This is a genomic window from Mesorhizobium sp. B2-6-2, from assembly GCF_006440615.1.
Taxonomy (GTDB): domain Bacteria; phylum Pseudomonadota; class Alphaproteobacteria; order Rhizobiales; family Rhizobiaceae; genus Mesorhizobium.
On sequence record NZ_VFUG01000001.1, the window covers coordinates 332719 to 563404 of the forward strand.

A 230686-nucleotide genomic window follows, 5' to 3' on the forward strand; every position below is an offset into this window, starting at 1 on the left:
CCGTCCCGTCCGAGCGGCATCCGCTGCTTGCGACCGACCTCTACCAGGTGATCGAATATTCCGACATTCCGGCCGGCGCCATCAACATCGTCACCGGCCGCAGCGCGGAGCTCGCCGGCGTGCTGGCCAAGCATGACGACGTCGACGGGCTCTGGGTGTTCGCCGATGCCGACGCCTGCGCCAAGGCGGAAGCCGACTCCATCGGCAACTTGAAGCGCGTCTGGACCGGCAATGGCCGCAGCCTCGACTGGTCCTCGGCGGAGGCGGCAGGCGAGGCCTTCCTGCGCCGCGCCATCGAGATCAAGAATGTCTGGGTGCCCTACGGCGACTGAGCAGTCCCGTCTGAGGCGCGCCGCGCGACGGAGCCGTTTTGGCCGCTACCGCGAAGGTGATTGCCCTCGGGCTTGACGCCCGGGCGCGTGTTCTTTAAGGAGAAAAAACATCTTTATCTGTGAAGCGGAAATCTGACCGCACGAGCCGGCTGTCTGGCACATGACGCCTGGGCCGGCCATCGATAGAGGCGGACGCTCCAGGCAAGGCGAGGAGAAAAGCATGGCGGATCTGGCGGGTAAGGTGGTTGTGGTCACCGCGGCGGCGCAAGGCATCGGCCGGGCGAGCGCGCTGGCCTTCGCCAAGGCGGGCGCGACCGTTCATGCCACCGATATCAACGAGCCGCTATTGGCCGAGCTGGGCAAGACTGCCGGCGTCAAGACCCGCCAGCTCGATGTGCTGAACGACGCGGCAGTCGCATCTGCCTTCGCCGAGATCGGCCGGGTCGACGTGCTGTTCAACTGCGCCGGCTTCGTCCATGGCGGCTCCATCCTCGAGATGAAGGACGAGGATCTCGACTTCGCGCTCAACCTCAATGTCCGTTCGATGATCCGCACCATCCGCGCCGTGCTGCCGGGCATGCTGGAGCGCGGCGACGGCTCCATCATCAACATGGCCTCGCTGGCGAGCTCGCAGAAGGGTGTGCCGAACCGCTTCGTCTACGGCCTGACCAAAGCGGCGGTCGTCGGCCTGACCAAGGCAGTCGCCGCCGATTATGTGGCCAAGGGCATTCGCTGCAACGCCATCTGCCCCGGCACGGTCGAAAGCCCGTCGCTGCAGGACCGCATGCATGCGCAGGGCGACTATGAGGCAGCGCGCGCGGCCTTCATCGCCCGCCAGCCCATGGGCAGGCTTGGCACGCCGGAGGAGATCGCCGATCTCGCCGTCTATCTTGCCGGCGCAACCTACACGTCGGGGCAGGCCTACAACATCGACGGCGGCTGGTCGATCTGAGGGATCGGGAAGGGCTTGGCAGGAGATCGAGGTACTGCATCGATCGGTCTGAAAATCCCTTTCGCCGGATCGCCCGATGCGGCGTTCGCGCTTGCCGGGGACCAGATCGATGGCTACGGTCCGCCCGGCTTTCGCAACGACCGCAATCGAAACGAATTTTGCAAAATGGCTTCAGGCCGCACCTTAGGAGAAGAATGATGAAGTTGTTGCGCTATGGCGAAGCTGGCAGCGAAAGGCCGGGCCTGCTCGATGCGGACGGGACGATCCGCGACCTTTCGGCTCATGTCACCGACATCGCCGGCACGGCGCTTCATCCGGCTTCGCTGGAGATGCTCTCGAAGCTCGATCCGAAGTCGCTCCCGGTGGTTCCCGGCAAGCCGCGCCTGGGCGCCTGCATCGCCGGCACCGGAAAATTCATCTGCATCGGCCTGAACTATTCCGATCACGCCGCCGAGACCGGCGCCACCGTGCCGCCGGAGCCGATCATCTTCATGAAGGCAAGCTCGGCGATCGTCGGGCCTGATGACGACGTGCTGATCCCGCGCGGCTCGGTCAAGACCGACTGGGAAGTCGAGCTCGGCGTGATCATCGGCAAGACAGCGAAGTATGTCTCGCAGGACGACGCGCTGGATTATGTCGCCGGCTATTGCGTCGCGCATGACGTCTCCGAGCGCGCCTTCCAGGCCGAACGCCAGGGCCAGTGGACGAAGGGCAAGTCGTGCGACACGTTCGGCCCGACCGGCCCCTGGCTGGTCACCAAGGACGAGGTCGCCGACCCGCAGAACCTTAAGATGTGGCTGACCGTCAACGGCAAGACGATGCAGAACGGCTCGACCAGGACCATGGTCTTTGGCGTCAAATATCTGGTCGCCTATCTCAGCCAGTTCATGTCGCTGCATCCCGGCGACATCATCTCCACCGGCACCCCGCCCGGCGTCGGCCTCGGCATGAAGCCGCCGGTGTTCCTGAAGCCCGGCGACGTCGTCGAACTCGGCATCGAAGGGCTCGGCCAGCAGAAGCAGATATTCAAGGCGGACGAGTAAGCGCAGACCTCACCTTCTCCCCTTGTGGGAGAAGGTGGATCGGCGCGCAGCGCCGAGACGGATGAGGGGTGCTCCAGCGGAGTGCTGCCTTGAAGATTGAGGGTATCCCACGCTTCATTCTGTCGCGACGAGATCCTTCCAACACCCCTCATCCGGCCGCTTCGCGGCCACCTTCTCCCACAAGGGGAGAAGGGGAAGCCGGCGCTTACCTCAACACCTTTCCATCCGCCCCAAACCTATACGTCTTCGCCGCATCCGGGGTCGCGTAGAGGGTCGCGCCCGGCTCGGCGTTGTAGACGCCGAAGATGCGCACGGTGATCAGCCCGGCCTTCTCGCAGTCGAGATAGAGATTGGTGTCGGCACCGAGATGCTCGGCATGCACGACCGTGCCTTTCCAGGCGCCCGACGTCGCGTCGACGGTGACATGTTCCGGCCGCACGCCGATGGTCTTGGCCGTCTCGCCCAGCCTGGCGCCGTCGATGAAATTCATCTTCGGCGAGCCGATGAAGCCGGCGACGAATTCGTTGGCCGGCGAATTGTAGAGCTCCATCGGACTGCCGATCTGCTCGATGCGGCCGGCGTTGAGCACCACGATTTTGTCGGCCAGCGTCATCGCTTCGACCTGATCGTGGGTGACATAGATCATCGTCGCCTTCAGCCGCCGGTGCAGCTGCGCGATCTCAAGCCTGGTGTTGACGCGCAACGCGGCGTCCAGGTTCGACAGCGGTTCGTCGAAGAGAAAAAGCTTCGGCTCGCGCACCACGGCGCGGCCGATAGCGACGCGCTGGCGCTGGCCGCCCGACAGTTCCGCCGGGCGCCGCTCGAGGTACGGCTCCAGCGACAGCATCGCCGAGGCGATCTTGATGCGCCGCTCGATCTCGGCCGCCGGCGTGCCAGCCTGCTTCAGGCCCAGCGCCATATTGTTCTTCACCGTCAGGTGCGGGTAGAGCGCGTAGGTCTGGAACACCATGGCGATGCCGCGTTTGGCCGGCGGGGTGACGGAAACGTCCGTGCCGTCGATCAGCACGCGGCCGGAGGTCGAATCTTCCAGGCCGGCGATGACGCGCAGCAGCGTCGATTTTCCGCAGCCGGACGGGCCGACGAAAACGACGAACTCGCCGTCCGTCACCTCGAGATCGATGCCCTTCAGCACCTCGACCGGCCCGAAAGCCTTCTTCACATTCTCGATCTTCAGCGAGCCCACGGCGTCGTTCCTGTTCTAGAGTTTTACGGCGTTGCCGCTGTGCACGCTCTCGTCGGCGGCAAGGCAGACGGCAAGCGACTTCACGGCATCGTCCATGTGGCGGGTGAGGTCGATATTTTCGCGGATGGCCTTGAGCAGGAAGGCCTGTTCGAGGTCGCAAAGTTCCTGGTGGCCCGGTTCGCCTTCCATCGACAGCAGCTGGTCTTCCGTAGCGAATTTGCCGTCCGGCCCGGTCGCCGCGCTATGCAGCTTGATCGTCGAGGTCTTGGTGTGGGTGTCGATATCGTCGGACTTCACACCCTCCTTCATCACGATCGAGACGCAGCCCTTGGGCGACATCACGTCCTTCACGAAGAAGGCCGTCTCCGAGATCATCGGCCCCCAGCCGGCCTCATACCAGCCGACCGAGCCGTCCTCGAACAGCACCTGCAGGTGCCCGTAATTGTACATCGACGGCGCCACCTCGTCGCTCAGCCGCACCCCCATGCCGCGTACTTCGACGGGCTTCGAGTCGGTGATCTGCAGCATCACGTCGAGATAATGCACGCCGCAGTCGACGATCGGCGACGTCGTCTGCATCAGCTGCTTGTGCGTCTCCCAGGTATTGCCGGAGGATTGCTGGTTGAGGTTCATGCGGAAGACATATGGGCCGCCGAGCTTGCGCGCCTCGGCGATCAGCCGCACCCAGGACGGATGGTGACGCAGGATATAGCCGATCACCAGTTTCTTGCCGTTGGCCTTCGCGGCATCGACGACTCGCTTTGCGTCGGCAACCGTGGTCGCCAGCGGCTTCTCGACGAAGACATGGCAGCCGGCCTCGAAGGCCCGCACCGCATAGTCGGCATGGCTGTCGGAATAGGTGGCGACCGCCGCGACATCCGGCCTCTCGTCGCGCAGCGCGTCGTCAAAGGAGCGCCTTATGCCGTAGCCGGCGAGCCCGTCCGGCAGCGGCACGTCGGAACGGTTGATCAGCGCCGCGATCTGAAAACCCGGATTTGTGTGGTAGGCGAGCGCATGGCTGCGGCCCATGTTGCCGAGGCCGGCGACGACAACGCGAAGGGGTTTTTCCGAGCTCACTTGACCGCTCCTGACGTGATGCCGCGGATCAGCTGCCGCGAGAAGATGACATAGAGGATCAGCACCGGCAGGATCGCCAGCGACAGCGCCGCCAGGATCGCATTCCAGTTGGTGACGAACTGGCCGAGAAAGAGCTGCGCGCCGAGCGTCACCGTCTTGGTCTCTTCCGACGGCGCCAGGATCAGCGGGAACCACAGATCGTTCCAGATCGGGATCATGGTGAAGACGGCGACGGTCGCCATGGACGGACGCACCAGCGGCAGCACCAGCCGGAAGAAGATCGTGTATTCCGACAGCCCGTCTATGCGGCCTGCGTTCTTCAGGTCGCTGGACACCTGCTTCATGAATTCCGACAGGATGAAGATCGCCAGCGGCAGGCCTTGCGCGGTATAGACCAGGATCAGCGCCGTCAGCGTGTTGACCAACCCGGTCGCCACCATCAATTGCAGGATGGCGACGGTGCCGAGCCTGATCGGGATCATGATGCCGAGCGCCAGGTAAAGGCCCATCATCGTGTTGCCGCGGAAGCGGTATTCCGACAGCGCGAAGGCGGCCATCGCGCCGAACAAGAGCACGAAGAACAGCGAGGCGACGGTGACGACGAGGCTGTTCTGGAAGTAGTGGATGAAGTCGCCCTGGCCGATCACCGTGGTGTAGCCGATCAGGTCGAAGGTCTTCGGCGTCGGCGGCGTCAGCGGCGCGCCGAAGATGCCCGCGCGCGACTTGAACGAATTCATCACCACCAGGATCACCGGAAACAGCGCAATCGCGGTGTAGGTCAGGAGGATCGCATGCGCGCCGATGGCGCGTGGCAAGGAGCGCGTGGCTGTGCTCATTGCAAAGTCTCCTCATGAGCCGCGTTCCCCAAGGATGGCGCCAACGCACCCCCCTCTGTCCTGCCGGACATCTCCCCCTCAAGGGGGGAGATCGGCAGCTTCGATGGCGCTGACCAATCTCCAGCGATGAAAATTGGCGAAAGCGGCGATGACATCCAATCTCCCCCCTTGAGGGCAGGGGGATCGCATGTGGGGTTTATCGGCGAAGGCCAACACAAGGCCGTCATCCTCGGGCTTGTCCCGAGGATCCGCCGTCGCACGCGGATATAGTGCGACCAGTTCAGGGGCCGGTAGATCCTCGGGACAAGCCCGAGGATGACGTCAAGACATGCCGGGTTCTCCGAAGTCCCAAAGCCATGTGCAATAGCCCTGCCTTTGAGGGGGAGATGGCCGGCAGGCCAGAGGGAAGTGTTCAAGCTCGACATCTCCAACCCTCAGAACTGGTAGCGACGCAGGCGCGTCTGCACGAGGAACAGGTAGACGCAGACGCCGGCGAGGATGATCAGAAACATGATCGTGGCGATCGCGGCGCCCATGTTGGGATCCCCGACCTGCAGCTGGAAGCCGAAGAAGGCGCGGTAGAGGAAGGTGCCGAGGATGTCGGTCGAGTAGTTCGGCCCGGCGAGCGCCCCTTGCGCCGTGTAGATCAGGTCGAAGGCGTTGAAATTGCCGACGAAGGTCAGGATCGAGATGATGCCGATCGAGGGCAGGATCAGCGGCAGCTTAATCTTCCAGAACTGCGCCATGCCGGTGACGCCGTCGCATTCGGCCGCCTCGATCACCTCGTCGGGGATCGACAGCAGCGCCGCGTAGATCAGCATCATCGGGATGCCGACGAACTGCCAGACCGAGACCAGGCTGAGCGCGGTGAGCGCATACTGCTCCTTGCCCAGCCACGGCGTGAAGAAGCTCTTCAATCCGACGAAATCCATCAGATGCGGCGCCACGCCCCAGATCGGCGACAGGATCAGCTTCCAGGCGAAGCCGACGATGACGAAGGACAGGATCGTCGGCACGAAGATCGCCGTGCGGTAGAAGGCGGTGAAGCGCAGCCGGGGGCTGGAAAGAAGCGCCGCCAGAAGCACACCGATCGGGTTCTGCACCAGCATGTGGATGATGAAGAACCAGACATTGTTGCGCAGCGCGTTCCAGAAATTCACCGACCAGTTCGGATCGCCGAACAGCGTGCGGAAATTGCCCAATCCGACAAAGACCTGGGACTGCTCGATGTTGCGGAACAGCGAAAGCTGCAGCGTGCCGAACAGCGGCAGGATCATGAATGCGGTGTAGACCAGCACCGCCGGCGCCAGGAAGACGCCGACATGCCAGCGGATCGCTCTTTTCGGTCGCGTTTCTGCAGCCATGAGTTCGGTAGCCATGAGTTCGGTAGCCATGAGTTCGGTTCCCCGCCGTCTCTGGGTTCCAGGTCGGTCGATGCTAGCTGGTGCCTCGATGCACGGCTTGGCTGTCCCCTTCGAGGAGAAAGACAAGCCAGCGACAGATCGGCTCCGTCTCCCCCGCACGGTGAGGGTAAGACCGGGAGGCTGCGCCGACAATCGCTATCGGGAACTGTTTGAATGCCGGCCGGGCCCGCGCCCGGCCGGCATCGCGATCGATGCTCTTACTTCGCCGGCTTGTACCAGCTGTCGAGACCGTCCTGCAGCTTCTTGGCCGCGGCTTCTGGCGTATCGGTGCCGTTGATCACATTGGCCGATTCGACCCAGGTCTCGTTCTCGAGGTTCGGCGTGCCGCGCGACAGGATCTGGTAGGTCGAGCGGATCGTCGACTTGCACTTGCCGCGCCAGGAGACGAATTCCTGAGCCAGCGGGTCTTCCATCTTCACCGGCGAGGAGTTCAGGCTGAAGAAGCCCGGCAGCGCGTTGGCGTAGATGGTGGCGAAATCCGGCGAGGCGACCCAGGACAGGAACTTCTTGGCCTCTTCCGCATGCTTCGACGCCGCATTCAGGCCCATGCCGATGTCGGTATGGTCGGAGATGTAGCAGGTGTCGCCGGCCTTCTCGACTGGCGGCGGGAAAGCGCCCATCTTGAACTGCGCCTGGGTGTTGAACAGGCCGATTTCCCACGAGCCGGCCGGGTAGATGGCGGCGCGGCCGAGCGTGAACAGGTTCTGGCTGTCCGGATAGGTCTGCGCCTCGAAGCCGTCGCCGAGATACGGCTTCCACTTGGCCAGTTCCTCATACGGCGCGACCCAGTCCTTGTCGGTCAGCTTTTGCTCGCCCTTGATCAGCGCCTGGCGGCCTTCCTCGCCCTTCCAATAGTTCGGGCCGATATTCTGGTAGCCCATGGTCGCGGCTTCCCAGAGGTCCTTGGTGCCCATCGCCATCGGTATATAGGTGCCGTCCGCCTTGATCTTGTCGAGCGCGGCGAAGAACTCGTCGCGGGTCTGCGGCACCTTGATGCCGAGCTTGTCGAAAGCATCCTTGTTGTAGATGAAGCCGTGGATCACCGAGGCCATCGGCACGCAGAAGCTCGACTTGCCGTCGTCGGTCTGCCAGGCGGCCTTGGCGACGGGCGAGAAGTTCTCCATGCCAGGGAGCGAGCTCAGGTCGGCGAGGTTGCCCTTCTTGAACAGCTCCAGCGACTTGTCGAAGGGGCGGCAGGTGATCAGGTCGCCTGCCGAGCCGGCGGCGAGCTTGGCGCCGAGGGCCGCGTCGTATTCGGTCGGCGCCGAAGGCGCGAACACCACCTTGATGCCGGGGTTCTTGGCTTCGAAGGCCGGGATCAGCTTGTCCTTCCAGATGGTCAGGTCGTCGCCGCGCCAGCTTTCGATGTTGAGCGTCACGTCCTCGGCCAGCGCCATCCCGGTCGTGCCGAGGATGCTTGTGCCGAGCAGAAGGGCCGTCAGTAGTTTGGTCTTCATCTTCAGTCTCCCTGTTGACCTTTTTCAGGTTCGGTTTTGAGAACAGAGGCTCAGCGCCCCTTGCTCCCCTCGCAAGCCCGTTTCACCCCGATGGAAATCGGGATGAAACAGGCCCTACCTCTTTGTTAGGGCATGATCTTTTCCGAAAAGCGGGTTCCATTTTTCGGGATCATGCCCCAGCGCGGAAAGCGCCGGCCTGAGCTTCTGGCCGGCTCCTTCCAGTATCTTCTCGGCCGCGTCGGCGCTGGCGGCGCCCGCGGCGAGCAGAATCGCGGTCTTGACGCCGCCGCGGCTCTCTTCAAGCAGGCGGGCGGCGTCGTCGCGGCTCTTGCCGCTGATGGCGGCGACCATGCGCACGGCGCGGTCGCGCAGCTTGATGTTGTCGGCGGTGAGGTTGACCATATAGCCGTCATGGACATGGCCGAGATGGACGGCGGTGAGCGTCGAAAGCATGTTGAGCGCGATCTTCTGCGCGGTGCCCGCGCCCATGCGCGTCGAGCCGGCGATCAGCTCAGGCGGCGTTTCGAGCAGGACGGCGACGTCGGCCTGCTCGAACAGGACGGCGCCCCGGTTGTTGGCAATCGCGATGGTGGCGGCGCCCCGGCTGCGCGCGTCTTCGAGCGCCCGCACGGCATAGGGCGTGGAACCGCTGGCGGAGATGGCGATCAGGCAATCGCCCTTGCCGATGGCAGCCGCGGCAACCGCCGCCGCCGCTTCCTCGGTGTCGTCCTCCGGTCCGCCGGCCAGCGTGCGGAAGGCTTCCTCGCCGCCGGCGATCAGTATGGCGATGCGGTCGCGCGCAATGCCAAAGGTGCCCGGCAATTCCAGCGCGTCGGCCACCGCCATCAGGCCGGAGCTGCCGGCCGCCGCATAGGCGAGCTTGCCGCCGCTCTTCAATTGCTTCGCTATGAGTTCGGCGGCAACGGCAATCGCCGGAATGGCGCCGTGCACGGCCTTGCCGGCCTCGATCTGGGCGTTGGCCAGGAACGCCAGAATGGTTTCGGGGGCCTGGACGTCCAGCCCCTCGGCATTCTGGTGGAGCGCTTCGGTGCGCGTCTCGGCCATGCATTTTCCTCCGACTGGACAAACAATACCAAAAAAATACCACTTGTCCACACGCATTAACGAATTTCAGGCGGCGGACCTAGCTTTCCGGCAAATTAGCTTGGTTTTTCAATAAAATGCGCCTTAATCTTTTTTGAACAGAAATTAACTCTTGGCTATTGGTATTTTATTGGTATTATTTCGGCCTGAGGAGAAATCGCGTGAAATTCGTGCTTGGCATCGATGGCGGCGGCACCAGCTGCAGGGCGGGCCTTGCGACCGTCGACGGCGCCGTCGTCGGTCGCGCCAAGAGCGGCGCCGCCAACATCCGCACCGACCTCACCGGCGCCCGCGCCAACATCGTCGAAGCGGCGAGGCAGGCTTTTCTGGCCGCCGGCGCGGATCCGGAGCTGATTCCCCAAACGCCGGCTATTCTCGGTCTCGCCGGCGCCAATGTCGGCACCTATCGGCAGCAGCTCGAAGCGATCCTGCCCTTCAGCCGGAGTCGCGTCGAAACCGACGCCGAGATCGCGCTCGAGGGCGCGGTCGGCTCCGGTGACGGCGCCATGGCCATTCTGGGCACCGGCACCGCCTATATGGCGCGTAAGGACGGCAAGTCGCGCGCCATCGGCGGCTGGGGTTTCCAGGTTGGCGACCAGGGCAGCGGCGCCCGCATCGGCCGCGACCTGCTGGAACAGACGCTGCTTGCCTATGACGGCATCCGTCCGGGCTCACCCCTGACCGACGCAATGCTCGCCGTCTTCCGCAACAATCCCGAAGACGTGGTCGAATTCACCACCAACGCCAAGCCTGGCGATTTCGGCGGCTTCGCGCCAAAGGTTTTCGAGCATGCAGAAAAGGGCGATCTCGTCGCCAATTTTATCCTCGCCAAGGCGGTCGCCGATGTCGAGGCCTCGCTCGGCGCGCTCGACCTTGCCGACCATGCGCCGCTCTGCCTGCTCGGCGGCTTGGCGCCGCTTTACGCGCCGCGCCTTTCGGCACGCTATCAGGCGCTGCTCAAAGCCCCGCTCGACGACGCGCTGGGCGGCGCCGTGCAGATGGCCGTGCGCATCTTTGCCAAGGGTTCGGAGGCCGCCCGATGAGCGCCGCCGACCAGATCTTCGCGATGCTAAGGGAGTCGTCGCAGAGCGGCGCGCCGCTCTATTTGCAGCTCAGGCGCAGCATCGAGGAAGCGGTCAATCGCGGCCTGATCGGTCCGGGCGACGCGTTGCCCTCCGAGCGTGACATCGCCAGCAAGGCCGACATCTCGCGCGTCACCGTGCGCAAGGCGGTGCAGGACCTGGTCAAGGGCGGCATCCTCGTCCAGCGCCACGGCTCGGGCACCTTCGTCGCGCCGCGCATGGAGCGCGTCGAGCAGTCGCTGTCGCGGCTCACCTCCTTCACCGAGGACATGGCGCGCCGCGGCATGAATGTGCGCTCGGTCTGGCTCGACCGCGGCCTCTACGCGCCGTCGCCGGACGAGATGATGGTGCTGGGTCTCTCCTCGACCGAGCTGGTGGCGCGCGTCGCACGCTTGCGCATCGCCAACGACACGCCGCTGGCGATCGAGCGCGCGGCGCTCTCGGCCAGCGTCCTGCCCGATCCCGAGGCGATCGGCTCCTCGCTCTATGCGGCGCTGGAAACGACCGGCAATCGCCCGGTCCGCGCCGTGCAGCGCATCTCGGCCACCAATCTGGGCGACGCCGATGCGCGCCTCTTGGAAGTGCCTCCGGGGGTTGCCGGGCTGCAGATCGAGCGCATTTCCTATCTGGCGAGCGGCAAGGTGATCGAGTTCACCCGCTCGGTCTACAGGGGCGACGCCTATGATTTCGTCGCGGAACTCCGGCTGACCGGGCCGGGAGAGGAGCTCCGGCCATGAATGCCAGCACCACCCATATGCGGCGCGAGATCAACGAGATCCCGGAAGCGGCCGCGCGCCTTCTCGACGGCTCGTCCGCCGTGTTGGCCGAGGCCGGTCGCGGCCTTCGCGAGCGCGATCCGCATTTCGTCGTCACCGTGGCGCGCGGCTCGTCCGACCATGCCGCGACCTTCATGAAATATGCCGTCGAGCTGACGGCAGGCCTTGCCGTCGCCTCGGTCGGGCCATCGATCGCGTCCATTTACGGCGCCAGGCTCAGACTTCGCGGCTCCGCATGCCTGGCGATCTCGCAGTCGGGCAAGAGCCCCGACATCGTCGCCATGGCTGAAACCGCGCGGGCCGGCGGCGCGCTCACCGTCGCCATCACCAACACGGCGGACTCGCCGCTGGCGCGGGCTTCCGACTATGCCATCGATATCCTGGCCGGACCTGAGCGCAGCGTCGCGGCCACCAAGACCTTCGTCAATTCGGCCGTCGCCGGCCTTGCGCTGATGGCGCATGCCACCGATGACCAGGCATTGATTAAGGCGCTCGCCGGCCTTCCCGGCCATTTCGAGAAGGCGATCGCCTGCGACTGGATGGCGCTCGCCGGCGCTTTGGAGGACCCGCAATCGCTGTTCATCCTCGGCCGCGGCCCGTCCTTCGCGATCGCCAGCGAGGCGGCGCTGAAATTCAAGGAAACCTGCGCGATGCACGCCGAGGCCTACAGCGCCGCCGAGGTCATGCATGGGCCGCTGGCACTGGTCGGACCGGGTTTCCCGGTCCTGGCGCTTGCTGCGCGCGATGCGTCCGAGCCCTCGGTCGCCGAGGCGGCCGACGGTCTGACGGCCAAGGGCGCCGCCGCCTACATCACCTCCGACAAGGCGAAGGCCGCGCGGCTTCTCCCCCATGTCGCCACCGGCCACCCGCTGACCGATCCGCTGCCGCTGATCGTGTCTTTCTACGGCTTCGTCGAGGCCTTCGCCCGCCATCGCGGCCTAGACCCCGACACGCCGCGCAATTTGCGCAAGGTGACGGAAACCGTATGAGCGACCGTTTCGCACTCACTGGGGCCCGCATCTTCGACGGTGCCGACTGGCACGACAACGCGGCTCTCGTCGTCAAGGGCGACGTCGTCGAGGCCATCCTGCCCGCCGGGGCGATTCCGGCCGGCGTTTCGACGGTCGAGACCGGTGGCGGCATGCTGGTGCCCGGTTTCGTCGACATCCAGGTCAATGGCGGCGGCGGCGTGATGCTCAACGACCATCCCGATGTCGGCTCGATCGAGACCATCTGCCGGGCGCATGCGCCGTTCGGCACCACCGCGCTGCTGGTGACGCTGATCACCGACACGCCGGCGATCACCGCCGAGGCAACCGCTGCCGGCGCAGAGGCCACCCGGGAGAAGGTGCCGGGCTTCCTTGGCCTGCACCTGGAAGGGCCGCATCTCTCCATAGCCCGCAAGGGCGCGCATGATCCGGCCCTGATCCGGCCGATGACCGACGCCGATCAGGCGGCATTGATTGCCGCGCGTCGGGACCTGCCGGTGCTGCTCACCACGATCGCGCCGGAATCGGTCGAGCCGGCCCGTGTCGCGGCGCTGGCCAAGGCCGGCGTCATCGTCAGCCTCGGCCACAGCGATACCGATTACGCGACGGCCACCGCCTTCGCCAAAGCCGGCGCCACGGTGGTCACGCACCTCTTCAACGCCATGAGCCAGATCGGCAACCGCGAGCCGGGCCTGGCCGGCGCGGCGATCGACACCGGCGGTTTGTATGCCGGCATCATCGCCGATGGCATCCATGTCCATCCGGCGACGATGATCCTCGCACTGCGCGGCAAGCAGGGGCCGGGCAAGATCGTTCTCGTCACCGACGCCATGGCCACGATCGGCACCGACATGACATCGTTCACGCTCAACGGCCGCACAATCTATCGCAAGGACGGTAGTCTGCGGCTTGCCGACGGCACGCTGGCCGGCGCCGATCTCGACATGATTTCCGCCGTGCGCTACGTCCATCGCGTCGTCGGCCTGGAACTCGACGAGGCTCTGCGCATGGCCTCCCTCTATCCGGCCGAGGCGATCGGCCAGGCCCACCGCCTCGGCCGCTTCGCCAACGGCACCGCCGCCGACATTGTCGGGCTGTCGGAAGGGCTGGATGTCAGGAACGTCTGGATCGGCGGGACACAGGTCTTTGGAGCGTAGGCCTTCGAGGTTTTCGTCATCCTCGGGCTTGACCCGAGGATCCATTCCGTGACCACTGCCGCAGAGAGCAACGGCGCAGAATTCTGTAACCGTAGCAACGCCTTGGCGTAACGGCATGGATTCTAGGTCTGCGCGCGTCGCTGCGCTCCTTGCTCCGCCCTAGAATGACGAAGCGATGGGCGTTTCGGCGAATCTCCGAGGCTGCGGCTCGATAATTGTTAGCCGGCTTTGGCATAGATGTCCTTATACACCTCGCGCAGCACGTTCTTCTGCACCTTGCCCATCGTGTTGCGCGGCAGCTCGTCGACGAAGATCACCTGCTTCGGATGCTTGTATTTCGCCAGCCGTCCGGCGATGGCGCCGGCAATGTCGGCGGCGCTGATCGCCGAGCCCGGCTTGCGCACCACCACCGCCGTGACGCCTTCGCCGAAATCGGGATGCGCAACGCCGATCACCGCGCTTTCGGCCACACCGTCCAGCGCGTCGATCTCGCTCTCGATCTCCTTCGGGTAGACATTGTAGCCGCCCGAGATGATCAGGTCCTTGCCGCGCCCGACGATGTGGACATAGCCATCGGCATCGGTCAGGCCGAGGTCGCCGGTGATGAAGAAGCCGTCGTCGCGGAACTCGGCCTTGGTCTTCTCCGGCATGCGCCAATAGCCGGCAAAGACGTTCGGTCCCTTGACCTCGATCATGCCGATCTCGCCTTGCGAGAGAGGATTGCCCGTGTCGGGATCGGCGATGCGCAGCGAAACGCCGGGCAAGGGGAGACCGACCGTGCCCGCGCGCCGCTCGCCGTCATAGGGGTTGGACGTGTTCATGTTGGTCTCGGTCATGCCGTAGCGCTCGAGGATGGCGTGGCCGGTGCGCTCGCGCCAGGCCTTGTGCGTCTCGGCCAAGAGCGGCGCCGAGCCGGAGATGAAGACCCGGATCGTCTTCGCCGCCTCGCGTGTCAGGCCGTCCTGCTGCAACAGCCGCACATAGAAGGTCGGCACGCCCATCAGCGCGGTCGCGCGCGGCAAGAGCGAAATGACGCGCGCGGGATCGAATTTCTGCTCGAAGAACATTTTCGCGCCGGCCATCAAGATGACGTTGGTGGCCACGAACAGGCCGTGCGTGTGGAAGATGGGCAGCGCGTGGATCAGCACGTCGTCGGCGCCGAAGCGCCAGTGCTCCACCAGCACGCGCGCATTGGAGGCGAGATTCTCATGGGTGAGCATCGCGCCTTTGGAACGGCCGGTCGTGCCGGAAGTGTAGAGGATCGCGGCAAGATCGTCCGGCCCGCGCGCGACATCGCTGAAATCGGTTGCCTGCCGCGAAGCCTGGCTGGCCAGCGTTCCCTGGCCGTCGCGACCGAGCGTGAGCACCGTCGCGCCGACGGCCGCGGCAAGCGGTTCGACGCCCGAAAGACGGTCCGGATCGCAAACGATCAGTTTCGGCCCGGCATCACGGAAGAAATAGTCGAGCTCGGGCAGCGTATAGGCGGTGTTGAGCGGCAGGAAGACCGCGCCGGCGCGTAGCGAGGCGAGATAGAGCAGCATCGCCTCCGGGCTCTTCTCGACCTGGACCGCGACACGGTCGCCGGGCTCGACGCCGGCCTGCGCCAAGGCATGCGCCAGCTGCGCCGACTTCGCCAGCATGTCGCCATAGGTGACCGAACGGCCGTCATCCGTCTCCATCAGCAGCCGGCCGGGCGCCGGCATGCGGGAGCGGAAAGCGCTGAAGAGATGATTGGTCATGAAATGTCCTCAAGGCGGACGAAGGCCGAATGGCGCATGCCTTGCGCTCGCCTGAGCGAATACCAGATTTGGCGCCCGGAGCAAAAACTGCGCTGATTTTTCAATCCGCTATTTACGGCCGCGTTGGGACTTGCCGGCCCTCGGATCATACCCCTGGGCGAGGCGTTCCATGCACATCGCCGCGGTGAGGCGGTAGTGATTGAGAAGCGCCTCGACCGCGCCGTCGGCGTCGCCGTCAAGCGCGCGCTCGGCGATGATGCGGTGCTCGCCGAGATCGTCGCGCCCCGTTCCGGGCGCGTTTTGCGCAATCAGGCGGTAGCGCGAGGCCTGGTCGGAAAGCTGATCGCAAAAGCCGATCAGCCAGTGCGACCGGCAAGCCGCGATCAGGGCGCGGTGGAAGGCGCGGTGCAGCTTTTCCCATTCCGGATTGTTGGTTGCCGGGTCATCCGGCAGGCGGCGCTCGGCGCGTGCAAGGCGGTGCAGGGCAAGCACCAGTTGCTCTTCCCATTCAGCGGTGCGGTGCGCAATGGATTCGCGCAGCGCCCGCTCCTCCAGCCAGCAGCGCGTGCGCGTCAGCTCCTCCAGTTCCGCGGCGCTGACCGGCATCAGGAAGAAGCCGCGTTGATCGTGACGGCCGAGCAGGCCCTCGGCGGCCAGGCGGTTGAGCGCCTCGCGCACCGGCGAAGCGCCGGCGCCATAGCGGGAAACGACCCACTCGACGCGCAGTTTCGTCTCGGACTCCAGGGCCCCGCGCAGCAAATCGTCGCGGAGTTGCTGGTAGACCGAGCTGGCAAGCGTGCTTTTGGCGCCCTTGCTCTCGCCCGGCTCGGTGCTTCCGTTTGTCAATCGAACTCCTGTTGCTTTGCCCCTGGTTTGCCAGGGCCCCGCGGCGAAGCAATTCCCGTACATGTATCATACAGCCGGGCAATGAGGGGTCTCAAGCGGAAGATGACGATATTCGACTTTAAGACAAGCGGGCCGTCTATTTATTGAACAAAGTAGAATCGCGGGGAAAAGACGATGTTCCTGGGTCGCTTCATAGAATGAACAATCGTTCAATCGCTGTCGCGGTTGTGCAACTCCCGCGAGAGTTCGCACCGTTATACGTTCAACTGGCGGCCCTGTCGGCAGCCGTTCGAATTGCTTCGATATTTGCCCTATAGGCTTCGACGCTGCCGCCCTTGAAGACTGCGGCGCCCGCCACCAGCACATTGGCGCCGGCCGCGGTCACCAGCGGCGCCGTTTCGGCCGAAACACCGCCGTCGATCTCGATACGGATCGGCCGGCCGCCGATCAGCGCCTTGACCCGTTTCACCTTGTCGACGATCGCCGGGATGAAGGCCTGCCCGCCGAAGCCCGGATTGACGGTCATGATCAGGATGAGGTCCAGCCGGTCGAGCACATACTCGATCGCCGTTTCCGGCGTTGCCGGGTTGAGCGAGACGCCTGCCTTCTTGCCGAGATTCTTGATGGTCTGGAGCGAGCGGTCGAGATGTGGCCCGGCCTCGGCGTGCACCGTCATGCCGTCGCAGCCGGCTTCGGCGAAGGCCGCCAGGTAAGGATCGGCCGGCGCAATCATCAGATGGCAGTCGAAGAAGGCCTTGGTGCGATTGCGGATCGCCTTGATCACCGGCGGGCCAAAGGTGATGTTGGGCACAAAATGACCATCCATCACGTCGAGATGGATCCAGTCGGCGCCGGCCGCCGCGACGGCCTCGACCTCGTCGCCGAGCTTGGAGAAATCCGATGCCAGCACCGATGGCGCAATCAGGGTCTTCTTGCTCATGCTGCTCGCCTCATTTCCGAACGCCAATGTCAGGACTGCCTAGAGCCGGATGATTTCAGCTCGAGTCGACCTGAAATCTGAATCCGGCTCTAAATCAAAGAGAGAGCATGAGGAAGCGGAAAAGAAAACCCGCCGGATCGCTCCGGCGGGTCCTGGTCCTCAGCCGTGGGATTACGGCTTGAAGTTCTGGATGTTGGCGCCCGCCGGGTCCTGCAGCACGCGTCGCGGCTGGCGCTGCGGCACCAATTGCTGCAACACGTTCGGGTTGAGCAACAGGCCGGGGTTGATCTCGATGCCCGGCCTTCTGCGGATCGGCGTGCAGTCCGGGAAGCGTCCCGTGGTCCCGGCGGGGCAGCGCTTGATCAGCACCGGCTGGCATTGACCGTCGATGAAGCGCGAACCCGGCGCGCATTCCTGCTGCGGCTTGCGGCAGGCGCCGTCGCGGATTTCGGTTCCACGCGGGCAGACGCAGTCGCCCCGCTTGTTGTGGACCTGACCGCGAATGGTGCATTGCTCCTGGCTCGGCTTCGGCCGCTGGCAGGCCTTGCCCCGCACCTCCAGCCCGTCCGGGCAGGCGCAATTGCCGTTGGCGTCGCGCAACTGGCCGCGGATCGGGCATTGCCTCGACACGATCGGCCGGCAGGCGCCGTCACGCACCTCCGTGCCGCGCGGGCAGACGCAATCGCCATCGGCGTTGCGGGACTGGCCGCGGATACGGCACTGAGCGGGCGGCTGCCGGTCAGGCACGCAGGCCTTGGCCACCCGGTCGAGATGCGTGTTGTCCGGGCAGGTGCAGCCGTTTCCGTCCGAAGTCGGCACGGCGCCGCGCACCGCGCATTTTGGCGGGATGACCTGGCAGACGCCGTTCACCAGCTCGCCGCGGCGGCACACGCAGTTGCCGTCCTGGTCGCGGTACTGGCCGGGACGCAGCGTGCACTGCGGCTCCTGCGGCTCGTCGCCCCGCACGCATTTGCCGTTTTCCAGCCCCGTGCCGCGTGGGCAGACGCAACGTCCGTCCGCTGTCCGGATCTGGCCCTGCAGCAGGACGCAGCGCGGCGGTGGCGGGAGAGGCAGCAGCTTGGTGCCGCCAGAGCCCCCATTGCCGGAACATTGGCCGTTGCGGAAGGTGGTGCCGTCCGGGCAGGCGCAACGGCCGGCCGAGTTCAGCACCAGCCCATCCGAGCACTGGTTCTTCACCTCATGCCTGATGGTGAAGGGGTGGCACGCATAGGCCTTGCCGCGATTGCCCTTGACGTTGGTCAGGTCGCGGTTGAGCCCGTCGCCGCCGCCCTGCACCGGCGTGTTAGGGGGCAACACGCCGACACAGTTCTGCCCGTTGACCGTCCCCTGCAGATTGGCGAGGCGCCCCTCCTCGGGAAGGATCACGGTGACGTGGTGGGTGTGGCTTTCGCCGGCGCCCAGCATCAGGTTGGCGATACAGGATAGAGGCAGCGTCGTCGGTTCCGGCGAGCAGCCGAAAGGCGGATCGATCGAGGTGATCTCAACGCCTTCCAGCCGGCCCAGGCCCTCCACGCCGATCGCATCGCCGATACGGACCGTTCCCGAGAAGGGGCTCTGGCCGTCATTCGCGATGGTGATCTCGAACGAGCAGGGTTCTCCCGGCTGGCATTCGGCATCGCCGGTCTTCTCGACACGGATGGCGGACGTGCCGCCGCCCTTCGCGCAGGCCTGGCCGATCGGGTAGACGATATCGTCCCCCGGCGCCGGCCCGTAGGAGCCGCGCGCGCAGTTCTCGAACGCGCCATTGCCGCTCACCGTCACGTCGAAGTGCCGGCTGGTTCCGGGCGTCATCACGGCGCCGGGAATCTGGCACGACAGCGTGTTGGCGGGTACCGGTCCGCAGCTCCACCCCGCGCCGTCGGGGGTCACGGTCTGGATCTCGACCGGAGCACCCCCCGACACCAGGGCTGCGGCATCGTTGACCCGCACTGGTCCGGTGGGGGCGGCGGTGCCGGCATTGGTGACGGTTATGCGGCAGGAAACCATTCCAGCACGCACGAGCTGATCGCCACCGCACACCTTGGTGATGCGCAGGCCGGGTTGGCCGCCATTCGGATGGCGGATGCGCTCGGTGGCGCAGGCCCTGTTGTTGGCGAGATCGACCTCGGCGGGAATGGCCTTTACCTCGGCGCAGTTCTCCACCGTGTCCGGCCGGTAGCTTGCCGGCATCACCGCCTTGACGACGATCGGCGTCGAGGCGCCCGGAGGCAGCGAGATGCCGGCATTGTCGCAACGGAACTGTCCAGGCCCGTTCGGGCCGCAGGTCCATGGCGGGCTCGGCCCGAAGGTCGACGAGGTGGGCGCGCCGCTGGGGTAGTTGTCGATCACCGTCAGCGGCCCGTTATAGGTGCCGGTGCCGTTGTTGATGATGTCGATCACGAAATAACAAACGCCGTCGGCTGTGCAGACGGGAATGCGGGCGCGCTTCTTCAGGATCAGGTCGACCTTCTTTTCGACTGGGTTGCACTGCGGATCGCGGTCGCCACGGCGGCAGATCGGGATCGAGGCGCAGCCACGATCGTTGGTCTGGCTGCCGAACAGCGGCTTGCCGCTGGCCTGGTAGTCATAGGCGGCGCAGTTGCGCAGCACGCTGCCCTGCCATCCGCCCGCCGGCCTGAAGCCGAGCTTGAGGTTGACGGAAGCGCCGGGGTTGAGCGTGGTCGGCGGGTAGGTGCAGGTCATCGGCGTCGTGCCGGGCACGCAGACCCAGGGCGCGTTCGGTCCCGATGTCAGCACCGAGCCTGCCGGCAGCGTCACCTCGTCGAGCACGATCTTGCCGTTATAGGGCGCGTCGCCGACATTGGTGACGGTGATGGTGAAGTCGCAGCCGCCGGCCATGGTGCAACGCGGCACGTCGGCATGCTTCTCGACCTTCAGGTCCGGCTCCTTGTCCTTGGGCGGGCATCTCAGATCCCGCGGGATGACGATGTCGATCACCTGCGTGCAGCAGAGCCCCCAGCCTTCCTTCGGCCCGGCATAGGTTTCGATGCCGGTCACGATGAGATGGATGGCCTCGCCCGGCGAGGCGCCGATGATCTTCCAGTTCAGCACGCCGCCGCCGATCGGCACCTTCTGCGTGTCGGGAACGATGGTGACGCCGGGCGTCGTCGTCGACACCTGCACCCACTTGCCGCCCATCTCCGGGCCGACAGGCATGTGGTAGATGAAAGCGCCGCCGCCGGGCACGCAGTCGACCGTGCCGCGCTCGACCTTGAAGCATTCCTTGCCGGGAGGTGGCGGCGGATTGCACTTGGTGACGTCAATATGGATCGTCGTCTTCGCGCCGGTGAGGATATTGCCGTCATCCGGCTTGCTCGGATCCTGCAACGGGATAATGGTCGCCGGGCCGCCTGCCATCGTCACCTTGATCTGGCCTTGGTTGTCGACGTTGGCCGGCGCCGGAAACGCCGCCTGGTCTATCTTGGCCAGGATCCGGAAGGTGATGGTGCGTTCGTTCGGCGTGCCCGAGCCGTCGAGGTCGGAGGCGGAAATCCGGAAATCGGACACCGTCGCGGTGTCGTCGGGATTGGCCGAGCTACTGATCGCAGCCGCCGGCAGCGGTCCGCCGGAAGCGTCCGTGCCGTCGCCGGTCACCTGCGCACTGACGATTTTCAGGCCATGCGCAAGCTGGTCCTTGAAGTCGATCCTGGCGTTTTTCAGCGCGTTGACGAAGACCGGGTTGCCGAAGGCCTGCTCGTTGCCGCGCAGGCCGAAGGTCAGCGTATAATAGACATAGTCGCAGCTGCGCTGGCCGCCCGTCTTGGTGAAGAAGGGCACGATCCGGCCGGGCTCTGGGTTGATGACGCGCGGATTGTCCAGGTCGAGCCTGGGCTCCGGTCCGGCGACCTCAGCGAGTTTGGCGGGAGCGGTGTCTTCCGCGAATGCCGGCAGCGCCGGCAGCATGGCGACCGCGATACCGGCCGCCATCAGCCAGCGCGCACCGCGCCTGGCGTATGACAGGGGTTTCATGATCGTCTCCATGACGGGTTTCGGGTTGCTCGAAACGAAGCTGGAAAGGGCGAGATTGCTCATCTGTCCCTCCCTCAACGTTCGCAGCTGACGGCTGGCGTTCTGAGCGGCAGCGTCATCTTGCAGCAAGGGTAGTAGCCACCCTTGTCCTGGTCGGACTTGCGGTAGAAGCAGAGCCCGACATTGACGGTGTCGCCAGGATCATGGCCGGTGATGTCGATCGTGTAGGGTTTGCCCGGGACATGCGACATGGGGGTTAATACCCCGACGCCGGGCGTCCTGGACTGTGCCTTGATCGAATCGCCGCCGAAGCCGGCATGGTCATGGAGATAGAGTTCGGCCTGAAGCCCGCGCGGCGTGCAGTAATAATGCACGTCCTCGATATCGATGCAGGGCGGCAGGTTGCCGGGCGGTGGGAAGTCCGGCGGATAGAACGGAGGCAGGTAGCCGCCGCCGGGGACTTCCTCATAGTAGCCGGCGCGGCCCTCACAGGGGCGCCAGACCCTTACGTCGCCGACATGGCCTTCGACCTCGGGGTCTTCGAAATAGCCGTCGAAGTCGACGAACCATGAGCCGAAGGGCGGAACGTTCGCCGGTTTGACCAGCGCGCTTGGCGTCAGCTGGACGCCGTGCACGGCAAGCGGCCCGCCGGCGGCGAGGCGCTCGGCCAATTCAGGATTGTCGCGCAATTCGTCGCCGGTGTTGACGACGGTATCGGTGCAGACGCTGGTGTCGATATTGCCGTCGGCATCATAGCCATATTGCAGGTCGACGCCGCCGGCCGACTGCCGGTTGCCTTGCGGGAAGCCGACCGCATATTCTTGCGGCACCTCGACCCAGGCCGATTCCGTTGCCGGATCGTCCGGGTCCTCGCGCCAGTAGCGGATCAGCTCGCCTTTGCCGGAATCGGCGAAGCGGCTGTAATCGTAACGGTTTTCGACCGGGCCGCGCTGGGCGAGATACATGAAGCCCTTGTTGTCGAATGAGATGTCGGTGACGGCATAGTCCTTGTCGGCCTTGACCGTCAGCTCCCAGCGCGGATCGCCGGCGAACGTGCCGTCGCGCGCAATGCCGACCGACCAGATCTCGGATTTTTCGCCGACCGAATAATAGAGCCGGCCGCCATGATAGGAGACCGCCCAGACACGGCGCCCGTCCTGCGTATAGCCCCAGGTCTCGGGATCTTCCGTGTCGAAGGCGGCGCCCTGAATATCCATGACGGCGCCGTCGTCGGCGACCGGGGCCAGCCCATGCGCCGGGCGCCCGGCGACACCATGGTCGAACGTGTCGATCAGATGGCCGTTGGCGTCGATGCGGTGGATGAGGCCGGTGTCGAGATCCGAGGCGAAGAACTGGCGGTGGATGGGGTCGAAGGCGAGATTGCCGATGCCCGGGCCGCTGTTGGTGTCGATGTCGGCGAATTTCGAGACCGCGCCCGTGATGCCGTCGATCTTCCAGATCGTGCCTGGTCCGCCGCCATTCTCGGTGCCGAACTGGCCGTCCATGAAGGCGGCGCCGGCGGCGCCGCGGCGCTGCCGCTCCGGACGCCCGTCGTCGTCGGCGTCCGGCGTGACGATCTCGACGCCATGCAGCGAGGTCGCGGCGGCATAGAGGTTGGGAATGCCCGAGGGCACGCCATCGCGCACGCCGTCGTCATAGGTCAGTCCGAACACCTCGCCGATTTGCCCGGCGCTTACCTCGAAGGGCGGCGGCGTGTTGACGAGCTGGCCGGAGGCCTGCCCGCCGAGATGCGCGACGTCGAAAATGCGCAAGGATGCGCGGGACGTATCGATGAAGGTCTCGTCGACCGGATCGGCGCCGGGCGGCAAGCCCTGATCGAAATTGGGGATCACGGTCCCGGGGAAGCCGGTGACCGCCATCGATCCGGGATAGATGATCTGCGTTTCCTGCGCCTTCGCAACGCCGCCGAGCCAGAGGCCGGCGGACAACGCCACGGCAAGTATTCCACCGGTTGTTGCTATTGCGCGGCGTGAACGGCCGCCACGAGAACGCACGAACGAGCCGCGACCGCCAGACATTGAACTCCCCCCGAAGCCGCAGGAAGGAACATCCGGTCTTGCCGCGCCAACCAGGGCAAGGCGCGGCGTTGCGGCACGTTCGTCCCCGATCGAATTGTCTGTTTTCCTCCTGGCGACGATACGCCTGCTCCTGTGCAGGGTCAACGGAATCAGCCGAAAGCCCAGCGCGTCGAGCCCTTCCCGAAGGCGGTGATCGCGCTGGGCTTCCGATGTTCCCGGAGACCGCGGAGTCTCTGGGTTTCTGGTCATGGCGGCTTTCCCTTTCCGGGCCGCACCATTGCGGCGCCTGGCCGTCAGTCGCTGGCCGGCGTGGAAAGGTTCATGGGAGGGCAGCGGAGCGGAAAGTGTTTCCGGTCGCCAGGGGCGTTACCAGATCCAGTCGCCCCGGCCGAGCGCCGATACCGCCTCGACGATGCGGGTGAAGCTCGTCCGCGCCCGGCCGACCATGTGGCGGGCTCTGAGGTAGCCATGCACCAGGCCCGGCTCCTCGAACCAGGCTGCGCGCCCGCCCGCCGCTACGACGCGGTCGCGATAGGCCTCGCCGTCGGACGACAGCGGGTCGCACTCGGCGGTGATCAGCACCGTCGGCGGCAAATAGGCGAAATTGGCGTCGGCCAGCGGATAGAGCGTGATGTCGCCGGTCTGGTCGACGCCGCCGGTGCGGATATGCTTGTAGAAGTCGAGGTCGCGCACCGTCAGCATCGGGGCCTCGGCATGGGTGACGTAGGAGCCGCGCGAATGGTCGCCGCCGAGGCCGGGATAGATCAGCATCTGGCCGGCCGGCTTCTTTTCATGGCCGCGCGTCGCATGCGCTATCGCCGCGCAAAGATTGCCGCCTGCGCTGTCGCCGCAAAGCACGATCGCGCGGTCATAGGTCCTGGCGGCCCATTCGAACGCGTCCATGGCGTCGTCGAAGGCGGCCGGATGCAGATGCTCCGGCGCCAGCCGGTAGTCGACCGAGACCACCTCGTAACCGGTGCGGGCGCAAAGCTCGGCGCAGACATCGTCATGGCTCTCCAGCCCTCCCAGGATAAAGCCGCCGCCATGAAGGTAGAGCACCGTCGCGGCGTTGTTCGGCTCCGCGTTGCGATAGATGCGGATCGGGATGCGGTCGGCGATGCCTGTCGTCAAGGCGGTCACGCCTTGCGGATAGCCGGCAAAGAACTCCCGGCACATCCGGTCGTAGATCGCGCGCTGCTCTTCGATCGTGTAGTCGATCGTGTCCGGCGGATAGTAGGAGTTGGTCTTCTCGATGAAGGCCCAGGTCTCGGCGTCGATGAGGGTTTTGTAGTCGGTCATATCGCGTGACCAACTTTAGATGATTGCGCCCAGGCCCCCCTCTCTGTCCTGCCGGACATCTCCCCCTCAAGGGGGGAGATTGGCAGTTTCGTCGACGGCACTTCTTTCCCCACGTCGGCGATTGGCGAAAGCGGGCGTGACATTTGATCTCCCCCCTTGAGGGGGAGATGCCCGGCAGGGCAGAGGGGGGTGCCTCGCGCCGTCATCTCCGATGCTATCGTCCCTTCCAAACCGGCTCGCGCTTCTCGGCGAACGCCCGGAACCCCTCCATGTTGTCTTCCGAGCCGTAGAGCTTGTCGACCGTCGGCAACTGCCTGCGCGTCACCTTGTTCATGGCGTCCTGGAAGGTCAGCGCCTCGGCCACCCGCGCCGTCTCCTTGATCGAAGCGAAGACCAGCGGCGGGCCGCTTGCCAAGAGCCTTGCGATCTCCCAGACGCGCTCCTCGAGCTTGTCCTTGGGCAGCACTTCGTTGACCAGGCCCCAGCGATGCGCCTCGGCGACATCCATCCAGCGGCCGGTGAACAGAAGGTCCATGGCGATATGGTAAGGGATGCGCTTCGGCAGCTTGATCGTCGCTGCGTCGGCCAGCGTGCCGGCGCGAATCTCGGGCAGCGCGAAGGAGGAATGGTCCGAGGCGTAGATGAGGTCGCAGGACAGCGCCAGCTCGAAGCCGCCGCCCACCGCCATGCCGTTGACGCAGGCGATCACCGGCTTGTTGAGGTCGCGCAACTCCTGCAGCCCGGCAAAGCCGCCGACGCCGTAGTCGCCGTCGACCGCGTCGCCGGCGGCCGCCGCCTTGAGGTCCCATCCGGCGCTGAAGAACTTGTCGCCGGCGGTCTTGACGATGGCGACGCGCAGCTCCGGGTCGTCGCGGAACGCCTTGAAGGTCTCGCCCATCAGCCGCGACGTCTTGAGGTCGATCGCGTTGGCCTTCGGCCGGTCGAGCGTGACCTCGATGATCGTGCCCTCGCGGCGGGTGGTGATGATTTCAGCCATTCTTCTTTTCTCCAAGCACCAGCAAGGCATCCGCGATCCAGGCGCCCTTGCCTTTGGCGCAGACAATCAGCGGGTTGATGTCGAGTTCCTCGATCTCGCCCTCGTTCTTCTGGACGAAACCGGCAATGCCGGCGATGGCGTCGATGGCGGCGTCGACGTCGGCCCTGGGCCGGCCGCGATAGCCTTCGAGGAGAGGATAGAGCTTGAGCCCACGCAATGCCGCTTCGATGTCGTCGCGCGTCGCCGGCAGCATCAGGGTCACGCTGTCGCGCAAAAGCTCGACCAGCACGCCGCCGGTGCCGAGCGTCATCACCACGCCGAACATCGGGTCGCGGGTGAAGCCGACGATCAGCTCGGCGACGCCGTCACGCACCATGCGCTCGGCATAGAGCCCGGTGCCGAGCGGCAAAAGGTCATGCGCGGCGGCGCTGACGGATTCGGCGTCCTTGAGGTTGAGCCGCACCGCGCCCACTTCCGATTTGTGTGTCACGCCGAGCGCCTTCAGCGCCACCGGGAAGCCCAGCGTCATGGAGGAGATAACCGCCTCGACCGCATTGGAAGCGCGCTCGCCCTTCGGCACCGGCAGGCCGGCGTTGATCAGCCTTTCCTTGGCCTCGGCCTCGTCCGGCGTCACGCGTTTGGCTTCGGATGCGCCTGCCGCGGTGGTGTCGACCGGCTGCGCCTGCGGCTCGCGCCAGGCCCAGCCGATGAAGGCGGCGGCCTGGGCGGCGTCCATGGCTTCCGGGATGCCAAACAACGGCACCATGCCGCGCGCCATCAGGCCGGCGGTGTATTCCTCAGGCAGGTTTTCCGGCAGCGAGGAGACGATCGCGCCTTGCGCCTTGTTGGTCTTCAGCGCCGCCTCGAAGGCGCGCAGCGTCGCCCACCAGTCGACGTCGGAACAGCGGTCCGGGCGCGGGAAGTCGAGCACCAGCATGTTGAGGTCGAAGCCGCCCGACACCATGGCGGTGAAGGTGGCCGTCATCGCCGGCTCGTTGTTCCAGATGAAGGTGTGATAATCGAGCGGATTGGCGACCGCGACCAGCGGTCCGAGCGTCGATTTGACATGCGCGCGGTGCTCGGCCGTCAGTGCCGGGAAATGCACCCAGCGCCCCTCGGCGCTGTCCGCCATGACGGAGGCCTCGCCGCCCGAGCAGCTCATCGACGAGAGCCTGTAGCCGGGCAATGGTCCGGTGATGTGCAGCAGCTTCAGCGCCTCGATGAAGGCGGGAATCGAATCGACGCGCGCTATGCCGAGACGCTTCAGAAAGGCGCCGGAGGCGGCGTCCGAGCCGGCCAGCGAGGCAGTGTGCGACACCGTCGCCTGCCTTGCCTGCTCCGAGCGGCCGACTTTCATGGCGATGATCGGCTTCTTCAATTCGCGCGCCCGGGCCGCCAGCTTCTCGAAGCCGGCGACCGAGTCGAAGGCCTCGATATGCAGGCCGAGCGAGGTGACGCGCTCGTCCTCGATCAGGCCCAATGCCATTTCCGAAAGGCCGGTCTGCGCCTGGTTGCCGGCGGTCATCAGGAAGGCGATCGGCAGGCCGCGCTTCTGCATCGTCATGTTGATGGCGATGTTGGACGACTGGGTGATGATGGCGACGCCCTTGCCGCCCTCGGCCAGCCTGATGCCGCCATGCTGGTCGGGCCAAAGCAACGCGCCGTCGGCATAGTTGATCAGGCCGTAGCAGTTCGGCCCGATGATCGGCATCTGGCCCGCGGCGGCGACGAGCTCCGCCTGCAGCCGCTCGCCGTCCTCGTCATAGGCTTCGGTCTCGAGGAAGCCGGCGGCGAAGCAGACGGCGCCCCCGGCGCCGCGTTCGGCCAGCGCCTTGATCACCTCGATGGTGAGATGCCGGTTGACGCCGACAAAGGCGGCGTCCGGCGCTCCCGGCAGGTCGGCGACGGAGCGGTAGGCCTTGCGCCCGGCGACCTCGTCCTTGGTCGGATGCACCGGCCAGATCTCGCCGGCAAAGCCCATCTTGATCGACTGCGCCACGACGGCGGCGGCCTGCGCCCCGCCGAACACGGCGATCGATTTCGGGCGCAGGAGACGTTCGAGTTTATGCATGGCCATCTTTTCGTTTGAGCGCGATCTTGTCCAAGGCCGGATCCGGCCTTGGTGCATCATGCTCTAAGCTCCGAACGGACGCAGCAGCGCCCGCGAAATAATATGTCGCTGAATCTCCGACGTGCCTTCCCAGATGCGCTCGACGCGGGCGTCGCGCCAGATGCGCTCCAGCGGCAGGTCGTCCATCAGACCCATGCCGCCATGGATCTGGATGGCCTCGTCGGCGACAAAGGCCAGCATCTCCGTGGCCTTCAGCTTGGCCATCGCCATATCCTGGTCGGTGACGGTGCCCTGATCGTACTTCCAGCCGGCTTCGAAGACCATCAGGTCCGCCGCCTTCAATTCCGTCACCATGTCGGCGAGCTTGAACGAAACGCCCTGGAACTTGCCGATCTGCTGGCCGAACTGCTGGCGCTGCGCGGCATATTCTATGGCGTGCGAGAGCGCGCGCTCGGCGCGGCCGAGGCAGGTGGCGCCAACCTGGAGACGCGTCGCGCCGAGCCACGAATTCGCGACGTCGAAGCCCTTGTGCACTTCGCCGAGCACCTGGGACGCCGGCAGCCGGCAGTCGTCGAATTCCAGGATCGAATTGGTATAGCCGCGATGCGAGACATTGCGGTAACCGTCGCGCACGGTGAAGCCCTTGGTGCCCTTGTCGACGAAGAAGGCGGTGATCTTCTTGCGCTTGCCGCGCGGCGAATCCTCTTCGCCCGATGCCATGAAACAAATCGCGAAATCGGCGATGTCGGCATGCGAGATAAAATGCTTGGTGCCGTTGAGCACCCAGTCCGAGCCGTCCTGCACCGCGGTCGCCTTCATGCCGCGCAGGTCGGAGCCGGCGCCGGGTTCCGTCATCGCCAGGCAGTCCGACTTCTCGCCGCGAATGCAGGGAAAGAGGTATTTCTCGCGCTGCTCCGGCGTGCCGGCGAGCAGGATGTTGGACGGACGCGCCACACAGGTCCAGTGCAGCGCGTAATTGGCGCGGCCGAGCTCCTTCTCGTAGAGCAGCCAGCTCACCGTATCGAGGCCGGCGCCGCCGACATCGGCCGGCATGTTGGCGGCGTAGAGGCCGGCCTCGATTGCCTTCGCCTTCAATTCGTCGATCAGCTCGCGGCGCAGCACTCCGGTGCGCTCCACCTCGCGCTCATGCGGGTAGAGCTCGTTTTCGACGAAGGCCCGCGTGGTCTCGACGATGAGCTTCTGTTCTTCCGAAAGACCGAAATGCATTGCCTCAGCCCTTCTTCTTGCTCTTCTTCGCCTTGTCGGCCTTGGCGGACTTCTCAGCCTTTGCCGGCTTGGCTGCCTTCTTCGCCGGCTTGGCCTTTTCGGCAGCTTTGGCTGGAGTCTTCTTCGCGGCCAGCTTGGCGAGCTGCCTGGTATAGTCCTTGTGCAGCGCGCCGGCGCCCCAGCCCTTGCCTTTGTTCTGCCTCGACAGCGCTTCCATGATCGCGACCAGATTGTCGTCGCGGATCTTCTCCAGCTCGCGGATCGACAGGCCGTGCGCCTGTTCGTCCGACTGCGTGGCGATCAGGTCGACCAGCTCGTCGTTGAACTCGGGCACGTCCATCAGCTTGGTCCACGGCCATTTCAGGCAAGGCCCGAACTGCGCCATGAAGTGGCGCATGCCGGCCTCGCCGCCGGCGACGCGATAGACCTGGAACATGCCCATCTGCGCCCAGCGCAGGCCGAAGGAATAGCGCATGATGTCGTCGAGTTCCTCGACGGTGCAGATGCCGTCCTTGACCAGCCACAGCGCCTCGCGCCAGGCCGCTTCGAGCAGGCGGTCGCCGACGAAGGCCTCGATCTCCTTGCGCACCACCACCGGCTTCATGCCGATCGAGGCGTAGAGCTCCTTGGCCACCTCAATGGCCTCGGGGAAGGTCTGCTCGCCGCCGACGATCTCGACCAGCGGCAGCAGATAGACCGGGTTGAACGGATGACCGACGACCAGCCGCTCCGGGTGCTTCTTCATCGCCACCTGCATGTCGGTCGGCTTGATGCCGGAGGTCGACGAGCCGACAATGGCATTGGCGGGTGCATGCGCGTCGATCTCGGCCAGCACCTTGTGCTTGAGGTCGAGCCGCTCCGGCACGCTTTCCTGGATGAAGTCGGCGTCGGCAACCGCCTCGGCGATGGTCTTGGCGAAGGTAAGCTTGCCTTCCTTGGGCAGGCCGCCGGGCAGCATCTGCTTGTAGGCCCGCCTCGCGCCCTTCATCACTTCGCCCACCTTGCGCGAGGCTTCGGGATCCGGATCGAAGATCGACACGTCGATGCCGTTGAGCAGCAGCCGCGCCACCCAGCCGGCGCCGATGACGCCGCCGCCGATGGCGGCCGCCTTGTTGATGATGCTCATGCTTGTCAGGCTCCGGTTCTCGTCTTGGCTGTTTCGGGGTCGGTGAGGGCCACACGCTCGCCGGCGCGGATCACCGCCGGATCGTAGGCCTTTCGGGCGAACACTTCGAGGACGAAGGGCCGGAAGAATTCGACCGGCAGCGTCTCGTAGTCGGGATCGAAGCTCGACTGGTCCCATCGCTCGCAGAACTGGTCGCAGTCGTCGAAATAGAGGTGGCCGGCGAAGCGGTCGCGGGCATGGCGGTTGCCGCCCAGATGATGCGCGTAATAGAGGCGCTGGAAATCGCCGTGCTTCTCCACCACCCAGGTGCATTGCTCGCGCACGAAGGGTTTCAGGATCGCAGCCGCGTATTCGTCGTGGTTGTAGGGCGCGTAGATGTCGCCGATGTCGTGCAGCAGCGCGCAGGCGATCCAGTCGGTGTCGGCGCCGTCGCGCCAGGCGCGCGTCGCCGCCTGCAGCGAATGGCCGAGTCGGGTGATCTTGTAGCCCGACAGACCCTCGTCGAGCTGCACGAGCGCGTCGAGCAGCCGGTCGCCGGTCTTGGCGGCGTAGTCGATCTCATGGGCGGTCAGGAATTCGTAGTCTTCCTTGTCGCCGTCCTTCATCGCGCTGAATTTGACGGTAGCCATGGTGCGCTCCCGAAGTCTTGTTTGAGCATGATCTGGTCCGAAAACCGGTTCCCACTTTTCGGGATCATGCTTATGCCGCGGCTGCGATCGGCGCCCGCTTGGTCAGGTTGAGCTTCTTGCGCACTTCCTCGGGTCCAAGTACACGCGCGCCGAGATTGGTGACGATGCTGGCCGCGCGTTCGACCAGCAGCGCGTTGGTCGCCAGCACACCTTTGTCGAGCCACAGATTGTCTTCCAGGCCGACGCGGACATTGCCGCCGGCTAGCACGGCCGCCGCCGCATAGGCCATCTGGTTGCGGCCGATCGAGAAGGCCGACCAGTTCCAGGTCGAGGGCACGTTGTTGACCATCGCCATGAAGGTGTTGAGGTCGTCCGGCGCCCCCCATGGCACACCCATGCAGAGCTGCACCAGCGCGTCGGGATCGAGCACCTTTTCCTCGACCAGCTGCTTGGCGAACCACAGATGTCCGGTGTCGAAGGCCTCGATCTCAGGCTTGACGCCCAGCGCCGTCATCATGCCGCCCATGGCGCGCAGCATGCCGGGCGTGTTGGTCATCACATAGTCGGCCTCGGCGAAGTTCATCGTGCCGCAGTCCAGTGTGCAGATCTCCGGCAGGCACTGGCGCACATGTTCCATGCGGTTGGTGGCGCCGCCCATGTCGGTGCCCTTCTCGTTGAGCGGCAACGGCGCTTCCGGCGAGCCGAACACCATATCGCCACCCATGCCGGCGGTGAGGTTCAGCACCACGTCGACGTTCGCCTCGCGGATGCGCTCGGTCACCTCGCGGTAGAGATGCACGTCGCGCCTCGGCTTGCCGGTCTCGGGGTCGCGCACATGGCAATGGACGATCGCGGCACCCGCCTTGGCGGCGTCGATCGCCGAATCGGCGATCTGCTTGGGTGAGCGCGGCACATGCGGACTGCGGTCCTGCGTGCCGCCGGAGCCGGTCACGGCACAGGTAATGAAGACCTCGCGGTTCATCGCAAGCGGCATCTTGATCCTCCCAGATTCGATCGGCCATGCATGCCACCCAGAAGCGGGAGCCGATAGCGGAACGGCATGCACGGCAATTCACCGAGAATGCCCTACTTGTCGGAAACTGTTTTGCGTTTTACGAAGGTCTCATGATCAAAAGCGAAAAGCCGACCATCTTTCGGTCCGAGCGCGGGACGCTCAAGGTTACGCTCCTGGTGTTCTCGGGGTCGTCGATCATGTGCGTGGCCTCGGCCGTCGACCCGCTGCGCGCAGCAAACCGCATCTCAGGCGAGATGCTGTTCGATTTCAAGCTGGTCTCGGTCACCGGCGAGGCGCCGGTCACGACATGCGGCCTTCCCGTGGCTGTCAGCGGCCGCTTCGACGCGGCCGAGGCCACCGACATGCTGGTCGTCGTCGCCGGCTTCGGCACGCAGAACTACGCCACCTCGGCATTGCTCGCGGGCTTGCGCAGGGCAGCGCGCGCTGCCCGCGCCTGTGGCGGCGTCGAGGCGGGCACCTGGCTGGTGGCGCGCGCCGGCCTGCTCGAGGGGCGCAGCGCCACCACGCATTGGGAGGACATGGAGGATTTCTCCGCCGCATTCCCGGGCGTCGATGTGCGGCCGGACCGTTACGTCATCGACGGGCCGGTCTTCACCTCCGGCGGCGCCTCGCCGACCTTCGACCTGATGCTACATCTGGTCCGCACGAGGCTCGGCATGGCCGCTGCGCTCGATGTGGCGAGCGTCTTCATCTATGACCAGGCGCGCGCCGCGACCGACGCGCAGCCGCTGGTCTCGCTCGGCCGGCTCGACGGCTACGATCCGCGGCTTGCCCAGGCGATCCGGTTGATGGAAGCGCATGTCGACCAGCCGCTCACCATCGACGCCGTGGCCAGACGCGCCGGCGTCACGGCACGGACGCTGGAAAGCATTTTTCGCAAGTCGATCGGCGAGACGCCCGGCGCCTATTATCTGAGGCTGCGCCTCAGCGCCGCTCGCCGTCTCGTCGTCGACACGCGCATCGCCATGGCGGACATTGCCGGGCGTACGGGCTTTTCATCCGCCGCGGCATTTTCCAGGGCATTTTCAAGGGCTTTCGGCGAGGCGCCGGTCAGGCTTCGGCGCGGTTGAGAATCCAGTCTGTCGCGGCGGCGAGGTCGTCGACCAACGCCGTCGGAGCCGGATCGTATTGCGTTTCGTCGTTGGGTCGGTACTTGCCGGTTCGCACGAGCAGCGCCGCGCCGAGCCCGGCACGCAGCGCGCCGGCGACATCGCTCTCCGCGTCGTCGCCGACCATGACCGCATCGGCCGCAGCGCAGTTCAAATCGGCGAGCGCCGAAAGGAAGAAGTCCGCCGACGGCTTGCCGAGCACGACTGGGCTTCGGCCGCTGGCGAATTCGAGGGCCGCAACGAAGGCGCCGGCGTCGAGGCTGAGCTGGCCGTCGGCATCCTTGAAGGTGCGGTTGGTGGCCAAAGCCACAAAATCGGCGCCGGCGATCAGCTCGCGGAAAGCCCGGTTGAGGCTGGCGTGGTCGAAGGACTCCCCGGCATCGCCGACGACGACCGCCTTGCTGCTTCCTCCCTCCAGGCCCGAAAACTCTGCTTCGAGATCGGGATGGACGAGCAGATGCGGCTCGCGGCCATGCCTGCGCAACCATTCGATCGCAGCGCGCGCCGGCGTCAGCAATTCTTCATCCGCAACTTCGATGCCCATCGCGGCAAGTTGCGCGACAATCTTGCTGCGCGGCGAGCGCGTCGTGTTGCTGACAAAGCGGAGCGGCAGCCCGGCCTTGCGCAAACGCTCGACCGCGGTCACGGCACCTGCGATCGGGGTATCGCCATCGTAGACGACACCCACAAGATCAAGCAGCACCGCGCGTATCATCGGTGCAGGATGGAGAAGCCACCTCTTTTCGTCAAATCACGGGAATTGTCAGGCGGCGTCGCGGCCGTCGCCGACGATGCGCGTGCGCATGCTCTTGGCCAGCGCCGTTTCCAACCGCGCGGCGACCGCGCGGTCCCATTCATTTGTCTTGCGGCCGCCGTCTTTCGAATGCGGCAACGCCATCAGCCGGTCGATGATCGATCCGGCTTCGCCGGACGAAAGCAGGGCGTCGATCTCGCGTTCATGCTGCATATCGGTTCGCCTCCTTCTTCTTCACCCGCCACAGGAGCCACGTTTATACGAGTTCCGTGACGGCTGTTTGAAGGCAAGAGCGGGGCGATTAAGGGGCGGCTCGGGGCAAAACCTTGTCGTGAAGTTCTGCCCCGCGCGAACGCTATACGGTCGGGCATTCCGCCTGAGCGATCAGACGTAGCGGTTGACGATGTTCTCCAGCAGCTCCTGCCGGCCGGAGCGCGGCTGCGGCTCGATCTTCTCCTTCACGACGCGCTCGGCGATCTCCTCCAGCGTGCGCTCGCCCGAAAGCATCGCCTTGCCCTCCGCGGTGTTCCAGCCGGCATAGCGCTCGGCGAGCGGGCCGGACAGCGCCTTGTCCTCAATCATCTTGGCCGCCGCCTTGAGGCCGCGCGCGCAGGCATCCATGCCGCCGATATGGCCGATCAGGAGGTCGTCCGGGTCGAGCGACTGCCGCCTGAGCTTGGCATCGAAATTGGTGCCGCCGGTCTTGAAGCCGCCGCCCTGCAGGACCTGGTAATAGGCCAGCGCCATTTCCGGCACGTTGTTGGGGAATTGGTCGGTGTCCCAGCCCGACTGGTAGTCGTTGCGGTTCATGTCGATCGAACCGAAGACTCCCAGCGCATTCGCCAAAGCCAGCTCGTGCTCGAAGGAATGGCCGGCCAGGATCGCGTGGCCCTGCTCGATGTTGAGCTTTACTTCCTTCTCCAGCCCGAAGCGCTTGAGGAAGCCGTAGACGGTGGCGACGTCGTAGTCGTACTGGTGCTTGGTCGGCTCCTGCGGCTTCGGCTCGATCAGGATCGTGCCCGTGAAACCGATCTTGTGCTTGTAATCGACGACGAGGTTGAGGAAGCGGCCGGCCTGTTCCTGCTCGCGGGCAAGGTCGGTGTTGAGCAGCGTCTCATAGCCCTCGCGGCCGCCCCACAGCACATAGTTCTCGCCCTTGAGCTTCTTGGTGACGTCGATGCAGCTCTTCACCGTCGCCGCCGCATAGGCGAATACATCCGGATCGGGATTGGTGGCCGCGCCCGACATGAAGCGGCGGTGCGAGAAGAGGTTCGCCGTGCCCCAGAGGAGCTTGACGCCGGTCTCTTCCATCTTGGTTGCGAAATAGTCGGCGATCTCGTCGAGGCGCGCGGCGCTCTCCGAAAAATCCTTGCCTTCCGGGCGCACGTCTGCGTCGTGGAAGCAGAAATAGGGCGCGCCGAGCAACGAGAACATCTCGAAGGCGACGTCGGCCTTGAGCTTGGCCAGTTCCATCGTGTCGACGCCGCCCGGCTTGGCAAACCAGGGCCGGTCGAAGGTCTGGCCGCCGAACGGGTCGCCGCCCGGCCATGCGAAGGAATGCCAGTAGGCGACGGCGAAGCGCAGATGGTCTTCCAGCCGCTTGCCGGCCACCACCTCATCGGGGTTGTAATGGCGATAGGCCAGCGGATTGGGCGAATCCGGCCCTTCATACTTGATTGTCTTGATGTCGCCGAAAAATCCGCTGCTCATGGTTTCCTTCCTCTTCGAGATGGTTTCCCGATTACCTCAGGCGTAATTGGTTTCACTCTTTTGCCGGGCGAAAAGCGTCATGTCGAAACGATCCAACGAAGGACCATGACTATGACCGACCTCAACACGATCGCCCGCACCTACATCGCCGCCTGGAACGAGAGCGATGCGCAGCGCCGCAAGGCGCTGCTCGAAGCTGCCTTCACCAAGGATGTCAGCTATCGCGACCCGGTCATGCAGGGCGACGGCCATGACGGCATCGCCGCGCTGATCGACGGTGTCCAGCAGCGTTTCGCCGGCTTCCGCTTCTCGCTGAAGGATGAGCCGGACGGTTTCGCCGACAAGATCCGCTTCTCGTGGAATCTTGGGCCGGAAGGCACGGAATCCGTCATCGAAGGCACCGACATCGGCGTTATCGAGAACGGCCGCCTGAAGAGCGTCACCGGGTTTTTGGACAAGGTGCCGGCGCAGTGAGGCTAACCGGGTAAGAGTGGCGCGAGGCACCCCCCTCTGGCCTGCCGGCCATCTCCCCCTCAAGGGGGGAGATTGGCAGCTTCGAGGCCTGGCCTCTCCTTGCAACGCCGGCGATTGGCGAAAGCCGGCGTGACATCCAATCTCCCTCCCTGAGGGGGAGATGCCCGGCAGGGCAGAGAGGGGGGCCTCGCGCCTGCTCACGCGGTTACCGCCCTGATCGCCGGATAAAGTGCACGATACCTCTGATAAGCATCCGCATAAGCCCCACCAAGCCCGGCATCCGGCTCGATCGTCGCATCCGTCGCTGGCGCGGTGCAGACGCCAAGCGGATCCGCGCCGGTCGCGGCGATCAAGCCCAACCGCGCCGCGCCGAAGGCGGCGCCGAAATCGCCGTCGGCCGGGATGTCGACCGGCACCTGCAGCGCGGTGGCGATCGCCTTCAGCCAATAGCGCGAGCGCGAGCCGCCGCCGATCGCGGTCACCCGGCTCAGTGTCGTGCCGGCCGTCTTAAGCGCTTCGAGACTGTCGCGGAAGGCGAAGGCGACGCCCTCGAGCACCGCCTGCGTCAGCACGGCCCGGCTCGATTGATGCGCCAGCCCGGTGAAGGAGCCGCGGATGGCGGAATCATTGTGCGGCGTCCGCTCGCCCGAGAGATAGGGCAGGAAGGTAACGCCCGTCGGCGCCTTCAGCATATCGCCGAGTTCATGCGTCAGGTCGCCGGCACCCTTTCCGGTGATCTCCGACAGCCAGTTGAGCGAATCGGTGGCCGACAGGATCACGCCCATCTGGTGCCAGGTGTCGGGCAGCGCATGGCAGAACGTGTGCACCGCGCTTTCCGGATTGGGCAGATAGGAGGCGTTCGCCGCGAACAGCACGCCCGATGTGCCGAGCGACACGAAAGCGTGGCCGGCGCCGACCGTGCCCATGCCGCAGGCCGAGGCCGCATTGTCGCCGGCACCGCCGGCGATCGGGATGCCTGTCGCGACACCCCATTTGGAAGCGAGCTCGCCCCGCAAGGCGCCGGCCTTGGCCGTGCCTTCGACCAGCGAGGGCATGTGCTTTTCGTCGAGCGATGTCGCCGCCAGCAGTTCCGGCGCCCAGCGGCGCTTGCCGACATCGAGCCACGAGGTGCCGGCCGAATCCGACATTTCGGAGATGTGCTCGCCGGTCAGCCACAGCCGCAGATAGTCCTTGGGCAGCAGCACCTTGGCTACCTTGGCGAAGATTGCGGGCTCGTTGTTCCTCACCCAGGCAAGCTTCGGCGCGGTGAAGCCCGGGAAGACGATGTTGCCGGTGAGCTTGCGGAAGCGTGGATCGGCATCGAGCGCGGCCGCCTCGACATGGCTGCGCGTGTCGTTCCACAGGATGCAGGGGCGCAGCACCTTGTCCGAGGCGTCGAGAAGCGTGGCGCCGTGCATCTGGCCGGAAAGGCCGATGCCCTTGACCGCGGCCAGCTCCTTCGGATGGGAAGCCTTGAGTTCGGCAATCGCCGTCTCGCAGGCCTCGATCCAATGCGCCGGATCCTGCTCCGACCAGCCGGGATGCGGCCGCGAGACGTCGAGCGAGCCATGGCCGGAGCCGATGACCTTCTGGCCGTCGTCGATCAGCAGCGCCTTGACGCCCGAAGTGCCCAGGTCGAGGCCGAGATACATGATTTCCTCCCACTGCCGTTAATTTTTTCGGATCCCGAAAAAATCTGGCTTGGCCAGTTTTTAGGACAAGATCCGCTCCGGGTCAATTCTCTGACAAATCGGCGGCGCGACGCGAGAACAGCGCCGACAGCGGGCTGTCGGGCCTGGCGAGCTGCCGTTCGGCCGTCAGCGCCCGCGCGAGCGCCGTATCGCCGGCGCGCAGAGCGGCCTCGATCAGCGTCAGGTCGATCACATCGCGCTGCGCATGGCTGCCGCCGAAACGATGCGCGATCGAGCGGATCGGCCGGATCAGGCGCACGGCCTCGTCATATTTGCCTTCGCCGAAGGCCTTAATCGCAAGCGTCAGCGGATGGCCGACATCGCGCGTGAAGGCGGCGTTGTCATCCTCGCCGCGCATCGCCTCGCGTTGCGCGTCGAGCAGCGTCTTGGCCGGCGCCTCCAGGCCTGCGCCGACAAAGGCCATCATCGCATGCGCGTCGTTGAAGGCATAATTGCCGGCGGCGGCTTTCGGCATCCAGTTGCCGGCAAGCGCCGCCCAGCGGTCGCCGACATTGACGCCGCCGAGCGCGAGGCGCCACAGGATCGCCGAGGCATCGACCATATTGAGCGCCAATGTCGAGCGGTCGCCATAGATCGGCCCGTCATAGAGCTTGAGCGCCTCGTCGGTTTCGCCGAGATCGTAATGGAACAGCGCCAGGTGCCACCAATTGTGGATCTGGAGAAAACTCTCCTTGGTCCATGCTTCTGGATTGGCGCGCATCCAGGCGATGCCGTCGCGTTGCCGGCTTTGCATTTCCATGACATGCGCGACCGCGTGCTGCGCCCAGCCGTCGCGCGGCTCGATCTCCACAGCCTGCCGGCCGAAGGATTCGGCACGGCCATAATCGCCCATTTCCTCCAGCCCGAACGCTTGCATGCCGAGAATGGCGTGGTAGCCCGGCATGCCTTTTTGCCAGGCAGGCAGCGCCCGGCCAATGCGGTCGCGCAGCATGCGCGCATTGCCGGTGAAGAAATCGATCTGATGCCCGACCTGCAGCGCCAGCGCCTCGCGCGGAGTGTCGATCGCGATGTCTTCGAGGATGCGTGCGCTTTCATGCCAGCGGCCATCGGCGAGATGCCCAAGCGCCGCGACATGCGCCTGTTCGCGCGGGGTGCCGGCGAGCGGCAGCGCCGCCGTGTGGCATGATCGCGCGACGGCCATCGCATCTCGCTCGGTGGCGAGGCCGAACAGATAGCCCTTGAAAACATGCGCCATGACGAAGGCCGGATCATCGGCAATCGCACGGTCGATAGAACCGACCGGATCGCCGATGAAGCATTGCAATTCATGCACGGCGCGGGCGTAGGACGAAAACCCGGCTTCGGTCGCGCCCGAGTAAGCCAGGCCGAATGCGTCCTTCAGCGCCATTGGATGCCCTTCGACGATCGTGAATTTGCTGTTCGGAGCGCGATCCTAAAGCATCGGCGCGGAGCGTGCCAACGACCGCCCTGGGTCAATCAATACTCAGGTCTATCCGCCTGAGATTGCAGCTCATCAACCATAGGCAGAAGAATAGGCTTTGAAAAACGAGGCGAATTATGGCCTTATTGCGGCAGGGACGGGGCGGCTTAAATCGCGATTTGCGAGGACGCGATGCGGCGCTTTGGAAATTCTCTCCCGAGACTGTTCTCGGAAGGTGAGATTATATCAGCAATGCTGATCGACAGATGAGAGGCCTCGATCATCCTTGGATGCTTGGCCTTCTGGCATCGACAGCACTTACATTGCTGCCAGGCGCCCAGGCCTTTGCGGCATGCGTGCTGAGCCCGCCCGCTGGCAATACTGCCTATGTCTGCGACAGCGGCGATTCCGGCGGCAACCTCACCGACACAAGCGGCGACAACACGCTGACTTTCCCTTCCGGCGGCGCGGGCCAGATCAGCGGCAACGTCATTTTCGGCGCCGGAACGGACCGCATCAACATGCGGTCCGGCACCATCACCGGCACGGTCGACCAGGGCGACGGCACCGATTTCTTCACCATTGGCGCCGGCACCGTCACCGGCAATGTCCAGCAAGGTGCGGGCATCGACGATTTCAACATGAGCGGCGGCCAGATCGGCTCGCTCAACCAGGGCGATGGGCTCGACACCTTCACTATGAGCGGCGGCCGCATCGTCGATTTCTTCGACGATGGCGACCGCGCCGTGATGACCGGCGGCCGCATCGGCCGCGTCAACATGAAGCTCGACAAGAACTACTTCAACATGTCCGGCGGTGTCATCGACCGCAACCTCGTCACCGGCTTCGACACCGATACCATCATTCTTTCTGGCGGCACGGTCGGCGGCAACATCAGCGTCAGCGGGGGCGACGACAGTGTCACGATCACCGGCGGCACGGTCGGCGGCGACGTGCTGATGAGCTTCGGCGCCGACAGCTTCGTCTGGGACGGCGGCGGCATCATCTATGGCAATGTCGATCTCGGCGCCGACAATGACACCGCCAAGCTCAGCAACCTCACCAAAGCCAATCTCGGCGGCACCAAAACGCTCAACGGCGGTCTCGGCATCGACACGCTCACCTTCGACAACGTCAAGCTGGATGGCATCACCAGGGTCCAGAACTGGGAAACCATCAATGCCACCAACGACACGCAATTGACATTGGACGGCAACCTCGTGCTCGGCGACTCGGGCACGGGCACCGGCAAGATCAACGTCGACCGGGCAAGCACGCTCTATGGCGGCGGCTTCAATGCCTCGATCCAGGCCTTCACGTCAGGGCAGTTGGCCGAGGTCTTCAATGCCGGCCGCATCGACCTGACCAACGGCAATACCGGCGCCACCGACCGGCTGACGATCAACGGCAATTATACCGGACTCGGCGGCCTGCTGTTGATCCAGACCGAACTTGGCGACGATTCCTCCGCCTCCGACCGGCTTGTGCTCTCCGGCGGCACGGCTTCCGGCTCCACCGGGATCGCGGTGGTCAATGTCGGCGGCGCCGGCGCCGAGACCATGGCGGATGGCATCATGGTCGTGCAGGCCGTCAACGGCGCCACGTCGAGCGCCAACGCCTTCGCGCTCGACGCGCCGGTCGCGGCCGGTGCCTTCGAATATTATCTGTTCAAAGGCGGCGTCAGCGCCGGCAGCGCGGAGAACTGGTACCTGCGCTCGGCGCTGATCACGCCGACATCGCCGGCGGCCGCGCCTGGAGCGCTGGAGCCGACGGCGCAGCCGGAACCCGTGGCGCCGGAAACAGAAGCGCCGCCGCCGCCGCCGTCCGAACTGCCACCGGTGCCGGTGCCGACCGATGGCGATGCCAACAATCCGCCGGTCGATCCGACGCCGCCGGTGCAGGCGAGTGATCCTGAGCCCGAGGCGCCGCCGGCTCCGCCCGAGGCACCGCCGGCCGATCCGCCGCCGCCACCGCCCCCGGTGCCGACCGCCGTGCCCGATCTGCCGACGCCGGCGCCCGGCCAGGAGATCCTGCTTTATCGCGTCGAAGTGCCGGTCTATTCGGCCGTGCCGCCTGTCGCGCAGCATCTGACGATGGCGACGCTAGGCACCTTCCACGAACGCCGCGGCGAGCAAAGCCTGTTATCGTCCGACACCGATCTGCAGCCGGTCTGGGGCCGGATCTTCGGCCAGGATGCCAAGATGGGCTGGTCGGGAACGGTCTCGCCCTCCTTCGACGGCACTTTGTTCGGGCTTCAAGCCGGGTTCGACCTTATCGGCCGCGAAACCGCCTCAGGGTCGGTCGACCGCGCCGGCCTCTTCCTTGCCTATGGTAGCATGAACGGCGACCTGCGCGGCCAGGCCCTGGGGCAGGATGGTCTTGCGGTCGGCAGCCTCGACGTCAGCGGCACCAGCGTCGGCGGCTACTGGACCCACATCGGCAAATCCGGCTGGTACATGGACGGCGTGCTGATGGCGACCTTCTTCGGCGGCTCGGCCTCATCGTCGCGCGACATCGGCATCGATGTCGGCGGAACCGGGGTCACCGCTTCGCTAGAAGGCGGCTATCCGGTCGCACTCGGACAAGGCTGGACGCTGGAACCGCAGGCGCAACTGGTCTGGCAGCATCTATCGCTCGACGACACCAGGGACAGGTTCTCGTCGGTATCGTTCGATTCCGACGATGACGTCGCCGGCCGGATCGGATTGAGGCTGCAAGGCGAAACGGTCCTCAGCGGGATGCCGCTGCAGCCCTACCTCAAGGCCAACCTCTGGCACGATTTCGGCGGCACCGACCGTGTCGATTTCGAGGGCGCCGACGTCTCGACGGAGAGCCGGTCCACCTCGTTCGAGTTCGGCGGCGGCGTGGTCGCCAAGGTGACCGACAAGATCAGCGTCTTCGCCACCGGCGACTACACGACCAATCTCGGCGTCGACAAGCGCCGCGTGCTGGAAGGCAATCTGGGTGTCAGCGTGAAATGGTGAAGGTGTGTCGATATTCAGGTGAGGCCGGCCTGCAAATGGCGGCTTCCTGCGCTTCCGGTGCTCACGTATTCTAAGTACGCTCCGCTCCGGCCTTCGCCGGCCGAAGCCCTCATAAGTGTCTCCGCTCTATGAAGGCTATGGCCGGCGTAGGCCGGTTCTCGGAAGCCACCACTTTCGGCTCGGCCTGACCTGGATTTCGACACACCTTAGGGCAGATCAATTCCCCGACCGCACCGCCACCGTGGCGATGCCGGCGCCGACCAGCAGCGTGCCGCCGGTGCGGTTGAAGATGCGGATCGCCTTCGGGTTGCGCACGATCGCCCTGGCCCTGGATGCGATCAGCGCGTAGCCGAAGGCGTTGGCGAAGGCCAAAGTCAGGAAGGTCGTCTCGAAGATCAGCATCTGCGTCCAGAAGTCGGCATGCCGGTCGAGGAATTGCGGCAGGAAGGCGACGAAGAAGGTGATGCTCTTCGGGTTCAGCGCCGTCACCAGCCAGGCATGCGCCATCATCCGTGCCGCCGAAACCGCGTCGGTGCGCGGTTCGGCCTTCAGCGCGCCGCCGGCGCGGAACAGCTTTATGCCGAGATAGATGAGGTAGCCGGCGCCGATCACCTTGAGCACGGTGAACACCGTTGCCGAGGCCGCGAGCAGTGCGCCGATGCCGAGCATCGACAGCGTCATGGCGGTGAAGTCGCCCAGCGCCACGCCCACCGCCATCGGCAACGCAGTGCGCCAGCCTTGCCCAAGCGCATAGGAGACGACCAGGAGGATCGTCGGGCCAGGAATGACGAGAAGAATGGAAGAGGCGGCGGCGAAGGCAGCCCAGTTTTCGAAGGACATTTCCCTGCTCCTTGAGCGCAAAGAAAAGGATAAATCCTGGGGCCGGCGAGAATGTAAAGGGGCTGTCGGAAAATTCTTCGGCGCCCGCGCCGCCGGTCCATCGGCCGCCATAACGATCCGTTAGGGTTAAGCTTGGCACGGGCTCTTTCACCCTTTTTCAACGATGAATGGCGAAAATGCCTGCGATCCGGCCGGACCCCCGCCGGCAGCGTAGGGTTTGGTGCATGCGCGAGTTGCCGCAACGTCTGACGCCGCCTTCCAACGGCGCCGCAATCGATACCGAAATTCAGCTTTCCCGCCGCGCCATGCTTTCCGGCGCCGGCGCCATGGCGCTGCTCGGCCTTGCCGGCTGCAGCACCACCGACACGCTCGACCTGCCGCAAATGCAGCTCGACAACACCGTCACCGGTTCCGTGCCTCCCATGCGTCCGGCGATCAGCGTCGACAAGAACATCACCGGCCCGGACGTCATGTATGCCTCGCTCACCGACGGCGGCTTCCAGGTGCCGGAGGTGCCGTGGCAGAAGGTCAAGCCGCAGTTCCGCCGCCAGATCGTCGTCGACAAGACCGGCGAAGCGCCCGGCACCATCGTCGTCCACTTGCAGGAGCGCATGCTCTATCTCGTCCAGCCGGGCGGCGACGCCATCCGCTACGGCGTCGGCATCGGCAAGGACGGCTTCCGCTGGTCGGGCCGCGCCAACATCCAGTATGGCCGCGAATGGCCGGTGTGGACGCCGCCGCCTGAAATGATCCAGCGCAAGCCCGAACTGGTGAAATGGCAGGGCGGCCAGCCCGGCGGTCTCACCAATCCGCTGGGCGCCCGGGCGCTCTACATCTACCAGAACGGCAAGGACACCGGCTACCGAATCCACGGCTCGCCCGAATGGTGGAGCATCGGCCAGGCCATGTCGTCGGGCTGCGTGCGCCTGATCAACCAGGACATCATCGACCTCTACAGTCGCGTTTCCAAGAAGAACCCGGTCGTCGTCGTCTGATCGCTCCGCCGGCTCACTCTTCCGTTGCGCGATGCCCTAAGACAGGCGAAGGTGCCGTGAAAACCTTCGCCTCGGGAGAGAAAGCATGGCTGGAACCTTCGTCATCGCGCAGGGCGGCGGCCCGACCGCCGTCATCAACCAGACGGTCGTCGGCGCCACGCTGGAGATTCGCAAGCGTCATCCCGGCGCCAAAGTGCTGGGCTCGCTCCATGGCGTGCGCGGCATCCGCGACGGCAACTATGTCGATCTCTCCGCCATCCCCGAAGATCGGCTGTGGCTGATCGCCGGCACGCCGAGCGCCGCCCTCGGCTCGACCCGCGACAAGCCGGACGCCGCCTATTGCGAGGTCATTCTCAACGGCCTGAAAAAGGCCGGCGCCGACGCCTTCATCTATATCGGCGGCAACGACACGTCGGGCACGCAGCAGATCCTGACCGATGCCGCCGGCGGATCGATCGCCTTCGTGCATGCGCCCAAGACCATCGACAACGACCTCGAGGAGAACGACCACACGCCGGGCTTCATCTCGGCGGCCGAATTCGTCGCCGGCGCCTTCCTCTCCGTCGACCTCGATTTCCGCGCGCTGCCCGGCATCTATGTCGGCATCGTCATGGGCCGGCATGCCGGCTTCCTGACCGCCGCCGCGGCCGCCTGGCAGCTCGATCCCGACAGCGGCCCGCATCTGGTCTATGTGCCGGAGCGCGCCTTCTCGGCGAAGCGCTTCATCGATGACGTGCGCGAAAAGCTGGACCGCCACAAGCGCTGCATCGTCGCCGTCTCGGAAGGCGTCAGCACCGCCGACGGCAAGGCGCTGGTCGAAAGCCTGGTGCCGCAGGGCAAGCTCGAGCGCGACCAGCATGGCAATGTCAAACTGTCGGGCAGCGACCTGCCGGCGGCGCTCGAGCGGGCCCTGGCCGAAGGCCTGCCGGGCAAGCGCGCGCGGGTCGACGCGCTGGGCTATATGCCGCGCGGTTATGTCGGCGCCATCAGCGCTGTCGATGCCAAGGAAGCCTTCGACGCCGGTGCCTTCGCGGTTGCCGTCGCCGGCGAAGGCGGCGGCTCGGTCGCGATCCAGTATGACGGCTCGAAGACCGTGCTGAAGAAGGTGCCGCTGAAGGCGGTGGCCGGCAAGACGCGCCACATGCCCGACAATTTCATGCAGCCGGATGCCAACCAGCTGTCGGAAGCCGGCATGGCCTATCTGAAGCGGCTGGTGCCGGAAAAATACAAAGTCGGCAAGCCCTTCGTCTGATGGGCGGCGGCTCGATGCCCGAGCTTGCGGTCGGCGACTGGTTCGGCAAGGCGAAAGTCGATGCCGGCACGACGATGCTGACCGAACCCTTCGTGCATGATTTCGTGCGCGCCAACATGTGGCATCTGAAAGGCCGCGACGCGGATCTGCTGGTCGATACCGGCATGGGCATCCGTCCGCTGGCGCCTGAGATCGACACGCCGCCCGGCAAGCCGCTCATCGTCGTCGCCACGCACATCCATCTCGACCATGTCGGCTCGCTGCATGAATTCCCGCTGCGCCTCGGGCCGAAGATGAGCGCGGCGCGGTTCGACGTCATGGATGATGCCGTCACCTACGCTTACATGTTCCACAATCTCGACGGCGCCGTCTCGAAGCTGCCGGCGCCGGACTGGAAGGCGGCTGATTACCGGATTCCCTCGGCACCGCTGACGCGTGCGCTCGACGAAGGCGACATCGTCGATCTCGGCGACCGCAAATTCCGGGTGCTGCACCTGCCTGGACACTCGCCGGATTCGATCGCGCTTTTCGACGAGGCCGATGGCCTCTTCCTCGCCGGCGATGCCATCTATGACGGCATGCTGATCGACGATCTGCCGGATTCGGACCGCACGGCCTATTGCCGCACCATGCGGCGGCTGCTCGACCTGCCGATCCGCATCGGCCATGGCGGCCATGGCCCGAGTTTTACCGCCCAGCGAATGCGTGAGATCGCCTCCGCTTATCTGCGCCGGAGAGAGCGATTCGTAAGCGCTCCCTGAATTAAATCTTCGTAAGGTCATCCAAAGGCCCTGATTCAGGCCATTCCGCACCCTAAATCTTGATTGTCGATCCGGCCGGCTGCCATGCAAGGCGAGGCAGGCAACCCGGTCGCCGACACGCCAACGGATGCGTGCTTCGAGAGCCATCCGGGGCGCCGGATCAACCTCTCGCCCGGACAGAAACGACCATGTCACCCATGAACATTCTTCGCAGACATCGCGTCGCGGCCCTGTTGGGCGCTGCGCTGATCATTTCTCCCGTCGTCGTCTCCTTCGCCCAGAACAATGCCGGCCTGAGCACCGTGGCCGCGACGACGCAGACGCCGGTACCCGGCATCACCGCCCCGAACGGCTCCTTCGCGCCTGTCATCGCCGTCACCAAGCCGGCCGTCGTCACCATCACCTCGGTCACCAAGGCGCAGGCCCAGGACGAGGGTTCGCCGCTTGGCGGCAACGTGCCCTTCGACCAGTTCTTCCAGCAGTTCTTCGGCGATCAGGGCATGCCGATGCCGAAAGCGCCACCGCAGCAGCAGTCGCAGCGGCAGGAGGCCCTCGGTTCCGGCTTCATCGTCGGCGCCGACGGCACGATCGTCACCAACAACCATGTCGTCGACGGTGCAAGCTCGATCAAGGTGACGCTCGACGACGGCACCGAGCTTCCCGCAAAGCTCGTCGGACACGACGCCAAGAACGATCTCGCGGTGCTCAAGATCAGGGCCGACAAGCCGCTGCCGACCGTCAAATGGGGCGATTCCAGCAAGCTGATGACCGGTGACCAGGTGCTGGCGATCGGCAATCCGTTCGGCATCGGCACCACGGTCACCGCCGGCATCGTCTCGGCGCGCGGCCGCGACCTGCATAGCGGGCCGTTCGACGACTTCATCCAGATCGACGCGCCGATCAACCACGGCAACTCCGGCGGCCCGCTGGTCGACGTCAACGGCAATGTCATCGGCATCAACACCGCCATCTACTCGCCCAATGGCGGCAGCGTCGGCGTCGGCTTCGCCATCCCGTCGGACCAGGCTGAGAAGGTCGTCGCCAAGCTGATGAAGGGCGGCGACATCGAGTACGGCTATCTCGGCGTGCAGATCCAGCCGGTCACCCCGGATGTCGCCAGCGCCATCGGCCTCGATCATCCGGGCGGCGCGCTGGTTTCCCAGGTCACCGACGGGTCGCCGGCGGCCAAGGCCGGCATTGAAACCGGCGACGTCATCACCGGCTTCGGCGGCCAGGAGATCAAGGATCCGAAGGATCTGTCGCGCGCCGTAGCCGACGTGTCGCCGGGCGCCAGGGAAACCGTCAATATCTGGCGCAAGGGCAAGGCGATGCAGATCTCCGCCGATGTCGGCCGCAACGCTGACGATCAGAAGACGGCCTCGAACGGCAACCAAAGCCGCAGCCCGTCGGCCGAACAGGGCCTGCGCGTTCCCTCGCTCGGCCTCGGCCTGACCGACCTCACCCCCGATATCCGCGACCAGCTCAATCTTGCCGGCAACCAGCGCGGCGCGGTGGTCGAGCGGGTCAATCCGGACAAGGCGGCATCGGCCGCCGGCATCCAGCCCGGCGACGTCATTGTCGGCGTCGACCAGATGCCGGTGAAGACGGCCAGGCAGGCCAACCAGGCGATCGCCGAGGCGGGCAAATCCGGCAAGAAGTCGGTGCTTTTGCTGATCGATCGCGGCGACGCGCAGATATTCGTCGCCGTGCCCTTCGCCGCCGGCTGACAAGGGCCTTGACAGGGCCTGCCGGCGTCTCCGGCAGGCTCTGTCTGCAAGATTTCTGTTGCTCCCCAGAGCGTCTTCGAGAACACTCCCCGCGATCGACCAAATCCGGCGCAAGGGACGTCTCGATGGTGACCCGTGGCTTCTTTTCCGGACGGCGTCCTCCTGCCGACACCGACGCGCGAATCCCGCCGGGCCAGTACCTGGAGCAGGGTTTCCCGGTTCTGTCGGCGGGGCCGACGTCGCGGGTGCGCACCGAGGACTGGTCCTTCACCCTCAAGCGGGGGCCCCGACCGCTCAAGACATGGAACTGGGCCGAATTCAACGCGCTGCCGCAAAGCAAGATGACGCGCGACATCCATTGCGTGACGGCCTGGACCAAGTTCAACACGCCCTGGCAAGGCGTGATGATCGACGACATCCTCGCCGATGCCGGCATCGAGCCTCCGACGGCTTACACGTTGGCGCTGTCCTTCGACGGCTATTCCACCAATGTGCCGACCAAGGACCTCGTCACCGGCAAGGCGATGGTGGCGCTGCTCTACGAAGGCAAGCCGATCACGGCCGATCATGGCGGGCCGGCCCGGCTTCTGGTGCCGCATCTCTATTTCTGGAAATCGGCCAAATGGGTGAACGGGCTGCAGTTCACCGAGCGCGACGAGCCGGGCTTCTGGGAGCTGCGCGGCTATCATATGTATGGCGACCCCTGGCGCGAGCAGCGCTATTCGAGCGATCCCTGAAGACGAACCCCTGAAGGCGAACCCATGAGTGGCGAATCATGACCGCCGAGCCATCGCTGCAATCGCCCTGGCAGGCAGCCACGATCACCCGCATCCAAAAGCGCACGCCGCGCGTCACCAGCTTCTGGTTCCAGCCGACACGGTCCTTCACCCATCTGGCCGGGCAGCATGTCGACATCAGGCTGACGGCGCCGGACGGCTATCAGGCGCGCCGCTCCTATTCCATCGCCTCGGCGCCGGGTGGCGGCATCGAGCTGGCGATCGAGCGGCTCGACGACGGTGAGGTCTCGCCCTTCTTCCACGACGTGGCTGCCGTCGGCGACGAGATCGAGTTGCGCGGGCCGCTAGGCGGCCATTTCATCTGGGAGGAGAGCGACGGCGGGCCAATCCTTCTGGTCGGCGGCGGCTCGGGCGTCGTGCCGCTGATGGCGATGCTGCGCCATCGCACGCTGCGCAACACGGCGGTGCCCGTCGCGCTGGTGTTCTCGGCGCGGGTCTGGGACGAGGTGATTTTTCGCGACGAGCTGATTGGCCTCGACGATCGTCGCGACGGGTTCGATCTGGTGCTGACGCTGACCCGCGAGCCGGCGAGGCGCCCCTCCGACTATTCCCGGCGCATCGACGCCCGTATGATGGCGCAGGCCATCGAGCGCCTGCCGAAGGCGCCGAGGCTCGCCTATGTCTGCGGCTCGAATGCATTCGTGTCGGCCGCCGCCGATGCGCTGATCGGTGCCGGAGTTCCGGCAGGGTCGATCCGCACCGAGCGCTATGGGGTTTGAATTAGACCGCTATCAGCCGGTCGGAGAGAATTTCGCCGAAACGAGCTGGAAAGGCAGCGCGCCATAGCTGGCGCCGGCCTGCTCGTTGTCCCAGACGCGAAACTGGCGTGACGGCCGAGCCTCCAGCACCAGGGTCCGTCCTGTCCGCTCGAGGTTCACCTTGCCGCGAAAGCGCAGCATCCGCTCCCCGCCGGAACGACTGATCGCCATCGAGCGCAGCCGGGCCACGTGCCGGTCGCCCGCATTGATCTCCATCTCGATGCGTCGCCTGACCGGCGGGACGACGATGCGCACGATGAGATCGAGCATCATCTCGCTGGCTTCGCCCTGCGGTTCATCCAGGGTTTGCGAGAGCACAAATGCGGCAGGCCCGCCTGTCGCCTTCGTCGTCACGGACTTGCCGCGCCACACGATGTCGGGCTCGGTCTGCTTCAGCCGGCCTTTCTTACGCTGCAGGCGCAGCTGCTTTGCAAATCCCCGCGACAGCCAGGTCAGCGCGCCGAAATCGGTGCGCGGCTTGGCCTGTAGAACCGACGACAGCCGCGCCGCGCCGCGCCGGTCGGCCATGTCCACCACCTTGGGCAGGACGGCCTCCGGCACCGCGATGCCGATCTCCAGCGCAAGATAGGAAAGCGCCACCGCTGCGGCGACGGCGAGACTGCGCCTGGCGACGACATCGAGGAATATGGTCCAGTCGACAGTGCCGCCCTCGATGGCCACGGTGCAATCGACCAGCCAGTCGCTATGCGTATGCGCGTCGAGGCCGCCATGCGCGATGGCGAGCGCGATGCGGTCGGCGGGCGAGGGCACGACCACGCTGACGTCGCTGAATTGGGCGGCGACCGCGCGGCGCCAGATGGCGAGGTCGTCCTCGGTGTTCTGCTGCGACCCGTCATAGGCAAGCTGATGCAGGTCGATGTCGCCGTAATTGCCCTTGAAGAAATTCATCGAGCGCAGCCATCCCAGCCGTGCGCGCAGATATTGCGGGGAAACACCGCTGGCGATCTGCCAGCCGCGGTCGCGCAACACATCGAAGGCCGGCCGCATATCGACCGGCCGCACCAGTATATCGATGTCATGCGCCACGCGCCCGCGCTGCGCGGCGGCATCGAGCGCGATGCGGCTGGCGCCCTTGATCAACATCACCGTGCAGCCGGCATCGACCATCGCCTTCAGTGCGGGCTCGGCCTCGCGCATGGCCATGCGCGACTTGGTCCACAGCATCTTCTGCAGGCCGACCAGGCGCGGATAAGCGGTGTTGCCGGCAAGCTTGCGTCCGAACCTGTCGGAAATCGCGGCAAGCAACCGGTGTTCCCGGAAGGAGACGTGGTCGATGTCGTTCTCGTTCAGCCAGCCGGCGGCGCAAAGGCGCGCCGCCTCTTCGTCGGGCAGAAGTGCTGCCTTGAGCAATTGGTCGAGCGAGCCGGTCGGCCAGGACCAGCCATAGTCTGGAAAACGCCTGCCGATGCGACGGATCTTCGCCATCAGCTGGAGCCGGCTTTGCTTTGCGCCCGTCGCAGCATGGCCAGGCGAGCCACTTCCAGGTAACCGCGGTCGCGTGCCGCGTCGCGCCCATAGGACAGGCTCCCCGGCCTGATGCGCCGCAGCGCCAGGACATCAGGCATCATGTCGAGGACAAAACCGCTTTCCCGCGCGCGGGCGATCCAGTCGATCATCTCGCCGCGGCCGCCCGGCGGATCGACCATCGGGCCGACGCTCTCCGCGGTCTCCCGGCGCATCAGCATCGTCGAGCGCGACCAGCCGGGGGTTGCGGTCGGGGCCATCGCGTCGGGCTCTCCGTCGCGGAAGGCGCGCATATGGGTGAAGACGCCGGATATGCCGGGAAGCCGTTCGAGATGGGCAAGCTGCGCCGCGATCTTTCCAGGCAGCCAAAGGTCGTCGGCATCGAGCGTGGCGACGAAGGGCGTCGACAGCGCGGCGATGCCGCGGGTGGTCGCGCTGCCGGGTCCGGCATTGTCCTGGCGCAAAAGCCTGAGCGGCAGGTCCATGCCGCCGATCGCGGCGGCGAGATCGTCGGTCGAGCCGTCGTCGACCACCACGACCAGTTCGGGCCGCAACGTCTGCGCCGCCACCGATCGCAGCGTCTCCGCGATCGTGGCGCCGGCGTTGTAGGCCGGAATGACGACGCCATATGCGCTCATCACATGAACTGCCAGTCCGCGAGTTTCTTCAGTTCGAAGATGCCTTCGATCGGCTTGAGCGAAGGGTTGGCCCTGCGCCGCTTCATCGACTTGTAGATCGCGCGCATGAACTCGCGCGACTGGACATCTTGCTGCCTTGTCATGTTGCCGGCGTGCCGCCGGTAATAAAGCCCCAGCGTGTCCGGAAGCATATAGCGGGGACCAGCCTCGAAGCTGCGCAGCAGGAAGTCCGTATCCTCGGCTTGGACGAAGTCCCCGTCGAAGGTGCCGATCCGGTCGACCAGACGGCGCGAGAAGATCGCCGCCGAGAGATGGATGCCGCGAACCGTGATGCTGTTGCTGTCCGGGGTCGGTTCCAGCGTTTCCTCGTCGATCCTGTCGACCAGCATCATCCTGGAATAGGTGAGCTCGAGCGAGGGATCGCGCCTGAAAAGGTCCAGATCCGTCGCGAAGCGCCCGGCCGGCGAGATGTCGTCCGAATCGAGAAAGGACACCAGTTCCGTCTCCGGCTTGAGCCGGCTGAGCCCGCTGTTGCGCGCCCGGGTCACGCCCATGTTTTCCTGCCGAAACAGCCGGATGCAAGATGCTTCGTCCATCATCGCGCGCACCGCTTCGGCCGAACCGTCGGAGGAGCCGTCATCGATGACGATGATGTCGAGATCGGCGGCGTCGCGCTGCCTGATGAGCGAACGCAATGCCGCAACGACATAGCGCTCGCGGTTGTAGACAGGCATGATCACGCTCAACTTCACCGGGCGCTCCGGACAAGGAAATCCGCAATCGTACCGGCGATTTCTTCTGGGTGTGACCCAAGCGAAATCCGGTAGCATGGCAGTAGCCGGGTCAGATCGCTGAAGAAGCGAAAACCGCTTTCGCGTTCGCCAGGCATCTGCGCGATGCCGGACGGCGCCAGCGCGATGATGGCATCCTTGCGCGAAATCGGTGCGATCGAACTTGTCTTTCCGCCGCTGACATGTGGCACCAGCAACGCGCAAATGTCCAGACTCTCACGTACTGGCCGGGGCGCGATCTCGTGAATGAAGAAGGCATGCTTGCCTTGCCAGTTGAGCGAACGGTCGGCTCCCAGCCGCCTTTCCAGCCCGAGCCGGGCGAAACCCGGCGGATCCTGCTTCAGGATCGAAAACAGCGGTCGCGCGGTCACGCCGCCGGAAAGGTCGATCAGCACGTAATCGTCGCCGACGCTGTCCAGCCCGTTGAGCAGTCCTGCAACGACGGTTCCGGATTTTCCCGCACCCCCGGCGCCTGCCAGCAGCACGCCCTTGCCGTCGAGGCCGAGCGTGCCGGCATGGGCAAGGCGCATGCCGCGCGCGGCATATTCCCAGTGCAGGAAGGCGCGCAGCGGCGCCCCCTGCTCCCAAGGCGGAAACGCGTCTGGAGACCACATCAACTGGACGCCGATCCGCCGGTCGGGGTCGTAGACCTGCCAGAAATCCAGATCGTGGAAATGATGGCCGCGCAGCCCTGCCTCGGCGAGTTTCCGGGCAAAGCCGTGCTCGGTGAAATGCGCGTCGCCCCAGCTTGCCGGTTCCGGCATGTCGCCGACGCCTGGATGGCCGATGAAGACACGGCATTGGCGGGAGTCCCGTGGATCGCCTTCGGCTTCTATGAAAGTCTGGCCAAGGGCATCCGCGAGCGCGCCGGGATCGAGATGCGCGATCAATTCCAGCCCCGGCAGGCGGACAGCGCGTCGGACCGGAAACTGCCCGGCCGCGCCTTCGGCGGCGGCGATGAGAAAGCGGGCATAGTCCGGCAGGGTCTGGAGCGTCACGCGTGGCATGGTCTGTTCCGGCCTGGCCTGACTCCTTCGCCGGTCGCTCAGGAAACCTGCTTGACGGCCGGCCAGCCGAGCGGCTCCTCGACTTCGTGGATCGGGTCGACGATGATCAGGTCGGCAAGGTCGTCATGGACGCTGACGTTGAGCGGTTCGCTCGCCGCAGCCAGCGCCGCCGGCAAATCGTCGGATGACGGCAGCGGCGTTGCGCTGGAAGGCGCCAGCAGCCCGAACTCGACCAGCTGCGTAATGAATGCCTCGATCGCGGCGGCATCGATCTTGCCAGCGGCCGATCGGATCAGCGCTTCGGTGCCGACACCCAAGGACAGCGCCTGCCACACTTTGCTGCCGGAATCGGAGAAGCCGAAATATTTGCCGTTGGAGAGGTCGAGCACGACAGCTTCGCCGTCGAAGGATTCGAAAACGATGTCCCGGCTCGCAACGGCGTAGACGTCGGAAAGAGGCATGTCCTTGACCCCCGCTCTGCAATTCCGGCCGGCGGCTGCGCCGGTCGTAATCGTTGCCCTGACCCCTGGACAACGCCTGTAAACACTCGATCCTAGCTTGGCAAGGCAAGCCATAACGGCGCTATCTCGACCATTTTGGCGTTCAATTCGCGGTTCGAGCCCCGATTTCGCGCACCGACAAGCAGGGCGGCCGCGACCCATTCCGGCGCGATGCCCCTTGGCCTTCGGTCTGAACACAGTCCTGGAGCGGGCCGAATCGGCCCGTGGAACGGGAATGCGATGGTTAATAGTATCGAAAAGTGACTATTAGGAGATTCTAAAATCGAACTGAACGGTTCGTTTCTGTTGACGGTGCGTGCAGGACGCTGTGAACGTTGGCCCTCCGATACATTTGGTGAGCCAACGGTAAAATCCGCATAAGTTGTTGATTAAGCGCCATAAAAATAGAGTCATAGGCATGCTTATCAAAACTTCAAGATGCGCAATCATGGTCCAGACGGAAAAACTTCGTGATTGGAATCCGGCCATCGGCTCACCCAAATCAGCGCTGTCCGAACGACGCGATTTCACTCCCAAGACACGCCGCTAGACGGACTGATTAAAGATACTGGAGTAGCAAAAATGAAAAAGATTGTTCTCACTGCCGCGGCCCTTCTGGCAATTTCTGGCAGCGCCTTTGCTGGTAGCGACCATTACAACCCGAATGAAGCCAATCAGGCGGCGGCCAAGGTCGACTCGTCCTACACGGCTGCGGTCCGTCAGTCTGCGCCGGCCACTCAGCAGCCTGCCACGACGGGCGCCGACCACAACCTTTTCGGCAACAACTAACGGTCGACTTGAACCGGCGGCGGGCTCGCCCGCCGCATCGGTCGGACCACAAGATTCAGGAGCACTGAAATGAAGAAGATCGTTCTTGCCACGGCCGCCCTGCTGGCCGTTTCAGGCGCCGCCTTTGCGGGCAGCGACAATTACAACCACAGTGGCGTCGACCAGCCGGCCCCGGCGGTCGACACGACCCCTACGTCGTCGATCGGCACCGACTCGCCTGTCTACAAGCTGCTGAACTCGTCGCGCGACGTGCAGAAGTCGGCGCCTCAGGGTGCCGACCGCGACCACTTCGGCAACCGTTGACAGCCGACTGTGATTTGAAAAAAAGAGAGCGGCGGGCCAGGCCCGCCGCTTTCTTTTTTGCCGGGAACGCCGGCCTGCCGATAGCGTCAGGCAGCCTTTGCTTCCTCGCGATGTAGCGTAAAGGAATGGCCGTCGGCGTCGAAGATGTGCAGATCGCCGCCGCCGGCATTGAGCCGCAGCGTCTCGCCGCGCTTGACCTCGACATTGCCCGGCAGCTTGGCAACCAGTGGCAGGTCGGCGCGACCGATGTCGATGTAGACGAGCTGAACCTCGCCGAGCTGCTCGATATAGTCGACCTTGCCTTCGAACAGATAGTCCGCGCCTGTGGCGATCGCCAGATCCTCCGGCCGCACGCCGAAGCTGACCGCCGCGCCATTGGTGGAGGCCGGCGTCGCGATCGGCACCGTCGCCTTGCGGCCGCCGACATGGCTGACCACCGTCGGATTGCCGGCCTTCTCGATCTTTGCCGGCAATATGTTCATGGCCGGCGAGCCGATGAACTGGGCGACGAACAGGTTGCCGGGCCGCTTGTAGAGTTCCATCGGCGTGCCGACCTGCTCGATAACGCCTTCCTTCAAGACCACGATGCGGTCCGCCAGCGTCATCGCCTCGACCTGGTCGTGCGTGACGTAGATCATGGTGGTGTTCGGCATCGATTCCTTGAGCTTGGCGATCTCGATGCGGGTGGCGACGCGCAGTGCGGCGTCGAGATTCGACAACGGCTCGTCGAACAGGAACACCTTCGGGTTGCGCACGATGGCGCGGCCGATGGCAACGCGCTGGCGCTGGCCGCCCGACATCGCCTTGGGCAGGCGGTCGAGATATTTGGTCAGTTGCAGGATCTCCGCCGCCTGGCGCACGCGCTTGTCGATCTCGGCCTTGCTTTCCTTGCCGATCTTCATCGAGAAGGCCATGTTGTCGTAAACCGTCATATGCGGATAGAGCGCATAGGACTGGAACACCATGGCGATGCCCCGCTTCGACGGCGGCACGTCGTTCACCACCTCGCCGTCGATCTTCAACTCGCCCGACGTGATCTCCTCGAGGCCGGCGATCGATCTCAGCAAGGTCGACTTGCCGCAACCCGACGGCCCGACGAAGACGATGAACTCGCCTGATTTGATATCGAGGTCGATGCCGTGGAGAATGTTGAGGTTGCCGTATGATTTCTTCACCTGGTTGAGCGTGACATCGGCCATGTTTTTCTTCTCCCGTTGATTCCTGTTTTAGAAGTTCAGTCGATGCGTCCAAACCAGGCGCCGTAGCCGCCGAGGCGGACCCGCCCGCTGCCAGTCTGTCCCGAAAAGCCGTGCCCGGGCAAGGGTTGCAGCGCACCTTTGCCGAGATCGACCTCGGCGGGCTTGCCGCCGAGGTTGAACGCGCAGACGATCCGCTCATTGCCCTCGCGGCGCGTGAAGGCGACGGTGTCGCCATCGCTTTCGATAAAGTCGATGTCGCCCTTGGCCAGCGCCGGATGCTGGCGCCGGAAGGCGAGGAAGCGGCGGTAATGTTCGAGCAGCGAGCTTGCATCGCCCTGCTGCACGTTGACGGCCTGCGACAGGTGCTTGCCCGGCACCGGCAGCCACGGCTTGGCGGTCGAGAAACCGCCATTCTTGGCGGCCGCGTCCCAAACCATCGGCGTGCGGCAGCCGTCGCGACCCTTGAACTTCGGCCAGAACCGGATGCCGTAGGGATCCTGCAGGTCCTCGAACTTCAGCTCCGCCTCGCCAAGGCCGAGCTCTTCGCCTTGATAGATGCACACCGATCCGCGCAGCGACATCAAAAGCGCCGAGATCACCTTCAGATAGGCGGTCGGATCCGCCTCGTTGGCGGCCCAGCGCGAGGCGACCCGCATCACGTCATGGTTGGAGAAGGCCCAGCACGACCAGCCGTCGCTGGCGACCGTGCCGAAGGCCTCCAGCACCGCGCGTGCTTTCGCCGCGCTGATCTTCTCCGGCGCCAGGAAGTCGAAGGAATAGCACATATGCACGCGCTTGCCGTCGGCGGTGTAGGCGGCGACCACCTCCAGGCCGCGCTGGGAATCGCCCACCTCGCCGACGGCCGCCTGCGCCGGATATTCGTCGAGAAGCGCGCGGAAGCGCTCCAGGAAGCCGAGGTTCTCCGGCCGGCTCTTGTCGTAGATATGGTCCTGATAATTGTAGGGATTGACCGCGGGCGCCGTCTGGTCGTTGCGCTGTTCCGGCGGCAGCGGCGGATTGTCCTCCAGCCCTTGGCTGTGGAAGTAGAAATTGATCGTGTCGAGGCGGAAGCCGTCAACGCCGCGCTCCAGCCAGAAGCGGGTGATGTCGAGCAGCGCGTCCTGAACTTCTGCGTTGTGGAAGTTGAGGTCGGGCTGCTCGGCCAGGAAATTGTGCATGTAATATTGCTGGCGGCTGGTGTCCCACTGCCAGGCCGAGCCGCCGAAGATCGACAGCCAGTTGTTGGGCGGCGTGCCGTCGGGTTTTGCGTCCGCCCACACATACCAGTCGGCTTTCGGATTGTTGCGGCTGGAACGGCTTTCCTTGAACCAGGGGTGGATGTCGGCGGTGTGCGACAGCACCTCGTCGATCATCACCTTGAGCCCCAGCCGATGGGCTTCCGTCACCAGCGCGTCGAAATCGGCGAGCGTTCCGAACATCGGGTCGACGTCGCAATAATCCGACACGTCGTAGCCGAAATCCTTCATCGGCGATTTGAAAAAGGGCGAGATCCAGATGGCATCGACGCCGAGCGAAGCGATATAGGGCAGGCGCTGGACAATGCCCTTCAGGTCGCCGATGCCGTCGCCATTGGAGTCTTGATAGGAGCGCGGGTAGATCTGGTAGATCACCGCGCCCCGCCACCAGTCGCGGTCGACGGCCGGGTCTGGCTGCGACGTCGCCTTCAAAGCCGATTGCATGTCTTCAACCTCCTTTCACCGAGCCGGCAAGCAGCCCGCGGACGAAATAGCGCTGCAGCGAGAAGAACACGAACAGCGGCACGATGATGGTGATGAACGCCGATGTGGTCAGGATCTCCCACTTGCCGCCGCGCGAGCCGAGCAGCGCGTTGAGCTTGGCCGTCAGCACGATCTGATCGGGCGCCGTGCCAAGGAAAACCATCGCCACCAGCAGATCGTTCCATACCCACAGGAACTGGAAGATGGCGAAGGAGGCAAGCACCGGGAAGGACAGCGGCAGCACGATCTTGACGAAGATCTCGAAGTCGCTGGCGCCGTCGATGCGTGCCGATTCCATGATCTCGCGCGGCAGGCCGGCGATGTAGCTCCTCAGCAGGTAGATGGCGAAGGGCAGGCCGAAGCCGGTATGTGCCAGCCATATGCCGAGATAGGTCTTGGACGGCACGCCGAAAAAGGCGCCGACCCCGTTATAGAGCTTGAGCAGCGGGATCAGCGACATCTGCAGCGGAACCACGAGAAGGCCGATGATCACCGCGATCAGCAGCGGCCGGCCGGGAAAGCGCATCCAGGCCAGCGCGTAGGCTGCGAAGGCTGCGATCAGGATGGGGATGATCGTCGCCGGGATGGTAACCGTCAGCGAGTTCATGAACGAGCGGCCGATGCCTTCGGAAAACAGCACCGCATCGTAATTGTCCGTGGTGAATTTCGGCGGCGCCGAGGAAGCGAAATAGACGCGCTGGCCGCGGTCGCCTTCGAAGGCCTTCGGTGACGACAGCACGAAGCCGCCGTCGGCATTCATCTGCAGCGCGACGCCGTCATTGAGGTCGGCAACCGATCCCGCCTTGTACTGCGTCGGCGCGGAGGACTTCACGCCGAAGGCGCTGATCTCGCGCTTGGGGCCATCGCCGAAGATATTGCCCTCGATGACGTATTTGCCGTCCTTCTGGGTTTGGCCCGACGCGCCCGGCAACCGTCCCGCCTCGCTCTGGCTGGAACTGGCGAAGGAGTTCCACCAGCCGGAGGCGACGATCTGGTCCTTGTCGCGCAGCGACGAGACGAAGATGCCGAGGGTGGGGATGGTCCAGATCGCCACGAAGACGAGCACGGCGATATGCACGCCGAAGCGGCCGATAAAGGGCTTTCTAGTCTTGGTCGCCATCTCAGTGCCCTCCCGTCTCTTTGTTGGCCTGGCGGATGTTCCAGACCATGATCGGGATGACCGCGATCATGATGATGATGGCGATGGTCGCGCCGCGGCCGAAATCGCCGCCGCCGCGGAACATCCAGTCGAACATCAGATTGGCGAGCACCTGTGTATTCCACTGGCCGTTGGTCATGGTCAGCACGATGTCGAACACTTTCAGCACCAGGATGGTGATGGTGGTCCACACCACAGCGATCGTGCCCCAGATTTGCGGCACCATGATCTTCCAGAAGATCTGGAACGGGTTGGCGCCGTCGATCACGGCCGCTTCCAGCGTCTCTTCCGGAATGCCACGCAGCGCCGACGATAGGATGACCATCGCAAAGCCGGTCTGGATCCAGATCAGGATGATCATCAGGAAGAAATTGTTCCAGAACGGCAGCGATATCCAAACCTGCGGCTGGCCGCCGAAATACTGGATGATGGCGTTGAGCAGGCCGATCTGCACCTGGCCCTCGCCGCGATACTCGTAGATGAATTTCCAGATCACGCTGGCGCCGACGAAGGAGATCGCCAGCGGCAGGAAGATCAGGCTCTTGGCGATGGTGCCCCACCAGATCTTGTCGGTGAGAACGGCGATGATCAGGCCGAGGAAGGTGCAGGCAGCCGGCACCACGGCCAGCCACAGGATGTTGTTGAAGATCGAATTGCGCAAATCATGATCGCCGACCGCCCATTCATAATTGGCGAGCCCGACGAAATTGGTGCCGCCGCGGTCGAAGAAGGAGAGCCACAGCGTCGCGATCACCGGGTAGATCAGGTAGATGGCTAGGATGATCATCGCCGGGCCGACGAACAGCCAGGGCCGCACCATTCCCTGCCGGCGCAAATTGTCGACGGCGGCGGTGCCCGAGACGCCGCGTGACGGGAAGACGAGATCGAGCAGTTTGTTGGCGCCCCAGAAATAGGCGACACAGCCGCCGACGCCGATGATGATGACGAATATGGCCGAGAAAATCTGAGCCGCCATGGGTCCCTCTCCCTGCGCATGACCGGCCGGCCGAGGCTGGCGATCGGGATGCACCGACTTTCGGTTATTCGGAACAATCGAAACGCGAAGGCTTCCGGCGCGGACCGCCGGTCGGACCCGGGCCGTAGCCCGGGTCCAATAGGAGGATTAGGAAGATTTCAGGATGCTATTTGATGCCGTCCCAGCTTTTCTGGATGTCGGCGGCGACGTCCTGCGCGGACTTGCCGCCGACCAGGTCGACCATGCCGGTCCAGAACGAACCCGCGCCGATCTTGCCCGGCATCAGGTCGGATCCGTCGAAGCGAACCGTCGTGGCGCCGACCAGGATCTCGCCCTGCTTCTTCAGCGCGTCGCTGCCATAGGCCTCCTTGTTGGCCGATTTGAAGGGGGTGACGAAGCTCTTCTGCGCCATCCACAATTCATGCGCGAGCGGCATCTCGAGGAACTTGATGAACTCGCGCGAGGCCTTGGAATCCTTGGTGATCATCACCAGCGTGCCGGCCACCTCCAGCGGCGTGCCCAGTTCCGGCTTGGAGGCGTAAGGCGGGTAGGGGAAGAAGTCGGCGTCCTGGCCGAGCTTCACGTTTTCCGGGAAGAAGGACGGGATGAACGATGCCTGGTGGTGCATGTAGCACTTGGGCGGCACGGTGAAGAGGCCCTTCGGGCTGTCGCGGAAGTCGGTCGCCGCGACCGCCTTGGCGCCGCCGTCGACCATCTTGTCGTCGGTGGCGATCTTGCCGAAGATGTCGATGGCGTTGACAACGGCCGGGTCGGTGAACGGAATCTCGTTCTTCACCCACTTGTCGTAGACTTCCGGCGGCTGCGTCCTCAGCATGATGTCCTCGACCCAGTCGGTCGCCGGCCAGCCGGTGGCGCCGCCGGAACCGAGCCCGATGCACCAGGGCTTGCCGCCGTCGGCGACGATCTTCTTCTCCAGATCGGCGAGTTCTTCCTGGGTCTTCGGCACCTTGTAGCCGGCCTCGTCGAAATTGTCGGGCGAGTACCAGACCAGCCCCTTCACGTCGATCTTGTAGGGAAAGGCGTAGAAGCCCGGCTTGCCGTCTTTGCCATTGTAGGTGCCGAGCTTGGCCCAGGAGTCGCCGGCGGCGTAGTTTTCCTTGATCCAGGCAGCGACGTCGTCGCCCAGCGGGGTCAGCACGCCCTTGGAAGCAAGATCCTGGATGAGGCCGGGCTGCGGCAGGACGGCGATGTTGGGCGGGCTGCCAGCCTGGGTGTCGATGACGATCTGCTGCTCATAATTCTCGGACGAGGAATATTTCACCTCCGCGCCGGTCGCTTCCTGGAAATAGTCGAGAACCGAACGCACAAGCGTCTCGTCCTCGCCGCGCCACGGCCCGAAGATGGTCAGCGTCTCACCCTTGAGGTCGACCTTTTTGAGGTCGTCGTAGTTCGACCAATGAAATTTCGAATCCTCGCCCGGCTTGAACTTCAGTTCGGCTTGCGCCGGCAGGCTGAGGGTGAGTGCCGCGAACGCCGCACCCAAGAGAAGCATTTTCTTCATCGCAAGTCCTCCCAGTGATCAGAAAAAGGACGAAACCTCCATTTCGTCCGCCGACGCCGCGGAACTGTGACTCAGCGAAAGGGCAACCGCAACCTTTCGAAGAGACTTCCAAAGCGCTTTGGCTATTTTGATCTCGCCATTGAATCTTCCGGGAGTCAAGTAGGCGACGTCATCAATCGATTTAAATATGAGAAGATAAAGCGAAACAAGTGCGGTGCAGCATGCTTTTTTGGCACTGCAGCAGCAATTTTGCTTCAAACGACGCTGTCTGGCCTCTAAGGTCGTCATGCTTGATGATCTCGCCAACAATCGTCAGATCGATTCAAAATTGAAAGCGCTTTGAGGCTGGAGGCCTCCGATGAACCTCAAGCAGCTGTCGCATATGCTGTCGCTCTCGCAGACCACGGTGAGCCGGGCGCTGAACGGCTACCCCGAGGTCAACGAGGAGACCCGGCGCCGGGTTATGGATGCCGCCAAGCGCCACGGCTATCGGCCCAACCCCAGCGCGCGCCGGCTCGCCACCGGCAAGTCGGGAATGATCGGCTATGTGCTGCCGACCGGTGCCGCCGTCGACATCGATCCGCACTTCGTCGAATTCCTCTCCGGCCTCGGCGACTATGCGCGTTCGCATGAGCTCGACCTTGTGCTTTCGCCCGCCGATGCCGACGATGAGGAAACGACCTACCGGCGCATCGTCGCCAACCGCCAGGTCGACGCCGTCTACCTGTCCTCGCCGCGGCCGGCCGATAGGCGGCTGGCGCTGGTCAACACGCTGGGCATCCCTTTCATCGTCCATGGCCGCAGCGAAGGCTTCGATTTCGACTATCCCTATCTTGACATCGACAATGAGGGCGCCTTCCACGAAGCGTCGAGACTGCTGATCCAGCTCGGCCACAAGCGCCTGGCGCTGATCAACGGCAACGAGCGCGAGACCTTCGCCATCCACCGCGAGCGCGGCATGCGCCGCGCGCTTGCCGCGAGCGGGCTGGCGCTCGGCGAGCGCCACATCCGCTCGGTGGCGATGACCGAGGAAAACGGCTACCGAGCCGCCCGCCGCCTGCTCGAGGAGGCTGAGCCGCCGACGGCGATCGTCTGCTCCAGCCTGATCATGGCGCTGGGTGTGGTGCGCGCCGTGCGCGATCTGGGCCTCACCATTCCGGGTGACCTCTCGCTGGTTGCCCATGACGACGTGTTCCCCTGGCTGCGGCCGGAGAATTTCCCGGTGCCGCTGTCGACGACGCGCTCCTCGATCCGTCTCGCCGGCGCGCGTGTCGCAGAACGGCTCGCCGCGCGGATATCGGGGTTGGAGGAAGGCGCGCGGGGCGAGGTCTGGCCGGTCGATCTGGTGGTGCGGGGATCGGTGGCCGGAGCGCCGGTATTGTGACCGAGTTCGACCTATTGCAGGTGCTCAAACCGCTCTGCTAGACTTGCAGCATGGCGCAACGAGAAGCTGATCTGCACGTGAATTTCGACAGTCCGGACTACAATCGTTACAAGTGGCGTCTGGACTGCTTCAACAAAGCGACAGAGACGTTGGTGTGGACACGTGAGCTTCCGATCACGACTGACGACGCAAGACGTGTGCTAAAGCGGGAGCCACCCCGCTCTGTTGTTGGCGGCTTTCCACTCACCAAGACTGCGGCAAGTCGGCTAAACGATACTTTGGACGACACGGTAGCCTTTGATCTCGAAAATTTCGAATACGTTATAGAGCTTTGCGACACTCGAAATGGCGCCGCGACATCGTGATACCCAGACCGGCATTCAAGCCATGCGTCCTATTCCTTCGCCGCCCCGGCAGCCTTGATGTCCAGCAGCCCATAGCCGAAGTCATTGTCCCGGCCCTTCGGCCCGAGATCCTTTGCCGTCGCCGCCAGCGCCTTCTCGATGTCATCGGACGAGCGGTCGGGCGCGGCGTGGATCAGATTGGCGATGGCGCCGGACACGATCGCGGCGGCGAAAGAGGTGCCGGTCACCACGTCCGAGCCGGCGCCGCTTGGCCGCGCGCATCTCGGGATTGGAAGAGGGGGCGCGCGGCGAGGTCTGGCCGGTCGATCTGGTGGTGAGGGGGTCGGTGGCTGGGGCACCAGCGTAGGTCAGCATCCAGCAGCTTCGCCGGTCGCCTCCTTCTGGGCTACCTTTGCTGTCGTGGGACAACGGTCCGCCTTCGGCTGCTCCTGATGCTGGACGGTGACAACCGGTAAGCCAGACCGTCAACCAGTCCTTCCGGGTGCGCCATTTGCCGACATTCCCGTTCACCGAAGCGGATCCAGTCCAGTACCCCGGTCCTCCGCCGAAGGCTTCGGAGGTGGTGATCGTCGGTGGCGGCGTCATCGGCGTAACGACGGCCCTCTTTCTTGCTTCCCGAAACATTCCGGTGACGCTGCTGGAAAAAGGCCGCGTTGCGGCCGAGCAGTCCTCCCGCAACTGGGGGTGGATCAGAAAGCAGGGACGAGACGCGGATGAGCTGCCGATCGTCATCGAGGCCATTCGCCTATGGCGGCAACTGGCCGAGGAATGCGGCGAGGACATCGGGCTGAACCAGACAGGCGTGACCTACCTGGCGAACGCCGACAAGGACATGGCCAAGTTCGAAGAATTCATGAGGATCGCCGCGATCCATGAGCTCGACACGCGCCTCCTGGGCGCCGACGAGACCGCAAAACTCATCACCGGCATGTCGCGCAAATTCAAGGGCGCGATGACGACACCCTCCGATATGCGCGCGGAACCTTGGTTGGCGGTGCCGGCGCTGGCCAGGCTTGCCGTGCGAAAGGGCGCCAGGATCGTTGAGAATTGCGCGGCGCGCACCCTCGAAATCGCAGCCGGCAGGATCAAGGGCGTTTGGACCGAGGCGGGATATATCGAGACCTCAACCGTGCTGGTCGCGGGCGGCGCCTGGTCGTCCCTGTTCCTGGCGAGGCATGGCGTAGCCATACCCCAGCTCAGCGTCCGGGTAACCACAGCCGCCACGGAACCCATGCCTGAGGTCTATCGAGGCGCGGCCGCCGACGACCACATCGCTTTCAGACGCAGGCAGGATGGCGGATACACGCTCGCCGCTGGCGGCAGCCACTTGCTTTACCTGGGGCCTGACGCATTCCGGCACTTCACCAAGTATATTCCCGCCCTCAGGGACAATCCGTTCGGCACGCGCTATTTCCCGTTCGCTCCGTCAGGCTACCCGGATGGCTGGTTGACGCCACGCGATTGGGCGCCGGATTCCGCAAGCCCTTTCGAAAGAATGCGCGTGCTCAACCCAGCCCCTGAGCCGGCAAAGCTTCGCTCGATCGAGCGCAATTTCAAACAGCTTTTCCCCCGGTTCGAGACGGTTCGCCTGAAGGTCGGCTGGGGCGGCATGATCGACGCCATGCCCGATGTCGTCCCCGTCGTGGATCAGGTGCGGGCAGTCGGCGGTCTTTTCGTCGCGACGGGCATGAGCGGCCACGGGTTCGGCATCGGGCCTGGCATCGGCCGCGTCGTCTGCGACCTGATCCAGGGAAATGAAACCGGGCACGACCTCAGCCGCTTTCGACTGTCGCGTTTCTATGATGGAAGCTCGGTACGGTTGGGTCCGGCTCTTTAAGTGGCCGAAATCCATTCTTGATCGTCATGCGATGGATATTGGTCGGTCGCGGTCATCGCGATCCGCCGTCCAGGGCGGCCGGATGGCGTGCCACTGCACAGGGATTTTGACCGGCCGGCTCTGTTTGCGTTGGCAGGTGGCATGCCTTGGAGATTGGCCGAACGTCCACCGCGATCGTCATTCCAGGGCGGAGCAGGAGCGAAGCTCCGTCGCGAAGACCCTGGAATCCATGCCGTTACCTTCGCCAAGGCGTGCAACGGAGCAGAATTCTGCACCGCGGCAGCGCTTCCAAGTCACGGAATGGATTCTATGGTCTGCGCCGCGTCGCTTCGCTCCTTGCTCCGCCATAGAATGACGAGGTTGGGGCGGATCAACCAATCCCCGGCGTTTGCGCTGATTTCACGGACATGAGCGGAAAATCTTGCACCAACGGCACCTTTCAAAATCCCTGTGCCAGGGAACCAGGTTGATCATCAGAACGGATCAAATTCTCTGTCCAGCAGCCCCATAATGATGTCGTCCTGCCAAGCCCCGCCGACGAATGCGGCTTCGCGCTCGCGTCCCTCCTCCACAAATCCGCACTTGCGATAGCAGGCGATCGCGCGGGAGTTGCTCGATAAGACTCTTAGGGAAATGCGGTGCAGGCCAAGACCAAACGCATAACCGAGGACGAGCCTGATCACTTCGGTACCATACCCCTTGCCGAGATATGCCGGATCGTCGATGCCGATGGCCAAGGCCGCCCTCTTATCGTGCCAGTCTATGCTGTGAAGGCGCACATGACCGACAAAGCAACCTGCATCGATCACCCATGCATAGTCCTGTTGCTCGATGAAGCGAATGGCTGCTTCGGCATCGGCTCGGGTAAAGGTTGTGTTTGGGTCGAATATCCCACCGTAGGCTTCAACGATCTCGCGATGCCGGCCGAGGGCTAACCGCGTTTCCACATCTTGGGGAATTGGTCTGCGAAGGATGAGGCGAGCGCCCCGAAGTTCGGGAAGATCGGCTGTCATCCGCGGAAGCTATGATGTTCGTGCCTATTTGTCGAATGGCCGGTTCCGCTCATCGCGGCCATTGCGATAACCATTTGATTGAGTTTCAACACGAATGCATTGGGGCATTAGCCTCTCGAACACGAGACTCACTCCTTCGCCGCTCCAGCCGCCTTGATATCCAGCAACCCATAGCCGAAGTCATTGTCCCGCCCCTTGGGCCCAAGATCCTTGGCCGTGGCCGCCAGCGCTTTCTCGATCTCGTCGGCCGAGCGGTCCGGCGCGGCGTGGATCAGATTGGCGATGGCGCCGGACACGATCGCGGCGGCGAAGGAGGTGCCGGTCACCACGTCGGAACCGGCGCCGCTCGGCGCCACCATCTCGACGCCCGGCGCCGAGATAAAGACATAGGCGCCGCGATTGGCCTGCGGCATCAGCCCGTCCTTGGCGTCGGTGGCGGTCACGGCGATCACGCCGTCGAAGGCGGCCGGATAGCCATAAGGCGCCTTCGGTCCATTGTTGCCGGCGGCTGCCACCAGCGCGATGCCCGCCGCCTGCGCGTTGCGGCAGGCGGTGCCGAGCAGGTCGTTCTTCGGCCCGACGAAGCTCATATTGATGATGCGCACATTCTGCTCGGCAGCCCAATCGAGCGCCGAAAGGATGACGTCCATGGTCGACTTGCCGCCTTCGAAGGCGCGCGCGTGGTAGATTTTGGCGCCTGGCGCCATGCCTTCCAGCGGACCGACGCCGGCAATAAGCCCGTCGACCGAGGTGCCGTGGTCGCGCTTCTCGATCGGCACATTGGGCATGGCGTCATACTGGCCGGCGATGACGCCGGCCAGCGCCGGGTTGGTGTCGTCGATGCCGGTGTCGATGACGGCGACCCGCACATTCTCGCCGCTCGCCTGCTTGGCATCGAGCGCTATACGCTCGAAGGCGTAGTTGACGATGCCCGCCGCCTGTTGCAGCGAATAGATATGGTTGGGCTCGCGCCGCTGCGTGCGCCCATCGGCTGCAAGCTGCGCCAGCACCACGCCGACCGGCCGCCCGTCGGTGATGCCGAAGCGCACCAAAGTGGTGCCGAGCAGCAGCGACTGGCGCTGCGAGCGCACCTGCAGGCCGAAGGAATTGGCGATCTGCTGCACCACGCCGGCATCGCCCTCGACCGTCACCAGCACCTCGTCGGGCACGAATTCGCCGCTGATCGCGCGCGGCGGCTCGGCAAGGTTGAGGCCCTGCGGCACCGCGACGGGCCCGCTCGGCGTCGGAGCGGGTGGCGGCGTGTTGCTGGAACCGTTCGATGACGATGTTCCGTCCGCCGGCGTTTGCGGAGCGGCGCCCGCCGGCGGATTCGGGAACAGGTCGACGAGCAGCGCCGGCAGGAACACCGCGCCGCCCGTCGCCGCGCCCGGCGTCCCGTCGCCATTCCTGGTGCCGCCGTCCTTGTCGCAGCCACCGGCCGCCGTCGTGCGGCCCAGGCAATCGAGCTGTTTTTGCGTCAGGTTCGGATCGTTGGTCTGCGCGGAGGCAGGCGCGGCGACAAATGCCGCCGCCGCAAGGAGCGCCGCATGCAAAATGACTCTCAGCCTCGACGCAATTCCGGACGGAAGGCTACGGCGAAGTCGCCGAGCCCGACCGCGACGCACTTTTCCTGGAATTGCTTTAGCCGCCATCGGCCGGTTTCCTTCCCTGCACCACAGCCTCCGCGAAAGGCTGGGCGGCAATAAGGCCGACGAGCTTGTCGTAATCGGCCGCCGTGCTGGCCGGAATCGTCAGGTGGAACACGCCGTCCGCGGTCGGGCCGCCGGCGATCTTCAACCCGTTCTGGCCGAGGAAGGCGGCGATATCGGCCATCTTCGCATCCGGCTTGAACTTGACCAGCGCGAAAGGCAGCTTCGCCAGATCATCCTGGGCGCCCGCCACCTCGAAGTCGTTGCCCTTGCCGCCCGGCTGCTCAAAGGACTGCACGATGACCAGGGCAAGCAGCGCCGCGGCAGCCGCCCAGGCGACGCCGGCAGGCATTGCCGTCACCCGGCCGAAGACTCTTGCCAACCAGGATTGGCCGGGCGTGCGCACCGGACCGGCTTCGGCATCCAGCGCCTTGGAGAAGCGGGAGAACGCGTCGGCGGGCGGCCGGATCGCCTCGTTGGCGGCTGCGGTGCCGGAGAACTCGGCCTCCGCTTCGCCAAGCGCATTCATCGCCGCCGGATCGGTGGCCAGCCACTCCTCGACGGCCTCCAGCTCGGCGCCTTCCAACGAGCCGTTCAGGTAGAACGGCAGCAGCGTTTCCATCTCGTCGCGACGCGACATCTTTTCAGCGGCGCTCATGGCCAACCCCTGTCGTAACCGGCGGCCTTGAGGGCTTCGCCGAGTTTCTTGCGGGCGTAGAACATCCTGGTCTTGACGGTCGCGACCGGGATGTCGAGCACCTCGCCGATCTCGGTCACCGACTGTCCGTGATAGTAGGCAAGGTCGATCACCGTGCGGTGTTCTTCCGGCAAGGCATCGACGAAGCGGCGCAAGGCGGCGGCCTTGTCTTCCTTCATGGTCACGACTTCCGGCGTGTCGGCGCCGTCGGGAACTTGAGCCGCGTCGTCGTCGTCGATCCAGTCTTCCTTCTTTTTGCGCAGCATCGATAGCCCCTTGAAGCGGGCGATGCCGAGCAGCCATGTGGAAACTTCAGAGCGCCCCTCGAAACTGGGCGCCTGTTTCCACAGCTCCAGAAAGACCTCATTCGCGATATCGTCGGCCATCATTTCCGATCCCGTCTGGCGCGCCACGAAGCGGTAGATCCGCGCGTGGTGACGCATGAACAGGAGCCGGACGGCGGCCCGGTCGCCCTTCGCGACCCGGTCCACAAGCGCGCGATCGGTTTCCGTCGCCGCATTCATGGCCGGTTGAGCCGCCTGGCTCCTCGAAGCTCTGTCGCTGATCGGTCCAAAAAGGTTCACCCTCCGCCAAGGATTCTTTGGAGGCTAACTGAAGAAAGTGAGCGTTGCCAGAGGGCAGGGTTTCTCCTTCTCCCCTTGTGGGAGAAGGTGGCCGCGAAGCGGCCGGATGAGGGGTGCTCCAGGGAAAGCCAGCCTCTCACTCCGCTGGAACACCCCTCATCCGTCTCGGCGCTGCGCGCCGATCCACCTTCTCCCACAAGAGGAGAAGGAAAGGCCGCTTTACCCCAAAAACACCTTCGCCTTCATCGTCTCTGGTATCGTCACGCCAAGCCGGCTCAGCACTGTCGGCGCGAGTTGCAGCTGGTCGAGCAGCGTGTCGGCCTCGGGCCCCTTCGCGGGTCCGAAATAATAGAGCGCGAAATCCTGCATCTCGTCGTCATGGCCGCCATGGTGGCCGCGGCCGGTCTGGCCATGGTCGGCCGTCACGATCACCTCATAGCCGGCTCGCCGCCATTGCGGCAGGAAGGCGGCGAGCATGCCGTCCATCGCGTAGCAGGCATGATCCATCTCGTGGCAGTCATGGCCAAAGCGATGGCCCATCGAGTCCAGCGTGCAGGTGTGCAGGATGCCATAGTCGATGCCATGGCGTTTGGTCAGCATCGTCAGCATCGCGAACAGGTCGACGTCGCTTGGCGTCATCTGGTTCTTGAGATTGTAGCCGGTCATGGTGTGGAAGCGTCCATGCGTGATCGGCCCGCTTGGCTCATCGAACTCCATGTCCTCAACAACATCGAACGGATGCGAACGGAAGAATTCCGACCAGTAGGAATGGGTCACCGCGCCCGTCTTGCCGCCGGCCTTGCTCACTTCCGAGAAGATGTCCGGCTGGGTGACGCGAAAGCGGTTCTCGTTGGCAAGGATGCCATGTATCTGCGGCGAAACACCGGTGTGGATCGAGGCGTAGCAGCAGGCCGACGTCGACGGCAGCACCGAGCGCATCTTCCACACCTGCGCCTCGCCCGACTGCGCCCAGCCTTCGAGATTGCCCATCAGCCGGCGCCAGTTCCGGTAGGGCACGCCGTCGAGGATGATGAGCAGCAGTTTGGATTTGAGCGGCACGGCGGTTCTCATGCATCGAAAACAGAAGCGCCGCGTGTCGCGCGGACACGCGGCGCTGCTTTGGATAGCTTGATATCAGGCGTTCAGCCAGCACTCGTTGAGCGCATAGCCGTCCATCATCTCGCCATTCGGGTTCTTCACCCAGCCGCCGACCTTCTTGGTGTTGGCGGCGTCGACGAACTGGTTGAAGAACGGCACGATCAGGCCGCCTTCGTCGCGCATCAGCATTGCCATGTCGCGATAGATCGCCTTGCGCTTGGCCTGGTCCAGCTCGGCGCGGGCCGTATAGAGCATCTTGTCGAATTCGGGCCGCTTGAAGCGCGTGTCGTTCCAGTCGGCGGTCGACAGATAGCCGGTGGAATACATCTGGCCCTGCGTCGGCCGGCCGCCCCAGTAGGAGAGCGAGAAGGGCTGCTTGTTCCATACTTCCGACCAATAGCCGTCGCCCGGCTCGCGCTTGATCTCTATCTTGATGCCGGCCTTGGCGCAGGACTGCTGGTAGAGTTGGGCGGCGTCCACGGCGCCGGGGAAGGCAACGTCGGAGGTACGCAGCAGGATCGAGCCGCTATGGCCCGACTTCTTGTAGGCCGCCGCCGCTTTTTCGGGGTCGAACTTGCGCTGCTCGATATCGGCGGAAAACAGCGGATAGGCTTCGTTGATCGGGAAGTCGTTGCCGACCGAGCCATAGCCGCGCAGGATCTTGTCCAGCATCTCCTCGCGGTCCATCGCGAGCTTCAGTGCCATCCTGAGGTCGTTATTGTCGAAGGGCGCGGTGTCGCAGAACATGTTGAACGGGTAATAGCCGCGCCCGGCGACATTCTCGATGCTGACGCCCGGCATGCGTTTCACCAGATCGACCACCTTGGGCTCGACGCGGTTGATGAGATGCACCTGGCCGCCCTGCAGAGCCGCGAGCCTGGCCGTCGGGTCGTTGATCACGACGATCTCGATCTGGTCGGCATGGCCTGCCTTGTCGCCGCGCCAGTAATTGGCGAAGCGCTCGCCGCCATGCTTCACGCCGGGTTGGTTGACGGCAACCTTGTACGGCCCGGCGCCGATGCCGGCATTCGGGTTGTCCTTGCCGCCATTCGGCTGGATGACCAAGTGGTAGTCGGCCATCAGATAGGGGAAGTCGGCATCGGCGTCGCCAAGCGTCACCACCACGTCCTTGCCGTCGGCCTTGATGGTCTTGATGTTCTTGAGAACGCCGAGCGCGCCGGATTTCGACTTCTCGTCGGCGTGGCGCTCGAGCGTTGCGACAACGTCTTCCGCCGTCACCGTCTTGCCGTTGTGGAATTCGATGCCGTCGCGGATCTTCATCGTCCAGGTCCTGGCGTCGGCCGAAGCGCCGATCTCCTCGGCGATCAGGTTCTCGACACCGCCTTCCGGGGTCAGGCGGACAAGGAATTCGCCCCACTGCTTGCAGAAGTTGTAGGTTACCTGGCTGAGATTCAGCGCCGGATCGAGGCTGTTGGTCGATTCGCCGCCCTGCAGGCCGGCCCTGATGATACCGCCCTTTACGGGCGTCGCGGCGAAAGCCTTGCCGGCAAGCGTCGTGGCGAGCGCCGCCGAAGCGCCAAGCGCTGCCGCGCGGCCGAGGAAGTCGCGCCGCGAGATCCTGCCCTTGCCGGCGAGTGCGGCGAGATGGTCGAGTTCCGTCTGCATGTCCTGCCCCCTTTTTGAGATTGATGGTGCGAGCCCTATCTTGCCTGCAGCCGATCTTTCCTCTTCCGCATTGCAGCCGCATGACAACGGCCGCCCGGATGCTGATTTCGCGGGCTATCTCTTTGTTTTAACGCAATTCCGTGCGGAAAGCCGCTTAACGGCTCTACGGGAATTGCTTTAGTTTCCAGCGCTCGCCATGCGCCGGCCCTTGATCGCCTTCTCAAGCCAGCCGATCTCCATCTCCGGCACGGAAGACAGGAGAAGGTCGGTGTAGGCGTCGAAGGGCGGCGTCAGCACCTTGCTCTTGGCGCCGTAGCGCACCACCTCGCCGCGATACATGACCGCGATCGAATCGGCGATCGACTTAACCGTCGCCAGATCGTGCGTGATGAACAAATAGGCGACCTTTTCATGCTGCTGCAGGTTCAGCAAAAGCTTGAGAATGCCGTGGGCGACCAGCGGGTCGAGCGCCGAGGTCACCTCGTCGCAGATGATCAGCTTCGGCTTGGCGGCCAGCGAGCGGGCAATGCAGACGCGCTGCTTCTGTCCGCCGGACAGCTCGGCCGGGTAGCGGTCGATAAAACCCTTGCCCATCTCGATCTCGTCGAGCAGCTCGGCGACGCGCTTGTCGCGCTCGCGGCCCTTCATGCCGAAATAGAACTCCAGCGGCCGGCCGATGATGGTGCCTACCGTTTGGCGCGGGTTCATCGCCACGTCGGCCATCTGGTAGATCATCTGCAGCTGGCGCAGATCTTCCTTCGGCCGGTCGGCCAGCCTGTTGGCCAGCGGCCTGCCGTCGAAGGTGACGGTGCCTTGCTCGGGCGGCAACAGGCCGGTTATGGCGCGCGCCAGCGTCGACTTGCCGGAACCGCTCTCGCCGACGACGGCCAGTGTCTGTGCCGGGTAGATGTCGACCGAGACGTTCTTCAGAACCTTGACATGGCCGCCGCCATAGGCGGCGGTCACATTCTTCACCGACAGGAAGGGCGTTGTGCCGGGCTGCTGTTCCTGGTGCTCGATCTCGTGCACCGAAACCAGTGCGTTGGTGTATTCCTGGCGCGGCTCCTTGATGATCTGCTGCGTGCCGCCCCACTCCACCAGCCGGCCGTGGCGCAGCACCATGATCTCATCCGAGACCTGGGCGACGACGGCAAGGTCGTGGGTGATGTACAAGGCGGCAACATGGGTGTCGCGGATGGCGTCCTTGATCGCTGCAAGCACGTCGATCTGCGTCGTCACGTCGAGCGCCGTGGTCGGCTCGTCGAAGACGATGAGGTCGGGCTCCGAGCAAAGCGCCATCGCCGTCATCACACGCTGCAATTGGCCGCCGGAAACCTGGTGCGGGTAGCGCTCGCCGATCGTCTCGGGATTGGGCAGGCTGAGCTTCTTGAACAACGCGACCGCCCGCTTCTCGGCCTCGGCACGGTTCGCGGTGCCGTGCAGCAGGGCCGCCTCGACCACCTGGTCGATCAGCTTGTGCGCCGGGTTGAACGCCGCCGCCGCCGACTGCGCGACATAGCACACCTCGCGTCCGCGCAGCGCCCGCACGCCTCTTGGTCCGGCCTTCATGATGTCGCGGCCGTTGAGGATCACCTCGCCGCCGGTGATGCGCACGCCGCCGCGGCCATAGGCCATGGACGACAGGCCAATGGTCGATTTGCCGGCGCCGGATTCGCCGATCAGGCCGAGCACCTTGCCCTTTTCGAGCGTCAGCGAGACATCGTGGACCAGTGTGATGGTTTTCGGCGCCTCGCCCGGCGGATAGACGGTCGCCTCGATGCGCAGGTTGCGGATGTCGAGGAGCTTGCCTGAGCCTGCTTGCCCGTCGGCCATCGGCCGCGTCTTCGCCTGCTTGTCAGCCATCAGCCGCGTCCTCCCTTCAGGCTCGTCGTGCGGTTGAGCACCCAGTCGGCGACGAGGTTGACCGAGATCGCCAGCACAGCGATCGCAGCCGCCGGGATCAGCGCCGCCGGAATGCCGAACACGATGCCGTCCTTGTTTTCCTTGACCATGCCGCCCCAGTCCGAATCCGGCGGCTGCACGCCAAGGCCGAGGAAGGACAGCGCCGACAGGAAGAGCACGGCGAAGATGAAGCGCACGCCAAGCTCCGCCACCAGCGGCGACAGTGCGTTGGGAAGGATCTCGCGGAAGATGATCCAGCCCTTGCCTTCGCCGCGCAGCTTGGCCGCTTCGACGAAATCCATGACGTTGATGTCGACGGCCACCGCGCGCGACAGGCGATAGACGCGGGTCGAATCGAGGATGCCCATGACGAGGATCAGGGTCAGCGCATTGGTCGGCAGCACGGAAAGCACGACGAGGCCGAAGATCAGCGTCGGGATCGACATCAAAAGATCGACGAAGCGCGACATCAGCGTGTCGAACCAGCCGCCGAACACCGCGGCCGAGAAGCCGAGGATCGCGCCCAGCGAGAAGGACAGCGCCGTCGCCGCCACCGCGATCTCCATGGTGATGCGCGCGCCGTAGATCATGCGCGAGATGAGATCGCGGCCGAGATTGTCGGTGCCAAGCCAATGGGCGGCAGACATCGGCTCCCAGACGTCGCCGACGATCTCGCCATTGCCGTGCGGCGCGACCCAGGGCGCGAAGATGGCGCAGAACGCGAAAGCGCCGGTCAGGATCAGCCCCACCCAGGCGGTTATCGGGATTTGTCGTAGCGCCATTCGCCTCAGTTCCCCTTCTGGTCGTCTTGCATCCGGCCCGTCATTTCGGATGCCCCCGTCACTTCGGATGCCTCAGCCGCGGATTGGCCACGATCGCGGCGATGTCGGCGACGATGTTGAGCGTGATGTAGACCGCGGCGAAGATCAGTCCGACCGCCTGCACCACCGGCACGTCGCGCTTGGCGACATGGTCGACCAGATACTGCCCCATGCCCGGATAGACGAAGATCACTTCGACCACGACGACGCCGACGATGAGATAAGCGAGGTTGAGCATGACGACGTTGACGACCGGCGCGATCGCGTTCGGGAATGCGTGCTTGCGGATGATGTCGAAGGCCTTCAGCCCCTTGAGCTCGGCCGTCTCGATATAGGCCGACTGCATGACGTTGAGGATCGCCGCGCGCGTCATGCGCATCATGTGGGCAAGCACCACCAGCGTCAGCGCCGTGGCCGGCAGCACAACGGCCTGCAGCCTTTCCAGGAACGGCGTGGAGTCGTCCACCGTCGAGATGCTCGGGAAGATCTGCCAGTGCACGGCAAACACGAAGATCAGCACATAGCCGATGAAGAATTCCGGGAACGATGTCGAGGCCAGCGCAAGGCCGGAGATCAGCTTGTCGACGAAGCCGTTGCGATAGCGCACCGCAATGAGGCCGAGGATGATCGCCAGCGGCACCGCGACGACCGCCGCGCAGGTCGCCAGGAACAGTGTGTTCTTCAGCCGGGTGCCGATCGAGGTCGCGATGTCCAGTCCGCTCGACTGCGCCGTGCCGAAATCGCCATGCAGGATGCCCCAGAGCCAGTGCACGTAGCGCAGCCATGCCGGGTCGTTCAGCCCGAGCTGCTCGCGCAGGTTCGCCAGCGCCTCCGGCGTCGCCGATTGGCCGAGGATCGCCTGGGCGACGTCGCCCGGCAGGATCTGCGTGCCGGCGAAGATAAGCACCGAAACAGCCAAAAGAAGAACCAGGCCCAGCAAGACGCGCTGAGCGACCAATCTCAGGATCGGAGACGACATCGGCAACCCGCAATGGTGAAGAAGGGACGACGCCCGCCTTTCGGGCGGGTCATGAAAACGGAGAAGGGCCGGCTTGCGCCAGCCCTTCCCTTATCCTTCATCAGGCCTGCAGCCAGCACTCGATCAGCGCATGGCCGTTGCTGAGTTCCTGCGCCGGGTTGTCGACCCAGCCTTCGACGCCCTTGCCGGTCGCGTCGACGAACTGGTTGAAGAACGGCACGATCAGGCCGCCTTCGTCGCGCATGATCTCGCCCATGTCGCGGTAGATCTTCTTGCGCTTGGCTTCGTCGAGCTCGCCGCGCGCGGCAAGCACCATCTTGTCGAAATCCGGGCGCTTCCAGCGGGTGTCGTTCCAGTCGGCGGTCGACAGATAGGCGGTCGAGTACATCTGGTCCTGGGTCGGACGGCCGCCCCAGTAGGAGAGCGAGAAAGGCTGCTTGTTCCAGACTTCGGTCCAGTAGCCGTCGCCCGGCTCGCGCTTGATCTCGATCTTGATGCCGGCTTTGGCGCAGCTCTGCTGATAAAGCTGGGCGGCGTCGACGGCGCCCGGGAAGGCGACGTCGGAGGTGCGCAGCAGGATCGAGCCGCTATGGCCCGACTTCTTGTAGGCCGCGGCCGCCTTTTCCGGATCGAACTTGCGCTGCTCGAAGTCGCCTGCAAACAGCGGGTAGGCCTTGTTGACCGGCATGTCGTTGCCGACTTCGCCGTAACCGCGCAGGATCTTGGTCAGCATCTCCTCGCGGTCCATGGCGAGCTTCAGCGCCATCCTGAGATCGTTGTTGTCGAAGGGCGCGGTGTCGCAGAACATGTTGAAGGGATAGAAGCCGCGGCCCGAAGCGGCGCGGATGGTGACGCCGGGCAGCCGCTTGACCAGATCGACGATCTTCGGCTCGACGCGGTTGATCATGTTGACCTGGCCGCCCTGGAGCGCGGCCATGCGCGCCGTCGGGTCATTGACGACGACGATCTCGACCTGGTCGGCATGGCCGTATTTGTCGGCCTGCCAGTAATTGGCGAAGCGCTCGCCGCCATGTTTCACGCCGGGCTGGTTGGTGGTGACCTTGTAAGGGCCGGTGCCGATGCCGGCATCCGGCTTGTCCATGCCGCCATTCGGCTGGATGATCAGGTGATAGTCCGCCATCAGGTAAGGCATGTCGGCGTTCGGGTCCTTCAGCGTGACCACGACATTGCCGCCATCGGCCTTGATGGTGTCGATGCTCTTCAGCACGCCCAGCGCGCCCGACTTGGACTTCTCGTCGCTGTGGCGCTTCAGCGTCGCCACCACGTCGTCCGGCGTCACTTCCTTGCCGTTGTGGAACTGGACGCCTTTGCGGATTTTCATCGTCCAAGTCTTGGCGTCGTCCGAAGAGCCGATCTCCTCGGCGATGAGGTATTCGACGCCGCCGCCCGGAGCGAGCTCGACCAGCGTTTCGCCCCAGCATTTGCCGAAGGCGAAGGGAACCTGGCTAAGGAAGGTCGCAGGATCGAGGCTGTTGGTGGATTCACCGCCCTGCAGGCCGGCCTTCAGCGTGCCGCCTTTGACCGGGCCGGCGGCGCGCACGGCGTTGGAAAGCAGCGAGTTGGCAACGGTGGCGGCGACGCCGAGCGCCGCGGCGCGCCCGAGAAAATCGCGACGGCTAAGTTTTCCGGCCGCGACTCGCCGGCTGAGATAGTCGAGTTCGTTGGACATTAAGGTTCCTCACTCTGGATATCCGACCTTAGGGTCGTTTCTTGCTATTGGAGGAGATAATGACCGTAAGGGAAAGCTGCAGGCAAGACCGAATGCGACATGCGGTGGCGTAAATCGTACGCCGCATTTGGACCAATCTTGCCTCGACTCAAACCAACGAGCGGGGAATCGCCTGCTCGAAGTCGCGTTCGAAGACCAGCTTTTCGCCCTCATAGGCTTCGATTCTGGCGCTGACGATAAAGTTTGCGGCGTCCGATCGCATCTCGGCAAAAGTCTCGGTCCGCACCGACCATTCATCGCGCGACAGGGTCTGCGTCCAATGCGTGGCTCCGGTGGCCGACAGCGGGTCGTCGGGATGGATCGTCCATGTCTCGCGCACGATGCTGCCATTGGCCAGCCCATGGTCGATGTCGCGCACCTCGCCGAAATCGTCGGTTATGGAGAGTGTGACCAGACCGGTCTTCTCGTCGCGATCGACATGGCGTTCGGAATTCGCGTGCCTGATCGTCTCGGTCGCCCATGGCGTCGCGCCTTCCGGCTCGGGGAACGAAACCTCATCCCCTCTCGCCAGCGGACGCAGCGGCAGCCTCAGCGTCGCCTGCGCGAGATCAAGGCGTACAGGCTCCGGTGAGGGCCAGATCATCGGCCAGTAGGCGGTCGAAACGGCGATGCGCAATTTGTGGCCGGCCGGCACACGATAGGCGCATTGGTCGAGCACGACGCGCGCCGAAACCGTCTCCCCGGGAACCAACGGTTCGGGGAATTCATGCGAGTTGCGGTGGGTCAGATTGAGCACGCCATAGGAGATCAGCTCCGAGGCGCCGTCCGGATGCACGTCGCAGAGCCGCACCGCGATGTTGGCCTGCGGCCGGTCGGAGGCGAGCTGGACCTCGAGCTCCGGCGCCCCGACAATGTCGATCGCTTCGCCGAGCTCGGTCTGGTCGAAACAAACCGACAGCGCGTCATCGGGGCGTTGGTCGCCCGGCAGTTCCGGCCCGAAGGTGAAGGGAAAATATTCGCCGCCGGCAAGGCCGCAGGTCTGCGGCGACGCGACGATCGCCGGCTTGGCGCCGTCGGGGATGAGCTCGATCGTCTCAAGCTTGATGTTGGACGACGGCCATTCCTGTTCCGCCACCCAGCGGCCCGGTCGCTCGGGATGCCTGCGCGCCGGCCGCACGCTGTCCATGACATAGGCGCGGTAGTCCGGATCGGCCTCGACGCCGGTTCCAGCGCCCTTCAGCCAGCGGTCCCACCAGCGCAGCGCTTCCTGCAGGAAGCCGATGGCCGGCTTGGGCCCGGCGTAATGCGGGTATTTGTGGATCCAGGGGCCGACGATACCTTTGACCGGCGACTCGATGTCGGTGACGAGATGGGAAATCGTGTTGCGGTAGCCGTCATGCCATCCGCCGATCGACAGCACGGCCGCTTTCACCGCCGAAAAATCCTCGCAGATCGAGCCGCGCTTCCAATAGGCGTCGCGATGCTGGTGGCTGAGCCAGAGCGGGAGGAGAAAAGACTGGTTCTCCAGCCGGCTAAGCCACAAATCCCGCCAGCGATTGCCGCCGGCAATCGCCGGATCCGGCGGCCGCGACGAATAGGACAGCATCGTCGAGGCCCAGCCGAAATTTTCCAAGAGCAGGCAGCCGCCCTTGTAGTGGATGTCGTCGGCATAGCGGTCGACGGTCGAGCATAGGCTGATCACTGCCTTAAGCGCCGGCGGCTGCTTGGCAGCCACCTGCAGGCAGTTGAAGCCGCCCCAGGAAATGCCCATCATGCCGACATTGCCGTTGCACCAGGGCTGCGCGGCCGCCCAGGCGATGACGTCGCAGGCGTCCTGCAATTCCTGCTCGGAATATTCGTCGTCCATCAGCCCTTCGGAATCACCATTGCCGCGCATGTCGACGCGGATCGAGGCGTAGCCGTGCCCGGCGAAATAGGGATGTGTGAGCTGGTCGCGAAAAATGGTGCCGTCGCGCTTGCGGTAGGGCAGGTGCTCGAGGATCACCGGCACCGGATCGTCAGTGGCGTCCTGCGGCATCCAGACGCGCGCCGACAGCCGGCAGCCGTCCGGCATGACGATGCCCATATCGGGGAATTCGACGACCTTGCGGGGGAATTCGGTGACGGTTTTCATGGAGCGCATAACGCTCCGCGGTGCGCCGACTTTCAATCGCCATTCGCGACTGGAGCATCAAAAAATGCGACCTGGGTCGTTAGCGAACGCAGCCTCGATTACCCGGCTTCCTCTTGCATCCCCCGGGTAATTTATGTATTACGTTTATTCACGTGGCCCGACGCAGACACAGTGGATGATCTCGCCTGAAAATCGTTTGGGATGAGCCAAAACGGGTGACGAACCTCGCAAGCCGGGGTCTCGACTTCGCCGATCTCGATATCGAGTTTTTTGCCACGTCAATCGTCCTCCCGGCCAAAGCCGGTCGGCTGAAGGCGATTGGAGAATTTGGAGAGATCATTCTCGCCGTGATCTTCAAGCCGCTTGGTTCCGAAGCGATCTCGGTGATCTCGATGCGTCATGCCAGCCGAAAGGAAAGGTCCGTATATGAGCAACACTAAGTCACACATTCGGCGGCTTACCGATGCCGACGAAGCCGAAATTCAAAGACAGATTGCTGCCGATCCCGAGGACGGGGAGGCGACCGACGAACAGCTGGCACAAGCCAAGCCTTTCGCGGAAGCGCTCCCGGAACTTTTCGAGAGCATAAGGCGTTCCCGTGGCCGACCGGCCCTGGAGAAACCAAAGCAAGTCGTCTCCATCCGCCTCGACCAGGACGTTGTCAGAAAATTCAAGGCGACCGGTAAGGGTTGGCAGGCACGGATAAATGAAGTGCTGAAAAACGCGAAGGTAAGGTAGGCTATACACTTCAGTTCAGCGGAATGTCGTTGTCGGCCTTGCTTGCCTGATAGGCCTCCGACAGCTCGTCATAGCGTGCCGAAATCCTGCCGATCCGAGCCTCCAGCCGCTTGCGCTCAGCCTCGGGCAAAGCCCTGACCAGCCGGCGTATGGAAAAGCTCTTCCAATAGGCGTTCTCGGCATTGTAGCCGCCTGGATCCAGGGTGAAGACCTCTTTCAGGATCTTCAGGTCGTGCGGGATGGCAAAACTGTCGCGCGAATCCTCGTGGCTGAAGAGGTAGTAGAAATTGTCGAAACCGGTCCAGGTGATCGCCGACAGGCAGAGCGAGCAGGGTTCGTGCGTGGCGATGAACAGCGCATCCTTGGTGTCGATGCGCTCGGCCTTGGGCATCTCGTAGAAGCGCTTCAGGCAATGCACCTCGCCATGCCAGAGCGGATTTTCCGTCTCGTTGTTGGTCTCGGCCAGCACCAGCGACCGGTCGTCCTTTCGCAGGATCGCGGCGCCGAACAGCTTGTTGCCGCGGGCGACGCCTTGCACCGTCTTTGGCACGATGTCGTGCTCGATCACATCGAGCAGGCGGTCGATCAGCGAAATGTCGGTCATGGGAATCGCGAGCTTTCAGGGAAAGTGGATCTCGTAAGGATGCGAGAAATGGAACTCTTCGAGATTGGAGCCGTCGCCGCCGCGGTCGACGATGAGAAAATCCTGCTCCTCGCCGATCGGCGTCAGCACGCCGTGCCAAAGGTTGCGGCGGTAGTTGATGCCTTGTCCGGGGCCGGCGAGAAAGGCCTGCGGTTCACCCGGGCCATCCTTGGTGTCATGGCAGACGACCACCAGGAACGGCCGCGGCGACAGCGGGATGAAGGCCTGGCTGCCAAGCGGATGGCGCTCGACCATGATCAGCTTCAGCGGCATCTCATAGGGCGTGCCGCGCACCATCGAGATCAGCACGCGCGCATTCGGGCCCGCAGCTTCCGCCGTGGCGAGGTCGTGATAGCGCATCGCCTTGCCGCCATTGATCGGGTAGCGGTTGTCGCCGCCCATGTCGATGACGTCGCCGAAGGGCGCGAAGGTCTCGCGGGTGAGTGGCTGGGCGACAATGCGGCTCACCGCGCCTTGCCTCCAAGATAGCCGCCAAGCCTGGCGTGACGGTTGACGTCCTTGTAGAGCAGGTAGCGGAAATTGCCGGGGCCGCCGGCATAGCAGGCCTGCGGGCAGAAGGCGCGCAGCCACATGAAATCGCCGGCTTCGACCTCGACCCAGTCCTGGTTGAGGCGGTAGACCGCCTTGCCTTCCAGAACATAGAGCCCGTGCTCCATGACATGGGTCTCCGCGAAGGGGATGACCGCGCCGGGCTTCAGCGTCACGATGGTGACATGCATGTCATGGCGCATGTCGGCCGGGTCGACAAAGCGGGTCGTTGCCCAGCGCCCTTCCGTGCCCGGCATCGGGCTCGGCGCCACATCCTGGTCGCTGGAGAAGAAGGCTTCCGGCGCGTCGAGACCGTCGACCACCTCATAGGCCTTGCGAATCCAGTGGAAGCGGGCAGCGCTGCCGCTCTCGTTGCGCACCGTCCAGCCGCTCGACGGCGGCAGGAAGGCAAAGCCGCCGGGGGCAAGCACATGTTTTTTGCCGGCAAGCGATACGGTGAGCTCGCCCTCGACGACGAACAGCACGCCCTCGGCGCCGGCATCGAGTTCCGGCCGGTCGCTGCCGCCGCCGGGCAGGACCTCGACGATATATTGCGAGAAGGTCTCGGCGAAGCCCGAGAGCGGCCTTGCGATGATCCAGGCCCGCGTCTCGTCCCAGAACGGCAGCGGACTGGTGACGATGTCCTGCATCACGCCTTTGGGGATGACCGCATAGGCCTCGGTGAAGACGGCGCGGCCGGTCAGAAGCTCGTTCTGGCCGGGATGGCCGCCATGCGGGGCGTAATAGGTTCGCTCGGCGGTCTTGATCATATCCATGTGGTCCTGACCCTCAGAGCAATTCCAGGAAAAGTGTGAAGTGGTTTTCGGTCCGGAATTGCGTCAACAGAAAAACAAACATTAGAGTGGCAGCATGTCTTTCAGGCGAAGCAGCGCGATGCGTTCGACCTGTTTGCAGGCGGTTTCGAATTCGGTGCCGCGGCTGTTGCCGATCCGCGCCTCGAACTCCGCCAGGGTCTCGTCCTTGGTCTTGCCCTTGACCGCGATGATGAAGGGGAAGCCGAAGGTGGTGACATAGGCGGCGTTGAGTTTCGAGAACAGCTCGCGTTCCTTGTCGGTCAGCGCGTCGAGCCCGGCGGACGCCTGCTCCTTGGCCGATTCCGGCGTCAGCCGCTTGGCCGCCGCCAGCTTGCCGGCGAGGTCCGGATGGGCGTTGAGCACGGACAGCCGCTGGGCCTCCGTTGCCGCGCGGAAGACGCGGCAGAGCGCGTTGTGGAGGCCGCCGGCGCTGTCATGCGCGGGCCCGAGTTCCAGTTCGTAGGCGCGCTCGGCGATCCAGGGCGAATGCTCGAACACGCCGCCGAAGGCATGCACGAATTCCTCGAACCCCATCCGCGACGGCCGCAGTGCCGGCGCCCGGTAAGGATGCGTCTCGCGCCAATGCCTGGCGATGTCGATGCGCCGTGTCAGCCAGACCTTGTCATGCGATTTCACATAGTCGACGAAGCGCTTCAGCGCCGCGACCCGTCCGGGACGGCCGACCAGCCGGCAATGCAGGCCGATATTCATCATGCGCGGCCGGCCCGCCTTGCCCTCGGCATAGAGCGTGTCGAAGCTGTCCTTCAGATAGGCGAAGAACTGGTCGCCGGAGTTGAAGCCCTGCGGTGTCGCGAAGCGCATGTCGTTGGCGTCGAGCGTGTAGGGGATGATGAGCTGCGGCTTCTCCAGCCCGTCGCGATCGAACCAGTAGGGCAGTTCGTCGTCATAAGTGTCGGAGACATAGTCGAAGCCGCCTTCCTCGGCGACGAGCCGCACGGTGTTGACCGAAGTGCGGCCGGTGTACCAGCCGGTCGGCCGCGCGCCGGTCACCTCGTAATGCAGCTTGATCGTCGCTTCGAGATCGCGCCGCTCGTCCTCGGCGGAGTGGTCGCGATAGTCGATCCATTTCAGGCCATGCGAGGCGATCTCCCAGCCAGCCGCCTGCATGGCGGCCACTTGGTCGGGCGAGCGCGCCAGCGCGGTGGCGACGCCGTAGCAGGTCACCGGCACTTGCGCTTCGGTGAACAGCCGGTGGAGCCGCCAGAAGCCGGCCCGCGCGCCGTATTCATAGATCGATTCCATGTTCCAGTGGCGCTGGCCGACCCAGGCGGCGGCACCGACGATTTCGGACAGGAACGCTTCCGAAGCCTTGTCGCCATGCAGCACGCAGTTCTCGCCGCCCTCTTCATAGTTGACGACGAACTGCACCGCCACATGCGCACCGCCGGGCCATTTTGGGTCCGGCGGATTTGCCCCGTAACCGCGCATGTCCCGATCGTAACGCATTGCCGCTCCTGCCCGATGGTCGAGATGAAGATATCGAAAGGAGTGCGGATGCATTCCCCCGAAAATTTTTGAAAGTGCTTTTTGCCATGCTCCGCTCGACCGGGGCTTATGCATAGCCTTTAATTGGCGCACAATTGACCTGAAACTGAACCGGGATGGGAGGCGGCCAGTGGCAGAGACGTCGAAAGCCGATGGCGGGCGCCTGACGACCCATGTGCTCGACACCGCGACCGGTCGGCCTGCCAAGGGCCTGTCGATCGGCCTTTTTCGCATCGAGGGCCAGGGCCGCACGCACCTCAAGACCGTCGCCACCAACGATGACGGGCGCTGCGACGCGCCGCTGCTCGCCGGCGCCGATTTCCGCACCGGCGAGTATGAGCTGGTCTTCGCCGCCGGCGACTATCTGCGCGGCCAAGGGATCGACTTGCCGCAACCTGCTTTCCTCGACATCGTGCCGATCCGCTTCGGCATGGCGGAGAAGCTGCATTATCACGTCCCGCTCTTGATTTCGCCCTATGGCTACTCGACCTATCGGGGGAGCTGAGACATGGTTGAGACCCGCAACGAAATACGCTTCATCTTGAACGGCAACGGCGTGGCGCTGAGAGACGTCGCGCCCGATGCGACTTTGCTCGACTGGCTGCGGCTCAACCGCTCGTTGCGCGGCACCAAGGAAGGCTGCGCCGAGGGCGATTGCGGCGCCTGCACGGTGCTGGTCGGCAAGCTTTCCGCCGAAGGTCTCGTCTATGAAAGCGTCAATGCCTGCATCCGCTTCATGGGCTCGCTTGACGGCACCCATGTCGTGACGGTGGAGCATCTGCGCGGCGACGGTGAAAAACTGCATCCGGTGCAGCAGGCGATGGTCGATTTCCACGGCTCGCAATGCGGCTTCTGCACGCCGGGCTTCGTCATGTCGCTCTACGGGTTGTGGATGAAAACGCCCGATCCGTCCAACGCGGTGATCGAAAAGGCGCTGCAGGGCAACCTCTGCCGCTGCACCGGCTATGAGGCGATCATGCGCGCCGCGCACGCCGTTTCGAGCTATGGCAAGGCGGCTAAGGATCCGCTGGCCGTGGAACGCGAGGACATCACCGCACGGCTAAAAGCACTGCGCGATGGCGCCAGGGTCGAGATCGGCTCGGGCAAGGCGCGATTGATCGTGCCGGCCAGCGTCGACGATTTCGCCGCCTTGCTCGAGAAGGAACCGGGCGCCACCATCGTCGCCGGCTCGACCGATGTCGGCCTGTGGGTCACCAAGCACATGCGCGACATCTCGCCGGCGATCTTCATCGGCGGCCTCGACGGCTTGCGTACGACCTCGGAAAAAGACGGCGTCATCACCATCGGCGCCGGCGTGACCTACACCGAAGCCTTCGAGACGCTGTCGAAGCGCATCCCGGCTTTGGGACCGCTCGTCGACCGCATCGGCGGCGAACAGGTGCGCAACATGGGCACCATCGGCGGCAACATCGCCAACGGCTCGCCGATCGGCGATATGCCGCCGCCGTTGATCGCGCTCGGCGCGCAGCTCACGCTGCGCAAGGGTCAGGTCCGTCGCACGATACCGCTCGAAACCTTCTTCATCGCCTACGGCAAGCAGGACCGACAGCCCGACGAATTCGTCGAATCCGTGCATGTGCCCTTGCCGGCAAAAGGAACGAAGTTTGCCGTCTACAAGGTCACCAAGCGGCGCGATGAGGATATCACCGCGACGCTCGGGGCATTTTACCTGACCTTGGCCAAGGATGGAACGGTGGCCGACATCCGCATCGCCTATGGCGGCATGGCGGCAACGCCGAAGCGCGCCGCGGCGGTCGAGAAGGCGCTGATCGGCAAGGTCTGGAACGAAGCGACCGTGGAGGCCGCGATGGCCGAATATGCCGGCGACTTCAAGCCGCTGACCGACATGCGCGCGACCGCCGAATACCGGGCGCTGGCGGCAAGGAACCTTCTGCTGCGCTTCTATATCGAGACGACGGGAACGAAGGCGCCGTTCCAGGTCTCGCGCAACGAGGCCGCCTGATGAACAAGCACGCCACTCCCAACCTCAAGGCGGAAAAGATCGCCGGCGGTGTCGCCACCGACCAGCGGCACGATTCCGCGCACAAGCATGTCAGCGGCGCCGCCGTCTATATCGACGACATGCCGGAGCCTGCCGGCACGCTGCATATTGGCCTCGGCCTCTCCAAGATCGCGCACGGCACGCTGAAAAGCGTCGACCTGTCGGAGGTGCGCTCAGCCCCGGGCGTCGTCGACGTTCTGACCCATGCCGACGTTCCCGGCGAGAACGATGTTTCGCCGAGCAACATGCATGACGATCCGGTGCTTGCCGAAGGCAAGGTTGAGTTCTACGGCCAGCCGATCTTCGCCGTGATTGCCGAGACGCGTGAGGAAGCGCGCCGCGCGGCGCGTCTCGCAAAAATCGAGTATGACGAGCTTCCGGCCGTCATCGACATCTGGAATCTCGACCCGGTCAACGACAAGCAGGTCACCACCCCGTTGATCCTGAAGCGCGGCGATGCCGCCGCGGCGATTGCCGCCGCTCCGCGCCGCATCAAGAACCGCATGTGGCTCGGCGGCCAGGATCATTTCTATCTCGAAGGCCAGGTTTCTCTTGCCATCCCCGGCGAGGACGACGAGGTCGTCGTCTATTGCTCGACGCAGGGCCCGAGCGAGACGCAGCATCTGGTTGCCCATGCGCTCGGCGTGCCGAGCCATGCGGTGACAGTCGAAGTGCGCCGCATGGGCGGCGGCTTCGGCGGCAAGGAAACCCAAGCAAACCAGTGCGCGGCCATCGCGGCAATCGCCGCCAAGAAGCTGAAGCGCGCGGTGAAAATCCGGCTCGACCGCGACGAGGACATGACCGCCACCGGCAAGCGGCACGACTTCGCCATCGACTACGAGGTCGGCTTCGACGACGAGGGCAACATCCTGGGCGTCGACTTCACCTATGCGCTGCGCTGCGGGTTCTCCGCCGACCTCTCCGGTCCGGTCGGCGACCGCGCGCTGTTCCACTGCGACAACGCCTATTTCTATCCGGCGGTGCATGCGAAATCGGCGCCGCTCTACACCAACACCGTGTCCAACACCGCCTTCCGCGGCTTCGGCGGCCCGCAAGGCATGGTCGGCGCGGAGCGCGTCATCGACGAGGTTGCCTTCGCCGTCGGCAAGGACTCGCTCGAGATCCGCAAGCTGAATTTCTACGACCCAATGGAGGCGATCGGCGAGCGCAGCGTCACGCCCTATCACCAGAAGGTCGAGGACTGCATCATCCAGCGCATCGTGGCCGAGCTGGAGGAAAGCGCGAATTATGCGCGCCGCCGCCGCGAGATCAGCGCCTTCAACAACAACAGCCGCTTCATCAAGCGCGGACTGGCGCTGACGCCGGTGAAGTTCGGCATCTCCTTCACCAAGACGGAGGCCAACCAGGCCGGCGCGCTGGTGCATGTCTATGCCGACGGCTCCGTGCATATGAACCATGGCGGCACCGAGATGGGCCAGGGCCTGCACCTCAAGGTGGCGCAGGTTGTGGCCGAGGAGTTCCAGATCGACCTCGACCGGGTCAAGATCACAGCCACCACCACCGCCAAGGTGCCGAACACGTCGCCCACGGCCGCGTCGTCCGGCGCCGACCTCAACGGCATGGCAGCGCAGGACGCCGCCCGCCAGATCCGTAAGCGGCTGACCGATTTCGCCGCCGACAAATATCAGGTGCCGCTCGACCAGGTCGTGTTCCTGCCCAACCGGGTGCGCATCGGCAACCAGGAAGTGGCCTTCAACGATCTGGTCAAGCAGGCCTATGTCAGTCGCATCCAGCTCTCGGCGGCAGGTTTCTACAAGACCCCGAAGATCCATTGGGACCGCAGCAAGGGCTGCGGCCATGCCTTCTACTATTACGCCTATGGCGCGGCCTGCTCGGAGGTCTCGGTTGATACGCTGACCGGCGAATATGTCGTCGAGCGCACCGATATCCTGCATGACGCCGGCCGCTCGCTGAACCGGGCGATCGATCTAGGCCAGGTCGAGGGCGGCTTCATCCAGGGCATGGGCTGGCTGACGACGGAGGAGCTGTGGTGGGACGACGGCGGCCGGCTGCGCACGCATGCGCCGTCGACCTACAAGATCCCGCTCGCGTCCGACCGTCCAAAGATTTTCAACGTCAAGTTGACCGACTGGTCGTCTGCCTATGAACCGACCATTCATCGTTCCAAGGCTGTCGGCGAGCCACCGCTGCCGCACGGCATGTCGGTGCTGCATGCGCTGTCGGACGCCGTCGCGAGCGTTGCCGATCACAAGATTTGTCCACGCCTCGATGCGCCGGCGACGCCGGAACGGGTGCTGATGGCGATCGAGCGGCTCAAGCGGGAGGCCGCGAAGCTGGCTTGAAACGTGCAATTCGGGCCGAAAAACCCTATATTTCCCAAGTGGAAATGCAGACGATGAACTCGAAGGCGCAACAGCTGAAGGAATTCCTCGGCCGGGTCGGCTGGGCTGCATTGGTGGAGGTGGCGGCGACGAAGGGTTCGACGCCGCGCGAAGCCGGTGCCTTCATGCTTGTCTCGGCATCGTCGATTTTCGGCACCATCGGCGGCGGCCAGCTCGAATATATGGCGATCGACAAGGCGCGGCAGATGCTGGGCGGAGGGCCGCGGCCGCAATCTCCCGCCGAAACCCGCGTCGAGGTCGATGAAGTCTGCGCCACGCTAGACGTCCCGCTTGGACCGGAAATCGGCCAGTGCTGCGGCGGCCGCGTCGAAGTGTCGATCCGCCTCGTCGATGCTTCGCTGGAGCAGCAGCTGATCGCCAAGGCTGAAGCGGACGAGGCGCATCTGCCGCATGTCTATCTGTTCGGCGGCGGCCATGTCGGCCAGGCGATGGCCGCGTCGCTGGCGCTGCTGCCGATCCACGTCGTCGTCGTCGAGACCCGCGCCGAGGCACTGGAAGGCATGCCGGAAACGGTGGAGACGCGGCTGACGCCAATGCCCGAAGCCGTGGTGCGCCAAGCGCCGGCGCGATCGGCCTTCGCGATCCTGACCCATGATCATGCGCTGGATTTCCTGATCGTTGCCGAGGCGCTGAAGCGTGACGACACCGCCTATGTCGGCATGATCGGCTCGAAGACCAAGAAGGCGACCTTCAGGAACTGGTTCCTGAAATCCGCCGAGGGTAGCGAAGCGCAGTTCGCCCGGCTCGTCTCGCCGATCGGCGGCAATGCGGTGAAGGACAAGCGCCCGCCGGTAATCGCCGCGCTCGCCGCCGCAGAGATCATGACGTCGCTGGTGGCGCACACCGTCGAGGCGCCAAGGGCCGCCGGCGCCGAGAAGATGATGGCCGGCTAAGTCCGCCGGCCGTGTTGTGAAAGCCGGGAAGCGTGTGGCTATTCCTTTTCCTGCGTGTGCGCCTCGAGGAACCATAGCAATTTGTCGAGCGAGCGCGAATAGGCGGTGAAGATGTCCGCCGTATCGCGATCGCCGGCGTCGTCGGCCTCGTCGATTGCTTCGCGGGTCAGCTTGGCGGCCGTGGCATAGCGGTCGATCAGCGCCGCCAGATGATCCCTGGTCTTGTGGATGTCGGTCGGATAAGGCCTCAGCTTGGTAGCCTTCGACACTTCCTGCGAGGTGCCGTGCGCGGTGCCGCCGAGCTGCACGGCGCGCTCGGCGATAATGTCGACATGGCCGTCGATCTCCTCGCGGAATTCGTCCAGCATCTCGTGGATGGCGATGAATTGCGGGCCCTTGACGTTCCAATGCGCCTGCTTGGTGATCAGCGCCAGGTCGATGGCGTCGGCAAGCCTAGCGTTGAGCAAATCGATCGATTCCTTCTTGGCATCGGATTTGAGGTCGTTCTTGGTGACGATGGCGTCCATGGTCGGCTCCTGTCCCGCTGCGTCGCTTGATGAAAGCTGAAGGCGGCCCGGGCGGCCGCCAATCGTGAGAACGGCGATGACCAGAATTTCGTTCCGCGTTGGATCGAGGGGCACCATCCCCGATTGCAGGTGTGACTGGCGCTCACCGCTGCTTGCTGCTTTCCTCATTTCCCAAAGCGGCGCGAAACGTGTTTGTTGCGCCTCACGGACAACGGGTCAGGAACATGGACGTATTGAAGATCGCCGCCTTTTCGGACGGAAACACCGGTGGCAATCCCGCCGGCGTGGTCATCGGCGATATCTTGCCCGATGCCGCAGACATGCAGCGCGTCGCGGCCGATGTCGGCTTCTCGGAAACCGCCTTCGCGGCGCCCGAAGGCGGCGGCTGGCGCGTGCGCTATTTTTCGCCGGAGTCGGAAGTGCCGTTCTGCGGCCACGCCACGATCGCGCTGGGCGCGGCGCTGGTCGGAAAGTTCGGCGACGGCACCTTCAAGCTGACCCTCAACCAGGCGGACATCACCGTCGAAGGCTTTCGCGATGGCGCCAACTTTGCCGCCGCCCTGCAGTCGCCACCGACGCGCAGCAGGCCTGCGTCGGCCGAACTGGTCGGCGAAGCGCTCGCCTTGTTTGGCTATGAGCCGGCCGATCTCGATCTCGCCATTGTACCTGCGCTCATCCATGGCGGCGCCGATCATCTCGTGCTGGCGCTGAAGTCGCGCCAGGCGTTGGCCGCCATGTCCTATGATCTCAAGAAAGGCCAGTCTTTCATGCGGCGCGAGGGTCTGGTCACCATCCTGATCGCCTACGCCGAGACGCCGCGCCTCTTCCACACGCGCAATCCGTTCGCATCGGGCGGCGTCTACGAGGATCCGGCGACGGGTGCGGCGACTGCCGCCTTTGCCGGCTATCTGCGCGATCTCGGCTGGCCGCATGGCGGCGCGATAGACATCGTCCAGGGCGAAGACATGGGCATGCGCTCTCGGCTCCATGCCGATATTCCGCCGTCGCCCGGCAGCTCGATCAGGGTGTCCGGAACGGCCAGGCTATTGGACTGATCTGAAGCAGTTCCAGGAAAAATGCTCCGCGGTTAGGCTCGGCGCCTTTCGCCGTAGCCTTCCGTCCGGAATCGCGACGCAACACTGCCGGCCGTTACTTTCCGGCCAGGAGGTCCTTGATCAGCCGCTGGCAGCGCTCGGCCATGAAGTCGAGCAGCAGCCGCACCTTCGGATCCTGCAGCTTCTTGTGCGGATAGACGGCGGCAAACTGCACCGGCGTCGGCGGCGCCTGGGGCAGGATCACCTTCAAGCGCCGGTCGCGGATGAACGGCTCGACCTCGAAGCGCGGCTTGTTAATGATGCCGCGCCCCGACAGTGCCCAGCCGGTCAGAACGTCGCCGTCGTCGGTGTCATAGGGACCGTGCACCTCGAATTTCTGCGGCCCGTTCGGCGTCTGCAGCGTCCAGACATATTCGCGCGCGCCGGCATAGCGCAGCATCAGGCAGTCGTGCTTCTTGCCGATCAGTTCCTGCGCTTCTGCCGGCTCGCCGCGCGCTTCCAGATACTTCGGCGCCGCCACCAGCACGCGCTCGCATTCCATGATGCCGCGCATCCTGAGGCTGGAATCCTCGATGATGCCGAGCCGGAAGGCGACGTCGATGCCTTCTTTCATGATATCGACATTGTGGTCGGAAAGCCGAAGCCGCACCTCGATATCGGGATACTTGTCGTGGAAGTCCGGAATGCCTGACGCGATCAGCCTCCGGCCGAGGCCGAGCGGCGCCGTAACCCTGATGGTCCCGCGTGGCTGGCCGGAGAGCGCGGCGACCGCCGCTTCCGCCTCGGTGATCGCGTCCAGCACCTGCTTGGCGCCGGTGTAGAACACGGTGCCATGCTCGGTCGGCATCAACTGCCTTGTCGTACGGTTGAACAGCCGCACCCCAAGATGTTTCTCCAACTCCTTGATCCGGTTGGAGGCGACCGCCGGAGAGATGCGCATGTCGCGCCCCGCCGCCGACAGATTGCCGAGTTCGACGACACGAACGAAGACGGCGATGTTGTCGAGATAGGCCATGTGGGTTTCGTGGCTCTTAAACGGCTGCGCGAAGATGTGTGGAGATTCAGGTGATGCCGGCCTGCCAACGCCGGGTTCCCGCGCTTCCGGTGCTCACGTACTTGAACTACGCTCCGCTCCGGTTCTCGAAACCCGCCGTTTTCGGCTCGGCCTGACCTGAATCCTCACATACCTTAGGCAACCCTAGTATTTTCCATTTTTTTTTGAAAGTCATCGCGCACCTCGCCTCTTTTCGTTTGCGCGCCAGACCGTAAAGTCGCTCTCATCGGCAGGGACGAATGCAATGATGGATTTCGCGATTTTCTGGGACTGGCTGAGCTTCGCGGTCCGCTGGCTGCATGTCATCACCGGCATCGCCTGGATCGGCTCGTCCTTCTATTTCGTCGCCCTCGACCTCGGCCTGCGCCAGCGCCCCGGCCTGCCCGCCGGCGCCTTCGGTGAGGAGTGGCAGGTGCATGGCGGCGGCTTCTACCACATCCAGAAATATCTGGTGGCGCCGGCCGAGATGCCGGAGCACCTCACCTGGTTCAAATGGGAATCCTACGCCACCTGGCTGTCGGGCTTCGCCATGCTCTGCGTGGTTTATTACGCCGGCGCCGATCTCTTCCTGATCGATCCCAGCGTGCTCAACATCTCGGTGCCGGTCGGCATCCTCTTGTCGCTGGCCACCATCGGCGTCGGCTGGATCGTCTACGACCTGCTCTGCCGCTCGCCGCTGGGCAAAAGCGACACCGGGCTGATGCTGGTGCTTTATTGCGTGCTGGTGTTCATCGCCTGGGGACTGACGCATCTTTTCACCGGCCGCGCCGCCTTCCTGCATCTTGGCGCCATCACCGCCACGATCATGTCGGCCAATGTTTTCATGGTCATCATCCCTAACCAGAAGATCGTCGTCGCCGACCTGATCGCCGGCCGCAAGCCAGACCCTAAATACGGCAAGATTGCCAAGCAGCGCTCGCTGCACAACAACTATCTGACCTTGCCGGTCCTGTTCCTGATGCTGTCGAACCACTACCCGCTAGCTTTCGGCACCGAGTTCAACTGGGTCATAGCCTCGCTGGTCTTCACCATCGGCGTGCTGATCCGGCATTATTTCAACACGGTGCACGCGCGCAAAGGCAACCCGACCTGGACCTGGTTGGGCGCGGCCGTGCTGTTCATGATCATCATCTGGCTGTCGACCGTGCCAAAGGTGCTGACCGGCGAGCCCAAGATCTCCGCCGCATCCGCCGCCGCGCAGGTCTACATCGCATCGGCGCATTTCCCGGCCGTGCGCGACACCGTGCTCGGCCGCTGCTCGATGTGCCACACGCAAGAGCCGGTCTATGAAGGCATCTACCATGCGCCGAAGGGCGTGCTGCTCGACACCGATGAGCGCATCGCCGAGCATGCGCGCGAGATCTACATCCAGGCCGGCCGGGCGCATGCCATGCCGCCCGCCAACGTGACCCAGATAACCGACCAGGAACGGGCCCTTCTGGTCGCCTGGTTCGAAGGCGCTGGAAAATAAGCATGACAGCGAAAATTCTGCGCGGCCGCACGCTCTCCTTCCTACGCTGGCCCGAAGCGGTCGACGATCATTCCGCCTGGCGCTACGAGGAAGATGGCGGTCTGCTGATCGAGAACGGCAGGATCGTTGCCGCCGGCTCCTATGCCGAAGTCGCGAAGAAGGCCGGCGCCGGTGTCGAGACGATCGACCATCGTCCGCATCTCATCTTGCCCGGCTTCATCGACGCGCATGTGCATTTTCCGCAGATGCAGATCATCGCGTCTTACGGTGCGGAACTGCTGGATTGGCTGAACAAATACACTTTTCCGGAAGAGGCGAAGTTCCAGAACGCGCAGCATGGCCGCCGCATCGCGCGGCTGTTTCTCGACGAAATGCTGCGCCACGGCACGACCACGGTCGCGGCCTATTGCTCCGTGCACAAATCGTCGGCGGAAGCCTTCTTTGCCGAGTCGCATGAACGCAACATGCTCAACATCGCCGGCAAGGTGATGATGGACCGCAATGCGCCCGACGGCGTGCTCGACACGCCGCAAACCGGCTATGACGATACCAAGGCGCTGATCTCCGAATGGCACGGCAAGGGCCGCCAACTCTATGCCATCACGCCGCGCTTCGCCATCACCTCCTCGCCCGAGCAGATGGAAATGGCCGGTGCACTCTGCCGTGAGCATCCCGATCTCCACATGCAGACGCATCTGTCGGAAAACCACGCCGAGATCGCCTTCACCCAGGAGCTCTACCCTTGGTCGCGCGATTATACCGACGTTTACGAACATTACGGCTTGCTCGGCAAAAAGGGCCTGTTCGGCCATTGCATCCATCTGTCGGAACGCGAGGCGGACGCGCTGTCGCAATCGGGTTCGGTGGCGGTGTTTTGCCCGACCTCAAATCTCTTCCTGGGCTCCGGCCTGTTCGACTATCAGCGCTATCGCCGGCGCAAGAAGCCGCTCAGGATAGCGGCGGCCACCGATGTCGGCGGCGGCACCAACTATTCGATGCTGCGCACCATGGATGAAGGCTACAAGGTGATCGCGCTGAACGGCGAGAAGCTCAATCCGTTCCAGTCCTTCTGGCAGCTGACGCGCGGCAATGCCGAAGCCCTGTCGGTGGCCGACAGGGTCGGCACGCTGGACGAAGGCAGCGATGCCGACATCGTCGTGCTCGATGCTCATGCCACACCGGGCATGCGGCTTAGGATGGAGACGGTGGAGACGCTGGCGGAAGAGCTCTTCCTGCTGCAGACGCTGGGCGACGATCGCGTCGTGCGCGAGGTCTATGTGGCGGGCCGGCCGGCGAAGAGTGCCATTGTGGCATAACGCCATTCCATGCCCTCCGCGCTTGACCCGGCGTCAGCCATCGGCCAAAGCGAGCGTCGACATTTGACAGGGGAAGGCTATGGCCATCGCCGACGACATTGCTCTGATCAAGAAACAGGAAGCCATGCTGGTCTTTCCGGCCTTCGACGAGGCCGTGGCTTTCGAAATCGGCTCTGCCATCAGGGACCGGGCTTTGAAGGAAGATCTTCCGATCATCGTCGACATCAGGACCTTTGACCGGCCGCTCTTCTACGCCGCCATGCCGGGTTCGAACGCGTCAAATCCCGATTGGGCGCGGCGCAAGATCAATGTCGTGAAGCGCTACCTGAGAAGCACCTATCGCCTGGTGCTGGAGCAGCAGCGCCCGGACCGCACTTTCAAGGTCGGCGAAGCGCTCGACATTGCCGATTATGTGCTGGCCGGCGGCGGCTTTCCGGTCACCGTCAAGGGCGCCGGCGTCATCGGCGTCATCGCCGTCTCGGGCCTGCCCGAGCGCGAGGATCATGGCGTCGTGGTCGATGCGCTTTGCGCCCATCTTGGCATCGACGCGAGCGGGCTCGCGCTGCCGGAAGAAAAATGACCGACCCGAAAAGCTTCCTCACCTCGATCTTCAACGCCGCCGTCGCCGCCGCCGATCCGGAAAGGACGATCCGCAATCATTTGCCGGCGAAGCCGAAAGGCCGCACCATCGTCATCGGCGCTGGCAAGGGCTCGGCGCAGATGGCCGCCGCTTTCGAAAAGGTCTGGGACGGACCGATCGACGGCTTGATCGTCACCCGCTACGGCTATGGCGCCAGATGCGAGCGCATCGAGATTATCGAGGCAGCGCACCCGGTGCCGGATGCCGCTGGCCTCGAGGCGTCGCGCCGCTTGCTGGAGAAGGTGCGGGGCCTGACTGCTGATGATCTTGTGGTGGCGCTGATTTCCGGCGGCGGTTCGGCCTTGCTGCCGTCACCGGCTCCCGGGCTGACGCTTGCTGATGAGATCGCCGTCAATGAAGCGCTGCTTGCCTCCGGCGCGCCGATCGCGGCGATGAACACCATCCGCAAGCATGTCTCGACCATCAAGGGCGGGCGCCTGGCCGCCGCTGCCCATCCCGCGAGGGTGGTGTCGCTGGTCGTCTCCGATATCCCCGGCGACAACCCGGCGTTGGTTGCCTCGGGACCTACCGTTCCCGACACCGGCAGCCGCGCGGATGCGCTGGCCTCGATCGCCGCCTATGGCATGAAGCTGCCGGCCTCGGTCATGGCGCATATCCAGTCTCCGGCCGCGGACGCGCCGCGCCCCGACGATCCGCGCTTCGCCGGCAATGAAGTGCACCTGACCGCCTCTGCCGGCGTCTCTCTGGAAGCCGCCGCCGCCGAAGCGAAGCGGCAGGGCATCGAGGCCGTCATCCTGTCGGATGCAATCGAGGGCGAGGCGCGCGAGGTCGGCGGCGTCCATGCCGCGATCGCCCGCGAGGTGGCGATGCGGAACCGTCCCTTCAAGAAGCCGGTGCTGATCCTCTCCGGCGGCGAAACCACGGTGACGTTGCGGGCAAAAGGCAAGGGCGGCCGCAATTCCGAATTCCTGCTGGCTTTCGCCATCAGCATCGACGGCGTGAGCGGCATCGATGCCTTGGCCGCCGACACCGACGGCATCGACGGCTCGGAGAACAATGCCGGCGCCTTCGCCGACGGCTCGACCGTGGCGCGCATGCGCGCGGCAGGCGTCGAAGCCAAGGCGATGCTCGCCGGCAACAATGCCTGGACGGCCTTCAACGCGGTCGGGGATCTGTTCGTGCCGGGTCCGACCGGAACGAATGTGAATGATCTGAGGGCGATTCTCGTTAGGTAGCGCGATTAGCGCTGACGTCGTCATTCCAGGGCGAAGCAGGAGCGAAGCTCCGTCGCGAAGACCCTGGAATCCATTCCGTGACCTGAGCCGTAGGATGCAGCGGAGCAGAACTCTGCACCGTTGCGACGCTCGTATGTCACGGAATGGCCTCGGGTCTGCGCGCGTCGCTGCGCTCCTTGTTCCGCCCGTGGATGACGAAGCGACGAGCGTTTCGGCAATCTCCTAAGTCGCAGGATCCGTGCGTCTACGCGAGGCTCGTTCGGGCGCTAAATCGATCACGCCCTCATCAGCCCCTTCACCTTCCGCATATCCTGCAAAAATCGGTCCCTCTCGGCCTCCTTGTCCTCCCGATCGCGGATGCGCAGGATGAAGGAGGGGTGGATGGTCACAAACATGCGCAAGCCATCCTCGCGCTCGATCACATCGCCGCGCATCTTGGTGATCAGCACGGCCTTGCCGAGCAGCGACTGCGCCGCCGTCGCGCCGAGCGCCACCACGAGGTTCGGCTTGACGAGGTCGAGCTCCTTGTCCAGCCACCAGCGGCAGGCCTGGATTTCGCCGGCGTTGGGCTTGGAATGGATGCGCCGCTTGCCGCGCGGCTCGAATTTGAAATGTTTGACCGCATTGGTCACATAGACCTTGCGGCGATCGATTTCGGCGTCGTCCAGGATGCTGTCGAATATTCTACCGGCCGGGCCGACAAATGGTTTGCCGGCCAGATCCTCCTGATCGCCTGGCTGTTCGCCGACGAAGACCACGTCCGCGCTTTCCGGTCCTTCGCCGAACACGGTCTGCGTTGCGTCATGCCAAAGCGGGCAGCGTCGGCAGCCCTTCGCCTCTTCGCGCAACTCCTGAATATCTTCGGCTTCAGGCGCCACCACATCGGCCGGCTCGGGCGTCGGCCAATGCTTGGCCTTCACCTTGGCATGGCGCGGTACTGGGGTGGTTGGCATCCGGTCGATCATCTCTGACGCGGCTCTGTTTGCTCCTGCTGTCAAATCTGGAATGAGCGAGGCCGCGGGAAGGTTCCGCCAATATTTCTTCGGCATCTCCTGCCGTCGGCAAAACGTGATCGCCGCGCCTGTCAGGCCCTGTGCTCAAACCTCATGCAGATAGAGATGATAGTCCAGCTCACTAACGGTCCGCGCAACGCGCAGATATTCCGCCTGCTTGATCGCCACGAAGGTTCTGTGCAGGTCGGGGCCGAGCGCCGACTTCAGGAAATCGGAGCCTCTGGCCGCTTCGATTGCAGCGCGCCAGTCCGCCGGCATGGTTGATTTCTCCGTTGCTTGTTCATAGCCGTTCCCGGTCGTCTCGAGGCCAGGGTCCAGACCCTCGTCCAGGCCCTTGACGATGCCGGCCAGCACCGTTGCGGCGACCAGGTACGGATTCGCGTCGACGCCCGACGGCCGGTGCTCGATGCGGCGGTTCCTGGCGTCGCCCGCCGGCACGCGCAGCGCCACCGAGCGATTGTTGACGCCCCAACTGGGCGCCACAGGGGCATAGGATTGTGAGACGAAGCGGCGCCATGAATTGGCGTGCGGCGCAAACACCAGCATCGATTCCGCCATGGTGTGGATGAGGCCGCCAAGCGCGTTGAGCAGGCTTAGCGACCATTTCTCGCCGGCTGCCTCGGTGAAGACGTTGCGGCCGCCATCATCCTGCAGCGAGACATGGAAATGCATGCCCGATCCGGCATAGGCCTCGATGGGCTTGGCCATGAAGCAGGCGGTGACGCCGTGCCGCCGCGCCTGCGCCCGCACCAGCCGCTTCAGCATGACGAGATCGTCGGCCGCCCGCATCACGTCCGTGCGGTAGTTGAGCGTTAGTTCGTACTGGCCGGGCGCGTACTCGGAGATCACCGTCTCGGCTGGAATGCCTTGCGCCCTCGCAGCGGCGTAGATGTCGGAAAACAGCGGCTCCATGCCATGCAGATGGTCGACCGAATAGACCTCGGTCTTGGCCGAACGCCGGCCGTCGAGCACCGCGCGGGCGGCTTGCACTTTGCCGTCCGCGTCGCGCTCATTGGACAGCAGGAAAAACTCGAGCTCGAAGGCGCCGGCGGGATGCAAGCCGCGCGCCGCCAGCAATTCCACCTGCCTTGCCAGCACCAGCCGCGGATCGGAGGTCATCGGCTGGCCGTCGAGGTGGTGCATCGACATCAGCACCTGGCCGCGCGCCGGGTTGGTGCCGAAGAGCGGCACCAGCGTGCCGGGGATCGGCCATGCCCTGAGGTCGCCGTCGCCGGTGTCCCACACCAATCCGGTTTCGTGCACATCCTCGCCGGTGATGTCGAGGCCGAGGATCGAGATCGGCAGATGCCGGCCGTTCTCGAAAATGCCCATCAGCTCGTGCCGGCGCACGATCTTGCCCCGGCCGATGCCGTTGGCGTCGGTGAGCACGATGTCGAACGCCTCGATCTCAGGATGCGCGTCGAGAAAGGCTTTCGGCTCGGCGGGCGTCGAGCCGGAAGGAGACGTGGTAACGGCGTTCAGATTGTCCATCGCCGCTTTTCTCACGCCGTAAGCCTGGCCGCAACCGCGGCGAAGGCGGCGATCAGTCGGCTCACCTGCGCCGAAGTCGTTGCCGGCGAGATCAGCATCATGTTGTGGAACGGCGCGATCAGCACGCCGCGATTGACAAGCGCGACATGGATGGCGGCTTCCAGTTCCGGCGCATGCGCTTGTTCCGCCTCGCCGCCGTTCCCGAGCGGCCCAGGCGCGCAGATGAACTCGACGCGCGCGCCGACCCGCGCGACATGCCAGGGTAGCCTGTGGCGCTCAATAACGGCGGAGAGCCCCGCATCGAGGCGGCGCGCCAGCCGGTCCATATGCGCGTAGGCTTCCTCGGTCATCACCTCTTCCAGCGTGGCGCGCATCGCCGCGAATTGCAGCGGGTTGGCCGACAGCGTCGTGCCCATGCCGGAATAGCCGGGCTCCTTGGTCTGGTTGTAGCCGCCAAAGCGCGTGGCGACCTCTTCGCTCATGCCCCAGATGCTCGCCGGCACGCCGCCCGCAACCGGCTTGCCGAGCACGAACAGATCCGGCTCCAGCCGGTGCTTGCGCGTATAGCCGCCCGGGCCGGTCGAAATCGTGTGCGTCTCGTCGATAAGCAGCAGCGTGCCGGCCGCGCGGGTCAGGCGCCGCAGCGCGTCGTGGAAACCGGGTTCCGGCAGCACCATGCAGGAATTGGTCAGCACCGGCTCGGTGATGACGCAGGCGACATCGCGATCGGCCAGCGCTGCTTCCAAGGCTGCAACATCGTTGAATTCGACGATCTTCGTTGTCCGCGTCAGGTCGCGGAATTCGCCGGCCAATCCAGGCCGGTTCACCGGCTTGCCGTCGATCAGCCGCACCATCGTCTCGTCGACCGAGCCGTGATAGCAGCCGTTGAAGACCAGGATCTTCTCGCGCCCGGTCACCGCGCGGGCGACGCGCAGCGCAAAGCGGTTGGCGTCGGTGGCGGTGGTGGCGATCTGCCAGTAGGGTAGACCGAAGCGCTGCTGAAGGAGTGGGCCGATCGCCAGCGCATCCTCGCTTGGCAGCATATAGGTCAGACCCCGAGCGGCCTGCCGGCGGATCGCGCGGGTGACCGCCGGCGGCGAATGGCCGAGCATCGAGCCGGTGTCGCCGAGGCAGAAATCGTCGAGCTTGTTGCCGTCGATGTCGGTGATGGTAGCGCCCTTGGCGCCGTCGACCAGGATCGGGAACGGCGTCGGCCAGTCGCTCATCCAGTGCATCGGCACCCCGCCGAGGAAACCGGCAATGCCGTTGCCGAGCTTCGCCTCGGATTTCGGCCGCGCCTTGCGGAACGCGGCCGCCTCCGTCTCGCGCAATTCGGCGATGCGGGCGACGTCGATGCCGCCGATGGAAGTCCGGTCGATTGAATGCATGAAGTCCCCCTCAGGCAGTAGGCAGTAGGCAGTAGGCAGTAGGCAGTAGGTGCCGTCGTCCCTAAGCCTACTGCCTATTCCCGACTGCCTACGCGGTGATATCGATCACGCCGCAGTCGCCGGCGGCGCTGCCGAAGACGATGCGGCGTTCTTCCTTGTCCCACATCATCGACGTGATGGCGCCCTTGCCGGGGCGGCGCAGCAGCACTTCCTTGGCGTCGGCGAAGCGCGCCGCGATCACCATGCCGTCCTCATAGCCGATGGCCGTGACCTCCTGGCTTGGATGGCAAGCGACGCAGGTCACCATCGTGTTGCCGCGCGTGCCGAGCTCCAGCGGCGCCTTGCCCATCGGTCCGTCTTTGCTGGCGAACGGCCACACGATCGCCGCCGGCGCGCCGGAGCTCGCCAGCCATTTGCCCTTGACGCTCCAGGACAGGCTCTTGACCTTGCCGGGATAGCCGCTCATGCGCATGTGCTTGCCGTCGGCGAGCTTCCAGCCATGCAGCGCGTTTTCCTGCATGGTGGTGACGAGGAAGGCGCCGTCCGGCGAAAAGGTGAGGCCGGTATGGGCGCCGGCCCATTCGAGCTCCACCGGCTTGCCCTCGGCGGCCGGGAAATGCAGCGTCGCGCCATTGTAGCGGGCGATGCCGAAACGCATGCCCTTGGGCGAGAAGGCCAGCCCCTCCACCGAGCGCGGATGGGCAAATTCCTTGATCTTGCCGTCGGCGAAACGCACGAAGGCGGTCTTGCCCGAGGCATAGGCGATCGCACCCTGCGGTCCGGCGCTGACGCTGGTGATCCACTTTTTGCCGGCGCTGGCCAGCTCGTTCACCTCGCCGCCGGCCTTCACGGCAAACACCTTGCCGTCCTCGCCGCCGGTGATCAGCCGGTCGTTGGCCGCGTCATGGAAGGCGGCAAGCAGGCCGTCATTGGCCTGCACGGTCTTGTGCCCATTGTCGAGCCGATGGATCGCGCCGTCGGCCAGAGCAAAATGCGGCACGTCGTTCAGGAAGACGGCGGCGACGCAATGGCCTTCGAGATCAAGCGGGGCGACTGTGGGCATGAGGACTTAATCCATTTGAGATTCCTGCCCTTCCCATAAGCGGTTGGGCTAAGGGCCTCAACCCGCTTCGGATTGCGATAAGGGAAGGGCGCCGGCATTGCGACTTTCCCTTCTCCCCTTGTGGGAGAAGGTGGATCGGCGCGCAGCGCCGAGACGGATGAGGGTGTTCCAGCGGAGTGAGACGTCGGCGTTCCCTGGAACACCCCTCATCCGACCGAGCTTCGCTCGGCCACCTTCTCCCACAAGGGGAGAAGGAAGAAGGCGCGGAAATCAAGCCGCCTGGCAGGCCTCAAAGCTCTTCCTAAGCCGATCGGCGTCGAGATCGCGGCCGATGAAGACCAGCCGGCTTTCGTGTTTTTCGCCATCCTTCCAGGCGCGCTGGTGGTCGCCTTCGAGGATCATGTGCACGCCCTGCAGCACATAGCGGTCCTCGTCGCCCTTCAGCGCGATGATGCCCTTCAGCCGCAGGATGTTCGGTCCTTCCATCTGGGTCACCTTCTCGATCCAAGGGAAGAATTTCTTGGGGTCCATCTCGCCGCCGCGCAGCGACACCGACTTCACCGTCACGTCATGGATGTCGGAAGTATGGTCGTGATGGTGATGATCGTGACCGTCGCGATCATGATCATGATCATGATCGTGGTCGTGCGCGTCGAGGAAATGCGGATCGTTCTCCAACGCCCGCGACAGGTCGAAGGCGCCGCGGTCGAGCACTTCGTCAAGCGCCACGCCGGAACGCTGGGTGCGATGGATCCTGGCCGCCGGGTTGATGGCGCGGATCGTCGCTTCGACCTTTTCAAGCTCATCAGGCGTGACGAGGTCGGTCTTGTTCAGCACCACCACGTCGGCGAAGGCGATCTGGTCCTCGGCTTCCTTGGAATCCTTAAGGCGCAGCGGCAGGTGCTTGGCGTCGACCAGCGCCACCACCGCGTCGAGCTTGGTCTTGGTGCGCACGTCGTCGTCCATGAAGAAGGTCTGCGCCACCGGCACCGGGTCGGCAAGGCCCGTGGTCTCGACGACGATGGCGTCGAAGCGGCCGGGTCGCCGCATCAGGCCTTCGACCACGCGGATCAGGTCGCCGCGCACTGTGCAGCACACGCAGCCATTGTTCATCTCGTAGATTTCCTCGTCGGATTCGACGATCAGGTCGTTGTCGATGCCGATCTCGCCGAACTCGTTGACGATGACGGCGTAGCGCTTGCCGTGGCTCTCCGACAGAATGCGGTTGAGCAGCGTCGTCTTGCCCGCGCCGAGATAGCCGGTGAGAACGGTTACGGGGATTTGCGTCTGTGCGTCGCTCATGGGTTGCCTCGAAAATCCTGGATTGTCGGCCTGATATAGGATGGGTGTCGCGCTTTTGCACGCGCCAAACCGATGGACCAGGCCGACTCTCCAAGCGGGACGGCGCCACACACGGAATGGCGGCGGCAGAGGCAGCCCCAGACGGAGAAGCCGCACGAGCGCCCAAGGGCCTTCGCCAGCGTCCGCTGTGAATCTCGCCGGTGCAAAAGTCGTTTGTCATCTAACTGAAATAAACATCTGGCATCACCTGCGCGGGCACCGCAATGCTTGCCGGCAAAGCGTTCTGCAAGCCGGACTCTTTAAATCGTCATTTGCCAGCCGTCGGACAGCCTATATGCTTGTCCGCGCCGGTTCGGCCGAAGAGGGAACGACCATGGCCAAGGCGGACAAGACAGCGACAATGAGCCGGCTCCATTCGGCGGCAAGGCTGGCGCGCACAGCGCTCGCCGCGCGGCTTCTGGCGCACGGTTTCTATGCCGGCCAGGACCAGATCATGCTGGCGCTCGACCGCGAGGACGGCCAGACCCCCGGCAATCTCGCCGGCCGGCTCGGCGTGCGCCCGCCGACCATCACCAAGACCATCAACCGGCTGCAGGCGCAAGGTTTCCTGGAAAAGCGCGCCTCCAACGCCGATGCCCGCCAGGCCCATATCTTCCTCACCGAATCCGGCCGCGAAACCATCCGCGCCATCGAGAAGTCGGTCAAGAAGACCGAGAAGCAGGCGCTGAAGGGCCTCGACAAGAAGGACCAGAAGGCGCTGTTCAAGCTGCTGGCCCGCATCGAGGCGAATCTGTCGAACGAAGATCTGGTGGTGATGGATGACGACGCGGAGTTGGATGAAGCGTGACGCGTGAGCGTCATCGCTCAACTGCGAGACGTTCCCATTAACGAGCGACGCGAAGCGTCGTCTCGAGCGACCTAAGCGCGATGCGCAGCATCGTCGCTCCACGCACCGGCTTAGCATTGCAAGCGCGACGCGTAAGCGTCGTCGCTTCATGCACCACCCAAGTATCGGCGGCTTAGCGGAAGGCGACGATGCTGCGCATCGCGCCTGAGAGACGACGCTGCGCGTCGCGCTTACGCGTCGCGCACCAGCGCCGCCCAGCGCCCCGGCGTCATGCCGAACGCCTTCTTGAAATGCCGGTTGAAATGGCTCTGGTCGCTGAAGCCGGCGGCGGCGGCGATTTCCGCCAGCGACTCGCGCTCGGCGATCATGCGCCGCGCCTTTTGCAGCCGGCGCATCAGCAGGAAGCGATGCGGGCTGGTCGAATAGGTCGCGCGAAAATGGCGCGACAGCGCGTAACGGTCGAGGCCGGTGACGGCTTCCAGCTCATCGGAGCGCACCGGTCGCTCGGCATTCTCCTCGAGATAGTCGCGGGCAAGCGCGGCGGCGCGCCATGCGGTCTTGCCCGTTGACTTTGCCGGCTGCCCGGCATGGCGTTTCAGCTGTTGCGCCAGCTGCACAACGAAATCTGCCACGAACAGGTCGCCGAGTGCCTCGTCCAGCGGTGCCAGCGCCGACAGCAGCGTATCGCGCAAGCGAGGATCGTCGACCACGGCGTCGCGAACGAAAGGCAGCGGCTCGCCATCGAGGCAGTCGAGCAGCAGGGATGGCTCCAGATACAGGATCCTGTAGCGCAGGCCGTCTTGCGTGCCGGCGCCGCCATCGTGCAATTCGTCCGGATGCAGCACGATCACCTGGCCGGGCAGGCTGTGTTGCAGCGCGCCGCGATAATGGAAGCGCTGCACGCCATGCAAGGTCACGCCGATCGCGTAGGTGTCGTGCCGGTGCAGCTCGAAGGCGTTGCCATGGAAGCGCGCCTCGATGCGTTCGAGACCCGAGCCGCCCGGAGCCGAAACGATGCGATCGCCGTTGGCCGCATCCGCGCACGAACGTTCAAGACCTTCCTTCGCTTCTTCGCTTAGAGCCTGCGCCATCGCCTGTCCCGCCCGTCACGGGCCGTCTCGGAGTCTCAATCTTGGCGTTCGATACGAAAATTGCAATTGTTCTCAGAGAGGATCTGCCGGTATGGCAGAAGCTCAACGTCACCGCGTTCCTGACCAGCGGCATCGTTGCGCAGTTCCCCGAAATCATCGGCGAGGCTTACCGTGATCGTGCCGGCAACCTCTACAACCCGATGTCGGTCCAGCCGGTCATCGTCCTGTCAGCCGATGCGGCGACGCTGGGTACGATTCACCGCCGGGCATTGGAACGCGGCGTGACGACGTCCGCCTATGTCGAGGAGATGTTTTCGACCGGGCACGACGTCGCCAACCGCGCCGTCTTCGCCGAATTCGCCCCGGACGACGCCAAGGTCGTCGGCATCGCCATGCGCGGCGAGAAAAAGCTCGTCGACAAGATCACCAAGGGCGCCCGCATGCATGGCTGAATGGGTGACAAGCGCCTTCGCCCGAAGGACCAATTGCGGACGTTTGGGGTTGGCCTGAACGCCCACACGTCGTCATCCTATGTCGGAGCAAGGAGCGAAGCGACGCGCGCAGACCATAGAATCCATTCCGTTACCTAAAAGCGTTGCTGCGGTGCAGAATTCTGCTCCGCTGCACTCCACGTCGAAGACCACGGAATGGATCCTCGGGTCTGCGCTCCGCTTCGCGTCGCTCCGCCCGTGGATGACGACGTCGCGGAGGCGTCGGCAATCGCTCGACGATCAGCCTGAACGCTATCACGACGAGCGGCGTTCAAGCCAATCGCCGACGGCGATGCGTTCTAAGCCTGTCCGAAGCGCTTGTTGGGCCAGTCGCTTTTGGCTTGCTGGCAAGCGGCGATTGCCGCAGAAGGATAAGGTCTATCTTCCTTCGGCCCGACCTTGAGCACTCCCAGAAACAATGACGACAGCGCAACGCCGCCCGCGGCGATGCTTCTGATGCTGTGCGTCTATGTCTGCTTCACCTTTCTCGATACCTCCAGCAAATATCTGGTGCTGGCCGGCGTCTCGGCGCTGATCGTCGCCTGGGCCCGCTTCACCGTGCACGTCCTGCTGGTCGGCATCTTCCTGCGCGGCTGGCGCGAGCCGGTTCGCTTCCGCGCCAACAACCTGCCGGCGCACCTCTTGCGGGGCGTCCTTTTGTTCGGCTCGACCATGTTCAATATCCTGGCGCTGCGCACGCTGCAGTTAGCCGAGACAACGTCGATCTATTTCTTCGGCCCGATGGTCATCACCGCGCTTGCCGGCCCGCTGCTCGGCGAATGGGCCGGCTGGCGGCGCTGGCTGGCGATTCTCACCGGCTTCGTCGGCGTGCTGATCATCACCAGGCCTGGCGTCGGCGTGTTCGGCATCGGTCATCTCTTCGCGCTGGGCTCGATGCTGTCGAACAGTTTTTACGTCATCATGACGCGGCGCATGTCGTCGACGGAGACCTCGGAGAGCCTGATCCTCTTTTCGGCGCTGGCGCCCGCCGTGCTGCTCCTGCCGCTGCTGCCTTTCTCGCTGTCATTGCCGCAGGATGGCTGGCACTGGGTCATCCTGTTGATGCTCGGCGTCTTCGGCGCCGGCGGCCACTATTTGCTGGTCCGGGCCTATCGTCTGGCGACCACGACGCAGCTCGCGCCCTATCCCTATTCGCAGATGGTGTGGATGATCATCTCCGGCTGGCTGATCTTCCACCAGTTCCCCGACCGCTGGACGCTGCTCGGCGCCGCCATCATCGTTGCTAGCGGGCTCTACATCATCCATCGCGAGCACCGGCTTCGCGTCCGCAACTCCGCCTCGCTCGACACCGAGGCCGAGGCGCTGGCGAAAAAACTTTGATTTGCGCCGAATCCGGTGGCATAAGGCCGTTTTAAAAAATTTAAAGACCCTGGGGAGCGAAGGGCACTGGCACAGAAGATCAAGCTTTCGACGATCGCGGATGCGCTCGGCGTCTCCACGGCAACGGTGTCGCTGGCGCTGCGCGACAGCCCGCTGGTCGCCGGCACGACGCGCGAGCGCATCAAGGAGCACGCCCGCGCCATCGGCTATATCTACAACCGTCGCGCCGCCTCGTTGCGCACCTCGCGCTCCGGCATCGTCGGCGTCGTCGTGCACGACATCATGAACCCGTTCTTCGCCGAGATCCTGCGCTCGATCGAAAGCGAGCTCGACCGCAGCCGCCAGACCTTCATCCTGTCGAACCACTACGACCAGCTGGAAAAGCAGCGCACCTTCATTGACACGCTGCTGCAGCTCGGCGCCGACGGCGTCATCATGTCGCCGGCCATCGGCACGCCGGCCGAGGACATCATCATGGCCGAGGAGAACGGCCTGCCGGCAGTGCTGATCGCGCGCACCGTTGCCGGCGCCGATGTGCCGGTGTTCCGCGGCGACGATGCCTATGGCACCGCGCTTGCCACCAATCATCTGATCTCGCTCGGCCACAAGCGCATCGCCATGGTCGGCGGCACCGACCAGACCTCGACCGGCCGCGACCGCTACCAGGGCTATCTCAACGCGATGGAGGCGGCCGGCCTGGAGGTGAAGCCGTCCTGGCGCATCCCCGGGCCGCGCACCAAACAGGCGGGTTTCGAGGCCTCGGGACAGTTTCTGGCGCTGAAGGACAGGCCCACCGCTGCCTGCTGCTGGAACGATCTGGTCGCGATCGGGTTGATGAACGGCATCGCTCGCGCCGGCCTCGTGCCGGGCGTCGATATCTCGGTCACCGGCTATGACGATCTCGAGGAGGCGGCAATCGCGACACCGGCCCTGACCACGGTCTGGAACGGCCAGCGCGAGGTCGGCCGCCGCGCCGCCAGCGCCCTGCTCGACAAATTGAACGGGCAGGCAGTGCGGCCCTCGCAGGAGCTGATCAAGCCGGAACTGCATGTGCGGCAGTCGACCGGCAAGCCGGTGGAGCGTGGATGAGCAAGGCCGAAGGAAAACTGCCGGTCGCCATCCTTGTGCCGGGCGATTTCAACGGCCATGCCCTCGGCCGCATCGACGAGGCGTTCAAGTGTGTGCGGATCGAACGCGCCGATCCGTCTTTGGTTACGAACGAGATGCGCGCCACGGTGCGCGGCATCGCCTCCTACGCAGGCATCGACGCGGCGATGATCGATGCGCTGCCAAATCTTGAGATTATCGCCAGCTTCGGCGTCGGCTATGATTCGGTCGACGCCGCTCACGCGGCCAAGCACGGCGTCATGGTCACCAACACGCCCGATGTCTTGACCGAGGAGGTCGCCGATACCGCCATCGGCCTTTTGATCAACACCATGCGCGAGCTCTACGCCGCCGAGAAATGGCTGCGCGACGGCGACTGGGCGACCAAGGGCAATTATCGCCTGAGCCGGCTTACATTGCGCGGCCGCCGCGTCGGTATCTTCGGCATGGGCCGCATCGGCCGGGCCGTCGCCCGTCGCCTTGAAGCCTTCGGCCTGCCGATCGCCTATCACAACCGCCGCAAGGTCGAAGGCCTGGCTTACGAATATCATGCCACTTTGAAGGGGCTTGCCGAAGCCGTCGACACGCTGATCTGCATTGCCCCGGGCGGCGCCTCCACCGAGAAAGCGGTCAGTGCCGAGGTCTTGTCGGCGCTGGGTTCGAACGGCGTCTTCGTCAATATCGGCCGCGGCTCGACGGTGGACGAGGCAGCCCTTGCTGCCGCCCTCAAGAGCGGCACCATCGCAGCCGTCGGGCTCGACGTCTTTGCCGACGAGCCGAACGTGCCGGAGGCCCTGCTCGATGCTCCCAACGCCTCGCTTCTGCCGCATGTCGGCTCGGCGTCGGTCCACACCCGCCGCGCCATGGCCGATTTGTGCGTCGACAACCTCGTCGCCTGGTTTACCGACCGCAGGCCGCTGACGCCGGTGCCGGAGATGCTCAACGTCAAGGCGCGCGCCTGAGGCTTTTCACCGTTTCAGGGAAACGGCGAACTCACGGAAACGGCGAACCGCCTGTCTCTTTGCTTTGGTGCAATTCCGGACGGAAAGCCAATTGCTCCAATCCGCACCCGTCGCCACATTCATTAACGCCCACTTAACCCTTTGGAATCATTCTGCATACTTGGTTATGTGTGGAGAGGCAGGGTGAAGCTGTTCGTTGGCTTGGTAGCATCGGTAGCGTTGTTCGGGGGCGTTCAGTTCCTGCATGGCGGCAACGGCCAGAGCGAGGCCACCGAACTCATCCCGACAAACGCCTATCGGCTGACCGCCAATGGCGATGAAGCGGCCTGCGCCATCCACCGCGGCGCCGAAGTCTCGGAGGGCCTGTCGTTGCTTTCCGTCGCCCCGAACTGCCGCAAGCTGATGCCTGGCATCGAGCACGCGAAATTCTGGCGCGAGCAGGCGGACGGCTCGGTCGCTTTCAGTGAGGACGGGGTCGATCCGATCGTCACCTTCGGCGTTGCCGATGGCGACGGCTACGAATCCTACGCGCCGGCCGCGCCGCTTCTGGCGCTGAGCACAAGCGAATAGCCGCGGAACTGTCCAAGCTTACTCTGCCGCGGCGCGGGCACCTGTTTTCGCGGCCGCGTGCAGGCGCACGGCATCGCCGAAGGCCTTGAAGATCTTGGCGGAATTGCTGTCCGACTTCACCCAATACTCGGGGTGCCATTGCACGCCGACGGCGAAGGCGCGGGCATCCTTGACGGAGACTGCTTCGATCGTACCGTCGCTAGCCAAGGCCTCGACCTGGAGCCTGGAGCCCAGCAGGTCGATCGCCTGGCGATGCAGCGAATTCACCTTGATTTCGCCGGCGCCGAACACGCCGGCAAGGCAGCTTCCGGGCTTGATCGAGATCGTCTGGTGGATGCCGAAGCGCTCGTCCTGATTGTCGCTCGCCGGCGCGCGGTGGTCGAGCGAGCCATCGCGCTCCTGGATCTCGGTGCCCAGCGTGCCGCCGAGCGCGACGTTCAGCTCCTGGATGCCGCGGCAGATGGCAAGCAACGGCACGCCTCGCTCGATGGCCTTGCGGATCAGCGGCAGCGTGGTTGCGTCGCGCGCCGGATCGTAGGGGCCGTTGGCCTCGCTGGGATCGCCGCCATAGAGCGAGGGATGCACGTTGGACTTCGAGCCCGTCACCATGACGCCGTCGACCGACGACAGCAATTCGTCGAGATCGAGTCGGTCGCCGAAGGACGGCACCAGCAGCGGAAACACGCCGGCGCCTGCTACCGCCGCTTCCAGATATTGCTGGGGTGCCGCGTGCCAGGTGTAGTTGTCGAACTGGCGGACGTCGGATGAGACTGCGACGAGCGGCTGCTGCATTTTGGGTTTGGATTCCTTCGAGAGCTAAGGAGTTAATCTGCCTACAAAATAGGCGATCTGAAGGCAGTTTGCCATGGTAAGTTTCGCTGCCTTGCATGGGCCAGCGGCAGGCTCGTTAGACTATAGTTGCACGCGGCGCCGGAATGGCGGCAACCTTGCCCGCAACGCTGGACTCGATTCTTTGCCTGTGTATGTTTCTTCCCCAACCGATGCGGGCAACGAGGATGCCCTGACGTCGGTCAGCTGATCCCAAGGGAGGAAACTTAATGGATCGTCGTTCTTTCATTCGTAAGGCCGGTGCGTCCGGCGTCGGTGCTGCAGCTGCGGCCGCAGCGCTTGCCACGCCGGCAATAGCCCAGTCCAATCCGAAAGTGACGTGGAGACTGGCATCGTCCTTCCCGAAATCGCTCGACACGATCTATGGCGGCGCGGAAGTCTTCTCAAAAATGCTGTCGGAGGCGACCGACGGCAATTTCCAGGTCCAGGTCTTCGCCTCCGGTGAGCTCGTGCCCGGCCTGCAGGCTGCGGACGCCACCACGGCCGGCACAGTCGAGGCCTGCCATACGGTCGCATACTATTACTGGGGCAAGGACCCGACCTGGGCGCTCGGTGCCGCAGTGCCCTTCTCGCTCAACGCGCGCGGTATGAATGCCTGGCACTATCATGGCGGCGGCATCGACCTGTTCAACGAGTTCCTCGCGACGCAAGGGCTGTTCGGCCTGCCGGGCGGCAATACCGGCGTTCAGATGGGCGGCTGGTTCCGCAAGCAGATCAACACGGTGGCCGATCTCTCGGGCCTCAAGATGCGCATCGGCGGCTTTGCCGGCAAAGTTGTGCAGAAGCTCGGCGTCGTACCGCAGCAGATCGCCGGCGGCGACATCTATCCGGCGCTGGAGAAGGGCACCATCGACGCCGCCGAATGGGTCGGCCCCTATGACGACGAGAAGCTCGGCTTCTATAAGGTCGCGCCCTACTACTACTATCCCGGTTGGTGGGAAGGCGGCCCGACCGTGCATCTGATGTTCAACAAGGCCAAATACGAAGAGCTTTCGCCGGCCTACAAGTCGCTGGTGCATACCGCCGCGCAAGCGGCGGACGCCAACATGCTGCAGAAGTACGACTATCTCAATCCGGCGGCGGTGAAGCGGCTTGTGTCGAACGGTGCCAAGCTGGCGCCGTTCAGCCAGGAGATCATGGCCGCCTGTTTCGAGAAGGCCAATGAGGTCTATGCCGAGATGGAATCCAACAACGCGCCGTTCAAGAAGATCTGGGAATCGATCAAGGCCTTCCGCAAGGAGCACTATCTCTGGGCCCAGGTCGCCGAATACAATTACGACACCTTCATGATGGTGCAGCAGCGCAACGGCAAGCTGTAGGAAGATTAGCCCCTTCTCCCCGTCACTATACGGGGAGAAGGTCCCGGCAGGGGGATGAGGGGCAGCGCCGGCTTCGGCGATTGAAAAGCCTAGAGCCGTGATCTGGGTCTAACCTTCCATCCGACGTCGGCGCCGCCCCTCACCTGCCTGCCGGCATCCTCTCCCCGTATAGGGACGGGGAGAGGGGCGCCCTCATTGGCGGTTTCGCCAATCGCCAACGTTGCAAGATGGAAAACTGCGCCATCAGCCTTGGCCCGGCACCACCAGCACCTTGACCTCGCCCGGCGCCGGTGGGTTGGCGATCACGTCCGGTGCCTCCTCCAGGCTGACCTGCCTCGAGATCAACCTGTCGACCTCGATCGCGCCGGAGGCGATCAGCTGAGCCGCCCGGCCATGCGTGAACGGGTTGAGGAAGGAGCCGAGCACCTTTAATTCCCGAAACAGAAGATCGAACGGCTCGATCTCCACCTTCATGCCTTGCGGCACGACGCCGACGATCACCACCGTGCCGCCCGCCTTTGCCATGCGCATCGACTGCTCCACCGTGTCGCGCACGCCGGCGCATTCCAGCACCACGTCGACGCCGCCGGGCATCAGGCCGTTCGGCCCGGCGACGGCCGCGATCGGGTCGCCAGCGCTTGGGTCGATCGTCGCGGTCGCGCCGAGTTCCTCGGCGAGCGCGCGACGCGAAGCCTGCCTGGTCGAAAGGATGATGGTCGTCGCGCCCGCGAGCTTGGCCAGCTGCACGACGAGCAGGCCGATGACGCCGCCGCCCAGCACCACGACCGATGCGCCCGGCCGGATCGCGGCCAGGTCGACGCCGTGCAGGCAGCAGGCGAGCGGCTCGCAGAAGGCGCCATGCATCGGCCTGAGGTTTGCGGGCAGCCGGAAGGCTTGGCTTTGCGGCATCAGCACATAGTCGGCGAAGGCGCCGTCGCGGTGGATGCCGATGGCGCTCAGATTGCTGCAGAGATTGACGCGGCCGGCATGGCAGTGGGCGCAGCGCCCGCAGGCGATGTTGGGATCCCCGGTGACGCGATCGCCGACGGCAACGCCCGTCACCGCCGCGCCGACCGCTTCGACGATGCCGGAGAACTCATGGCCGAGCGTCACCGGCGGCGTGCAGGGAAATTCGCCATGGAAGAGGTGGCGGTCGGTGCCGCAGACGCCGCAAGCCTCGATGCGCACCAGAACGTCCTCAGGCCCGGCAACGGGTTTTGGAACCTCGCGCAGCACAATGCCGCCCACTTTCTCCAGCCGCACGGCTCTCATGACGCGGTTCACCTCAATTGAATTTGGGTGGTTGCGAAAGGTCGGGCGCCGGCGCCGCCGGCTTGGCCGGCGCATCGCCGAAGCTCGGCGGCTGCGACAGGTCGGGTGTGCCGGGTGCCGCCGGAGCGCCACCATTGGCCGGCGCAGCTCCATTGTTGTTCGCCGGGGGCGTGCCGAGCGGCGACAGCGAAGGCATGTCGGGCAGCCTGAGGTCGATGGTGCTAGGCTCCACCGCGGCGCCCTTGTAGCGCATGACCATTTGCGGGAAGGCGATGGTCAGCGCGATCATGATCACCTGGATCAGGACGAACGGCACAGCGCCCCAATAGATCTGCCCGGTGCTGATCGGCGCGATCTGCTTGCCGGTGATCCTGTCGAGATAGGGCACTCGGGCCGCGACCGAGCGCAGGTAGAACAGCGCGAAGCCGAAGGGCGGATGCATGAAGCTGGTCTGCATGTTGACGCCGAGCAGCACGCCGAACCAGATCAGGTCGATGCCGAGCTTGTCGGCGGCCGGCGCCAGCAGCGGCACGATGATGAAGGCGAGCTCGAAGAAATCGAGGAAGAAGGCAAGCACGAACACCAGGATGTTGACGCCGATCAGGAAGCCGGTCTCGCCGCCGGGCAGCGAGGTCAGCAGGTGCTCGACCCAGATATGGCCGTTGACGCCGTAGAAGGTCAGCGAAAAGACGCGCGCGCCGATCAGGATGAACAGCACGAAGGCGGAAAGCCGGGTCGTCGAGGCCAGCGCCTGGTTGATGACGTCCATCGTCAGGCGGCCCTTCATTGCCGCCATGATGAGCGCGCCGACTGCGCCCATGGCGCCGCCTTCGGTCGGCGTGGCGATGCCGAGGAAGATGGTGCCCAGAACCAGGAAGATCAGCGCCAGCGGCGGGATCAGCACGATCACCACCTGCTGCGCCAGCTTCGACATCATGTTGATACGGAGCCGCTGGTCGAGGATGGCGACGACATAGATGACGATGACGCCGACGGCGAAGCCGAGGATGTCGGCATTGTCGCCGTGGGTCGGCGCAAGGTAGCGATAGGCCGCGTAGGAAATCGCGCCCGTCACCACAAGCGCCACCAGCAGAGATATCACACCGTGGCCGAGCGTACGCGCCTCGAGCGGCAGCGCCGGCATCGAGTTCGGCCGGACGATCGACATGATCAGGATGTAGAGCATGTAGATGCCGGTGAGCACGAGGCCGGGGATCAACGCGCCGGCATACATGTCGCCGACCGAGCGTCCGAGCTGGTCGGCCAGCACGATCAGCACCAGCGACGGCGGGATGATCTGCGCCAGCGTGCCGGAGGCGGCGATAACGCCCGAGGCCACGCGCCGGTCGTAGCCGTAGCGCAACATGATCGGCAGCGAGATCAGCCCCATGGCGATGACCGAAGCGGCCACCACGCCGGTCGTTGCGGCAAGCAGCGCGCCGACGAAGATCACCGCATAGGCAAGGCCGCCGCGGATCGGCCCGAACAGCTGCCCGATCGTGTCGAGCAGGTCCTCGGCCATGCCGGAGCGCTCCAGCACGATACCCATGAAGGTGAAGAACGGTATCGCCAACAGCGTGTCGTTGGACATCACCCTGGTGCCGTAGAAATTATCGGGAAGCGCATGCAGCAGCGGCCAGGCAAGGTTGATCGACCCGCCGGAATAGGGCGACAGCACGACACCGATAAAAAAGAACATCAGCCCGTTGGCGGCGAGCGAAAAGGCTACGGGGTAGCCGATCAACAGGAAGACGACCAGCGAGGCGAACATGATCGGCGCCATGTTCTGCGCGATGAATTCGATCACGAGCGCACCTCGCCCGCGAGCGCCTTGGCTTCCTCGGCCAGCGCCTTGGCCTCGAGCTCGGCCTGCTCATGGGCCGAGATGAAGGGAGTGGGATCGTCCATGTCGCCGCGCATGATGGCGATCTTCTTGATGATTTCGGAAACCCCTTGCAGCGCGAGCAGGAAGAAGCCGACCAGCAGGATTGCCTTGGCCGGCCACACGATCAGGCCGCCGGCATTGGTCGACATCTCGCCGCTGCGGAAGGAAAGCGACACGTACGGTACGAAGTAGATCACCATCAGCACCACGAACGGCATCAGGAAAAAGAGATGGCCGAAAAGGTCGATCCAGTGCTGCACGCGGCGCGGGAACATGCCGTAAACGATGTCGATGCGGATATGGTCGTTCTGTTTCAGCGTGTAGGCGGCGGCCAGCATGAAGGCGGCGCCGAACAGATACCACTGCAGCTCCAGCCAGGCGTTGGAGGAGATGTCGAACACCTTGCGGATGACGGCATTGCCGGCGCTCACCAGGATCGCGAGCAGGATCAGCCACGAGACCCAGCGGCCGATGAACTCGTTGATGCGGTCGATTGTCCTGGATAGAGCGAGCAGCCCTGCCATGCATAGTCCTCCCTGGTACCGACAGCGCGCCCGATTCCCCCTCCGGTGTCGCGCCGCTTGGCCCAACGATATGCAGTGCGTGGTCCGGCAGGTCAACATGACAAAGCGAGGCAAACAGATCGGCAAGCCGCGCAGAGGCGGAATGCCGCCGAATGACGCCACGTCATGCAACCAAAGTCTGGGAGCTCAGGCGATCTTGGCCTGGTCGCGCCCGGCGCCGATCAGCACCAGCATGGCGACGAGGAAGAGATAGATCCAGGCGTCGCGCCATTCGAGCGGGAAATAGCCGGCCCAGAGCGATTCCGCCATGCCGAAGGCCGCGGCGCCAAGCGCCGCCTTGAGCGGCGACAGATAGCCGCCGACCGCCGTCACGAACAGGATCTTGAGGCCGTAGACCAGCCCGGTACCGAAGGAGACATTGCCGTAATAGAGACCGGCAAGCACGCCGGCCAGGGCGGCGCAAAAGCCGCTGAACAGCACGGCGCGGCGGAACACGGCAGTGACGTCGATGCCGCACATCGCCGCCGCTTTCGGGTCGTCGGAGACGGCGCGCCAGGCGCGGCCGAAATGCGAATGCGAGAACAGCCAGGCCGTCAGCGCCACCACCGCGATGATACAAGCGCAATCGAGCAACTGGATGACGGTGAGCGTCACCTTGAAGCCCTCACTCTGGGCAAAGATGACGGGGTTGGCGAGCATCGGCGGCAGCCACAGGTCATGCGTGTCGGCGGCAATGCGGCTCGCTTCCGACAGGAAGATGAGAATGCCGAGCGTCGTCACCACGATGGCGTTGGGCGAGCGGTCGGCGAGCCTCTCGAAAACGCTGCGCGACAGGACATGGCTGATCAGCGCGGCATAAAGCACGGCGGCGGCGACGCCGAGCATTACCGCGGCGGCCAGCGTCAGCCACAGCGCCTGATAGCCGAAGGCGGCGGTCAGGATCATCGTCTGGCCGCAGAAGGCGAACAGCGCGCCGTAAGCCAGGTTGGTGCGATGCAGGATGCCGTTGGTCAGCACATAACCGAAGGCGAGCAGCGCATAGAGCGCGCCCGAATGCAGCCCGTTCAGCACCTGCTGGAAGAAATAGAGCATGCGATATCCTACAGGTCGTATGACGCGACCCCGCCGGACCGTTGCACCCGGAATCTAACTTGTCAAATGCGTTTTATCGGTTAGATTTCTGTCATGACGGTTTCCTGGACCCCGCACCGCTTCACCGGCGGCATCCTTGCGCTCGACACGGCGAACACCGTCGTGCTGCGCAACGATCCGCAAAAGTCCTTTGACCGTTTTGACGACCCGGCCGAGATCGCCCGTTTCGCCGAGGCGGCGAGCGGCTTTCGCGCCGCCGAGCTCGGCGGCCGGAGGCTGCAGGCGCCGGAGCCGGGCGAGATAAAGCCGGCCGTCGTCTCGATTCGTGAAGCGACCGACCGCCTGTTTCGCCATGCCGTGTCGAACGGCGCGATTGCGACCAGCCATTTGCCGGATTTCCTCACGGCCTGCGCCGGCGGGCTGTCCGGCAGCGCGACCGAGATCGGGGTGCCGGGCCAGCCTTTCGGCGATCCGCAAACGCCGATTGCCTTCGAGGCGGCTTTGGCCGTCTCGGCGCTGTCGCTCCTGCGCGACGAAACGGTGGCGAGGCTGAGGATCTGTCCCAATTGCAGCTGGCTGTTCGTCGACCGCAGCCGCAACGCCAGCCGCCTCTGGTGCGACATGGCCGTTTGCGGCAACCGCCAGAAGGCAAACCGCTATTACCGCCGCCGTACAGGGGCGAGGGAGGTCAGCAATGCTTAGGAAATTGTCGCGTTCGGCTCTGGTCGGCGCCGCCTTGATCGCTGCATTCGCCCTTGGTGCCTGCCGCGACACCGGCAAGGAGCAACTCTTCGCCATCTCCGGCAAGCTATTCGAGTTCAATTACCGGCTCGCCATCGCCACCTACGTCATCACGCTGAAGCCGCTGCGCCCGATGGTCGACGGCCAGGTCGCGGTCGTGAGCTTCCAGAACCCGGCCGGCGGCGAGCCGCTCGTCGTTAACCAGAAGATCTGGCCGAAGCTGCCCCACATCACGCTTACCAGCCCGCCGCTCTCCTGCGTGGTCAAGGACAAGCCTTACAAAGTTTCGATCCGCATCGAGGATGCGAGCGGCACATTGCTGCAAAGCATCGACACCACCATGACCTCGTCGGAGGACCAGACCATGCTGCCGGATCGGCCGCTGGTGATCGGGCCGAAATACGAGCTCAACCCGGACCTTGCCGGCCATCCCGACGGCAGGCTGCCCGACGAGCAGAAGCCGGATTGCTCGAAAGCGACCTGAAACGCCCAGCGCCCACGCGAAATTTTTGTTCTTCGCGAGGCGGTTAGCGCGGTCTTGCATGCGCCGTCGGCCACTCGCCAGACCGTTTGTTGCGTGTTATCTGGCTGCTGCGATTTTGTTTGACCTCTCCGCCAAGGGAAGAAAGACTGCGGCGTCCCACTCCGACGTTGGCTGCCTGATTTGCGCCGCCTCCGCAGAGGAAATACCTGATGACGCTGCACGACGTCGCGCTCGACGACAAGTTCGACCTTGGCAAGGAGCGCGTCTTCCTGTCCGGCGCGCAGGCGGTCGTGCGCATGCTTCTGATGCAGCGCGAGCGCGACCGCCGGGCCGGCCTCAACACGGCGGGCTTCGTCTCCGGCTATCGCGGCTCGCCTTTGGGCGGCCTCGACATGCAGCTGTGGCGGGCCAAGAAGCAGCTTGCGGCTGCCGACATCGTCTTCCAGCCCGGCCTCAACGAGGAACTCGCCGCCACCGCCTGCTGGGGTTCTCAGCAGACCGAATTGCTGGGCGAAGGCACGCATGACGGCGTCTTTTCGGTCTGGTACGGCAAGGGGCCGGGCGTCGATCGTTCCGGCGACGTCTTCCGCCACGCCAATCTGGCCGGCTCGTCCAAGCACGGCGGCGTGCTTGCCCTGATGGGCGACGACCACATGGCCGAATCCTCGACCAATGCGCATGCCACCGAATTCCTCTTCGTCGATACCATGGTGCCGATCCTCAATCCGGCAGGCGTCCAGGAGATCATCGACTACGGTCTCTACGGCTTTGCCATGTCGCGCTTCGCCGGCACCTGGGCGGCGGTCAAATGCGTCAAGGACAACATCGAATCGACGGCCTCGGTCGACGCCTCGATCGAGCGTCTGGGCATCGTCATTCCCGAATTCGACATGCCGCCGGGCGGCCTGAACATCCGCCACGAGATCGACATGCTCGGCCAGGAAGAGCGGCTGCACGAATACAAGCGCGCCGCCGCTTCCGCCTTCATCCAGGCCAATAATCTCAACCGCATCGTCTATTCGGGCGGCCGCAACCCCAAGCTCGGCGTCATCACCATCGGCAAGAGCTATCTCGATGTCCGCCAGGCGCTGGAGGATATCGGCATTGACGAGGCGGCCGCCAACCGCATCGGCATCCGCCTGTTCAAGGTCGGCTGCCCGTGGCCGCTCGATTTCCAGCACATCGCCGAGTTCGCCCGCGGCCTCGACACCATCGTCGTTGTCGAGGAAAAGCGCTCTTTGATCGAGGTTCAACTGCGCGAGAACCTCTACGGCACCGCCACGCAGCCGGTGATCGTCGGCAAGAAGGACGAGCGCGGCGACTGGCTGTTTCCGGCCAAGGGCGCGCTCGATCCGAACGAGATCGCCATCGCGCTCGGCGAACGGATTCTGCGCACCATCGGTCCGTCGGAAGAGATCGCAGCGCGGCTGGCGAAGCTGCGCCAGTTCCAGGCGATGCTCGCCGACACCGTCGATATCGGCTCGCGCACGCCTTTCTTCTGCTCCGGCTGCCCGCACAATTCCTCGACCAAGGTTCCGGACGGCTCGATCGCCGCCGCCGGCATCGGCTGCCATTTCATGGCGCTGTGGATGGACAGGAATACGGTCGGCTTCACCGCCATGGGCGGCGAGGGCGCGCAATGGGTCGGACAGGCGCCGTTCTCGAAGCGCGACCACATCTTCCAGAATCTGGGCGACGGCACCTACAACCATTCCGGCGTGCTGGCGATCCGCTTCGCGCTGTCCTCCGGCGCCAACATCACCTACAAGATACTCTACAACGACGCCGTCGCCATGACCGGAGGCCAGCCGCATGAGGGCGGCCTGACCGTAGACATGGTCGCCAGACAAGTGCGCGCCGAGGGCGTCGAGCGCATCGCCGTCGCCACCGACGAGCCCGACAAATATGCCGGCAAGGCCGATTTCCCGGCCGGCGTCAGCATCCATCACCGCGACGACCTCGATCTCGTCCAGCGCGAGTTGCGCGGGCTCAAAGGCGTTTCCGTTCTCATCTACGACCAGACCTGCGCCGCCGAGAAACGCCGGCGCCGCAAGCGCGGCACCTTCCCCGATCCGGACAAGCGCGTCTTCATCAACGAACTGGTCTGCGAAGGCTGCGGCGATTGCGGCGTGCAGTCGAACTGCGTCTCCATCCAGCCGGTCGAGACCGAATACGGCCGCAAGCGCCGGATCGACCAGTCGAGCTGCAACAAGGACTTCTCCTGCCTCAACGGCTTCTGCCCGTCCTTCGTCACCGTGCATGGCGGCAAGATCAGGAAGGCCGAAGGCATTGCCGGCAAGGCCGATCCTCTCGACGGCGTGCCCGCACCGGCTGAATTCCGCATGGGCAACCAGGGTTGGGCGGCGATCATCGACGGGGTCGGCGGCACCGGCGTCGTCACTGTCGGAGCGGTGCTCGGCATGGCCGCGCATCTCGAAGGCAAGGGTTGCGGCATGATCGACATGGCCGGCCTCGCCCAGAAGGGCGGCTCGGTCTTCACCCATGTCCGCATCGCCCCGACGCCCGAGGACATCCACGCCATCCGCGTTTCGGCCGGCAAGGCCGACCTTGTGCTGGGCTGCGATCTCGTCGTCTCCGGCGCCAAGAAGGTGCTGGGCGCAGTGCGCGAGGGCCACACGATCTTCCTCGCCAACACCGCTGAGATCATGCCCGGCGAATTCACCCGGTCCGCCGACTTCTCGCTGCCGGTCGAGCGGCTGAGGAAGGCGATCCGGGCGGCTGCCGGCGACGACAAGGCGCATTTCTTCGACGCCACCCGCACGGCGACGGCCTTGTTCGGCAATTCGCTGGGCGCCAACATGTTCATGCTCGGCTTCGCCTTCCAGCATGGCGGACTGCCGCTTTCCGCCGAAGCCGTTGAAAAGGCGATAGAATTGAACGGCGAAGCTGTGCCGATGAACATCGCGGCCTTCCGCTGGGGCCGCCGCGCCGCGCATCAGCCCGATTTCGTGCGCGGCCTGGTCGGCCAGACGGGCAAGCCGGCTTCCCGATCGGCCGAGACGCTGGACGATGTCATCGCCCGCCGTGTCGCCTTTCTTACCGCCTATCAGAACGCCGCCTATGCCAAGCGTTACTCCGACCGCGTGGCAAAGTTGCGCGCAGCCGAGGCCAAGGCCGTGCCAGGCTCGACCGCGGTGACCGAGGCCGTCGCCACGAACCTCTTCAAGCTGATGGCGATCAAGGACGAATATGAGGTGGCGCGGCTTTACACCGATGGCACTTTCGCCGCCGACCTTGCCAAGCAGTTCCAGAGCTTCGACAAGCTCGAGTTCCATCTCGCGCCGCCGATCCTTGGGCGGCGCGGCAATGACGGCAAGCCCCGCAAATCGAGCTTCGGCCCGTGGATGATGAAGGGCTTTCGGCTGCTGGCGGCGATGAGAGGCTTGCGTGGAACCGCCTTCGACCTTTTCGGCTACACGGCCGAGCGGCGCATCGAGCGGCAGTCGCTGAAAGAGTACGAGGCCGATCTCGACCTGATTGCCGGCGCGGTGGCGCCGGGCAGGGTGGAAGCTGCGACAGCTCTGGCCTCCGTGCCGGCGCTTATCCGCGGCTACGGCCATGTCCGGCAGGCCAGCGCCGACAAGGCGGCGGGCGAGCGCTCGCGCTTGATCGAGCGTTTGAAGCAAACCCCCGCGGAGCCTGCGCTTCGGGCGGCGGAATGATCGCGCCGGCGCGTTGACGCCGCGCCAAACCCCTGAATTTCCCAGTCTCTCCCGCGTGTCGCAACTCCGTGCAACCGTGGCCGGGCGCCGTTCTAAGCCTTTCTTAAGGCAGGTGTGGCATGACAAAGGCGTAGTGTTGGGCCAACGGCATGGGTAGAACAAAGACCGAGAACATCCCGGCGGATGTTTATATCCAGTTTGTGCGGTCGTTGTTCGACAACGCCCACATGCTGGTGATCGGTGGCGTTTGCTACTGGATTCTCGGATTCATGATCTATTGGCGGACGCACAATCCGCTGTTTGTGGGCTTTTCTTTCGGCCTGCTCTCCATCAGCCTTTTCCGTTACTTCGGCATTCGCGCCTTTCTGAAGGCGGGTGGCACCATAGCCAATGTCGAAGAGGCCAAGCGGTGGGAGCGCATTTATATCCTCAAGGGCAGCCTGCAGGGCCTGGGCCTGGGTTCGCTGTGCTTCATATCGATCTACGTTTACCCCGATCCCTTCGCCGAGCTGGCCGCGACGTCGCTGACGATCGCGACCCTGGTCACGGTCGTCGGCCGCAACTACGGCTCCCCGCAGATGGTGCGGATTTTCTCCGTGACCTTCATCGGACCGGCGGCGCTCGGGCTTCTGCTGCGCATGGATTTCCCGTCGGTCCTGCTCGGCCTGATGATCATCCCGCTGACATTCATCACCATCAACAGCGCCGACCATGTCCGCAACGTGCTCTTCTCCGCCGTCATCGGCCACAAGCAGGCCAGGAACCTGACGCGCCGGTTCGATCGCGCGCTCAACACCATGTCGCATGGCCTGGTCATGCTGGGACCCGACGGGCGTGTCGTGGTGGCCAATGCCGAAGCCGCCCACTTGATGTCGCTGAAATCGGGCGATGCCTTGCTTGGACGCTCGATCCACGGTCTTTTGATGCGCGGCGTCGCCGGCGGCATGCTGGCGCCGAAAGACTGCCGTTACATCGAGGCGCAGCTGACGCGCGCCTTGCGCGAAGGCCGCGACCGCAAGGTGCTCGTTTCGCTGGCCAATGGCCAGCACTACGAATTCTCCGCCCGCGAAGGCAGCCAGGAGCTGGGCGTCATCACCTTCGAGGACGTGACGGCCCGCGTCGAGGCGGAGGAAAAGATCCGCTTCATGGCGCGCTATGACAATTTGACCGGGCTGCCGAACCGCGCCTATTTCCACGAGCTGGTCGGCGAGGCGATGGCCTCCGGCGACCAGGACCGGCTATGCGGCCTCGCGGTGCTCGATCTCGACGACTTCAAGAGCGTCAACGACACGCTCGGCCATCCGGTCGGCGACGGGCTGATCTACGCCGTGGCCGAGCGCCTCGCGGCGGTCGCCGGACCGGGCATCACCGTCAGCCGCTTCGGCGGCGACGAGTTCATGATCTTCTTCGACCGTGTCGAGGACGAGAGCCATCTCAGCACCCTGCTCGACCAGATTTTCGCGGACCTGCAGGGCGAGGTGGACGTCGCCGGCCACGGGTTGCGCATCCAGACCAGCGGCGGCGCGGTGCTTTCCAGGGTCAAGGACACCGATGCGGACGCCATGATCGTCAAGGCGGACCTTGCCCTCTACAAGGCCAAGGAACTCGGCAAGAACAGCTGGCGGCTGTTCGAGGCGGCCATGGATGCCGCCTTCCGCAATCGCCAGCTGATGAAAGCCGACCTGCGCAATGCCGTGCAGGCCAGGGAATTGCGCGTCGTCTACCAGCCGATCGTGGCTGTCAGCACCATGCGCATCGCCAGCTGCGAAGCGCTCTGCCGCTGGGACCATCCCGATCTCGGCCCGATCTCGCCCAGCGTCTTCATCCCGCTCGCCGAGGAGATGGGCATCGTTTCCGACATCAGCACTTTTGTGTTGGAGGCCGCGTGCGCCGAATGCGCCAAATGGCCGGCCCAGACCAGTGTGTCGGTCAATCTATCGGCCAAGGACTTCCGCAATCGCGATATCGTCCAGAAGGTCAGCGACGCCTTGGCCAAGTCGGGCCTTGCGGCGCATCGGCTTGAAATCGAGGTCACCGAGACCGCGTTGCTGGACGACAAGTCGCTGACGCGCGAGTCGATCGAGGAACTGAAGGCGCTCGGCGCGCGCATCGCGCTTGACGATTTCGGCACCGGCTACTCCAGCCTGAGCTATCTCCACAAGCTGCCGCTCGACAAGATCAAGATCGATCGCTCGTTCCTGGTCGATGTGAACCAGAACCGGCAGTCGCTCGATCTTCTGAAGGGCATCGTCAGCCTGTCCCGGACGTTGGGTCTTTCGGTCACCATCGAAGGGGTCGAGACCTTCGAGCAGCTGAAGACGCTGGTTCATCTGGTCAAGCCGGACTTCGTGCAGGGCTTTCTCTTCGGCGCCGCGCTCAGCGCGTCGGGCATCGAGACGATGTCGAGCGTCACATGGCCGTTTGCCGCGGACCTGCACATCGCCGGCAAAAGGACAGCCAGCTAAGAAGCAATTCCGGGAGAAGTGCGAAGCGGTTTCCCGTCCGGAATTGCGTCAGACAAAGAGCAATTCCAGGAAAAGGGTGAAGCGGTTTTCCGTCCAGAATTGCGTCAAGCAAAGAACAATTCCAGGAGAAGTGCGAAGCGGTTTTCCGTCCGGAATTGCGTCAGGCAAAGAACAATTCCAGGAAAAGTGTGAAGCGGTTTTCCGTCTGGAATTGCACTGAAATAGAAAGCAATTCCAGAAAAAAATGGAAACCGGTTTGCTACGCCGGAGTTGATGTGCGTCTCCTGAAACGATAGCCGCCCCGGCGTAGTATAATTCTGTGATGTCTGACGCTTCCAAGCTCTGAATCCGGATTTACCTTGATGGCCGCCGTCAGGTCGGATCAGACAGCCGCTGGGCTGCGGTATTTGCTTTTTCGCGTGCAAGATCGATGAAACGATCGCAGCTATTAAGGTTAACAGACGGTAAATCAGCGATCTTGCATTTTCAGCTTGTGTCTCATTTCAACTCGAATAGCTTGTTCACAGGCGGAATTCGAGGACGGACAATAATGGAAGCTGCGGCTAAGGACGCGTCGGCTGGCGCCAGCTCAAAGGCTGACTCCCTGCTCAACCGAACGATGATGCAGCTCCTGGAGCATGTCGAATATCGCCTCATCACCGGGGGCGAGGATCTGGAAGCGATCTACCGGCTGCGCTATCAGTCCTACCTCAAATCAGGCATGTGCGGTCCGATCGCCAGCGGAATGTTCGAGGATCGCTGGGATAATCTTCCCAATTCCTACCGCTTCGGCGTCTATTGTTACGGCGAATTGGTCAGCACATTGCGCTTTCACTATATTTCCAGCGAACAGCCATACTCGCCTTCGGTGGACGCCTATCCGGAAGTGTTGCTCCCGCGCCTCGCCCGGGGGGAAACCTTCATCGACGGCACCCGATTCGCAACCGATCCCGATGCCGCGCCGGCGCCTGGCGTTCTGCCTTTCCTGACGCTCAGGATCGCCATGGTGGCCTCCAATTACTTTGGCCAGGACTCGGTACTGACCCCGGTCAAGGTCGAGCATTCTCATTTCTATGCCCGGTTCTTCAATGCCGTGCAGAGGAGCGAAGCCAAGCAGTTCCCGGGCGTTCTCGCTCCGATCGCGCTGTTCGAAATCCCTGCCGGCGAGAATATGCGCCGCACGCTCGAACGGTTCCCGTTCTACAATTCGACGCCGATGGAGCAGCGGATGATGTTCGGCAATCCGGCCATCAACCGGCTGACGCCCCTCACCATTCTGCCGACGGCGAAATACTATCGCACCGCGGCCTGAACGCAGGCCATGAACCTTTCACCGGCTGCGCCGTTATCAACGTCGCAGCCCGGTCTGCCCAGGCGATCGCGCCTGTCATAAGAAAGGATCCCGCATGACCATCCACTCGCTCGCGCTGACGCCGCTGATCTCGCTGATCGCCGGCGTGCTGATCCTGGTGATGCCTCGCCTCCTCAACTACATCGTCGCGCTTTACCTGATCGTTGTCGGCCTGCTCGGCCTTTTCCCCCACCTCGCCGGCTGAAATCCCGCGCCGGCCGCGTCGACATAGCGCCGCGTTCGATTTCAACTTTCGTTTGAGGCTGTTGTCGCGGACTGTGCGGCAATAGCGCCATTGCTCTTGGTTCGGCTTTTCGCTATGTGCCTCGAAGGCATTTTCGAAGGGGTACTTCCATGGCTGATCACACGCCGACCGGTCCTGTCGAGCTGGGCGCGCAGATGGACTATGCCGAGCACGACCGTACCTATAAAGGCTTCCTCGGTCTTGCCAAATACGGCTCGCTGTTCTGTGCCGCCATCCTTATTGCAATGGCCTTCGGCTTCTTCGTCGGCGGCTTCTTCTCGGCGACCATCCTGTTCATCCTGATTGTGGCCGTCGGCACTCTCATTCTGCGGTAGACTTCCCAAGCCCATTGCCCTCGACGTCGCCGGACGTCCGGCCGACGCCTTGCGCAGTCAAGGTTCCAGCCGAAAGGATCATCCGGTGGGACAAATCGTATTCATCCCTCGCGAGATTGACCCGAACGAGCCGCGCGTCGCGGCCTCGCCGGAGACGGTCAAGCGCCTGGCGGGTCTCGGCTTCGACGTGGTCGTCGAGAAGGGCGCCGGCCTCGGCTCCCGCATTCCCGACCAGGATTTTGCTGCCGCCGGCGGCGCGATCGGAACGGCGGCCGACGCCAAAAAGGCCGATGTGGTGCTGAAAGTGCGCCGGCCGACGGACGCGGAGCTCAAGGGCTACAAGCCGGGCGCCGCCGTCATCGCCATCATGGATCCTTACGGCAACGATGCCGCTGTCGCCGCGATGGCCAAGGCCGGCATCACCGCTTTTTCGATGGAATTCATGCCGCGCATCACCCGCGCGCAGTCGATGGACGTGCTCTCCTCGCAGGCCAACCTCGCCGGCTACCAGGCGGTGATCGACGCGGCCGCCGAATATGACCGCGCGCTGCCGATGATGATGACGGCGGCAGGGACCGTGCCGGCGGCGAAAGCCTTCGTCATGGGCGTCGGCGTCGCCGGCCTGCAGGCCATCGCCACCGCGCGTCGGCTGGGCGCCATCGTCACCGCCACAGACGTGCGTCCGGCGGTGAAGGAGCAGGTGCAATCGCTCGGCGCCAAATTCCTGGCGGTCGAGGACGAGGAGTTCAAGGCGGCCGAGACAGCCGGCGGCTACGCCAAGGAAATGTCGAAGGAATACCAGGCCAAGCAGGCGGCGCTGACGGCTGAGCACATCGCCAAGCAGGACATCGTCATCACCACCGCGCTGATCCCCGGGCGTCCGGCGCCGAGGCTCATCTCGGCCGCCATGGTCGCCTCGATGAAGCCGGGCTCGGTGATCGTCGACCTCGCGGTCGAGCGCGGCGGCAATGTCGAAGGCTCCGTGCCCGGCAAGGTCGTGACGACGGAAAACGGCGTCAAGATCGTCGGCCATCTCAACGTGCCCGGTCGTGTTGCTGCTTCCGCCTCGTTGCTCTACGCCAAGAACCTCTACGCCTTCCTCGAGACGATGGTCGACAAGACCGCGAAGACGCTCGCCATCAAGCGCGACGACGAGCTGGTCAAGGCCACGATGCTGACCGATGGCGGCAAGGTCGTGCATTCTGCCTTCGCCAAGGCGGCCGAGGCGCCGCGCACCGAGCCGGCGGCCATTCCCGCGACGATTATGGTCGCTGACGCATCGCCAAAACCTGCCGCAAAGAAGGCCGCGACGAAGAAACCTGCCGCAGCCAAGTCGCCCTCGTCCAAGTCTGAAGGGACCGCCTGATGGAACAGCTGCAGAAAGCCCTCGACCAGCTCGATCAGGCGACCGCCGCCGTCCGCCTTGCGATGCAGGACCTTGCCAACGCGCCGGCCGGCGAGGCTGCCGGCAACGCCGCGCATGCGCTGTCGGGCGGCGCCATCGATCCCTTCGTCTTCCGTTTCGCCATCTTCGTGCTGGCGATCTTCGTCGGCTATTATGTCGTCTGGTCGGTGACGCCGGCGCTGCACACGCCGCTGATGGCCGTCACCAACGCCATCTCCTCGGTCATCGTCGTCGGCGCGCTGCTCGCCGTCGGCATCGCGGCTTCCGGCCTGGCCGCGGGCTTCGGCTTCGTCGCGCTGGTGCTGGTCTCGGTCAATATCTTCGGCGGCTTCCTCGTCACCCAGCGCATGCTCGCCATGTACAAGAAGAAGGAAAAGTGACGTGAACGCCAACTTCGCTTCCTTCCTCTATCTTGTCTCCGGCATCCTGTTCATCCTGGCGCTGCGCGGCCTGTCGCACCCGACCACCAGCCGCCAGGGCAATCTTTACGGCATGATCGGCATGGGCATCGCCATCGCCACAACACTGGCGCTGGCGCTGCCTTCGGCCGGCCGCTTCGGCCTGATCGTGCTCGGTCTCGCCATTGGCGGTGGCATCGGCGCGGTCACCGCGCGCCGCATCGCCATGACCTCGATGCCGCAGCTGGTCGCCGCCTTCCACAGCCTCGTCGGCTTCGCCGCCGTCATGGTAGCCGCGGCTGCCATCTACGCGCCGGAAAGTTTTGGCATCGGCACGGCGGGCGACATCCATGCCCAGGCGCTCATTGAAATGAGCCTGGGCGTGGCCATCGGCGCCATCACCTTCACCGGCTCGGTCATCGCCTTCTTGAAGCTCGACGGACGCATGTCCGGCAAGCCGATCATGATCGGCGGCCGCCACTTGATCAACATCGCGCTCGGTATCGCCCTGGTGGTGCTGATCGTGCTGCTCGTCACTACCGAATCCAAGCTCGTCTTCTGGCTGATCGTCGCCGCTTCGCTGGTCCTCGGCGTGCTCTTGATCATCCCGATCGGCGGCGCCGACATGCCGGTCGTGGTGTCGATGCTGAACTCCTATTCCGGCTGGGCGGCGGCGGCTCTCGGCTTCACGCTCGGCAATCTGGCGCTGATCATCACCGGCGCGCTGGTGGGCTCGTCGGGCGCCATCCTGTCCTACATCATGTGCAAGGGCATGAACCGGAGCTTCATCTCCGTCATCCTCGGCGGCTTTGGCGGCGAGACGACCGCCCTGGCCAGCGACGGCATCGAGCGCACCGTCAAGCAGGGGTCGGCCGACGACGCCGCCTATCTGATGATGAACGCGCAGAAGGTCATCATCGTGCCCGGTTACGGCATGGCGGTCGCCCAGGCGCAGCACGCACTGCGCGAGATGGCCGACAAGCTCAAGGCCGCCGGCGTCGAGGTCAAATACGCCATCCATCCGGTCGCCGGCCGCATGCCTGGCCACATGAACGTGCTTCTAGCCGAGGCCAACGTGCCTTATGACGAAGTGTTCGAGCTCGAGGACATCAACTCCGAATTCGCGCAGGCCGACGTCGCCTATGTCATCGGCGCCAACGACGTCACCAACCCGTCCGCGCGCGACGACAAGTCCTCGCCGATCTACGGCATGCCGATCCTCGACGTCGACAAGGCCCGCACCTGCCTGTTCGTCAAGCGCTCGCTCGGCTCCGGCTATGCCGGCATCGACAACACGCTGTTCTACAAGGACGGCACCATGATGCTCTTGGGCGACGCCAAGAAGATGACCGAGGAAATCGTCAAGGCGTTTGATCACTGATCGAGTCGCCAACAGCCATAAGCCTGCACTAAGGGCCGGCTTCATCGCGCCGAGTTTTTGCGGTTGGTGCTCGCGTCGCACGCCACTAGATTTAACCTGCTCACAGCAGGAATCGACGGTACGCCATAGGCGGTGCGGTCGCTGCCTACAACTATATCGAACCTGGACTCACCGAGGACCTGGATATTCTGGTGTCGTTCGAGAAGATTCCTGGGAGCGCTAAGTCCGGGCTGGCGGTGTTGACGCCAATCCTGTCTTTTCTGGCGCAGCGAGGTTACACCGAATTCCGGGATGTTGGCGTCGTGGTTGAAGGGTGGCCTGTTCAATTCATCCCTGTAGCGAATGACCTCGACCAGGAAGCGCTTGATCAAGCGTTGGAGATCGATTTTGCCACCGATCCCGACGAGCGAGGCATACCAACCAGAGTCCTTCGCGCCGAGCATATCATTGCGACGGCATTAAAGTTGGGACGCCCAAAGGATCACATGCGAATGGCAGCTTTTGTCGAGAGCCAGACCTACGACAGTGATGCGCTGGACGATATCCTGACGCGCCATGGACTCAAGGAAAAGTGGATCAAAGTTGGCAATCAATGGGGATGGTGGTAAATTCTGGCAATGGCAGAGACCAAAAGAGCATATCCAGATATTTCCGATATCCTCGCTCGAAAGACAGCGGGACGTCGCGAATTGGCTGGGCTTACCTTCGGGCAGAAAGTAGCGAGAATGGAAGCTCTGCGCGAAAGGCTCGCTCCGTTGAAAAGGCTGCGCCAGCAGCGGCAGCCACAAGGTCACGTCGGCACTGACGTCCACTCGTGAAAATCCATGATCGAATATAGCGCTCCTGCTACACCGGCATGGATACTACCTGCGCGGACGCTTGGCGCTGTCCCACGGAACGGTCGCGTCCTCTGAAGTTACGCAATCGTCGGATCGTGAACTTCAACGCCAAGCGAACGTCTGCGTCTCGGAGCAACGAGGCTCAAATATCCAGATTGGCCACCGACAGCGCATTGTCCTGGATGAACTCGCGGCGAGGCTCCACCTCGTCGCCCATCAGCCGCGAGAACAGCGAGTCGGCGTCGGTCGCGTCGTTGACCTTGACCTGCAGCAGCGAGCGCACATTCGGGTCCAGCGTGGTTTCCCAGAGCTGCTCGGCATTCATCTCGCCGAGGCCCTTGTAGCGCTGCATGGTGAGGCCCTTGCGGCCTGAAGCGAACACTGCGTTGAGCAGCGCCAGCGGCCCCGAGAGGAGTTCCGAGGTCTCTTTCCGACGCAAGGCAGGCTGCTCGCCATAAACTTCCGCCAGGCGCGCTGCGTAGCGGTCGAGCTGGCGCGCATCGGCCGAATTGATCAACCCGGCGTCGAGCTGGACCACATCCTTCACGCCGCGCACCGTGCGCTCGAACACATAGCCGCCCGAACCGTCATTGGAGGTCGACAGCCTGCCGGTCCAGCCGCGCTCGGTCTCCTCGGCGATCATGTCGAGCCGCCCGGCGACGCGCTCGGCCATGGCGTTGGCGCGGCCGAGATCGGCAAGCACGTCGGGATTGAGCGCGCCGGCGATCGCCGCCTGCTCGACGACGCTGCGATTATAGCGCGTGTGCAGCCCGTTGATCAGCTGGCGCACGGAAAGCGCGTCGTCGACCGAGGCGCGCAGGTCCTGTCCTGTCCGTACCTCGCCGGAGGCCAGCACCAGCGAGGCCTCATCCAGTCCGGACCCGATCAGATATTCCTCATAGGCGCTTTCGTCCTTGAGATATTGCGAGCTCTTGCCCCGCGTCACTTTGTAGAGCGGCGGCTGGGCGATGTAGAGGTGGCCGCGCTCGATCAGCTCCGGCATCTGCCGGAAGAAAAAGGTGAGCAACAGCGTGCGGATGTGGGCGCCGTCGACGTCGGCGTCCGTCATCAGGATGATCTTGTGGTAGCGCAGCTTGTCGGCGTTGAACTCGTCCTTGCCGATCGAGGTGCCGAGCGCGGTGATCAGCGTGCCGATCATGTCGGAAGACAGCATGCGGTCGAAGCGCGCCCGTTCGACATTGAGGATCTTGCCGCGCAGCGGCAGGATCGCCTGGTTCTGGCGCGAGCGCCCGCCCTTGGCCGAGCCGCCGGCCGAGTCGCCCTCGACGATGAAGATTTCCGACTTCGCCGGATCGCGCTCCTGGCAGTCGGCGAGCTTGCCGGGCAGCGAGGTGACGCCGAGCGAGCTCTTGCGGGTGATGTCGCGCGCCTTGCGCGCGGCCTCGCGCGCGGCCGCCGCCTGGATCACCTTCTCGACCACCACCCTGCCTTCGCTCGGATGCTCTTCCAGCCAGGTGCCCAGCGCCTCGTTGACCAGGCTCTCCACCACCGGCCGAACCTCGGACGAAACCAGCTTGTCCTTGGTCTGCGAGGAGAATTTCGGATCCGGCACCTTGACCGAGAGCACCGCGGTCAGGCCCTCGCGGCAGTCGTCGCCGGTCAGCGAGACTTTTTCCTTCTTGGTCTGGCCGGACGATTCGCCATAGCCTGTGATCTGCCTGGTCAGCGCCGCGCGGAAGCCCGCCAGATGCGTGCCGCCGTCGCGTTGCGGGATGTTGTTGGTAAAAGCCAGCACGTTCTCGTGGTAGCTGTCGTTCCACCACATCGCGACTTCCACGGTGATGCCGTCGCGCTCGGCGCGGATGGCGATCGGCGTTTCGATCAGCGGCTTCTTCACCCGGTCGAGATATTTGACGAACTCTTCCAGGCCGCCTTCGTAATGCAGCTCGTGGCGCACCAGGTCGGCATGACGCGCGTCGGTCAGCACGATGCGCACGCCGGAATTGAGGAAGGCGAGCTCGCGCAGCCGGTGTTCCAGCGTGCCATAGTCGAATTCGACCATGGTGAAGGTCTCGGCCGACGGGAAGAAGGTGATCTCGCTGCCGCTGCGGCCCTCATAGGTGCCGGGCAGTTTGTTCTGCTCATATGTGCCCGTCACCTTCAACGGCGCGTCGGCATTGCCATGCGTGAAGCTCATCTCGAAGATTTCGCCGTTGCGGCGGATCTTGAGCTTCAGCCATGCGGAAAGCGCGTTGACCACCGAGACGCCGACGCCGTGCAGACCGCCGGAAACCTTGTAGGAGTTCTGGTCGAATTTGCCGCCGGCATGCAGCTGCGTCATGATCACTTCGGCCGCCGAAACACCCTCTGAGGAGTGGATGTCGGTCGGAATGCCGCGGCCATTGTCGATCACGGTGACGGAACCGTCGGGGTTGAGCGTCACCGAGACGAGGTCGGCGTGGCCCGCCAGCGCCTCGTCGATGGCGTTGTCCACCACCTCATAGACCATGTGATGCAGGCCCGAGCCGTCATCGGTGTCGCCGATATACATGCCTGGACGCTTGCGCACAGCATCCAACCCCTTCAAAACCTTGATGGAATCGGCGCCGTACTCGGCTTCCACGCCAATGGCGCTTTCGGTCTGGTCGCTCATGAATACCTGTCTGATTGATGTCGATGGTCCGGCACGGGAAAGTCACCCCGAATCGCGCCGTTTTGATGTCCTAGATATAGGCGCAAACGGCTGGTTTTCCAAGGTTTGCGGCCATTTTGCCGGCTTGGCGAGAAGCCTTTCATTTATCCCGAGCCTACGGACCGGCAAGAACGCGAGCCGCATTCGGTGCCGGTCGCGGACCTGCTCGGCCAGATGGACGCCCGCTTCGCCGGGCACTACATTCGGCTGTCAGCGGAGCATGCTACATGGACACCAAGCCCGCCCCTTTTGTGCCGCCGGCGCCGACGCCGCGCACAACGCCGCCTTCGACGCTGGAGATGATGCGCATCATCTACCGCAATCCGCTCGAATTGTGGGGCGAGCACACCTACAACGAGCCTTGGATTTCGGTGACCGGCGTCGGCGGGCCGCTGGTGGTCGCCAATGATCCGGGCCTCATCCGCCATGTGCTGGTCGACAACGCCAGGAACTACAAGATGGCGACCGTGCGCCAACTGGTGCTGCGGCCGATCCTGCGCGACGGGCTGCTGACCGCAGAGGGCGAGGTCTGGAAGCGCTCGCGCAAGGCGATGGCGCCGGTGTTCACGCCGCGCCATATCTTCGGCTTCGCCGAGCCGATGCTGAGACGCACGTTGGAGTTCGTCACCCGCTACGAGACCGGCGGCACGACCGATGTCGCCCACGACATGACGCTGCTCACCTATGACATTCTGGCCGAGACGCTGTTCTCCGGCGAGATCGCCGGCGAGCCCGGCAGCTTCGCCAAGGAGATCGATCGCCTGTTCGAGACGATGGGCCGCGTCGATCCGCTCGACCTGCTGCGCGCGCCGGAATGGCTGCCGCGCTTCACCCGCATCCGCGGCCGCAGGACCATGGCCTATTTCCGCAACATCGTCGCCGGCACGGTGAGGATGCGCGAGGAGCGGATGAAGCGCGATCCCGACGGCGTGCCGCAGGATTTTCTCACGCTTCTGCTGCGCGCCGAGGGGCCGGACGGGCTGACGCGCGCCGAAGTCGAGGACAACATCATCACTTTCATCGGCGCCGGCCATGAGACGACCGCGCGGGCGCTGGGCTGGACGATCTATTGCCTCGCCGGGGCGCCCTGGGAGCGCGACAAGGTCGAGCAGGAGATCGACGCCGTGCTGGCGCGCGAACCCGATCCGACCAAGTGGCTGGATGCCATGCCGCTCACCCGCGCCGCTTTCGAGGAGGCGCTCAGGCTCTATCCGCCTGCGCCCTCGATCAACCGCGAGCCGATCGAACCGGAGACCTGGAACGGCTTATACATTCCGAAATACGCCGCCGTGCTGGTGATGCCTTGGGTGGTGCATCGCCACCGCAAGCTGTGGGACAGGCCGGACGCCTTCCTGCCGGAGCGTTTCCATCCCGGAAACCGCGACAGAATCGACCGCTTCCAGTACCTGCCCTTCGGCGCCGGGCCGCGCGTCTGCATCGGCGCAAGCTTCGCCATGCAGGAGGCGATCATCGCCCTGGCGATCCTGTTGTCGCGCTTCCGCTTCGACGCGACATCGCAGACCCGGCCTTGGCCGGTGCAGAAACTCACCACGCAACCGCAGGGCGGCCTGCCGATGCAGGTCTCCCGCCGCATCTAGAGTTTCGCTATCGGTCGGCGATCGGCCGGCGCTGCTGGAACTGTCCGGCGGCGCGGAAGCGCCAGAGATAGCTGGGCAGGATAGTGGCGATCGCCTGCGGCTGGATGCCGAGGCCGGCAAGCGTCCTGGCGGCCTTGGCGGCTTCGTCCGAAACGACATTGTGCTCGCGCAGCTGCAGCACCTGGTCCTTGGTCAGGAGCGGATTGGGCAGCAGCTGCAGGATCGACGCCTGGATATTCGCCATCCACCACGGCACCGGCACCAGCAGCCGCCGGCGGTCGATGACCGCGAGCAGCTCTTCCATGCATTCCTTGAAGGTCAGCACCTGCGGGCCGCCGAGCTCGTAGATCTGGCCGCCCTTGACCTTGCCGTCGACCGAGCGCGCGATCGCTTCGGCGACGTCGCCGACATAGACCGGCTGGTATTTCGTTTGCCCGCCGCCGATCAGCGGCAGCACGGGCGACAGGCGCGCCATGCCGGCGAAGCGGTTGAAGAAGCGATCCTCCGGTCCGAAATTGATCGACGGCCGGAAGATGACGGCATCCTCAAACGTCTCGAACACCGCCTTTTCGCCCAGCGCCTTGGTGCGGGCGTAGTTGGACGGCGAATTGAGATCGGCGCCGAGCGCCGAGATCTGCGTGAGGCCTGCGCCGACCGAGCGTGCGGCCTCGGCGACGGCGCGCGCGCCGAAATCGTGCACGGCGCCGAATTTCTGGCGGCCGGTCTCATGCAGGATGGCGACCAGGTTGACGACATGGTCGGCGCCTTGCACGGCACGGTCGACCGACCAGCGCACGCGCACATTGGCCTGCACGGGCTGAATCTGGCCGACATTGCCGAGCGGCTGCACATGGCCGGCAAGGTCGGGCCGCCGGCAGGCGACCCGGATGCGGTAGCCGCGCTTGGCCAGCGCCCGCACGACATGGCGACCGACGAAGCCCGAGCCGCCGAAGACGACGACGAGCTTGGGGGTCTGCAGGATTTCGGTCATGACTTGGCTCCGCGCGCAATGCTTGGCTGAAGCCGTTTCTTAATCCGTTTCTCGCCAAAGGCAAAGAGCGACCGGAGGTCGCCATCGCGTTGTTTTTGGACTTGCCCAGAACTTCCCTCCTGCCACGTTGACGAAGGCAGAAAACCCCGCCGAAGCGGGGTTTTCCGGGCAGTGTCCACGCCGAAGCAGGGTTCAACGAGGCGGCCTGACCTGAGACGGCATCAAGGTGGCGTGAAGCAAGCACGCCCGCCCCGCCCTGAACGCCCGGCGCGGCGCCGCCAGCCGCGTGCCTGACGAAGCCCATCGGGCGGTTCGCGGCGTGGGGTGCCGGATATGGGTCGTGCAGCGTCTAAAAAAGGTTCAATCGCGCAGGGAAAAATCAGGCCGAGTAACGCTCGGCGAATTCCGAAATGCGCTGCACCACTGCCCTGGACGTGGTGATGCCGCGCGCCTTTGCCTTCTCGGCGGCTTCGGCGCGCGAGCGGCCGGGTATATGCACGCCATAGCGCCGCCGCAGCCGGTCGAGCTGCTCCTTCATGCGCCGCTCGAAATCCGGGTCGAGCAGCTTTGGCTCGATGGCCAGAACGAAAAGGCCGGTGCCGGGGCTCTCCGCCCCATCGGTGAACCAGGGCGCGTCGAGCGACCAGTTGGCGCCGGAAATGCCTGCGGCCAGCACCTCGACCATTAAAGCGATGTTGGCGCCGCGCTGGCCGCCAAAGGCAAGCATTGCTCCCTTCATCGCCGCCGCCGGATCGGTGGTCGGGTTGCCGCTGGCATCCAGCGCCCAGCCTTCGGGGATTTTCTTGCCGTCCTCGGCCGCCTTGCGGATGTTGACGAAGGCGGTGGCGCTCGACGACTGATCGATGACCAGCGGCGGCCCGTCGGCGGCGGGCGACGCAAAGGACATCGGATTGGTACAATAGACCGGCTTGACCGAGCCTGAGCCGGCAAGCACCGCCGGTCCGTTGGTGGCGGCGAAGGAAACCAGCCCCTGTTCGGCGAGCCGCCCGGTGAAATAGCCGAGCGCGCCGCATGTATAGGCGTTCTTCTGCGAAAAGATCGAGACGCCGAAGAGTTTTGCCGCCTTGACCAGGTCGTCGATGGTGCGGTCGAAGCCGGTATGCGCAAGACCGCGGCGCGCATCCGAAAGATAGACGGCGAGCGCAGGCCGCGTGATCGCCGGATCGGCGTTGCCGTCGATGCGGCCGGCTTCGAGCGCTTCCAGATAGTCGATGAAATGCGACAGCCCCACCATCGACAGGCCTTCGGCTTCCGCGGCGATGATCGAAGCCGTCAGCGACTGCGCCGCCTCCTCATTGGCACCGGCGCCGAGCGCCGCCATCCGGCATAGGCCTGTAGCCTGGGCGAGGGTGAGTTGCATCAGTGTTGCCCTGCAGCGAGTAGCGAATAGGGAATAGCGAGTAGGGGGAATAAAGAAACTACTCGCTATTCGCTACTCTCTATTCGCTATCCGATCTTGACCGGAATCCGTGCCTCGATCCGGCTGAAGACGAAGACCAGGATACCGGTGATCGTCATATAGATCAGCGCCAGCAGCAGCAAAGGCTCGTAGGTCAGATAGGTGTCCTGGCGCACCTTGGAGGAGACGGCGAAGATGTCGATGACGCTGATCGTCGCCACCAGCGGGGTCGATTTCAACTGCAGCACGGTCTCGCCGGTCAGCGTCGGCAGCGCACGGTAGAAGGCCTGCGGCAACCAGATGCGCCGGAAGATTTTCCAGCGGCTCATGCCGAACGCGCGGGCTGCCTCCAACTGTCCGCGTGGCACGCCGGCGAATGCGCCGCGCATCACTTCACCCTCGTAGCCGGCGAAGGAGAAGGTCAGCGCCACCACGCCATACGGCCAAGCCTGCCTGAGATACGGCCAAAGCCACGATTCGCGGATCCATGGATATTGCGGAAAGATCGAGCCGAGGCCGTAATAGAGCAGCCAGAGCTGCAGGAGCAGCGGCGTTCCCCGGATGATGGTGCAGAAGACCTTCGCCGGTGCCGAGAACCAGATCGGTCCGCCTGCCTGGGCGAGCCCGAGCGGCACGGCCAGCGCAAAGCCCAGCGCGCAGGTGACGGCGAGGATCCAAAGCGCCCGCCAGATGCCCATCAGGCCCATTTCCCAATATTGCGGCAGCCAGTCCCAGCGCATGAAGACGGCGGCGCACAGAACCAGCGCCAGTCCGACCAGGATCAGCACGATCCGGTGCGGCTTGAGCCAGATCGAGGCGCGCGCCGCCATGTGGATCGCGGAGGCTTCGGCGGACATCAGCGCGCCTCCCTGACGGAGGGCATGCCGCGCCGCGACCAGGCCTCGACGCGGCCGATGATCAGGTTGGAGAACAACGAGAGCGCGAGATAGAGCGCGCCGGCCGCAAGGTAGAAAAGAAGGTAGGCCTTGGTCACGCCGGCCGCCTGGCGCGTCGCCAGCGTCAGTTCGAAGAAGCCGACGACGGCAAGCAGCGCGGTGTCCTTGGTGGCGATGAGCCACAGATTCGCCAGGCCTGGGATGGCGAAGGGCAGCATGGCCGGCACAGTGATGCGTCGCAGCATCAGGCCCGGCGACATGCCGTAGGCGCGGGCGGCCTCGATTTGGCCTTGCGGGATGGCGAGGATGGCGCCACGGATGACTTCGGTCGAATAGGCACCCTGGACGAAACCCAGCACGAAAATGCCGGCCGCGAGTCCGCTGATGTCGACACGGCTGTAGCCGATCGCCGTCAGCACCTGGTTGATGAGGTCGGTGCCGGCATAATAAAGCAGCAGGATCAGCACCAGTTCCGGCACGGCGCGCACGACCGTCGTGTAGACCGCGAGCAGATCGCGCGTCACCGGGCCGCCATAGAGCTTGCCGAACGCGCCGGCGGTGCCGATCATGAGGCCGAGGCACGTCGCGCCTATGGCGATCTCGACCGAATGCAGCAGGCCGACCAGCAGCGTGCCGCCCCAGCCGGGCGCCACGGGCGACAGGAGTTCGATGATGCCGGCCGCGGAGGCCGGAAGAAAGGCGTCGATCAGCTTCGTCCCCGGATTGCTGGCGAGCCGCCGACGGTCAGGTCAGCGGCGGGCATGCGTGGCAAGATCGGGCATGGCGCGGACGCCATGCCCTCACTCATGTGCGAGAGGGCTCAGTTCGACTGCGCGGCGCCGCCATAGATGTCGAAATCGAAATATTTTTTCGAGATCTCGTCGTACTTGCCGTTGGCGCGGATCGCCTTGATGCCGGCGTTGAACTTTTCCTTGAGCGCGGTGTCTTCCTTGCGGATACCGGCGCCGACACCCGGGCCAAGCACTTCGTCGTCGGGCGCCACCATGCCCTTCAGGTCGCAGCAGGCCTTGCCCTGGTCCGACTTCAGGAATTCGCCGAGCGCGATCGAGTCGGCCTGCACCGCGTCGATGCGGCCAGCGGCCAGATCCTGGTTAGCTTCATCCTGGGTCTGGTATTCCTTGATTTCCTGCGCGCCGGTGAAGTGCTTCTTGGCGTACACGGCATGCACCGTCGAGACCTGGACGCCGATCACCTTGCCCTTGAGATCGTCCGGCGTGGCGCCGAACTTCTGGTCCTTCGGCCCGATGATCGCGGTCGGGGTGTTGTAGTACTTGTCCGAGAAGTCGATCGCCTTCTTGCGCTCGTCGGTGATCGACATGGAAGAGACGATGGCGTCGATCTTCTTGGTCGTCAGCGCCGGGATGATGCCGTCCCAGGCCACCGGCGTGATCACGCAGTCAAGTTTCTCTTCGGCGCAGACGGCGTCGACGAAGTCGATCTCCCAGCCCACCCATTTGCCGCTGGCGTCGGGCGAGGTGAAGGGCGGGTAGGGTTCGGCGGCGACGCCGATCTTGACCTGCTCGGCTTTGGCCACTCCGCCCATCGCCGCGACGCCGAGAAGCAGCGCGGCGGCAAATGTTTTGAGAACAGTCTTCATGTCAGGACTCCCAGTTTGTTGTTGTTCCCGGTTTTTCGCTCCGCTTGATGCCGGCACCTAGCCGACATTGCGGAGGAATTGCTTGAGCCTTTCGGATTTGGGCGCGCCGAACAGCTGTTCCGGCGGACCTTCTTCCTCGACCAGCCCGTTGTAGAGATAGACGACATGCGTCGCGACCTCGCGGGCGAACTTCATTTCATGCGTCACCAGCACCATGGTGCGCCCCTCGCGCGCCAGGTCGCCGATGACTTTCAGCACCTCGCCGACCAGCTCGGGATCGAGCGCGGAAGTCGGTTCGTCGAACAGCATGACGCGCGGATTGATCGCCAGCGCGCGGGCGATCGCGGCCCGTTGCTGCTGGCCGCCGGACAGGAAAGCCGGATAGACGTCGCGCTTTTCCGCCAGCCCGACGCGGGCGAGCAGCTTCTCGGCCTGGGCGATCGCTTCGCTGCGCTTGACGCCGAGCACATGCACCGGAACCTCGATGACATTCTCGATCAGTGTCAAGTGGCTCCACAGGTTGAAATTCTGGAAAACCATGCCGAGCCTCGAGCGAATGCGCTCGATCTGCCTGCGGTCGGCCGGAACGGTGTGTCCGTGGCTGTCGGCCTTGAGCTTGATCTCCTCGCCATTGACCCGGATGATGCCGCTTGTGGGGTTCTCCAGACAGTTGATGCAACGTAAAAGCGTCGACTTGCCGGAACCGGAGCCGCCGATGATGGCGACCACCTCGCCGTCGCGCGCCGACAGCGAAACCCCCTTCAGCACGTGCAGCTGGCCGAACTTCTTGTGCAGGTTTTCGACATGGATGGCTTCGGCGGCGCCGTTCTGCGCCTCGCCGGATTGGACTGCGGCAACTCCTGCAGCGCTCACCGGGTGGCCTCTATCTGGCCGACGGCAGTTCGTCGAACGTCTATCCGGCTAATCAACATACGCTGCACTGACCCGCTCCAGGCTTCAGCATGGACCCGACAGCGCGAGCCCGTCAATCCCGCTCATTACGGCACTTGCGGCCTTGTTGCGCAAGTGTATAAATAGCCCTTCATGAAATTTTCACGGTTTTTTTCATCTTAAAAGGGCATCGATGAGCGCTTTCGGATCACAGTCCATGGCGGCGCCGCTGCGGCGCGTGCTGATGCGGTCGGCGGCCAACGCCATGCGCGATGCCGACAGGGCGGCCTGGCACTATGGCCTGGGATTCAACCCGGCGAAGGCCGCTTCGCAGCATGCGCTCCTTGCCGAGCTGGTGGCGGCTTCCGGCGCCGAGATCGAATGGATCGAGGACACGGCCGACGGCCTATCGGATTCGGTGTTCACGCATGACCCGTCGCTGATGACCGATCGCGGCGCCCTGATCCTGTCCATGGGCAAGCCACTGCGCGCCCGGGAGCCCTCGCTGCATGAGGAAACCTATAAGAGGCTGGGCATTCCGGTCCTCGGCCGGGTTGAGGCGCCTGGTCAGGTCGAAGGCGGCGACTGCGTATGGGTGGATGCCCGCACGCTGGCGATCGGGCGCGGTGTGCGCTCCAACCAGGAAGGCATCCAGCAGGTTTCCAACCTGCTGACGCCGCTGGGCATTTCCGTCTACGGCTTCGATCTGCCGCTGTGGCAGGGCGAAGAGGCGTGCCTGCATCTGATGTCGGTGATCAGCCCGCTGGCCGACGACCTGGCCCTGGTCTATTCGCCGCTTCTGCCGGCGGCGTTCTATCAGATGCTGAAGGCGCGCGGCATCCGGCTGGTCGAAGGCGACGCCGAAGAGTTCGCCGCTTCCAACGGCCTCAGCCTGAACGTGCTGCCGACCAGCCCGCACAAGGTCATTGCCGTCGCGGGTTTTCCCAAGACCAAGGCCGCGATGGAAGCCGCCGGCTGCACGGTCGAGACATTCGAGGCGGATGCGCTCTGCATCGCCTGCGAAGGCGGGCCGACATGCCTGACGCGGCCGATACTGCGCCAATGAATGCGCGCCGCAAGTTCCGCCGCGAGGGCGAGGAGCGGCGGCGGCAGGATCTGATCGATGCGACGCTGGACAGCGTGGCGGAATATGGCCTTCAGGGCGCCACCTTGCGCACCATCGCCTTGCGCGCCGGCGTCACCGCCGGGCTGATCCGGCACTATTTTCCCGGCAAGGAAGAATTGCTGCAGGAAGCCTATGCGGCGCTGGTCGGCCGCATGACCGAGCAGGCGAAAGCGGCATTGGTCATGGAAGACGCCTCGCCTCGCCAACGCCTCGCGGCTTTCGTCACCGCCAACCTCAGCGCGCCGATCGTCGACCGGCGGGTGTTTTCGCTCTGGGCAACCTTCCTTGGCCGCGCCAATGCGGATCCGGCGCTCGCCCGTGCCCACCGCGAAGGCTATCTCGGCTTTCGCGACGAGGTGGAAGCGGTCGTTGCCGAAGTGCTCGCCGCCGAGCAGCACAAGCCGGACGCGGGCGAGCTGCGCCGCCATGCCATCGCGATCAACGCGATCATCGACGGGCTCTGGATCGAGGGTTGCCTGGCGGCGGAGATGTTCTCGCCTGGCGAATTGGCGGCGATCGGCATCAGGGCCATCGAGGCCGAGCTCGGCTTGGCGCCGGAAAAGGGAGGAAACCAATGACCACCATCGGCGAAGCGCTGATCAAATTGCTCGAAGCGCATGGCGTCGACACCGTCTTCGGCATTCCGGGCGTGCATACGGTCGAGCTCTATCGCGGCCTGGCGGGCTCGACGATCCGCCATGTCACGCCGCGCCACGAACAAGGTGCCGGCTTCATGGCCGACGGTTATGCGCGCGCCGGCGGCCGTCCCGGCGTCGCCTTCGCCATCACCGGGCCGGGCCTCACCAACACCATCACCGCCATGGGACAGGCGCGCGCCGATTCGGTGCCGATGCTGGTCATCTCCGGCGTCAACGCCACCGATACGCTGGGAAAAGGGCTGGGCTTCCTGCATGAGCTGCCCGACCAGCGCGGCATGATAGAAAAGGTGGCGCTGTTTTCCGAGCGCATCACCGAGGCCGGGCAGTTGCCTGGCGCGCTCGCCCGCGCCTTCGCGCTGTTTTCGTCGGCGCGCCCGGGTCCGGTCCATATCGAGATCCCCACCGACGTCATGGTCAAGCCCGCCGATGGTGTTGCGGCCGTCCTTAGCAATGCCGCGCCACCCGCTCCGGCGTTGGCGGCGATGGCCGAGGCGGCAAGGCTTTGCAGGGCCGCACGCCGTCCGCTGATCCTTTCAGGCGGTGGCGCCAAGAAAGCCGATGCGGCGCTGCGGCGTTTGGCCGAGACGCTCGGCGCCCCAGTGGTCGAGACCGCCAATGCGCGCGGCCTGCTGCATGGCCATCCGCTGTGCGTGCCGGCGAGCCCCAGCCTCAAGGCCGTGCGTTCGTTGATGGCGGACGCCGATCTGGTGATTGCCGCCGGCACCGAATTCGGCCCGACCGACTATGACGGTTATGGCGACGGCGGCTTCGTGCTGCCGAAGAACCTGATCCGCATCGATATCGGCGCCGACCAGATCGCGCGCCGGCCGGTGACGGTCGGCATCCAGGCGGATTGCGCGGAAGCGATCGAGGCTCTGCTTGCGGCGATCGTGCCGGGCCATGCCGCGGCAAGCGATGGCGTGGCTCGTGCGGCCGCGACACGTGCGGCAGCACTGGCCGAATTGAAGCCTGACTATCTGGCGCAGGTGCGGGCCGTGGAGGCAATCCGCGACGCGCTGCCCGGCGCCATCATCGTCGGCGATTCGACCCAGCCGATCTATGCCGCCAACCTCTATTACGACCACGACCGTCCCGGCGGCTGGTTCAACGCCGCGACCGGCTTCGGCGCGTTGGGCTACGGCCCGCCGGCGGCGATCGGCGCAGCACTTGCGGTGCCGGAGGCGCCGGTGGTGTGCCTCACCGGCGATGGCGGCTTCCAGTTCACCTTGCCGGAGATCGGCGCTGCGCTCGACGCCCAAGCGCCGGTGATCTTCGTCGTCTGGAACAATCGCGGCTATCGCGAGATCGAAACCTCGATGCTCGATGTCGGCGTCGAGCCGGTCGGCGTGTCGCCGGCGCCGCCCGATTTCTGCAAGCTCGCCGAGGCCTATGGCATCGAGGCCGAGCGGCTGGCCGGGGCCGGCGGCCTTGCCGTGGCGCTGAGGCGCGCGTGGGCGGCCGGCAAGCCGCGCGTCATCGAAATCACCGTCGACTGAAAGACCGGTGCCTCTGCCGGTTGGCGCCTTCCGGCGCCGGCAAATCCATGCTGGCCGCTACGGTCCCGACGCATGCAAAGACGCTGCGCCTGCCATGTCGATATTTCAATTGAGTGACGACGCGAAAGGCGCGACGTTCCAGTCTGGGGCGGCATAACCCAAGATATAATCATAAAAAAATGACAGGAGCGGTCTAGGTATGACGGAAACGCTGAACGGCAGGCATGTCGTGGTGACAGGCGGCACTGGGGCGCTCGGCGGCGCGGTTGTCGGCAGATTGCTGGAGCAAGGCGCGATCTGCCACGTGCCCAATGCCCACGCGGCGGCCCCGCCGCATTTTCCTTACGCAGCCCATGCCAGCGTGCATCTGGCGCATAATGTCGACCTGTCGGATTCGGCCAAGGTCGAAGCTTTCTACCACCAGGTTCCCGAGCTCTGGGCCTCGATCCACCTTGCCGGCGGCTTCACCATGGCGCCGGTCGAAAAGATCGAGTCGGCCTCCTTCGCCGAGATGATGGACACCAACGCCCGTACGGCTTTCCTGTGCAGCCGCGCCGCGGTGCGCTCGATGCTGGAGTCCAATACGGCCGGCCGCATCGTCAATGTCGCCGCGCGCGCCGGTCTCGATCCGAGGCGCGGCTCCGGCATGGTCGCCTATGCCGCAAGCAAGGCGGCGGTCGCAGCGATGACTGTGGCCATGGCCGAGGAGTTGAAGGGCAAGGGCATCCTCGTCAACGCCGTGGCGCCCTCGACGCTCGATACGCCCGCCAACCGCGCCGACATGCCCGACGCCGATTTCGCCAAATGGGTCAGCCTGGAGGCTGCGGCGGAAGCGATCGCCTATCTCGCCTCCCCCGCCAACCTGGCGATGAGCGGCACGCTGGTTCCGCTTTACGGCCGCGCCTGACCGCACGGAAATCCCGACAAAAGAAAACCCCGCCGGATCGCTCCGGCGGGGCTTTTGTTGTTCGCCAAGGGGCTTGCGCAATTCCAACGGAAAGCCGCTAAGCGGCTTTCCCGGAAGGCTTTAGTTGCCCTGCTTCTTAAGCGCGGCGCCCAGGATGTCGCCCAGCGAAGCGCCGGAGTCGGTCGAGCCGTACTGAGCGACCGCTTCCTTCTCCTCGGCGATTTCCAGCGCCTTGATCGAGACCTGCAGCTTGCGGGTCTTCTTGTCGAAGGCGATGACGCGGGCATCGACCTTCTGGCCGACGGTGAAGCGCTCGGGGCGCTGCTCGTCGCGGTCGCGCGAAAGGTCCGAACGCTTGATGAAGGTCTCGATGCCGCTGTCGACCAGCCGCACGTCCAGACCACCATCCTTCACGCCGGTGACCTCGCAGGTGACGACGGCATTCTTGCGCAGCTCACCGCTGCTGGCAGCTTCGCCGACAGTGTCGCGGGCCAGCTGCTTGATGCCGAGCGAGATGCGCTCCTTCTCGATGTCGACGTCGAGCACCTGCGCCTTGACCATGTCGCCGCGATTGTACTCTTCGATGACCTGCTCGCCCGGACGGGTCCAGTCGAGGTCGGAGAGATGCACCATGCCGTCCACGTCGCCTTCCAGGCCGATGAACAGGCCGAACTCGGTCTTGTTCTTGACCTCGCCCTCGACCTGGCTGCCGACCGGATGGCTCGAGGCGAAAGCCTGCCACGGGTTTTCCAGCGTCTGCTTGAGGCCGAGCGAGATGCGGCGCTTGGCCGGGTCGACCTCGAGCACCACAACATCGACTTCCTGCGTCGTCGACAGGATCTTGCCGGGATGCACGTTCTTCTTCGTCCACGACATTTCCGAAACGTGGATGAGGCCCTCGATGCCCGGCTCCAGCTCGACGAACGCGCCGTAGTCGGTGATGTTGGTGACGGTGCCCTTGATCTTCTTGCCGATCGGGAACTTGGTGCCAATATCCGACCACGGATCCGACTCGAGCTGCTTCATGCCGAGCGAGATGCGGTGGGTTTCCTGGTTGATGCGGATGATCTGCACCTTGACCGTCTGGCCGATGTTGAGGATCTCGGTCGGATGGTTGACGCGGCGCCAGGCCATGTCGGTGACATGCAGCAAGCCGTCGATGCCGCCGAGGTCGACGAACGCACCGTAGTCGGTGATGTTCTTGACCACGCCTTCGACCACCTGGCCTTCCTCGAGGTTCTGCACGATTTCCGAGCGCTGTTCGGCGCGGCTCTCTTCGAGCACGGTGCGGCGCGACACCACGATGTTGCCGCGGCGGCGATCCATCTTGAGGATCTCGAAGGGCTGCGGGTTGTGCATCAGCGGGGTGACGTCGCGGATCGGGCGGATATCGACCTGGCTGCGCGGCAGGAACGCCACGGCGCCGTCGAGGTCGACGGTGAAGCCGCCCTTGACCTGGTTGAAGATGACGCCTTCGACGCGCTCACCCTTGGTGAACTTCTCTTCAAGACGGACCCAGCTCTCCTCGCGGCGAGCCTTCTCGCGCGACAGCATGGCTTCGCCAAGCGCGTTTTCGATGCGCTCGACATAGACCTCGACGGTGTCGCCGACCTTGAGGGAGGATTCCTTGCCCTTGGCGCCGAATTCCTTCAGCGGCACGCGGCCTTCGACCTTGAGGCCGACATCGATGATGGCCATGTCCTTTTCGATCGCGGTGATCGTGCCCCGGACAACCTGGCCCTCGCCGGAATGGCCGGCGGTGAATGATTCTTCGAGCATGCTCGCGAAATCGTCGCGAGACGGATTAGCTACTGACATTGTTTCTCCTGGAATACCCCGGTCTTCAAGCGGGGCGGGCGCCGTGGGTTAGCGTTGCGTGAGCCTGCCGGCGTTCCGGGCTGAAAGCCCTTGGCCGCTGTTCAGGCGGCAAGTCCGGCGCATGAAGAATGCTGGCAGGCTGGTTCGTGCCCGATATGGGTATTTTCGCCGCCAACGGCAATCGAAAAACCTGATCAGGCCTTGTTTCTCTTGGCAAGGACGTTGTCAACGATCGCCATCGCCGCCAGAAACGCGGCTTCTATAGCCATTTCGCTGGTATCAAGCAAGTGCGCGTCTGCCGCCGGCTTCAGCGGCGAGTCGGCGCGGCCCATGTCGCGCTCGTCGCGGCGCTCGATATCGGCAAGGATGGTGGCGAGATCGGCGCTGCCGCCCATGCTCTCGATCTCGGCCAGCCGGCGTCTGGCGCGCACTTCGGCGCTTGCCGTGACATAGAGCTTGATGTCGGCGTCCGGGCACACCACCGTGCCGATGTCGCGGCCGTCGAGCACGGCACCCGGCGGCCCCTTGGCGAAGGCCCGCTGCTTCTCCACCAGGACGCGCCGTACGGTCGGAATGACCGCGACCTTCGATGCCGCCTCGCCCACCGCATGCGCGGCCAGCACGGTGCGATCGAGGTTGGAGAGGTCCACCTGCCGCGCCGCGGTTTCCGCCGCCGAGACATTGTCGAGCGGCAAGCCGAGCTCGAGCAGCTTGTGGGCCACCGCGCGATAGGTGAGGCCGGTATCGAGCAAGTTCAGCCGGTAATGGTCGGCGAGCCGGCGGGCGAGCGTGCCTTTGCCCGCGCCTGCCGGGCCGTCGATGGCGATGGTGAAGGGACTGGTCATGGGCGGGCCAACCGAAGACGCGGGCGCCGCGATCCTTCGCGCCCCCCTCTGTCCTGCCGGACATCTCCCCCACGAGGGGGGAGATTGGCAGTTCTGGCGCTCCGCTCAATTCTGCGACGTTGGCGGCTGGCGAAAGCCGCAGTGACAGCTGATCTCCCCCCTTGTGGGGGAGATGTCCGGCAGGACAGAGGGGGGCGCTGTCCCGCCGACATCTCTACTTGCCTTGCGCTTGTCATGAACCTTTTACCCAATCTCCGCGCCCAGCCCCTTCATCAACCCCATGAATTCCGGAAAGCTCGTCGCGATCATGCTCGCGTCGTCGACCGTCACCGGCTTCTCCGTCGCCAGCCCCATCACCAGAAAACTCATGGCGATGCGGTGGTCGAGATGCGTCTCTACCGCCGTATCGGGGCCGTTGGGATGAGCGCCCAGCCCCTTGCCGCCCGGCCTGCCGCGCACCGCGAGCGAGGCCTCGCCCTCGGTGCAGTCGACGCCGTTGAGCTCCAGGCCCCTGGCGACCGCCGCCAGACGGTCGGATTCCTTGACGCGAAGTTCCTCTAGCCCCTGCATCAGCGTCTCGCCCTCGGCGAAACTCGCGGCGACGGCGAGCACCGGATACTCGTCGATCATCGACGGCGCGCGCTCGGGCGGCACTATGACGCCTCTCAGGTCGGAGGAGCGCACGCGCAGATCCGCCACGTCCTCGCCGCCGGCATTGCGCGGATTGAGGATATCGATCTTGCCGCCCATTTCCTGCAATGTCAGCAGCAGTCCGGTGCGGGTCGGGTTCATCAGCACGTTCTCGATGACGATGTCCGAAGCCGGCACGATGAGCGCCGCGACCAGCGGGAAGCCGGCCGAGGACGGATCGCCCGGCACGGCGATCGTCTGTCCGGTGAGTTTGCCCTGGCCTTCGATGAAGATGTGGCGCACGCCGCGCTCATCCGCCTCGACGCTGAGGTTGGCACCGAAACCCTTCAGCATCTTTTCGGTATGGTCGCGCGTCATCACGGGCTCGATCACCGTGGTGATGCCGGGAGTATTCAAGCCGGCAAGCAGCACCGCCGACTTCACCTGGGCGGATGCCATCGGCACGCGATAGGTAATGGGCGCTGCATGCTTCGGGCCGCGCAGCGTGATCGGCATGCGGTCGCCGGGAGCGGCCTTCAGCACCTGCACGCCCATCTGGCGCAGCGGGTCGAGCACGCGGCCCATCGGCCGGCCCGAAAGCGAGGCGTCGCCGATGAAGGTCGTCTCCATGTCATAGGTGCCGACGAGCCCCATGGTGAGGCGCGAGCCGGTGCCGGCATTGCCGAAGTCGAGCGGGCCTTCGGGCTGCAGCAACGCGCCGTTGCCGGTGCCGCGGATCACCCATTCGTCGCCGCTCTTTTCGATATGCGCGCCCATCGCCTTCATGGCGGCGCCCGTGCGCATCACGTCCTCGCCTTCGAGCAGGCCGGTGATGCGGGTTTCGCCGGAGGCAAGGCCGCCGAACATGAACGAGCGGTGCGAGATCGATTTGTCGCCCGGCACGCGCGCGGTGCCGGCAAGGGCAGGGGATTTGCGGGCCGTGGCCGGCTTAGCGGCGGCGGAGTGAGACATCCTTGTCTTCCAAATGAAATGCCGGCTGGCCGGCTCGGTTCGTCATGCTGCGGCGGTCTCGTATCACGGTGCGTTGCAATGGTCATCCCCTTGTGCGAGGCCTTCGAATACGAGCATTTTACAATGCCGGCTTTTGGCTTTGACAGCGCTCAAAACTGCGGTTATGGGGACCACTCTTTTATTGACGAGGCCTGCTGTGGCAAAAGCTGAACTTGGCACCAAGCGTGTCGACCCCGAAACGGGTCGGAAATTCTACGATCTCAACAAAGACCCGATCGTCTCGCCCTATACCGGCAAGAGCTATCCACGCTCCTATTTCGAGGAAGGCAAGATTTCCGCCCTCGAGGAAGATGAGGAAGTCGCCGAGAAGGAAGTGGACGCCGACGAAGAGGAAGGCGCCGAAGTCGTCTCGCTCGAGGAGGCCGATGACGAGGCCAAGGGTGGCGGCGACGAGCTTCCCGATCTTGGCGACGATGAAGAGGATGTCGATCTCGGCGACGATGAGGACGACACTTTCCTTGCCGACGAAGAGGAAGAGGACGATGACGTCGCCGATATGATCGGCGTCGGCGACGACGATGACGAAGTCTGAGTTCGTTTGCCGGCCATTTTGGCCTGTGACGAAAAAGCGGCTTTTCAAGGCTTGATCTTGACCGAAGGCGGCGCTAGAAGCCGCCAGCACTAACGACGGCGCGGTTCCCAATCGCGCCGGATCTCTTCGCCGGAAACGGCGCCGGCCGACTGCCGGGAGTGGGGCCATAGCTCAGTTGGGAGAGCGCTTGAATGGCATTCAAGAGGTCGTCGGTTCGATTCCGATTGGCTCCACCAAACAGTCACTTCCTGAGCAATTGCGCGCACGGAAAACCGTTCGCACTCGAATCGCTCTAACCGCGCTGGGCGCGGGTTCTGGCTGCTTTGCGCGCTGCCGCCGATCGTCCGGCGGCGCCTTTGGTCTGCGCGGCCTTCCTCGCCGCCGCCGACCGCTCTTCGGCTGTGCGGCCGGATGCGGCGCTCTTGGCCTGCTTCGACAGAGCCTTGTGGGAGGCGGTGCTCTTCGGCTCGCCCTCAAGCACCTTCGACACCGCCTTCGAGACCTTGGGCTGGCGCTTCGGCTTCCGTTCGCCCTGGCCTGCCTCGTAAGCATATTTGGCGCTCTTGCGCGTGCTGTCCTTCACATCGCCTTTTTTGGGGGGCGGCAGGTCGACGCCCGCGCGGCGCGCCTCCGAAAGGCCGATGGCGATCGCCTGTTTGGTGGAGCGGGCGCCGTGCTTGCCTTTGCGGACTTTGTCGATTTCCGCGTGAACGAATTCACCGGCCTGCGTGCTTGCCGACTTGCCTTCGCGCTTGTCCTCGCGCGCCTTTTCGATGGTTTTCTTGTCCGGCATTGTTTTTCTCCTCGTTCGAACGGGGCATGATCGAATGCCGACAGGATGCGTCGGATCGCGCATCAGCGGCTTTCATATGTGCCGACGAGGTCGGCAGTGGCGATCATATGCGGCTCCGCCTGGGCCAGAAGATTCGCGATTCCCGGTTCTCCGCCGGTTTCCAGCGCCTCAACGTCGAGTGCTGAAAGGCGGAAGTGATAATGGTGAACGCCATGCCCTTTTGGCGGCTGGGGACCGTCATAATGGGCATTGCCGAAGTCGTTCACGGCTTGGTGGAAAGTTTCCGGTCCAGCGGTGCCTTCCGGCAAGCGGTCTCGCCCGGCGGCAATGTCATAGACCGCCCAATGGCGAAACATGCCGCGCGGCGCATCGGGATCCTCGACGACGAGCAGGAAGCTTCTGGTCCCGGGCGGCGCGTTTTTCCATCGCAAGGGAGGAGACAAATTGCCTCCGTTGCGGACATAGGGCTCGGGAATGGTCTGTCCGTTTTCAAAGGCTGGACTCTCAAGCGTGAAAGCCATGGCTGGAACTCCGTGCACTTATCGCGTTGTTCGCGAAGGAAATTCACGAACGATCTTTGCTCGGATCGGCGGAGCGCGCTCGCTACTGGTTTCTTTTGGAACGCGGCGCATTGGCGGGAGTTCCAGCATCATGCCCGCGACGGCGCGTCGATGGATGCCTGCAAGTCGAGATGTCGTCCCTGGGAATCTGCTCCAACGGAATGAACTCAGGTCGTATCCCGGCGAAACAAGCGCCGGAGGAAATCCCTATGCCGGTGGCGGCAACTAGGCTAAGGGCTTTCTGTCAGAGGGATGCTTATGAGAATTCCGGCTTTGGGTGGGAATCCGGCGCAGGGACCTGTTCGATCCGGGCTCCTTGCGCGACAAAACAATCTCTTGCCGATGCTTTGCATTGCGGTCGCGCTTGCTGCTTGTCAATCGACCCCAGACACACAGCCTGTTGCTGACCCGCAACCCGCTCCGGCCGCCGCTCCCGTTCCGGCCTCGCCGAATTCGGCGGTGCTGGATGAGGCGGCCGCAATCGTTCCGCCCGGCAAGGGCGTTCCGACCAGATACTCCGCATTCTCCGGCATATGGGCGGGGCAGCTCAACGGCATGTATGACGGCAAGCTGGCGGTGCTGACCGTGTCCTCAGGCGGGCAGGTGACGGCCAGCTACGCATGGGGCGATCTGGCCGACAACAAGCCGGGCGTCGCCGACGGCTCCGGCAGGATTTCCGGCAATAAGTTGAAGCTCGGGCGCCTGCCGAACGGCGCCGACATCACCGCAACGATGGCCTCGCCGGGAATGCTCAACGTCACCTACGCGCTTGCCGGCCAGACCTATACCGGCTCGTTCGCGCGGATCGGTCAGTGAGCAAAGTCAGTCGCTAAGAACTCCACTCGCTAAAGATTAGGATTGAAGCCGGTCCTCCATGATCCGCACGCACATCGGCGTTCCGACCTCGTCGGTCTCGGCAAGCTTCTGCACGGCGAGCGTCGCTTCGTCGTAGACGCCGCGCCCTGGAAATAGGGCGCCTCGCGATTGAGGCTGCCAACAAAGGCAAGACAGGCGCTTTGCATCGATCTTCCTGGCGTCGCCGGCGGCTCCTCCGCTGGTGTCGGCCTTGCGAAATTTCGCCGATCGTCGCTTGCAAGGTAATCCCATATGTGAAAATATTATTCACAAAAGAAAATTTGACGGGAGGAAAGCGATTATGCGTCTCGCCATCCGGCATCGTGCCCGGAACCGCCTTGCAAGCCGCGCCGGAAGCTCCCGGAGAGGATCATGAGCGCATTCTCGCCGACCGTCGGTGTCGCCTCGACGCATCCCGCCGACATGCCTGAGGCGCATGCCGAAATCCCTGTCTGGAATTCGGAAAACTGGTTCTACGAGGACTGGCAGCCCGGCCACAAAATCCGCTCGCTTCGCCGCACCATCGCCGAGGGCGAAAGCCATATGTTCAATGCGCTGGTGCTGGACATCCATCCTTACGTCCAGGACCAGATGTTCGCCGAGAAGGAAGGTATCTTCGGCAAGCGGCTGGTGGCGGGCGCCTTCGTCTTCTCGGCCGGGCTCGGCCTGGTCGCCACCAACTGCATTAACGCGTTTTCCTATGGCTATGACAGATTGCGCTTCATCAAGCCGGTCTTCATCGGCGACACCATCTATTCGATCCGCACCAACCTCGACAAAAAGCCGCGCTACCGGGATATGGGCCTGATCCGCGCCAGCTATGAAGTCTTCAAGGGTGAAGGAGAGCTGGTGCTCTACTGCGAGCATCTGCAGACGGTGAAATACAAGAACCCGGCCGATTTCGTCGGCAAGACCGAGACGTGAACCGTGGCCGCTGACAAAGAACTTCCGCTGACCGGCCTCGTCGTCGTCGACATGAGCCAGTTCCTGTCGGGACCCTACTGTTCGCTGCGCCTGCTCGACCTCGGCGCGCGCATCATCAAGATCGAGCGGCCCGATGGCGGCGACCTGTCGCGCCGGCTCTATCTCAGTGACACCGAGATCGGCGGCGATTCCACCATTTTCCACGCCATCAACCGCGGCAAGGAGAGCCTTGCCGTCGACCTCAAGAACGAGGCCGATCTTGCGATGCTGCGCGCGTTGATCGCCAAGGCCGACGTGCTCATCCAGAACTTCAGGCCGGGCGTCATCGAGCGGCTCGGCCTCGACTATGAGCATGTCAGCACGATCAACCCCCGGCTCGTCTATGCCTCGATCAGCGGCTATGGCGAGGAAGGGCCATGGGTGAAGCGCCCGGGGCAGGATCTGCTCGCCCAGGCTCGTTCCGGCGTGATGTGGCTGAACGGCGACGAGGAGCAGGGGCCGGTGCCTATCGGCCTGGCGATCGCCGATATGCTGGCGGGTGCGGCCTGCGCCCAAGGCATCCTCGCCAAGCTGGTGCGGCGCGGCATCACCGGCCGGGGCGGTCATGTCGAAACCAGCCTGCTCGAAGCGCTGATCGATTTCCAGTTCGAAGTGCTGACCACCCATCTCAACGACGGCCGTCGCCTGCCGAAGCGCCCGTCCTTCCGCAGCGCGCATGCCTACCTCTCGGCGCCTTACGGCGTCTACCCGGCCAAGGACGGCTACCTGGCGATCGCCATGACGCCGATCCCGAAAATTGCCGACCTGCTCGAACTGCCTGAGCTAGATCCTTTCCGCGACAGGCCGGAGACCTGGTTCACCGCCCGCGACGAGATCAAGGCGATCATCGCCAGGCGCATCGCTGAAAAGACCATCGACGAGTGGCTGGCGGTCCTCGAGCCCGCCGATGTCTGGTGCGCCAAAGTGCTGACCTGGCCGGAGCTGATGCAAAGCGAGGGCTTCAAGGCGCTCGACATGCTGCAGACCGTGACACGCGAGGACAACGTGTCGATCCTGACCACCCGCACGCCGCTGCGCGTCGACGGCGCGCGCGCCAAGGTGGATCGGGCCGCCCCTCGGATCGGCGAGCACAGCGAAAAAATCCGCGCGGAGTTCGGCCTGTGAGCGGTGTTTCGTTGAAAGGCATGACCTGGACCCATCCGCGCGGCTATGACCCGATGGTGGCATGCTCGGCGCTGTGGAAGGAAAAGACCGGCGTCTCGATCGAATGGGAAAAGCGCTCGCTGCAGGATTTCGAGTCCTTCCCGGTGGAAGAGCTCGCCCGCGCCTATGATTTGATCGTCATCGACCACCCGCATGTCGGCCAGATCACCGCCGAGAAATGCCTGGCGCCGCTCGATGTGCCCGGACGCGAGGCGGAGCGCCAGGCGCTGACTGCGGCGAGCGTCGGCCGGTCCTATCCGAGCTACGCCTGGCAGGGCCGGCAATGGGCTTTCCCGATCGACGCCGCGACCCAGGTGCAGGCTTGGCGGCCCGATCTGATCGAAGCCGCGCCGGCGATCTGGACTGAAGTGCTGGCGCTTGCCGAGCAGGGCCGCGTGCTCTTGCCGCTCAGGCCGCCGCATTCGCTGATGTGCTTCTACACTTTGGCCGCCGATCTCGGCCGGCCATGCACGGTCGACGGTTCGGCCGACCTTGTCGATGGCGAGACCGGGGAAACCGCCTTCGAGATGCTGCGTGAGATCGCAGCACTTGTCGATCCCGCATGCCCGACGCTGGATCCGATCGCCGTCTTCGAGAAGATGGCCAAGCCCGGCTCGCGCATCGCCTGCGCGCCGCTGATCTATGGCTATGTTCCCTATGCGGTGGTGGGTTTCCGCCCGCACCGCCTCGCCTTCGCCGACATGCCGGTCGCCGGCGGCAACGGCCCGATCGGCTCGGCGCTGGGCGGCACCGGCATTGCCGTCTCCGCCTTTTCCGCCGAGCGCCAGGCGGCGATCGAATTCGCCTATTGGATCGCCAGCGGCGACGTGCAGCGCGGACCCTACGCTGCCGCCGGCGGCCAGCCCGGCCATGCCGCAGCCTGGGAGGACGACGCCGTCAACGCCGCGACAGGCGACTTCTATCGCGCCACGCGAGCGACTCTCGAGGGCGCCTGGGTGCGCCCGCGCCACGACGGCTATATGGCCTTCCAGCAGCGGGCTTCGGATCGCATCATTGAAGGCCTTGCCGGCCGGCAGGACGCCGGCCATGTCGTCGCCGATATCAATCGCCTGTTCCGGGAGAGTTTCGCGCCGGCCGCCGCCCCTTAGTTTCGACTGCACCAACGGAGGAAAAAATGACCAGCCTGATACGCGGCCTGCTCGCCGCAACATTGATCTGGAATTGTCAAGCCCGATGCGCTATATGACCATCTACATGGTCAGGAGCATTACATGAATCCGGTCAATCTGGCTGATGCCAAGGCCCACCTCAGCCAACTGGTTGATCGGGTCGAGGCGGGCGATTCGATCGACATCACCCGCCGCGGCAAGCCGGTCGCGCGGCTCACTGCCGTAGCCCGACCGCGCAAACCGATCGATGTCGCGCTGCTTCGATCGCTGACGGCAGCGATGCCGGCCCAGTCCCAGAGCGCCGCCGGCCTCGTGCGGTCGATGCGGGATGGCGATCGCTACTGATGCTCTATCTCGACACGTCGCTGGTCGTCGCGGCGCTGACCAACGAAGCGATGACGCCGCGTGTTCAGGCTTGGCTCGCGGAACAGGACCCGGTGCAGCTTCTCATTAGTGACTGGACAATCACCGAGATGTCGTCCGCCGTTGCAATCAAGCTCCGCACCGGACAAATCAGCCTGGAACAGCGCGCCGCGGTGCTTGCCATGTTCAATAGGCTGGTCGCCGAGAACTTTACCGTCCTGGGCGTGACGGGTGGGCAGTTCCGGGCAGCGGCGAAGTTTGCCGATCGGCACGACCTTGGGCTTCGGGCAGGGGACGCGCTGCATCTCGCCATCGCATCGGAGCATGGCGCCACGGTATATACGCTTGATCAGCGGCTCGCCGACGCCGGGCCAGAACTCGGTGTGCCGGCGCAAATGCTCGCTGACAGCGACTAGAGCATTTCACCGTTTCACGGAAACGGCGAAATGCCCTATCTCCTTGTGTTGACGCAATTCCGGGCGGAAAACCGCTCACACTTTTCCTGGAATTGCTCTAAGTTTGCAGGCGAGTTTCTCACAGCCTAGCCAAGCCGCCACAGCCGGCGCGCATTGCCCGAGAGCAGGCGGGTCCGCTCTGAATCGCTTGCACCGGCCAGCAGCGCATGCGTGGCGGCGACCCAGGTCGTCAGCCCGCCGCCCAGCGTGCAGACCGGCCAATCGCTGCCCCAGATCACCCGGTCCCAGCCGAAGCAGCGGATCGTGTGCTCGACATAGGGTCGGAGCGTCTCGAGCGTCCACGTCGCCGGATCGGCATAGGCGACGACGCCGGAGATCTTGGCCGTGACGTTGGGCCGCTTGGCAATTGCTTCCATATGCTCTCGCCACGGATGCTCGGCATTGCCCTTGATGTCGGGCACGCCGCAATGGTCGAGGACGAACTGGACGTCGGGGGCGAGGTCTGCGAGCGCCATTGCCTTCGGGATCTGATGCGGCAGCACCACAAGATCGAATGTCAGGCCGGTGCCGGCCAGCCGCTTGATGTTCTGGCGAAACAGCGCGCCTTCGGAGACATCGTCGGGAACGACATGCAGCACGCGGCGGAACCCCTTGACGAACGGCTCGGCCTTGACCGTTTCCAGATAGGCTTCGAAACCGGCCTCCTCGGGCCGGCAGGAGGCTATCGCGCCCTTGAGTAGGCTACCCGCCTGGCCGGCGATCGACTTCACATGCGCCGTCTCGGCGGCAATATCGGCGGGATCGACATCGACCTCCATATGCAACACGGCCTCGATGCCCGAGCGCCGCGCGTCGGCGGCATATTCGGCATAGGAGAAATCGCGGTTCAGCGCCGGCACGCCGGACAGCCACGGATAGCGAAGCGCGCCCTGGTCGATGAGGTGCAGATGCGTGTCGATGATCATGGCGGCGTATCCTCCGTGGCCTGGAGAATGATCCTGAAAAGTTGCAGACTTTTCGGATAAGATCATGCTCCAAAAAACAAAGCGTTAGAACGGGATGACCGGCTGCTTTGGGGTCATCCCGCTCTAAGATACTATCTCGCCGAAAAATCTATTATTCAAATAAGAAATTACGGCGATTGCGGCACATCCGACCCGGCGAGCTGCGAGAGCCTTGCCGCTGCGTCCTGCAGATGCCGGATCGTTTGCGTGATGTCCGGCGCCGTGGGCGCGTTGACCAAGGTGATGTAGGGAATGGTCAGCGCCGCGATGGCTCTGCCGTCCGGCCCCAGCACTGGCGTCGAAAGATTGTAGACGCCGGCGGTCTGCAGCGACGCCATCATCTCGTAACCGCGGTCGCGCACCTGGTCGAGGCGGGCGAAGAATTCCGGCGTCAGGTTGAGATGCTCGGTGCTCTGCAGATGCTCGGCGATCATCATCTTGCGCTCTTCGGGCGAGCGGAAGGCAAGCAGCACATGGCCGGAGCCGGTGTCGAACAGGCTGATATGCGAGCCGACGCGGATCGAGATGCCCCAATAGCGCGGCGCTTCCTGCTGCGCGATGACCACGGCGGCGCCCCGGTCGAACACCACCAACTGGTTGGCCTGCGATGAGGTTTCGGCCAGCTCCCGCATGATCGGCGTCGCATAGGACACCAGCCGGCGAACCGGCGCGTGCAATTGCGCGAGGCCGAAGAGCTTGAGCGTCAGCGAATAACGGTCGCCGTCGATCTTGGTGACATAGCCGCGCCGCACCAGGCGGTCGAGCATCCGGTAGAACTCGTTCGGGCTGCGGTCGAGCCGCTTGGCGATCTCCGCCTGCGTCAGCCCTCCGTCCACGCTGGACAACAACTCGAGGATGTCCAGCCCCTTGTCCAGCGCCGGCGCGCGGTAGCGGTCCCCGTCTTCTTCCTCTGCCACCCGTCCCTCCAGTGAATTTCGATCTGCATATATGCATGAACTTCATTCCGCTGGAAGCACAATCGGCTTGACCCGGGAATGAAAATGCTATTTGCATATAAATGAAGCTTAAGCGATCGGTCGCGCACTCGGCGGGCCGTCGCTGCGAGCCCATGGGAGGAGAACATGACGAGACTGGTTCTAGGCATTTCCGCCGGCCTGGCTGGCCTGCTGCTGAGCGGCACCGCTTTTTCGGCCGATCTGCCCGGCAAATTTCCGGGCGTGACGATCGACGTGAAGCTGATCGGCGGCCAGCAATATGAAAAGCTCTACGAGCGCATCCCCGAATGGGAGAAGGCGACCGGCGCAAAGGTCAACATCCTGACCAAGAAGAACGGCTTCGACATCGACAAGGAGCTGAAGTCCGACATCGCCTCGGGCAGCACCAACTGGTGCGTCGGCTGGAACCATTCGTCCTTCGCGCCGCAATATACCGGCCTTTACACCGACCTCAGCAAGCTCTTGCCGAAGGAAGAGATCGACGCTTTCGTGCCGTCGACAATCAAGGCCGCGACCATCGACGGCAAGCTGGAGATGCTGCCGCGCGCGCAGTTCGACGTCTCAGCGCTCTACTACCAGAAGAGCCTCTACGAGAACGCCGACAACAAGACCAAGTTCAAGGCCAAATACGGCTATGACCTTGCGCCGCCCGACACCTGGAAGGAAGTCACCGACCAGGCCGAGTTCTTCGCCAATCCGCCCAATTTCTACGGCACGCAATTCGCCGGCAAGGAAGAAGCGATCAACGGCCGCTTCTACGAGATGGTGGTCGCCGAGGGCGGCGAATATCTCGACAAAGACGGCAAGCCCGTCTTCAACTCTGAGGCTGGCATCCGCGCGCTCGACTGGTTCGTCAATCTCTACAAGGCCAAGGCTGTACCGGCCGGCACCACCAATTATCTCTGGGACGATCTCGGCCAGGGCTTTGCCTCGGGCACCGTGGCGATCAACCTCGACTGGCCGGGCTGGGCCGGCTTCTTCAACGACCCGAAGTCCTCGAAGGTCGCGGGCAATGTCGGCGTGAAGGTCGCTCCCAAGGGCTCTTCCGGCAAGCGCACCGGCTGGTCGGGTTTCCACGGCTTCTCGGTGACCGAGAACTGCGCCAACAAGGAAGCCGCCGCTTCGCTCGTATGGTGGCTGACCAATGAGGAAAGCCAGAAGCTGGAAGCCGCCGCCGGCCCGCTGCCGACCCGCACCGCGGTTTGGGACTGGGACCTGAAGCAGGCTGAGAACGATCCGTACAAGAAGGAGGTTCTGGGCGCCTTCCAGGAGGAAGCCAAGCACGCCTTCGCCGTGCCGCAGACGCCTGAGTGGATCGAGATATCCAACGCCGTCTACCCCGAACTGCAGGCGGCGATCCTTGGCGACAAGACGTCCAAGCAGGCCCTGGACGAGGCGGCCGCCAAGGCGACGCAGATCCTTCAGGACGCCGGCAAGCTCTAGTCACTGCTGCCAATGTCGCCTCCCCGTGGCGAAATGGGGAGGCGACAGCGTCTTGCTGCTGCGGACCTTTCCGTTTCGGCCGGGCCTTGCCCACGGCGGCCCGAATTATATGCAAAACCTCACAGGATCCTGATGAAGGGCTTCAAGCCATCCGCGCCGTTCCTGCTGCTGCTCCCGGCCATCATCGTGCTGGCGGCAGTGGTGGTGCTGCCGTTGATCCTGTCGCTCTATTCCAGCTTCACGCCCTTCCGCCTGACGCGGCCCGAGACCTTCTTCGTCTTCGTCGGCTTCAGGAACTATCTATCGATCCTGTCCAATGCGGATTTCTGGTGGGCCTTCGGCCGCACCGTTCTGCTGCTCACCATCGCGCTGAACCTCGAAATGCTGCTTGGCCTCGGCCTCGCCATGCTGGTCGAGAAGGCGACGCGCGGCCAGCGCATACTGCGCACGCTGATGATGTTCCCGATGATGTTCTCGCCGATCCTCGTCGGCTTCCAGTTCAAATTTATGTTCAACGACAATATCGGCCTGGTGAACAATGCGCTGCAGTCGCTGGGCATCACTGAGGACGCCATCCCCTGGCTGATCGAAGGCCATCTCGCCTTCATCGCCATCTCGATCGCCGAGATCTGGTCGTCGACCTCGATCTTCGCGATTCTGATCCTGGCCGGCCTGCTCGCCATGCCCAAGGAGCCGATCGAGGCGGCCCGCGTCGACGGCTGCACGCCCTGGCAGACCTTCCGCTATGTCACCTGGCCCTTCGTCATGCCCTTCGCCTACATCGCCATGACGATCCGCTCGCTCGATGTCGCGCGCGCCTACGATATCGTCAAGATCATGACCGACGGCGGCCCGGCCGGCCGCACGGAGCTGTTGTGGACGCTGGTCGGGCGCACCGCCTACAGCGATGCCCGCATGGGCCTCGCCAATGCCATGGCCTATTTCTCGATCCTGCTGTCGATCGCTTTCACCGTCTATTTCTACAACAAGCTCGCCGCGGCGCGCGCGCAGATTGGCGCTGAGTGGTGAGAATGGACGAGAACGCCTCCGCCCGCCTCACCCGCCGCGCGCTGACCGTCGCGCACCGCGTCGGCCTGTTCCTTGCCATGCTGGTGATCTGCCTGCCGGGCATCTGGATCGTGCTGTCGTCGCTGCGGCCCACGGTCGAGATCATGGCCAAGCCGCCGGTATGGATTCCGCAGCAGCTGTCCGTCGACGCTTATGTCGCCATGTTCAGCGGCATCGGCAAAGGCGGCATCCCGGTGCTCGACTATTTCCGCAACTCGCTGATCATCTCGGTCACCTCGACGGTGATCGCGGTGGCCATCGGCATGGCCGGCGGCTACGCTTTTGCGCGATACCGCTTCCGCGGCAAGTCGGGCATGTTCCTCGGCCTGATGCTGACGCGCACCGTGCCCGGCATCGCGCTCTCGCTGCCCTTGTTCTTCCTCTATGTGCGGCTGGGCATCATCGACACTCATATCGGCATGATCCTGGCCTATGTCGCGCTCAACGTGCCGTTCACCATCTGGCTGATCGACGGCTTCTTCCGTCAGGTGCCGAAGGACCTTGCCGAAGCGGCCCAGATCGATGGCTGCACGCGCTGGCAGGCGTTCTGGCAGGTCGAATTTCCGCTGGCGCGCCCGGGCATCGCCTCGGCCGCCATCTTCGCCTTTCTCACCTGCTGGAACGAGTTCGCTTTGGCCTCGCAGCTCACCCGTTCCGTCAATTCCAAGACGCTGCCGGTCGGGCTGCTCGACTATACGGCCGAGTTCACCATCGACTGGCGCGGCATGTGCGCGCTGGCCGTGGTGATGATCATCCCGGCGCTGACCCTCACCTATGTCGTCCAGAAACACCTCGTCGGCGGCCTGACCTCCGGCGCGGTGAAAGGTTGATTTCCATGGCAACGGTTTCGCTGAAACAGCTCACCAAGCGCTACGGCAATATGGAGATCGTGCACGGCATCGATCTCGAGATCGCCGACCGCGAATTTATCGCGCTGGTCGGCCCGTCCGGCTGCGGCAAGTCGACGACGTTGCGCATGATCGCAGGCCTCGAGGACATCAGCGGCGGCATGATCGACATCGGCGGGCGCATGGTCAACGACCTGCCGCCGCGCTCGCGCAACATTTCGATGGTGTTCCAGTCCTATGCGCTCTACCCGCATATGACGGTGCGCGAGAATCTCGGCTTCTCGCTCAAGATCGCGGGTGCGGCCAAGGACGACATGGACCGGCGCGTCGCCGAAGCCTCCGCCATCCTCGGCCTCGACGAACTGCTCGAGCGCCGTCCCTCTCAGCTTTCCGGCGGCCAGCGCCAGCGCGTCGCCATGGGCCGCGCCATCGTGCGCGATCCGGATGTCTTCCTGTTCGACGAGCCTCTCTCCAACCTCGACGCCAAGCTGCGCACGCAGATGCGCACCGAAATCAAGAAGCTGCACGCCAAGGTCAAGTCGACGGTCATCTACGTCACCCACGACCAGGTCGAGGCGATGACGCTGGCCGACCGCATCGTCATTATGCGCTCGGGCTATATCGAGCAGGTCGGCACGCCGGACGAGGTGTTCAGCCGGCCTGCGACCCACTTCGTCGCCGGTTTCATCGGCTCGCCGCCGATGAACCTGCATGAGGCTACGGTGAGCGACGGCAAGCTAGTCTTCAGCGGCGGCGACAGCCTGCCTTTGCCTGGACAGTTCAAGTCGAAGACGGCTGCCGGCGACAAGGTCGTGTTCGGCATCCGTCCCGATGATTTCTATCCGACCGGCCACGGCCTGAGCTCCGGCGGCGAGACCGAAGTCCATCGCGTCGAGCTGCCGGTCAGCATCACCGAGCCGCTCGGCAACGAAACGCTGGTCTTCGCCGAGTTCAACGGCACCGATTGGGTCTCGCGCATGCTCAATCCGAAGCCGCTGAAAGCAGGTGACAGGATAGGCATGAGCTTCGACCTGAGCCGCGCGCATCTGTTCTCTGCCGATACCGGCAAGTCGCTGAGGAGCTGACATGGCGAAAATCGAGAAGATCGAGCTGCGCATGGTCGACCTCGTGCCGAAGGTGAAGCGCACCGACGCGATCCAGAGCTTCGTCAGCCAGGAGACGCCGATCGTCACCATCACCGATGCCGACGGCGCATCGGGCACTGGCTACAGCTACACGATCGGCACCGGCGGCTCGTCGGTTATGCGGCTTCTGGCCGACCATCTCGCGCCGCGCCTGATCGGCCGCGACGCCGACCGGATCGAGGCGATCTGGCACGACCTCGAATTCGCCACCCACGCCACCACCATCGGCGCCATCACCGCGATCGCGCTGGCCGCGATCGATACAGCACTTTGGGATTTGCGGGCAAGAAAACAGAACCTGCCGCTCTGGAAGCTTGCCGGCGGCGCCAAGGACCGCTGCCCGCTCTACACGACAGAGGGCGGCTGGCTACATATCGAGACGCAGGCACTGGTCGACGATGCACTGGAAGCGAAGGCCAAGGGCTTTACCGGCTCGAAGGTGAAGATCGGCAAGCCACACGGTTCAGAGGACGTCGCGCGGCTGTCGGCGGTGCGCAAGGCGGTCGGCGACGGCTACGAGATCATGACCGATTGCAATCAGGGCTTTTCCGTCGACGAGGCGGTCCGCCGCGCCGAGCGCCTGCGCGACCTCGATCTCGCCTGGATCGAGGAGCCGCTGCCGGCCGACGACATCGACGGCCATGTGCGGCTGTCGAACTCGACCGCGACGCCGATCGCGGTCGGCGAGTCGCTCTATTCGATAAGGCATTTTCGCGAGTACATGCAGAAGGGCGGCTGCAACATCATTCAGGTCGATGCCGGTCGCATCGGCGGCATCACCCCCTGGCTGAAAGTCGCCCACGCCGCGGAGGCCTTCGACATGCCGGTCTGCCCGCATTTCCTGATGGAATTGCATGTCAGTCTGGTCTGCGCCATCCGGAACGGCAAATATGTCGAGTATATTCCGCAACTCGACGAGTTGACGGGCGCCAAGATGCGCATCGAGAATGGCCATGCGCTGGCGCCCAGCGAGCCGGGCATCGGCATCGACTGGGACTGGGACGCCGTAAAGGCAAAAAGCATCGCCGAGTTCACTACGGCGATTGTGAAATAGGGAGGCGGATATGCAGCGGATGGGAATGGTTCTGGGTCTGAAGCCCGAGAAGGTCGAGGAATATGTCCGCCTCCATGCCGAAGTATGGCCGGACGTTCTCGCCATGATCTCGGCCTGCAACATCAAGAACTATTCGATCTACCTGAAGCGGCCGGAGAACCTGCTTTTCTCCTATTTCGAATATCACGGCACCGACTATGCCGCCGACATGGCCAAGATGGCCGCCGACCCGAAGACGCAGGAATGGTGGTCGGTCTGCATGCCCTGCCAGCAGCCGCTGCCGACCCGTAAGGAAGGCGAGTGGTGGGCGTCGATGGACGAGGTCTTCCATCATGACTGATGCCTTTGATCCGGCATCGCTGGCGCAGTCCTGGCCGAAGCCTTTCGAACCGCGCCCGATCGTCACCTTCGGCGCCGGCTCGATCGTCGGCGACGCGCATTTCCCCGCCTATCGCAAGGCCGGCTTCCCGATTTCCGGCCTCTACGATCCGGACCAAGCCAAGGCGCAAAAGCTCGCCGAGACATGGGGCGTCACGGCGTTCCGTTCGGTCGAGGATGCGGCCGCCGTGACGGACGCGATCTTCGATCTCGCCACCCCGCCGGGCCGGCATGCCGAGGTGCTGAAGGTCCTGCCGGATGGCGCGGTGGCGCTGATCCAGAAGCCGATGGGCAATTATCTCGGCGAAGCGACGGAAATCCTCGAAATCTGCCGCGCCAAGCAGCTCAAGGCGGCGGTCAATTTCCAGCTCCGCTTCGCGCCGATGATGCTGGCGCTGAAGGACGCCATTGCCAAGGGATGGCTGGGCGAGGTGGTGGACTTCGATGCGCTGCTGGCGCTCGACACGCCCTGGCAGCTCTGGGAATTCCTGCTCAAGGCGCCGCGCGTCGAGATCGCCATGCATTCGATCCATTATCTCGACCTGATCCGCCAGCTTCTCGGCAATCCGCTTGGCGTGCATGCCAAGACGCTCGGCCATCCCAATCACAAGGTCGCGCAGACCCGCACCAGCGCCATCCTCGACTATGGCGATACGGTGCGCTGCGCGCTGTCGATCAACCACGACCACAAATTCGGGCGCCGCTATCAGGCCTGCGAGTTCCGCATCTGCGGCACCGAGGGCGCGGCCTATGTCAAGCTCGGCCTCAACCTCGACTATCCGCGCGGCGAGCCGGATATTCTGGAAATCTATCCGAAAGGCGGGTCGAACTGGGTCACCGTGCCGCTCGCCGGCGAATGGTTCCCCGATGCCTTTGTCGGCCGCATGGCCAATGTCCAGCGCTTCGCGTCCGGCGAAGACGCGGAGTTGGTCAGCTCCGTCGAGGATGCCTGGCACACCATGGCGCTGGTCGAGGCCGCCTATAAATCGAGTGCTGCGCCGGCGACGCCGCTGGCCGCAAAGCCGTAAGGCCGGACATGGAACAGACCACCTATTTCGAGGACTACGAGATCGGCTCCTCGCGCCTCACCAGCGGCCGCACCATCACCGAGACGGACTTCGTCGTCCATGCTGGCCACACCGGCGATTTCTTCCCGCATCACATGGATGCCGAGTTCATGAAGACCACGCCCTTCGGCCAGCGCATCGCGCATGGCACGCTGGTCTTCTCGGTCGGCGTCGGGCTGACGGCGAGCGTCATCAATCCCGTCGCCTTCTCCTACGGCTACGACCGGCTGCGCTTCATCAAGCCGGTCTTCATCGGCGACACGATCCGCACGCGCACCACCATCGCCGCCAAGGAAGACGACCCGAAACGGCCAAACGCGGGACGCATCATCGAGCGCGTCGAGGTTTTGAACCAGCGCGACGAGGTCGTGCTGGCTGCGGATCACATCTATATCGTCGAGCGACGGCCCGGCTGAAAGACGGAGACAAGAACATGGCGGATATCACAGGCAAGGTCGTGGTCGTCACGGCGGCCGCGCAGGGCATCGGACGGGCAAGCGCGCTGGCTTTCGCCCAAGCCGGCGCGATCGTCCACGCCACCGACATCAACGAGGCGGCCCTGGCCGAACTCGGCAAAAGGCCCTGCATTACGACGCGAAAACTCGATGTGCTGAACGACGACGCGGTGAAGGGGGCTTTCGCCGAAATCGGCCAAGTCGACGTGCTGTTCAACTGCGCCGGCTTCGTCCATGCCGGCTCGATCCTGGAGATGAAGGACGAGGATCTCGACTTTGCCTTCAACCTCAATGTGCGCGCCATGATCCGCACCATCCGCGCCGTGCTGCCCGGCATGCTGGAGCGTGGCGATGGTTCGATCATCAACATGGCATCGGTGGCGGGCGCGCCGAAGGGCGTGCCGAACCGCTTTGCCTATGGCGTGACCAAGGCGGCCGTGATCGGCCTGACAAAATCGATTGCCGCCGACTATGTCGCCAAGGGCATACGTTGCAATGCCATCTGCCCGGGCACCGTCGAGAGCCCCTCGCTCCAGGGCCGCATGCAGGCGCAGGGCGACTATGATGCGGCCCGCGCCGCCTTCATCGCGCGTCAGCCGATGGGCAGGATCGGCACGCCGGAGGAGATCGCCGACCTTGCCGTCTATCTGGCCGGCGCCACCTACACGACAGGACAGGCCTATAATATCGACGGTGGCTGGTCGATCTGAGGCCGTTTCGGCCGCCAATTGAGTTACGAGACAGGCCAGTCAAGAGGCAGCAATGACCAAGATCACGGACCTCAGAACCTTCGACCTGCGCTTCCCGACATCGCAAAGCCTCGATGGCTCGGACGCGATGAATCCGGACCCGGACTATTCGGCAGCCTATGTCATTCTCGACACCGATGTCCCGTCGCTGAAGGGCCATGGCCTCACCTTCACCATCGGCCGTGGCAACGAGATCTGCTGCGCGGCGAGCGAAGCGCTGCGCCACCTCGTCGTCGGGCTCGATCTCGACTGGGTGAAAGAGGATCCCGGCCGCTTCTGGCACCATGTGACGGGCGACAGCCAGCTGCGCTGGATCGGCCCGGACAAGGGCGCCATGCATCTTGCGGTTGGCGCGGTGGTCAACGCGGTCTGGGATCTCTGGGCGAAGGAAGCCGGCAGACCGGTCTGGCGCCTGGTCGCCGAGATGAGCCCGGAAGAGATCCTGCGCATCGTCGATTTCCGCTATCTCACCGACGCCATCACGCCGGCCGAGGCGCTGGCGATCCTGAAGAAGGCCGAGGCCGGCAAGGCCGAGCGTATCGCCACGCTCGAGCGCGAAGGCTATGCCTGCTACACCACCTCGGCCGGCTGGCTCGGCTATCCCGACGACAAGCTCCGGCGCCTTTGCCAGGAAGCGGTCGACGATGGGTTTGATCACATCAAGCTGAAGGTCGGCCGCGACCGCGCCGACGATATCCGCCGCCTCAAGATCGCCCGCGAGGTGATCGGCCCGGACCGTTACCTGATGATTGACGCCAACCAGGTCTGGGAGGTCGACCAGGCGATCGACTGGCTCAAGGACCTTGCCTTCGCCAAGCCCTTCTTCATCGAGGAGCCGACCAGCCCGGACGACGTCGCCGGCCACGCGAAAATCCGCAAGGCGGTGGCGCCGATAAAGGTCGCGACCGGCGAGATGTGCCAGAATCGCATCATATTCAAGCAGTTCATCGCCGGTGGCGCAATCGACGTCGTGCAGATCGATTCCTGCCGCATGGGCGGGTTGAACGAGGTTCTGGCGGTGCTTCTGATAGCCGCCAAATTCGGCCTGCCGGTCTGGCCGCATGCCGGCGGTGTGGGCCTGTGCGAATATGTCCAGCACCTGTCGATGATCGACTATATCGCGGTGTCAGGTAGCAAGGACGGACGGGTGATCGAATATGTCGATCACCTGCATGAACATTTCATCGAACCCTGCGTGATCCGCGATGCCGCCTATATGCCGCCGACGGCGCCCGGCTTCTCGATCGAGATGAAGGCTCAGTCGATCGAAGACTATCTGCATCGCGGCTGACATGGGGGGTGGCTCGGCGTGCCGGACCGCCGCGAATCGGCTATGCCTCTGCCATGCAGGAAACCTCCCTCTACGAGCCGGTGAAGCGGTTCCTCGAGAGCATGGATTTCGCCGTCAAGGGCGAGATCGGCGGCTGTGACATGGTCGGCCTGCGCGCGGGCTCGCCGGACGTCGTCGTCATCTGCGAGCTCAAGTTGCAATTCAACCTCGAGCTCGTCCTGCAAGCCGTCGATCGCGCGGCGGCCTGTGACGAGGTCTGGCTGGCCGCCTTGATGTCGGCGCGCGGCAAGGGCCGTGAGCACGACCGTCGCTTCCGCGCGCTCTGCCGCCGTCTCGGCTTCGGCCTGTTGGGCGTCGGCAAGAAGGGCGAGGTGGAACTGCTGCTCAGTCCTGCCGCCTTGCCGCCGCGCCGCGATCCCAGGCGGCGCTCGCGTCTGGTCGAGGAGCATCACCGCCGCAAGGGCGATCCGTCGGTCGGCGGCAGCACGCGCAAGAAGCCGATCATGACCGCTTATCGCCAGGAGGCGCTGGCCTGCGCCGCCGCCATGGCCGACGGCCCGAAGCGGCCGCGTGATCTCAAGACCCTTTCGCCGCGCGCCGCCAACATCCTTTTGCACAATTACTATGGCTGGTTCGCCAGGGCCGAGCGCGGCGTCTACGCGCTGACCGAAGCCGGCTTGGCCGCCATCGGACCTTTGCCGGCGACGTTGTAAGGACGATTTGCCGACTTACCATTCCGCGTTGTGACCGGAGAACCCGCCATTCGCGTCGGGCCTGGTTTCGGTTGTTGACACATCTTTCCGCATGTGCAGAAATTGGTTGGACCATTGAACCACTTTAGGCTTGGCCGGTGTGACCGATTTCCTGCCCCCCATCCAGACGACGGCGCGCGACGACGCGGTGCTGAAGGCCTTGGCGGGGTTCGTGCGGCAGGAGGCTCTGGGTCCCGGCGAGAAGCTGCCGACGGAGCGCATCCTCGCCGAACGCCTCAAGGTCAGCCGCAACACGGTGCGTGAGGCGCTGACGCGCTGGGAAGGCCTCGGCCTTGTCGAGCGGCGGCAGGGTTCGGGCACCTACCTCAAGGCCGCCGTCTCGCCCGATATGTTGCACATGCCGCTGACATTAGCCGGTGGCAATGATTTCGCCGGCCTGATGTCCACGCTTGAGATCCGGCGCGCGCTGGAAGCGGAGGCCGCTGCGCTCTGCGCCATTCGTGCCGGCAAAGCTGAGCTCGCCGAGATCGAGCGCAAGCTCGACCTCATGGAAGAGGCCTTCCAGACCCGCGCCGGGATGTCCTCGGACGAGGACTGGGAGTTCCACCAGGCGATCTTCCGCGCTTCCGGCAATCCGCTGTTCGAGCAGATCATCGCCGCCATGTACGAGCTGTTCCACCGCTTCTGGGAGCATCCTCTCGGCGTGCGCGACTTTGGCCATGCCAGTTTTCCTTATCACCGGACCATCTTCAATTGCATCGCCGCGCGTGACCCCGATGGCGCTCGCGCCGAGGCGCTGAAACTCATCGCCACCGTCGAGGACGATTTGAAGCGCGGCGCTGCCAACCTCAAACTTTCGGACCGCAGATGAACGAGCAGCCCAGCACTTTCGACCCGGCCTCGATGGCCAGCGACTATCTCGGCGAGGCGGCGACGCTTCTGGCGCATGACGATCCGTTTCCCGACGGTGCGGTGGTGCCGCCGATCTACCAGACCTCGCTGTTCACCTTCGCCAATTATGCCGACATGGCCGACACCTTCGCCGGACGGCGAAAGCAGCCGATCTATTCGCGCGGCGACAACCCGACGGTGATGGAATTCGAAGCGCGTGTCGCCGCGCTCGAAGGCGCGGAGGCCGCGCGCGGCTTTTCGAGCGGCATGGCGGCCATCAGCGCCACGGTCCTTGCCTTTGTCGGCGCCGGCGAGCGCATGGTTGCCGTGCGCAACTGCTACGGCGACGCCTACCGCCTGTTCGAGCGGCTGTTCCCGCGCTTGCACATCAAGGTCGACTATGTCGACGGCTCCGATCCCGACGCGGTTGCCGCGGCACTTCCCGGCGCCAAGCTGCTCTATCTCGAAAGCCCGACCTCGATGATGTTCGAGCTGCAGGACCTGGAGCATCTGACGCGGCTGGCGAAGGAGCAGGGCATCGTCACCACCATCGACAATTCCTGGGCGACGCCCGTCTTCCAGAAGCCGATCTCGCATGGCGTCGACCTGGTGCTGCATTCGGCGTCCAAATATCTGGGCGGCCACAGCGACACTGTCGCCGGTGTGGTGGCGGGCTCGGCCGCCCACATCAAGCACATCAACGAGCAGACCTATTCCCAGCTTGGCGGCAAGCTGTCGCCCTTCGAAGGCTGGCTGTTGCTGCGCGGCTTGCGCACGCTGCCGCTCAGGCTGCCGCATCACATGAAGAGCGGGCTCATCATTGCCGAGCGGCTGAAGGCGCATGGCAAGGTCGAGCGGGTCAACCACCCCGCCTATTCCAACCACCCCGGCAAGAAGACTTTAGCCGGCTATGCCGGCCTGTTCTCCTTCGAGGTCGCCGAGGATGTCGACATCCCGGCCTTCGTCGATGCGCTGAAGTTCTTCCGCATTGGCGTCAGCTGGGGAGGCCATGAAAGCCTGGTCGTGCCGGCCAAGGCCTCGCTCGAGCAGACGCCGGGCATCAATTCGATGGCGCGCTTCGGCGTCAGCCCCCGAACCATCCGCTTCAATGTCGGATTGGAAAATGTCGAGGACCTCTGGGCCGACATCGCCCAGGCCTTCGACAAAAGTAAAGCCTTCGACAAATCAAAAAAATAGTCGTCCAAAAATGGGAGTCCCGAAGATGAAAAGACTGACCTTCATGTTTGCCGCCGTGGCCGGCCTGGCGATTTCCGCCAGCGGCGCGCTGGCCGACACCACCATCAAGCTGGTCGAGGTCATCACCAGCCCGCCGCGCACCGAATTCCTGAAGAAGCAGATCGCCGAATTCGAGACCGCCAATCCGGGCATCAAGGTGGAAGTGGTCTCGCTGCCCTGGGGCCAGGCCTTCGAGAAGTTTCTCACCATGGTGCAGGCCGGCGACACGCCCGACGTCGTCGAGATGCCGGAACGCTGGATGGGTCTCTATGCCAACAACGGCCAGCTCGAGGATCTCGGTCCCTTCATGGACAAATGGCCCGACGCCAAGACGCTCGGCGACCGCGCCAAGCAGTTCGGCTCGACCGTCAACAACACCCAGTTCATGATCCCCTATGGCTATTATGTGAACGCGCTGTTCTGGAACAAGAAGCTGTTCAAGGAAGCCGGCCTCGACCGGCCGCCGGCAACCCTCGACGAGTTCGTCTCCTTCTCCAAGAAGATTTCGGCCATCCCCGGCAAATACGGCTACTGCCTGCGCGGCGGCCCCGGCGCCTTCAACGGCATGCACATGTTCATGAACATCGCCGACGGCAAGGGCGGTTATTTCACCGACGACGGCGTCTCGACCATCAATGACGAAGGCTCGGTCAAGGGTCTGCAGATGCTGGCCGACATGTACAAGAACGGTCTGGCGCCGAAAGATTCGGTGAGCTGGGGCTTCAACGAGACGGTGACCGGCTTCTATTCCGGCACTTGCGCCATGCTCAACCAGGATCCGGACGCGCTGCTCGGCATCGCCGACAAGATGAGCGCCGACGACTTTGCGGTCGCGCCGTTGCCCGTGGGCCCGAGCGGCAAATCCTACCCGACGCTCGGCTATGCAGGTTGGGCGATGTTCGCCAATTCCCAGCACAAGGACGAGGCCTGGAAGCTGATGGCCACGCTGCTGTCGCCCAAGGACAATCTGGAATGGGCCAAGGAAGTCGGCGTCGTCCCGATCCACAACGGCGCCGACCAGGACGCGCATTTCAAGACCGAGCAGTTCAAGGGCTGGTTCACCGAGCTCAGCGACAGCTCCAAATACGAAATGGTGACGCCGCCGACGCATCTGGAGAACCTCGGCAACTTCGTCGACCAGGTGGCGATCAAGAATTTTCAGGAAGTGCTGCTCGGCCAGAAGCCGGCCAAGGATGTAGCCGACGAATGGGCCAAGTTCCTAACCAAGGAACAGCAGGACTGGATGGCCAAGAACAAGAAGTAAGCGCAGGCCATTTCCTTCTCCCCGTTCACGGGGAGAAGGTGTCACGAAGTGACGGATGAGGGGCGGCGCTGACTTCTGAAAGGCTGGCTCCGCCCCTCATCTGCCTGCCGGCATCTTCTCCCCGTTGAATGGGGAGAAGGACGCTGTCGCCGTCCCCGGCACCCACTCACCACCGTAGAGCCAAAACCTATGACCTACGCCGTCTCCGAAATCCGATCCGCCGCCCGGCCGCGAAAGCAACGGCTGAGCAGGGCCGCGATCGAGCCGTGGCTCTATCTTTCGCCAGCCATTATCCTGCTGGTCCTGGTGCTTTTGGTGCCGCTGGTCATCGGCATCAGCTATTCCTTCCGCAAATTCTCGGCCTTCAAGTCGCAATATGTCGGCCTTGCCCAATACCAGGCGATGCTCTCCGACCAGGTGCTCGGCCAGGCGCTGATCAACACGTTGTGGTGGACGGTTGCCAGCCTGTTCTTTCAGTTCTTCCTTGGCCTGGGTCTCGCGCTGCTGCTCGACAAGCCCTTCTACGGCCGCAAGGTCGTCCAGGCGGTGGTGTTCCTGCCCTGGGCGGTGCCGTCCTTTCTCTCTGGCCTCACCTGGGCCTGGCTGTTCAACCCGATCATCGGACCGCTGCCGCATTGGCTGTTCGCGCTTGGCCTGAAGGCGGAGCCGACCAACGTGTTGTCCGATCCCGCCACCGCCATGTGGGGGCCGATCGTCGCCAACATCTGGTTCGGCATCCCGTTCTTCGCCATCACGCTGCTGGCGGCGCTGAAGTCGATCCCCTCCGAGCTGCATGAGGCGGCGGCCATCGACGGCGCTTCGCCCTGGCAGCGCTTCACCAAGGTGACGCTGCCCTTCCTGGCGCCGACCATCATCATCACCGTCATGCTGCGCACCATCTGGATCGCCACCTTCGCCGACCTGATCTTCGTCATGACCGAGGGCGGGCCGGCCGGCTCCACAAGCACGGTGCCTGTCTACATCTATGTCAGCGCCTTCAAGTCGCTCGACAAAGGCTACGCTTCGGCAGTCGCGGTGCTGCTTCTGGTGCTGCTGATCGCCTACGCCATCGGCCTGATCGCCATCCGCCGCACCTTGGTGAGGCACGTCTGATGATCGCCGGTCGCTCCACTTCCTCGCGCATTTTCGGCGGTATCGGTCTCTACGGCGCTATCGCGGCTTACGTGATCTTCGCGCTGTTTCCGATCTTCTGGACGCTCAAGATCTCGGTGACGCCCGAACGCCTGCTCTATTCCGAAGGCATCACCTTCTGGCCATCGCAGACGACCTTTCAGAATTTCGTCACCGTGCTCGAGGCCTCGGACTTTCCGCGCTATTTCCTCAACAGCGTCATCGTCTCGGTGTCGACGGCCGCCATTGTCACGGTCATCGCCACTCTTGCCGGCTATGCCATGTCGCGCTTCACTTTCCGCGGCAAGGCGACTTTGGCGATCCTGTTGCTGCTCACCCAGACCTTCCCGCTGGTCATGGTCATTCCGCCGATCTACCGCATCATGGGCGATCTCGGCCTGACCAACAGCCTGATCGGCCTGATCATCATCTACACCGCTTTCAACACCGCCTTCGCAACCTTCCTGATGCAGTCCTTCTTCGACGGCATCCCGAAAGACCTGGAGGAAGCGGCGATGATTGACGGCTGCACCCGCGCTCAGGCGATGCGCCGGGTGATCGTGCCGCTGACCTTGCCCGGCATGGGGGCAACGCTCGGCTTCGTCTTCACCGCCGCCTGGAGCGAGTTGCTGTTCGCGCTGATGCTGATCTCCAGCGACGAGCAGAAGACCTTTGCCGTCGGCCTGCTCACCTTCATCGGCAAGTTCGCCGTCGACTGGGGGCAGATGATGGCGGCCTCCATCCTGGCGCTGATCCCGGTCTGCGTCTTCTTCGCTTTCCTGCAACGCTATCTCGTCACCGGTCTCACCGCCGGCGCGGTCAAAGGATAAAAGATGGCTTCCGTCACGCTGCAAAACGTCGAGAAGGATTACGGCGCGCTGCGCATCCTGCACGGCGTCGATCTCGAGATCGCCGATGGCGAGTTCGTCGTACTGGTCGGACCGTCCGGCTGCGGCAAGTCCACGCTGCTGCGCATGATCGCCGGCCTGGAGGAAGTTACCGGCGGCGAGATCCATATCGGCGAGCGGCTGGTCAACGACGTCGCGCCGAAGGACCGAGACATCGCCATGGTGTTCCAGTCCTACGCGCTCTACCCGCATATGGATGTCTCCTCCAACATGGGCTTCAGCCTGCTTTTGAAGAAGGCCGAGAAGACGACGATCGACGGCAGGGTGGGCGCTGCCGCCAAGCGGCTCGGCCTCGACGCCTATCTCGGCCGCCTGCCGCGCCAGCTTTCCGGCGGTCAGCGCCAGCGCGTCGCCATGGGCCGCGCCATCGTGCGCGACCCCAAAGTGTTCCTGTTCGACGAGCCGCTCTCCAACCTCGACGCCAAATTGCGCGTCCATATGCGCGCCGAGATCAAGGCGCTGCACCAGCAGCTCAAGACCACTTCGGTCTATGTCACCCACGACCAGGTCGAGGCTATGACCATGGCCGACCGCATCGTCGTCATGCATGACGGCTATGTGCAGCAGGTCGGCCGCCCGTTGGAGCTTTACGACCGTCCGGTCAACACCTTCGTCGCCGGCTTCATCGGCTCGCCCGGCATGAACTTCTTGCCGGCTAAGGTCGCCAAGGGTGGCAAGGCGGATGCCGTGCTCGCCGATGGCCAGAAGCTGCGGCTGCCGGATGGCCTGCCGCTCAGCGATGGCGACGACCTCACCATCGGACTGCGGCCGGAACACGTCAAGCTGGTCGACGACGGCGCGCTGAAGGCCGAGGTCGAGGTGGTCGAGCCGCTCGGCCTGTCGACGCAGTTCTACGTCAGGCTGGCCAACCAGCAGGTCTGCGTCTTTGTCATGGGCCGCAGCGATGTGAGGCCAGGCGACAGGATACGCCTCGCCGCCGATCCGACGGCGCTGCATCTGTTCGATCCGGTGAGCGGCGATCGTATCGGCTAGCTGGCCAACAGCGGCGCGTCATCGGAACGCTCCGCCAGCAACTCACCGGCCGCAGACGTGGGTGTTCAACTCAGGCGCGATCGTCTCGCTGGTCATGGCAACCAACTTGATCGCTTAACGGTCGACGTCTTCGAGAATGCCGAGCAGTGAATTGCGGCTTTCGAGGCCCACGCTCTGCTAAACTCCTGTTGATTCGTCTCGACAGGAAAAGGCATGAGCAAGGCCCTCGGCACATTCGCACTGGTCACGGTTTTGAGCGCTTTGCTGATGGCGCTGTCATTGGCCGTGGCGAGGCACGGCTATCCCTATGGCGCGTTCGGCGTGAAGCGTCTCGACGGCATCGCCGAGGCCGGCTCGTTCCTGGCGATCGCGGCCGTCTATTTTTTCGCTGCCATGCTGATGATGATCCTGCCCATCCGCGCCGCCGGCGTCGTGCTGACCCATGCGGCCGATGCGATCTTCTGGGCGACGATCGTATTGTTCGCGACCATCGTCGGCTCGCTGCTTGCCAGATGGGCCTTCGGCCAGCACGAGGTGCTCTGGGCGCTTTTCAACTGGCGTTTCCTGTTCGTGGCAGTGATCGTTGCGGCGCAACTCACCATGAACGAGCTTCGCCGCAACATCCTGCTCAGAAGCCTGTTCTTCGTCGCCTTCGGCGCGGTCACGCTCGCCTGCCTGTTCTGGTCGTTCTCGACCTGACGCGGCAAGGCCCTAGGTTTGTCGCAGAAGGCCGGTAGACCTGCCACGGGACAATCATTATATCATTTGTCCGACAATTGACCGGCCGACGGACTGCCGCTACCCCCAGCTCCAAGGAACAAGACAATGACCGTGCTGCGTAAGAACCTGATCGACGGCGAGTGGCTTGGCGAGGCCGGCTCGCGCAACATCAACCCGTCGAACACCAACGACATCGTCGGCGAATATGCTTCGGCCGGGCCTGAACAAGCCAAGCAGGCCATCGCGGCCGCCAAGGCGGCCTTTCCGGCCTGGTCGCGCTCAGGCCCGCTGGCCCGCCATGCGGTGCTGAAGAAAACCTCCGACGAGATCATGGCACGCAAGGACGAGATCGGCCGGTCGCTCGCGCGCGAGGAAGGCAAGACGCTGGCAGAGGGCGTCGGCGAGACGATCCGCGCCGCGCAGATATTCGACTTCTTCGCCGGTGAGACGCTGCGTCTGTCGGGAGAGATGGTGCCGAGCGTTCGGCCTGGCGTCGGCGTCGAGATGACGCGCGAAGGCGTCGGCGTCGTCGGCATCATCACGCCGTGGAATTTCCCCATCGCCATCCCCGCCTGGAAGGTCGCGCCGGCGCTGGCCTACGGCAACACGATCGTCTTCAAGCCGGCCGAACTGGTTCCTGAAAGCGCCTGGACCATCGTCGATATCCTGCACCGCGCCGGCCTGCCCAAGGGCGTGCTCAACCTCGTCATGGGCAAGGGTTCGGTGGTCGGCCAGGCGATGCTCGATGATCCCGATGTCAACGCCATCTCCTTCACCGGCTCGGTCGGTACCGGCAAGCGCGTCGCCGCGGCAAGTGTGGAGCACATGCGCAAATTCCAGCTCGAAATGGGCGGCAAGAATCCGCTCGTCGTGCTCGACGACGCCGATCTCGCGGTGGCCGTCGACTGTGCGGTCAACGGCGCTTATTTCTCGACCGGACAGCGCTGCACGGCGTCCTCGCGCCTGATCGTCGCCGACGGCATCCACGACCGTTTTGTCGACGCGATCAAGGAGCGGCTGGACAAGCTCGTCATCGGCGATGCGCTCGATGCCAAGACCCAGATCGGTCCGGTCGTCGACCAGACCCAGCTCAAGCAGGACGAGGATTACATCGCCATCGGCCGCCAGGAAGGCGCCGAGCTCGCCTTCGGCGGTGACCGGCTTGAGCGTGGCGCGCCTGGCTTTTATCTGCAGCCTGCGTTGTTTGTCGGCTCGACCAATGCGATGCGCATCTCGCGCGAGGAGATTTTCGGCCCGGTCGCCAATGTCATCCGCGTCAAGGACTATGACGAAGCGCTAGCTGTCGCCAACGACACACCGTTCGGCCTCACTTCCGGCATCTGCACCACCAGCCTGAAGCACGCGACGCATTTCAAGCGCAACTCCGAAGCCGGCATGGTGATGGTCAACCTGCCGACGGCGGGCGTCGATTTCCACGTGCCGTTCGGCGGCCGCAAGGGCTCGAGCTACGGCCCGCGCGAACAAGGCCGTTACGCGATGGAGTTCTACACCACGGTGAAGACCGCCTATACATTCGCCGGCTAGAGCAATTCCAGGAAAAGTGTTGGCGGTTTTCCGTCCGGAATTGCGTAAAAACAAGGAGATAGGGCGTTTCGCCGTTTCCATGAAACGGTGAAACGCACTAGTCCAATCCGGGAGGAGAGCGATGAGCGTGGCCGACATGACATGGCTCAACCCGCCGCCGCACCACACGGTCGGCGACGGCACGCTCACCGTCCGAACAGGCAAGGACACCGACTTCTGGCGCGAGACCTTCTACGGCTTCTGGCGTGACAACGGCCATTTCCTCTACCGTTCCGTCGAGGGTGATTTCAGCGCAGAAGTCACCGTCAAGGGCGACTACAAGGTGCTCTACGATCAGGCGGGGCTGATGCTGCGCCTCAGCGAAACGCACTGGATCAAGGCCGGCATCGAATACACCGACGGGCTGGCATACTTCTCCGTCGTCGTCACCAACGACACGTCCGACTGGTCGCTAGTCGCCATTGCCGCCGGCAAGGACGGCGTCAGGATCCGCCTGACCCGCCACGCCGAGGCGATCCGCATCCAGTATCTGGACGCCTCGGACGGCCATTGGAAACCGGTGCGCCTGGCCTATTTCCCGATCTCGAAATCGGTCGATGTCGGCATGATGTGCTGCTCGCCGCAGCGCGAAGGCTTTGAGGCGACCTTTTCCGGCTTCACGATCGGGCCGGCGATTGCAAGGGACCTGCATGGGTGAGTGCGGAACCGCGTGGTTCTTTCGCGATTGCCGCGACAAGGGTAACACGGCGCCTTGCCAGACGCAGCATGGCACGGGCCGGCGGCCAGGCAAACCTTCGCTGCCGTTTGGGGGCAAGGCTTTTCTGCGTACCAGGCTGCGCCGTTGGAAAACCGCCTGGCGCGGCAGGCCGATGTAATAGGCGTTTACCACGGCACGTGCAGGATTTCGAGCTTGGGCAAGCCGATCGGGCGGATCCCCAGATCGTTGGCGAGCACGCCAAAAGCCTCTCAGGTCGGTGCCGGCATGCGGCCGATGGCCGGCCTCTCGTCCTCGGCGGGAATGGCCATCTGGCGGCGCCGGAAAGCCGGCAATGGGCTCAGCTTGAACAGGCCGTAATAGACGACGAAGGACGCCATGAAATAGGGGCCGAGCATCTCGACCTCGAAGAAGGAGCGGATCAGCATCAGCCCGGTCGCGCCGGCAAGCACCACCGAATCGGCACTCCACCCGCCGAACACCACCTTCGATACGTGGCCGTAGAAGGCGCGCAGGATGACCAGCGCCAGCAAGGTGACGCCGACGAAGCCGATTTCGACCAGCGTCTCGACATAGGTGTTGTGGAAGTGGAAGCCGGAGCGCGTCGAGATATAGAATTCCGCCCACAGCCGCTCCGGATCGGCAAAACCCTGCACCCAATAGGCGGCATAGCCATAGCCGAGCAGCGGACGCTGCTGCGCTGCTTCCCAGCCCTGTTCCCACAGATAGGTGCGGCCGGTGAGCGTCGAATCCTTGCCGAAGATGCCGAGCACGACATCCAGCAGCCCGAGGTTGAGCGCTGCCACCACGCCCGTCACCAGCGCCCCGGCGCCGACGATGAACAGCACCCGGCGATAGCGTCGCGACAGGACCTTGGTCATGGTGAGCAGCGCCACGATGCCAATGACCGCCGGCAGCGAGGCCACCGACGTCGCCGAATGGGCGATTGCCAGCATATAGACCGACAAAAGCATGATCGGCGCGGTCCAGACGAAGCCCAGCCAGTTCCGTCGGTAGAAGACAAGGAACGCCAGGCAGAAGAAGATGCCGAGCGAAGAGAAGAAGCCGACCTGGTTCTTGGAACCGAAGGCGCCGACGAAATTGACCGTGCCGTCGAGAGTGTCGAGCGCGTAACCGCCGACTCCGAGTGAATAGAGCAGAACGAAGAAGATGCCGATCAGCGAGCCCACCACCAGCGTGCGCACGCTGATGGTCCGCGCCGCGACATAGGCGCAGACGATATGCGAAGAATATTGCACTGCCGCGCGCGCGCTGATGCCCGCCGCCTGCGACCAGAACACCGAGAGGCAGACATAGGCCGCAAGCAGAATGGGCAGCCAGGCGCTGGAGAGTTTCCAGGTGAAGCGCCGATAGTCGACGAACAGCAGCGGCAGCCAAACGGCGTAGTAGGCGAGGATCAGGATCTGGCCGAAATTGGGCGAGTAGGCGAAGGCGAGCGTGGAAACCGCGACGGCGAAAATGCCGTAGGTCTCGTTGCGATCGGGATCGATCAGGATGGATTTTGGAATCTTCATACCGGCTTTTTGTCCCGCGCTAAGCCACGGCCCGGGCGCGCTGCATCTGCCGCTGCAGGAAGCGCCGCACCGGCTCGTCATAGACGCGCGTGGCGATGTCAGCGATGACGACAATCATCGCCGCCATGACGATGCCGAATAAGGGATGATGCGCGAACGGATCGATCGAGAAGGCCTTGCCGGCCCCGGCGATGATCATCAGCATCGGCGTGTGGACGATGTAGATCGGGTAGGAAATCCGCCCGAGCCAGCCATAGACGCCTGACAGTCGCGGCGCGGTAGGCGCCACCGCGCCGGTCATCACCATGATCGGGAAGACGATGACGATGGTGCAGAGGTCGTAGGCAATGCGCGCGCCGCCGGCAGCCGGGGCAATGGCGAAGACGGCAAGCGTGAGCAGGATCGCGCCCTCGACCCAGAAGCCGCGCCGCAGGAAGCCGAAGCTGCCCTGCCAGCGCGCCATCGATCGGCAGAGCAGCACGCCCAGGAAGAACGAGAAGGTTACGCGCGGCAGCCCGCTGACGATGGTCTTGCCAGTCATGCCAAAATCGAGCGTGCCGGCGAAAACCGAGGCGACGACGAGCAGCACGAGGCTGGCGCCGACGATCCCCGTCAGCACCCGCCGCGACAGGAGCACGAAGACAGCGACATAGGCGATGTTGACGATGAGCTCGAAGAACAGCGACCACGATGCCGGGTTGAGAGGAAAGATCGTGTGATAGGCGTCGCTGACCAGCGGGATGAAGAACATGCCGGTCGTCAGCTGCATGCCGATCTCGGACAGCGGCATGTATTCCGCCGGCATCAATCTGTTCTTGACCAGCAGATAGAAGAAGCCGAGCAGCGTGCCGGCTAGATAGAGCGGATAGAGCCGGATCAGGCGGATGGCCACGAAAGTGCCGAAGCCCATGCCGGTTTCGATCTTGCGGTCATAGGCATGCGCGATGACGAAGCCGCTGAGCAGGAAGAACAGATCGACCGCGAGATAGCTCGACGGCAGCACCTTGCCGTCGGCGAGGAATGGCGAGAAATGGTAGAGCATGACGCTGATCGCCGCCACGCCGCGGATGGCGTCGAGGTTCAGATACACGTGACGCTGGGCTGCGGGCTGCATGTTATGCCTTCAAGCGGTCCAAACAGATCGCTCGCCCGCGCTGCGCGCGAACGAGCCTGGCTTGTCCCTCCCGCCTCCGTTCCCGGTTCGCTTCGGACAAACCCGGGCCGGCGGCGCTATTGGCTGGCCGTCGGCGCCAGCTTCACCTTGATCACGTCGCCCGGCAGGATAGGCGTGTCTTCCTTGGCTTCGACCTCGCTAGTCTTGCCGTCGACGACGCGCACCAGCGAATAGAGCAGGGCTGGCTCTTCATTGCCGGTGTAGGCGGCAGCCGTTGCCGGATCCGATGCCTGTGCGATTAGGCCCTTCTGCATGCCGACCCTCAAGGCCGCCTCATTAAGGTTCGCTTCCGTTGCCTGCCGATCGGCGGTGAGGGTCGAACCCAGTGTGTTGCGGGCATCGATGGCGTCCTGCTCCGCCTTGCTGATCGACTGCTTGGCGGTGAGGATGGCCGTCTCATAGTCCAGGATCTTGCCCTGCAGGTCGGTGACCGACTGTTGCGAGGAAAGCAGGCGCGCATTGGCGACCAGGCCCTTCTGCGCCAGTGGACCGATGCTGTCGGCCTGCTTCGAGGCCAGATCGACCTGCTTCTGCTGATTGGCGATCTTTTTTTGCAGCGATTCGATTTCCGACTGCAGAACACCCTTCAGATCATCCAGCGCATCGAGTTTCAGCTTCAGCGATTTCTGGTCGGAGACCAGGATTGCCGTTTCGTCGGCGACGATGGTCGGCAATCTCGAATCGCCCTGAATTTCCTGAGGCACCTCGAAAGTCGTTTTCCCGGCGAGGTCGGCGTCGATGCGGGCTCGCCTGACCATCAGCCGCAAGCGCTGGTCGTCATAGATTTCATAGCTGCCCTTGGCGGTGATCAGATCCTTTTCGAGCTGCGGACCATAGTCGGCATTGCGCCTTATACCGCCGGCAATGCTGATTGCCTTGAGCACAGTCAGATCGGGCACGAAGGGAAACTGCCCGGGGTTCTGGACTTCGCCGGAAATGTAGAACGGCCGGAACTGCGCCATCTCGACCGAAGCTTCCGGCTTGTCGGGCAGCGCCAGCTTGCGCTGCAATGCAAGCCCGATCGCGGAAGCGATCTCCGCTGTCGTCTTGCCGGCGGCCTGCATGTCGCCGACGAACGGCACCGAGAGCGTCCCTCCCGGGCCGACCGCGTATTCGCCATTGAGGGCCGACCAATCGCGGAACGTGCCGTCGACCGTCTGCCATTCGGCGACCCGGATGTTGAGCTTGTCCAGCGGTCCAAGCCGATAGTCGCTGGCGGCAGCGACCTGCGGCATGACCAGCAACGCAGCAAGCAAGACGCCCCCGAAGCGGGCTGTGGTCCTGGATATGAGACTGCATGCGAAGGGCAGTCCGAAGAGGTCTTTTGTCAAATACGTTTTCCGATTCGCTTTGGCCCCATCCGCCCGATGAGATCACTGCCGGATGCCTGCCCCGAATCTGGCGGAGCAGGCCCGTCGGTCAATAGCTGCCGCGTGACATCCACACGGCAGGAACAGTCTTGAAGATGATGCGAATATCCCCGGACAACGACCAGTTCTCGACATAATGGCGATCGAAGGCGACGCGCGTGTCGTAGGATACGTCGTTGCGGCCGCTCACCTGCCACAACCCGGTGAGACCAGGGCGCGACTTCAGGTAATAGACCGCCGCGCTGCCGTAGATTTCCAATTCGTCGCGCACGACCGGGCGCGGGCCGACAAGACTCATGTCGCCCTGCAGGATGTTGAGGATCTGCGGCAGCTCATCGAGGCTGAGCTTGCGAAGCACCTGGCCGACACGGGTGACGCGCGGATCGTTCTTCAGCTTGCGCGTCGCGATCCATTCGGCGTTGGCTTCCGGATTGGCCGCCAGATACGCAGCGAGCACGCGCTCGCCATCCGGCACCATGGTGCGGAATTTGAGGCAGGAGAAAATCCTGCCGCCGCGGCCGATACGCTTGTGGCCATAGAAGATCGGACCGTTATCCGAAAGCTTGACCAACAGCGCGACCATCAGGAAGAGCGGGCTCAGCAGGATCAGCCCAGCCAGGGAACCAACGACATCGAAACTGCGTTTGAGCAGACCGCCGATGGGGGGTGGAAAATCAACGCCGGCCTGCGCAAAACTCGCATTAGCCGACTTGGCGACGTCCCTCATGCAGAAGCTCCATACGTTGAACGGATGGTTTACGGCAAGATACCAAAAAAATGCTGCAGCGCAACACACAATTTCCCATCGCGTTGAAATGTTCACGTCATGAATTGATTAAATAATAAACCTGCCTTGCCCAAATTTTCACCTTTGTGGCGCGTTTATGACAAGGTGAGAGAAAACCAGGAAAATGTAGTCCGCTTTTCGGGCCATTTTTGGACAGTGCATTCTTTGCTGCAGAAGAAACTCGGTTGCATGCCGCTGGAAGCACTCGCAATGGTAAGTTATTCACATAAAATACTAATCAAAGCCATGAGTTTGACTGAAGCGGCAGACGTCTCATTGAATAGCTATCGGAGCCAGAGTGTGCGGCGCAGCATGGCAGAGTCGATCTCGTAAAATCGTTGGAAACCATATCTGCACGGCCTTGCTCCGGCAGGCCGGCCTTAATAGAGTCGCAAATTGTTCCTGTCATAGTCTGCATGGGTAAGGAAGGTCGGAAGCAACCGGCCGGATTGGGCAGCCAGAAAGAGCTCTTTGGCGCAACGGGGAGTTACGCGGGTGGGTAAGTCGCAGCTTCTGCATGCTCGTCTCGGTTGAGAGGGCGGCGGTCATGTCTTTGCCGAAATTCATCGTCGGAATGATCTTCGCGCTCGCGATCGTCATCGGCTGGTCCTATTTCGATGGCGCGTCGGCGGGAACCATCCTGCTTCGCACTATCGTCTGCGCCGTCATTATCCAGGCTGGCTATTTCCTTCTGGTCTTTGCCATGATCGGGGGAGCCACGCCGACATCGGCCGACAAGACCCGCGAGGCGGACCGCGGCCCGATCCTGAGCAAGGTCGCCGAAGGCGAAAAGCTAAGCGCCAGACGCAGCCTCCACTGAACGTTCGACCGGCGCGGAGGTCAGCCCGGCCGCGATCGGTGGCGCGCTTTCGCGCTCCGCCTGCTCGCCGGACAGCATCCTCGCAAGCCGGCTGCCGGCTTTCGCCTTCAACCGCCGATATTGTCCGACCTCGACGATGCGTCCGTTCTCGATGGCCACGACCCAGTCGGCGAAGGCGATCATCGACGGCCGGTGCGCGATGGTCAAAATCGTCATCCGGCCGCGCAGCGCCTCGATCGATTGCGCGATCAGCGACTGATTCTGCCAATCGAGCGCGCTTGTCGCCTCGTCGAGGATGAGCAGCGAGGGCTTGCGCAGCAGCGCACGCGCCAGTGCGATGCGCTGCCGCTCGCCGCCGGAAAGGCGGACGCCGCGGTCGCCCACCACCGTATCGAGCCGCGAGTCCAGCCGCTCCACGAAATCGGCCGCATGGGCGTTTCGCAGGGCCGCCCACAATTCTTCGTCGCTGGCCTCAGGCGCCGCAAGACGCAGATTGGCGGCGATCGTGTCGTGCAGCAGGAACACATCCTGCGGCACATAGGCGACCTGATCGCGCCAGGCCCTGCGATTCTGCGCCGTAATCTCCACGCCGTCGGCCAGAATACGTCCCTGGGTGGGTTCAAGCAGCCCAAGCAGCATGTCGGCGATCGTGCTCTTGCCCGAACCCGAAGGGCCGATCAGCGCCGTCACCTTGCCGGCCGGCAGACCGAAGGTGATGTCGCTGACCACCGGTTTGCCGTCGCTCTCGCCATAGGCGAACGCCACATCGCGGATGTTGAGGCCCGTCTCAAGCGCCAGTTTTGCGCCTTGTTCGTTCACGTTCTCTTCCGGCTCGCGCTCGGCATCGAAGCGAGCCTGGAGGCTTTGCATCGAAGCATAGGCCGGCAGGTTGATCAGCACCTGTTGGGTCTGAAGCTGCATGTCCATGAAGCGCGGCGCGACCCGCATGAAGACGAGCAGCAGCACGACGATCTCGGCCAGCGACAGGTGAAAGCGAACCAGCGCGATATAGATGAAGAGGCTCAGCCCGATCACGCTCGTAACCTGGAACAGAGCGGTGCCGAGCGAGCTGTTGCGGACGAAGGCGATGTTGTCGGCCTTCATCCTGTCCAGCGTCGCGCCGAGCTCGGCAAAATAGCTTGCCTCGACATTCAGGCTCTTGGCGACCTTGATGCCGCCGAGGAACTCGGAGACCGTGCGGTATTGGTCCTGGCGATTGCCGGTCAGCGTGCGGCCATAGGCGCTGGCGCGCGCCCGGAACGGCTGCAGCGCAACCAGCAGCACCAGACCGACAAGGATGGCGAAGCACGTCATCACCGGCGAGATGAACAGCGAGACAATGAGATAGCCGGCCAGGAGCAGTGTGGCTTGGGTCAGCATCAGCAGCGAGAAGGCCGCAACCTGCACCCGGTCGACGTCGCCGTTCAGCGCATGGTCCAGATCGGAGCTGCGGATGCGGGTGAAAACGCCCCAGCGCGCCTTGCCGACGCTCTCGAACAGGTTCATGCGCACGCGGTTGACGAAGTCATAGAGCAACCGCGCCATGTAGACCGACTTGAAGCGGTTGAACATCGCTTGCAGCGCCACCAGCGCGACGAGCAGTGAGAGCACGCTCGCGAGCGACAGCATTCCGCCGGGCACCAGCCGATGCAAGGCCTCCGGCACCCGCACCGCATAGTCCTGGTCGGGCTTGCCGATCAGGCGCAGCAGCGGAACGAGCAGCAGGATCGAAATGCCTTCGGTGAGGCTCCCCAGGATCAGGAAGGCAAGCGCCGTCGCCGTGCGCCGTCCGCCGACATGCGCCACCATGGCGCCGAAACCGGCGACATCGCGCAGAAGCGACAGGCGAAACTTCGAGGACCAGCCCATACCCTGGCTCACCTTGTTCCGGACGCCAGGTCGGTTTCGATCGCGGCGACAGCTTCGTCGAGCCTGGCGAGTCCGGCCGGCACTTCGAGGCGGTTGACGCCGATCAGCCCGGCGATCTCAGCGCATTGGCTGAGATGCGTGGCGGCGAGATCGCCGGTCAACGCCTGCCGGCCGAAGCGCGTGATGTATGAGAATTTGATGATCGCCGGCAGCGCGGCGACACCGGCAAGCTGCGAGATCGCCGCGCGTTCGCCGCGCTCGAGCACATAGATGCGCGATACCGGCACCGCCTCAGTGGCAAATCCGTCGTGCAGCCGATGCTGCGCCTTGTCGATTTGCGGATGCACCTGCGGGCGCACTTCCGCCTGCTCGAGGTGAATGGCGCCGGCCGCGTCCGCGGCCAGCTTGAGCTGCGGAAATCCGGGCAGGATCATCGGTCGTCCAGGGTCGGACAAATCCAGCGCGACGACGTCGTCGGTGAGCAGTCGATGGCCGGCGCGGATCATCGCGCCCGCCGTCGTCGACTTGCCGGCGCCCTTGTCGCCCATGAAGATCACGCTCTTGCCGCCGACGGCAATGGCGCTGGCATGCAGGACGAGCAGCCCGCGCCGATGCAGGGCAAGAGCCATCACCGGCCCGAGCAGCGGAAAGGCAAGCAGCGGGTCGTCGATCCCCGGCGCCGGATCGACATCGATCCGGTTGGCGCCGCTGATCATGAAGGTGCCGACCGCCTGCCAGGAAAGATATTGGCGCGTCGCGTCGAAACGAAAGGCCGTGGCGCCATGCGATGCGCCGTCGAGAAAGGCGATCTGCCCGACCGCGATCTCCAGGTCCGGTGTCGCCGGCGCCGTCGGCGTCAGTTCCGGCAAGGCCACGTCCGAGCTGACGATCAGCCCGTAGGCCTTGTAGAAATGGCGGACACGTCCCGCCATTGTCCCGGTGGCGGGCCCCGGGCGCGCAAGGGAAGCGATCGGAAGATTCATGCGGGGCTTCCTTGGACTTGCCGCAGCCACAGCGACAGCGAAACCGAGCGCCAGACATGCTGGACTTCGGGCAGCGTTGCCTGCTCGGGCTGGCTGAGCACGCGCTCATAGACGGCGTTCACTTCAGCCAGATTGACATAGGGCGCGATCCGCTCGCCGTCCGATATCAGCAGCCTGTCCAGAAGCTCGCGGTGGTTGCCGAGCATGCCCTTGACCAGGTTGGCGGTGAAATCGATCTTGTCGCGCCGCCATTGCACGGCCGGCGGCAGAATGCCTTGCATCGCCCGGCGCAGCACGTGGCGGCCAAACCCGTCCCTGAGCTTTTCCTCGCCGGGCAGCGCCAGGCAGAACTCGACGAGCGGTTTGTCCCAGAACGGATAGCGGGGCTCGACGCCGGAATTGGCGGCGGCCTTGTCGAGCACTTCGAAGGCGTGCGGCACCAGCCCGGTGGACAGCAGCCAGCGATGCGTCAGCGCTTCGCTGGCGCTCACGGCGGCGGGCATGTAGCCGCTGCGATGAAAGCGCTCGGCAAGATCGGTGCGCCTGGCAAGGTCCGGATTGACCAGGCCCGCCCAGGCGCGCGGCGCCGATGCCGGCCTCTGCCGCACCTTGCCGACAAGGCGTCTAGCCATCGATCTCATCCGGGCGATCCGCCAGGCCGGTCCATAAATGGTCAGGAACTTGAAATAGAGGGAGAACATGCCCTCGCCATAGGTGTTGGCGGCGCCGTGCAATTCGCGCCACAGCTCGAGCCAACGGCCGGCATTGGCGAGTTCATGAAGGTGCCCATGGCCCTGCGAGACGACCTCGTCGCCGCCATGCCCATCGAGAAGCACCTTGACGCCCTTTGCGCCCGCGGTGCGGTAAAGGTCGCGGGTCAATGACAGACCGGGCGCCAGGAACGTGCCTTCCTGTTCCTCCAGGATGCGCTCGAACTCGGCGAAGGGCGCGTAATTGCTCACCGCAATCAGCGTGGCATCGAGCGGATTGTCGTCGAGCACCGCATCGATGAACGGCTGCTCGTCCATCGACGATCCCTTGTCGAAGACCAGCGAGAAAGTCTTGAGCTTCGGGTTTCGCTTAGCCGCCGCGCGAAGACCGGCAACGCAAGCGATCGAGGAGGAATCGAGCCCGCCGCTCAGCATCGCGCCGACGGCCGGCGTGCCGCGCATCCTGTTCTCCACCGATTGCGCGAAGAGATGCCGGAATTCCTCGGCCGCGTCCGGGTGCGGCGGCCGCTGCGAAGGCTCGATCTGCCAGTAGCGCTGCAGCACTACCCGGCGGTCGGCGACCGTCATGCTGTGCCGCGCCGGCAGGCGGAAGATCTCGGCGTAGGGCGTGGCCTGCGGATCGTCCGTCAAGCCGGCGAGGAAGCCGGAAATCTGGTGTTCGCTGAGCCGCCTGCCGACGCCGTCCAGCGCCAGGATCGGCCCCATCTCCGAGGCGAAGGCGAAGCGCCTGCCGGTCGAATGATAGTAGAAAGGTTTGACGCCGAAATGATCGCGCGCGCAAAACAGCGCCCGGCGCTCGCCATCCCATATGGCGAAGGCGAAATCGCCCTGCAGATAGGTCGGGCAGGCCTCGCCCCATTTAAGATAGGCGCGCATGATGAGCACCGCGTCGGCGACCGACCGGTCCCGCATGCCGAGCCGCGCCAGAAGCTCGTCGCGATTGTCCAGCCGGCAGTCGGCGGTGATGGCGAGCTTGCCGCCGGCCATCGTCAGCGGCCCGGGCCCGTCCTCGCCGGTCGTGTCGAGCCAGGCGTGGCCGAGCGCGACGCTGCCGTCCGCCCACCATGAGCTGCCGTCGCGGGCGCGGTGGCGCATGCGCGAAAGCATCTCTTGGATATCGCCGGCCGCGGCGGGCCGGCTGTTGTCGCTGAGCACGATTCCAGCGACGCCGCTCATCGCTCACGACCCATGGTCGACCAGATGGGCAAATCCTTTGATCGAGCCGCCAAGCACGATGTGGTTGCCGCTCATCAGCCAGGCATGCGCCTTGAGCTCGCTGCCAGTCCCTTGCTCGATGCCGATGCTGATTTTCGAGGCGCTGCCCTGGCGGGCGAGCAGATATTGTCCGGCCAGCGCTTGGGTCAGGCAGCTGGCGCCCGGCACGAGCCGCGCCGCGGCGGCAACGCCCCATGCGACACGCCGCAGGTCGGCGACGCTGGCGTCGCGTCTGGCGTGCAGTCCCGTCACCAGCCTACGGACACGGTTATAGGAGGACAGCGTCAGCGCGAGCCGCACAACGCTCACCACCGTCAGGCAGCGCGCCAGAAACAGCATTTCCCGGGCGCTCAGCGAGCGGAGCCTAGACCAGTTCCTCATTGTAGAGCCTCGCAAGCCCTGCTTCGCTCAGCCCCTTGAGCAAGCCCTCGACATCGGCCCTGCAGCGTTCGGCATCGACATTGTAGCGCGCAAGCACGGCGCTGCGGATATCGAGCATCGATCGCGGCTCCTGGATCTGCTCCCAGATGAAGGCACCGACGCCGTTCAGGCTGTAATAGACATTGGATTTGAGGTGGAGCAGCGCCAGTCCGGCGCCGAATTCACAAGCCACCGCCTCGTTCGTCGCGACGACGCGGTCATGGTCCGAAGGGTTCCAGTGCATCCTAAAACCTCGTTGCTGGCCCGTCGCGCCCTATGGCTTCCACCGGGATCGGTTGCCTGCGACCCTCGGCAGGAATCCGGGGGACAAAAGCCCCCCGGCTCACCTGTTGGAGAGCATCCGGAGCCCCAACTCAGACACCCGGATACCTGTCTGAGTTTTAAGAGAAAGTCAGCTCGCCGACCGGCGTGTGCGCGGGAAAGCTCGCGTCGAGCGCCGTCGTGCCCGCACCGCCCTGCGTGATAGTTTCAATCGAACCGTGAACCGTCAGGCTGGGGGTTTCATACTCATGCTTTTCAACATTCTGTTCCATTGTACTCTCCAATTAAGGACTGGAAGCGGCTGCAGAATGCCGCCAACATATCGCTATGCTGCAGCGCAATTGCTGCATGGCAACATCCATGAGTCAAGCTTGATTTACCAAGCATTAATCAATTCTTGGTTGCGCTCGCATCCGTTGTTGATCAAGGCGTAGGCAGCGTCATCCTAAACTTCACCCATCCAGGAATTCAACCGCAGGTCCATACTGTTTAGGTAACCATTTGATTTATCAGCGATAATTTCTCAGGCAAAAAAGACATATCGCAATTGCGAAGAAATTGCCTCAAAAAATCGCCATTTTCCGGCCAGCCGGGACGCCCCTGGAATTGTCTTCAAAAGTGATTGAACGCATAGCGATTTTTAAACGCTGGGGTTGCGGTCAGGAGGCGACCTCAGCCGCTTTTAGCGTGATCGCACCAATTTTTCCGATGCTTTTCTTCGCAGTTGCAGTATAACCCCTTTGGGCGGCATTTTGCGGAGAACGACATCGGGCATGGCGGTGCAGGATGGCTCCTATGAAAGGCTGCGCGCCGCCGGCTGCGCCGACGAAGTCGCTTATGTGCAGGCCTGCCTGAGGCTGTTTTTCGCGCCACGAGCCAATATCACGGATGGCCGGGTCGATGTGCCCGCGCCGACGGTGTCGGCCGCCCCGAACACCGCGACCCCAATTTCGGCAACCCCAATTTCGGCAACCCCAGTTTCGGCCACCAATGTCGCCGACGTCGCCAGGCTGAACAAGGTCGCCGTGTTCCTGCTCAAGGCGCTCGCGCCGGCGCCCACGGATGCCGCGCCTGCGGAATTGCCTGGCTGGCTCGACAGCTACCGCCGGCGAACCATGTCGATGAACGTCGCTTGCATCGGCGATTCGATGGCCATCGCTCGTGTGCTGCGCGACAGGCAGGTCGATTTCGTCTTCCTCAAGGGGCCGCTCCAGCAGCATCTGCTTTATGGCGACCATTTCATGAAGCCATCCGGCGACGTCGACATACTGGTTTCGCCGACCGGTTTCGCCAAGGCCCGCGATGCGTTGCGCACGATGGGCTATGAGGTTGCCGGCAAGTCGCGCTCGGTCTGGTGGGTGCGCTTCCTCGGTGAGCAGCATATGGTGCGCGAAGACGGCGCGAGGGCCTCGACGGTCGACCTCCACCACCGGCTGCAGCAGCCGGGTTCGCCCAGCCCGCGCGACACCGACGGCTTCCTGCGCCGCAAGCGCGAAGTCGAGGTGGCCGGCGCCGCCATGCCGATCATCTCGGCGGCCGACACCTTGCTTTTGTCCTCGATCAGCGTCGCCAAGGCCTTTTTCAACCGCGAGCCCTGCGCCGGCTATGTCTGCGACGTCAGGGCCAGCGCCAGCCGCCTGAGCGAAGCCGAGCAGCGGAGGGTGCTCGACCACGCCGCCGAACAGGGCCTGGCGGATACGCTGCTCTTGGGATTGCGCGCCGCCGACGTGCTGCTCGGCGGCGACGGCACGCTGCTTTCGGATCGCGCCACCCGCATGCTGGCCCGCATCGACAACGCCGACCTCTTCCACATGGTAATGGCGCCGTGGCTCGCGTCCCTGCGCTGGCCGCAGCGCCGCCATGTGCTGTGGGAACTCTGCGGCCGCGAGCCGGTCCGCTACCTAGCCGAAGCCGGCTGGGCGGCCTCCGCCGACCTCAGCCGGCGCATCTTCGAGCGCCCGGCCACGGCCGAGCCGGCGCGGAGCGAAGTGATCAGAATCGTGGGCGGGGCGGCCAATCATGCAAGCGAAAGGTGAGCCCATGCCCGTGACGACGCCCACAACGACCTCCGGGGTCTGCGTCATCATCGCCGCGCGCAATGCGGCGCGCACCATTCCCGGCGCCATCGCCTCGGCGCTGCGCGAGGCCGAAGTCGCCGAAGTCGTCGTGATCGACGACGCCTCCACCGACGACACCAAGGATGTGGCTTTGGCCGCCGACGACGGCAGCGGCCGGCTTGCCGTCATCCGTTTCGACGTCAATCGCGGTCCTTCCGCCGCGCGCAACGCCGCTATCCAGGCCTCCAAATCGCCCTTCATCAGCATTCTCGACGCCGACGATTTCTTCCTCGAAGGCCGCTTCCGCCGGCTTTTCGCCAGCGCCGACTGGGATTTCGCCGCCGACAACATCATGCTGATCCGCGACGATGCCGCGACCGACCTCGCCAAGGTCGCCGCCCCGCCTTTCGCGGCCGAGCCTGAATTTCTCGATTTCGAGCGCTTCATCGACGGCAACATCTCGCGCCGCCGTGTGCGGCGCGGCGAGCTCGGTTTCCTCAAGCCGGTGATCAGCCGGGCTTTCCTCGAGCGGCATGGGTTGAGCTACGATGAGAACCTCAGGCTTGGCGAGGACTACGAGCTCTACGCGCGCGCTGTCGCTTACGGGGCTCGGTTCAAGATCATCAAATCTTGCGGCTATGGGGCGATCGTGCGCGCCGATTCGCTGAGCGGCCGCCACAGGACGCAGGATTTGAAGCGTCTTGCCGATGCCGATCTGGCGCTGCTCCAGATAGACAGCCTTCCGGAGCGCTCAAAGGCCGCGTTGCGGCGCCATGAGCGCCATGTCCGCGACAAATACCGGCTGCGCAACTTTCTTGACGTGAAAGCCGAGCGTGGGCTGGCATCGGCCGCGGCCTACGCTTTCGCAAGCCAGTCGAATCTGATCCCGATCGTGCGCGGCGTTGCCACCGACAAGCTCGACGCGCTGTTCCGCCGCACCGGGATTGTTGCGCCGCAGCAGATGCCGCCGACGCGCTTCCTGATGGCGGCAACCAGCGCCGCAAGCGGGTGATCCGCATTGTCCCGGAAGCCGCCGTCCCTCAAAAAATCGCATTCCGGAAACTATGATGTTGCCTAGTCGCTGCTGGAATGGCACTCTATGTTGCAATGCAGCAATTTCGAAAGGCCGATAGGATGGCTTCGATTTTTAGCTTCAGATCCCGGGATCCGGCTCGCGACCGGCAGACCGATCTCCAGCGTTTCGACCGGCTGGCGAAGCTGTTCGATCAGATCGCGGCCGAGATCGAGGCGGAGAAAACCGGACTGGAGAATCGTTATAAGTCGACGGCTGCCAACGCCGCCTTTCTGGTCGAGGCGATGGAGAATGGTTCGGCGTCGGCCAGCAAGGGATCGGATGTCGCCGCGATGACCAAGTCGATCCTGAACTGCGAGCGGCGCATTGCGGAGCTCGCTCGCCAGAAAGGCCTGGTGAAGGAACTGCGCCATTCGCTCGACGCGATCGTCGAGGATGGTGCCGACCGGTCTGCTGCGCAGGCGACGGCAAGAGGCTGACGGCGCGTCAGGCGCCGTCATCGGCACGAGACGTTACAGGACACTAGAGGAGTTCACAGGGCGGAAGATCGGAAGCGGCTCGCTCATGCGAACCGAGGATGACTTTGGGTTGGGCGGACAACACAAGGTGAGTTTGTTATGAACGCAGATCCGGACAACACCTCCACCGAGGCGGCTTGCGCGATGTCGCAGGCGCCAGGGAGCGGATTAACCAGCCTGAGGCTCGGCGTGGTCGGCGCCCTGTTTGCGGTCGTTGCGGCCCTTGCGGCGGGCCCGCAACCCGCGCATGCGCAAGCGGCGCAGCAAGAGCTGCAAAGCGCGCCGTCCTTCGTCGATGATTTCTCGAATTTCAGCCAGTCCCGCTGGTTCGTCTCGGACGGCTGGACCAATGGCGCCCACCAGAACTGCACGTGGTCGAAAGATCTCGTGCGGCTTTCCGACGGCGTGCTTTCGTTGGGCTTCGAAAAGCGCAAGCTGAAGGACCGCGAGTTCGCCTGCGCCGAGATCCAGACCAAGCAGCGCTACGGCTACGGCGTCTATGAGGCACGGATGAAGACCGGCACCGGCTCCGGCCTCAACGCCGCCTTCTTCTCCTATATCGGCCCGCAGGACAAACAGCCTTGGGACGAGATCGACTTCGAGGTCCTCACCAAGGATCCGTCGAAGGTGCAGGTCAACAGCTATATCCAGGGCAAGCCGAAGAACGGCAAGCTTGTCGATGTCGAAGGCGGCGCCGATAAGGGCTTCAACGATTATGGCTTCGTCTGGGAGAAGGACCGGCTGCGCTGGTACGTCAACGGCAAGCTCGTCCATGAGGTGACCAACCCCGACGAGTTGCCGAAGCATTCACAGAAAATCTTCTTCAGCCTCTGGGGCAGCGACAAGCTGACCAACTGGATGGGCGCCTTTGTCGATCCCGGCAGCAAGGTGACCATGGAGGTCAAGCGGGTCGCTTTCACCGCTTTGGGCCAGCCATGCCAATTTCCGGAATCGCTGGCATGCAGCATAAGCAATTCCAACTAGGCATGATCGCCAAAGTGGAACCGATTTTGGGATAGGATCATGCCGAACCAACTGGGCCGTTGGGCCTGAGGGACATCTGAACCGGCCGGACCGCTTTTGCGGCCCGGCCTTTGACAGGAATAGAACCAAATGAATTTGACGGTGTTTGGGATTGGCTATGTCGGTCTCGTCCAGGCCGCTGTGCTGGCAGAGGTCGGCCATGAGGTGGTGTGCGTCGATATCGACGAGAAGAAGGTGGAGCGGCTCAACCAGGGCTTGGTCCCGATTTTCGAACCGGGCCTGGAGGCCCTCGTCAGGGAAAACCACGCGGCCGGCCGCATCCGCTTCACCACCGACGCGGCAGCGGCGGTCAGGCATGGCCAGATCCAGATGATCGCGGTCGGCACGCCGCCCGGCGAGGATGGCTCGGCCGATCTGAAATATGTGCTGGCCGTCGCCGAGACCATCGGCCGTGAGATGGACAGCGCCAAGATCGTCGTCGGCAAGTCGACCGTGCCGGTCGGCACGTGCGAGAAGGTGAAGGCCAGGATCGCCGAAACGCTGAAGAAGCGCGGCCGCGAGGATCTCGCCTTCGACGTCGCCTCGAACCCCGAATTCCTCAAGGAAGGCTCGGCGGTCGCCGATTGCATGAAGCCGGACCGCATCATCGTCGGCACCTCCAGCGAGGACACCGAGATGGTGATGCGCGAGCTCTACGCGCCGTTCAACCGCAACCACGAGAAGATGATCGTGATGGACGTGCGCAGCGCCGAATTCACCAAATACGCCGCCAACTGCATGCTGGCGACCAAGATCAGCTTCATGAACGAGATGGCCAATCTGGCCGAGCAGCTGGGCGCCGACATCGAGGAGGTGCGCAAGGGCATCGGCTCGGATCCGCGCATCGGCTACCACTTCATCTATCCCGGCCTCGGCTATGGCGGCTCGTGCTTCCCCAAGGATGTGCGCGCGCTGATCAAGACCGCCGAGGGCGTCAAGTTCGACGCCAAATTGCTGCGCGCCGTCGAGGAGCGCAACAATGCGCAAAAGTCGGTCCTGTTCGACAAGGTCAACCACTATTTCAAGGGCGCGCTCAGGGACAAGACCTTCGCCGTCTGGGGGCTGGCCTTCAAGCCCAACACCGACGACATGCGCGAGGCGCCGGCGCGCACGCTGATGGAAGCGTTGTGGGCGGCCGGCGCCAAGGTGCAGGCCTACGATCCCGAGGCGATGCAGGAGTGCCAGGCGATCTACGGCCTGCGCGAGGATCTGCTTTTGTGCGGCACCAAGGAAGCGGCGCTGCGCGGCGCCGACGCGCTTTTGATCTGCACCGAATGGAAGAGCTTCCGCGCGCCGTCCTTCGATGCGCTCAAGGACGCGCTGACCACGCCGGTCATCTTCGACGGCCGCAATCTCTACGATCCCAAGGTGATCGCGCGCTACGGCATCGAATACTTCTCGATCGGCAGGATGGCGGCATGACTGCTGATTGCCTCAAGGACAATGGCCGTCGCCATGGCTGTGGACTCATGCCGGCGAACGGGGCATCGGCAACAGTATGAGGTCATCAATGGCTGCGCAGCGCAAACCGACGGTCACCGTCATCGTCCCCACCTTCAACCGGCAAAAATTCCTGCCCGAATCCATCGGCAGCCTGCTGCGGCAGACCGTGGTGCCGGATCAGATCCTGATCGTGGACGACGGCTCGACGGACGATACCGGCGCGGTGGCGGCCTCTTTCCCGGCGCCGGTGGAATACTACCGCAAGGAGAATGGCGGGAAATCGACGGCGTTGAATTTTGCCCTGAAGCGCTGCACAGGAGATTTCGTCTGGATATTCGATGACGACGACGTCGCGCACCCGACGGCGCTTGAGCGGTTTCTCGCCGCCTTCGAGCGCGAGCCGGCCGCCGATTTTGCATTCGGCGAGTATGCGCGTTTCCAGCGTTCGGCCCAGATCGAGGAGCAGGATTACGAGATCGTCGCCTTCGGCCATGTCAGCCAGGACAATTTCTTCCCGTCGCATCTCGAATATTGCCACGTCCACCAGCCGGGTCTCCTGGTGCGCCGCCGATGCTACGACGAGGTGGGTGGTTTCAACGAGACCCTGGTCCGGTCGCAGGACTACGAGATGATGTTGAGGCTTGCGCGCCGGTTCAAGGGCGTCAGGGTCGACGGCTTGATGTTCTTCCAGCGCCAGCACGACATGGTCCGCGGCAGCACCAAGGTGGTCATTTCCTACACCGACCGGATCAAGGCCTGGGGCGCGTACGACCGGGCGATCATGGAGGAGGTCTACAAGTCGGTCGATCTGCATGAGTATCTGGATCGCTCGGAGCAGGCCTTGCCGAAGACCGCCGATCTCGAGATGCAGGCGCTGCTGCAGCGGTCGAGCATCATGGCCAGGAAGGGTTTGTGGCATCACGCGGCCGAGGACATCCGCCGCTACGCCCTGCTTGCCGAACGAGCCGGAAAGACGTCGCTCAGCGACAAGGAACGCGCCATCGTGCGGCGTACGTTCGAAGCCTACGATACAGGTTTGGCATCCGCCCCGGCCGACGAATTCGTCTCGGCGGTGAAGGCATGGAGGTCGGGACCGCTGAAGGCCGACATCGTCAGGGAATACATGCATTCCTTCCCGCATTATCTGGCGCGGGACCTGAAGGCGGGAAAGGTGATCCCGGCTTCGAAATTGTTGCGGGAGTATTCGGCGCTGTCGCTTTCCGCTTCGCTCGGCCGGCTGTGTCGGGCGATGACGTCGAAGCTTCCCTTGGCGCGCGGCGCAAGCTGATGAGCCGTGGCTTGCGGATACTCGCCCGGGCCGAATTAGGAGCAGAACGATGAAAGTGCTTTTTGCAAGCGGCAACGGGTACATTCCCGAGTTCACCGGCGGCGTACAATCCAATACGCATCACCTGGTCGAACAGCTGATCGAGCACGGCCATCAGGCGTCGGTCCTCGCCTCGCTGTTCGGCGACGGCATGTTCGGCCTCAAGGCGCGCGCCAAGATGAAGCTGTTGCGGCAGCCCGCGGTCGTCGACAATTTCCCCGGCTATCCGGTGATGCGCGCCTGGTTCCCCTGGGAGGCGGCCGGCTTCGCCGTCGAGAAGACCCAACCGGACGTCGCGGTCGTGCAGTGCCACAAATCCGTCCTGCTCGGAAAGGCGCTTCTTGCCGAAGGCGTGCCGCTGGTCGTTTATCTGCACAATGTCGAATTTCACGAGCTTGCCGGCGATCCGCGCGAACTCAATTCGGCTTTGTACATCGCCAATTCGGAATTCACCGCGCGCACCTACAAGGAACAATTCGGCATCGAGTCCACCGTTCTTCCGCCGACCATCAACGACGCGCTCTACTGCACGCATACGACCGGCGAATTCGTCACCATGATCAATCCCTATGAAGAGAAGGGGTTCGATCTGGCGGTGAGGATTGCGGCCGCCTGTCCGGAGATCCCGTTCCTGTTCGTGGAAAGCTGGAAACTGGAGGACGAGCATCGTGCCCGCATCGAAAAGACCATCGCGCCGCTCTCGAATGTCACGCTGGAAAACCGCACCGACGACATGAAGACGGTCTATGGCCGCACCAGGATCCTGCTTGCCCCGAGCAAATGGGAGGAAGCCTGGGGCCGCGTCGCGTCCGAGGCGCATTGCAGCGGCATCCCGGTCGTCGGATCGAGGCGCGGCGGCCTGCCCGAAGCCATCGGTCCCGGCGGCGTGGTGCTCGACTACGACGCCCCGCTTACCGACTGGGCGTCGGCGGTGACGCGCCTGTGGAATGATCGCCAGGAATACGAACGGCTTTCGGCCTCGGCTCTGGCCTTCTCCAAGCGCCCGGAGCTCGATCCCGCGCGGCAACTGGTGGTGTTTCTCGATCTGCTGGAAAGAGCGGCTCGGCAGGGCGTCCGCCACGCTGCGTAGCTTGCAAGCAAGGGAGATGGACCGATTTGCTGCACCGCACCAAAAATGTTGCGATGCGGCAAAACCTGCAATAGGTTGCGCCGACAGGAGTCAAAGTTCATGCCGCATGCGTCAGGCCCTGCCGGCGAGATTTCCAGCCTGATCTGGGCGAGAACATCCTGCCGATGAGGATTTGTTTCGTAGTCGATAAATTTCCCACTTTGTCCGAGACATTCGTGCTCGATCAGATTGCCGGATGCCTTGAAAGAGGAATGAAAGTCAGCGTCGTCTGCAACGAGATGGCTTTTGGCAAGGATAGCAATGTGGACGATGCACGTTGGCAGACATTGCCCGGACCTGTCGTTTCCTGGTGGGGTGGCCTGAATCGCTACCGCTCACTGCTCCGGAAATGGTCCGGCAGATTTTGGGACAAGCTTTCGACCTTCATCGACCTGGCCAACGCACAAAAGCTGCGAAACGTCGATGTGATCGTGGCGCATTTTGGCCATAACGGCCTGCGCGTCGCCCGCGTCATGAAGCGGCGCAGGATTTCCGCGCCTTTGGTGACCATATTCCATGGCACCGATGTCGGCAGGCCGTTGCATGACGGCACCCTGGACCAGTACAGGCCCGTTTTCGAAAAAGGGGCTCTCCAGCTCCCTGTGAACGCATTCTTCCGTCAGGCCCTGGTCGATGCCGGTGCCGCGCCGGCACAAGTCGCGGTTCACCATATGGGCATTCGCCCAAGCGAGATCGAATATCGCTGGCGTTCCTGGCAGGGGCGTACGTTGTCTTTCATCTCGGTCTGCCGGCTGACCGAGAAAAAGGGGACCGAATATGCGCTTCGCGCCCTCGCTTGCCTGCCGCACCGCGACTGGACCTATTCGGTGATCGGCGGCGGGGAATTGTTGGAGGCATTGAAGCTTACCGCCGTCGACCTCGGTATTGCCGACAGGGTGACCTTCCTCGGACCGCGTCCGCACGGCGAGGTGAAGCAGCGCCTGCGCGACGCCCATGTCTTCCTTCTGCCAAGCGTCGCCGGGCGAGACGGCGATCTGGAAGGAATACCGGTTGCGCTCATGGAGGCGATGGCCGGCGGCCTGATCGCTGTCAGCACCTACCATTCGGGGATTCCGGAGCTGATCGAGGATCGCAAGACTGGCTTCCTCGTGCCCGAACGGGACGTCGCCGCGCTTGCCGGCAAACTCACCTGGATCGCCGAGAACCCGGGCCTGTGCGAGCCGATAGCGCTTGCCGCTCGAAGGAAGGTCGAGGCGGATTTCAATGCTGATACCTTGAATGAACGCTTTGCGCAGATCGTCGCGCGGCTAGCGGAGACCGGATCCGTCACATGAATGCCAATCCGCCGCCCCCGCAATTTGGTCGCGTTGCCTTGCGCGGCGGGCTGGTCACGGCCGGCGCGCAAGGCTTCAAGATAGCGATCCAGTTTCTTTCGGTCGTCATCCTTGCCCGGCTGCTCGTCCCCGAGGATTTCGGCCTGGTGGCTTCCGTGGGACCGATCGTGGCCTTCGTCGGCCTGCTTCAGGATCTGGGCCTCCAGCAGGCGGTCATCCAGCGCAAGGAGATCGATCAACGGCAACTCAACCAAGTCTTCTGGCTGAGCGCGGTTGTCGGCCTGTGCGCCGGCGCGGTCGTGGCTTGCCTGGCCCCCGCCATTGCCGCTTTCTACGGCGATCAGCGGATGTGGGGGATAACACTTGCTTCCGCTGTGCCGCTGCTTTTTGGCAGTCTTGCCGCAGTGCCGCTTGCCCTGATGAACCGCCATCTGCAATTTGGCCAGCTTGCGCTCAACGACGCAATCACCGCGGCCGTGGGGCTGCTCGCTACCGCAACCGCGGCGTATTTAGGATTTGGCTATTGGTCTCTGGTTTTGGGTCCGGCTGTGTCGGCTATCGTAGCGCTGGTTGCCGGCTGGTTGGTGACGCGCTGGACACCGTCTTGGCCGAATCTCAAGGTCGACGCCGACATATTCAGGTTCGGGGCGAACCTCACGGGCTTCAACCTTGTCAATTTTCTGTCCCGCAACCTCGACAACATCCTCATCGGAAAATATTCCGGCGCGGTCGAGCTGGGCTACTATGATCGCGCCTACAAGCTTCTGCTCTTTCCGCTGCAGAACATCAACCAGCCGCTGACGCGTATCATGGTGCCGCTGCTCAGCCGCATCCATGAGGACAAGCAGCGATTTCGAGACATCTATGTCCGGACAAACTGGCTGCTGGCCGTTATCACCATGCCCGGCATTGCCACCTTGACACTGACTTCGGAGCAGGTGGTCAGGCTTCTCTTCGGCGAGCGTTGGATGGCCGTGGCGCCGATTTTCGCCTGGCTGGGCATCGCCGGCCTGATGCAGTCGGTATCGAGCACCACGGGGTGGATATTCATCTGCCAGGGCAAGACGAAGACGATGTTTCATTGGGGCATCTATTCGTCTTTGACGACCGTCGCCTCCTTCATCGTCGGCCTGCATTGGGGCGCCATCGGCGTCGCGGCTGCCTATGCCATCAGCGGTTACGTGCTGCGTATCCCGGTGCTTGCCGCCCTGATCCATCGTGTCGGCCCGGTGACCGCCGGCGATTTTCTGGGCATACAGGGGCTCTTCATCGTCTCGTCCCTGCTCGCCTGGCTCTCGTATCTGTCGCTGCCGGCGTTGCTGACCGATCAGTCGGACCTGCTCACGATCCTTGTGGCGGTTGTCCTAAACTACGGGTTCGCCTTGGCCCTCATGCTTGCTGTTCCGCAGTCGCGCAAGGCGTTGTTCGCCACTCTTGCCAACGTCGCCAGCAACATTGGGTAAGCGGTTGCCTATCAAGGAGGACAACGGCCTGGTTGCCGACATTGCCGACGCATGCTCTTCCAGCACGGCCTCAAGGCTTGCCCGGCGATAGTGGTCAAGACTGGCGATGAATCTGCCGAGTTTTTCGGCTGCTTCCGACGGCGTTACGGTATCGATGTCGAGCAGAAGGTCGTCGACGCCGATGCGCTTGGCGACTTCCTTGGTTTTGAATTCATAGGCGATCGGCAGCACCGGCGTGCCGACGCAAAGCGACATGATCATCATATGCATGCGCGTGGCGACGACGAAGTCGCAATCCTTCACCAGCGCCATCAGTTGGTCGGGCGTATGAAATGCGGCGTCGACGTTGACGTGTTCGGCGATTTCCGGGTCGAGTTCGGCCACGATCGCCCGCGCAGTCCTGGCGTCGTCATGGGCATATTCCGGCACACCCTGGCAGGTTGAGATGAAGGTCACCTCCTTGGCGTAGTCCCTGACAAGAATTGTGGCGATCTCCCGGATCGAATCGAGATAGCGTCGCATGCCATCCTCACCGTCGCTGACGAAGCTCCAGTGGCGGACGGAAATAGCGACACGGCCCGTTGGCGCCGGTGCGCTGCCGAGATGTTTCTTGATCCTGTCTGTATCAGCCAGGGCAAAGACGGCATCGGCGACCACATGGCATTTGCCCGGATCTTTCACCAGATCCAGTATGTGATTTCTGGATCGCTCGTCACGCAGCAGGATGAGCGGGGCCCGATCGAAGATCGGACCTAGCTCCTGGCGATTGTAGCTTTTGTTGAACGGGCCGAGCGATTGCGTGAAGAAGATCGGGTCCTTGCCCAAGATCGCATCGATGCGGAATTGATTGAGCCGCTTTTCAAGATCGTAGTTCTCGACGAGATAGGTTCCGCCTGTCGTCACCACCAGGTCGGCGCTCGCATAGGCCTCAAGGCCGTGGCGGTCGCTTCTGCTGAAGAAAACGCTGCTTGCGCCGTTTTGGGCAAAGCGGCGCAAGGCGCGCAAGACTCCCCGATTGTAGATCGACTTGAGCCGGCCCTTTATCCCGCCGCCATGCTGATCCCTGAACAGGGATTCCGACAGCAGCTTGTGGAATTCGAGATCCGGGTAATCTCTCTTCGGGTAAAGCCTGGCCGCGACGTCGGGCTGACTGTCGAAAACCAGGAACTGCACATCGCCGCCGACGATCGATCTGAGAATATGGCGGATAGCCAAAAGGATCGCGGCATCGCCAGTGTTCAGACACACCGTGTTTTCGATCACGACTTTCATGGGGAACCTCGTTTCGCGTTCGTGGCCAGGCCACGTCGGTTAAAACGGCATGTTTGCCGGAGTGCTGCCACGCGATCCGCGTCGCGATCTGGCGTGCTGCTCCGCGCTGAAGCCAACGCGAAATCCGGATCGACGCCAAGCAGGCTGAGAGTAGCTTATGATTTTTGCAGTGCAACAAAAAATGTCCGAGCGCTTGCTACGGCGCACCAAAATTGTTGCGATGCAGCAAAAGCTGTACTAGCATCCTCGATGGGTGGGCCCAACAGCGGTCGAGTTACATGCTGCATGTCTTGTACCTTGTGCATGACGTATCCGACCCGGCGGTGCGCCGGAGAATACAGATGCTCAAGGCAGGCGGCGCCGGGGTCACCCTGGCGGGCTTCCGCCGCACCACCAGCCCGGTCGCCGAGATCGAGGGCATCGAGCCTGTCGACCTTGGCGCGACGCGCGACGGCCGATTCGCGCAGCGCCTCACTGCGGTCGCCAAGGCAGCCATGTCGATCGGCGCGAAGCTGGGAGCCGTGCCCAAGCCCGATCTCATCATCGCGCGCAACCTCGAAATGCTGGCGCTGGCCCGCCGCGCCAACGGCGCGCTCGGGGCGAGCGTGCCGATCGTCTATGAATGCCTCGATATCCATCGTCTGGTGCTGCGCGACGACTTCGTCGGCAGGACGCTGCGTGGCGCCGAACGCCATCTCGCGCGCGACGTGAAGCTTCTGGTGACGAGCTCGCCGGCCTTCATCGCCAATTACTTCGAGCCTTTCGGGCAGATCGTCGCACCTGTCGAGCTGATCGAGAACAAATATTTCGAGGCAGCATCCGTTATCGCCGCGCATTCTGTCGAGGACGACAGCCCGTTGCCGCCGCCCTGGCGTATCGGCTGGTTCGGCGCGCTGCGCTGCTGCCGCTCGCTGGAGCTGCTGGCCGATTTCACCCGCCGGCAGGCGGGCCGTTTCGAAGTCGTGCTCAGGGGCCGTCCGGCGCTGTCCGAATTTCCGGACTTTCACGGTTTCGTCGAGGCCGAGCCGTGGCTTTCCTTCCGCGGCCCCTATCGCAATCCGGAGGACATGGCAGCCATCTACGGTGAGGTGCATTTCTCCTGGGCGATCGATTTTTTCGAGGCCGGCCAGAATTCCGAATGGCTGCTTCCCAACCGCCTCTACGAGGGCTGCCGCTTCGGCGCCGTGCCGATCTCCATGGCGGATACCGAAACCGGCAGGTTCCTGAAGCAGCGGGATATCGGCGTGCTTCTGCCCGAAGCGACGCCCGAAAGCCTCGAGGCGATGCTGAGCCGGATGGATCAAGATGAATATCGCGGCCTGAGGTCGCGCGTGTCGGCGCGCAATCCGAAGACCTGGAGCTACGACCGCAGCGACTGCGCGGCCTTCGTCGACAAGCTGCGCGGCCTCGCCGCCGTGCCTTCGGCTTTTGCGACACAGGCGGCCGCGTGATGGCGCAACAGGGCGAACAAAAACCGACGGCGCAGTCCACGATCCTGATCGTCATTCCCTGCCTCAACGAGGCCGCCCATATCGGCGGCCTGCTCGACCAATTGCGGCCCGCGGCGCCCCGGCTGGGCGGCCGCATCGTCGTCGCCGACGGCGGCAGCACCGACGGCACGCAAGCCATCGTCGAAAACGTCGTGGCGAAGGATCCCCGCGTCATCCTGCTCGCCAATCCGAAGCGCCTCCAGAGCGCCGCCATCAATCTCGCGGTGGCGGCCCTTGGCGAAGGGATCGACTACCTCATCCGCATCGACGCGCATGGCGGCTATCCGGACGACTACTGCGACCGGCTGGTCGGGGAGGCCCTTGCTACCGGCGCTGATTCGATCGTCGTTTCGATGCTGACTGCCGGCACCAGCGCCGTGCAGAAGGCGGTCGCGGCGGCGCAGAACTCCAAGCTCGGCACCGGCGGCTCGAAGCACCGGCACATGTCCGAAGGCGAATGGGTCGACCACGGCCATCACGCGCTGATGCGCATCGCCGCCTTCAGGCGTGTCGGCGGTTACGACGAGAGCTTCAGCCACAATGAGGACGCCGAGCTCGATTACCGCCTGCGTCAGGCCGGCTACCGCATCTGGATGAGCGGCAGGACGCAGATGGTCTATTATCCGCGCTCGACGCTGAAGAGCCTCTATTTCCAGTATCTCGGCTATGGCCGCGGTCGCGCCAGGAACGTCTTGAAGCACCGCATGGTGCCGAAGGTCCGGCAGATGATCCCGCTGCTGGTTGCGCCCGTGGTGCTGCTCGCCCTGTTTTCCTTCGTCCACTGGCTGGCGGCGGTGCCGTTCCTCTTATGGGCGGCGGTGTGCCTCGGCTACGGCCTGGTGACGGCGATACGCCAGCGCAACGCCGGCATAGCGCTGGCCGGAGTCTCGGCGATGGTCATGCATTTCGGCTGGTCGGCCGGTTTCTGGCAGCAGCTTTTGGCGTCTCGATTGCAGCGTAAGGTGGCGTGATGACCGGCCGCTCGATCGACATCTGCATCTGCACCTTCCGCCGTCCGGAACTGGCCGACACGCTGCGCTCCGTCGCGGCGCTGGAGAAGCCGGTGGGAGTCGAGATTGGCATCGTCGTTGCCGACAATGACGACGAGCCCAGCGCGCAGAAGCTGGTGAAGGCTTTGGCCGAGGAGCTGAAGCTGCCGATCCGCTATCGTCACGCGCCGGCGCGCAACATCTCGATTGCCCGCAACGCCTGTCTCGACGCCAGCGTGTCGGATTTCGTTGCCTTCATCGATGACGACGAGACGGCGTCGCCCGGCTGGCTGGTCGAATTGATGGCGGCGGCCGATGCCACGGGCGCTGCGGCGGTGCTCGGTCCGGTGCGGGCGCATTACCGCCCCGACGCGCCGGACTGGATGCAGAGGGGCGACTTCCATTCCACCTTGCCGGTCTGGGTGCGCGGCGAGATCCGTACAGGCTACACCTGCAACGTGTTGCTCAAAATGGCCGACGCGAGCCTGCGCGGCCGGCGCTTCAGCCTGGCGCGCGGCCAGACCGGCGGCGAGGACACTGAGTTTTTCGACGCCATGGTCAAGGCCGGCGGCCGCATCGCCTTCGCGCCGCAAGCCTTCGTCGACGAGGTCGTGCCGCGTGCCAGGGCCGCGTTCGACTGGCTGCGCCGCCGCCGCTTCCGCTTCGGCCAGACGCACGGCCACTTGATAGGACATGGCGCCGGCGGGTTGCGCCGCGCCGGCCAGGTCGGGCTCGCTTCGGCCAAGGCCGCCTACTGCTTCGGCATGGCTATTTTGACCGCCATCAGCCCGGTGCGGCGGAACCGCAGCGTGCTGCGCGGCATTATGCACGTTGGTGTCGTCAGCGGTTTGGTCGGCGTCCGTGAAATCCGCCAATACGGCCTCACGTCGCCAGAACAAGGGAACAAGCGTGCAGCCTGACGTCAGCTTCGTCATCGCCGCCTACAACGCCGAGGCGACTCTCGACCGCGCCATCGCCAGCGCGATCGCGCAACTCGGCGTGACCGTCGAGGTCATCGTCGTCGACGACCAGTCGAGCGACGGCACGCTGGATGTGGCGCGCGCTTATCCGCAAGACATCGTCAAGGTGGTGGCGCTGCCCGCCAATCGCGGTCCGGGCGGCGCCCGCAATGCCGGCCTTGACCTGGCGCGCGGCCGCTGGGTGGCGGTGCTTGATTCCGACGACGCGGTCCTTCCCGGTCGCCTGGCCGCGATGATCTCCCGCGCCGAAGCGGCGGTCGCCCAGATTGCGGTCGACAATGTGCAGGTCGTGCGCGAGGACGGCACGCCCGACGACACCATGTTCCCGGCCGGCTATCTCGAAGGCTTGCGCGAAATCTCGCTGGCCGACTATATCGCCGGCAATCTGGTCTTCGAATCGCGCTTCAATTTCGGCTATCTCAAGCCGATCTTCCAGCGCCGGTTCCTTGACGACAACAAGCTGCGCTACGACGAGAAGCTGCGCATCGGCGAGGACTACATTCTGCTCGCAAGCGCGCTGGCCAGCGGCGGCCGTTGCGTGGTCGAGCCGACCGTCGGTTATGCCTACCACATCCGCACCGGCTCGATCTCGCGCGTGCTCGAACTGCATCACGTCGAGGCGATGACGCGCGCCGATGCCGTGTTCGCGGCGGCATATCCCATGGACAGCGACGCAAAGGCGGCTTTCGCCAGGCGTGGCCGCAGCCTGCGCAAGGCGGCGTCGTTCCTGTCCCTGGTTCAGCACATCAAGGCACGCGCCCCGCTCAAGGCGATCGGCGCGGCGCTCAGGGATCCGGCCGCGATCGGGCATATGTCGATGCCGATCGCGGTCCGGCTCAGAAGGCTTGCGGCGCAAGTTCGCCGTGGGGGTGGGGAGATGAAGCATGCTGGCGATTTGATAGCCGGCGACAGGTAGAAATCTTTTCTCTCAGAAGGAAGAGCAGATGCAGAAAGTCAGGAAGGCAGTCATCCCGGTGGCGGGGCTCGGAACGCGGTTCCTGCCGGCGACCAAGTCGATGCCGAAGGAGATGCTGCCCGTCGTCGACAAGCCTGTCGTGCAATATGCCGTCGACGAGGCGTTCGAAGCCGGCATCGAGCACATCGTCTTCGTCACCGGCCGCAACAAGGCGGTCATCGAGGACTATTTCGACCTGCATCCTGAACTGATCGGCACGCTGGAGCAGACCGGCAAGAAGGCGCAGTTGCAGTCTCTGGAGAGCCTGCTGCCGGAGGCCGGCGCCACCTCCTTCATCCGCCAGCAGTCGCCGCAGGGCCTCGGCCACGCCGTATGGTGCGCGCGCGAGGTGATCGGCAACGAGCCTTTCGCGCTGCTGCTTCCCGACATGGTGTCCTTCGGCGCGCGCGGCTGCCTCGCCGAGACAGTCGATCTCTATCAGCGCACCGGCGGCAATGTGATCGCCGTCGAGCGCTGCGACCCGGCCGAGACCAGCAAATACGGCATTGTCGGCCGCGGCGCCGACGTGGCATCCGGCTTCGAAGTGACGGCGATGGTCGAAAAACCCGCGCCGGCCAATGCGCCGTCGAATTTCTACATCAACGGCCGCTACGTTCTGCAGCCGGAGATCTTTGCGCTGCTCGGCAATCAGCAGCGCGGCGCCGGCAACGAAATCCAGCTCACCGACGCAATGGTGCGCCTGGCTCAGAGCCAGCCTTTTTACGCCCAGCCTTTCGACGGCCGCATGTTCGACTGCGGCTCCAAGGAGGGCTTCATCGAGGCGACCATCGCCTTCGCCCTGGCGCGCGACGACATGGAGGGCCCTGTCTTCGAGATGCTGCAGCAATTTGTCCGGTCGCATGAGCGCCGGGAAGTAGCCGCATAATGCCCATCTTTCGGGTGCATATGCGGTTTCGCGATGGCGCGACAGCCACACCAGCGCCCGGGCCTTCCGGCCCGGCGCATCCTGGCAGCAACGTTGCGCGGTCTTTTCTGGTCACGACGCCGATCTACCAAGGCCGATAGCGCCTGCAACCTGGAATTGGACCGAAAATGAACTATGCCACCTTCCCCCTCGACAAGAGGATGCCGTTGCCCAGCACCGATCCGGAAAAGGGTGAAGACTTCATCGATATCGAGCGTCTGCTTGGCATGGCCGCCCGACAGGCCAAGGTGGTGGCGGTCTGCGCCATTATCGGTCTGTGCCTGGGCATCATCTATCTGCAGACTACGCCCAAGCAGTATACGGCGGTCGCCAGCGTTTTGATCGATGAAGGGCTGAACAAGGTCGTCGACGATATCTCGGCGGCGAGCGCCACGGTGCAAACGGACGCGACGATTCTCAGCCAGATAGAGGTTCTCAACTCGGCGCGGCTGGCGTCTGTGGTGGTCGACAAGCTGAAGCTCGATCAAAACCCGGACTTCATGAGCCCGCCGCAATCGGCTTTGGCCAAGGGTGTGGGGTTCCTGCGCAGTATTATCGGCTATTTCCGCGGCAGCTCGGCAAGCGAGCTCCCCGGCATCGAGAATGTCGACGCCGCGACGCGCGAAGCCATGATCAAGACCGCGACCCACGACTACGCGGTTCTCATGCTGCAGACCGGGTTGCTGGCGGATCGCGTCGGCCGTGCCAACGTCATCAGCATCGGTTATCAGTCGACAAATCCGGCACTCGCCACGGCCATCACCAAGGCCTATGCCGACGCCTATCTGGCCGACCAGCTCAACGCCAGCTTCGACGCCACCGAGCGCGCGGCCTTGTGGCTGCAGGGCCGGCTCACGGAGTTGCGTGAAAGCTCTCAGCGGGCAGCTATGGCCGTCGAGAAGTTCAGGGCCGAACATGGATTGTCTGCCAACAGCGACGGACAACTCCTGAGCGACAAGCAGCTCGCCGATCTCAACGCACAGCTCATCGTCGCCCAGGCCGATACCGCCAGAGCCAGCGCCCGCTATCAGCAATACAAGGCGATCGTCGAAAGCGGTTCCGAAAGCGCCTTCAACGATTCGGCCATCGGCGCCGACCAGCCGAGCAGCTCGGTCATCATCGCGCTCAAGACCCGCTATCTGGCCATTGCCAAGCGCCTGCAGGACGTTGAGACGAATTTCGGCAAGGATCACCCGCAAGCGGTCGCGCTGGCCAAGGAAAAGGCCGATGTCTCGGCGCAGATCTTCGGCCAGTTGAAACAGCTCACCGAAAGCTACCGCAACGATTTCGAGGTGGCGCAGGCGCGCGAAACGGCTTTGCGCGACAAGATTTCCACCGCCGCCGGTAAGAGCTCGATCGACAACCAGTCGCAGGTGAAGCTGAAGGAGCTCGACCAGCAGGCACAGGCGCTCACCACCCTCTATCAGACCTTCCTCAGCCGCTATGAGGAAGCTTCGCAGCAGCAATCCTTCCCGGTCGGCAAGGTCCGCATCATTTCCGACGCGACGATGCCGCTCGCGGCTTCCAGCCCGCGCACCTTGCGCGTGCTGGCGCTCTCGCTGGTGCTCGGCCTGATGCTTGGCGCCGGCTTCGGCGGCCTCAACGAGTTCAACGAGCGTTTCTTCAGGACGGGCGAGGACGTTCGCGACCGCGTCGGCCTGAAATTCCTCGGCTATCTGCCGACGATCGGCGGCGGCAAGGCCAAGGATACCAAAGCCGACGACCTGCCGGCCGACGGCAAGGTGGCCAGCCTCTCCGCGGCTGAGAGACGGGCGCGCATGCGCGTCAGCATCGACGCCCCGGCTTCGATGTTCGCCGAGACGCTGCGTAACGCCAAGATCGCCTTCGACGTGGTGATGGAAGACCGCGGCAGCCGGGTCATCGGCGTCATTTCGGTGCTGCCTGGAGAAGGCAAGTCGACGGTGGCCGCGAACCTCGCCGGCCTGCTCGCGGCCAACGGTGCCAAGACCTTGCTCATCGACGGCGACCTGCGCAATCCAGGCCTGAGCCGCAGCCTCGGCATGGAGGCCGAGCAGGGCCTGATGGAAGCGGTGGTCAATGGCCAGACCTGGCAGTCCGTCGGCAAGGTCGATCGCCAGACCAAGCTGGCGATCATTCCCGCCGTGCTGCGCGGCCAGTTCTCGCACACCAGCGAGCTTCTGGGCTCGGCCGGCATGCGGCGCTTCATCGAAAACGCCAAGGAGACGTTCGAATACATCATCGTCGACCTGCCGCCGCTCGGGCCCGTCGTCGACGCCAAGGCCTTCGCGCCGCTGGTCGACGGCTTTGTGCTGGTCGCCGAATGGGGCCGCACGCCCCGCAACATGGTGCGCTCGATGCTGGAATCCGAGCCCTATATCGCCAATAAGGTCATCGGCGCGGTGCTCAACAAGGTCGATCTGAAGAAGCTGGCGAAATACGGCTCGCTCGGCGGCTCGGAAAGGTTCTTCGACCGCTATTCGAGCTACTATCTGGAAAAATCGGAGCAGCACCCCAAGCAGGCCGCCTGAGGCGTGTTTCCGTTCCAAAAGACAGAGATCGGGGGCGGTTCAGCCTAGAGCATGATGCCGAAAAGCGTGGAGCGGCTTTCGGACGACATCATGCTCTATCTCTTTGATTTAGAGCCGGATTCAGATTTCAGATCGACTCGACCTGAAATCATCCGGCTCTAGGAGCGTGAACCGTCCTAATCCCTCGAAGACAGCAGCCGGCCGAATTTGCCGACGATCCTGAGCGCCGTCAGTCGTCCCGTTTGAAAGGCGCCGGTGTCGATGTCGAGCCGGCGTCCGTCGAGTGTCGGAATATCCACGATCGTGTGTCCGTGCACCACCCAGCGGTCGAGACGGTGCGCCGCCTGGAAGAACTCCTCGCGAATGTTGAGCAGATCGCCCTCGTCCTGCGCCTCGAGCGCCACGCCGGGACGGATTCCGGCATGCACGAAGACGAAATGCTCGGAGCAGACCATCGACGGCAGCGTGCGCAGGAAGTCGACATGGCTGGCCGGAATGGCCTCGCGTATGCGCGCATCCGCCTGCTCGCTCGAACCGTAGAGGCTTATCAGCCGGTCAGGGTCAACGCCGTAGGAGAACAGGGTTTCGCGGCCGCCATAGCCGAGCCAGGTTTCACGCGAGAGATGACCGTCCAGATAGAGGAGCAGCGCGACTTCATGGTTTCCCACGAGGCAGATGCGCTGGAAGCCCTTCGGCGGCGGCGCCATCAGATGGTCGATCACGCGCCGCGACTGCGGCCCGCGGTCGATATAGTCGCCCAGCATGATGATGATCTTGCGACCGCGGAAGCGCTGCGCATCGATCTGGATCTTTTGCTCCAGCGCGCGCAGTTCGTCGTGGCAGCCGTGCACGTCGCCGATCACGTAGACGACCATGTCGCGCATGTCCATGACGAGGCGCTCGCGTGGCGCAGGTCGAGGGCGTCTCGATCGTTGGAAAAGATTCACGGATTGAGGCTCGGCTACTTGCACTGATCTGCGCCTCGATATCATGCCGAATGCAAACAATTCCACACCGGCGCGCGATCGGCAGCCGCGTCGTCAGGCGGCCTTCAACCGATAGCGGAACAGCGTGTGGTCCAAGAGCAGCCGGATGCGCGGCTCGGTCTCGGTCGCAATAGCGGCCAGATAAGGCACGCCGGCGCGCATCAGGGCGCCGAGCATCGCCGCGCCGACGACATCATGGATGAGATAGAGCGGATAGGTTGTCATCCCGATCCGCCGCCAGCCGGGCCAGGAAAAGTCGAGGCGCAGCGACAGCGCCATCAGCGCGACAGCCGCCATATAGTGATAGAACATCACCATGACGGCAGCCAGGAATCGCAGTATGTCGACGCCGCCGAATGTCGTCTTGTGCTGGGCCATGCCGTACCTTCGGTATGGCCCCCCACGCAAATTTTAAAGTTTATTGCTGCGTTGCACAATAAGCGATTGCAGTGCGGGACAAATTGGTGAATTGATCCTTAACGCGGTCGTCTGCCGGCGACTACACCCCGATGCCGCGTCCCTTCAGCGCCGCCGTGATCTCGTCCAGGATCGCCGGATCGTCGATCGTCGCCGGCATTGTCCATTCTTCCTTGTCGGCGATCTTCTGCATCGTGCCGCGCAGGATCTTGCCGGAGCGGGTCTTGGGCAGCCGCTTGATCGTCACCACGGTCTTGAACGCGGCAACCGGGCCGATCCGCTCGCGCACCAGCCCTACAACCTCACCTTCGATCGCGCCGCTATCGCGCGACACGCCGGCATTGAGCACCACGAAGCCGAGCGGCACCTGGCCCTTCATGGCATCGGCAATGCCGATGACCGCGCATTCGGCGACATCGGGATGGGCCGCCAGCACCTCTTCCATGGCGCCGGTCGAGAGCCGGTGGCCGGCGACGTTGATGATGTCGTCGGTGCGGGCCATCACATAGAGGTAGCCGTCCTCGTCCATCATGCCGGCGTCGGCCGTCTTGTAGTAGCCGGGGAACTCCTCGAGGTAAGCCTGGCGGAAACGGGCGTCGGCGTTCCACAGCGTCGGCAGGCAGCCGGCGGGCAGCGGCAGCTTGACCACGACATTGCCGAGCGTGCCGCGCGCCACCTCGTGGCCGGCATCGTCGAGGATGCGGATGTCGTAGCCCGGCATCGGCACGCCGGGCGAGCCGTATTTCACCGGCAAAAGCCCGAGCCCCGCCGGATTGATCGTCATCGGCGAGCCGGTCTCGGTCTGCCACCAATGGTCGATGACGGGACGGTCGAGCTTCTGCTCCGCCCATTTTATCGTTTCGGGGTCGGCGCGCTCGCCGGCAAGGAACAGCGTGCGGAACTTCGACAGGTTGTATTTCGGCACGAACTCGCCCCTGGGATCCTGCCCCTTGATGGCGCGGAAGGCGGTCGGCGCGGTGAACAGCGCCACCACGCCGTGCTGCGAGATCACCCGCCAGTAGGTGCCGGCGTCCGGCGTGCCGATCGGCTTGCCTTCGAACAACACGCTGGCGCAGCCATGCAAAAGCGGCCCGTACACGATATAGGAATGGCCGACCACCCAGCCGACATCGGAAGCCGCCCAGAACACTTCACCCGGCTTGACGCCGAACTCGTTGTCCATGGTCCATTTCAGCGCGACCATGTGGCCGCCATTGTCGCGCACGATGCCTTTCGGCTGGCCGGTCGTGCCGGAGGTGTAGATGATGTAGAGCGGGTCGGTGGCTAAAACCGGCACGCAATCGACATTGGCGCCGGCGGCGCGTTCGCGCGCAACCGCATCGGCATAGTCGAAGTCGTAATTGTCCTTCATCTCGCAGCGCAGCTGCTCGCGCTGCAGGATGAGGCAGGCGTCAGGCTTGTGCTTCGACATCTCGATCGCCTTGTCGAGCAGCGGCTTGTAGGCGACGACGCGGCCTGGCTCCAGGCCGCAGGAGGCGGTGATGATCAGCTTCGGCTTGGCGTCGTCGATGCGGGTGGCGAGCTCGTGCGAGGCGAAGCCGCCGAACACCACCGAGTGCACGGCGCCTAGCCTCGCGCAGGCAAGCATGGCGATAGCGGCTTCCGCCACCATCGGCATGTAGATGATGACGCGGTCGCCCTTGCCGATGCCGCGATGCCTCAGTACCGAGGCCAGCGCGACGACCTCGCGCTTCAATTCGGCATAGGTGAATGTCCGGATCGTGCCGGTGATCGCGCTGTCATGGATCAGCGCCAGCTGGTCGGCGCGGCCGCCCGCGACATGGCGGTCGAGAGCGTTATGGCAGGTGTTGCACGTGGCGCCGGTGAACCAGCGTCCATAGACGCCGGCTTCCGGATCGAAGACCTTTTCGGCCGGCCTATACCAGTCGATCGCCTTCGCCGCCTCGGCCCAGAACCCTATGGGATCGCTTTTCCAGCCCTCATAGACTTCGTGATAGCGTGAGGCCATCCGCCTTCCTCCCAAGAAACGTTCTGCCGCCCTGCCATAGACTAAGCCGCGCATGGCGGCCATGTCTTCCTGCATTTTGGTCGACATCGCCGGCAAACGTCTCTGTTCGGCGCCTTCGGTGGAGGCGTCGCTGTCGCGGTCCGAGATATCAGCCGGCTTAAAGCGGCAGCGCCGCCAGCATCAGCCCGACGCCGCCGGCGATCAGGATGGCCGCCGCAAGCGCCTTCCGATGGCGCTCGAACGCCGTCGGAGCCCGTTCCCAATTGTAACGCATACAGATCACTCCCCAAAGCCCGGCGGACTCATAGCTTACTTAGGGGAAGCAAGGCAAGACTTCGCTAATATTCCCCCCCGCGAAGGGCAGGCCTGCGGCGCCGGTCGTCCCCCTTCGCCATGCATGGCGATGGACAGCCTCGCGGCGCCGCGCTAATTGCTCTTGAGCGAAGGGAGCGGGCGGATGGCTGAAATCGGCTCTGAAACGGTGCTGCGCATGGCGGACGATGCGTCCGTGCAGCATGTCGGCGATGGAGCGGTCGTGCTTTTGGCGCGCAGCGGCCAGCTTTACACCTGCAACGACACGACCGAGGCTTTTCTCGACAAGGTGAACGGCGCGCGCAAGCTCGACCAGATCGTCGATCTGCTGTCGGAGGAATTCGAGGTCGACAAGGCAACGCTCGATCAGGATATGGCCGAATTGGCCGCCGAACTGGTGGCTGAAGGCATCCTCGCTGACCCGGACGCGTGATGGCCGACGGACCGGTCCTGCGCGCCTTGTTCCGCGTCCATTTGTGGCTCAGCGCCCGGCTGATGCCGGTGCTGGTCGGCCGGCGCGATTTCGAAAGCGTGTTGAAACTGGCGCCGCTGCAGTCGCCCGCACCCTATCGCGACTTGCACTGGACCTACATCGTCCATCGCGTCAAGCGGACGGTGCGACGCCCCTGGCTGATGCGCGACCGCAGATGCCTTCGCGAAGGTCTGCTCGGCTTCCGCTTTCTGCGCATGGCCGGTCTTAATCCAGAGCTGCGTTTCGGCGTCGACGCCAGGTCGATGCACGAGCCTCGCCTGTCGGCGCATTGCTGGGTCTGCCTCGACGGCACGCCGGTGATCAGCGACAGCCAGCCCGGCATGGTGGAGATCTACCGCCACCCGGCCAGCATGAAGGCGCCAGCCGCTTGAGCGACCAGACCTTCCGCTATGATCTCAACGGCCAGGTCATAGGCATCACTGCCGCGCGTGCCGATCTTTGGCCGAGCTTCGACCTGATGCTCGGCGCCCTGCGTGTGAACGAGCCTGTCCAGCCCGGTTTTCGCGTCGACATCGTCGAAACGCTTGAGTTGCACGAGAACCCCGAAGGAAAGCTGGCTTTCGACGGCGACGTGCCGCTGGACGGCCATTGCCGCATGATCGACGCCGGAGGCGTCTTCCATCTCGTTTTTCCGGGCCAGCAGACGCTGTCGATCCACGACGGCGAGGGCCGGGCCGAAATCCGTCTTCATCCCGACAGCAAGATCAAGTGGACCCCGCTGATGATGGTGCTGGATGCAGCACTCGATGCGGACGGCCAGCATATGCTGCACACCGCGGGTCTCACCTTGCCTGGAAAGGACGGCCTGGTTCTCATTCATGCGCCAAGCGGCACGGGCAAGTCCACCACATCGCTCGCGCTTGCCTCGCGGGGCTTCGGCCTCTGCTCGGACGACGTGATGATCCTCAAAGCAAGCGCGCAGGGCATCACGGCCTGGGGCATGCCGCGCAAGGTGAAGGTCCACCGCAACACGGCGGCGATGCTGCCCTTCGTCGCGCCCTGGCTGGACGAGAAGTGGGACGCCGAGGGCGAGCAATCCGTTTCGCTGGACCGCCTTGGCGAAATCATCCGTGTCGAGGATGTGCGCGCCAGGCCCGTCGCGGCGCTCCTGCACCTTGCACGCTCGGCAGACACCGAGACCCGGCTGCTGCCGATGGCCAGGACAGACGCCATGGTGGCTTTGGCCACCGACAATGTAAGGACCGGCATGACCGGCCTGCTGTCGCTGCAGAAAAGGCGCATGGCGACGATCGCGACGCTGGTGAAGGCGGTGCCGACCTTCACGCTGGAAGTCGGGGCAAATCCGGTCGAGGCGGCGGCGCTGATCCGCGCCGCGGTGGATATTTAGCGAGGCTCCCGAGCTCAGACTGGATACGGTCGCGGCCGCGCCAGCCTCTGCACCCAGCGGAAGGCATCACGGCTGAGGCGCGAGCGCAGCTTTTCGCGCGAATTGACCCGAAGCAGCATGTTGCCGGTGATCAGCCATTTCGCCAACCGTATCGAGAGGTCCGGCTTGATGCGGTCGGCAAGCTCGATCGCGCGCGGCGCGCCGAACAGACGTCCGGTGACGTTGAGGACCGTGGCCAGCTCGAGCTCGATGCCGGTCATGCGGGCGGCATCGAGCAGCCGCGCTTCCTCTTGAGACGATTTCAGCGCCCGCACGCCTTGCAGCACGTCGACGCAGAGCTGCAGGCGGTGGAACTTGTGGCCGCCGGCGGCATGGACGATGGCGATGGTGAGCAGCGCGGCCGGTGTGTCGGTTTCGCCGCCGTCGATCGCCTGCAACTCGCGAAAGCCAAGCGACAGGCGTCTGCGCATGCCGGTGTCGTGCACCAGATTGCCATGCAATTCGATCAGCAGGCTGGAGTTCTCTTTCTCCAGCCATTTGAATTCCTGCAGCTCGTGCGACTCGGCCTCGTCGCTGCCGAGCTCGAAGCCGCATTCGCCGATGGTCTTGTTGGCCTCATCGATGCTGGCGGGGTCGACGAGAATGTCGATGTCGGTGAAGGGACGGTCCGCAACTTGGCTATAGAGCTTGCGCGCGAACACCGGTCCCTTGACGATCCGGGCCGGCACGCCTTTTGTCGCCAGCGCCTTCATGATGAGGTCGCCGTGGTACTGCAACAGCATCGATTGGCCGGTCGCCATCGTCGCCTCGTCGCGCAACTCCGACAATTTCCGCTGCAAGGCTGCGTCTTGCGGCAGTTGAGCGTCGCCGATTTGCCGGAGTTTGCGCAGCATGATCGGCAGCACACCGTGGAACTCGGCGTTGACGAGCAGCGCCAGCAGAGTTGCGGCCGCAACATCCCGGCCGACAGCAGGCGGCGCCTCGGGGTCGGCAAAGGTCAGCAGCAGCTTTTCATCGGCAGGCGCAAGAGAAGGCAGCATCAACCCGGACGGCGTTCGAATGATAGGAACAAGCCCATGCTTGCAGAAAATCACGCTGGAAACCAGTGCGCGGCGGCAGAGCCAGCTTGCAAGTTTGACTTTCCGCGCGGATCCTCCATTGTCTGAATTCGATCTGGAGGGTGTTGGAAATGACAAAGAAGAAATATGCGGCGCCTTTGCTGCGCAAGGCTGGAAAACTGTCCAGCGTGGTGGCCGGGGCGTCAACGCCGTTTTGAGGCGTTCGGGGTCGGTTTTGGCTAAAGCCGGCTACATCCCCCAGCGCAGCGCCGCCGTGTGTACCGGCGCGTCCCAAAATGCCGACGTTTCGTCGTCCAGCATGGTCAGCGTGATCGAGCATCCCGCCATGTCGAGCGACGTCACATAGGACCCGACGAGCGAGCGAACCACCGTCACGCCCTTTTTCTCGAACACCCTGCGGGCGCTGTTGTACATCAGATAAAGCTCCATGGACGGCGTGCCGCCGAAGCCGTTGACGAACAGCAGCGCCGGCCCTTTGGCGCGATCGCCGAGGTCGCCGGCAATCGCCGCACAGACCTCCTCGGCGATCGCGTCGGCGCTCTTCAGCGCGTCGCGCCGCCGGCCGGGCTCGCCATGGATGCCGACGCCGAATTCCATCTCGCCGTCGCCGATCTCGAAGGTCGGCTTGCCGGCGGCGGGCACAGTGCCGCTGGTCAGCGCCACGCCCATCGAGCGCGTCGCAGCGTTGACGCGGTCGCCCAGCGCCTTGAGCGCGGGCAGCGGCATGCCTTGCTCGGCTGCCGCGCCGACGAGCTTTTCCACCACCAGCGTGCCGGCCACCCCGCGCCGTCCGGTCGTGTAGGATGAGTTCTCGACCGCGACGTCGTCATTGGTCACCACCTGCAGCACGCCGTCCGCCATCTCGGTCGCCATGTCGAAATTCATCACATCGCCTTCGTAGTTCTTGACGATGAACAGGCAGCCTGCGCCGGTATCGACGTCCCGGACGGCCGCCAACATCTGGTCGGGCGTGGGCGAAGTGAAGACCTGGCCGGGGCAGGCGGCGTCCAGCATGCCGTGGCCGACAAAACCGCCATGCAGTGGCTCGTGGCCGGAGCCGCCGCCCGAGATCAGCGCCACCTTGCCCGGCTTCAGCGCCCTGCGGCGGATGAATTTGTGCTCGTCGCCAAGCACAAGGATATCGGCATGGGCGGCGGCGAAGCCATCGAGGCTCTCGGTCAGGACCGTGTCCACTGAATTGATGAATTTCTTCATGGCAGTCCTCCCGACGTCTTAGTTTACGCAATTCCGAACGGAAAACCGCTGGACACTTTCCTGGAATTGCTCTTGCTCAGCCGCTGCCCTTGCCGGCGATGCTGGTTATTTTCTGGATGAATTCGTTGATCGCACGGTCGAGCGCGGCGTTCTGCCTGTCGTCGCCGAAATCCGGCACGATGAGCGAGACGTGGCGCGTCTTGCGGGGCCCCGAGGCTGCGGGCGCCTTGCCGGGATGCGCCTGGTGATAGGCGGCCATGAACTGGTCGCGCTCGGCCTGGCTGAAGTGGCAGACGGAAAAGATGGCCGGCAGGTGCCTTGACGGGATCGGGATCGAATAGGCCGGGCTGGAGATCTGTGTGACGAAGCTGCGGTGCTTGCCGAGCGCATCGGCAAGGCGCTGGCGCATACCCGACGGACGCTGGTCGATCACCTGCGACAGGATCGTCTTATAGGCGCGGATCGCCTCTTCCGAGCCTGTTTCCGATATCTTCTCGGTCCTGGCCATGCCGCGTCTACACTGCAACGTCTGCGATGGCCGCCTTGGCCATGGCGAGTTGCGCAGGGGCGACCGACAGGTCGCGCAAGCCCGCCGCGAGCAGGGCCGGGATGGCTGCGGGATCGCCGCCTGCGTCGCCGCATAGGCTGACCGGAATACCTTTCTCACGTCCGAAGGCGGTGACCGCAGCGATCAGCCGCAGCACCGCCGGGTTGCGGACGGAGTTGAGATGCGCGACCGCCGCGTTGTCCCGCGCGGCCGCCATCACGTATTGCGTCAGGTCGTTGGAGCCGATCGAGAAGAAGGCGACATCGGCGAAGGCTTCCGGCGCCAGCGCGACGGACGGCACCTCGACCATGATGCCGAGCGGCGGAAGCCTGTGCGCGACGCCCTGCGCGGCAAGCGCGGCTTGTTCTTCCGCGAACAGCGCGGCGGCTTGGCTGTACTCCTCGGGCGTGGCGATCATCGGGAACATCACCTTCAGATTGCCGTGGATGGCGGCGCGCAGCAATGCCCGTATCTGCACGCGAAAAATGTCGCGCCGCTTAAGCGAAAGCCTTATGCCGCGCAGACCGAGAAACGGGTTGGTTTCCTCGACGGTGAAACCCGGCACTGGCTTGTCGCCGCCGGCATCGACGGTGCGGATGGTCACCGGCTTGTCGCCTGCCCATTCCAGCACATTGCGATACGCACGGTATTGCGTCTCCTCATCCGGCACTGTCTTACCGAACAGGAACTCCGTGCGCATCAGGCCGACGCCGTCGCAGCTTTCGATCTCGATGCCGTCGACATCGGAAGGGTAGGCGATGTTGACCTGGACGCGCACGGCGGTGCCGGCCTTGGTCACCGCCGGCTCCGTCAGGAATGTCCGCGCAGCGCCCTGGCGGTCGGCGAAGGTGGAGGCGGACTGCCGGAAGGCTTCGATCTCGGCGGGCGAGGGCGAAAAGACGATCGCGCCGCGTTCGGCATCGAGCAGCGCGACACCGGTGCGCGTTTCACCCTCATCGCCGAGACCGACAACCATCGGCACGCCGCGCGAGCGCGCCAGCATAGCGACATGGCTGGCGGTGCTGCCGCGCCTGAGCGCGATGCCGCCGCCCTTGCTCCAATCGGTTTCGAGGAAGCGCGTCGGCGCGATGTCGTCGCCATAAAGGATCGCGCCCGGCGGTGTCGCGGCCTCGCTGTCCTCGCTCAACGCCCGCAGCACCTGGTCGCGGATGTCGCGCAAATCCGCGGCGCGGGCACGGAAATAGTCCTGGTCCGACGTTTCATAGCCGGCGATCTCGCTGTCCAGCGCCGCGCGCCAGGCGGCGTCCGCCGGCTGTCCGGAACCGATCGCCGACAAGGCCGGACCGCTCAGCGCGTCGTCCTCCAGCATGGCGATGTGGAATTCGAGAATGCCGGCGGCGTCGCCATTGGCGGTTTCGACCAACGCCGCCAGCCGGCCGACGGCCTTGCCGATTGCGCTCACCAATGCGGCTTGTTCTTCCTCGGCGCCCCCCTTGGCCTTGTAGCTGGCCGGAGGCTGGTCGAGATCGAACAGCGGGCCTTCGGCGTAGCCGGGAGAGGCGGGGATACCCTCAACCCGCATGGCTCGCATTCCTTGCGGGCCTGGCGACATTCAGATCGGCCTCAAGCGGACCGGGCATGATCCGCGTCCTCGTCGAAGTCACGCTGCACCAGATCGACCAGCGCCTTCACCGCCTGGGCCGCGCCGTCGCCCTTGGCGCGGATATGCAGCATGGTCCCTTTCGGCGCCTTGGCCGCCATCACCTTGACGATGCTCTTGGCGTCGAACCAGGGGCCGTTGGCCGCCACCGCCACCTCCACCTCGGCCGCGAACGATTTGGCGAGCTTGGTGAACTTCACCGAAGGGCGCGCATGCAGCCCCACCGCGTGGGTGATCAGGACCGTTGCTTCGGCGGATGCGGACATTCAGTCGGTTCCCGTTCGTTCACGACGGCGACAATTCATGCGCCGTCGCCACCACTTCCTTGAGCGAGGCGCCGCCGGAGGATTCGGTTGCCGCCATCACCGCGCCCTCGACGATCGGCGCGTTGCAGACGACTATTCTGTGGGAGCGCGGCTCGCCGATCATTTCGACCGCCATCTCCGAGTTGGTCTCGGCGCCGCCGAGATCGACCAGTATGGCGACACCCGCTTCCGACCAGGCCTTGTCGATCGCGTCCATGATCGCCTCGACGCTGGTGCCGAGGCCGCCATGGCCGTTTCCGCCGCACCATGCAAGCGGCACTTCGTCGCCCACCATCTGGCGCACCATATCGGCCGTGCCCTCGGCGACCAGGGGCGAATGCGAGACGATGACGATACCGACATTGCTCATCAAATGCCCTCGACAGTTTCGGCGACTGCGCGCACCAGCAGCGCGGTCGAGCGCGCTCCGGCGTCCATATGCCCGATCGAGCGTTCTCCCAGAAAGGAGGCGCGCCCGCGCAGGGCCTTCATCGGCACCGTGGCCTCCGCGGCCTTGTCGGCTGCGTCGGCGATTTCGCTTGCCGACTTGCCTTGCGCCAATGCCTCATACACCGGCGCCAGCACATCGAGCATGGTTTTTTGGCCAACTTGAGATTTACCCCGCGCCGCGACCGCCTCGATCGCCTTGCCCAGTGCCGCGGCCAAGCCGCTTCGATCGGGTGCTGCCGGCAATTCCTTGCCGAGCGCCATGAACAGCGTGCCGAACAACGGGCCGGACGCGCCGCCGACGGTCATCACCAGTTTGGTGCCGACAGCCTTCAGCGCCTCGGGCAGCGGCTTCGCTGAAAAGGCGTCGGCCTCGGCGCGCACCGCCTCGAAGCCGCGCTTCATGTTCAGCCCGTGGTCGCCGTCGCCGATCGCCTGATCGAGCGCGGTCAACTCCTCGGCATGCGCCGCGATCGTATCGGCCGCCGCCGCGATCAATCGGGAGAAATCTGCTGCGGCCATTTCCTGTCCTTCATGCCGGGGCGAACAGCGCCGTCACGGCGGCGAAAACCTCGGCGACCGCGAAGGCGCCGGGATCCGCTGTGTCGAGCTGCCTGCCGATATAGGCGGAACGGCCGGCCTTCGCCTTCCGCATCGCGGCGGTTGTCTCGGCGCCTTGTCGCGCTGCTTCTGCCGCTGCTTCCAGCCCGCTTGCGTCCAAGGCTTTCAGCGCCGGCTCCAGTGCATCGACCATGGTGCGGTCGCCGATCCTGGCGCCGCCATAGAAGGTCATCCGGTCGAGGCCGGCAAGCAACGCCTTGCCGAGCGACGCGCCGGTGCCGAGCGATTGCGACGCGGCGGTGAAGAAGATCGACAACAGCACGCCGCTGGAGCCGCCCATCGACGTGCCCAATGTATCGCCGATTGCGGCAAATGTCGCGGCCCTGTCGGCGAGCGGCAGCGTCTCGATGCGCTCGAGAATGCTGCGCGCCCCCGTCGCCACGGTCGAGCCGGTGTCGCCGTCGCCGGCCTTGGCGTCGAGCCCGTTGAGCGGCTCTTCGAGCGCGATCAGCCTTTGGCAGGCGGCGCTGATCAGCCGCTCGGCGGCCGCATCGCGGCTGGCGGGCTTGATGGCTGTGCCTATCCCAGGCCTGGCCATCGCGATAACGACCGGCTGACGAACCGGCTTTGCCGGTAGCCAGGCATGCGGGCCGACCGGCGCCAGCAGCGCCGCCTCGCGCTCCGCGTCGAGCCTGAGCAGCGACAGCGAGAAGCCGTTCATGTTGAGCGCCGTCATCAAATGTCCGGGGCCGACGGTCAGCGCCACGGCCTTGGCCAGCGGCGAGGCGAGCACCGCATTGGCGATCAAGGACATTTCGAGCGGCGGCACCGAGCCGAGATTGTTGATCAGCAAGGCGTAGCGGCTGCCGGGATCGAGCCGCGCCGCGAGGCGTTCGGCCATGACAGCGACGAATGCGCCGGCGCTCTGCAGTGCGATGCGCTCGACGCCCGGCTCGCCATGGATGCCGAGGCCGAGCTCGCCATCATCCGCGCCGAAGCGTTCCTCATGCGCCTGTCCGGGGATCGAGCAGGAGGAAAGCGAGATGCCGAGCGAGACGATATCGGTTGCCGCTGCCCGCGCCGCGGCAGCGACCGACGCCAGATCGCGGCCGGCTTCGGACAGATGACCGGCGATCTTGTGCACGAACAGCGTGCCGGCAACGCCGCGCGGCTGCGCAATGTCGGGCAGCGCGATGTCGTCGCCGACGATCACCATCTCGACCGCAAGGCCCTCGGCGCGCGCCTTCTCGGCGGCCAGGCCGAAATTGAGCCGGTCGCCGGTGTAGTTCTTGACGATCAGCAGGCAGCCGGCGGGGCCGGTCGTCGCGCGGATCGCCGCCAGCACCGCCTCGACGCTCGGCGAAGCGAAGATCTCGCCGGAGACGGCCGCCGTCAGCATGCCGGCGCCGACGAAGCCGGCATGCGACGGTTCATGCCCCGCGCCGCCGCCGGAAACGATCGTCACCTTCGTCTTGTCCCAGTCGGCGCGCAGCACGACCTTGATCTCTGGATAGCCGTCGAGGCGGGCCAGCGCCCCCGATCCCACCGTGGCGAGGAAGCCGTCCAGCGCCTCGGTGACGATCGTGTCCTTGCGGTTGAAAAAGTGCTTCATGAATTTCGTCCAGTCCGTATCTGCGGTCGTCAATCGGTTTGCAAATTTATGCGCGAGCCGGCTACATCAATCTTTGCCCGTCCGAGCCGAAATAGAGCGGCGCCATGTAGCGGATCGTCACTCTGTCCCCCTTTGCGAGCGGCGTATCGGGATCGGTGAGCGTCACCAGCTTTTTCGGCCCCACCGTCACATGAAGGTGGTTCTGGTCGCCGAGATGCTCGACCCAGTCGACGACGCCGTCGGCATGGCCGTTCGTCGCCTTCTCGATCGCGAGATGCTCGGTTCGGGCGCCGATCGTCGTCGTTCCGGTCGGCGCGCCGCCGACAGGCAGCAGCCCGGCCGGCAGGAGGTTGATCGCCGGCTGGCCGAGGCGCGCCGCGACATGAAGATTAGCCGGCTCAGAATAGATCGCGCGCGGCGTGCCGATCTGCACAAGCATGCCGTCGGCGAGGATGCCGATGCGGTCGGCCATGGTCATCGCCTCGATCTGGTCGTGCGTGACATAGAGCATGGTGGCGCCGAGCTCGGACTGGATGCGCTTGAGCTCGAGCCTGAGATCGGCGCGCAGCTTGGCGTCGAGCGAGGACAGCGGCTCGTCCATCAGGTAGATCGCGGGCTTCCTCACCAGGGCGCGGCCGATGGCGACGCGCTGCATCTCGCCGCCGGACAGTTTCGTCGAGCGGTTGTCGAGCTTGTGATCGATGCGCACCATGCGCGCGACTTCCTCGACGCGCCGCCGCACAGTCTCCTCCGGAAACCGCCGCGCTGGCGAGCGCAGCGGGAAGGCAAGGTTGTCGAACACCGAAAGATGCGGATAGAGCGAATATTGCTGGAAGACGAAGGCGGTGTCGCGTTCGGCCGGCGACAGCGCCGTCGCGTCATGGCCGCCGATGTGGATCGTGCCGCTGTCCGGCCGTTCCAGCCCGGCGATCAGCCGCAGCGTTGTCGTCTTGCCGGCGCCGGTCGGCCCGAGCAGCACGACGAATTCGCCGTCCTTGATCGCGAGGTCGAGATCGTCGATCGCAACGGTGTCGCCAAAGCTCTTGGTCACGCTCTGGATGTGAACGTCAGCCATGGCGCGCCTCCGCTGCCTGATCATGCATGACGGTCCTGACCGCGCGACCGGACCCCTTCTCGAACAGCGACAGCCGCGCGCCGTTCAGCGCCAGCCCGACCTGCTCGCCGGGGCTGAGATGGATGCCGGCAGACACGCGCGCCTTGATGATGCCGTCGGCCGTCTCGACCGCAACGATCTGCGTGGTGCCGAGATATTCGGTTCCGTAGATCGCGCCGCGCAGCTTCGAGCCGTCGTCAAAGCGGATATGCTCGGGCCGGATGCCAAGCGCCATGTCGGCGGGCGCGACGTCCTCGCGGACTTCCGGCACCGCCACCTTTGCGCCCTGCACGACGATCTCCTTCGCGCCCCTGGCGAGCCCGCCGCCGAATTTCAGGAAATTCATCGGCGGCGAGCCGATGAAATCGGCGACGAACATGGTTGCCGGCCGGTCGTAGATCTCGCGCGGGCTGCCGAACTGCTCGATGATGCCATGGTTCATCACCGCTATCTTGTCGGCCATCGACATCGCTTCCATCTGATCGTGCGTGACATAGACCGTCGTGGCATGAATGCGGTTGTGCAACTCGCGCAGCTCATGCACCATCAAATCGCGGAATTCGGTGTCGAGGGTCCCAAGCGGCTCGTCCATGAGAAAACATTTCGGCCGCCGCACGATGGCGCGGCCGAGCGCGACGCGCTGCCGGTCGCCGCCAGCAAGGCCGGAAACGGACTTGTCGAGCAGATGGTCGATGCGCAGCAGCTTTGCTGTCTCCTCGACACGGCTTCGGATTTCGGCCGAGGGCATGCCCTGCGCCAGCAGCGGGAAGCCGATATTTTTGCGCACATTCATGTGCGGGTAGAGCGCGAAGAGCTGGAAGACGAAGGCGATGTCGCGCTCGCGCGCCCGGCGCATGGTAACGTCCTCGCCGCCAAGCAGGATCTTGCCGCCGGTCGGCAGCTCGAGACCGGCGATCATGCGCAGCGTCGTCGTCTTGCCGCAGCCGGACGGGCCGAGCATGACGAAGAACTCGCCGTCCTCGACGACGAAATTGGAATCCTGCACGGCGACGAATGCGCCGAAGGCCTTCCTCAGATTCTGAACACGGATCTCGGCCATCGTTATTCCGGGAATTTCGAGACGATGATGAACATCACCGTGCCGGTGAGCATGGTGACGAAGGAATAGGTGTAGAGCGAAAGCGCGAAAGGCTGGAACAGCATCAGGAAGCCGATCGCGATGATCGCGGTCGCAATGTTTTCCATCAGGCCACGCCTTGCCCAGCGCGGCCAAGAGGAGCGCTTGGTGGCAACAGAGCGGTTCATGCTGCACCCCCTTCCTTCTCCCCGTTCACGGGGAGAAGGTGGCCCGAAGGGCCGGATGAGGGGCGGCGCAAACGCTCCTGATTAAGGCTTATGTCGGCGCTGCCCCTCATCTGCCTGCCGGCATCTTCTCCCCGTGAACGGGGAGAAGGGGCGCTTCCGCGGCGCTGGTTCGATATTTGCCGACTATTCATCATTTGCGCACCGCGCCGAAGGTGATGCCGCGCAAAAGTTGCTTGCGCAGCAGGATGGTGAAGACGAGGATCGGCACCAGGAAGATGGTCGTGCCCGCCGCCACTGCCGGCCAGTCCTGGCCGCCCTCGCCGATGATGGTCGGGATGAAGGGCGGCGCGGTCTGCGCGGTGCCGGAAGTGAGCAGCGCTGCGAACGCATATTCGTTCCAGGCAAAGATCAGGCAGAAAATGGCGGTCGCGGCGATGCCGGTCGTCGCCTGCGGCAGCACGGTGCGCCAGAAGGCCTGCAGCCTGGTGTAGCCGTCGATCATCGCGGCCTCTTCATATTCGCGCGGGATCTCGTCGATAAAGCCCTTCAAGAGCCACACAGCCAGCGAGACGTTGACCGCGGTGTAGAGCAGGATCATGCCGAGCGCGGTGTCGGAGAGGCCGAGCTCGCGGTACATCAGATAGATCGGGATCGCCACCGCGATCGGCGGCATGAAGCGCGTCGACAGGATGAAGAACAAAAGGTCGTCGGCCAGAGGCACCTTGAAGCGCGAGAAGCCATAGGCCGAGAGCGTGCCGAGGAACACGGCGCAGAAGGTCGAGCCGAAGGCGATGATCAGCGAATTGACGAAGCGCGGCAGGAAGTTCGACGGCCCGGCGATCACCATGTTGCGCTTGCGCACGGTCTCGTCGCAGAAGCCGGTCGCCGGTCCGAGCGACTTGATATAGTCCGGCGTCTGCCTTGTGCGGGTCGTGAACAGGTTGCAATAGCCCTCGATGCTCGGCTGGAAGATGATCTTCGGCGGATAGGCGATCGAATCCGGCGGCGTCTTGAAGCTGGTGGCGAAGATCCACAAGAGCGGCACGATGGAGATCAGCGCATAGGCTATGATGATCGTGCCGGCGATCAGCTTCGCGTTGGACGAGGGCGCTACGACGGAATGGGCGGTGGTCAGGCTCATCTCTGCTTCACCTTGTTGAGCGCCTTGACGTAGATGTTGGCCAGCCCGAACACCGCAACGAACAGGATGATGGCGAAGGCCGAGGAATAGCCGGTGCGCCAGCTTTCGAAAGCCTGCCGCTTCAGCGTGATCGAGGCGACTTCCGTGGTCGAGCCGGGTCCGCCGCCGGTGAGCAGGTTGACCATGTCGAACATCTTGAAATTCTCGATGCCGCGGAACAGCACCGCCAGCATGATGAACGGCAGCGCCATCGGCAGCGTGATCGACCAAAACTGCCGCCAGTTGGAGGCGCGGTCGACCTCGGCCGCCTCATAGATGTATTCGGGAATGGAGCGCAGGCCGGCGAGGCAGATCAGCATCACGTAAGGCGTCCACATCCAGGTGTCGACGATGATGATCGCCCACGGCGCCAGCTCGACATTGGACAGCATCTGCACATTCGTCGGCGGAATGCCGGTGACGAAGGAGACGACATAGGAAAACAGCCCGATCTGCGGCTCGTAGAGGAAGCGCCAGAAATTGCCAACCACGGCCGGCGACAACATCATCGGCACCAGGATGATGGTGGTCCAGAAGGCGTGGCCGCGAAACTTGCGGTCGATCAGCCAAGCCAGCGTGAAGCCGATGACGGTCTGCAAGAGGATCGTCCAGAACACGAAATGCGCCGTCGTCTGCATGGCGATCCAGATGTCCTGGTCGCCGAGGATGCGCTGGTAATTGGCGAGTCCCAGATTCTTCACCACCTCGTTCGGCCGGTTGGCGCGGAAATTGGTGAAGGAGAGATAGATCGCCCAGAACAGCGGGAAGATGTTGATGGCCAACAGCAAAAGGATCGTCGGCGAGATGAACAGCCAGGCGAGGCCCTTGTCGCTGATGCCCCGGATCTTCTTGGCCAACGGTTCCGGTGTTGCCCGGGCAACGTTGTCCGCAGTCCGATCGAGCATGGTAAGTCCTGCTTCGGTCACGGGTAAGTCTCGACTGTGGAATTTATCTGAACTGCGTCCCGTGCCAAGGGCGGCACGGGACCGAGAGCACGATGCCGAAAAGTGTGAAGCGGTTTTCGGACGACATCGTGCTCACTCTCTCTTTGGTCCGGAGCGGATGATTTCAGGTCTGTTCGACCTGAAATCATCCGGCTCCGGGATCAAGCTCGGGAGGAGCCTACATCTTGCCGTCGTCCTGGAAGACCTGCGTCCAGTCCTTGACCAGCCCGTTGAGCGCGTCCTTGGGCGAGCCCTGGCCGGCCACGACATAGTCATGGAAGCGCTTCTGCGAGGCCTGCAGCAGCGGCGCGTAGCTGGGTTCCGCCCAGAAGTCCTTCACGATCGCCATCGAGTCGAGGAAGGCCTGCGCATAGGGTTGGCTGGACGGGAACTTCGGGTCCTTGACGACGGAGTTCAGGCAGGAATAGCCGCCGAGCGACCACCACTTGGCCTGCACATCCTTGTTGGCGAACCACTTGATGTATTTCAGCGCCGATTCCTGCTTGTCGGAATAGGAGACCACCGAAATGCCCTGGCCGCCGAGCTGCGCGAACTGGTCGCCATCGGGACCCTTCGGATTGACGAAGTAACCGATCTTGTCGCCGCCGACATTCTCGTCCTTCTGCAGACCGGGCCAGGTGAAGGCGAAGTTCATGTGCATCGCCACCTGGCCGGATTTGAAGGCGTCGACACCTTCGCCCATGTAGCTGTTTGAGGCGCCGGGCGGCGTGCAGCAGTCATAGAGCGACTTGTAGAATTCCAGCCCCTTCACCGATTTCTCGGAATCGACGAAGCCTTCCATCTCATAAGGCTTCTTCGGGTTCTCATACTGGAAGCCGTAGCTGTAGAGCACGTCCATGGCGCCCATGGTGATGCCTTCCGAGCCGCGCTCGGTATAGATCGAGGCGCCATAGACGGTCTTGCCGTCGATCTGCCGCTTCTGGAAGAATTCGGCGATCTGCTTCAGCTGGTCGAAGGTGGTCGGCGGGGCGAGGTCCCAGCCATACTTCTCCTTGAATTCCTTCTGCAGCTCGGGCCGCGAGAACCAGTCCTTGCGATAGGTCCAGCCGACGACATCGCCCATGGCCGGCAGGGCCCAGTAGTTCGGCGTGTTCTTCGGCCATTCCGAATAGCCGACCACGGTCGCCGGCACGAAGTCGTCCATGCTGATCTTCTCCTTGTCGAAGAAGTCGTTCAGCTTGACGTAATGGCCGTTCTCGGCGGCGCCGCCGATCCACTGGCTGTCGCCGATGATCAGGTCGCAGAGCTTGCCATGCGAGTTGAGCTCGTTGAGGAAGCGGTCGGCGTAATTGGTCCATGGCACGAACTCGAATTTCATGCCGATGCCGGTTTCCTTGGTGAAGTCCTTCGACAGTTCCACGAGCGCGTTGGCCGGATCCCAGGCCGCCCAGCACAGCGTCAGGTCTTCCGCATGCGCGACGTTCGAGACGGCTGTCGACGCAAAGATCGCCGAGGCCAGTCCCAACGCCAGTTTCAAGGTCGATTTCATGCCTTACCTCCCATTTGCGAAACGCGTCCGGATGACGGTTTCAAGAGCCCTCAACCCTCGCTCCTCCGAGGGCCTGAACATGGCACGCTACGCGTCGCCGATGTTTAGTAATTTGTTTAGTGATGCGCTTTTTACTAAACAACGCAAGCGAATTCGTTGCTGCGCCGCAGCATGGCGAAACGCGTCATTGAAATCGTTGGGAAATGATCCCGGACGCTTCTGTCCTGCTGATGTCAGCTGGCCGCGTCGGCGGGGCCCGGACTTGTCGTCAGCGGCCGGATCGGCGGCGCCGGCGGCAGGAGCGCGCGTATGTCGGCGAAGGGGAAGGTCGGCTCGAAGCGAAAGGCCTCGGCCAGCGCGCCGGGTGCGCCGTTGCACTGTCCGGCGCGAAACTCGTTCTGAAGGCGCGCCCTGTGCACATAGTGCTCCGGACCCTGTGACTGGTGCGCGAGGATTGCTTTCGCCTTGATGTCCCAATGATGCGAGATTTCGACATAATGCGTCGGCGAAAAGCCGGTGCCGCCGAGCGTATCGGCATGCAGCACCGGCACCGCGAAGGATGCGGCGAGCCGCACGCCGTCGGACAGGGCGCGGTGGTCGCCGTGATAATCGGAGGGCGCATGGGTGATGGCGAGGTCGGGCTTCGCCTCGCCGATCAGTGCCTTCAGCGCCGCAATGAACGCGGCATCGGCGACGAGCTCCCCGTCGGGAAAGTCGAGGAAGCGCGGCTCGACGCCGAGCAGGCCCGCCGCCTTGGCCGCTTCCTTGCGCCGCAAGCGGGCAAGCGCCTTGGGGTCGCCCATGCCGCCTCTGGCACCATCGGTGGCTATGGCGAAAGTCAGTTCTGCGCCTTGCGCGGCATAGGCGGCCAGCGTACCGAACATGAATATCTCGATATCGTCGGGATGTGCCCCCAGCGCCAGTATCTTCACGTCTCTCTCCCGGAAATGGAATCGTGCCGAACGGAATCCTGCTCGCTCTTCTCGCTTACGCAAACTATTCGTTCAGCGACGCCGTCATCAAGGGTCTGGGCGGGCAGTTCACCGTCTTCGAGATCGGCTTCTTCATGACCTTGTTTGCCGGCTGTTTCCTCTTCTTCACCCGGCCGAAGGAGGAGCGCTGGCGCGATTTCTGGCGTACCGGGCGGCCCTGGGCCGTGCAGGCACGCGCCTGGGCCGGCATCGCCTCGGGCGTGCTCAGCGTCTATGCCTTCACCAGCATTCCGCTGGCGGAGGTTTATGCGCTGCTCTTCCTGGCCCCGTTGCTCGTCACCGTGCTTTCGACCGTCATCCTGAAGGAGGAGGTCGGACCCTGGCGGTGGCTTGCCGTGGTCGCGGGCTTCACCGGTGTCATGCTGGTGGTGCGGCCGGGCTTCCGCGAATTGCATCTTGGCCATCTCGCCGCCTTCGCCAATGCCTTCGTCGCGGCAACCATCGTCATCCTGATGCGCTCGCTTGCCCAGCAGGAAAAGCGCACGACCATGTTGGGCTCGCTGATCGGCTATGGCCTGCTCTTCAACGGGGTCGGCGCGGTCGCGACGTCATTTACGCTTCCCAATCTGTGGCAACTGGGCTGGCTGGTCCTGGGGGGCCTGTTCACCGCCGGCGGCCAATTGCTGCATCTCCTGGCGGCCAAATACGCCCCGGCCAATCGCATCGCCCCCACGCATTATTCGCAGATCGTCTGGGCGGTTATTCTCGGCGCGATGTTCTTCAGGGAATATCCCGACGCGATGACGCTGGTCGGCCTTGCCGTCGTCGGCGCCTCAGGCCTCCTCACCATGGTGCGCGAGGAAGTGCGGCTTGGCACAGTGCGCTGGAACCCGTTTACGCGTGCGCGGCTTTGACCTGCATGGGCCCGACACGTTGCACGGCGACCGCGACCGCTGATATGCGGGCAAAATGACGACGAAACCCTTGCCGGAGCTTCCGGTCACAGCCGTGCTGCCGGCGCTCGGCGAAGCGCTCGCGCGGTGCAGCAGCGCCGTGCTGGTGGCGCCGCCCGGCGCCGGCAAGACGACGCTGGTGCCGCTGGCGCTGCTCGACGCGCCTTGGCTCGGTGAGGGCCGGATCGTGCTGCTCGAGCCGCGGCGGCTCGCCGCCCGCGCCGCCGCGCGCCGCATGGCCGAATTGCTGGGCGAGGAGCCCGGCGGCAGAGTGGGCTATGCCATGCGCATGGAGAACCTCACCTCGGCGCGGACCAAGATCCTGGTCGTCACCGAAGGCGTGCTCTCGCGCATGATTCTCGACGATCCGGAGCTGCCCGGCGTCTCGGCGGTGATCTTCGACGAATTCCATGAACGCTCGCTCGACGGCGATGTCGGCCTGGCGCTGGCGCTCGACGTGCAGGGCGCGTTGCGGCCGGACCTGCGTCTGCTGGTCATGTCGGCGACGCTCGACGGCGCGCGCGTGGCGAAGCTTTTGTCGGAGGCGCCGGTGATCGAAAGCGAGGGCCGCGCCTATCCGGTCGAGATCCGCTACGACGAGCGGCCGGCAGGCACAGCGATTGAGGACGCCATGGCCAAAGCCGTGCGCGCGGCCTTGGCCGGCGAGCCGGGCAGCGTGCTTGCCTTCCTGCCCGGACAGCGCGAGATCGAGCGCACCGCCGAGCGGCTCGCAGGCAACGTCGCGGCCGACACCGACATCGTTCCGCTCTATGGCCAGCTCGACAACAGGGCGCAGGACGCGGCGATCAGGCCGGCGCCGGCAGGTCGCCGCAAGGTGGTGCTGGCGACCTCGATCGCCGAGACCTCGATCACCATCGACGGCGTGCGCGTCGTCATCGATTCCGGCCTGTCGCGGCTGCCGCGCTATGAGCCGGCGAGCGGCCTGACCAGGCTTGAGACCGTGCGCGTCAGCAAGGCCTCGGCCGACCAGCGCGCCGGCCGCGCCGGCCGCACTCAGGCCGGCGTGGCGGTTCGCCTGTGGCGGGCCGAGCAGACCGCGTCGCTTCCCGCCTTCACGCCGCCGGAAATCCTTGAGGCCGATCTGTCTGGGCTGCTGCTCGACTGCGCCGCCTTCGGTGTCGCCGATCCGTCGAGCCTCTCCTTTCTCGATCCGCCGCCGGCGCCCGCTCTCAACGAGGCGAGGGTGCTGCTCAAGGCGCTGCATGCCATCGACGATGCCGGCAGGTTGACCGAGGCGGGCGCCGCCATGCGCAAGCTGGCGCTGCCGGTGCGGCTGGCGCATATGGTGGCCGAAGCGGCGAAGAGCGGCCACCCGCTCGAAGCAGCGACGCTGGCCGTGCTTTTGACCGAGCGTGGGCTGGGCGGCGACAGCGCCGATCTGGAGCGGCGTCTGATCCGGTTTCGCGGCGAGAAATCCCCTCGCGCCAATGCCGCACGGCAATTGGCGGAGCGTTTGGCCGGGCAGGCTGGCGGAGACAGAAGCGACACGCCGGCCGGCGCCGGCTCGCTCCTCATCCATGCCTGGCCGGATCGCGTGGCAAGGGCGCGCGGCGAGCGCGGCCGCTTCGTGCTCGCCAATGGTTCGGGCGCCATGGTCGATGTCGCCGATCCGCTCGCCAATGAAACCTGGCTTGTGGTCGCCGACCTGCAGGGCAAGGCGCAGAACGCCCGCATCACCGCCGCCGCGCCGGTCGGCGAAGTCGATATCCGCGCCGCCCTTGCCGACCGCATCGAGACAAAGCGCGAGACGAGTTTCGACCGCGAGCGCCGCGCCGTGCGCGTGCGCGAGACCGCGCGTCTCGGCGCCATCACGCTTTCCGAGCGCATGCTGCCCGCGCCGTCCGGCGCCGATGCCGACCGCGCCATAACGGATGCCTTGCGCGAGCACGGCCTGTCGCTGCTCGACTGGGGCAAGGAAGCGGAGGCTCTCCGGCAGCGGCTCGGCTGGCTCAATCGCGGCCTGGGAGCGCCCTGGCCCGACGTTTCCGATGAAGCGCTTGTCGAGGGCCTCGACGATTGGCTCCTGCCGTTTCTCTCCGGCGATGCCTCTTTCGCCGCCATAAAGCCGGCGACGCTGTCGTCGGCGCTGATGGCGCTGGTCCCGCACGACCTGCAGCGCAAGGTCGACGCATTGGCGCCGACCCATTTCGACGCGCCGTCGGGCAGTCACGTGCCGATCCGCTATGACGGCGAATGGCCGGTGCTTTCGATCCGCGTGCAGGAACTGTTCGGGCTCGACCGTCATCCGGCGATCGCAAACGGAACCGTTCCGCTGACGCTCGAATTGCTGTCGCCGGCACACCGCCCGATCCAGACGACGCGCGATCTTCCCGGCTTCTGGCGCGGCTCCTGGGCGGATGTGCGCGCCGACATGCGCGGTCGCTACCCAAAGCATGTCTGGCCGGAAAACCCGCTGCTGGCCGCCGCCACCAGCCGCGCCAAGCCGCGCGGGACCTAGTGGCAGGCTCACGGCAGTGAACCGCATACCTTTGCGATTGGCGCAGACGCTCATCACGTCGTCATCCTCGGGTCTGCGCTCCGCTTCGCGTTGCTCCGCCCGTAGATGACGAAGTCGCGAAGCCTCAGCCAATGGGCCGAGAAAACGATGAAATACCGGCTGCCAACCGGCCAAGTCGCTCTTATGGGGCTACTAGCGCTTACCCTCCCGCGGCTATAATCGTAAGTCGATGATCAACATTCTGCGCGCGCCCGATACCCAGCAAAGCCAGCGGTTGCGGCTCAACACGCTGATCCGTCTGCGCTGGCTGGCCATCGTCGGCCAGAGCCTGACCGTGCTTGTCGTCGCCTATGGCCTGAAATTCCCGCTGCCGGTATCGATGTGCTTTGCGCTGATTGCCTGCTCGGCCTGGATGAACCTGTGGCTCACCTTCCGCTATCCGGCGGCGCATCGCCTGACCCCGCTTTCGGCCTTCGCGATCCTCACCTTCGACGGCGTCCAGCTCACCGGCCTGCTCTACATGACCGGCGGCCTCACCAATCCGTTTTGCGTGCTGCTTTCCGTGCCGGTCGTCATCTCGGCCGCTTCGCTGCC

The 230686-nt window shown here is 64.2% G+C and carries 208 protein-coding genes, 1 tRNA gene and 1 pseudogene (2 of these 210 running past the window's edge); 104 read left to right on the forward strand and 106 right to left on the reverse strand.

Annotated features, from left to right (window positions below; genetic code table 11):
* The 3 genes from FJ419_RS01755 to FJ419_RS01765 all read left to right on the forward strand — a co-directional run.
* A protein-coding gene (locus tag FJ419_RS01755) for an aldehyde dehydrogenase family protein (protein ID WP_140686975.1) crosses the window boundary here: on the forward strand, positions 1–332 show its 3' end. The gene continues 2044 nt to the left of window position 1, outside the view; only the last 332 of its 2376 coding nucleotides appear in the window; its start codon lies off the left edge, out of view; it ends in the stop codon at positions 330–332.
* A 220-nt stretch (positions 333–552) separates the two neighbouring features.
* Positions 553–1284, forward strand: coding sequence for an SDR family oxidoreductase (locus FJ419_RS01760; protein ID WP_140686976.1), 732 nt, complete (start codon positions 553–555; stop codon positions 1282–1284).
* Between the two features lie 197 nt (positions 1285–1481).
* Positions 1482–2327: a fumarylacetoacetate hydrolase family protein gene (locus tag FJ419_RS01765; protein WP_140686977.1), complete on the forward strand. Its 846-nt coding sequence runs from the start codon at positions 1482–1484 to the stop codon at positions 2325–2327.
* Positions 2328–2532: 205 nt separating this feature from the next.
* Here the strand turns inward: FJ419_RS01765 and FJ419_RS01770 are convergent, their stop codons facing one another.
* The 6 genes from FJ419_RS01770 to FJ419_RS01800 form a co-directional block, all read right to left on the reverse strand.
* Entirely contained in the window at positions 2533–3531 is a 999-nt protein-coding gene (locus FJ419_RS01770) for an ABC transporter ATP-binding protein (protein WP_140686978.1), read from the reverse strand.
* 15 nt (positions 3532–3546) lie between these two features.
* Positions 3547–4608, reverse strand: coding sequence for a Gfo/Idh/MocA family oxidoreductase (locus tag FJ419_RS01775; protein ID WP_140686979.1), 1062 nt, complete (start codon positions 4606–4608; stop codon positions 3547–3549).
* Positions 4605–5444, reverse strand: coding sequence for a carbohydrate ABC transporter permease (locus FJ419_RS01780; RefSeq protein WP_140546948.1), 840 nt, complete (start codon positions 5442–5444; stop codon positions 4605–4607). Before FJ419_RS01780 ends, FJ419_RS01775 begins: the two co-directional genes overlap by 4 nt.
* A 434-nt stretch (positions 5445–5878) precedes the next feature.
* Complete coding sequence (locus FJ419_RS01790) at positions 5879–6823, reverse strand: sugar ABC transporter permease (protein ID WP_210241645.1); 945 nt, start codon at positions 6821–6823, stop codon at positions 5879–5881.
* 242 nt (positions 6824–7065) lie between these two features.
* Complete coding sequence (locus FJ419_RS01795) at positions 7066–8325, reverse strand: ABC transporter substrate-binding protein (RefSeq protein ID WP_140547114.1); 1260 nt, start codon at positions 8323–8325, stop codon at positions 7066–7068.
* A gap of 114 nt (positions 8326–8439) precedes the next feature.
* A complete protein-coding gene (locus FJ419_RS01800; RefSeq protein WP_140686980.1) occupies positions 8440–9390 on the reverse strand; it encodes an N-acetylmuramic acid 6-phosphate etherase in 951 nt (316 codons plus the stop codon).
* Between the two features lie 200 nt (positions 9391–9590).
* Between FJ419_RS01800 and FJ419_RS01805 the strand changes: the two genes are divergently transcribed.
* The 4 genes from FJ419_RS01805 to nagA are packed head-to-tail and all read left to right on the forward strand — an operon-like array spanning position 9591 to position 13433.
* A complete protein-coding gene (locus FJ419_RS01805) occupies positions 9591–10472 on the forward strand; it encodes an N-acetylglucosamine kinase (RefSeq protein WP_140686981.1) in 882 nt (293 codons plus the stop codon).
* Entirely contained in the window at positions 10469–11248 is a 780-nt protein-coding gene (locus FJ419_RS01810; protein ID WP_140686983.1) for a GntR family transcriptional regulator, read from the forward strand. The genes FJ419_RS01805 and FJ419_RS01810 overlap by 4 nt, the downstream gene beginning before the upstream one ends.
* A complete protein-coding gene (locus tag FJ419_RS01815; RefSeq protein ID WP_140686985.1) occupies positions 11245–12276 on the forward strand; it encodes an SIS domain-containing protein in 1032 nt (343 codons plus the stop codon). Before FJ419_RS01810 ends, FJ419_RS01815 begins: the two co-directional genes overlap by 4 nt.
* Positions 12273–13433 (forward strand): N-acetylglucosamine-6-phosphate deacetylase, encoded by a 1161-nt coding sequence (nagA, locus tag FJ419_RS01820; RefSeq protein WP_140686987.1) that lies wholly within the window; start codon positions 12273–12275, stop codon positions 13431–13433. The genes FJ419_RS01815 and nagA overlap by 4 nt, the downstream gene beginning before the upstream one ends.
* Positions 13434–13651: 218 nt before the next feature.
* Here the strand turns inward: nagA and FJ419_RS01825 are convergent, their stop codons facing one another.
* The 12 genes from FJ419_RS01825 to FJ419_RS01885 form a co-directional block, all read right to left on the reverse strand.
* On the reverse strand, positions 13652–15172 hold the full coding sequence (locus FJ419_RS01825; RefSeq protein WP_140686989.1) for a malonyl-CoA synthase: 1521 nt from the start codon (positions 15170–15172) through the stop codon (positions 13652–13654).
* Positions 15173–15280: 108 nt separating this feature from the next.
* Positions 15281–16018 (reverse strand): GntR family transcriptional regulator, encoded by a 738-nt coding sequence (locus tag FJ419_RS01830; protein WP_246679100.1) that lies wholly within the window; start codon positions 16016–16018, stop codon positions 15281–15283.
* Positions 16019–16280: 262 nt separating this feature from the next.
* Positions 16281–16958, reverse strand: coding sequence for a ribulose-phosphate 3-epimerase (gene rpe / locus FJ419_RS01835; RefSeq protein WP_140686993.1), 678 nt, complete (start codon positions 16956–16958; stop codon positions 16281–16283).
* A 171-nt stretch (positions 16959–17129) separates the two neighbouring features.
* Positions 17130–21011, reverse strand: coding sequence for a DUF11 domain-containing protein (locus FJ419_RS01840; protein ID WP_140686995.1), 3882 nt, complete (start codon positions 21009–21011; stop codon positions 17130–17132).
* 11 nt (positions 21012–21022) lie between these two features.
* Positions 21023–22987, reverse strand: coding sequence for a hypothetical protein (locus FJ419_RS01845; protein ID WP_140686997.1), 1965 nt, complete (start codon positions 22985–22987; stop codon positions 21023–21025).
* A 366-nt stretch (positions 22988–23353) separates the two neighbouring features.
* Complete coding sequence (locus FJ419_RS01850; protein ID WP_140686999.1) at positions 23354–24286, reverse strand: alpha/beta hydrolase; 933 nt, start codon at positions 24284–24286, stop codon at positions 23354–23356.
* A 214-nt stretch (positions 24287–24500) separates the two neighbouring features.
* Positions 24501–25283, reverse strand: coding sequence for a carnitinyl-CoA dehydratase (locus FJ419_RS01860; protein WP_140687001.1), 783 nt, complete (start codon positions 25281–25283; stop codon positions 24501–24503).
* Entirely contained in the window at positions 25276–27354 is a 2079-nt protein-coding gene (locus tag FJ419_RS01865) for an acetate--CoA ligase family protein (RefSeq protein ID WP_140687003.1), read from the reverse strand. The genes FJ419_RS01860 and FJ419_RS01865 overlap by 8 nt, the downstream gene beginning before the upstream one ends.
* A gap of 63 nt (positions 27355–27417) precedes the next feature.
* On the reverse strand, positions 27418–28581 hold the full coding sequence (locus tag FJ419_RS01870; protein ID WP_140687005.1) for an acyl-CoA dehydrogenase: 1164 nt from the start codon (positions 28579–28581) through the stop codon (positions 27418–27420).
* Between the two features lie 4 nt (positions 28582–28585).
* Entirely contained in the window at positions 28586–29707 is a 1122-nt protein-coding gene (locus FJ419_RS01875; protein WP_140687007.1) for a carnitine 3-dehydrogenase, read from the reverse strand.
* A gap of 5 nt (positions 29708–29712) precedes the next feature.
* On the reverse strand, positions 29713–30336 hold the full coding sequence (locus tag FJ419_RS01880; RefSeq protein ID WP_140687009.1) for an HD domain-containing protein: 624 nt from the start codon (positions 30334–30336) through the stop codon (positions 29713–29715).
* A 70-nt stretch (positions 30337–30406) separates the two neighbouring features.
* The gene (locus tag FJ419_RS01885; RefSeq protein ID WP_140687011.1) at positions 30407–31330 is read right to left on the reverse strand and encodes a 3-keto-5-aminohexanoate cleavage protein; all 924 of its coding nucleotides are present in this window, start codon (positions 31328–31330) and stop codon (positions 30407–30409) included.
* A 131-nt stretch (positions 31331–31461) separates the two neighbouring features.
* Between FJ419_RS01885 and FJ419_RS01890 the strand changes: the two genes are divergently transcribed.
* Positions 31462–32442: a GlxA family transcriptional regulator gene (locus tag FJ419_RS01890; RefSeq protein ID WP_140687013.1), complete on the forward strand. Its 981-nt coding sequence runs from the start codon at positions 31462–31464 to the stop codon at positions 32440–32442.
* Here FJ419_RS01890 and FJ419_RS01895 read toward each other — a convergent pair.
* The 3 genes from FJ419_RS01895 to xylA form a co-directional block, all read right to left on the reverse strand.
* On the reverse strand, positions 32423–33184 hold the full coding sequence (locus tag FJ419_RS01895; RefSeq protein ID WP_348642807.1) for a TIGR01458 family HAD-type hydrolase: 762 nt from the start codon (positions 33182–33184) through the stop codon (positions 32423–32425). The two genes, FJ419_RS01890 and FJ419_RS01895, sit on opposite strands and share 20 nt — an antisense overlap.
* A gap of 60 nt (positions 33185–33244) precedes the next feature.
* Positions 33245–33448, reverse strand: a complete 204-nt coding sequence (locus FJ419_RS01900) for a hypothetical protein (RefSeq protein ID WP_140546749.1) — start codon at positions 33446–33448, stop codon at positions 33245–33247.
* Positions 33449–33619: 171 nt separating this feature from the next.
* Positions 33620–34945, reverse strand: coding sequence for a xylose isomerase (gene xylA / locus FJ419_RS01905; RefSeq protein WP_140546750.1), 1326 nt, complete (start codon positions 34943–34945; stop codon positions 33620–33622).
* Between the two features lie 111 nt (positions 34946–35056).
* On the opposite strand from xylA, the gene FJ419_RS01910 reads away from it, so the two are divergent.
* Complete coding sequence (locus FJ419_RS01910; RefSeq protein ID WP_140687017.1) at positions 35057–35419, forward strand: nuclear transport factor 2 family protein; 363 nt, start codon at positions 35057–35059, stop codon at positions 35417–35419.
* Positions 35420–35616: 197 nt separating this feature from the next.
* Here the strand turns inward: FJ419_RS01910 and xylB are convergent, their stop codons facing one another.
* Together xylB and FJ419_RS01920 are read right to left on the reverse strand one after the other, a co-directional pair.
* On the reverse strand, positions 35617–37071 hold the full coding sequence (xylB, locus tag FJ419_RS01915) for a xylulokinase (protein WP_140687019.1): 1455 nt from the start codon (positions 37069–37071) through the stop codon (positions 35617–35619).
* An 82-nt stretch (positions 37072–37153) separates the two neighbouring features.
* Positions 37154–38479: a tetratricopeptide repeat protein gene (locus FJ419_RS01920; RefSeq protein ID WP_140687021.1), complete on the reverse strand. Its 1326-nt coding sequence runs from the start codon at positions 38477–38479 to the stop codon at positions 37154–37156.
* A 323-nt stretch (positions 38480–38802) separates the two neighbouring features.
* Here FJ419_RS01920 and FJ419_RS01925 point away from each other — a divergent pair, with 323 nt between their 5' ends.
* A complete protein-coding gene (locus FJ419_RS01925; protein WP_246679101.1) occupies positions 38803–41496 on the forward strand; it encodes an autotransporter outer membrane beta-barrel domain-containing protein in 2694 nt (897 codons plus the stop codon).
* A 216-nt stretch (positions 41497–41712) separates the two neighbouring features.
* Here the strand turns inward: FJ419_RS01925 and FJ419_RS01930 are convergent, their stop codons facing one another.
* Positions 41713–42336, reverse strand: a complete 624-nt coding sequence (locus tag FJ419_RS01930) for a LysE family translocator (protein ID WP_140687025.1) — start codon at positions 42334–42336, stop codon at positions 41713–41715.
* A 305-nt stretch (positions 42337–42641) separates the two neighbouring features.
* Between FJ419_RS01930 and FJ419_RS01935 the strand changes: the two genes are divergently transcribed.
* From FJ419_RS01935 to FJ419_RS01960, 6 genes are all read left to right on the forward strand, one after another.
* Entirely contained in the window at positions 42642–43331 is a 690-nt protein-coding gene (locus tag FJ419_RS01935; RefSeq protein WP_224531778.1) for a L,D-transpeptidase, read from the forward strand.
* An 85-nt stretch (positions 43332–43416) separates the two neighbouring features.
* Positions 43417–44583: a diphosphate--fructose-6-phosphate 1-phosphotransferase gene (locus tag FJ419_RS01940; protein WP_140687027.1), complete on the forward strand. Its 1167-nt coding sequence runs from the start codon at positions 43417–43419 to the stop codon at positions 44581–44583.
* Between the two features lie 14 nt (positions 44584–44597).
* The gene (locus FJ419_RS01945) at positions 44598–45344 is read left to right on the forward strand and encodes an MBL fold metallo-hydrolase (RefSeq protein ID WP_140687030.1); all 747 of its coding nucleotides are present in this window, start codon (positions 44598–44600) and stop codon (positions 45342–45344) included.
* Between the two features lie 188 nt (positions 45345–45532).
* A complete protein-coding gene (locus FJ419_RS01950; RefSeq protein ID WP_140687032.1) occupies positions 45533–47071 on the forward strand; it encodes a DegQ family serine endoprotease in 1539 nt (512 codons plus the stop codon).
* 125 nt (positions 47072–47196) lie between these two features.
* A complete protein-coding gene (locus FJ419_RS01955; RefSeq protein WP_140687034.1) occupies positions 47197–47808 on the forward strand; it encodes a molybdopterin-dependent oxidoreductase in 612 nt (203 codons plus the stop codon).
* A 38-nt stretch (positions 47809–47846) separates the two neighbouring features.
* A complete protein-coding gene (locus FJ419_RS01960; protein ID WP_140687036.1) occupies positions 47847–48587 on the forward strand; it encodes a ferredoxin reductase in 741 nt (246 codons plus the stop codon).
* Positions 48588–48599: 12 nt separating this feature from the next.
* Here the strand turns inward: FJ419_RS01960 and FJ419_RS01965 are convergent, their stop codons facing one another.
* Genes FJ419_RS01965 through FJ419_RS01985 form a run of 5 tightly spaced genes read right to left on the reverse strand, consistent with a single transcriptional unit; the run spans position 48600 to position 53008 of the window.
* Positions 48600–50072, reverse strand: coding sequence for a nucleotidyltransferase family protein (locus tag FJ419_RS01965; protein ID WP_140687038.1), 1473 nt, complete (start codon positions 50070–50072; stop codon positions 48600–48602).
* Positions 50072–50749, reverse strand: coding sequence for a glycosyltransferase family A protein (locus FJ419_RS01970; protein ID WP_140687043.1), 678 nt, complete (start codon positions 50747–50749; stop codon positions 50072–50074). The genes FJ419_RS01965 and FJ419_RS01970 overlap by 1 nt, the downstream gene beginning before the upstream one ends.
* On the reverse strand, positions 50749–51501 hold the full coding sequence (locus FJ419_RS01975; RefSeq protein ID WP_140687045.1) for a glycosyltransferase family A protein: 753 nt from the start codon (positions 51499–51501) through the stop codon (positions 50749–50751). The genes FJ419_RS01970 and FJ419_RS01975 overlap by 1 nt, the downstream gene beginning before the upstream one ends.
* Positions 51498–52547 carry a serine kinase gene (locus FJ419_RS01980; RefSeq protein ID WP_140687047.1) on the reverse strand — a complete coding sequence of 350 codons (1050 nt, stop codon included), beginning with the start codon at positions 52545–52547 and terminating at the stop codon, positions 51498–51500. Before FJ419_RS01980 ends, FJ419_RS01975 begins: the two co-directional genes overlap by 4 nt.
* Before the next feature lie 38 nt (positions 52548–52585).
* Positions 52586–53008: a PqqD family protein gene (locus FJ419_RS01985; protein WP_140687049.1), complete on the reverse strand. Its 423-nt coding sequence runs from the start codon at positions 53006–53008 to the stop codon at positions 52586–52588.
* A gap of 621 nt (positions 53009–53629) precedes the next feature.
* On the opposite strand from FJ419_RS01985, the gene FJ419_RS01990 reads away from it, so the two are divergent.
* Positions 53630–53836: a DUF680 domain-containing protein gene (locus tag FJ419_RS01990; protein ID WP_095768185.1), complete on the forward strand. Its 207-nt coding sequence runs from the start codon at positions 53630–53632 to the stop codon at positions 53834–53836.
* Between the two features lie 69 nt (positions 53837–53905).
* On the forward strand, positions 53906–54139 hold the full coding sequence (locus tag FJ419_RS01995; RefSeq protein ID WP_140687051.1) for a DUF680 domain-containing protein: 234 nt from the start codon (positions 53906–53908) through the stop codon (positions 54137–54139).
* An 86-nt stretch (positions 54140–54225) separates the two neighbouring features.
* On the opposite strand, the gene ugpC (FJ419_RS02000) is transcribed toward FJ419_RS01995, so the two are convergent.
* From ugpC (FJ419_RS02000) to FJ419_RS02020, 5 genes are all read right to left on the reverse strand, one after another.
* The gene (ugpC, locus tag FJ419_RS02000; RefSeq protein ID WP_140687053.1) at positions 54226–55338 is read right to left on the reverse strand and encodes a sn-glycerol-3-phosphate ABC transporter ATP-binding protein UgpC; all 1113 of its coding nucleotides are present in this window, start codon (positions 55336–55338) and stop codon (positions 54226–54228) included.
* A 35-nt stretch (positions 55339–55373) separates the two neighbouring features.
* A complete protein-coding gene (locus FJ419_RS02005) occupies positions 55374–57038 on the reverse strand; it encodes an alpha-glucosidase (protein ID WP_140687055.1) in 1665 nt (554 codons plus the stop codon).
* A gap of 4 nt (positions 57039–57042) precedes the next feature.
* Positions 57043–58197 carry a carbohydrate ABC transporter permease gene (locus tag FJ419_RS02010; RefSeq protein ID WP_140687057.1) on the reverse strand — a complete coding sequence of 385 codons (1155 nt, stop codon included), beginning with the start codon at positions 58195–58197 and terminating at the stop codon, positions 57043–57045.
* 1 nt (position 58198) lies between these two features.
* Positions 58199–59212 (reverse strand): sugar ABC transporter permease, encoded by a 1014-nt coding sequence (locus FJ419_RS02015; RefSeq protein ID WP_140687059.1) that lies wholly within the window; start codon positions 59210–59212, stop codon positions 58199–58201.
* Positions 59213–59378: 166 nt separating this feature from the next.
* A complete protein-coding gene (locus FJ419_RS02020; RefSeq protein WP_140687061.1) occupies positions 59379–60734 on the reverse strand; it encodes an ABC transporter substrate-binding protein in 1356 nt (451 codons plus the stop codon).
* Between the two features lie 358 nt (positions 60735–61092).
* Here FJ419_RS02020 and FJ419_RS02025 point away from each other — a divergent pair, with 358 nt between their 5' ends.
* Positions 61093–62118 carry a substrate-binding domain-containing protein gene (locus tag FJ419_RS02025; protein WP_140687063.1) on the forward strand — a complete coding sequence of 342 codons (1026 nt, stop codon included), beginning with the start codon at positions 61093–61095 and terminating at the stop codon, positions 62116–62118.
* Positions 62119–62512: 394 nt separating this feature from the next.
* On the opposite strand, the pseudogene FJ419_RS02030 reads toward FJ419_RS02025, so the two are convergent.
* A pseudogene (locus FJ419_RS02030) lies at positions 62513–62734 on the reverse strand (S8 family serine peptidase); the annotation flags it as partial.
* 239 nt (positions 62735–62973) lie between these two features.
* Between FJ419_RS02030 and FJ419_RS02035 the strand changes: the two are divergent.
* On the forward strand, positions 62974–64320 hold the full coding sequence (locus FJ419_RS02035; protein WP_140687065.1) for an FAD-binding oxidoreductase: 1347 nt from the start codon (positions 62974–62976) through the stop codon (positions 64318–64320).
* 473 nt (positions 64321–64793) lie between these two features.
* Here the strand turns inward: FJ419_RS02035 and FJ419_RS02040 are convergent, their stop codons facing one another.
* The 11 genes from FJ419_RS02040 to FJ419_RS02090 form a co-directional block, all read right to left on the reverse strand.
* Complete coding sequence (locus FJ419_RS02040; protein ID WP_140687067.1) at positions 64794–65333, reverse strand: GNAT family protein; 540 nt, start codon at positions 65331–65333, stop codon at positions 64794–64796.
* Positions 65334–65461: 128 nt separating this feature from the next.
* The gene (locus FJ419_RS02045) at positions 65462–66886 is read right to left on the reverse strand and encodes a S8 family serine peptidase (RefSeq protein WP_246679102.1); all 1425 of its coding nucleotides are present in this window, start codon (positions 66884–66886) and stop codon (positions 65462–65464) included.
* 88 nt (positions 66887–66974) lie between these two features.
* The gene (locus FJ419_RS02050; protein WP_140687069.1) at positions 66975–67640 is read right to left on the reverse strand and encodes an anti-sigma factor; all 666 of its coding nucleotides are present in this window, start codon (positions 67638–67640) and stop codon (positions 66975–66977) included.
* Entirely contained in the window at positions 67637–68203 is a 567-nt protein-coding gene (locus FJ419_RS02055) for a sigma-70 family RNA polymerase sigma factor (RefSeq protein WP_140628633.1), read from the reverse strand. Before FJ419_RS02055 ends, FJ419_RS02050 begins: the two co-directional genes overlap by 4 nt.
* A gap of 279 nt (positions 68204–68482) precedes the next feature.
* Entirely contained in the window at positions 68483–69322 is an 840-nt protein-coding gene (locus FJ419_RS02060) for an alkaline phosphatase family protein (protein ID WP_140687072.1), read from the reverse strand.
* 75 nt (positions 69323–69397) lie between these two features.
* Positions 69398–70987, reverse strand: coding sequence for an ABC transporter substrate-binding protein (locus tag FJ419_RS02065; RefSeq protein WP_140687074.1), 1590 nt, complete (start codon positions 70985–70987; stop codon positions 69398–69400).
* Positions 70988–71164: 177 nt separating this feature from the next.
* Positions 71165–72820 carry an ABC transporter ATP-binding protein gene (locus FJ419_RS02070; protein ID WP_181170609.1) on the reverse strand — a complete coding sequence of 552 codons (1656 nt, stop codon included), beginning with the start codon at positions 72818–72820 and terminating at the stop codon, positions 71165–71167.
* 29 nt (positions 72821–72849) lie between these two features.
* Entirely contained in the window at positions 72850–73671 is an 822-nt protein-coding gene (locus FJ419_RS02075) for an ABC transporter permease (protein WP_140547072.1), read from the reverse strand.
* Between the two features lie 58 nt (positions 73672–73729).
* Positions 73730–74689: an ABC transporter permease gene (locus FJ419_RS02080; RefSeq protein ID WP_140628647.1), complete on the reverse strand. Its 960-nt coding sequence runs from the start codon at positions 74687–74689 to the stop codon at positions 73730–73732.
* 100 nt (positions 74690–74789) lie between these two features.
* The gene (locus FJ419_RS02085) at positions 74790–76379 is read right to left on the reverse strand and encodes an ABC transporter substrate-binding protein (RefSeq protein ID WP_140628650.1); all 1590 of its coding nucleotides are present in this window, start codon (positions 76377–76379) and stop codon (positions 74790–74792) included.
* Between the two features lie 148 nt (positions 76380–76527).
* Positions 76528–78513 carry a CocE/NonD family hydrolase gene (locus FJ419_RS02090; protein ID WP_140687076.1) on the reverse strand — a complete coding sequence of 662 codons (1986 nt, stop codon included), beginning with the start codon at positions 78511–78513 and terminating at the stop codon, positions 76528–76530.
* Between the two features lie 185 nt (positions 78514–78698).
* Between FJ419_RS02090 and FJ419_RS02095 the strand changes: the two genes are divergently transcribed.
* Both FJ419_RS02095 and FJ419_RS02100 read left to right on the forward strand, forming a co-directional pair.
* Entirely contained in the window at positions 78699–78953 is a 255-nt protein-coding gene (locus tag FJ419_RS02095) for a BrnT family toxin (protein WP_140687078.1), read from the forward strand.
* Positions 78940–79251 carry a BrnA antitoxin family protein gene (locus FJ419_RS02100; RefSeq protein WP_140687080.1) on the forward strand — a complete coding sequence of 104 codons (312 nt, stop codon included), beginning with the start codon at positions 78940–78942 and terminating at the stop codon, positions 79249–79251. The genes FJ419_RS02095 and FJ419_RS02100 overlap by 14 nt, the downstream gene beginning before the upstream one ends.
* A 10-nt stretch (positions 79252–79261) precedes the next feature.
* Here FJ419_RS02100 and FJ419_RS02105 read toward each other — a convergent pair whose 3' ends face one another.
* The 4 genes from FJ419_RS02105 to puuE form a co-directional block, all read right to left on the reverse strand.
* Positions 79262–79855, reverse strand: coding sequence for a nucleoside deaminase (locus FJ419_RS02105; RefSeq protein ID WP_140687082.1), 594 nt, complete (start codon positions 79853–79855; stop codon positions 79262–79264).
* 15 nt (positions 79856–79870) lie between these two features.
* Complete coding sequence (locus FJ419_RS02110; protein ID WP_140687084.1) at positions 79871–80362, reverse strand: ureidoglycolate lyase; 492 nt, start codon at positions 80360–80362, stop codon at positions 79871–79873.
* Complete coding sequence (locus FJ419_RS02115) at positions 80359–81219, reverse strand: bifunctional allantoicase/(S)-ureidoglycine aminohydrolase (protein ID WP_140628666.1); 861 nt, start codon at positions 81217–81219, stop codon at positions 80359–80361. The genes FJ419_RS02110 and FJ419_RS02115 overlap by 4 nt, the downstream gene beginning before the upstream one ends.
* Positions 81220–81300: 81 nt before the next feature.
* Positions 81301–82725: an allantoinase PuuE gene (puuE, locus tag FJ419_RS02120; protein WP_140687086.1), complete on the reverse strand. Its 1425-nt coding sequence runs from the start codon at positions 82723–82725 to the stop codon at positions 81301–81303.
* Positions 82726–82894: 169 nt separating this feature from the next.
* Between puuE and uraH the strand changes: the two genes are divergently transcribed.
* The 4 genes from uraH to xdhC are packed head-to-tail and all read left to right on the forward strand — an operon-like array spanning position 82895 to position 88064.
* Positions 82895–83269 carry a hydroxyisourate hydrolase gene (uraH, locus tag FJ419_RS02125; RefSeq protein WP_140628674.1) on the forward strand — a complete coding sequence of 125 codons (375 nt, stop codon included), beginning with the start codon at positions 82895–82897 and terminating at the stop codon, positions 83267–83269.
* A 3-nt stretch (positions 83270–83272) separates the two neighbouring features.
* Positions 83273–84748 (forward strand): xanthine dehydrogenase small subunit, encoded by a 1476-nt coding sequence (gene xdhA, locus FJ419_RS02130; RefSeq protein WP_140687089.1) that lies wholly within the window; start codon positions 83273–83275, stop codon positions 84746–84748.
* A complete protein-coding gene (gene xdhB, locus FJ419_RS02135) occupies positions 84748–87111 on the forward strand; it encodes a xanthine dehydrogenase molybdopterin binding subunit (protein WP_140687091.1) in 2364 nt (787 codons plus the stop codon). The genes xdhA and xdhB overlap by 1 nt, the downstream gene beginning before the upstream one ends.
* A 53-nt stretch (positions 87112–87164) precedes the next feature.
* Positions 87165–88064 carry a xanthine dehydrogenase accessory protein XdhC gene (gene xdhC / locus FJ419_RS02140; RefSeq protein ID WP_140688116.1) on the forward strand — a complete coding sequence of 300 codons (900 nt, stop codon included), beginning with the start codon at positions 87165–87167 and terminating at the stop codon, positions 88062–88064.
* A gap of 38 nt (positions 88065–88102) precedes the next feature.
* Here xdhC and dps read toward each other — a convergent pair whose 3' ends face one another.
* A complete protein-coding gene (dps, locus tag FJ419_RS02145) occupies positions 88103–88591 on the reverse strand; it encodes a DNA starvation/stationary phase protection protein Dps (protein WP_140687093.1) in 489 nt (162 codons plus the stop codon).
* Between the two features lie 224 nt (positions 88592–88815).
* Here dps and FJ419_RS02150 point away from each other — a divergent pair, with 224 nt between their 5' ends.
* On the forward strand, positions 88816–89646 hold the full coding sequence (locus FJ419_RS02150; RefSeq protein ID WP_140687097.1) for a PhzF family phenazine biosynthesis protein: 831 nt from the start codon (positions 88816–88818) through the stop codon (positions 89644–89646).
* Positions 89647–89740: 94 nt separating this feature from the next.
* Here the strand turns inward: FJ419_RS02150 and FJ419_RS02155 are convergent, their stop codons facing one another.
* The gene (locus tag FJ419_RS02155) at positions 89741–90661 is read right to left on the reverse strand and encodes a LysR family transcriptional regulator (protein WP_140545059.1); all 921 of its coding nucleotides are present in this window, start codon (positions 90659–90661) and stop codon (positions 89741–89743) included.
* Positions 90662–90944: 283 nt separating this feature from the next.
* On the opposite strand from FJ419_RS02155, the gene FJ419_RS02160 reads away from it, so the two are divergent.
* From FJ419_RS02160 to FJ419_RS02175, 4 genes are all read left to right on the forward strand, one after another.
* A complete protein-coding gene (locus FJ419_RS02160) occupies positions 90945–92171 on the forward strand; it encodes a urate hydroxylase PuuD (RefSeq protein ID WP_140687100.1) in 1227 nt (408 codons plus the stop codon).
* 2 nt (positions 92172–92173) lie between these two features.
* Entirely contained in the window at positions 92174–93487 is a 1314-nt protein-coding gene (gene guaD, locus FJ419_RS02165) for a guanine deaminase (RefSeq protein WP_140687103.1), read from the forward strand.
* Positions 93488–93566: 79 nt separating this feature from the next.
* Entirely contained in the window at positions 93567–94067 is a 501-nt protein-coding gene (locus FJ419_RS02170; RefSeq protein ID WP_140687107.1) for a heme-degrading domain-containing protein, read from the forward strand.
* Complete coding sequence (locus FJ419_RS02175; RefSeq protein WP_140687109.1) at positions 94064–95323, forward strand: glycerate kinase; 1260 nt, start codon at positions 94064–94066, stop codon at positions 95321–95323. Before FJ419_RS02170 ends, FJ419_RS02175 begins: the two co-directional genes overlap by 4 nt.
* Positions 95324–95598: 275 nt before the next feature.
* On the opposite strand, the gene FJ419_RS02180 is transcribed toward FJ419_RS02175, so the two are convergent.
* The 5 genes from FJ419_RS02180 to FJ419_RS02200 all read right to left on the reverse strand — a co-directional run bounded on the left by FJ419_RS02180 (position 95599) and on the right by FJ419_RS02200 (position 101580).
* The gene (locus FJ419_RS02180; RefSeq protein WP_181170579.1) at positions 95599–96372 is read right to left on the reverse strand and encodes a UdgX family uracil-DNA binding protein; all 774 of its coding nucleotides are present in this window, start codon (positions 96370–96372) and stop codon (positions 95599–95601) included.
* 48 nt (positions 96373–96420) lie between these two features.
* Complete coding sequence (locus FJ419_RS02185; RefSeq protein WP_140687114.1) at positions 96421–97827, reverse strand: glutamine synthetase family protein; 1407 nt, start codon at positions 97825–97827, stop codon at positions 96421–96423.
* A gap of 11 nt (positions 97828–97838) precedes the next feature.
* Complete coding sequence (locus FJ419_RS02190; RefSeq protein ID WP_140687116.1) at positions 97839–99215, reverse strand: aspartate aminotransferase family protein; 1377 nt, start codon at positions 99213–99215, stop codon at positions 97839–97841.
* Between the two features lie 88 nt (positions 99216–99303).
* Positions 99304–100278 (reverse strand): WD40 repeat domain-containing protein, encoded by a 975-nt coding sequence (locus FJ419_RS02195; RefSeq protein ID WP_140687118.1) that lies wholly within the window; start codon positions 100276–100278, stop codon positions 99304–99306.
* Positions 100279–100548: 270 nt separating this feature from the next.
* Positions 100549–101580, reverse strand: a complete 1032-nt coding sequence (locus tag FJ419_RS02200; RefSeq protein WP_140687121.1) for a GTP-binding protein — start codon at positions 101578–101580, stop codon at positions 100549–100551.
* Between the two features lie 373 nt (positions 101581–101953).
* Between FJ419_RS02200 and FJ419_RS02205 the strand changes: the two genes are divergently transcribed.
* Positions 101954–102427 (forward strand): MarR family transcriptional regulator, encoded by a 474-nt coding sequence (locus tag FJ419_RS02205; RefSeq protein WP_140629717.1) that lies wholly within the window; start codon positions 101954–101956, stop codon positions 102425–102427.
* A 230-nt stretch (positions 102428–102657) separates the two neighbouring features.
* Here FJ419_RS02205 and FJ419_RS02210 read toward each other — a convergent pair whose 3' ends face one another.
* On the reverse strand, positions 102658–103518 hold the full coding sequence (locus FJ419_RS02210) for an AraC family transcriptional regulator (protein ID WP_140687123.1): 861 nt from the start codon (positions 103516–103518) through the stop codon (positions 102658–102660).
* A gap of 41 nt (positions 103519–103559) precedes the next feature.
* Between FJ419_RS02210 and FJ419_RS02215 the strand changes: the two genes are divergently transcribed.
* The 5 genes from FJ419_RS02215 (at position 103560) to FJ419_RS02235 (ending at position 107989) form a co-directional block, all read left to right on the forward strand.
* On the forward strand, positions 103560–103970 hold the full coding sequence (locus tag FJ419_RS02215; protein WP_140687125.1) for a DUF2000 family protein: 411 nt from the start codon (positions 103560–103562) through the stop codon (positions 103968–103970).
* A 495-nt stretch (positions 103971–104465) separates the two neighbouring features.
* Positions 104466–105350 (forward strand): DMT family transporter, encoded by an 885-nt coding sequence (locus tag FJ419_RS02220; RefSeq protein ID WP_176477149.1) that lies wholly within the window; start codon positions 104466–104468, stop codon positions 105348–105350.
* A gap of 66 nt (positions 105351–105416) precedes the next feature.
* Positions 105417–106439, forward strand: coding sequence for a LacI family DNA-binding transcriptional regulator (locus tag FJ419_RS02225; protein ID WP_140687130.1), 1023 nt, complete (start codon positions 105417–105419; stop codon positions 106437–106439).
* The gene (locus tag FJ419_RS02230) at positions 106436–107419 is read left to right on the forward strand and encodes a 2-hydroxyacid dehydrogenase (RefSeq protein ID WP_140687133.1); all 984 of its coding nucleotides are present in this window, start codon (positions 106436–106438) and stop codon (positions 107417–107419) included. Before FJ419_RS02225 ends, FJ419_RS02230 begins: the two co-directional genes overlap by 4 nt.
* A 183-nt stretch (positions 107420–107602) precedes the next feature.
* Positions 107603–107989 (forward strand): hypothetical protein, encoded by a 387-nt coding sequence (locus FJ419_RS02235; RefSeq protein ID WP_140545857.1) that lies wholly within the window; start codon positions 107603–107605, stop codon positions 107987–107989.
* Between the two features lie 18 nt (positions 107990–108007).
* Here the strand turns inward: FJ419_RS02235 and FJ419_RS02240 are convergent, their stop codons facing one another.
* A complete protein-coding gene (locus tag FJ419_RS02240; RefSeq protein ID WP_140687135.1) occupies positions 108008–108781 on the reverse strand; it encodes a gamma-glutamyl-gamma-aminobutyrate hydrolase family protein in 774 nt (257 codons plus the stop codon).
* Between the two features lie 266 nt (positions 108782–109047).
* Here FJ419_RS02240 and FJ419_RS02245 point away from each other — a divergent pair, with 266 nt between their 5' ends.
* Positions 109048–110157, forward strand: a complete 1110-nt coding sequence (locus FJ419_RS02245; RefSeq protein ID WP_095769385.1) for a TRAP transporter substrate-binding protein — start codon at positions 109048–109050, stop codon at positions 110155–110157.
* Between the two features lie 243 nt (positions 110158–110400).
* Here the strand turns inward: FJ419_RS02245 and FJ419_RS02250 are convergent, their stop codons facing one another.
* From FJ419_RS02250 to FJ419_RS02265, 4 genes are all read right to left on the reverse strand, one after another.
* Entirely contained in the window at positions 110401–111429 is a 1029-nt protein-coding gene (locus FJ419_RS02250; RefSeq protein ID WP_181170580.1) for a zinc-dependent alcohol dehydrogenase family protein, read from the reverse strand.
* Between the two features lie 13 nt (positions 111430–111442).
* Complete coding sequence (locus FJ419_RS02255) at positions 111443–113236, reverse strand: TRAP transporter large permease subunit (protein ID WP_181170581.1); 1794 nt, start codon at positions 113234–113236, stop codon at positions 111443–111445.
* A complete protein-coding gene (locus tag FJ419_RS02260) occupies positions 113233–113838 on the reverse strand; it encodes a TRAP transporter small permease subunit (protein WP_140628742.1) in 606 nt (201 codons plus the stop codon). Before FJ419_RS02260 ends, FJ419_RS02255 begins: the two co-directional genes overlap by 4 nt.
* A gap of 186 nt (positions 113839–114024) precedes the next feature.
* A complete protein-coding gene (locus FJ419_RS02265) occupies positions 114025–114930 on the reverse strand; it encodes a branched-chain amino acid ABC transporter permease (protein WP_140687139.1) in 906 nt (301 codons plus the stop codon).
* Positions 114931–115023: 93 nt separating this feature from the next.
* Between FJ419_RS02265 and FJ419_RS02270 the strand changes: the two genes are divergently transcribed.
* From FJ419_RS02270 to FJ419_RS02320, 11 genes are all read left to right on the forward strand, one after another.
* Positions 115024–115632 carry a CGNR zinc finger domain-containing protein gene (locus tag FJ419_RS02270; RefSeq protein WP_140545865.1) on the forward strand — a complete coding sequence of 203 codons (609 nt, stop codon included), beginning with the start codon at positions 115024–115026 and terminating at the stop codon, positions 115630–115632.
* Entirely contained in the window at positions 115625–116155 is a 531-nt protein-coding gene (locus FJ419_RS02275) for a hypothetical protein (RefSeq protein ID WP_140687141.1), read from the forward strand. Before FJ419_RS02270 ends, FJ419_RS02275 begins: the two co-directional genes overlap by 8 nt.
* 209 nt (positions 116156–116364) lie before the next feature.
* Entirely contained in the window at positions 116365–119838 is a 3474-nt protein-coding gene (locus FJ419_RS02280; RefSeq protein WP_140687143.1) for an indolepyruvate ferredoxin oxidoreductase family protein, read from the forward strand.
* Positions 119839–119987: 149 nt separating this feature from the next.
* Complete coding sequence (locus FJ419_RS02285) at positions 119988–122303, forward strand: EAL domain-containing protein (RefSeq protein ID WP_140545868.1); 2316 nt, start codon at positions 119988–119990, stop codon at positions 122301–122303.
* Between the two features lie 550 nt (positions 122304–122853).
* Entirely contained in the window at positions 122854–123615 is a 762-nt protein-coding gene (locus FJ419_RS02290) for a hypothetical protein (protein ID WP_140545873.1), read from the forward strand.
* A gap of 94 nt (positions 123616–123709) precedes the next feature.
* On the forward strand, positions 123710–123859 hold the full coding sequence (locus FJ419_RS02295; protein ID WP_023729728.1) for a DUF3096 domain-containing protein: 150 nt from the start codon (positions 123710–123712) through the stop codon (positions 123857–123859).
* Positions 123860–124008: 149 nt separating this feature from the next.
* Positions 124009–124233: an aa3-type cytochrome c oxidase subunit IV gene (locus tag FJ419_RS02300; RefSeq protein WP_140628751.1), complete on the forward strand. Its 225-nt coding sequence runs from the start codon at positions 124009–124011 to the stop codon at positions 124231–124233.
* A gap of 85 nt (positions 124234–124318) precedes the next feature.
* Positions 124319–125599, forward strand: a complete 1281-nt coding sequence (locus FJ419_RS02305; RefSeq protein ID WP_140687145.1) for a Re/Si-specific NAD(P)(+) transhydrogenase subunit alpha — start codon at positions 124319–124321, stop codon at positions 125597–125599.
* Positions 125599–126018, forward strand: coding sequence for an NAD(P) transhydrogenase subunit alpha (locus FJ419_RS02310; RefSeq protein WP_140687148.1), 420 nt, complete (start codon positions 125599–125601; stop codon positions 126016–126018). Before FJ419_RS02305 ends, FJ419_RS02310 begins: the two co-directional genes overlap by 1 nt.
* A gap of 1 nt (position 126019) precedes the next feature.
* Positions 126020–127417 (forward strand): NAD(P)(+) transhydrogenase (Re/Si-specific) subunit beta, encoded by a 1398-nt coding sequence (locus FJ419_RS02315; protein ID WP_140687150.1) that lies wholly within the window; start codon positions 126020–126022, stop codon positions 127415–127417.
* A gap of 191 nt (positions 127418–127608) precedes the next feature.
* Positions 127609–128025: a hypothetical protein gene (locus FJ419_RS02320; RefSeq protein ID WP_140687152.1), complete on the forward strand. Its 417-nt coding sequence runs from the start codon at positions 127609–127611 to the stop codon at positions 128023–128025.
* Positions 128026–128398: 373 nt separating this feature from the next.
* Here FJ419_RS02320 and gyrB read toward each other — a convergent pair whose 3' ends face one another.
* Positions 128399–130870 carry a DNA topoisomerase (ATP-hydrolyzing) subunit B gene (gene gyrB, locus FJ419_RS02325; RefSeq protein WP_140687154.1) on the reverse strand — a complete coding sequence of 824 codons (2472 nt, stop codon included), beginning with the start codon at positions 130868–130870 and terminating at the stop codon, positions 128399–128401.
* Between the two features lie 266 nt (positions 130871–131136).
* Between gyrB and FJ419_RS02330 the strand changes: the two genes are divergently transcribed.
* Complete coding sequence (locus FJ419_RS02330) at positions 131137–132507, forward strand: cytochrome P450 (protein ID WP_140687157.1); 1371 nt, start codon at positions 131137–131139, stop codon at positions 132505–132507.
* Positions 132508–132514: 7 nt separating this feature from the next.
* On the opposite strand, the gene FJ419_RS02335 is transcribed toward FJ419_RS02330, so the two are convergent.
* The 6 genes from FJ419_RS02335 to FJ419_RS02360 all read right to left on the reverse strand — a co-directional run bounded on the left by FJ419_RS02335 (position 132515) and on the right by FJ419_RS02360 (position 138305).
* On the reverse strand, positions 132515–133498 hold the full coding sequence (locus FJ419_RS02335) for a complex I NDUFA9 subunit family protein (RefSeq protein ID WP_140687159.1): 984 nt from the start codon (positions 133496–133498) through the stop codon (positions 132515–132517).
* Between the two features lie 379 nt (positions 133499–133877).
* Positions 133878–134879: an Ldh family oxidoreductase gene (locus tag FJ419_RS02340; RefSeq protein ID WP_181170582.1), complete on the reverse strand. Its 1002-nt coding sequence runs from the start codon at positions 134877–134879 to the stop codon at positions 133878–133880.
* Positions 134880–134965: 86 nt separating this feature from the next.
* On the reverse strand, positions 134966–135775 hold the full coding sequence (locus FJ419_RS02345; protein WP_140687163.1) for an ABC transporter permease: 810 nt from the start codon (positions 135773–135775) through the stop codon (positions 134966–134968).
* Positions 135775–136440 (reverse strand): ABC transporter permease subunit, encoded by a 666-nt coding sequence (locus tag FJ419_RS02350; protein ID WP_181170610.1) that lies wholly within the window; start codon positions 136438–136440, stop codon positions 135775–135777. The genes FJ419_RS02345 and FJ419_RS02350 overlap by 1 nt, the downstream gene beginning before the upstream one ends.
* Positions 136441–136634: 194 nt before the next feature.
* The gene (locus FJ419_RS02355) at positions 136635–137432 is read right to left on the reverse strand and encodes a transporter substrate-binding domain-containing protein (RefSeq protein ID WP_140687167.1); all 798 of its coding nucleotides are present in this window, start codon (positions 137430–137432) and stop codon (positions 136635–136637) included.
* A 57-nt stretch (positions 137433–137489) separates the two neighbouring features.
* Positions 137490–138305 (reverse strand): ABC transporter ATP-binding protein, encoded by an 816-nt coding sequence (locus FJ419_RS02360; RefSeq protein WP_140687169.1) that lies wholly within the window; start codon positions 138303–138305, stop codon positions 137490–137492.
* A 211-nt stretch (positions 138306–138516) separates the two neighbouring features.
* On the opposite strand from FJ419_RS02360, the gene FJ419_RS02365 reads away from it, so the two are divergent.
* The 4 genes from FJ419_RS02365 (at position 138517) to FJ419_RS02380 (ending at position 142511) form a co-directional block, all read left to right on the forward strand.
* Positions 138517–139389 carry a dimethylarginine dimethylaminohydrolase family protein gene (locus tag FJ419_RS02365; protein ID WP_140687171.1) on the forward strand — a complete coding sequence of 291 codons (873 nt, stop codon included), beginning with the start codon at positions 138517–138519 and terminating at the stop codon, positions 139387–139389.
* A complete protein-coding gene (locus tag FJ419_RS02370) occupies positions 139359–140027 on the forward strand; it encodes a TetR family transcriptional regulator C-terminal domain-containing protein (protein WP_140687174.1) in 669 nt (222 codons plus the stop codon). The genes FJ419_RS02365 and FJ419_RS02370 overlap by 31 nt, the downstream gene beginning before the upstream one ends.
* Positions 140024–141604 (forward strand): 5-guanidino-2-oxopentanoate decarboxylase, encoded by a 1581-nt coding sequence (locus FJ419_RS02375; protein ID WP_140687176.1) that lies wholly within the window; start codon positions 140024–140026, stop codon positions 141602–141604. The genes FJ419_RS02370 and FJ419_RS02375 overlap by 4 nt, the downstream gene beginning before the upstream one ends.
* 199 nt (positions 141605–141803) lie before the next feature.
* The gene (locus tag FJ419_RS02380; RefSeq protein ID WP_140628781.1) at positions 141804–142511 is read left to right on the forward strand and encodes an SDR family NAD(P)-dependent oxidoreductase; all 708 of its coding nucleotides are present in this window, start codon (positions 141804–141806) and stop codon (positions 142509–142511) included.
* Positions 142512–142631: 120 nt separating this feature from the next.
* On the opposite strand, the gene rpsA is transcribed toward FJ419_RS02380, so the two are convergent.
* The 3 genes from rpsA to aroA all read right to left on the reverse strand — a co-directional run bounded on the left by rpsA (position 142632) and on the right by aroA (position 146776).
* Positions 142632–144329 (reverse strand): 30S ribosomal protein S1, encoded by a 1698-nt coding sequence (gene rpsA / locus FJ419_RS02385; RefSeq protein WP_140546728.1) that lies wholly within the window; start codon positions 144327–144329, stop codon positions 142632–142634.
* Positions 144330–144523: 194 nt separating this feature from the next.
* Positions 144524–145174, reverse strand: a complete 651-nt coding sequence (gene cmk, locus FJ419_RS02390) for a (d)CMP kinase (RefSeq protein WP_140687179.1) — start codon at positions 145172–145174, stop codon at positions 144524–144526.
* Positions 145175–145417: 243 nt separating this feature from the next.
* Positions 145418–146776 (reverse strand): 3-phosphoshikimate 1-carboxyvinyltransferase, encoded by a 1359-nt coding sequence (gene aroA, locus FJ419_RS02400; protein ID WP_140687181.1) that lies wholly within the window; start codon positions 146774–146776, stop codon positions 145418–145420.
* Between the two features lie 196 nt (positions 146777–146972).
* Here aroA and FJ419_RS02405 point away from each other — a divergent pair, with 196 nt between their 5' ends.
* Together FJ419_RS02405 and FJ419_RS02410 are read left to right on the forward strand one after the other, a co-directional pair.
* On the forward strand, positions 146973–147368 hold the full coding sequence (locus FJ419_RS02405) for a TIGR02300 family protein (RefSeq protein ID WP_140545272.1): 396 nt from the start codon (positions 146973–146975) through the stop codon (positions 147366–147368).
* Between the two features lie 160 nt (positions 147369–147528).
* Positions 147529–147604 (forward strand) — tRNA-Ala (locus FJ419_RS02410).
* A 56-nt stretch (positions 147605–147660) separates the two neighbouring features.
* Here the strand turns inward: FJ419_RS02410 and FJ419_RS02415 are convergent.
* Together FJ419_RS02415 and FJ419_RS02420 are read right to left on the reverse strand one after the other, a co-directional pair.
* Positions 147661–148161, reverse strand: coding sequence for a DUF6496 domain-containing protein (locus FJ419_RS02415; protein ID WP_140687183.1), 501 nt, complete (start codon positions 148159–148161; stop codon positions 147661–147663).
* A 62-nt stretch (positions 148162–148223) separates the two neighbouring features.
* The gene (locus FJ419_RS02420; RefSeq protein ID WP_140687185.1) at positions 148224–148682 is read right to left on the reverse strand and encodes a YbhB/YbcL family Raf kinase inhibitor-like protein; all 459 of its coding nucleotides are present in this window, start codon (positions 148680–148682) and stop codon (positions 148224–148226) included.
* A gap of 498 nt (positions 148683–149180) precedes the next feature.
* Here FJ419_RS02420 and FJ419_RS02425 point away from each other — a divergent pair, with 498 nt between their 5' ends.
* From FJ419_RS02425 to FJ419_RS02455, 6 genes are all read left to right on the forward strand, one after another.
* Complete coding sequence (locus FJ419_RS02425; protein WP_246679104.1) at positions 149181–149537, forward strand: hypothetical protein; 357 nt, start codon at positions 149181–149183, stop codon at positions 149535–149537.
* 411 nt (positions 149538–149948) lie between these two features.
* Positions 149949–150500 (forward strand): MaoC family dehydratase, encoded by a 552-nt coding sequence (locus FJ419_RS02435; protein WP_140687189.1) that lies wholly within the window; start codon positions 149949–149951, stop codon positions 150498–150500.
* Between the two features lie 3 nt (positions 150501–150503).
* Positions 150504–151664, forward strand: a complete 1161-nt coding sequence (locus tag FJ419_RS02440; protein WP_140687191.1) for a CaiB/BaiF CoA-transferase family protein — start codon at positions 150504–150506, stop codon at positions 151662–151664.
* Positions 151665–151684: 20 nt separating this feature from the next.
* Positions 151685–152812, forward strand: coding sequence for an ABC transporter substrate-binding protein (locus tag FJ419_RS02445; protein WP_181170612.1), 1128 nt, complete (start codon positions 151685–151687; stop codon positions 152810–152812).
* A gap of 123 nt (positions 152813–152935) precedes the next feature.
* Positions 152936–153178 (forward strand): type II toxin-antitoxin system prevent-host-death family antitoxin, encoded by a 243-nt coding sequence (locus tag FJ419_RS02450; RefSeq protein WP_140687197.1) that lies wholly within the window; start codon positions 152936–152938, stop codon positions 153176–153178.
* The gene (locus FJ419_RS02455; protein WP_140687200.1) at positions 153178–153612 is read left to right on the forward strand and encodes a type II toxin-antitoxin system VapC family toxin; all 435 of its coding nucleotides are present in this window, start codon (positions 153178–153180) and stop codon (positions 153610–153612) included. Before FJ419_RS02450 ends, FJ419_RS02455 begins: the two co-directional genes overlap by 1 nt.
* A gap of 125 nt (positions 153613–153737) precedes the next feature.
* On the opposite strand, the gene FJ419_RS02460 is transcribed toward FJ419_RS02455, so the two are convergent.
* Both FJ419_RS02460 and FJ419_RS02465 read right to left on the reverse strand, forming a co-directional pair.
* Positions 153738–154577 carry an amidohydrolase gene (locus tag FJ419_RS02460; RefSeq protein WP_140687204.1) on the reverse strand — a complete coding sequence of 280 codons (840 nt, stop codon included), beginning with the start codon at positions 154575–154577 and terminating at the stop codon, positions 153738–153740.
* A gap of 167 nt (positions 154578–154744) precedes the next feature.
* Positions 154745–155533, reverse strand: a complete 789-nt coding sequence (locus FJ419_RS02465; RefSeq protein WP_140687206.1) for an IclR family transcriptional regulator — start codon at positions 155531–155533, stop codon at positions 154745–154747.
* Between the two features lie 165 nt (positions 155534–155698).
* Between FJ419_RS02465 and FJ419_RS02470 the strand changes: the two genes are divergently transcribed.
* From FJ419_RS02470 to FJ419_RS02565, 20 genes are all read left to right on the forward strand, one after another.
* Entirely contained in the window at positions 155699–157015 is a 1317-nt protein-coding gene (locus tag FJ419_RS02470) for a sugar ABC transporter substrate-binding protein (RefSeq protein WP_140687208.1), read from the forward strand.
* Between the two features lie 132 nt (positions 157016–157147).
* Positions 157148–158044: a sugar ABC transporter permease gene (locus FJ419_RS02475; protein ID WP_140687210.1), complete on the forward strand. Its 897-nt coding sequence runs from the start codon at positions 157148–157150 to the stop codon at positions 158042–158044.
* Positions 158045–158046: 2 nt separating this feature from the next.
* A complete protein-coding gene (locus tag FJ419_RS02480; RefSeq protein ID WP_140687212.1) occupies positions 158047–158913 on the forward strand; it encodes a carbohydrate ABC transporter permease in 867 nt (288 codons plus the stop codon).
* A gap of 5 nt (positions 158914–158918) precedes the next feature.
* Entirely contained in the window at positions 158919–160016 is a 1098-nt protein-coding gene (gene ugpC, locus FJ419_RS02485) for a sn-glycerol-3-phosphate ABC transporter ATP-binding protein UgpC (RefSeq protein ID WP_140687214.1), read from the forward strand.
* 1 nt (position 160017) lies between these two features.
* A complete protein-coding gene (locus FJ419_RS02490; RefSeq protein ID WP_140687216.1) occupies positions 160018–161130 on the forward strand; it encodes a mandelate racemase/muconate lactonizing enzyme family protein in 1113 nt (370 codons plus the stop codon).
* A gap of 10 nt (positions 161131–161140) precedes the next feature.
* Positions 161141–161470, forward strand: coding sequence for an L-rhamnose mutarotase (locus FJ419_RS02495; RefSeq protein WP_140544926.1), 330 nt, complete (start codon positions 161141–161143; stop codon positions 161468–161470).
* On the forward strand, positions 161463–162536 hold the full coding sequence (locus FJ419_RS02500; protein WP_140687218.1) for a Gfo/Idh/MocA family oxidoreductase: 1074 nt from the start codon (positions 161463–161465) through the stop codon (positions 162534–162536). The genes FJ419_RS02495 and FJ419_RS02500 overlap by 8 nt, the downstream gene beginning before the upstream one ends.
* 8 nt (positions 162537–162544) lie before the next feature.
* The gene (locus tag FJ419_RS02505; protein WP_140687220.1) at positions 162545–162991 is read left to right on the forward strand and encodes a MaoC/PaaZ C-terminal domain-containing protein; all 447 of its coding nucleotides are present in this window, start codon (positions 162545–162547) and stop codon (positions 162989–162991) included.
* Positions 162992–163008: 17 nt separating this feature from the next.
* Entirely contained in the window at positions 163009–163740 is a 732-nt protein-coding gene (locus tag FJ419_RS02510) for an SDR family oxidoreductase (RefSeq protein ID WP_140687222.1), read from the forward strand.
* Between the two features lie 52 nt (positions 163741–163792).
* Positions 163793–165070 (forward strand): L-fuconate dehydratase, encoded by a 1278-nt coding sequence (locus FJ419_RS02515; RefSeq protein ID WP_140687224.1) that lies wholly within the window; start codon positions 163793–163795, stop codon positions 165068–165070.
* A gap of 53 nt (positions 165071–165123) precedes the next feature.
* Positions 165124–165783, forward strand: coding sequence for a DUF2161 family putative PD-(D/E)XK-type phosphodiesterase (locus FJ419_RS02520; protein ID WP_140687226.1), 660 nt, complete (start codon positions 165124–165126; stop codon positions 165781–165783).
* A 139-nt stretch (positions 165784–165922) separates the two neighbouring features.
* Positions 165923–166654, forward strand: coding sequence for a FadR/GntR family transcriptional regulator (locus tag FJ419_RS02525; protein WP_140688122.1), 732 nt, complete (start codon positions 165923–165925; stop codon positions 166652–166654).
* Entirely contained in the window at positions 166651–167871 is a 1221-nt protein-coding gene (locus tag FJ419_RS02530) for a PLP-dependent transferase (RefSeq protein ID WP_140628849.1), read from the forward strand. The genes FJ419_RS02525 and FJ419_RS02530 overlap by 4 nt, the downstream gene beginning before the upstream one ends.
* 25 nt (positions 167872–167896) lie before the next feature.
* Positions 167897–169174 carry a sugar ABC transporter substrate-binding protein gene (locus FJ419_RS02535; protein ID WP_140687228.1) on the forward strand — a complete coding sequence of 426 codons (1278 nt, stop codon included), beginning with the start codon at positions 167897–167899 and terminating at the stop codon, positions 169172–169174.
* A gap of 189 nt (positions 169175–169363) precedes the next feature.
* A complete protein-coding gene (locus tag FJ419_RS02540; protein WP_140687230.1) occupies positions 169364–170287 on the forward strand; it encodes a sugar ABC transporter permease in 924 nt (307 codons plus the stop codon).
* The gene (locus tag FJ419_RS02545) at positions 170287–171135 is read left to right on the forward strand and encodes a carbohydrate ABC transporter permease (protein ID WP_140687232.1); all 849 of its coding nucleotides are present in this window, start codon (positions 170287–170289) and stop codon (positions 171133–171135) included. Before FJ419_RS02540 ends, FJ419_RS02545 begins: the two co-directional genes overlap by 1 nt.
* A 3-nt stretch (positions 171136–171138) precedes the next feature.
* Complete coding sequence (ugpC, locus tag FJ419_RS02550) at positions 171139–172206, forward strand: sn-glycerol-3-phosphate ABC transporter ATP-binding protein UgpC (protein ID WP_140687234.1); 1068 nt, start codon at positions 171139–171141, stop codon at positions 172204–172206.
* 213 nt (positions 172207–172419) lie between these two features.
* On the forward strand, positions 172420–172905 hold the full coding sequence (locus FJ419_RS02555; RefSeq protein ID WP_140687236.1) for a hypothetical protein: 486 nt from the start codon (positions 172420–172422) through the stop codon (positions 172903–172905).
* Positions 172906–173031: 126 nt separating this feature from the next.
* Positions 173032–174471 (forward strand): aldehyde dehydrogenase family protein, encoded by a 1440-nt coding sequence (locus tag FJ419_RS02560; protein WP_140687238.1) that lies wholly within the window; start codon positions 173032–173034, stop codon positions 174469–174471.
* Positions 174472–174592: 121 nt separating this feature from the next.
* Positions 174593–175168: a DUF1349 domain-containing protein gene (locus FJ419_RS02565; RefSeq protein WP_140687240.1), complete on the forward strand. Its 576-nt coding sequence runs from the start codon at positions 174593–174595 to the stop codon at positions 175166–175168.
* 269 nt (positions 175169–175437) lie between these two features.
* Here the strand turns inward: FJ419_RS02565 and FJ419_RS02570 are convergent, their stop codons facing one another.
* The 4 genes from FJ419_RS02570 to FJ419_RS02585 all read right to left on the reverse strand — a co-directional run bounded on the left by FJ419_RS02570 (position 175438) and on the right by FJ419_RS02585 (position 179992).
* Entirely contained in the window at positions 175438–176721 is a 1284-nt protein-coding gene (locus tag FJ419_RS02570; protein WP_140687242.1) for an O-antigen ligase, read from the reverse strand.
* Positions 176722–176740: 19 nt separating this feature from the next.
* Positions 176741–177835, reverse strand: coding sequence for an acyltransferase (locus FJ419_RS02575; RefSeq protein ID WP_140687244.1), 1095 nt, complete (start codon positions 177833–177835; stop codon positions 176741–176743).
* A gap of 116 nt (positions 177836–177951) precedes the next feature.
* On the reverse strand, positions 177952–179130 hold the full coding sequence (locus tag FJ419_RS02580; RefSeq protein ID WP_140629722.1) for a polysaccharide biosynthesis/export family protein: 1179 nt from the start codon (positions 179128–179130) through the stop codon (positions 177952–177954).
* A gap of 184 nt (positions 179131–179314) precedes the next feature.
* Positions 179315–179992 (reverse strand): sugar transferase, encoded by a 678-nt coding sequence (locus FJ419_RS02585; protein WP_140544958.1) that lies wholly within the window; start codon positions 179990–179992, stop codon positions 179315–179317.
* A gap of 607 nt (positions 179993–180599) precedes the next feature.
* Between FJ419_RS02585 and FJ419_RS02590 the strand changes: the two genes are divergently transcribed.
* Positions 180600–180872 carry an exopolysaccharide production repressor exox gene (locus FJ419_RS02590; protein WP_140544959.1) on the forward strand — a complete coding sequence of 91 codons (273 nt, stop codon included), beginning with the start codon at positions 180600–180602 and terminating at the stop codon, positions 180870–180872.
* Here FJ419_RS02590 and FJ419_RS02595 read toward each other — a convergent pair.
* The 6 genes from FJ419_RS02595 to FJ419_RS02620 form a co-directional block, all read right to left on the reverse strand.
* A complete protein-coding gene (locus tag FJ419_RS02595) occupies positions 180846–182741 on the reverse strand; it encodes an ABC transporter ATP-binding protein (RefSeq protein WP_140687246.1) in 1896 nt (631 codons plus the stop codon). The two genes, FJ419_RS02590 and FJ419_RS02595, sit on opposite strands and share 27 nt — an antisense overlap.
* Positions 182742–182749: 8 nt before the next feature.
* The gene (locus FJ419_RS02600) at positions 182750–183724 is read right to left on the reverse strand and encodes a serine kinase (protein WP_140687248.1); all 975 of its coding nucleotides are present in this window, start codon (positions 183722–183724) and stop codon (positions 182750–182752) included.
* Entirely contained in the window at positions 183721–185631 is a 1911-nt protein-coding gene (locus FJ419_RS02605; protein WP_140687250.1) for a lasso peptide isopeptide bond-forming cyclase, read from the reverse strand. The genes FJ419_RS02600 and FJ419_RS02605 overlap by 4 nt, the downstream gene beginning before the upstream one ends.
* Positions 185632–185634: 3 nt before the next feature.
* Positions 185635–186051 carry a lasso peptide biosynthesis B2 protein gene (locus tag FJ419_RS02610; RefSeq protein ID WP_140687252.1) on the reverse strand — a complete coding sequence of 139 codons (417 nt, stop codon included), beginning with the start codon at positions 186049–186051 and terminating at the stop codon, positions 185635–185637.
* The gene (locus FJ419_RS02615) at positions 186035–186334 is read right to left on the reverse strand and encodes a PqqD family protein (RefSeq protein ID WP_140687254.1); all 300 of its coding nucleotides are present in this window, start codon (positions 186332–186334) and stop codon (positions 186035–186037) included. The genes FJ419_RS02610 and FJ419_RS02615 overlap by 17 nt, the downstream gene beginning before the upstream one ends.
* Before the next feature lie 157 nt (positions 186335–186491).
* A complete protein-coding gene (locus FJ419_RS02620; protein WP_095769314.1) occupies positions 186492–186644 on the reverse strand; it encodes a lasso RiPP family leader peptide-containing protein in 153 nt (50 codons plus the stop codon).
* Between the two features lie 501 nt (positions 186645–187145).
* Between FJ419_RS02620 and FJ419_RS02625 the strand changes: the two genes are divergently transcribed.
* The 9 genes from FJ419_RS02625 to FJ419_RS02665 all read left to right on the forward strand — a co-directional run bounded on the left by FJ419_RS02625 (position 187146) and on the right by FJ419_RS02665 (position 197660).
* A complete protein-coding gene (locus tag FJ419_RS02625) occupies positions 187146–188408 on the forward strand; it encodes a nucleotidyltransferase family protein (RefSeq protein ID WP_140687256.1) in 1263 nt (420 codons plus the stop codon).
* Positions 188409–188418: 10 nt separating this feature from the next.
* Positions 188419–189441, forward strand: coding sequence for a glycosyltransferase family 2 protein (locus FJ419_RS02630; protein WP_246679105.1), 1023 nt, complete (start codon positions 188419–188421; stop codon positions 189439–189441).
* A gap of 122 nt (positions 189442–189563) precedes the next feature.
* The gene (locus tag FJ419_RS02635) at positions 189564–189941 is read left to right on the forward strand and encodes a hypothetical protein (RefSeq protein ID WP_140628896.1); all 378 of its coding nucleotides are present in this window, start codon (positions 189564–189566) and stop codon (positions 189939–189941) included.
* Positions 189942–190079: 138 nt separating this feature from the next.
* Positions 190080–190964 (forward strand): family 16 glycosylhydrolase, encoded by an 885-nt coding sequence (locus FJ419_RS02640; RefSeq protein ID WP_140687260.1) that lies wholly within the window; start codon positions 190080–190082, stop codon positions 190962–190964.
* Positions 190965–191093: 129 nt separating this feature from the next.
* Positions 191094–192425 carry a UDP-glucose/GDP-mannose dehydrogenase family protein gene (locus FJ419_RS02645; RefSeq protein WP_140628899.1) on the forward strand — a complete coding sequence of 444 codons (1332 nt, stop codon included), beginning with the start codon at positions 191094–191096 and terminating at the stop codon, positions 192423–192425.
* An 88-nt stretch (positions 192426–192513) separates the two neighbouring features.
* The gene (locus tag FJ419_RS02650) at positions 192514–193734 is read left to right on the forward strand and encodes a glycosyltransferase family A protein (RefSeq protein WP_181170583.1); all 1221 of its coding nucleotides are present in this window, start codon (positions 192514–192516) and stop codon (positions 193732–193734) included.
* A gap of 49 nt (positions 193735–193783) precedes the next feature.
* Positions 193784–194863 carry a glycosyltransferase gene (locus tag FJ419_RS02655; protein WP_140687265.1) on the forward strand — a complete coding sequence of 360 codons (1080 nt, stop codon included), beginning with the start codon at positions 193784–193786 and terminating at the stop codon, positions 194861–194863.
* A gap of 215 nt (positions 194864–195078) precedes the next feature.
* Positions 195079–196197 carry a glycosyltransferase gene (locus FJ419_RS02660; protein ID WP_246679106.1) on the forward strand — a complete coding sequence of 373 codons (1119 nt, stop codon included), beginning with the start codon at positions 195079–195081 and terminating at the stop codon, positions 196195–196197.
* Positions 196194–197660 carry a lipopolysaccharide biosynthesis protein gene (locus tag FJ419_RS02665; RefSeq protein WP_140687269.1) on the forward strand — a complete coding sequence of 489 codons (1467 nt, stop codon included), beginning with the start codon at positions 196194–196196 and terminating at the stop codon, positions 197658–197660. The genes FJ419_RS02660 and FJ419_RS02665 overlap by 4 nt, the downstream gene beginning before the upstream one ends.
* On the opposite strand, the gene FJ419_RS02670 is transcribed toward FJ419_RS02665, so the two are convergent.
* Positions 197562–198932, reverse strand: a complete 1371-nt coding sequence (locus FJ419_RS02670) for a polysaccharide pyruvyl transferase family protein (protein ID WP_140687271.1) — start codon at positions 198930–198932, stop codon at positions 197562–197564. The two genes, FJ419_RS02665 and FJ419_RS02670, sit on opposite strands and share 99 nt — an antisense overlap.
* Before the next feature lie 278 nt (positions 198933–199210).
* On the opposite strand from FJ419_RS02670, the gene FJ419_RS02675 reads away from it, so the two are divergent.
* The 6 genes from FJ419_RS02675 (at position 199211) to FJ419_RS02700 (ending at position 206781) form a co-directional block, all read left to right on the forward strand.
* The gene (locus tag FJ419_RS02675; RefSeq protein ID WP_140687273.1) at positions 199211–200383 is read left to right on the forward strand and encodes a glycosyltransferase family 4 protein; all 1173 of its coding nucleotides are present in this window, start codon (positions 199211–199213) and stop codon (positions 200381–200383) included.
* Positions 200383–201393, forward strand: a complete 1011-nt coding sequence (locus FJ419_RS02680; protein WP_140687275.1) for a glycosyltransferase family 2 protein — start codon at positions 200383–200385, stop codon at positions 201391–201393. Before FJ419_RS02675 ends, FJ419_RS02680 begins: the two co-directional genes overlap by 1 nt.
* Entirely contained in the window at positions 201393–202331 is a 939-nt protein-coding gene (locus tag FJ419_RS02685; RefSeq protein ID WP_140687277.1) for a glycosyltransferase family 2 protein, read from the forward strand. The genes FJ419_RS02680 and FJ419_RS02685 overlap by 1 nt, the downstream gene beginning before the upstream one ends.
* Complete coding sequence (locus FJ419_RS02690; RefSeq protein ID WP_140687279.1) at positions 202321–203307, forward strand: glycosyltransferase family 2 protein; 987 nt, start codon at positions 202321–202323, stop codon at positions 203305–203307. The genes FJ419_RS02685 and FJ419_RS02690 overlap by 11 nt, the downstream gene beginning before the upstream one ends.
* 28 nt (positions 203308–203335) lie before the next feature.
* Positions 203336–204232 (forward strand): UTP--glucose-1-phosphate uridylyltransferase GalU, encoded by an 897-nt coding sequence (gene galU / locus FJ419_RS02695; protein WP_140687281.1) that lies wholly within the window; start codon positions 203336–203338, stop codon positions 204230–204232.
* Positions 204233–204399: 167 nt separating this feature from the next.
* The gene (locus tag FJ419_RS02700; protein ID WP_140687283.1) at positions 204400–206781 is read left to right on the forward strand and encodes a polysaccharide biosynthesis tyrosine autokinase; all 2382 of its coding nucleotides are present in this window, start codon (positions 204400–204402) and stop codon (positions 206779–206781) included.
* Positions 206782–206957: 176 nt separating this feature from the next.
* Here FJ419_RS02700 and FJ419_RS02705 read toward each other — a convergent pair whose 3' ends face one another.
* From FJ419_RS02705 to FJ419_RS02715, 3 genes are all read right to left on the reverse strand, one after another.
* Complete coding sequence (locus FJ419_RS02705; protein ID WP_246679107.1) at positions 206958–207671, reverse strand: metallophosphoesterase; 714 nt, start codon at positions 207669–207671, stop codon at positions 206958–206960.
* 150 nt (positions 207672–207821) lie between these two features.
* Positions 207822–208145, reverse strand: a complete 324-nt coding sequence (locus FJ419_RS02710; RefSeq protein ID WP_246679108.1) for a hypothetical protein — start codon at positions 208143–208145, stop codon at positions 207822–207824.
* Positions 208146–208266: 121 nt separating this feature from the next.
* Positions 208267–210174: a propionyl-CoA synthetase gene (locus FJ419_RS02715; RefSeq protein WP_140687286.1), complete on the reverse strand. Its 1908-nt coding sequence runs from the start codon at positions 210172–210174 to the stop codon at positions 208267–208269.
* 457 nt (positions 210175–210631) lie between these two features.
* Here FJ419_RS02715 and FJ419_RS02720 point away from each other — a divergent pair, with 457 nt between their 5' ends.
* Genes FJ419_RS02720 through FJ419_RS02730 form a run of 3 tightly spaced genes read left to right on the forward strand, consistent with a single transcriptional unit; the run spans position 210632 to position 212327 of the window.
* Positions 210632–210919 carry a PqqD family protein gene (locus FJ419_RS02720; RefSeq protein WP_095766141.1) on the forward strand — a complete coding sequence of 96 codons (288 nt, stop codon included), beginning with the start codon at positions 210632–210634 and terminating at the stop codon, positions 210917–210919.
* On the forward strand, positions 210919–211350 hold the full coding sequence (locus tag FJ419_RS02725; RefSeq protein WP_140687288.1) for a lasso peptide biosynthesis B2 protein: 432 nt from the start codon (positions 210919–210921) through the stop codon (positions 211348–211350). The genes FJ419_RS02720 and FJ419_RS02725 overlap by 1 nt, the downstream gene beginning before the upstream one ends.
* Complete coding sequence (locus FJ419_RS02730; RefSeq protein WP_140687290.1) at positions 211347–212327, forward strand: serine kinase; 981 nt, start codon at positions 211347–211349, stop codon at positions 212325–212327. The genes FJ419_RS02725 and FJ419_RS02730 overlap by 4 nt, the downstream gene beginning before the upstream one ends.
* Positions 212328–212341: 14 nt before the next feature.
* Here FJ419_RS02730 and FJ419_RS02735 read toward each other — a convergent pair whose 3' ends face one another.
* The 15 genes from FJ419_RS02735 to FJ419_RS02805 all read right to left on the reverse strand — a co-directional run bounded on the left by FJ419_RS02735 (position 212342) and on the right by FJ419_RS02805 (position 226660).
* Entirely contained in the window at positions 212342–213367 is a 1026-nt protein-coding gene (locus FJ419_RS02735) for a nucleotidyltransferase family protein (protein WP_140687292.1), read from the reverse strand.
* A gap of 267 nt (positions 213368–213634) precedes the next feature.
* Entirely contained in the window at positions 213635–214621 is a 987-nt protein-coding gene (dhaK, locus tag FJ419_RS02740) for a dihydroxyacetone kinase subunit DhaK (RefSeq protein ID WP_140687294.1), read from the reverse strand.
* A 76-nt stretch (positions 214622–214697) separates the two neighbouring features.
* Entirely contained in the window at positions 214698–215129 is a 432-nt protein-coding gene (locus FJ419_RS02745; RefSeq protein ID WP_140544092.1) for a hypothetical protein, read from the reverse strand.
* A gap of 7 nt (positions 215130–215136) precedes the next feature.
* Entirely contained in the window at positions 215137–216711 is a 1575-nt protein-coding gene (ptsP, locus tag FJ419_RS02750; protein ID WP_181170585.1) for a phosphoenolpyruvate--protein phosphotransferase, read from the reverse strand.
* A gap of 41 nt (positions 216712–216752) precedes the next feature.
* The gene (locus tag FJ419_RS02755) at positions 216753–217055 is read right to left on the reverse strand and encodes an HPr family phosphocarrier protein (protein ID WP_040988690.1); all 303 of its coding nucleotides are present in this window, start codon (positions 217053–217055) and stop codon (positions 216753–216755) included.
* Between the two features lie 19 nt (positions 217056–217074).
* The gene (dhaM, locus tag FJ419_RS02760; RefSeq protein WP_140650393.1) at positions 217075–217464 is read right to left on the reverse strand and encodes a dihydroxyacetone kinase phosphoryl donor subunit DhaM; all 390 of its coding nucleotides are present in this window, start codon (positions 217462–217464) and stop codon (positions 217075–217077) included.
* Positions 217464–218063 (reverse strand): dihydroxyacetone kinase subunit DhaL, encoded by a 600-nt coding sequence (gene dhaL / locus FJ419_RS02765; protein WP_140628953.1) that lies wholly within the window; start codon positions 218061–218063, stop codon positions 217464–217466. The genes dhaM and dhaL overlap by 1 nt, the downstream gene beginning before the upstream one ends.
* Before the next feature lie 10 nt (positions 218064–218073).
* Positions 218074–219714, reverse strand: coding sequence for a dihydroxyacetone kinase subunit DhaK (locus FJ419_RS02770; RefSeq protein ID WP_140687298.1), 1641 nt, complete (start codon positions 219712–219714; stop codon positions 218074–218076).
* Positions 219715–219775: 61 nt separating this feature from the next.
* On the reverse strand, positions 219776–220789 hold the full coding sequence (locus tag FJ419_RS02775) for an ABC transporter ATP-binding protein (protein WP_140687300.1): 1014 nt from the start codon (positions 220787–220789) through the stop codon (positions 219776–219778).
* The gene (locus tag FJ419_RS02780) at positions 220782–221888 is read right to left on the reverse strand and encodes an ABC transporter ATP-binding protein (protein ID WP_140687302.1); all 1107 of its coding nucleotides are present in this window, start codon (positions 221886–221888) and stop codon (positions 220782–220784) included. The genes FJ419_RS02775 and FJ419_RS02780 overlap by 8 nt, the downstream gene beginning before the upstream one ends.
* Positions 221889–221890: 2 nt before the next feature.
* A complete protein-coding gene (locus tag FJ419_RS02785) occupies positions 221891–222094 on the reverse strand; it encodes a hypothetical protein (protein ID WP_140687304.1) in 204 nt (67 codons plus the stop codon).
* A gap of 190 nt (positions 222095–222284) precedes the next feature.
* Entirely contained in the window at positions 222285–223235 is a 951-nt protein-coding gene (locus FJ419_RS02790) for a carbohydrate ABC transporter permease (RefSeq protein ID WP_140687306.1), read from the reverse strand.
* Positions 223232–224179, reverse strand: a complete 948-nt coding sequence (locus FJ419_RS02795; protein WP_095766217.1) for a sugar ABC transporter permease — start codon at positions 224177–224179, stop codon at positions 223232–223234. The genes FJ419_RS02790 and FJ419_RS02795 overlap by 4 nt, the downstream gene beginning before the upstream one ends.
* 217 nt (positions 224180–224396) lie before the next feature.
* Positions 224397–225728 carry an ABC transporter substrate-binding protein gene (locus tag FJ419_RS02800; RefSeq protein WP_140687308.1) on the reverse strand — a complete coding sequence of 444 codons (1332 nt, stop codon included), beginning with the start codon at positions 225726–225728 and terminating at the stop codon, positions 224397–224399.
* A gap of 233 nt (positions 225729–225961) precedes the next feature.
* Complete coding sequence (locus FJ419_RS02805) at positions 225962–226660, reverse strand: PIG-L deacetylase family protein (RefSeq protein ID WP_140687310.1); 699 nt, start codon at positions 226658–226660, stop codon at positions 225962–225964.
* Positions 226661–226683: 23 nt separating this feature from the next.
* On the opposite strand from FJ419_RS02805, the gene FJ419_RS02810 reads away from it, so the two are divergent.
* The 3 genes from FJ419_RS02810 to FJ419_RS02820 all read left to right on the forward strand — a co-directional run.
* A complete protein-coding gene (locus FJ419_RS02810) occupies positions 226684–227574 on the forward strand; it encodes a DMT family transporter (protein ID WP_140687312.1) in 891 nt (296 codons plus the stop codon).
* Between the two features lie 55 nt (positions 227575–227629).
* Positions 227630–230092 carry an ATP-dependent helicase HrpB gene (hrpB, locus tag FJ419_RS02815; protein ID WP_140687314.1) on the forward strand — a complete coding sequence of 821 codons (2463 nt, stop codon included), beginning with the start codon at positions 227630–227632 and terminating at the stop codon, positions 230090–230092.
* A 229-nt stretch (positions 230093–230321) separates the two neighbouring features.
* Positions 230322–230686 carry the beginning of an ActS/PrrB/RegB family redox-sensitive histidine kinase gene (locus FJ419_RS02820; RefSeq protein WP_140687316.1) on the forward strand. The gene runs 961 nt beyond the window's last position, so only the first 365 of its 1326 coding nucleotides appear in the window; the start codon lies at positions 230322–230324; its stop codon lies off the right edge, out of view.

Excerpts from the sequence above, each read along its gene's own strand:
- FJ419_RS01760 (WP_140686976.1), top strand. The coding sequence starts at position 553 with ATGGCGGATCTGGCGGGTAAGGTGGTTGTGGTCACCGCGGCGGCGCAA.
- FJ419_RS01765 (WP_140686977.1), top strand. The coding sequence starts at position 1,482 with ATGAAGTTGTTGCGCTATGGCGAAGCTGGCAGCGAAAGGCCGGGCCTG.
- FJ419_RS01780 (WP_140546948.1), bottom strand. The coding sequence starts at position 5,444 with ATGAGCACAGCCACGCGCTCCTTGCCACGCGCCATCGGCGCGCATGCG.
- FJ419_RS01790 (WP_210241645.1), bottom strand. The coding sequence starts at position 6,823 with ATGGCTACCGAACTCATGGCTGCAGAAACGCGACCGAAAAGAGCGATC.
- FJ419_RS01795 (WP_140547114.1), bottom strand. The coding sequence starts at position 8,325 with ATGAAGACCAAACTACTGACGGCCCTTCTGCTCGGCACAAGCATCCTC.
- FJ419_RS01800 (WP_140686980.1), bottom strand. The coding sequence starts at position 9,390 with ATGGCCGAGACGCGCACCGAAGCGCTCCACCAGAATGCCGAGGGGCTG.
- FJ419_RS01810 (WP_140686983.1), top strand. The coding sequence starts at position 10,469 with ATGAGCGCCGCCGACCAGATCTTCGCGATGCTAAGGGAGTCGTCGCAG.
- FJ419_RS01815 (WP_140686985.1), top strand. The coding sequence starts at position 11,245 with ATGAATGCCAGCACCACCCATATGCGGCGCGAGATCAACGAGATCCCG.
- nagA (WP_140686987.1), top strand. The coding sequence starts at position 12,273 with ATGAGCGACCGTTTCGCACTCACTGGGGCCCGCATCTTCGACGGTGCC.
- FJ419_RS01825 (WP_140686989.1), bottom strand. The coding sequence starts at position 15,172 with ATGACCAATCATCTCTTCAGCGCTTTCCGCTCCCGCATGCCGGCGCCC.
- rpe (WP_140686993.1), bottom strand. The coding sequence starts at position 16,958 with ATGAGCAAGAAGACCCTGATTGCGCCATCGGTGCTGGCATCGGATTTC.
- FJ419_RS01840 (WP_140686995.1), bottom strand. The coding sequence starts at position 21,011 with ATGAGCAATCTCGCCCTTTCCAGCTTCGTTTCGAGCAACCCGAAACCC.
- FJ419_RS01845 (WP_140686997.1), bottom strand. The coding sequence starts at position 22,987 with ATGTCTGGCGGTCGCGGCTCGTTCGTGCGTTCTCGTGGCGGCCGTTCA.
- FJ419_RS01850 (WP_140686999.1), bottom strand. The coding sequence starts at position 24,286 with ATGACCGACTACAAAACCCTCATCGACGCCGAGACCTGGGCCTTCATC.
- FJ419_RS01860 (WP_140687001.1), bottom strand. The coding sequence starts at position 25,283 with ATGGCTGAAATCATCACCACCCGCCGCGAGGGCACGATCATCGAGGTC.
- FJ419_RS01865 (WP_140687003.1), bottom strand. The coding sequence starts at position 27,354 with ATGCATAAACTCGAACGTCTCCTGCGCCCGAAATCGATCGCCGTGTTC.
- FJ419_RS01870 (WP_140687005.1), bottom strand. The coding sequence starts at position 28,581 with ATGCATTTCGGTCTTTCGGAAGAACAGAAGCTCATCGTCGAGACCACG.
- FJ419_RS01875 (WP_140687007.1), bottom strand. The coding sequence starts at position 29,707 with ATGAGCATCATCAACAAGGCGGCCGCCATCGGCGGCGGCGTCATCGGC.
- FJ419_RS01880 (WP_140687009.1), bottom strand. The coding sequence starts at position 30,336 with ATGGCTACCGTCAAATTCAGCGCGATGAAGGACGGCGACAAGGAAGAC.
- FJ419_RS01885 (WP_140687011.1), bottom strand. The coding sequence starts at position 31,330 with ATGCCGCTTGCGATGAACCGCGAGGTCTTCATTACCTGTGCCGTGACC.
- FJ419_RS01890 (WP_140687013.1), top strand. The coding sequence starts at position 31,462 with ATGATCAAAAGCGAAAAGCCGACCATCTTTCGGTCCGAGCGCGGGACG.
- FJ419_RS01900 (WP_140546749.1), bottom strand. The coding sequence starts at position 33,448 with ATGCAGCATGAACGCGAGATCGACGCCCTGCTTTCGTCCGGCGAAGCC.
- xylA (WP_140546750.1), bottom strand. The coding sequence starts at position 34,945 with ATGAGCAGCGGATTTTTCGGCGACATCAAGACAATCAAGTATGAAGGG.
- FJ419_RS01910 (WP_140687017.1), top strand. The coding sequence starts at position 35,057 with ATGACCGACCTCAACACGATCGCCCGCACCTACATCGCCGCCTGGAAC.
- xylB (WP_140687019.1), bottom strand. The coding sequence starts at position 37,071 with ATGTATCTCGGCCTCGACCTGGGCACTTCGGGCGTCAAGGCGCTGCTG.
- FJ419_RS01920 (WP_140687021.1), bottom strand. The coding sequence starts at position 38,479 with ATGGCGCTGAAGGACGCATTCGGCCTGGCTTACTCGGGCGCGACCGAA.
- FJ419_RS01925 (WP_246679101.1), top strand. The coding sequence starts at position 38,803 with ATGCTTGGCCTTCTGGCATCGACAGCACTTACATTGCTGCCAGGCGCC.
- FJ419_RS01930 (WP_140687025.1), bottom strand. The coding sequence starts at position 42,336 with ATGTCCTTCGAAAACTGGGCTGCCTTCGCCGCCGCCTCTTCCATTCTT.
- FJ419_RS01935 (WP_224531778.1), top strand. The coding sequence starts at position 42,642 with ATGCTTTCCGGCGCCGGCGCCATGGCGCTGCTCGGCCTTGCCGGCTGC.
- FJ419_RS01940 (WP_140687027.1), top strand. The coding sequence starts at position 43,417 with ATGGCTGGAACCTTCGTCATCGCGCAGGGCGGCGGCCCGACCGCCGTC.
- FJ419_RS01945 (WP_140687030.1), top strand. The coding sequence starts at position 44,598 with ATGCCCGAGCTTGCGGTCGGCGACTGGTTCGGCAAGGCGAAAGTCGAT.
- FJ419_RS01950 (WP_140687032.1), top strand. The coding sequence starts at position 45,533 with ATGTCACCCATGAACATTCTTCGCAGACATCGCGTCGCGGCCCTGTTG.
- FJ419_RS01955 (WP_140687034.1), top strand. The coding sequence starts at position 47,197 with ATGGTGACCCGTGGCTTCTTTTCCGGACGGCGTCCTCCTGCCGACACC.
- FJ419_RS01960 (WP_140687036.1), top strand. The coding sequence starts at position 47,847 with ATGACCGCCGAGCCATCGCTGCAATCGCCCTGGCAGGCAGCCACGATC.
- FJ419_RS01965 (WP_140687038.1), bottom strand. The coding sequence starts at position 50,072 with ATGGCGAAGATCCGTCGCATCGGCAGGCGTTTTCCAGACTATGGCTGG.
- FJ419_RS01970 (WP_140687043.1), bottom strand. The coding sequence starts at position 50,749 with ATGAGCGCATATGGCGTCGTCATTCCGGCCTACAACGCCGGCGCCACG.
- FJ419_RS01980 (WP_140687047.1), bottom strand. The coding sequence starts at position 52,547 with ATGCCACGCGTGACGCTCCAGACCCTGCCGGACTATGCCCGCTTTCTC.
- FJ419_RS01985 (WP_140687049.1), bottom strand. The coding sequence starts at position 53,008 with ATGCCTCTTTCCGACGTCTACGCCGTTGCGAGCCGGGACATCGTTTTC.
- FJ419_RS01990 (WP_095768185.1), top strand. The coding sequence starts at position 53,630 with ATGAAAAAGATTGTTCTCACTGCCGCGGCCCTTCTGGCAATTTCTGGC.
- FJ419_RS01995 (WP_140687051.1), top strand. The coding sequence starts at position 53,906 with ATGAAGAAGATCGTTCTTGCCACGGCCGCCCTGCTGGCCGTTTCAGGC.
- ugpC (WP_140687053.1), bottom strand. The coding sequence starts at position 55,338 with ATGGCCGATGTCACGCTCAACCAGGTGAAGAAATCATACGGCAACCTC.
- FJ419_RS02005 (WP_140687055.1), bottom strand. The coding sequence starts at position 57,038 with ATGCAATCGGCTTTGAAGGCGACGTCGCAGCCAGACCCGGCCGTCGAC.
- FJ419_RS02010 (WP_140687057.1), bottom strand. The coding sequence starts at position 58,197 with ATGGCGACCAAGACTAGAAAGCCCTTTATCGGCCGCTTCGGCGTGCAT.
- FJ419_RS02015 (WP_140687059.1), bottom strand. The coding sequence starts at position 59,212 with ATGGCGGCTCAGATTTTCTCGGCCATATTCGTCATCATCATCGGCGTC.
- FJ419_RS02020 (WP_140687061.1), bottom strand. The coding sequence starts at position 60,734 with ATGAAGAAAATGCTTCTCTTGGGTGCGGCGTTCGCGGCACTCACCCTC.
- FJ419_RS02025 (WP_140687063.1), top strand. The coding sequence starts at position 61,093 with ATGAACCTCAAGCAGCTGTCGCATATGCTGTCGCTCTCGCAGACCACG.
- FJ419_RS02040 (WP_140687067.1), bottom strand. The coding sequence starts at position 65,333 with ATGACAGCCGATCTTCCCGAACTTCGGGGCGCTCGCCTCATCCTTCGC.
- FJ419_RS02050 (WP_140687069.1), bottom strand. The coding sequence starts at position 67,640 with ATGAGCGCCGCTGAAAAGATGTCGCGTCGCGACGAGATGGAAACGCTG.
- FJ419_RS02055 (WP_140628633.1), bottom strand. The coding sequence starts at position 68,203 with ATGAATGCGGCGACGGAAACCGATCGCGCGCTTGTGGACCGGGTCGCG.
- FJ419_RS02065 (WP_140687074.1), bottom strand. The coding sequence starts at position 70,987 with ATGCAGACGGAACTCGACCATCTCGCCGCACTCGCCGGCAAGGGCAGG.
- FJ419_RS02070 (WP_181170609.1), bottom strand. The coding sequence starts at position 72,820 with ATGGCCGACGGGCAAGCAGGCTCAGGCAAGCTCCTCGACATCCGCAAC.
- FJ419_RS02075 (WP_140547072.1), bottom strand. The coding sequence starts at position 73,671 with ATGGCGCTACGACAAATCCCGATAACCGCCTGGGTGGGGCTGATCCTG.
- FJ419_RS02080 (WP_140628647.1), bottom strand. The coding sequence starts at position 74,689 with ATGTCGTCTCCGATCCTGAGATTGGTCGCTCAGCGCGTCTTGCTGGGC.
- FJ419_RS02085 (WP_140628650.1), bottom strand. The coding sequence starts at position 76,379 with ATGTCCAACGAACTCGACTATCTCAGCCGGCGAGTCGCGGCCGGAAAA.
- FJ419_RS02090 (WP_140687076.1), bottom strand. The coding sequence starts at position 78,513 with ATGAAAACCGTCACCGAATTCCCCCGCAAGGTCGTCGAATTCCCCGAT.
- FJ419_RS02100 (WP_140687080.1), top strand. The coding sequence starts at position 78,940 with ATGAGCAACACTAAGTCACACATTCGGCGGCTTACCGATGCCGACGAA.
- FJ419_RS02105 (WP_140687082.1), bottom strand. The coding sequence starts at position 79,855 with ATGACCGACATTTCGCTGATCGACCGCCTGCTCGATGTGATCGAGCAC.
- FJ419_RS02115 (WP_140628666.1), bottom strand. The coding sequence starts at position 81,219 with ATGGATATGATCAAGACCGCCGAGCGAACCTATTACGCCCCGCATGGC.
- puuE (WP_140687086.1), bottom strand. The coding sequence starts at position 82,725 with ATGCGTTACGATCGGGACATGCGCGGTTACGGGGCAAATCCGCCGGAC.
- xdhA (WP_140687089.1), top strand. The coding sequence starts at position 83,273 with ATGGTTGAGACCCGCAACGAAATACGCTTCATCTTGAACGGCAACGGC.
- xdhB (WP_140687091.1), top strand. The coding sequence starts at position 84,748 with ATGAACAAGCACGCCACTCCCAACCTCAAGGCGGAAAAGATCGCCGGC.
- xdhC (WP_140688116.1), top strand. The coding sequence starts at position 87,165 with ATGAACTCGAAGGCGCAACAGCTGAAGGAATTCCTCGGCCGGGTCGGC.
- dps (WP_140687093.1), bottom strand. The coding sequence starts at position 88,591 with ATGGACGCCATCGTCACCAAGAACGACCTCAAATCCGATGCCAAGAAG.
- FJ419_RS02150 (WP_140687097.1), top strand. The coding sequence starts at position 88,816 with ATGGACGTATTGAAGATCGCCGCCTTTTCGGACGGAAACACCGGTGGC.
- FJ419_RS02155 (WP_140545059.1), bottom strand. The coding sequence starts at position 90,661 with ATGGCCTATCTCGACAACATCGCCGTCTTCGTTCGTGTCGTCGAACTC.
- FJ419_RS02160 (WP_140687100.1), top strand. The coding sequence starts at position 90,945 with ATGATGGATTTCGCGATTTTCTGGGACTGGCTGAGCTTCGCGGTCCGC.
- guaD (WP_140687103.1), top strand. The coding sequence starts at position 92,174 with ATGACAGCGAAAATTCTGCGCGGCCGCACGCTCTCCTTCCTACGCTGG.
- FJ419_RS02170 (WP_140687107.1), top strand. The coding sequence starts at position 93,567 with ATGGCCATCGCCGACGACATTGCTCTGATCAAGAAACAGGAAGCCATG.
- FJ419_RS02175 (WP_140687109.1), top strand. The coding sequence starts at position 94,064 with ATGACCGACCCGAAAAGCTTCCTCACCTCGATCTTCAACGCCGCCGTC.
- FJ419_RS02180 (WP_181170579.1), bottom strand. The coding sequence starts at position 96,372 with ATGCCGAAGAAATATTGGCGGAACCTTCCCGCGGCCTCGCTCATTCCA.
- FJ419_RS02185 (WP_140687114.1), bottom strand. The coding sequence starts at position 97,827 with ATGGACAATCTGAACGCCGTTACCACGTCTCCTTCCGGCTCGACGCCC.
- FJ419_RS02190 (WP_140687116.1), bottom strand. The coding sequence starts at position 99,215 with ATGCATTCAATCGACCGGACTTCCATCGGCGGCATCGACGTCGCCCGC.
- FJ419_RS02195 (WP_140687118.1), bottom strand. The coding sequence starts at position 100,278 with ATGCCCACAGTCGCCCCGCTTGATCTCGAAGGCCATTGCGTCGCCGCC.
- FJ419_RS02200 (WP_140687121.1), bottom strand. The coding sequence starts at position 101,580 with ATGAGCGACGCACAGACGCAAATCCCCGTAACCGTTCTCACCGGCTAT.
- FJ419_RS02205 (WP_140629717.1), top strand. The coding sequence starts at position 101,954 with ATGGCCAAGGCGGACAAGACAGCGACAATGAGCCGGCTCCATTCGGCG.
- FJ419_RS02210 (WP_140687123.1), bottom strand. The coding sequence starts at position 103,518 with ATGGCGCAGGCTCTAAGCGAAGAAGCGAAGGAAGGTCTTGAACGTTCG.
- FJ419_RS02220 (WP_176477149.1), top strand. The coding sequence starts at position 104,466 with ATGCTGTGCGTCTATGTCTGCTTCACCTTTCTCGATACCTCCAGCAAA.
- FJ419_RS02230 (WP_140687133.1), top strand. The coding sequence starts at position 106,436 with ATGAGCAAGGCCGAAGGAAAACTGCCGGTCGCCATCCTTGTGCCGGGC.
- FJ419_RS02240 (WP_140687135.1), bottom strand. The coding sequence starts at position 108,781 with ATGCAGCAGCCGCTCGTCGCAGTCTCATCCGACGTCCGCCAGTTCGAC.
- FJ419_RS02245 (WP_095769385.1), top strand. The coding sequence starts at position 109,048 with ATGGATCGTCGTTCTTTCATTCGTAAGGCCGGTGCGTCCGGCGTCGGT.
- FJ419_RS02250 (WP_181170580.1), bottom strand. The coding sequence starts at position 111,429 with ATGAGAGCCGTGCGGCTGGAGAAAGTGGGCGGCATTGTGCTGCGCGAG.
- FJ419_RS02260 (WP_140628742.1), bottom strand. The coding sequence starts at position 113,838 with ATGGCAGGGCTGCTCGCTCTATCCAGGACAATCGACCGCATCAACGAG.
- FJ419_RS02265 (WP_140687139.1), bottom strand. The coding sequence starts at position 114,930 with ATGCTCTATTTCTTCCAGCAGGTGCTGAACGGGCTGCATTCGGGCGCG.
- FJ419_RS02270 (WP_140545865.1), top strand. The coding sequence starts at position 115,024 with ATGACGGTTTCCTGGACCCCGCACCGCTTCACCGGCGGCATCCTTGCG.
- FJ419_RS02275 (WP_140687141.1), top strand. The coding sequence starts at position 115,625 with ATGCTTAGGAAATTGTCGCGTTCGGCTCTGGTCGGCGCCGCCTTGATC.
- FJ419_RS02280 (WP_140687143.1), top strand. The coding sequence starts at position 116,365 with ATGACGCTGCACGACGTCGCGCTCGACGACAAGTTCGACCTTGGCAAG.
- FJ419_RS02285 (WP_140545868.1), top strand. The coding sequence starts at position 119,988 with ATGGGTAGAACAAAGACCGAGAACATCCCGGCGGATGTTTATATCCAG.
- FJ419_RS02290 (WP_140545873.1), top strand. The coding sequence starts at position 122,854 with ATGGAAGCTGCGGCTAAGGACGCGTCGGCTGGCGCCAGCTCAAAGGCT.
- FJ419_RS02295 (WP_023729728.1), top strand. The coding sequence starts at position 123,710 with ATGACCATCCACTCGCTCGCGCTGACGCCGCTGATCTCGCTGATCGCC.
- FJ419_RS02300 (WP_140628751.1), top strand. The coding sequence starts at position 124,009 with ATGGCTGATCACACGCCGACCGGTCCTGTCGAGCTGGGCGCGCAGATG.
- FJ419_RS02310 (WP_140687148.1), top strand. The coding sequence starts at position 125,599 with ATGGAACAGCTGCAGAAAGCCCTCGACCAGCTCGATCAGGCGACCGCC.
- gyrB (WP_140687154.1), bottom strand. The coding sequence starts at position 130,870 with ATGAGCGACCAGACCGAAAGCGCCATTGGCGTGGAAGCCGAGTACGGC.
- FJ419_RS02330 (WP_140687157.1), top strand. The coding sequence starts at position 131,137 with ATGGACACCAAGCCCGCCCCTTTTGTGCCGCCGGCGCCGACGCCGCGC.
- FJ419_RS02335 (WP_140687159.1), bottom strand. The coding sequence starts at position 133,498 with ATGACCGAAATCCTGCAGACCCCCAAGCTCGTCGTCGTCTTCGGCGGC.
- FJ419_RS02340 (WP_181170582.1), bottom strand. The coding sequence starts at position 134,879 with ATGCAACTCACCCTCGCCCAGGCTACAGGCCTATGCCGGATGGCGGCG.
- FJ419_RS02345 (WP_140687163.1), bottom strand. The coding sequence starts at position 135,775 with ATGTCCGCCGAAGCCTCCGCGATCCACATGGCGGCGCGCGCCTCGATC.
- FJ419_RS02355 (WP_140687167.1), bottom strand. The coding sequence starts at position 137,432 with ATGAAGACTGTTCTCAAAACATTTGCCGCCGCGCTGCTTCTCGGCGTC.
- FJ419_RS02365 (WP_140687171.1), top strand. The coding sequence starts at position 138,517 with ATGAGCGCTTTCGGATCACAGTCCATGGCGGCGCCGCTGCGGCGCGTG.
- FJ419_RS02370 (WP_140687174.1), top strand. The coding sequence starts at position 139,359 with ATGCCTGACGCGGCCGATACTGCGCCAATGAATGCGCGCCGCAAGTTC.
- FJ419_RS02375 (WP_140687176.1), top strand. The coding sequence starts at position 140,024 with ATGACCACCATCGGCGAAGCGCTGATCAAATTGCTCGAAGCGCATGGC.
- FJ419_RS02380 (WP_140628781.1), top strand. The coding sequence starts at position 141,804 with ATGACGGAAACGCTGAACGGCAGGCATGTCGTGGTGACAGGCGGCACT.
- rpsA (WP_140546728.1), bottom strand. The coding sequence starts at position 144,329 with ATGTCAGTAGCTAATCCGTCTCGCGACGATTTCGCGAGCATGCTCGAA.
- cmk (WP_140687179.1), bottom strand. The coding sequence starts at position 145,174 with ATGACCAGTCCCTTCACCATCGCCATCGACGGCCCGGCAGGCGCGGGC.
- aroA (WP_140687181.1), bottom strand. The coding sequence starts at position 146,776 with ATGTCTCACTCCGCCGCCGCTAAGCCGGCCACGGCCCGCAAATCCCCT.
- FJ419_RS02415 (WP_140687183.1), bottom strand. The coding sequence starts at position 148,161 with ATGCCGGACAAGAAAACCATCGAAAAGGCGCGCGAGGACAAGCGCGAA.
- FJ419_RS02420 (WP_140687185.1), bottom strand. The coding sequence starts at position 148,682 with ATGGCTTTCACGCTTGAGAGTCCAGCCTTTGAAAACGGACAGACCATT.
- FJ419_RS02435 (WP_140687189.1), top strand. The coding sequence starts at position 149,949 with ATGAGCGCATTCTCGCCGACCGTCGGTGTCGCCTCGACGCATCCCGCC.
- FJ419_RS02445 (WP_181170612.1), top strand. The coding sequence starts at position 151,685 with ATGACCTGGACCCATCCGCGCGGCTATGACCCGATGGTGGCATGCTCG.
- FJ419_RS02450 (WP_140687197.1), top strand. The coding sequence starts at position 152,936 with ATGAATCCGGTCAATCTGGCTGATGCCAAGGCCCACCTCAGCCAACTG.
- FJ419_RS02455 (WP_140687200.1), top strand. The coding sequence starts at position 153,178 with ATGCTCTATCTCGACACGTCGCTGGTCGTCGCGGCGCTGACCAACGAA.
- FJ419_RS02460 (WP_140687204.1), bottom strand. The coding sequence starts at position 154,577 with ATGATCATCGACACGCATCTGCACCTCATCGACCAGGGCGCGCTTCGC.
- FJ419_RS02470 (WP_140687208.1), top strand. The coding sequence starts at position 155,699 with ATGACGAGACTGGTTCTAGGCATTTCCGCCGGCCTGGCTGGCCTGCTG.
- FJ419_RS02475 (WP_140687210.1), top strand. The coding sequence starts at position 157,148 with ATGAAGGGCTTCAAGCCATCCGCGCCGTTCCTGCTGCTGCTCCCGGCC.
- FJ419_RS02480 (WP_140687212.1), top strand. The coding sequence starts at position 158,047 with ATGGACGAGAACGCCTCCGCCCGCCTCACCCGCCGCGCGCTGACCGTC.
- ugpC (WP_140687214.1), top strand. The coding sequence starts at position 158,919 with ATGGCAACGGTTTCGCTGAAACAGCTCACCAAGCGCTACGGCAATATG.
- FJ419_RS02490 (WP_140687216.1), top strand. The coding sequence starts at position 160,018 with ATGGCGAAAATCGAGAAGATCGAGCTGCGCATGGTCGACCTCGTGCCG.
- FJ419_RS02495 (WP_140544926.1), top strand. The coding sequence starts at position 161,141 with ATGCAGCGGATGGGAATGGTTCTGGGTCTGAAGCCCGAGAAGGTCGAG.
- FJ419_RS02500 (WP_140687218.1), top strand. The coding sequence starts at position 161,463 with ATGACTGATGCCTTTGATCCGGCATCGCTGGCGCAGTCCTGGCCGAAG.
- FJ419_RS02505 (WP_140687220.1), top strand. The coding sequence starts at position 162,545 with ATGGAACAGACCACCTATTTCGAGGACTACGAGATCGGCTCCTCGCGC.
- FJ419_RS02510 (WP_140687222.1), top strand. The coding sequence starts at position 163,009 with ATGGCGGATATCACAGGCAAGGTCGTGGTCGTCACGGCGGCCGCGCAG.
- FJ419_RS02515 (WP_140687224.1), top strand. The coding sequence starts at position 163,793 with ATGACCAAGATCACGGACCTCAGAACCTTCGACCTGCGCTTCCCGACA.
- FJ419_RS02520 (WP_140687226.1), top strand. The coding sequence starts at position 165,124 with ATGCAGGAAACCTCCCTCTACGAGCCGGTGAAGCGGTTCCTCGAGAGC.
- FJ419_RS02530 (WP_140628849.1), top strand. The coding sequence starts at position 166,651 with ATGAACGAGCAGCCCAGCACTTTCGACCCGGCCTCGATGGCCAGCGAC.
- FJ419_RS02535 (WP_140687228.1), top strand. The coding sequence starts at position 167,897 with ATGAAAAGACTGACCTTCATGTTTGCCGCCGTGGCCGGCCTGGCGATT.
- FJ419_RS02540 (WP_140687230.1), top strand. The coding sequence starts at position 169,364 with ATGACCTACGCCGTCTCCGAAATCCGATCCGCCGCCCGGCCGCGAAAG.
- FJ419_RS02545 (WP_140687232.1), top strand. The coding sequence starts at position 170,287 with ATGATCGCCGGTCGCTCCACTTCCTCGCGCATTTTCGGCGGTATCGGT.
- ugpC (WP_140687234.1), top strand. The coding sequence starts at position 171,139 with ATGGCTTCCGTCACGCTGCAAAACGTCGAGAAGGATTACGGCGCGCTG.
- FJ419_RS02555 (WP_140687236.1), top strand. The coding sequence starts at position 172,420 with ATGAGCAAGGCCCTCGGCACATTCGCACTGGTCACGGTTTTGAGCGCT.
- FJ419_RS02560 (WP_140687238.1), top strand. The coding sequence starts at position 173,032 with ATGACCGTGCTGCGTAAGAACCTGATCGACGGCGAGTGGCTTGGCGAG.
- FJ419_RS02565 (WP_140687240.1), top strand. The coding sequence starts at position 174,593 with ATGAGCGTGGCCGACATGACATGGCTCAACCCGCCGCCGCACCACACG.
- FJ419_RS02570 (WP_140687242.1), bottom strand. The coding sequence starts at position 176,721 with ATGAAGATTCCAAAATCCATCCTGATCGATCCCGATCGCAACGAGACC.
- FJ419_RS02575 (WP_140687244.1), bottom strand. The coding sequence starts at position 177,835 with ATGCAGCCCGCAGCCCAGCGTCACGTGTATCTGAACCTCGACGCCATC.
- FJ419_RS02580 (WP_140629722.1), bottom strand. The coding sequence starts at position 179,130 with ATGCCGCAGGTCGCTGCCGCCAGCGACTATCGGCTTGGACCGCTGGAC.
- FJ419_RS02585 (WP_140544958.1), bottom strand. The coding sequence starts at position 179,992 with ATGAGGGACGTCGCCAAGTCGGCTAATGCGAGTTTTGCGCAGGCCGGC.
- FJ419_RS02590 (WP_140544959.1), top strand. The coding sequence starts at position 180,600 with ATGTCTTTGCCGAAATTCATCGTCGGAATGATCTTCGCGCTCGCGATC.
- FJ419_RS02595 (WP_140687246.1), bottom strand. The coding sequence starts at position 182,741 with ATGGGCTGGTCCTCGAAGTTTCGCCTGTCGCTTCTGCGCGATGTCGCC.
- FJ419_RS02600 (WP_140687248.1), bottom strand. The coding sequence starts at position 183,724 with ATGAATCTTCCGATCGCTTCCCTTGCGCGCCCGGGGCCCGCCACCGGG.
- FJ419_RS02605 (WP_140687250.1), bottom strand. The coding sequence starts at position 185,631 with ATGAGCGGCGTCGCTGGAATCGTGCTCAGCGACAACAGCCGGCCCGCC.
- FJ419_RS02610 (WP_140687252.1), bottom strand. The coding sequence starts at position 186,051 with ATGAGGAACTGGTCTAGGCTCCGCTCGCTGAGCGCCCGGGAAATGCTG.
- FJ419_RS02615 (WP_140687254.1), bottom strand. The coding sequence starts at position 186,334 with ATGCACTGGAACCCTTCGGACCATGACCGCGTCGTCGCGACGAACGAG.
- FJ419_RS02620 (WP_095769314.1), bottom strand. The coding sequence starts at position 186,644 with ATGGAACAGAATGTTGAAAAGCATGAGTATGAAACCCCCAGCCTGACG.
- FJ419_RS02625 (WP_140687256.1), top strand. The coding sequence starts at position 187,146 with ATGGCGGTGCAGGATGGCTCCTATGAAAGGCTGCGCGCCGCCGGCTGC.
- FJ419_RS02635 (WP_140628896.1), top strand. The coding sequence starts at position 189,564 with ATGGCTTCGATTTTTAGCTTCAGATCCCGGGATCCGGCTCGCGACCGG.
- FJ419_RS02640 (WP_140687260.1), top strand. The coding sequence starts at position 190,080 with ATGAACGCAGATCCGGACAACACCTCCACCGAGGCGGCTTGCGCGATG.
- FJ419_RS02645 (WP_140628899.1), top strand. The coding sequence starts at position 191,094 with ATGAATTTGACGGTGTTTGGGATTGGCTATGTCGGTCTCGTCCAGGCC.
- FJ419_RS02650 (WP_181170583.1), top strand. The coding sequence starts at position 192,514 with ATGGCTGCGCAGCGCAAACCGACGGTCACCGTCATCGTCCCCACCTTC.
- FJ419_RS02655 (WP_140687265.1), top strand. The coding sequence starts at position 193,784 with ATGAAAGTGCTTTTTGCAAGCGGCAACGGGTACATTCCCGAGTTCACC.
- FJ419_RS02665 (WP_140687269.1), top strand. The coding sequence starts at position 196,194 with ATGAATGCCAATCCGCCGCCCCCGCAATTTGGTCGCGTTGCCTTGCGC.
- FJ419_RS02670 (WP_140687271.1), bottom strand. The coding sequence starts at position 198,932 with ATGAAAGTCGTGATCGAAAACACGGTGTGTCTGAACACTGGCGATGCC.
- FJ419_RS02675 (WP_140687273.1), top strand. The coding sequence starts at position 199,211 with ATGCTGCATGTCTTGTACCTTGTGCATGACGTATCCGACCCGGCGGTG.
- FJ419_RS02680 (WP_140687275.1), top strand. The coding sequence starts at position 200,383 with ATGGCGCAACAGGGCGAACAAAAACCGACGGCGCAGTCCACGATCCTG.
- FJ419_RS02685 (WP_140687277.1), top strand. The coding sequence starts at position 201,393 with ATGACCGGCCGCTCGATCGACATCTGCATCTGCACCTTCCGCCGTCCG.
- galU (WP_140687281.1), top strand. The coding sequence starts at position 203,336 with ATGCAGAAAGTCAGGAAGGCAGTCATCCCGGTGGCGGGGCTCGGAACG.
- FJ419_RS02700 (WP_140687283.1), top strand. The coding sequence starts at position 204,400 with ATGAACTATGCCACCTTCCCCCTCGACAAGAGGATGCCGTTGCCCAGC.
- FJ419_RS02705 (WP_246679107.1), bottom strand. The coding sequence starts at position 207,671 with ATGGACATGCGCGACATGGTCGTCTACGTGATCGGCGACGTGCACGGC.
- FJ419_RS02710 (WP_246679108.1), bottom strand. The coding sequence starts at position 208,145 with ATGGCCCAGCACAAGACGACATTCGGCGGCGTCGACATACTGCGATTC.
- FJ419_RS02715 (WP_140687286.1), bottom strand. The coding sequence starts at position 210,174 with ATGGCCTCACGCTATCACGAAGTCTATGAGGGCTGGAAAAGCGATCCC.
- FJ419_RS02720 (WP_095766141.1), top strand. The coding sequence starts at position 210,632 with ATGGCTGAAATCGGCTCTGAAACGGTGCTGCGCATGGCGGACGATGCG.
- FJ419_RS02725 (WP_140687288.1), top strand. The coding sequence starts at position 210,919 with ATGGCCGACGGACCGGTCCTGCGCGCCTTGTTCCGCGTCCATTTGTGG.
- FJ419_RS02735 (WP_140687292.1), bottom strand. The coding sequence starts at position 213,367 with ATGCTGCCTTCTCTTGCGCCTGCCGATGAAAAGCTGCTGCTGACCTTT.
- dhaK (WP_140687294.1), bottom strand. The coding sequence starts at position 214,621 with ATGAAGAAATTCATCAATTCAGTGGACACGGTCCTGACCGAGAGCCTC.
- FJ419_RS02745 (WP_140544092.1), bottom strand. The coding sequence starts at position 215,129 with ATGGCCAGGACCGAGAAGATATCGGAAACAGGCTCGGAAGAGGCGATC.
- ptsP (WP_181170585.1), bottom strand. The coding sequence starts at position 216,711 with ATGCGGGTTGAGGGTATCCCCGCCTCTCCCGGCTACGCCGAAGGCCCG.
- FJ419_RS02755 (WP_040988690.1), bottom strand. The coding sequence starts at position 217,055 with ATGTCCGCATCCGCCGAAGCAACGGTCCTGATCACCCACGCGGTGGGG.
- dhaM (WP_140650393.1), bottom strand. The coding sequence starts at position 217,464 with ATGAGCAATGTCGGTATCGTCATCGTCTCGCATTCGCCCCTGGTCGCC.
- dhaL (WP_140628953.1), bottom strand. The coding sequence starts at position 218,063 with ATGGCCGCAGCAGATTTCTCCCGATTGATCGCGGCGGCGGCCGATACG.
- FJ419_RS02770 (WP_140687298.1), bottom strand. The coding sequence starts at position 219,714 with ATGAAGCACTTTTTCAACCGCAAGGACACGATCGTCACCGAGGCGCTG.
- FJ419_RS02775 (WP_140687300.1), bottom strand. The coding sequence starts at position 220,789 with ATGGCTGACGTTCACATCCAGAGCGTGACCAAGAGCTTTGGCGACACC.
- FJ419_RS02780 (WP_140687302.1), bottom strand. The coding sequence starts at position 221,888 with ATGGCCGAGATCCGTGTTCAGAATCTGAGGAAGGCCTTCGGCGCATTC.
- FJ419_RS02785 (WP_140687304.1), bottom strand. The coding sequence starts at position 222,094 with ATGAACCGCTCTGTTGCCACCAAGCGCTCCTCTTGGCCGCGCTGGGCA.
- FJ419_RS02790 (WP_140687306.1), bottom strand. The coding sequence starts at position 223,235 with ATGAGCCTGACCACCGCCCATTCCGTCGTAGCGCCCTCGTCCAACGCG.
- FJ419_RS02795 (WP_095766217.1), bottom strand. The coding sequence starts at position 224,179 with ATGCTCGATCGGACTGCGGACAACGTTGCCCGGGCAACACCGGAACCG.
- FJ419_RS02800 (WP_140687308.1), bottom strand. The coding sequence starts at position 225,728 with ATGAAATCGACCTTGAAACTGGCGTTGGGACTGGCCTCGGCGATCTTT.
- hrpB (WP_140687314.1), top strand. The coding sequence starts at position 227,630 with ATGACGACGAAACCCTTGCCGGAGCTTCCGGTCACAGCCGTGCTGCCG.